Source organism: Nonomuraea sp. NPDC003727, from assembly GCF_053586935.1.
This window is the reverse complement of record NZ_JBSFNE010000006.1, coordinates 109,894-340,579: the sequence shown is the minus strand read 5'-3', so window position 1 is coordinate 340,579 and position 230,686 is coordinate 109,894. Positions and strand designations below refer to the sequence as shown.

At 71.3% G+C, this 230,686-nt stretch carries 190 protein-coding genes, 1 tRNA gene, 2 pseudogenes and 1 riboswitch (1 of these 194 cut by a window edge); of the genes and pseudogenes, 130 read left to right on the top strand and 63 right to left on the bottom strand.

Features of this window, described 5'->3' with window-relative positions:
• Window positions 1–771 carry the 3' portion of an MBL fold metallo-hydrolase gene (locus tag ACWDLG_RS17970; RefSeq protein WP_449921140.1) on the top strand. Its footprint begins 15 nt before the window's first position, so only the last 771 of its 786 coding nucleotides appear in the window; its start codon lies off the left edge, out of view; its stop codon occupies window positions 769–771.
• Between the two features lie 506 nt (window positions 772–1,277).
• On the opposite strand, the gene ACWDLG_RS17965 is transcribed toward ACWDLG_RS17970, so the two are convergent.
• The 11 genes from ACWDLG_RS17965 to ACWDLG_RS17915 form a co-directional block, all read right to left on the bottom strand.
• Window positions 1,278–3,080 (bottom strand): ABC transporter ATP-binding protein/permease, encoded by a 1,803-nt coding sequence (locus ACWDLG_RS17965; RefSeq protein WP_449921137.1) that lies wholly within the window; start codon window positions 3,078–3,080, stop codon window positions 1,278–1,280.
• A gap of 134 nt (window positions 3,081–3,214) precedes the next feature.
• On the bottom strand, window positions 3,215–3,688 hold the full coding sequence (locus ACWDLG_RS17960) for a TIGR00725 family protein (RefSeq protein ID WP_354910181.1): 474 nt from the start codon (window positions 3,686–3,688) through the stop codon (window positions 3,215–3,217).
• A gap of 136 nt (window positions 3,689–3,824) precedes the next feature.
• Complete coding sequence (gene bldD / locus ACWDLG_RS17955; protein WP_026214021.1) at window positions 3,825–4,319, bottom strand: transcriptional regulator BldD; 495 nt, start codon at window positions 4,317–4,319, stop codon at window positions 3,825–3,827.
• 263 nt (window positions 4,320–4,582) lie between these two features.
• A complete protein-coding gene (locus ACWDLG_RS17950) occupies window positions 4,583–5,467 on the bottom strand; it encodes a universal stress protein (protein ID WP_449921134.1) in 885 nt (294 codons plus the stop codon).
• The gene (locus tag ACWDLG_RS17945; RefSeq protein WP_449921132.1) at window positions 5,464–6,888 is read right to left on the bottom strand and encodes an amino acid permease; all 1,425 of its coding nucleotides are present in this window, start codon (window positions 6,886–6,888) and stop codon (window positions 5,464–5,466) included. The genes ACWDLG_RS17950 and ACWDLG_RS17945 overlap by 4 nt, the downstream gene beginning before the upstream one ends.
• Window positions 6,889–6,898: 10 nt before the next feature.
• Window positions 6,899–7,834, bottom strand: a complete 936-nt coding sequence (gene arcC / locus ACWDLG_RS17940) for a carbamate kinase (RefSeq protein WP_354910190.1) — start codon at window positions 7,832–7,834, stop codon at window positions 6,899–6,901.
• Window position 7,835: 1 nt separating this feature from the next.
• Window positions 7,836–8,840 (bottom strand): ornithine carbamoyltransferase, encoded by a 1,005-nt coding sequence (gene argF / locus ACWDLG_RS17935; protein ID WP_449921128.1) that lies wholly within the window; start codon window positions 8,838–8,840, stop codon window positions 7,836–7,838.
• Between the two features lie 2 nt (window positions 8,841–8,842).
• Window positions 8,843–10,072, bottom strand: a complete 1,230-nt coding sequence (locus ACWDLG_RS17930; RefSeq protein WP_449921126.1) for an arginine deiminase — start codon at window positions 10,070–10,072, stop codon at window positions 8,843–8,845.
• 16 nt (window positions 10,073–10,088) lie between these two features.
• Window positions 10,089–11,486, bottom strand: a complete 1,398-nt coding sequence (locus ACWDLG_RS17925; RefSeq protein WP_449921123.1) for an amino acid permease — start codon at window positions 11,484–11,486, stop codon at window positions 10,089–10,091.
• Between the two features lie 131 nt (window positions 11,487–11,617).
• A complete protein-coding gene (locus ACWDLG_RS17920) occupies window positions 11,618–11,839 on the bottom strand; it encodes a DUF3040 domain-containing protein (protein ID WP_354910199.1) in 222 nt (73 codons plus the stop codon).
• A 66-nt stretch (window positions 11,840–11,905) separates the two neighbouring features.
• Complete coding sequence (locus ACWDLG_RS17915) at window positions 11,906–12,817, bottom strand: F0F1 ATP synthase subunit gamma (protein WP_449921121.1); 912 nt, start codon at window positions 12,815–12,817, stop codon at window positions 11,906–11,908.
• A 159-nt stretch (window positions 12,818–12,976) separates the two neighbouring features.
• Between ACWDLG_RS17915 and pyrR the strand changes: the two genes are divergently transcribed.
• The 20 genes from pyrR (at window position 12,977) to ACWDLG_RS17815 (ending at window position 37,930) form a co-directional block, all read left to right on the top strand.
• The gene (pyrR, locus tag ACWDLG_RS17910) at window positions 12,977–13,510 is read left to right on the top strand and encodes a bifunctional pyr operon transcriptional regulator/uracil phosphoribosyltransferase PyrR (protein WP_354910526.1); all 534 of its coding nucleotides are present in this window, start codon (window positions 12,977–12,979) and stop codon (window positions 13,508–13,510) included.
• Window positions 13,507–14,421 carry an aspartate carbamoyltransferase catalytic subunit gene (locus ACWDLG_RS17905; RefSeq protein WP_449921118.1) on the top strand — a complete coding sequence of 305 codons (915 nt, stop codon included), beginning with the start codon at window positions 13,507–13,509 and terminating at the stop codon, window positions 14,419–14,421. The genes pyrR and ACWDLG_RS17905 overlap by 4 nt, the downstream gene beginning before the upstream one ends.
• Window positions 14,421–15,722, top strand: coding sequence for a dihydroorotase (locus tag ACWDLG_RS17900; protein ID WP_449921116.1), 1,302 nt, complete (start codon window positions 14,421–14,423; stop codon window positions 15,720–15,722). The genes ACWDLG_RS17905 and ACWDLG_RS17900 overlap by 1 nt, the downstream gene beginning before the upstream one ends.
• Window positions 15,723–15,745: 23 nt before the next feature.
• Window positions 15,746–16,852: a glutamine-hydrolyzing carbamoyl-phosphate synthase small subunit gene (gene carA, locus ACWDLG_RS17895; protein WP_449921114.1), complete on the top strand. Its 1,107-nt coding sequence runs from the start codon at window positions 15,746–15,748 to the stop codon at window positions 16,850–16,852.
• Between the two features lie 134 nt (window positions 16,853–16,986).
• On the top strand, window positions 16,987–20,274 hold the full coding sequence (gene carB / locus ACWDLG_RS17890; RefSeq protein ID WP_354910209.1) for a carbamoyl-phosphate synthase large subunit: 3,288 nt from the start codon (window positions 16,987–16,989) through the stop codon (window positions 20,272–20,274).
• A 6-nt stretch (window positions 20,275–20,280) separates the two neighbouring features.
• On the top strand, window positions 20,281–21,147 hold the full coding sequence (locus ACWDLG_RS17885) for a dihydroorotate dehydrogenase electron transfer subunit (RefSeq protein WP_449921443.1): 867 nt from the start codon (window positions 20,281–20,283) through the stop codon (window positions 21,145–21,147).
• On the top strand, window positions 21,137–22,114 hold the full coding sequence (locus tag ACWDLG_RS17880; RefSeq protein ID WP_354910215.1) for a dihydroorotate dehydrogenase: 978 nt from the start codon (window positions 21,137–21,139) through the stop codon (window positions 22,112–22,114). Before ACWDLG_RS17885 ends, ACWDLG_RS17880 begins: the two co-directional genes overlap by 11 nt.
• A complete protein-coding gene (gene pyrF, locus ACWDLG_RS17875) occupies window positions 22,111–22,800 on the top strand; it encodes an orotidine-5'-phosphate decarboxylase (protein WP_354910218.1) in 690 nt (229 codons plus the stop codon). Before ACWDLG_RS17880 ends, pyrF begins: the two co-directional genes overlap by 4 nt.
• Window positions 22,801–23,265: 465 nt before the next feature.
• Window positions 23,266–23,589, top strand: a complete 324-nt coding sequence (mihF, locus tag ACWDLG_RS17870) for an integration host factor, actinobacterial type (RefSeq protein WP_183658973.1) — start codon at window positions 23,266–23,268, stop codon at window positions 23,587–23,589.
• A gap of 138 nt (window positions 23,590–23,727) precedes the next feature.
• Complete coding sequence (gene gmk / locus ACWDLG_RS17865; RefSeq protein ID WP_354910528.1) at window positions 23,728–24,264, top strand: guanylate kinase; 537 nt, start codon at window positions 23,728–23,730, stop codon at window positions 24,262–24,264.
• A gap of 24 nt (window positions 24,265–24,288) precedes the next feature.
• Window positions 24,289–24,558, top strand: a complete 270-nt coding sequence (gene rpoZ / locus ACWDLG_RS17860; RefSeq protein ID WP_449921108.1) for a DNA-directed RNA polymerase subunit omega — start codon at window positions 24,289–24,291, stop codon at window positions 24,556–24,558.
• A gap of 7 nt (window positions 24,559–24,565) precedes the next feature.
• Complete coding sequence (coaBC, locus tag ACWDLG_RS17855; protein WP_449921105.1) at window positions 24,566–25,765, top strand: bifunctional phosphopantothenoylcysteine decarboxylase/phosphopantothenate--cysteine ligase CoaBC; 1,200 nt, start codon at window positions 24,566–24,568, stop codon at window positions 25,763–25,765.
• Between the two features lie 675 nt (window positions 25,766–26,440).
• Window positions 26,441–26,809 carry a hypothetical protein gene (locus ACWDLG_RS17850; protein WP_354910222.1) on the top strand — a complete coding sequence of 123 codons (369 nt, stop codon included), beginning with the start codon at window positions 26,441–26,443 and terminating at the stop codon, window positions 26,807–26,809.
• A gap of 129 nt (window positions 26,810–26,938) precedes the next feature.
• Complete coding sequence (metK, locus tag ACWDLG_RS17845) at window positions 26,939–28,126, top strand: methionine adenosyltransferase (RefSeq protein ID WP_354910224.1); 1,188 nt, start codon at window positions 26,939–26,941, stop codon at window positions 28,124–28,126.
• 976 nt (window positions 28,127–29,102) lie between these two features.
• Entirely contained in the window at window positions 29,103–31,856 is a 2,754-nt protein-coding gene (locus ACWDLG_RS17840) for a primosomal protein N' family DNA-binding protein (protein WP_449921101.1), read from the top strand.
• 49 nt (window positions 31,857–31,905) lie between these two features.
• Entirely contained in the window at window positions 31,906–33,513 is a 1,608-nt protein-coding gene (locus ACWDLG_RS17835) for a hypothetical protein (protein WP_449921098.1), read from the top strand.
• 23 nt (window positions 33,514–33,536) lie between these two features.
• Window positions 33,537–34,844, top strand: coding sequence for a hypothetical protein (locus tag ACWDLG_RS17830; RefSeq protein WP_449921095.1), 1,308 nt, complete (start codon window positions 33,537–33,539; stop codon window positions 34,842–34,844).
• Window positions 34,845–34,959: 115 nt separating this feature from the next.
• A complete protein-coding gene (gene def / locus ACWDLG_RS17825) occupies window positions 34,960–35,508 on the top strand; it encodes a peptide deformylase (protein ID WP_354910234.1) in 549 nt (182 codons plus the stop codon).
• Between the two features lie 2 nt (window positions 35,509–35,510).
• Complete coding sequence (fmt, locus tag ACWDLG_RS17820) at window positions 35,511–36,440, top strand: methionyl-tRNA formyltransferase (RefSeq protein ID WP_449921092.1); 930 nt, start codon at window positions 35,511–35,513, stop codon at window positions 36,438–36,440.
• The gene (locus tag ACWDLG_RS17815; RefSeq protein ID WP_449921089.1) at window positions 36,440–37,930 is read left to right on the top strand and encodes an RsmB/NOP family class I SAM-dependent RNA methyltransferase; all 1,491 of its coding nucleotides are present in this window, start codon (window positions 36,440–36,442) and stop codon (window positions 37,928–37,930) included. Before fmt ends, ACWDLG_RS17815 begins: the two co-directional genes overlap by 1 nt.
• Before the next feature lie 3 nt (window positions 37,931–37,933).
• On the opposite strand, the gene ACWDLG_RS17810 is transcribed toward ACWDLG_RS17815, so the two are convergent.
• The gene (locus ACWDLG_RS17810; RefSeq protein WP_449921086.1) at window positions 37,934–38,353 is read right to left on the bottom strand and encodes a VOC family protein; all 420 of its coding nucleotides are present in this window, start codon (window positions 38,351–38,353) and stop codon (window positions 37,934–37,936) included.
• Between the two features lie 106 nt (window positions 38,354–38,459).
• Here ACWDLG_RS17810 and ACWDLG_RS17805 point away from each other — a divergent pair, with 106 nt between their 5' ends.
• The 9 genes from ACWDLG_RS17805 (at window position 38,460) to ACWDLG_RS17765 (ending at window position 47,257) form a co-directional block, all read left to right on the top strand.
• Window positions 38,460–39,443, top strand: a complete 984-nt coding sequence (locus ACWDLG_RS17805; protein ID WP_449921084.1) for a helix-turn-helix transcriptional regulator — start codon at window positions 38,460–38,462, stop codon at window positions 39,441–39,443.
• Window positions 39,444–39,608: 165 nt separating this feature from the next.
• Window positions 39,609–40,271 carry a ribulose-phosphate 3-epimerase gene (gene rpe, locus ACWDLG_RS17800; RefSeq protein ID WP_354910246.1) on the top strand — a complete coding sequence of 221 codons (663 nt, stop codon included), beginning with the start codon at window positions 39,609–39,611 and terminating at the stop codon, window positions 40,269–40,271.
• A gap of 494 nt (window positions 40,272–40,765) precedes the next feature.
• Complete coding sequence (locus tag ACWDLG_RS17795; RefSeq protein WP_449921081.1) at window positions 40,766–41,527, top strand: oxygenase MpaB family protein; 762 nt, start codon at window positions 40,766–40,768, stop codon at window positions 41,525–41,527.
• 572 nt (window positions 41,528–42,099) lie between these two features.
• A riboswitch (FMN riboswitch) is annotated at window positions 42,100–42,230 on the top strand.
• Window positions 42,231–42,384: 154 nt separating this feature from the next.
• Window positions 42,385–43,887, top strand: a complete 1,503-nt coding sequence (gene ribD, locus ACWDLG_RS17790; RefSeq protein WP_449921078.1) for a bifunctional diaminohydroxyphosphoribosylaminopyrimidine deaminase/5-amino-6-(5-phosphoribosylamino)uracil reductase RibD — start codon at window positions 42,385–42,387, stop codon at window positions 43,885–43,887.
• Window positions 43,887–44,477 (top strand): riboflavin synthase, encoded by a 591-nt coding sequence (locus ACWDLG_RS17785; protein ID WP_449921076.1) that lies wholly within the window; start codon window positions 43,887–43,889, stop codon window positions 44,475–44,477. The genes ribD and ACWDLG_RS17785 overlap by 1 nt, the downstream gene beginning before the upstream one ends.
• On the top strand, window positions 44,474–45,100 hold the full coding sequence (pnuC, locus tag ACWDLG_RS17780) for a nicotinamide riboside transporter PnuC (RefSeq protein ID WP_449921074.1): 627 nt from the start codon (window positions 44,474–44,476) through the stop codon (window positions 45,098–45,100). Before ACWDLG_RS17785 ends, pnuC begins: the two co-directional genes overlap by 4 nt.
• Window positions 45,097–46,299 carry a bifunctional 3,4-dihydroxy-2-butanone-4-phosphate synthase/GTP cyclohydrolase II gene (locus ACWDLG_RS17775; RefSeq protein WP_449921071.1) on the top strand — a complete coding sequence of 401 codons (1,203 nt, stop codon included), beginning with the start codon at window positions 45,097–45,099 and terminating at the stop codon, window positions 46,297–46,299. Before pnuC ends, ACWDLG_RS17775 begins: the two co-directional genes overlap by 4 nt.
• A complete protein-coding gene (ribH, locus tag ACWDLG_RS17770) occupies window positions 46,296–46,763 on the top strand; it encodes a 6,7-dimethyl-8-ribityllumazine synthase (RefSeq protein WP_449921068.1) in 468 nt (155 codons plus the stop codon). The genes ACWDLG_RS17775 and ribH overlap by 4 nt, the downstream gene beginning before the upstream one ends.
• Window positions 46,764–46,807: 44 nt before the next feature.
• Window positions 46,808–47,257 (top strand): PH domain-containing protein, encoded by a 450-nt coding sequence (locus ACWDLG_RS17765; protein WP_354910262.1) that lies wholly within the window; start codon window positions 46,808–46,810, stop codon window positions 47,255–47,257.
• An 85-nt stretch (window positions 47,258–47,342) separates the two neighbouring features.
• On the opposite strand, the gene ACWDLG_RS17760 is transcribed toward ACWDLG_RS17765, so the two are convergent.
• The 4 genes from ACWDLG_RS17760 to ACWDLG_RS17745 form a co-directional block, all read right to left on the bottom strand.
• The gene (locus ACWDLG_RS17760; protein ID WP_449921064.1) at window positions 47,343–48,671 is read right to left on the bottom strand and encodes a hypothetical protein; all 1,329 of its coding nucleotides are present in this window, start codon (window positions 48,669–48,671) and stop codon (window positions 47,343–47,345) included.
• A 168-nt stretch (window positions 48,672–48,839) separates the two neighbouring features.
• Complete coding sequence (locus ACWDLG_RS17755) at window positions 48,840–50,129, bottom strand: dicarboxylate/amino acid:cation symporter (RefSeq protein WP_449921062.1); 1,290 nt, start codon at window positions 50,127–50,129, stop codon at window positions 48,840–48,842.
• Between the two features lie 97 nt (window positions 50,130–50,226).
• Window positions 50,227–50,289 (bottom strand): putative leader peptide, encoded by a 63-nt coding sequence (locus ACWDLG_RS17750; protein ID WP_350655493.1) that lies wholly within the window; start codon window positions 50,287–50,289, stop codon window positions 50,227–50,229.
• A gap of 222 nt (window positions 50,290–50,511) precedes the next feature.
• Window positions 50,512–52,611 carry a glycosyltransferase family 4 protein gene (locus ACWDLG_RS17745; RefSeq protein WP_449921060.1) on the bottom strand — a complete coding sequence of 700 codons (2,100 nt, stop codon included), beginning with the start codon at window positions 52,609–52,611 and terminating at the stop codon, window positions 50,512–50,514.
• Window positions 52,612–52,904: 293 nt separating this feature from the next.
• Here ACWDLG_RS17745 and ACWDLG_RS17740 point away from each other — a divergent pair, with 293 nt between their 5' ends.
• Entirely contained in the window at window positions 52,905–54,287 is a 1,383-nt protein-coding gene (locus ACWDLG_RS17740) for a PIG-L family deacetylase (protein ID WP_449921057.1), read from the top strand.
• Here ACWDLG_RS17740 and ACWDLG_RS17735 read toward each other — a convergent pair.
• Window positions 54,268–55,308, bottom strand: coding sequence for an LLM class F420-dependent oxidoreductase (locus ACWDLG_RS17735; protein WP_449921054.1), 1,041 nt, complete (start codon window positions 55,306–55,308; stop codon window positions 54,268–54,270). The genes ACWDLG_RS17740 and ACWDLG_RS17735 overlap by 20 nt on opposite strands.
• Window positions 55,309–55,413: 105 nt before the next feature.
• On the opposite strand from ACWDLG_RS17735, the gene ACWDLG_RS17730 reads away from it, so the two are divergent.
• Entirely contained in the window at window positions 55,414–56,301 is an 888-nt protein-coding gene (locus ACWDLG_RS17730) for an endonuclease/exonuclease/phosphatase family protein (protein WP_449921051.1), read from the top strand.
• A gap of 23 nt (window positions 56,302–56,324) precedes the next feature.
• Here ACWDLG_RS17730 and ACWDLG_RS17725 read toward each other — a convergent pair whose 3' ends face one another.
• From ACWDLG_RS17725 to ACWDLG_RS17710, 4 genes are read right to left on the bottom strand one after another with little or no spacing between them, the layout of a single operon-like run.
• The gene (locus tag ACWDLG_RS17725; protein WP_449921048.1) at window positions 56,325–56,885 is read right to left on the bottom strand and encodes a nucleotidyltransferase family protein; all 561 of its coding nucleotides are present in this window, start codon (window positions 56,883–56,885) and stop codon (window positions 56,325–56,327) included.
• The gene (locus ACWDLG_RS17720) at window positions 56,885–57,973 is read right to left on the bottom strand and encodes an XdhC family protein (RefSeq protein ID WP_449921046.1); all 1,089 of its coding nucleotides are present in this window, start codon (window positions 57,971–57,973) and stop codon (window positions 56,885–56,887) included. The genes ACWDLG_RS17725 and ACWDLG_RS17720 overlap by 1 nt, the downstream gene beginning before the upstream one ends.
• A complete protein-coding gene (locus ACWDLG_RS17715) occupies window positions 57,954–59,036 on the bottom strand; it encodes a vWA domain-containing protein (RefSeq protein WP_449921043.1) in 1,083 nt (360 codons plus the stop codon). The genes ACWDLG_RS17720 and ACWDLG_RS17715 overlap by 20 nt, the downstream gene beginning before the upstream one ends.
• On the bottom strand, window positions 59,029–59,895 hold the full coding sequence (locus ACWDLG_RS17710) for an AAA family ATPase (RefSeq protein ID WP_449921040.1): 867 nt from the start codon (window positions 59,893–59,895) through the stop codon (window positions 59,029–59,031). The genes ACWDLG_RS17715 and ACWDLG_RS17710 overlap by 8 nt, the downstream gene beginning before the upstream one ends.
• Window positions 59,896–60,105: 210 nt before the next feature.
• Between ACWDLG_RS17710 and ACWDLG_RS17705 the strand changes: the two genes are divergently transcribed.
• Window positions 60,106–60,903, top strand: a complete 798-nt coding sequence (locus tag ACWDLG_RS17705; RefSeq protein ID WP_354910292.1) for an SAM-dependent methyltransferase — start codon at window positions 60,106–60,108, stop codon at window positions 60,901–60,903.
• A 62-nt stretch (window positions 60,904–60,965) separates the two neighbouring features.
• Here ACWDLG_RS17705 and ACWDLG_RS17700 read toward each other — a convergent pair whose 3' ends face one another.
• A complete protein-coding gene (locus ACWDLG_RS17700; protein WP_449921037.1) occupies window positions 60,966–62,771 on the bottom strand; it encodes a glycoside hydrolase family 9 protein in 1,806 nt (601 codons plus the stop codon).
• Window positions 62,772–62,857: 86 nt separating this feature from the next.
• Between ACWDLG_RS17700 and ACWDLG_RS17695 the strand changes: the two genes are divergently transcribed.
• The 7 genes from ACWDLG_RS17695 (at window position 62,858) to ACWDLG_RS17665 (ending at window position 68,411) form a co-directional block, all read left to right on the top strand.
• Complete coding sequence (locus tag ACWDLG_RS17695) at window positions 62,858–63,889, top strand: M24 family metallopeptidase (protein WP_449921034.1); 1,032 nt, start codon at window positions 62,858–62,860, stop codon at window positions 63,887–63,889.
• A 25-nt stretch (window positions 63,890–63,914) separates the two neighbouring features.
• A complete protein-coding gene (efp, locus tag ACWDLG_RS17690; RefSeq protein WP_354910299.1) occupies window positions 63,915–64,475 on the top strand; it encodes an elongation factor P in 561 nt (186 codons plus the stop codon).
• Window positions 64,476–64,886 (top strand): transcription antitermination factor NusB, encoded by a 411-nt coding sequence (gene nusB, locus ACWDLG_RS17685; protein WP_354910301.1) that lies wholly within the window; start codon window positions 64,476–64,478, stop codon window positions 64,884–64,886. It begins immediately after the preceding gene.
• A 270-nt stretch (window positions 64,887–65,156) separates the two neighbouring features.
• A complete protein-coding gene (locus tag ACWDLG_RS17680; protein ID WP_449921030.1) occupies window positions 65,157–65,504 on the top strand; it encodes an MmcQ/YjbR family DNA-binding protein in 348 nt (115 codons plus the stop codon).
• A gap of 207 nt (window positions 65,505–65,711) precedes the next feature.
• The gene (locus ACWDLG_RS17675; RefSeq protein WP_449921028.1) at window positions 65,712–66,467 is read left to right on the top strand and encodes a methyltransferase; all 756 of its coding nucleotides are present in this window, start codon (window positions 65,712–65,714) and stop codon (window positions 66,465–66,467) included.
• Between the two features lie 98 nt (window positions 66,468–66,565).
• The gene (dinB, locus tag ACWDLG_RS17670; protein ID WP_354910305.1) at window positions 66,566–67,807 is read left to right on the top strand and encodes a DNA polymerase IV; all 1,242 of its coding nucleotides are present in this window, start codon (window positions 66,566–66,568) and stop codon (window positions 67,805–67,807) included.
• A gap of 205 nt (window positions 67,808–68,012) precedes the next feature.
• Window positions 68,013–68,411 carry a DUF3040 domain-containing protein gene (locus tag ACWDLG_RS17665; protein WP_449921025.1) on the top strand — a complete coding sequence of 133 codons (399 nt, stop codon included), beginning with the start codon at window positions 68,013–68,015 and terminating at the stop codon, window positions 68,409–68,411.
• A gap of 62 nt (window positions 68,412–68,473) precedes the next feature.
• On the opposite strand, the gene ACWDLG_RS17660 is transcribed toward ACWDLG_RS17665, so the two are convergent.
• Genes ACWDLG_RS17660 through ACWDLG_RS17650 form a run of 3 tightly spaced genes read right to left on the bottom strand, consistent with a single transcriptional unit; the run spans window position 68,474 to window position 73,172 of the window.
• Complete coding sequence (locus ACWDLG_RS17660) at window positions 68,474–70,882, bottom strand: transglutaminase family protein (RefSeq protein WP_449921023.1); 2,409 nt, start codon at window positions 70,880–70,882, stop codon at window positions 68,474–68,476.
• The gene (locus ACWDLG_RS17655; RefSeq protein WP_449921020.1) at window positions 70,879–72,132 is read right to left on the bottom strand and encodes a DUF58 domain-containing protein; all 1,254 of its coding nucleotides are present in this window, start codon (window positions 72,130–72,132) and stop codon (window positions 70,879–70,881) included. Before ACWDLG_RS17655 ends, ACWDLG_RS17660 begins: the two co-directional genes overlap by 4 nt.
• On the bottom strand, window positions 72,129–73,172 hold the full coding sequence (locus tag ACWDLG_RS17650; RefSeq protein ID WP_449921017.1) for an AAA family ATPase: 1,044 nt from the start codon (window positions 73,170–73,172) through the stop codon (window positions 72,129–72,131). The genes ACWDLG_RS17655 and ACWDLG_RS17650 overlap by 4 nt, the downstream gene beginning before the upstream one ends.
• 392 nt (window positions 73,173–73,564) lie before the next feature.
• Between ACWDLG_RS17650 and mraZ the strand changes: the two genes are divergently transcribed.
• From mraZ to ACWDLG_RS17560, 18 genes are all read left to right on the top strand, one after another.
• On the top strand, window positions 73,565–73,996 hold the full coding sequence (gene mraZ / locus ACWDLG_RS17645; RefSeq protein ID WP_354910317.1) for a division/cell wall cluster transcriptional repressor MraZ: 432 nt from the start codon (window positions 73,565–73,567) through the stop codon (window positions 73,994–73,996).
• 278 nt (window positions 73,997–74,274) lie between these two features.
• Window positions 74,275–75,204, top strand: a complete 930-nt coding sequence (gene rsmH, locus ACWDLG_RS17640) for a 16S rRNA (cytosine(1402)-N(4))-methyltransferase RsmH (RefSeq protein WP_449921014.1) — start codon at window positions 74,275–74,277, stop codon at window positions 75,202–75,204.
• The gene (locus ACWDLG_RS17635) at window positions 75,191–75,667 is read left to right on the top strand and encodes a hypothetical protein (RefSeq protein WP_449921011.1); all 477 of its coding nucleotides are present in this window, start codon (window positions 75,191–75,193) and stop codon (window positions 75,665–75,667) included. Before rsmH ends, ACWDLG_RS17635 begins: the two co-directional genes overlap by 14 nt.
• 611 nt (window positions 75,668–76,278) lie before the next feature.
• Complete coding sequence (locus ACWDLG_RS17630; protein WP_449921440.1) at window positions 76,279–78,009, top strand: peptidoglycan D,D-transpeptidase FtsI family protein; 1,731 nt, start codon at window positions 76,279–76,281, stop codon at window positions 78,007–78,009.
• A 40-nt stretch (window positions 78,010–78,049) separates the two neighbouring features.
• Window positions 78,050–79,582 (top strand): UDP-N-acetylmuramoyl-L-alanyl-D-glutamate--2,6-diaminopimelate ligase, encoded by a 1,533-nt coding sequence (locus ACWDLG_RS17625; RefSeq protein ID WP_449921010.1) that lies wholly within the window; start codon window positions 78,050–78,052, stop codon window positions 79,580–79,582.
• Window positions 79,579–80,991, top strand: a complete 1,413-nt coding sequence (locus ACWDLG_RS17620; RefSeq protein ID WP_449921008.1) for a UDP-N-acetylmuramoyl-tripeptide--D-alanyl-D-alanine ligase — start codon at window positions 79,579–79,581, stop codon at window positions 80,989–80,991. The genes ACWDLG_RS17625 and ACWDLG_RS17620 overlap by 4 nt, the downstream gene beginning before the upstream one ends.
• Window positions 80,988–82,046, top strand: a complete 1,059-nt coding sequence (gene mraY / locus ACWDLG_RS17615; RefSeq protein WP_449921006.1) for a phospho-N-acetylmuramoyl-pentapeptide-transferase — start codon at window positions 80,988–80,990, stop codon at window positions 82,044–82,046. Before ACWDLG_RS17620 ends, mraY begins: the two co-directional genes overlap by 4 nt.
• Window positions 82,043–83,401, top strand: a complete 1,359-nt coding sequence (murD, locus tag ACWDLG_RS17610; protein WP_449921003.1) for a UDP-N-acetylmuramoyl-L-alanine--D-glutamate ligase — start codon at window positions 82,043–82,045, stop codon at window positions 83,399–83,401. The genes mraY and murD overlap by 4 nt, the downstream gene beginning before the upstream one ends.
• Window positions 83,398–84,714: a putative lipid II flippase FtsW gene (gene ftsW, locus ACWDLG_RS17605; RefSeq protein WP_449921001.1), complete on the top strand. Its 1,317-nt coding sequence runs from the start codon at window positions 83,398–83,400 to the stop codon at window positions 84,712–84,714. Before murD ends, ftsW begins: the two co-directional genes overlap by 4 nt.
• A 36-nt stretch (window positions 84,715–84,750) precedes the next feature.
• Window positions 84,751–85,836, top strand: a complete 1,086-nt coding sequence (gene murG, locus ACWDLG_RS17600; RefSeq protein WP_449920999.1) for an undecaprenyldiphospho-muramoylpentapeptide beta-N-acetylglucosaminyltransferase — start codon at window positions 84,751–84,753, stop codon at window positions 85,834–85,836.
• Window positions 85,833–87,239 carry a UDP-N-acetylmuramate--L-alanine ligase gene (murC, locus tag ACWDLG_RS17595; protein ID WP_449920997.1) on the top strand — a complete coding sequence of 469 codons (1,407 nt, stop codon included), beginning with the start codon at window positions 85,833–85,835 and terminating at the stop codon, window positions 87,237–87,239. Before murG ends, murC begins: the two co-directional genes overlap by 4 nt.
• On the top strand, window positions 87,236–87,898 hold the full coding sequence (locus ACWDLG_RS17590; RefSeq protein WP_354910345.1) for a cell division protein FtsQ/DivIB: 663 nt from the start codon (window positions 87,236–87,238) through the stop codon (window positions 87,896–87,898). The genes murC and ACWDLG_RS17590 overlap by 4 nt, the downstream gene beginning before the upstream one ends.
• A gap of 192 nt (window positions 87,899–88,090) precedes the next feature.
• On the top strand, window positions 88,091–89,542 hold the full coding sequence (gene ftsZ, locus ACWDLG_RS17585; protein WP_449920995.1) for a cell division protein FtsZ: 1,452 nt from the start codon (window positions 88,091–88,093) through the stop codon (window positions 89,540–89,542).
• Between the two features lie 159 nt (window positions 89,543–89,701).
• Complete coding sequence (locus ACWDLG_RS17580) at window positions 89,702–90,403, top strand: YggS family pyridoxal phosphate-dependent enzyme (protein ID WP_449920992.1); 702 nt, start codon at window positions 89,702–89,704, stop codon at window positions 90,401–90,403.
• 157 nt (window positions 90,404–90,560) lie between these two features.
• A complete protein-coding gene (locus ACWDLG_RS17575; RefSeq protein WP_449920989.1) occupies window positions 90,561–91,064 on the top strand; it encodes a cell division protein SepF in 504 nt (167 codons plus the stop codon).
• An 80-nt stretch (window positions 91,065–91,144) separates the two neighbouring features.
• On the top strand, window positions 91,145–91,429 hold the full coding sequence (locus ACWDLG_RS17570; RefSeq protein WP_183659086.1) for a YggT family protein: 285 nt from the start codon (window positions 91,145–91,147) through the stop codon (window positions 91,427–91,429).
• 55 nt (window positions 91,430–91,484) lie between these two features.
• The gene (locus ACWDLG_RS17565; protein WP_354910351.1) at window positions 91,485–92,357 is read left to right on the top strand and encodes a DivIVA domain-containing protein; all 873 of its coding nucleotides are present in this window, start codon (window positions 91,485–91,487) and stop codon (window positions 92,355–92,357) included.
• A gap of 57 nt (window positions 92,358–92,414) precedes the next feature.
• Window positions 92,415–94,466, top strand: a complete 2,052-nt coding sequence (locus ACWDLG_RS17560; protein WP_449920986.1) for a hypothetical protein — start codon at window positions 92,415–92,417, stop codon at window positions 94,464–94,466.
• Between the two features lie 986 nt (window positions 94,467–95,452).
• Here ACWDLG_RS17560 and ileS read toward each other — a convergent pair.
• Complete coding sequence (gene ileS / locus ACWDLG_RS17555) at window positions 95,453–98,599, bottom strand: isoleucine--tRNA ligase (protein ID WP_449920984.1); 3,147 nt, start codon at window positions 98,597–98,599, stop codon at window positions 95,453–95,455.
• A gap of 429 nt (window positions 98,600–99,028) precedes the next feature.
• Here ileS and ACWDLG_RS17550 point away from each other — a divergent pair, with 429 nt between their 5' ends.
• From ACWDLG_RS17550 to ACWDLG_RS17540, 3 genes are all read left to right on the top strand, one after another.
• A complete protein-coding gene (locus tag ACWDLG_RS17550; RefSeq protein WP_449920982.1) occupies window positions 99,029–99,418 on the top strand; it encodes a TraR/DksA family transcriptional regulator in 390 nt (129 codons plus the stop codon).
• 71 nt (window positions 99,419–99,489) lie between these two features.
• Window positions 99,490–99,978 (top strand): signal peptidase II, encoded by a 489-nt coding sequence (locus tag ACWDLG_RS17545; protein WP_449920979.1) that lies wholly within the window; start codon window positions 99,490–99,492, stop codon window positions 99,976–99,978.
• The gene (locus tag ACWDLG_RS17540; RefSeq protein ID WP_354910362.1) at window positions 99,971–100,900 is read left to right on the top strand and encodes an RluA family pseudouridine synthase; all 930 of its coding nucleotides are present in this window, start codon (window positions 99,971–99,973) and stop codon (window positions 100,898–100,900) included. The genes ACWDLG_RS17545 and ACWDLG_RS17540 overlap by 8 nt, the downstream gene beginning before the upstream one ends.
• Here ACWDLG_RS17540 and ACWDLG_RS17535 read toward each other — a convergent pair.
• From ACWDLG_RS17535 to ACWDLG_RS17525, 3 genes are read right to left on the bottom strand one after another with little or no spacing between them, the layout of a single operon-like run.
• The gene (locus ACWDLG_RS17535) at window positions 100,897–102,375 is read right to left on the bottom strand and encodes a serine/threonine-protein kinase (RefSeq protein ID WP_449920977.1); all 1,479 of its coding nucleotides are present in this window, start codon (window positions 102,373–102,375) and stop codon (window positions 100,897–100,899) included. The two genes, ACWDLG_RS17540 and ACWDLG_RS17535, sit on opposite strands and share 4 nt — an antisense overlap.
• A gap of 31 nt (window positions 102,376–102,406) precedes the next feature.
• Window positions 102,407–104,131 carry a protein kinase domain-containing protein gene (locus ACWDLG_RS17530; RefSeq protein ID WP_449920976.1) on the bottom strand — a complete coding sequence of 575 codons (1,725 nt, stop codon included), beginning with the start codon at window positions 104,129–104,131 and terminating at the stop codon, window positions 102,407–102,409.
• 9 nt (window positions 104,132–104,140) lie between these two features.
• Window positions 104,141–106,120, bottom strand: coding sequence for a protein kinase domain-containing protein (locus ACWDLG_RS17525; protein WP_449920973.1), 1,980 nt, complete (start codon window positions 106,118–106,120; stop codon window positions 104,141–104,143).
• 241 nt (window positions 106,121–106,361) lie between these two features.
• Here ACWDLG_RS17525 and ACWDLG_RS17520 point away from each other — a divergent pair.
• Together ACWDLG_RS17520 and ACWDLG_RS17515 are read left to right on the top strand one after the other, a co-directional pair.
• A pseudogene (locus ACWDLG_RS17520) lies at window positions 106,362–106,778 on the top strand (chorismate mutase); the annotation flags it as partial.
• A 129-nt stretch (window positions 106,779–106,907) separates the two neighbouring features.
• Window positions 106,908–107,186 (top strand): chorismate mutase, encoded by a 279-nt coding sequence (locus tag ACWDLG_RS17515; protein WP_449921437.1) that lies wholly within the window; start codon window positions 106,908–106,910, stop codon window positions 107,184–107,186.
• On the opposite strand, the gene ACWDLG_RS17510 is transcribed toward ACWDLG_RS17515, so the two are convergent.
• Entirely contained in the window at window positions 107,149–108,516 is a 1,368-nt protein-coding gene (locus ACWDLG_RS17510; protein WP_354910373.1) for an amino acid permease, read from the bottom strand. The two genes, ACWDLG_RS17515 and ACWDLG_RS17510, sit on opposite strands and share 38 nt — an antisense overlap.
• Before the next feature lie 184 nt (window positions 108,517–108,700).
• Between ACWDLG_RS17510 and dnaE the strand changes: the two genes are divergently transcribed.
• Entirely contained in the window at window positions 108,701–112,228 is a 3,528-nt protein-coding gene (gene dnaE, locus ACWDLG_RS17505) for a DNA polymerase III subunit alpha (RefSeq protein ID WP_449920970.1), read from the top strand.
• Between the two features lie 37 nt (window positions 112,229–112,265).
• Here dnaE and ACWDLG_RS17500 read toward each other — a convergent pair whose 3' ends face one another.
• Together ACWDLG_RS17500 and murA are read right to left on the bottom strand one after the other, a co-directional pair.
• Window positions 112,266–114,455 carry a transglycosylase domain-containing protein gene (locus tag ACWDLG_RS17500; protein WP_449920968.1) on the bottom strand — a complete coding sequence of 730 codons (2,190 nt, stop codon included), beginning with the start codon at window positions 114,453–114,455 and terminating at the stop codon, window positions 112,266–112,268.
• 213 nt (window positions 114,456–114,668) lie between these two features.
• Window positions 114,669–115,979 (bottom strand): UDP-N-acetylglucosamine 1-carboxyvinyltransferase, encoded by a 1,311-nt coding sequence (gene murA / locus ACWDLG_RS17495; RefSeq protein ID WP_449920966.1) that lies wholly within the window; start codon window positions 115,977–115,979, stop codon window positions 114,669–114,671.
• Window positions 115,980–116,045: 66 nt separating this feature from the next.
• On the opposite strand from murA, the gene ACWDLG_RS17490 reads away from it, so the two are divergent.
• A complete protein-coding gene (locus ACWDLG_RS17490) occupies window positions 116,046–116,564 on the top strand; it encodes a hypothetical protein (protein WP_449920964.1) in 519 nt (172 codons plus the stop codon).
• 30 nt (window positions 116,565–116,594) lie between these two features.
• Here ACWDLG_RS17490 and ACWDLG_RS17485 read toward each other — a convergent pair whose 3' ends face one another.
• Together ACWDLG_RS17485 and ybaK are read right to left on the bottom strand one after the other, a co-directional pair.
• Window positions 116,595–117,965 (bottom strand): amidase, encoded by a 1,371-nt coding sequence (locus ACWDLG_RS17485; protein ID WP_449920961.1) that lies wholly within the window; start codon window positions 117,963–117,965, stop codon window positions 116,595–116,597.
• A gap of 63 nt (window positions 117,966–118,028) precedes the next feature.
• Window positions 118,029–118,526, bottom strand: coding sequence for a Cys-tRNA(Pro) deacylase (ybaK, locus tag ACWDLG_RS17480; protein ID WP_449920959.1), 498 nt, complete (start codon window positions 118,524–118,526; stop codon window positions 118,029–118,031).
• 141 nt (window positions 118,527–118,667) lie between these two features.
• Here ybaK and hisD point away from each other — a divergent pair, with 141 nt between their 5' ends.
• From hisD to hisF, 9 genes are read left to right on the top strand one after another with little or no spacing between them, the layout of a single operon-like run.
• A complete protein-coding gene (hisD, locus tag ACWDLG_RS17475; RefSeq protein ID WP_449920956.1) occupies window positions 118,668–119,975 on the top strand; it encodes a histidinol dehydrogenase in 1,308 nt (435 codons plus the stop codon).
• Window positions 119,972–121,042 carry a histidinol-phosphate transaminase gene (locus ACWDLG_RS17470; protein ID WP_449920954.1) on the top strand — a complete coding sequence of 357 codons (1,071 nt, stop codon included), beginning with the start codon at window positions 119,972–119,974 and terminating at the stop codon, window positions 121,040–121,042. Before hisD ends, ACWDLG_RS17470 begins: the two co-directional genes overlap by 4 nt.
• Window positions 121,043–121,086: 44 nt before the next feature.
• The gene (gene hisB / locus ACWDLG_RS17465) at window positions 121,087–121,698 is read left to right on the top strand and encodes an imidazoleglycerol-phosphate dehydratase HisB (RefSeq protein WP_354910535.1); all 612 of its coding nucleotides are present in this window, start codon (window positions 121,087–121,089) and stop codon (window positions 121,696–121,698) included.
• 43 nt (window positions 121,699–121,741) lie between these two features.
• Window positions 121,742–121,897, top strand: a complete 156-nt coding sequence (locus ACWDLG_RS17460) for a hypothetical protein (RefSeq protein WP_354910395.1) — start codon at window positions 121,742–121,744, stop codon at window positions 121,895–121,897.
• Window positions 121,894–122,526, top strand: coding sequence for an imidazole glycerol phosphate synthase subunit HisH (hisH, locus tag ACWDLG_RS17455; protein WP_354910398.1), 633 nt, complete (start codon window positions 121,894–121,896; stop codon window positions 122,524–122,526). Before ACWDLG_RS17460 ends, hisH begins: the two co-directional genes overlap by 4 nt.
• Before the next feature lie 51 nt (window positions 122,527–122,577).
• Entirely contained in the window at window positions 122,578–122,907 is a 330-nt protein-coding gene (locus ACWDLG_RS17450; RefSeq protein ID WP_449920951.1) for a hypothetical protein, read from the top strand.
• Between the two features lie 5 nt (window positions 122,908–122,912).
• Window positions 122,913–123,635 carry a bifunctional 1-(5-phosphoribosyl)-5-((5-phosphoribosylamino)methylideneamino)imidazole-4-carboxamide isomerase/phosphoribosylanthranilate isomerase PriA gene (gene priA / locus ACWDLG_RS17445; protein WP_354910400.1) on the top strand — a complete coding sequence of 241 codons (723 nt, stop codon included), beginning with the start codon at window positions 122,913–122,915 and terminating at the stop codon, window positions 123,633–123,635.
• A 21-nt stretch (window positions 123,636–123,656) separates the two neighbouring features.
• On the top strand, window positions 123,657–124,061 hold the full coding sequence (locus tag ACWDLG_RS17440; RefSeq protein WP_354910537.1) for a Rid family hydrolase: 405 nt from the start codon (window positions 123,657–123,659) through the stop codon (window positions 124,059–124,061).
• On the top strand, window positions 124,058–124,819 hold the full coding sequence (hisF, locus tag ACWDLG_RS17435) for an imidazole glycerol phosphate synthase subunit HisF (protein WP_354910403.1): 762 nt from the start codon (window positions 124,058–124,060) through the stop codon (window positions 124,817–124,819). The genes ACWDLG_RS17440 and hisF overlap by 4 nt, the downstream gene beginning before the upstream one ends.
• 49 nt (window positions 124,820–124,868) lie before the next feature.
• Here hisF and ACWDLG_RS17430 read toward each other — a convergent pair whose 3' ends face one another.
• Both ACWDLG_RS17430 and ACWDLG_RS17425 read right to left on the bottom strand, forming a co-directional pair.
• Window positions 124,869–126,197, bottom strand: coding sequence for a glutamine synthetase family protein (locus ACWDLG_RS17430; protein WP_449920947.1), 1,329 nt, complete (start codon window positions 126,195–126,197; stop codon window positions 124,869–124,871).
• Window positions 126,198–126,274: 77 nt separating this feature from the next.
• The gene (locus tag ACWDLG_RS17425) at window positions 126,275–126,436 is read right to left on the bottom strand and encodes a hypothetical protein (RefSeq protein WP_354910408.1); all 162 of its coding nucleotides are present in this window, start codon (window positions 126,434–126,436) and stop codon (window positions 126,275–126,277) included.
• Window positions 126,437–126,685: 249 nt separating this feature from the next.
• On the opposite strand from ACWDLG_RS17425, the gene ACWDLG_RS17420 reads away from it, so the two are divergent.
• Complete coding sequence (locus ACWDLG_RS17420; protein WP_449921435.1) at window positions 126,686–127,324, top strand: MerR family transcriptional regulator; 639 nt, start codon at window positions 126,686–126,688, stop codon at window positions 127,322–127,324.
• 26 nt (window positions 127,325–127,350) lie between these two features.
• On the opposite strand, the gene ACWDLG_RS17415 is transcribed toward ACWDLG_RS17420, so the two are convergent.
• Window positions 127,351–127,980, bottom strand: a complete 630-nt coding sequence (locus ACWDLG_RS17415; protein ID WP_449920944.1) for a TIGR03085 family metal-binding protein — start codon at window positions 127,978–127,980, stop codon at window positions 127,351–127,353.
• A 118-nt stretch (window positions 127,981–128,098) separates the two neighbouring features.
• On the opposite strand from ACWDLG_RS17415, the gene ACWDLG_RS17410 reads away from it, so the two are divergent.
• The 13 genes from ACWDLG_RS17410 to ACWDLG_RS17350 all read left to right on the top strand — a co-directional run bounded on the left by ACWDLG_RS17410 (window position 128,099) and on the right by ACWDLG_RS17350 (window position 144,484).
• A complete protein-coding gene (locus ACWDLG_RS17410; RefSeq protein WP_449921433.1) occupies window positions 128,099–129,925 on the top strand; it encodes an ABC transporter ATP-binding protein in 1,827 nt (608 codons plus the stop codon).
• Entirely contained in the window at window positions 129,922–131,697 is a 1,776-nt protein-coding gene (locus ACWDLG_RS17405) for an ABC transporter ATP-binding protein (protein ID WP_449920941.1), read from the top strand. The genes ACWDLG_RS17410 and ACWDLG_RS17405 overlap by 4 nt, the downstream gene beginning before the upstream one ends.
• Before the next feature lie 242 nt (window positions 131,698–131,939).
• Window positions 131,940–132,281, top strand: a complete 342-nt coding sequence (gene hisI, locus ACWDLG_RS17400) for a phosphoribosyl-AMP cyclohydrolase (RefSeq protein WP_354910418.1) — start codon at window positions 131,940–131,942, stop codon at window positions 132,279–132,281.
• Complete coding sequence (locus ACWDLG_RS17395; protein WP_449920939.1) at window positions 132,278–132,832, top strand: Trp biosynthesis-associated membrane protein; 555 nt, start codon at window positions 132,278–132,280, stop codon at window positions 132,830–132,832. Before hisI ends, ACWDLG_RS17395 begins: the two co-directional genes overlap by 4 nt.
• 329 nt (window positions 132,833–133,161) lie before the next feature.
• Window positions 133,162–133,731 carry a DUF4190 domain-containing protein gene (locus ACWDLG_RS17390; protein WP_449920936.1) on the top strand — a complete coding sequence of 190 codons (570 nt, stop codon included), beginning with the start codon at window positions 133,162–133,164 and terminating at the stop codon, window positions 133,729–133,731.
• A gap of 13 nt (window positions 133,732–133,744) precedes the next feature.
• A complete protein-coding gene (locus ACWDLG_RS17385) occupies window positions 133,745–134,158 on the top strand; it encodes a DUF2752 domain-containing protein (RefSeq protein WP_449920934.1) in 414 nt (137 codons plus the stop codon).
• A gap of 123 nt (window positions 134,159–134,281) precedes the next feature.
• Window positions 134,282–135,121, top strand: coding sequence for an indole-3-glycerol phosphate synthase TrpC (gene trpC / locus ACWDLG_RS17380; protein WP_354910426.1), 840 nt, complete (start codon window positions 134,282–134,284; stop codon window positions 135,119–135,121).
• A gap of 1 nt (window position 135,122) precedes the next feature.
• Entirely contained in the window at window positions 135,123–136,352 is a 1,230-nt protein-coding gene (trpB, locus tag ACWDLG_RS17375) for a tryptophan synthase subunit beta (RefSeq protein ID WP_354910429.1), read from the top strand.
• 1 nt (window position 136,353) lies between these two features.
• Complete coding sequence (gene trpA / locus ACWDLG_RS17370; protein ID WP_354910431.1) at window positions 136,354–137,151, top strand: tryptophan synthase subunit alpha; 798 nt, start codon at window positions 136,354–136,356, stop codon at window positions 137,149–137,151.
• 315 nt (window positions 137,152–137,466) lie between these two features.
• Complete coding sequence (locus ACWDLG_RS17365) at window positions 137,467–138,804, top strand: ABC transporter substrate-binding protein (protein WP_449920930.1); 1,338 nt, start codon at window positions 137,467–137,469, stop codon at window positions 138,802–138,804.
• A gap of 87 nt (window positions 138,805–138,891) precedes the next feature.
• Entirely contained in the window at window positions 138,892–139,830 is a 939-nt protein-coding gene (locus ACWDLG_RS17360) for a carbohydrate ABC transporter permease (protein WP_354910435.1), read from the top strand.
• Window positions 139,827–140,663 (top strand): carbohydrate ABC transporter permease, encoded by an 837-nt coding sequence (locus tag ACWDLG_RS17355; protein ID WP_449920927.1) that lies wholly within the window; start codon window positions 139,827–139,829, stop codon window positions 140,661–140,663. The genes ACWDLG_RS17360 and ACWDLG_RS17355 overlap by 4 nt, the downstream gene beginning before the upstream one ends.
• 68 nt (window positions 140,664–140,731) lie before the next feature.
• Window positions 140,732–144,484 (top strand): endo-alpha-N-acetylgalactosaminidase family protein, encoded by a 3,753-nt coding sequence (locus ACWDLG_RS17350; RefSeq protein WP_449920924.1) that lies wholly within the window; start codon window positions 140,732–140,734, stop codon window positions 144,482–144,484.
• 58 nt (window positions 144,485–144,542) lie between these two features.
• Here the strand turns inward: ACWDLG_RS17350 and ACWDLG_RS17345 are convergent, their stop codons facing one another.
• The gene (locus ACWDLG_RS17345; protein ID WP_449920921.1) at window positions 144,543–146,285 is read right to left on the bottom strand and encodes a beta-galactosidase; all 1,743 of its coding nucleotides are present in this window, start codon (window positions 146,283–146,285) and stop codon (window positions 144,543–144,545) included.
• Window positions 146,286–146,387: 102 nt separating this feature from the next.
• On the opposite strand from ACWDLG_RS17345, the gene ACWDLG_RS17340 reads away from it, so the two are divergent.
• The 7 genes from ACWDLG_RS17340 (at window position 146,388) to ACWDLG_RS17310 (ending at window position 151,767) form a co-directional block, all read left to right on the top strand.
• Entirely contained in the window at window positions 146,388–147,233 is an 846-nt protein-coding gene (locus ACWDLG_RS17340) for an AraC family transcriptional regulator (protein WP_449920919.1), read from the top strand.
• A gap of 123 nt (window positions 147,234–147,356) precedes the next feature.
• The gene (locus tag ACWDLG_RS17335; protein ID WP_449920917.1) at window positions 147,357–147,845 is read left to right on the top strand and encodes a MauE/DoxX family redox-associated membrane protein; all 489 of its coding nucleotides are present in this window, start codon (window positions 147,357–147,359) and stop codon (window positions 147,843–147,845) included.
• Window positions 147,838–148,602: a DsbA family protein gene (locus tag ACWDLG_RS17330; protein WP_449920915.1), complete on the top strand. Its 765-nt coding sequence runs from the start codon at window positions 147,838–147,840 to the stop codon at window positions 148,600–148,602. Before ACWDLG_RS17335 ends, ACWDLG_RS17330 begins: the two co-directional genes overlap by 8 nt.
• A 51-nt stretch (window positions 148,603–148,653) precedes the next feature.
• On the top strand, window positions 148,654–149,652 hold the full coding sequence (gene lgt / locus ACWDLG_RS17325; RefSeq protein ID WP_449920912.1) for a prolipoprotein diacylglyceryl transferase: 999 nt from the start codon (window positions 148,654–148,656) through the stop codon (window positions 149,650–149,652).
• Window positions 149,652–150,359 (top strand): VIT1/CCC1 transporter family protein, encoded by a 708-nt coding sequence (locus tag ACWDLG_RS17320; protein WP_354910451.1) that lies wholly within the window; start codon window positions 149,652–149,654, stop codon window positions 150,357–150,359. The genes lgt and ACWDLG_RS17320 overlap by 1 nt, the downstream gene beginning before the upstream one ends.
• Complete coding sequence (locus ACWDLG_RS17315; protein WP_449920909.1) at window positions 150,356–151,144, top strand: hypothetical protein; 789 nt, start codon at window positions 150,356–150,358, stop codon at window positions 151,142–151,144. The genes ACWDLG_RS17320 and ACWDLG_RS17315 overlap by 4 nt, the downstream gene beginning before the upstream one ends.
• Window positions 151,145–151,155: 11 nt before the next feature.
• The gene (locus ACWDLG_RS17310) at window positions 151,156–151,767 is read left to right on the top strand and encodes a hypothetical protein (RefSeq protein ID WP_449920906.1); all 612 of its coding nucleotides are present in this window, start codon (window positions 151,156–151,158) and stop codon (window positions 151,765–151,767) included.
• 167 nt (window positions 151,768–151,934) lie between these two features.
• Here ACWDLG_RS17310 and ACWDLG_RS17305 read toward each other — a convergent pair whose 3' ends face one another.
• Entirely contained in the window at window positions 151,935–153,494 is a 1,560-nt protein-coding gene (locus ACWDLG_RS17305; RefSeq protein WP_449920905.1) for a bis-aminopropyl spermidine synthase family protein, read from the bottom strand.
• 262 nt (window positions 153,495–153,756) lie between these two features.
• On the opposite strand from ACWDLG_RS17305, the gene gltB reads away from it, so the two are divergent.
• From gltB to ACWDLG_RS17275, 6 genes are all read left to right on the top strand, one after another.
• Window positions 153,757–158,265, top strand: a complete 4,509-nt coding sequence (gene gltB / locus ACWDLG_RS17300) for a glutamate synthase large subunit (RefSeq protein WP_449920903.1) — start codon at window positions 153,757–153,759, stop codon at window positions 158,263–158,265.
• 13 nt (window positions 158,266–158,278) lie between these two features.
• Window positions 158,279–159,730 carry a glutamate synthase subunit beta gene (locus tag ACWDLG_RS17295; protein WP_354910463.1) on the top strand — a complete coding sequence of 484 codons (1,452 nt, stop codon included), beginning with the start codon at window positions 158,279–158,281 and terminating at the stop codon, window positions 159,728–159,730.
• 1,232 nt (window positions 159,731–160,962) lie between these two features.
• Window positions 160,963–162,624, top strand: coding sequence for a S8 family peptidase (locus tag ACWDLG_RS17290; RefSeq protein WP_449921431.1), 1,662 nt, complete (start codon window positions 160,963–160,965; stop codon window positions 162,622–162,624).
• Window positions 162,625–163,767: 1,143 nt separating this feature from the next.
• Entirely contained in the window at window positions 163,768–164,205 is a 438-nt protein-coding gene (locus ACWDLG_RS17285) for a DUF2784 domain-containing protein (RefSeq protein ID WP_449920900.1), read from the top strand.
• A 35-nt stretch (window positions 164,206–164,240) separates the two neighbouring features.
• Window positions 164,241–165,671 carry a pyruvate kinase gene (gene pyk / locus ACWDLG_RS17280; RefSeq protein ID WP_354910472.1) on the top strand — a complete coding sequence of 477 codons (1,431 nt, stop codon included), beginning with the start codon at window positions 164,241–164,243 and terminating at the stop codon, window positions 165,669–165,671.
• A gap of 229 nt (window positions 165,672–165,900) precedes the next feature.
• Window positions 165,901–166,185: a hypothetical protein gene (locus tag ACWDLG_RS17275; protein WP_449920897.1), complete on the top strand. Its 285-nt coding sequence runs from the start codon at window positions 165,901–165,903 to the stop codon at window positions 166,183–166,185.
• Window positions 166,186–166,234: 49 nt separating this feature from the next.
• On the opposite strand, the gene dapD is transcribed toward ACWDLG_RS17275, so the two are convergent.
• Together dapD and ACWDLG_RS17265 are read right to left on the bottom strand one after the other, a co-directional pair.
• Window positions 166,235–167,200, bottom strand: a complete 966-nt coding sequence (dapD, locus tag ACWDLG_RS17270; RefSeq protein ID WP_449920896.1) for a 2,3,4,5-tetrahydropyridine-2,6-dicarboxylate N-succinyltransferase — start codon at window positions 167,198–167,200, stop codon at window positions 166,235–166,237.
• A gap of 21 nt (window positions 167,201–167,221) precedes the next feature.
• Window positions 167,222–167,641, bottom strand: coding sequence for a pyridoxamine 5'-phosphate oxidase family protein (locus tag ACWDLG_RS17265; RefSeq protein WP_354910478.1), 420 nt, complete (start codon window positions 167,639–167,641; stop codon window positions 167,222–167,224).
• A gap of 159 nt (window positions 167,642–167,800) precedes the next feature.
• Between ACWDLG_RS17265 and ACWDLG_RS17260 the strand changes: the two genes are divergently transcribed.
• Window positions 167,801–168,508 carry a siderophore-interacting protein gene (locus ACWDLG_RS17260; RefSeq protein WP_449920893.1) on the top strand — a complete coding sequence of 236 codons (708 nt, stop codon included), beginning with the start codon at window positions 167,801–167,803 and terminating at the stop codon, window positions 168,506–168,508.
• Between the two features lie 76 nt (window positions 168,509–168,584).
• On the opposite strand, the gene ACWDLG_RS17255 is transcribed toward ACWDLG_RS17260, so the two are convergent.
• Together ACWDLG_RS17255 and ACWDLG_RS17250 are read right to left on the bottom strand one after the other, a co-directional pair.
• Window positions 168,585–169,352: a helix-turn-helix domain-containing protein gene (locus ACWDLG_RS17255; RefSeq protein ID WP_449920890.1), complete on the bottom strand. Its 768-nt coding sequence runs from the start codon at window positions 169,350–169,352 to the stop codon at window positions 168,585–168,587.
• A gap of 79 nt (window positions 169,353–169,431) precedes the next feature.
• A tRNA-Leu gene (locus tag ACWDLG_RS17250) sits at window positions 169,432–169,507 on the bottom strand.
• Between the two features lie 126 nt (window positions 169,508–169,633).
• Here ACWDLG_RS17250 and ACWDLG_RS17245 point away from each other — a divergent pair.
• The 6 genes from ACWDLG_RS17245 to ACWDLG_RS17220 all read left to right on the top strand — a co-directional run bounded on the left by ACWDLG_RS17245 (window position 169,634) and on the right by ACWDLG_RS17220 (window position 175,485).
• Window positions 169,634–170,200: an ANTAR domain-containing response regulator gene (locus ACWDLG_RS17245; protein WP_449921429.1), complete on the top strand. Its 567-nt coding sequence runs from the start codon at window positions 169,634–169,636 to the stop codon at window positions 170,198–170,200.
• Between the two features lie 361 nt (window positions 170,201–170,561).
• Window positions 170,562–171,719, top strand: coding sequence for a branched-chain amino acid ABC transporter substrate-binding protein (locus ACWDLG_RS17240; RefSeq protein ID WP_449920887.1), 1,158 nt, complete (start codon window positions 170,562–170,564; stop codon window positions 171,717–171,719).
• Between the two features lie 140 nt (window positions 171,720–171,859).
• The gene (locus ACWDLG_RS17235; protein WP_354910487.1) at window positions 171,860–172,828 is read left to right on the top strand and encodes a branched-chain amino acid ABC transporter permease; all 969 of its coding nucleotides are present in this window, start codon (window positions 171,860–171,862) and stop codon (window positions 172,826–172,828) included.
• A gap of 14 nt (window positions 172,829–172,842) precedes the next feature.
• Window positions 172,843–173,976: a branched-chain amino acid ABC transporter permease gene (locus ACWDLG_RS17230; RefSeq protein ID WP_354910490.1), complete on the top strand. Its 1,134-nt coding sequence runs from the start codon at window positions 172,843–172,845 to the stop codon at window positions 173,974–173,976.
• 41 nt (window positions 173,977–174,017) lie between these two features.
• The gene (locus ACWDLG_RS17225; protein WP_354910542.1) at window positions 174,018–174,758 is read left to right on the top strand and encodes an ABC transporter ATP-binding protein; all 741 of its coding nucleotides are present in this window, start codon (window positions 174,018–174,020) and stop codon (window positions 174,756–174,758) included.
• Window positions 174,748–175,485: an ABC transporter ATP-binding protein gene (locus tag ACWDLG_RS17220; RefSeq protein ID WP_449920883.1), complete on the top strand. Its 738-nt coding sequence runs from the start codon at window positions 174,748–174,750 to the stop codon at window positions 175,483–175,485. Before ACWDLG_RS17225 ends, ACWDLG_RS17220 begins: the two co-directional genes overlap by 11 nt.
• 50 nt (window positions 175,486–175,535) lie before the next feature.
• Here the strand turns inward: ACWDLG_RS17220 and ACWDLG_RS17215 are convergent, their stop codons facing one another.
• The gene (locus ACWDLG_RS17215; protein ID WP_449920880.1) at window positions 175,536–176,081 is read right to left on the bottom strand and encodes a DUF4352 domain-containing protein; all 546 of its coding nucleotides are present in this window, start codon (window positions 176,079–176,081) and stop codon (window positions 175,536–175,538) included.
• A 197-nt stretch (window positions 176,082–176,278) separates the two neighbouring features.
• On the opposite strand from ACWDLG_RS17215, the gene ACWDLG_RS17210 reads away from it, so the two are divergent.
• Genes ACWDLG_RS17210 through ACWDLG_RS17200 form a run of 3 tightly spaced genes read left to right on the top strand, consistent with a single transcriptional unit; the run spans window position 176,279 to window position 178,863 of the window.
• Window positions 176,279–177,208, top strand: a complete 930-nt coding sequence (locus tag ACWDLG_RS17210) for an ABC transporter substrate-binding protein (RefSeq protein WP_354910497.1) — start codon at window positions 176,279–176,281, stop codon at window positions 177,206–177,208.
• Window positions 177,209–177,211: 3 nt separating this feature from the next.
• Window positions 177,212–178,102 (top strand): amino acid ABC transporter permease, encoded by an 891-nt coding sequence (locus ACWDLG_RS17205; RefSeq protein WP_449920877.1) that lies wholly within the window; start codon window positions 177,212–177,214, stop codon window positions 178,100–178,102.
• An 8-nt stretch (window positions 178,103–178,110) separates the two neighbouring features.
• A complete protein-coding gene (locus tag ACWDLG_RS17200; protein ID WP_354910543.1) occupies window positions 178,111–178,863 on the top strand; it encodes an amino acid ABC transporter ATP-binding protein in 753 nt (250 codons plus the stop codon).
• Between the two features lie 153 nt (window positions 178,864–179,016).
• On the opposite strand, the gene ACWDLG_RS17195 is transcribed toward ACWDLG_RS17200, so the two are convergent.
• Window positions 179,017–179,361: a PaaI family thioesterase gene (locus ACWDLG_RS17195; protein ID WP_449921428.1), complete on the bottom strand. Its 345-nt coding sequence runs from the start codon at window positions 179,359–179,361 to the stop codon at window positions 179,017–179,019.
• Window positions 179,362–179,480: 119 nt separating this feature from the next.
• Between ACWDLG_RS17195 and polA the strand changes: the two genes are divergently transcribed.
• From polA to rpsA, 3 genes are all read left to right on the top strand, one after another.
• Window positions 179,481–182,171, top strand: a complete 2,691-nt coding sequence (gene polA, locus ACWDLG_RS17190) for a DNA polymerase I (RefSeq protein ID WP_449920874.1) — start codon at window positions 179,481–179,483, stop codon at window positions 182,169–182,171.
• 893 nt (window positions 182,172–183,064) lie between these two features.
• On the top strand, window positions 183,065–184,168 hold the full coding sequence (locus tag ACWDLG_RS17185; RefSeq protein ID WP_449920872.1) for a polysaccharide deacetylase family protein: 1,104 nt from the start codon (window positions 183,065–183,067) through the stop codon (window positions 184,166–184,168).
• Window positions 184,169–184,392: 224 nt separating this feature from the next.
• Window positions 184,393–185,874, top strand: coding sequence for a 30S ribosomal protein S1 (gene rpsA, locus ACWDLG_RS17180; protein ID WP_449920869.1), 1,482 nt, complete (start codon window positions 184,393–184,395; stop codon window positions 185,872–185,874).
• Between the two features lie 463 nt (window positions 185,875–186,337).
• Here the strand turns inward: rpsA and ACWDLG_RS17175 are convergent, their stop codons facing one another.
• The 3 genes from ACWDLG_RS17175 to ACWDLG_RS17165 all read right to left on the bottom strand — a co-directional run bounded on the left by ACWDLG_RS17175 (window position 186,338) and on the right by ACWDLG_RS17165 (window position 190,360).
• On the bottom strand, window positions 186,338–187,522 hold the full coding sequence (locus tag ACWDLG_RS17175) for an acyltransferase family protein (protein WP_449920866.1): 1,185 nt from the start codon (window positions 187,520–187,522) through the stop codon (window positions 186,338–186,340).
• 406 nt (window positions 187,523–187,928) lie between these two features.
• Window positions 187,929–189,974, bottom strand: a complete 2,046-nt coding sequence (locus tag ACWDLG_RS17170) for a M48 family metalloprotease (RefSeq protein WP_449920863.1) — start codon at window positions 189,972–189,974, stop codon at window positions 187,929–187,931.
• Window positions 189,971–190,360, bottom strand: a complete 390-nt coding sequence (locus ACWDLG_RS17165) for a hypothetical protein (protein WP_449920860.1) — start codon at window positions 190,358–190,360, stop codon at window positions 189,971–189,973. The genes ACWDLG_RS17170 and ACWDLG_RS17165 overlap by 4 nt, the downstream gene beginning before the upstream one ends.
• A gap of 352 nt (window positions 190,361–190,712) precedes the next feature.
• On the opposite strand from ACWDLG_RS17165, the pseudogene ACWDLG_RS17160 reads away from it, so the two are divergent.
• Window positions 190,713–191,034 (top strand): annotated as a pseudogene (locus ACWDLG_RS17160) (transposase family protein); the annotation flags it as partial.
• A 222-nt stretch (window positions 191,035–191,256) separates the two neighbouring features.
• Here ACWDLG_RS17160 and ACWDLG_RS17155 read toward each other — a convergent pair.
• A complete protein-coding gene (locus ACWDLG_RS17155) occupies window positions 191,257–193,272 on the bottom strand; it encodes a CehA/McbA family metallohydrolase (RefSeq protein WP_449920859.1) in 2,016 nt (671 codons plus the stop codon).
• A gap of 415 nt (window positions 193,273–193,687) precedes the next feature.
• Here ACWDLG_RS17155 and ACWDLG_RS17150 point away from each other — a divergent pair, with 415 nt between their 5' ends.
• Together ACWDLG_RS17150 and coaE are read left to right on the top strand one after the other, a co-directional pair.
• Window positions 193,688–194,134 carry a GNAT family N-acetyltransferase gene (locus ACWDLG_RS17150; protein ID WP_449920857.1) on the top strand — a complete coding sequence of 149 codons (447 nt, stop codon included), beginning with the start codon at window positions 193,688–193,690 and terminating at the stop codon, window positions 194,132–194,134.
• A gap of 33 nt (window positions 194,135–194,167) precedes the next feature.
• Window positions 194,168–194,755, top strand: a complete 588-nt coding sequence (gene coaE, locus ACWDLG_RS17145; protein WP_449920855.1) for a dephospho-CoA kinase — start codon at window positions 194,168–194,170, stop codon at window positions 194,753–194,755.
• Here the strand turns inward: coaE and ACWDLG_RS17140 are convergent.
• Window positions 194,745–195,695: a hypothetical protein gene (locus tag ACWDLG_RS17140; RefSeq protein ID WP_449920852.1), complete on the bottom strand. Its 951-nt coding sequence runs from the start codon at window positions 195,693–195,695 to the stop codon at window positions 194,745–194,747. The two genes, coaE and ACWDLG_RS17140, sit on opposite strands and share 11 nt — an antisense overlap.
• A gap of 19 nt (window positions 195,696–195,714) precedes the next feature.
• Entirely contained in the window at window positions 195,715–201,285 is a 5,571-nt protein-coding gene (locus tag ACWDLG_RS17135; protein WP_449920849.1) for a TIR domain-containing protein, read from the bottom strand.
• 95 nt (window positions 201,286–201,380) lie between these two features.
• Between ACWDLG_RS17135 and ACWDLG_RS17130 the strand changes: the two genes are divergently transcribed.
• The gene (locus tag ACWDLG_RS17130; protein ID WP_449920847.1) at window positions 201,381–202,529 is read left to right on the top strand and encodes an SLC13 family permease; all 1,149 of its coding nucleotides are present in this window, start codon (window positions 201,381–201,383) and stop codon (window positions 202,527–202,529) included.
• Here the strand turns inward: ACWDLG_RS17130 and ACWDLG_RS17125 are convergent.
• The 3 genes from ACWDLG_RS17125 to ACWDLG_RS17115 are packed head-to-tail and all read right to left on the bottom strand — an operon-like array spanning window position 202,521 to window position 204,977.
• The gene (locus ACWDLG_RS17125; protein ID WP_449920846.1) at window positions 202,521–203,318 is read right to left on the bottom strand and encodes an inositol monophosphatase family protein; all 798 of its coding nucleotides are present in this window, start codon (window positions 203,316–203,318) and stop codon (window positions 202,521–202,523) included. The genes ACWDLG_RS17130 and ACWDLG_RS17125 overlap by 9 nt on opposite strands.
• A 10-nt stretch (window positions 203,319–203,328) precedes the next feature.
• Window positions 203,329–203,949, bottom strand: a complete 621-nt coding sequence (locus ACWDLG_RS17120) for a hypothetical protein (RefSeq protein WP_449920843.1) — start codon at window positions 203,947–203,949, stop codon at window positions 203,329–203,331.
• Window positions 203,946–204,977 (bottom strand): hypothetical protein, encoded by a 1,032-nt coding sequence (locus tag ACWDLG_RS17115; RefSeq protein ID WP_449920842.1) that lies wholly within the window; start codon window positions 204,975–204,977, stop codon window positions 203,946–203,948. The genes ACWDLG_RS17120 and ACWDLG_RS17115 overlap by 4 nt, the downstream gene beginning before the upstream one ends.
• Before the next feature lie 167 nt (window positions 204,978–205,144).
• Here ACWDLG_RS17115 and ACWDLG_RS17110 point away from each other — a divergent pair, with 167 nt between their 5' ends.
• Window positions 205,145–206,041 (top strand): PIG-L family deacetylase, encoded by an 897-nt coding sequence (locus tag ACWDLG_RS17110; RefSeq protein ID WP_449920839.1) that lies wholly within the window; start codon window positions 205,145–205,147, stop codon window positions 206,039–206,041.
• A gap of 56 nt (window positions 206,042–206,097) precedes the next feature.
• Here the strand turns inward: ACWDLG_RS17110 and ACWDLG_RS17105 are convergent, their stop codons facing one another.
• From ACWDLG_RS17105 to ACWDLG_RS17085, 5 genes are all read right to left on the bottom strand, one after another.
• Window positions 206,098–206,871, bottom strand: a complete 774-nt coding sequence (locus ACWDLG_RS17105; RefSeq protein ID WP_449920837.1) for a sporulation protein — start codon at window positions 206,869–206,871, stop codon at window positions 206,098–206,100.
• Between the two features lie 20 nt (window positions 206,872–206,891).
• Window positions 206,892–208,121, bottom strand: coding sequence for an SPFH domain-containing protein (locus ACWDLG_RS17100; RefSeq protein ID WP_449920835.1), 1,230 nt, complete (start codon window positions 208,119–208,121; stop codon window positions 206,892–206,894).
• Window positions 208,118–210,163 carry an SPFH domain-containing protein gene (locus ACWDLG_RS17095; protein ID WP_449920832.1) on the bottom strand — a complete coding sequence of 682 codons (2,046 nt, stop codon included), beginning with the start codon at window positions 210,161–210,163 and terminating at the stop codon, window positions 208,118–208,120. Before ACWDLG_RS17095 ends, ACWDLG_RS17100 begins: the two co-directional genes overlap by 4 nt.
• 200 nt (window positions 210,164–210,363) lie before the next feature.
• A complete protein-coding gene (locus ACWDLG_RS17090; RefSeq protein ID WP_449920830.1) occupies window positions 210,364–211,578 on the bottom strand; it encodes a hypothetical protein in 1,215 nt (404 codons plus the stop codon).
• Window positions 211,579–211,776: 198 nt separating this feature from the next.
• Entirely contained in the window at window positions 211,777–212,280 is a 504-nt protein-coding gene (locus tag ACWDLG_RS17085; RefSeq protein ID WP_449920827.1) for a SigE family RNA polymerase sigma factor, read from the bottom strand.
• A 179-nt stretch (window positions 212,281–212,459) separates the two neighbouring features.
• Between ACWDLG_RS17085 and uvrB the strand changes: the two genes are divergently transcribed.
• Window positions 212,460–214,595 (top strand): excinuclease ABC subunit UvrB, encoded by a 2,136-nt coding sequence (gene uvrB / locus ACWDLG_RS17080; RefSeq protein WP_449920825.1) that lies wholly within the window; start codon window positions 212,460–212,462, stop codon window positions 214,593–214,595.
• Window positions 214,596–215,293: 698 nt separating this feature from the next.
• On the opposite strand, the gene ACWDLG_RS17075 is transcribed toward uvrB, so the two are convergent.
• The gene (locus ACWDLG_RS17075) at window positions 215,294–215,938 is read right to left on the bottom strand and encodes a GntR family transcriptional regulator (protein ID WP_449920824.1); all 645 of its coding nucleotides are present in this window, start codon (window positions 215,936–215,938) and stop codon (window positions 215,294–215,296) included.
• Window positions 215,939–216,043: 105 nt separating this feature from the next.
• On the opposite strand from ACWDLG_RS17075, the gene ACWDLG_RS17070 reads away from it, so the two are divergent.
• The 9 genes from ACWDLG_RS17070 (at window position 216,044) to ACWDLG_RS17030 (ending at window position 227,834) form a co-directional block, all read left to right on the top strand.
• Entirely contained in the window at window positions 216,044–218,011 is a 1,968-nt protein-coding gene (locus ACWDLG_RS17070; RefSeq protein ID WP_449920821.1) for a beta-galactosidase, read from the top strand.
• Window positions 218,008–219,333, top strand: a complete 1,326-nt coding sequence (gcvPA, locus tag ACWDLG_RS17065) for an aminomethyl-transferring glycine dehydrogenase subunit GcvPA (protein ID WP_449920819.1) — start codon at window positions 218,008–218,010, stop codon at window positions 219,331–219,333. The genes ACWDLG_RS17070 and gcvPA overlap by 4 nt, the downstream gene beginning before the upstream one ends.
• Entirely contained in the window at window positions 219,330–220,871 is a 1,542-nt protein-coding gene (gene gcvPB, locus ACWDLG_RS17060) for an aminomethyl-transferring glycine dehydrogenase subunit GcvPB (protein ID WP_449920817.1), read from the top strand. Before gcvPA ends, gcvPB begins: the two co-directional genes overlap by 4 nt.
• A complete protein-coding gene (locus ACWDLG_RS17055; protein WP_449920815.1) occupies window positions 220,868–222,394 on the top strand; it encodes an ATP-NAD kinase family protein in 1,527 nt (508 codons plus the stop codon). Before gcvPB ends, ACWDLG_RS17055 begins: the two co-directional genes overlap by 4 nt.
• Window positions 222,391–223,152 (top strand): SDR family NAD(P)-dependent oxidoreductase, encoded by a 762-nt coding sequence (locus ACWDLG_RS17050; RefSeq protein ID WP_354910597.1) that lies wholly within the window; start codon window positions 222,391–222,393, stop codon window positions 223,150–223,152. Before ACWDLG_RS17055 ends, ACWDLG_RS17050 begins: the two co-directional genes overlap by 4 nt.
• Before the next feature lie 66 nt (window positions 223,153–223,218).
• Window positions 223,219–224,499: an ABC transporter substrate-binding protein gene (locus ACWDLG_RS17045; RefSeq protein ID WP_449920813.1), complete on the top strand. Its 1,281-nt coding sequence runs from the start codon at window positions 223,219–223,221 to the stop codon at window positions 224,497–224,499.
• Between the two features lie 2 nt (window positions 224,500–224,501).
• On the top strand, window positions 224,502–225,431 hold the full coding sequence (locus ACWDLG_RS17040) for a carbohydrate ABC transporter permease (RefSeq protein WP_449920812.1): 930 nt from the start codon (window positions 224,502–224,504) through the stop codon (window positions 225,429–225,431).
• Window positions 225,432–225,441: 10 nt separating this feature from the next.
• Window positions 225,442–226,263, top strand: coding sequence for a carbohydrate ABC transporter permease (locus ACWDLG_RS17035; protein ID WP_449920809.1), 822 nt, complete (start codon window positions 225,442–225,444; stop codon window positions 226,261–226,263).
• A complete protein-coding gene (locus tag ACWDLG_RS17030) occupies window positions 226,263–227,834 on the top strand; it encodes an amylo-alpha-1,6-glucosidase (protein ID WP_449920806.1) in 1,572 nt (523 codons plus the stop codon). Before ACWDLG_RS17035 ends, ACWDLG_RS17030 begins: the two co-directional genes overlap by 1 nt.
• Before the next feature lie 43 nt (window positions 227,835–227,877).
• Here the strand turns inward: ACWDLG_RS17030 and ACWDLG_RS17025 are convergent, their stop codons facing one another.
• Window positions 227,878–228,723, bottom strand: a complete 846-nt coding sequence (locus ACWDLG_RS17025) for a serine protein kinase RIO (RefSeq protein ID WP_449920805.1) — start codon at window positions 228,721–228,723, stop codon at window positions 227,878–227,880.
• A gap of 198 nt (window positions 228,724–228,921) precedes the next feature.
• Between ACWDLG_RS17025 and ACWDLG_RS17020 the strand changes: the two genes are divergently transcribed.
• The gene (locus ACWDLG_RS17020) at window positions 228,922–229,455 is read left to right on the top strand and encodes a hypothetical protein (protein WP_449920802.1); all 534 of its coding nucleotides are present in this window, start codon (window positions 228,922–228,924) and stop codon (window positions 229,453–229,455) included.
• On the opposite strand, the gene ACWDLG_RS17015 is transcribed toward ACWDLG_RS17020, so the two are convergent.
• Both ACWDLG_RS17015 and ACWDLG_RS17010 read right to left on the bottom strand, forming a co-directional pair.
• Complete coding sequence (locus tag ACWDLG_RS17015; protein ID WP_449920800.1) at window positions 229,448–230,029, bottom strand: Uma2 family endonuclease; 582 nt, start codon at window positions 230,027–230,029, stop codon at window positions 229,448–229,450. The genes ACWDLG_RS17020 and ACWDLG_RS17015 overlap by 8 nt on opposite strands.
• 58 nt (window positions 230,030–230,087) lie before the next feature.
• Window positions 230,088–230,624 (bottom strand): hypothetical protein, encoded by a 537-nt coding sequence (locus ACWDLG_RS17010; protein ID WP_449920797.1) that lies wholly within the window; start codon window positions 230,622–230,624, stop codon window positions 230,088–230,090.
• Window positions 230,625–230,686 lie beyond the last annotated feature (62 nt).

Sequence of the window (230,686 nt, the reverse complement as noted above, 5' to 3'; positions counted from 1 at the left end):
CCCACCTACGACGGGCTCGCCCCAGCCCCCGCCGTCAGCCACGCCCTGCTGGTCGAGACGGACGCCCACGGTCTCGTCCTGGTCGAGACCGGCCTCGGCGTCGACTCGGTCGAGCGGCCGGAGGAGGTTCTCGACCCGGAGTGGGTGGAGCTGGTCGCCCCGAGCCTCGACAGGGGCGAGACCGCGCTCCGCCGGATCGCCCACCTCGGCCACGATCCCGCCGACGTGCGCCACATCGTGCTCACCCACCTCGACGTCGACCACGCGGGCGGGCTGCCCGACTTCCCCGAGGCGACCGTCCACGTGATGGCGGCCGAGCACGCGGCGGCGATGGCAGGGGCGCCGAGCCGCCGCTACCGTCCCGCGCACTGGTCGCACGGCCCCCGCTGGGAGCTGTACGCCACGGGGGAGTCGCGCGAGGAGTGGTACGGCTTGGCGGGCGCCCAGCCGCTGCGCGGGCTGTCACCTGACTTCCTGCTGGTGCCGCTCGGCGGTCACACGGTGGGGCACGCGGCGGTGGCGGTCAGGGACGGGGACGGCTGGTGGCTGCACGCCGGCGACGCGTACTTCTACCACAAGGAGATCGACCCGGCCGGGCCCGAGTCGCACCTGCTGTTCGACATCGTGCAGCTGGACTCGCAGGTGGACGGGGAGCTACGGGTGGCCAACCAGGCCAGGCTGCGCGAGCTCGTGCGCGACCACGCCGACGAGGTGCGGGTGTTCTCCGCGCACGACCCGTGGGAGTTCGCCCGGCACGCCACACCCGCCTGACGCGCCCCGCCTCGCGCCCCGCCCCCCGCCCCGGCCCGCGACGGTCTCAACCTCACGCCCCGGCCCGCGACGGCCTCGACCCCACGCCCCGCCTCACGTCCGGCCCGCGACGGTCTCGACCCCACGCCCCGGTCCCGCGCCCCGGTCTCGTGGTCCGGTCCCGCGCTCCGGCCCTACGGTCGGGCCCGCGACGCTCTGGTCCCGCGCCCTGGTCCCGCGCTCCGGCCCGGCGGTCGGGCCTGCGACGCCCTGGTCCCGCGCCCCGGGCCCGCGCTCCGACCCGGCGGTCGGGCCTGCGACGTCCTGGCCCCATGGCCCGGCTCGGGCCCGGCCCCACGCACAGCTCAGCCCCGCGCTCCGGTCTCACGGGCCGGTCCCACAGCTCGGCCCCCCGTGCTGCGGCCTCACGGCCGGCCCTGCGCTCCGGTGCCACGGACTCGCTCCGCGATGGCGCTGGGCGGAGGACCGGGAGTTGGGCGGGCCGCGCCTGACCGGCGCCGCAACGGCTATCCGCCTGCCGCGGCCATCCCCCAGCGTCCGGCGCCGAGCAGCTGCAGGTGGTGGGTGTGGAAGGGGTGCAGCGTGCGGCGATGGCCCACGCTGACGAACATGCACCGCGGTAGGCGCTCGCGGATCAGCTGGTACAGCGTGTGCTCGAGCCCTTCGTCGACAGCGGACGTCGCCTCGTCGAGGAAGGCCAGGCTGGGCCGGGTCAGCAGGATCCTGGCGAACCCGAGCCGTTGCTGCTCGCCCGGCGAGAGCGTGCGCGCCCAGTGCGCCTCGTCGTCGAGGCGGTCCTCCAGGTGGCCGAGGTGGACCGAACGCAACGCCTCGCGGGCCTGCTCCTCGCCGATGCGGTGCGCGGGCTCGGGGTAGGCCAGCGCGGTGCGTAGGTCGCCCAGAGGCAGGTACGGCTGCTGCGACAGGAACAGCGTGTGAGGACCCGCGGGGCGGCGGACGACGCCGTGCGCGTGCGGCCACAGGCTGGCCAGGCTGCGCAGCAACGTGGTCTTGCCGCTTCCCGAGGGTCCTCTGACCAGGAGGGCCTGCCCCGGGCTCATGCTCAGGGTCAGGTTCTCGATCAGCGGCTGGCTGTTGGGGCGCCACACCTGGAGGTCCTCGATCTCCAGTGCGTCGGGCCGGTTGGTGAAGGCCGGTCCGGACAGGGCGCGCGACTCCTTGTTGGCGTCCGTCAGCGCCGTGAGCCGGTCCAGTGTCGCCCGGTAGGCGGCGAAGCTCTCGTAGGAGTACCTGAAGAAGGACAGCGCTTCGTGCACCTGGCTGAAGGCGTCGGCCGTCTGGGTGACGTCGCCGAGCGAGATCGCCCCGTGGAAGAAGCGCGGCGCCTGGATGATGAACGGGAACACGATCGAGGCCTGGGACACCGCGCCGTTGAACGCCTGGAGCCGCAACGACCGTTTGGCGCACTGCCAGGCGTTCCCGATGACCGAGCGGAACCTGGTGGCCAGGGTGGTCCGTTCCACCTCCTCACCGCCGTAGAACGCGATGTTCTCGGAGTTGTCCAGCAGGCGCATCAGCGCGTATCGATAGGAAGCGGACAACTTCTCTTTCAGGAAGGTGAGCTGGATCAGCGGGCGGCCGATTTTGAAGGCCATGAACGAGGCCCCGATCACGTAGGCGTAGGCGAGGAGGACCATCGCCCTGGGCACCTCGTACCCGAAGATCGTCATCGGTCCTGACAGCGTCCAGAGGACGGCGGTGAACGACACCAGCCGCAGGGCGGCGCGGACGGCGTCGAGCGACAGGTCGTAGGACTGCTCGACGAACTGCGTGATGTCCTGCTCGATGCGCTGGTCGGGGTTGTCGACCGGGGTCGCGACGAACCTGCCCCGATGGTAGGCGCGGCCGTCCAGCCAGTCGGCGACCGCGCGGTCGTTGAGCCAGTCTCGCCAGTGGATGATCAGGCGCTGCGTGATGAGGTAGGCGAGCTGGCTGCTGACGACGTAGATCGCCGCCAGGACCGCGAACACGATGACATGGAGCCAGAACGTGTCCGGGTCCATCGCCTGCAACGACGTGAACAGGCCGTTGGTCGCGTAGGAGGCGAGCACTTCCAGGCGCACCCCGACGACCGTCAGCCAGAGCACCAGCAGCATGGCCAGGAGCGGCCGGCGGCTGGCCCACGTGCGGCCGGGCCGGAAGTACGGGAAGGCCAGCAGCCGGAACTGCCGCCCCCAGCGCGTGTAGCGGGTCAGCAGCGGGACCGCCAGGGCGCCGCCGAGGACGATGCCGCCGAAGGTCACCGCGGTTGATGTGAACGACGTGAGCCATTCGTGCTGCCAGTCCATGGATCTGTCCAAAAAGTCCTATATGTGCCTCTATTGGCAGATTTATAGGCAGGACAGCTTGCCGCTCGCTTTCATGCGGGTAACCACGCGTCGGCGGGCGAACGGGTTTCGGGAAAGGCGCCGAACCATCGCTCTCACGACCACAGGCCGGTGAGCTCCAGTGCGTGTTCGGGGCTGGTGGCGTACCGGACGCCGGGGAGAGGATGACCTTGCTCGTCGAGCACCTGCCAGCCACCGAGCCGCACGACGGGCACCCGCCCCTTGCGCATCGCCAGGGCGAGCTCCGACAGCGTGCCCCACGAGCCGCCGACCACGATGACCGCGTCCCCGCAGTTGACGATGACGCCGTTGCGCGCCTCGCCCATGCCGGTGGGCACCACGATCGTCAGGTGCGGGTTGGCGCCCTCCCGGTCGGCGCGCGACAGGATGCCCACGACCGTTCCGCCGGCGGCCCGCGCTCCGGCGGCGACCTCCTCCATCACCCCCGCGTAGCCGCCGCACACCACCACGGCCCCTCGCTCGGCGAGCAGCCGGCCCAGCTCGCGGGCGTTGTCCCGGTCCGCGGCCGAGCACTCTCGCGGCCCGCACACCGCGACCTGAACGGCCATGTGTCCCTCCTTCACCGGCACCACGGGCGGTGGGGGGAGTCTGGTGCGGGGGTCTGGGGCCGGGGCGCGCCGCCGGAGACCGACGAAAGGGGCGCCCCGATCACCGGGAAGCGCCCCGCCCGCGCCTACGGGAGCGTCAGAAGGACTCGACGGCCCTGCGGGCCTCCGCGTCCAGCACACCCCAGCTGATGAGCTCCTCCGTCAGCTCACTGGGCGACTTGTCATAGATCACGGCAAGCGAGCGCAGGTCTTCCTGGCGGATGGAGAGGACCTTGCCGTTGTAGTCGCCGCGCTGGCTCTGGATGGTGGCCGCGTAGCGGGCCAGCGCGCCGGCCTTCTCCTTGGGCAGCGTCGCCAGACGCTCCAGGTCGATCACAAGCTTCGGCGTCGGCCCGAGAGGGCTGGGCGCTGCACCCCCCGGCAGCAGCTCCGAGACCGGCACGCCGTAGAAGTCGGCAAGTTCGGCAAGCTTCTGCACCGTGACCGCCCGGTCGCCACGCTCGTAGGAACCCACGACGACGGCCTTCCAGCGTCCACGCGACTTCTCTTCGACTCCGTGCAGGGACAAACCCTGCTGGGTGCGGATGGCGCGGAGTCGTGCACCCAGCGACTTGGCGTACTCAGACGGCATTGTGTGGCCCCCGGCTGTTGTATGTGCTGCTCTCAGTTGATTGTCCTCCCTCGCGACGATTGCCTGGACCACCGGGGGGTGGGTGCCGGACAGGCACCTTCGGTAGCCGGGCTACTGGGGTTTACCCCGGTACGCCGCAAGGTGTGGTTACGGACAGTGACGGTAAAGCTGTGGACGCCTAAGGTCAAGCTGATTGGAAAAAAGATGCCGAATCCGGTCCGGGATGGTCCGCCTCAAACATCACTCTTGTCCCATGGCCAACACTACTTCGTCACTGTTTGCCGAGAGCCGCCGGGCTGTCTGGTCAGAACGAGCACAGGACGCGGCGCCACCCTTATGATCTTGACCGATGTGTCACCGAGGAAGACCCGCCGCAGCGGTCCTGACGAGCTGGAGGCGACGATGATCAGCTCGCCGTCCAGCCAGGACGTTCCGTCCATGGCCTGGGCGACGGTCCTGCCCGCCAGCGTCTCGATCGCCGCCTCGGGCTCCCAGCCCCGCGCCGCCTTCTCCAGGTCGGTCGTCGCCTGGGCGCGCAGCCCGTCGAGCATCCGCTGCTCGATCTTGGCGCGCCCCGCGCCGACCACCAGCGTCACCAGCCGCAGCGGCGCGTCCAGGGCGGCGGCCAGCTCCACGGCGGAGGCGAGGGCCGCGTCGCAGCCCGGGCTGCGCCGGTAGGCCACGGTCAGCCGCTCGATGCGCCGCGGCGCCTGCTCGGCGTAGCCGTTGGGGGCCAGCAGCACCGGCACCGGAGAGGCGTGCAGCAACTGGTCGGCCGTGCTGCCGAGGGAGATGCTCCCCTTGCGGCCCCGCGGGCCCGAGCCGATCACCACGAGGTCGGCGTCCGCGGCCCGAGCCACCTCCACGAGGCCCCGCCCGCTGCCCCTGTTGTAGTGGATGACGTACTCGGCCTCGTCGCCCGCCAGTTTCCTGGCCTGCTCGAAGCCCGCCTCGACCTGTTCGTTGAGGAAGGCCAGCCAGGCGCTCTCCTCGGCCTTGGCCGGGCCCGGCGTGGTCCACGGCGGCGGCTGGATGGTGGCGACCGTCAGCCGCGCGCCTGCCTGCCTGGCCAGCATGACGGCGAGCGTCAGGCCGTCGCGGCCCCGGGAGTCGGGCAGGAAACCGGACAGGACGTGCTCGGGCTTCATCGGATGCTCCCGGTGTTGAGCCGCGAATGTCTGAAGCCGTACGCGAAGTAGGCCAGCAGGCCCACGGCCGACCACAGCAGGAACGCCACCCAGGTGACCCCCGCCAGCTCGGACATGAGCAGCACGCAGAAGATCACGCCGAGCACCGGGGTGACGGGGAACAGCGGGGTGCGGAAGCTGCGCGGCAGGTCAGGCCTGGTACGGCGCAGCACCAGCACACCGACGTTGACGATGGCGAAGGCGAACAGCGTGCCGATGCTGGTGGCCTCGGCCAGCTGCCCGAGCGGCACGAACCCGGCGAGCACGGTGACGAACAGGCTCACGATGATCGTGTTGGCGACGGGCACCTGGCGGCGCGGGTTGACCTTCTCGAAGATCTTGGGGATCAGCCCGTCACGGGACATCGCGAACAGGATGCGGGTCTGGCCGTACAGGACGGTGATGACCACGCTGGCGATCGAGATGACCGCGCCGAAGGAGACGATGGCCCCCGCCCAGGTGGAGCCGGTGGCCATGTTGGCGATGACGGCGAGGACGGCCTCGGTGCTCTCGGGATCGAAGTCGGTCCAGGCCATGGCCCCGATGGCGGCGATGGCGACCAGGACGTAGATCACCGTCACGATGCTCAGCGACAGGAGGATCGCCAGGGGCAGGTCGCGCTTGGGGTTCTTGGCCTCCTCGCCGGCGGTGGAGGCGGCGTCGAAGCCGATGTAGGAGAAGAACACCTGGGAGGCCGCGGCCGTGATGCCGGCGACGCCCAGCGGCGCGAAGGGCGTGAAGTGGGCCGAGTTGAAGGCGGTGAAGGCGACCACGCAGAAGAAGATCAGCACGGCCACCTTGATGTAGACGAAGATCGTGTTCGCGGTGGCGGACTCGGAGGTGCCGCGCAGCAGCAGCCAGGTGGCCAGCAGGACGATCAGGATGGCCGTGAGGTTGATCACGCCGCCCTGGTTGCCGGGGGAGTGGGTGATCGAGTCGGGCAGCGAGAAGCCGAAGGTGCTCTCGAAGAAGGTGTTGAGGTACTCGCCCCAGCCCACCGCCACGGCCGCGACCGAGACCGCGTACTCGAGCATGAGGCACCAGCCGCACACCCACGCCACGAGCTCGCCGAGCGTGGCGTAGGCGTAGGAGTAGGACGACCCGGACACCGGGATGGTCCCGGCCAGCTCGGCATAGGACAGCGCGGAGAACAGCGCGGTGATGGCGGCCAGCACGAAGGACAGCACCACCGCGGGCCCCGCCTTCGGCACCGCCTGCCCGAGGATGACGAAGATCCCCGTCCCCAGCGTGGCGCCGACGCTGAACAGCGTCAGCTGCCACAAAGACATGGTGCGGCGCAGGTCGCCGCCCTCCCCATGACCGCCCTCCGCCACGATCTGGTCGGTGGGCTTGGTGCGGAACAGCCGCTCGGCCAGCGCCACGGGCACCTCCCTACAACGTGCTGGACAGCGGCCAGGTGGCGTTGGGCGTGATGATGGTGCCCGCCTTGCCGTCCAGGATCTCCAAGGCCTGATCCAGCCGCCCGATGGCCGCCATGTCGCCGGTCGTCTCCACGAACCTGCAGACCGCCTCCACCTTGGGGCCCATGGACCCCGCGGGGAAGTCGATCGCGCGCAGCTCGTGCGGCGTCGTGTGGCCGATCTCGGTCTGCTGGGGGGTACCGAAGTCGCGCATGACGCGCTCCACGTCGGTGAGGATGAGGAAGGCGTCGCACTCCAGGGCCTCGGCGAGCAGCGAGCCCGTCAGGTCCTTGTCGATGACGGCCTCGACGCCCGTCAGCCGGCCGTTCTCGTCGCGGATGACGGGCACGCCGCCGCCCCCGGCGCCCACGACGATGACGCCGTCCCGCATCAGTCCGCGGATCAGCCGCGTCTCGACCACACGCTGCGGTTTGGGCGAGGGCACCACGCGGCGCCAGTACTGGCCGTCGGGCTTGACCACCCAGCCGTTCTCCTCGGCCAGTTTCTCGGCCTCCGCCTGGTCGTAGACCGGCCCGACGAACTTGGTCGGGTTCTGGAAGGCCGGGTCGACGGCCGAGACCAGGGTCTGGGTGATGATCGAGATCACCTGGCGGCCCGGCAGGCCGTTCTGGAGCGCCTGGAGCATCCAGTAGCCGATCATGCCCTGCGTCTCGGCGACCAGCGTGTCGAACGGGTAGGGCTTGGTCAGCTTGGGGTCGGCGGCGCTCTCCAGGGCCAGCATGCCCACCTGTGGACCGTTCCCGTGCGTGATGATCAGCTCATGCCGCTCGGCGACCTTGGCCAGCGGCCTGATCGCCGCGGCCAGGTTCGCCCGCTGGACGTGGTCGTCCTGCCGCTCGCCGCGCCGCAGGACCGCGTTTCCCCCCAGCGCCACCAGGACCTTCATGTCAGCTCCCCAGGGTGGCGACCATGATGGCCTTGATCGTGTGCAGGCGGTTCTCGGCCTGGTCGAAGACGATCGAGCGGGGCGACTCGAAGACGCTCTCGGTGATCTCCAGGGCGTCGAGTCCCGTCTTCTCGTAGATGTCCTCGCCGACCCTGGTCTCCCTGTTGTGGAAGGCGGGCAGGCAGTGCATGACCTTCACGCCGTCGTTCCCCGTCGCCTCCACCACCTCGTCGTTGATCTGGTACGGCTTGAGCAGCCTGACCCGCTCGTCCCACACCCTCTTGGGCTCGCCCATCGAGACCCAGACGTCGGTGTAGAGGAAGTCGACGCCCTCGACGCCCGTGGCCACGTCCTCGGTGATGGTCAGGGTGGCGCCGGTCTGCCTGGCCAGGTCCGTGGCCGGCTTGACGACCATCGTCGGGTCGGGCTGCAGCGACCTGGGCGCCACCAGGCGCACGTCCATGCCGAACATCGCCCCCGTGACCAGCAGCGAGTTGCCCATGTTGTTGCGGGCGTCGCCGAGGTAGGCGAAGGAGACCTGGCGCAGCGGCTTGTCGGTGTGCTCCCGCATGGTGAGCATGTCGGCCAGCATCTGCGTGGGGTGCCACTCGTCGGTCAGGCCGTTCCAGACCGGGACGCCCGAGTAGGCGGCCAGCTCCTCGACGTGCTCCTGCTTGGAACCCCGGTACTCGATGCCGTCGAACATCCGGCCCAGCACGCGCGCGGTGTCCTTGACCGACTCCTTGTGCCCCATCTGCGAACCCGAGGGGTCGAGGTAGGTCACGTGCGCGCCCTGGTCGTGGGCGGCCACCTCGAACGCGCAGCGGGTCCTGGTCGAGGTCTTCTCGAAGATCAGCGCGATGTTCTTGCCGGTGAGCCGCCGCTGCTCGGTGCCGGCGTACTTGGCCTGCTTGAGCTCGGCGGACAGGGTGAGCAGGAAGCCGAACTCCGCGGGCGTGAAGTCGAGCTCCTTCAGAAAGCTGCGGTTGCGAAGGTTGAAGCCCATGGTCAGATGCCGTCCCTCTCCAGCGGGCAGCTCATGCAGCGCGGCCCGCCCCGGCCGCGGCCCAGCTCGCTGCCGCGGATGGTGATGACCTCGATGCCGTTGTCGCGCAGGTAGTTGTTGGTGGTGGTGTTGCGCTCGTAGGCGACCACCACCCCCGGCGCGATGGCCAGCACGTTGCACCCGTCGTCCCACTGCTCGCGCTCGGCGGCGTTGACGTCCTGGGTCGCGGTGAGGATCTTGATGTCGTCGAGGTCGAGCGCCTGGGCGATCGCCTTGTGCATGTCCTCGGCCGGGTGGTCGGTGACCTTCAGCTCCTTCTCGGTGTCGCCCGGCTCGATCGTGTAGGACGGCAGCATGCCGAGGCCGGCGTACTTGGTGAAGACGCCCACGTCCACGTTGGTCATGACCGTGTCGAGGTGCATGAACGCGCGGGCCTTCGGCATGTCCAGCGCGACGATCTTCTTGGCTCCGCCTGTGGCGAACAGGTGGCGGGCGAGCATCTCGACCGCCTGCGGCTGGGTGCGCTCGCTCATCCCGATCAGCACGGCGCCCCGCCCGATGATCAGGACGTCGCCGCCCTCGATGGTGGCGGGCGCGACCTTGGTGCCCGGCATCCACACCTGGAAGCGGCCCGCCTCCGAGGTGAACATCGGGTGGTAGGTGTAGATGGCCTCGAAGTTGACCGTCTCGGCCTGCCTGGCCTTCTTCCTCATCGCGTTGATGGACACCCCGTTGTAGATCCAGCACGAGGTGTCACGCGTGAACAGGTGGTTGGGCAGCGGCGGAAGGACGAAGTCGTTCCCGCCGAGCACGTGGAAGGCGACGCTCTTCGGGTCGGCCCCGCGCTCCATGATCTCCGACTTGGTGATGCCGCCGGTCAGGGCCTGCTGCAGGTCCTTCGACGGCAGCGAGTCGAGGGTGTTGCGGATGGCGTCGGTGGCCAGCGGCCCGTGCCAGCGCTCGTCGACGACGTGGTCGAGGATGTGCTTGCGCGCCTCGGGGATGTCGAGGGTCTCGCGCAGCAGGTCGGCCAGCATGTGGACGGTGATGCCCTGGTCGCGCAGCGTCTGTTGGAACTCCTCGTGCTCCTCCACCGCGCGCTGCACCCACAGCACGTCGTCGAAGAGGAACTCGTCCTTGTTCGTGGGGGTGAGCCGCTTCAGCGCCAGTTCGGGCTTGTGCAGCAGAACCTGGTGGAGCCTGCCTACCTCGGAATCGACATGAAAGGTCATAACAGGTATTCCTTTCCTAGACCAGCGGGCCGTACTCGCCGCGCTTGGCCTTCACCCAGATGTAGACCGGCACACCCACCAGGAGCATCAGCGTTCCGCCGAGCACCGCCTCGGGGCCTGATCCGTAGGCCATCCAGAACGCGAACAGCAGCGCGACGACGCTGATGACGAGGTCGCGGCCCAGCCGTCCCCTGTTGACCTGGCGTTCACCCGTCACCAGCCAGAACAGCTGGGCGCAGGCGGAGAAGAAGTAGGGGATGACGGTGGTGAAGGAGGCCAGCAGCACGATGGTGTTGAAGGCGTTCTCCGACGAGTAGGCGACCAGCAGCATGCCCGACGTCAGGACGGTGCCGATCAGGATGCCGGGGATGGGCGCCCCGCGCGGTGACTCCCTGGCGAACAGCGGCGGGAACATGCCGTCCTGGGCCGCGGCCTTGGGCATCTCGGCCACCAGCATGGTCCAGCCGTTGAGGGCGCCGATGCCGGAGAAGATGGCGCAGGCGGCCATCGCGATGCCGCCCCCGGTGCCGCCGAACATGTTGTTGATCGCGTCGGCGAACGGCGCCGACGACTTCACGAGCTCGGCGTACGGCACAGTGCCCATGACCGCGACGGTGCTCAGCATGTAGAGCACGGCGCAGGCCAGCACGCCGATGACGCTGGCGCGCCCGATGTTGCGCATCGGGTCCCTGATCTTCTCCGCGGCGATGGAGACGCTCTCCACGCCCGAGTAGATGAACAACGCCACCGCGCCGGCGAGGGAGATCGCGGCGACGACGTTGCCCTCCGTGGCGTTGAACGGCCCGAAGTTGCCGCCCTGGATGAAGAACAGGCCGACCAGCGAGACGAACAGCAGCGGCGCGAACTTCAGCACCGTGGTGACGAGCTGGAAGGCGGCCATGTTCTTGGGGCCCATCAGGTTGACCACCGCGGGGATCCACAGCCCCACCAGCGCGATGACGATCGCCGCGGTCGTGCCCGTCCAGTTGAGGCCGAAGACCTGCTGCGCGAAGTACTGCACGTACCCGACCCACGCGACGGCGATGGCGGCGTTGCCGATCCACGCGGTCAGCCAGAACGACCACGCGTTCCAGAAGCCGACGAACTCGCCGAAGGCGTTGCGCGCGTAGGCGTAGGGGCCGCCGCCGGCCGGGATGCGCGCGCCCAGCCTGCCGAAGACGATCGCCATCGCGATGGCCCCGAGGGTGACCAGGCCCATCGCCACGATGCTGACGGTGCCGAAGGCGGCCAGCGAGGCGGGGAGCAGGAAGATGCCGGTGCCGACGATGTTGCCGATCACCAGGGCGATGGCCGCGCCGAGGCCGAGACTGCGTTGTGGGCCTTCGGTGACGCCCGTCAGCTCGGTCTCGACGGTGCCGACGCCTCCGCCTTCAGGCGGCCGTGGCTCTCCCATTGCGCCCCCCAACGCGGATACCCCGGACGTCATGTGACATTCGGGGCGTCCCCGTCGGTGAGTACGCTAAAACGCCCAGCTCAACCATCTTCTCTTGTTCATGAGAGAGCGGGCGGGCGCGCCGGAGGGGCTCAGCTGCGGGGGTTGCCGGACACGAGCAGCACGACGGCGAAGACCGCCATGCAGACCGCGATCAGAGCCACGGGCCACGCCTCCCAGCGCCCGTTGATCCGCTCGGCGGTCACCGGCCCGCGGCCGTGTTCGGCGAAGCCGCGGACCAGCGCGGGCTCCTCAGTGGCGAGCTGGCGGGCGATGGCGTCGAGAATCTTGCGCTCGCGTGCGGACAGGGACATTCCGCGACCTCCCCGAGAAAGACTTGGAGGAGGTTTTATCTCTTTTGTCCGGATTTTCCAAATTGTTCAATGGTGCTTGAGCGCCTCGACCCCGCCGACGATCTCGTTGAGCTCCGTGGTGATCTCGGCCTGCCTGGCCTCGTTGGCCTCCCTGGTCAGCCGCTCGACCAGCTCCAGGGCGTTCTCGGTCGCCGCCGTCATCGCCGTGCGCCTGGCCGCCCACTCCGCGGCCGCCGAGTCGAGCATCATGTACCAGATCCTGGAGCGGACGTACTTCTGCAGCATCTCGTCGAGCACCGCCTCAGGCGTGGGATCGAACTCGTAGGGCGCCTTGGGCAGCACGTCCGCGGCCCGGTCCTCGTCCTGCTCCTCCACCTCCTCCAGGACCATCGGCAGGATCCGGTGCACGGTCGTCTGCTGGGTCAGCATCGACGCGAAATGCGTGTACACCACGTGCACCTCGCCGACCCCGCCGTCCCGCGTGGGCATGTCGAAGGCCTCGATCAGCGTCCGCCCGATCTCCGCGGCCGTCGCGTAGTCGGGGTGTCCCGACACCCCGATCCACTTCCCGCGCACCTCCCTGTTGCGGAAGCCGAACCAGTCGACGCCCTTGCGCCCCGTGACGAAGGGGATGATCTCCTTGCCCTGGCCCTCCAGCAGGGTGGCCAGCGCCCGCGCGTGACGGAGCACGTTCTGGTTGTAGGCGCCCGCGAAACCCCTGTCGCTCGTCATCAGCAGCACCGCCACCCGCGAGGTGTCGGGCCGCGTGTTCAGCAGCGCGTGGTTCATCCGCATGCGATGGCTGACCAGCGCCGACACCGCCCGCGAGATCTCCCTGCTGTACGGCTCGGCGTCCATGGCGCGGTCACGCGCCTTGCCCACGCGTGAGGAGGCGATCAGCTCCTGCGCGCGGGTGATCTTCGCCGTCGATCTGACCGACCTGATCCGCTGACGGATCCGGCGTAGTTGCGCACCCAACGTAACCCCCCGACGCCACCCGACTACGGCACGTGAGACACCAGCGTAACCGTCGTATCACCCCCTGCCCGTCGTGGCTGGTAGCTGCTGGTAATGTGGCTGCGACCCAACACCCTTTTAACCCCGTCCCGTGAGGCGGGAAAGGCGGTGAGCTTCACCATGTCCGAACCCAGGGCCGTTCTCGAAGGCCCGGACATCCACCGGGCGCTGACCCGCATCGCGCACGAGATCCTCGAGCGCACCAAGGGCGCCGACGGCGTCGTCCTCCTCGGCATCCCCACCCGTGGCGCCACTCTGGCCGGCCGGCTCGCCGAGCGCATCGAGCAGTTCGAGGGCGTGAAGGTCCCCGTCGGCTCGATCGACATCACGATGTACCGCGACGACCTCAGGCTCCGGCCCGCGCGCCCGCTCGGCCGTACCGACCTGCCCGCCGACGGCATCGACGGCAGGCTCGTCGTGCTGGTCGACGACGTGCTCTACTCCGGCCGCTCGGTCCGCGCCGCGCTCGACGCGCTCAACGACCTCGGCAGGCCCACGGCCGTCCAGCTGGCCATCCTGGTCGACAGGGGCCACCGCGAGCTGCCCATCAGGGCCGACTACGTGGGCAAGAACCTCCCGACCGCCAAGAGCGAGAAGGTCAAGGTCTACCTGGAGGAGACCGACGGGCGCGACGCAGTGGAGTTGATCAAGTGAACAGGCATCTCATCTCGGCGGCCGACCTGACCAAGGACGACGCGCTGCTGATCCTCGACACCGCCGAGGAACTGGCCCGCGTCTCGGAACGATCCATCAAGAAGCTCCCGACCCTGCGCGGGCGCACGGTGGTCAACCTCTTCTTCGAGGACTCCACCCGCACCCGCATCTCCTTCGAGGCCGCCGCCAAGCGGCTGTCGGCCGACGTCATCAACTTCTCCGCCAAGGGCTCCAGCGTCTCCAAGGGCGAGTCGCTCAAGGACACCGCGCTGACCCTGCAGGCGATGGGCGCCGACGCCGTCGTCATCCGCCACGGCGCCTCCGGCGCGCCGCACCGCCTGGCCAACTGGGTGCGCGGCAGCGTCGTCAACGCCGGCGACGGCACCCACGAGCACCCCACCCAGGCGCTGCTCGACGCCTTCTCGATGCGCCGCCGCCTCGGCTCGCTCGAAGGGCGCAAGGTCACCATCGTCGGCGACGTCCTGCACAGCAGGGTCGCCCGCTCCAACGTGCTGCTGCTGGCCACGCTGGGCGCCGACGTGACCCTGGTCGCGCCGCCGACGCTGCTGCCGGTCTCCGTCGGCACCTGGCCGTGCGAGGTCTCCTACGACCTCGACGCCGTGCTGCCCAAGTCCGACGTCGTCATGATGCTCCGCGTGCAGAAGGAGCGGATGAACGCCGCCTACTTCCCCAGCGAGCGCGAGTACTCCCGCCGCTACGGGCTCGACCGCGACAGGTTCGCGAAGATGCCCGACGAGGCGATCGTCATGCACCCCGGGCCGATGAACCGGGGCATGGAGATCGCGGCCGAGGTGGCCGACTCGCCGCGCTCGACGATCGTCGAGCAGGTCGCCAACGGCGTGACCATCCGCATGGCCGTCCTGTACCTGCTGCTCGGGGGAGAGATCTGATGCTGATCAAGAACGTTCGCATCCTCGGCGGCGAGCCGGTCGACATCGCCGTCGTCGACGGACTCATCGCGGAGATCCGCCCCGCGGGGTCTGCCCCCGCAGAGGGGGTCGACGGGGTCGTCGACGGGCGCGGCGCGATCGCGCTGCCCGGCCTGGTCGACCTCCACACCCACCTGCGCGAGCCGGGCCGCGAGGACGCCGAGACCGTCCAGACGGGCACCCAGTCGGCCGCGCGCGGCGGCTACACCGCCGTCCACGCCATGGCCAACACCATGCCCGTCGCCGACACGGCGGGCGTCGTCGAGCAGGTCTGGCGCCTCGGCCAGGAGTTCGGCCACTGCGACGTGCAGCCCGTCGGCGCCGTCACCGTCGGCCTGGAGGGCAGGCAGCTGGCCGAGCTCGGCGCGATGGCCGACTCCGCCGCCCGCGTGCGCGTCTTCTCCGACGACGGCAAGTGCGTCGACGACGCCGTGCTGATGCGCAGGGCGCTGGAGTACGTGAAGGCCTTCGACGGCGTCGTCGCCCAGCACGCCCAGGAGCCCAAGCTCACCAAGGACGCCCAGATGAACGAGGGCGTCATCTCCGGCAGGCTCGGTCTGGCGGGCTGGCCCGCGGTCGCCGAGGAGGCGATCATCGCCCGCGACTGCCTGCTGGCCGCCCACGTCGGCTCCCGCCTGCACGTCTGCCACGTCTCCACGGCCGGTTCTGTGGAGATCATCCGGTGGGCCAAGTCCAAGGGCTGGAACGTCACCGCCGAGGTGACCCCCCACCACCTGCTGCTCACCGACGACCTCGTCGAGGAGTCGCCCAACGGCGCCTACAACCCCATCTACAAGGTCAACCCGCCGCTGCGCACCGCGCACGACGTCCAGGCGCTGCGCGCCGCCCTGGCCGACGGCACGATCGACGTCGTGGCCACCGACCACGCGCCGCACCCCGTCGAGGACAAGGAGACCGAGTGGGCCGCGGCGGCCATGGGCATGGTCGGCCTGGAGACCGCGCTCAGCGTCGTCCAGGAGGCCATGGTCGACACCGGGCTGCTCGACTGGGCGGGCGTGGCCGAGCGCATGTCCGTCGCCCCGGCGCGCATCGGCCGCCTCTCGGGCCACGGGCGACCGCTCGAGGTCGGCGCACCGGCCAACATCGTGCTCTACGACCCGTCCTCGCGCACCGAGGTGGACCCCTCCTCCTTCGCCTCCAAGAGCCGCAACACCCCCTACGAGGGCATGACCCTTCCCGGACGGGTGCTGGCGACGTTCCTGCGCGGCAAGCCAACCGTTCTCGAAGGGAAGGTCACGTGACCGAGCGTCGCGAGGGACACCATATGCACAGCAGTAACGCCGTTCTCGTGCTGGAAGACGGCCGTGTCTTCCACGGGCGCACCTACGGCGCGCAGGGCGAGACGTTCGGGGAGATGGTCTTCAACACCGGCATGACCGGCTACCAGGAGACCCTCACCGACCCGTCCTACCACCGCCAGATCGTCGCGATGACCGCCCCGCACATCGGCAACACGGGCGTCAACGACGAGGACCCCGAGTCCTCGCGCGTCTGGGTCGCGGGCTACGTCGTGCGCGAGCCGTCCCGCGTGGTCTCCAACTGGCGGGCCACCCGCTCCCTCGACGACTACCTCAAGGAGCAGGGGGTCGTCGGCATCGCGATCTCCGGCACCCGGGCGCTGACCCGCCACCTGCGCGAGCGCGGCGCGATGCGCGCGGGCATCTTCAGCGCGCCGTCGCAGCCGGTGGAGGCCCTGGTCGAGCGCGTACGGCAGCAGCCCCTCATGGAGGGCGCCGACCTGGCCGCCGAGGTGGCCACGGCCGAGCCGTACGTGGTCGAGGCCATCGGCGGCAAGCGCTTCACCGTCGCGGCCGTCGACCTCGGCATCAAGGGCATGACGCCGCACCGCATGGCCGAGCGCGGCTGCGAGGTGCACGTCCTGCCCGCCACGGCGACCTTCGAGGACATCCAGGCGATCGGTCCCGACGGTGTCTTCTTCTCCAACGGCCCCGGCGACCCGGCCACGGCCGACGTCACCACCCTGCGCAGGGTGCTGGAGGCGGGCATCCCGTTCTTCGGCATCTGCTTCGGCAACCAGCTGTTCGGCAGGGCGCTGGGCCTTTCGACCTACAAGCTCCGCTACGGCCACCGCGGCGTCAACCAGCCGGTCCAGGACGTGCGCACGGGCAAGGTGGAGATCTCGGCGCACAACCACGGCTTCGCCGTCCAGGCGCCGCTCGACGGACCCTTCGACACGCCGTACGGGCCCGCCGAGGTCAGCCACGTCAACCTCAACGACCGCTGCGTGGAGGGCCTGCGCCTGCTCGACGGGCGCGCCTTCAGCGTGCAGTACCACCCGGAGGCCGCCGCCGGCCCCCACGACGCCGCCTACCTGTTCGACGAGTTCTGTTCCTTGATGGCGGCGTCGTGAAAGCACGACGCCGCGCAGCGCGCACTCAACCCATGTTCGACGAGTTCTGTTCGTTGATGGCGGCGTCGTGAAAGCACGACGCCGCGCAGCGCGCACTCAACCCATGTTCGACGAGTTCTGTGAGGTCATGAGCCGTGCCCAAGCGTGAGGACATCCGGTCCATCCTGGTCATCGGCTCGGGACCGATCGTCATCGGGCAGGCGTGCGAGTTCGACTATTCGGGTACCCAGGCCTGCCGCGTGCTGCGCGCCGAGGGCTTCAGGGTGATCCTGGTCAACAGCAACCCCGCCACGATCATGACGGACCCCGAGTTCGCCGACGCCACCTACGTCGAGCCGATCACTCCCGAGTTCGTCGAGAAGATCATCGCCAAGGAGCGGCCCGACGCGCTGCTGCCCACCCTGGGCGGGCAGACGGCGCTCAACACCGCGGTCGCCCTGCACGAGGCCGGCGTCCTCGAGCGCTACGAGGTCGAGCTGATCGGCGCCGACTTCGACGCCATCCAGGCGGGCGAGAACCGCGAGCGGTTCAAGGAGATCGTCGCCAAGGTCGCCCGCGAGCACGGCCTCAACGCCGAGTCCGCCAAGTCGGTCATCTGCCACAGCATGGACGAGTGCCTGGCCGCCGCCGGGGAGCTCGGCTACCCGCTGGTCGTGCGCCCCTCCTTCACCATGGGCGGCGTCGGCTCGGGCTTCGCCTACGGCGAGGCCGACCTGCGCCGCATCGCCGGCGCGGGCCTCGACGCCAGCCCGACCACCGAGGTGCTCCTCGAGGAGTCGATCCTCGGGTGGAAGGAGTACGAGCTCGAGGTCATGCGCGACAAGGCCGACAACGTCGTCATCGTGTGCTCCATCGAGAACATCGACCCGATGGGCGTCCACACCGGCGACAGCGTCACCGTGGCCCCGGCGCTGACCCTGACCGACCGCGAGTACCAGAACATGCGCGACGTCGCGATCGCGGTCATCCGCGAGGTGGGCGTCGACACCGGTGGCTGCAACATCCAGTTCGCGGTCAACCCGCGCACCGGCCGCATGATCGTCATCGAGATGAACCCGCGCGTGTCGCGGTCGTCGGCGCTGGCCTCCAAGGCGACGGGCTTCCCGATCGCCAAGATCGCCGCCAAGCTGGCGATCGGCTACACGCTCGACGAGATCCCCAACGACATCACCAAGGAGACCCCGGCCTCCTTCGAGCCGACCCTCGACTACATCGTGGTCAAGGTGCCGAGGTTCGCCTTCGAGAAGTTCCGCGGCGCCGACCAGACACTCACCACGCACATGAAGTCGGTGGGCGAGGCCATGGCGATCGGCCGCTCCTTCCCCGAGGCGCTGCAGAAGGCGCTGCGCTCGCTGGAGAAGAAGGGCTCGTCGTTCTCCTGGGCCGGCCACCTCGCCTCGAAGCAGGAGCTGCTCGACGACTGCCGCACGCCCCACGACGGCAGGCTGCGCACCATGCAGCAGGCCATCAGGGCCGGCGCGACGGCCGAGGAGCTGTTCGAGGCCACCAACGTCGACCCGTGGTTCATCGACCAGCTCATGCTGCTGGACGAGGAGGCCCGCGCCCTCGCCGAGGCCCCCGAGCTGTCCAGGCAGGTGCTGGAGCAGGCCAAGCACCACGGCTTCTCCGACGCCCAGATCGGCGAGATCCGCGGCATGGACGAGTCGCGCGTGCGCGACCTGCGCCACGCCCTCGGCCTGCGCCCGGTCTACAACACCGTCGACACCTGCGCCGCCGAGTTCGCCGCCAGGACGCCCTACCTCTACTCGACCTACGACGAGGAGAGCGAGGTCCCCTATGGCGAGCGGCCCAAGGTCCTCATCCTGGGCAGCGGGCCCAACCGCATCGGCCAGGGCATCGAGTTCGACTACGCGTGCGTGCACGCCTCCTTCGAGCTGTCCAGGGCCGGGTTCGAGACCGTCATGGTCAACTGCAACCCCGAGACCGTCTCGACCGACTACGACACCTCCGACCGGCTCTACTTCGAGCCGCTCACGCTGGAGGACGTCCTCGAGGTCGTCCACGCCGAGCAGCAGACCGGCCCGGTGGCCGGCGTGATCGTCCAGCTCGGCGGCCAGACGCCGCTGGGCCTGGCGCAGGCGCTGAAGGACGCGGGCGTGCCCGTCGTCGGCACCTCGCCGGAGTCGATCCACCTGGCCGAGGAGCGCGGCGCCTTCGGTCGCGTGCTGGCCGAGGCGGGGCTGCCCGCCCCCAAGCACGGCACCGCGCTGACCGTCGCCGAGGCGCTGGAGATCGCCGAGGAGATCGGCTACCCGGTGCTCGTGCGGCCGTCCTACGTGCTGGGCGGCGCCGGCATGGCCATCGTCTACGACGACGAGACGCTCAGCACCTACATGGCGGCCCAGGAGGGCGGCCACCCCGTGCTGATCGACAAGTTCCTCGACGAGGCCATCGAGATCGACGTCGACGCGCTGTTCGACGGCGAGGAGCTCTACCTCGGCGGCGTCATGGAGCACATCGAGGAGGCCGGGATCCACTCGGGCGACTCGGCGTGCGCGCTGCCGCCCATCACGCTCGGCGGCAACGACATCAAGCGCATCCGCGCCGCCACCGAGGGCATCGCCAGGGGCGTCGGCGTCCGCGGCCTGCTCAACGTGCAGTACGCCATGTCAGCGGGCGTCCTGTACGTCCTGGAGGCCAACCCGCGCGCCAGCCGTACCGTGCCGTTCGTCTCCAAGGCGACGGCGGTGCCGCTGGCGAAGGCGGCGGCCCGCGTCATGATGGGCGCGACCGTCGCCGAGCTGCGGGCCGAGGGCATGCTGCCCGAGCACGGCGACGGCGGCACGCTGCCGCTCGACGCCTCCATCGCGGTCAAGGAGGCCGTGCTCCCGTTCAACCGCTTCCGCGGCGTCGACACCGTGCTCGGCCCCGAGATGCGCTCGACGGGCGAGGTCATGGGCATCGACGAGTTCTTCGGCATCGCCTACGCCAAGTCGCAGGCCGGAGCCTACGGCGAGCTGCCCACCAAGGGCCGCGCGTTCGTCTCCGTCGCCAACAGGGACAAGCGCTCGATGATCTTCCCGGTGCGTGCCCTCGCCGACCTCGGCTTCGAGATTCTGGCCACGGAGGGCACCGCCGAGGTGCTGCGCCGTAACGGAGTCCATGCCAAGATCGTGCGAAAGCAGAGCGAGGGGACGGGACCCGACGGTGAGCCGACGATCGTGCAGCGCATCCTGGACGGTGAGGTGGACCTGATCGTCAACACGCCGTTCGGCAGCCCCGGGCAGTCGGGGCCGCGCCTCGACGGCTACGACATCCGCACCGCCGCCGTGCTGCGCGGCATCCCGTGCATCACGACGGTCCAGGGGCTCGCCGCGGCCGCCGCGGGCATCCAGGCCAACGTGCGGGGCGATGTGGGCGTACGGTCCCTTCAGGAACACGCACGAGCCCTGCGGGGGTGATCAGGTCTGGCCGGGACTCCGGTGCAGGTGACTGGCACGGTGCTGACCACGCGCCGGGTCGACGCCTACCATGCGCTGACCGTGGTGGCGCCCGGCGTCGCCGAGCGGTTCCGTCCCGGCCACTTCGTCTCGGTCGCCGTCGGGGGGCCGCGCACCTCGATGGTGACCAGGCGCGCGCTGTCCATCCACGACGTCAGCCCCGACTACGGCGGCACGGTGGAGCTCGTCTTCACCGCCACCGGCCCCGGCACGTCGTGGCTGGCCGAGCGGCGCGCCCGTGACACGCTCGACCTGGTGGGGCCGCTGGGGCGGCCCTTTCCGCTGCCCCGCGACCCCGCCGTCTGCGTGCTGGTCGGCGACGAGTACGGCGCGGCGCCGCTGTTCCCGCTGGCCGACGCGCTGATGGAACGCGGCTGCCGCATCGACTTCGTGCTCGGCGCGGCCTCGGCCGACCGGGTGTTCGGCGCGATGCGGGCCCGCAGGATGGCCGAGACCACCACCCTCACCACCGAGGACGGCTCGCTGGGCCTGCGCGGCAAGGTGACCGACGTGCTGCCGTCCGTGATCGCCGACACGCGCGCCGACGCCATCTACGCCTGCGGGCCGATGGCGACGCTGCGCCAGGTCACCGCGGTCGCCATCGAGTTCGACATCCCCGTCCAGGTGGCGGTCGAGGAGGCCATGGCCTGCGGCATCGGGATCTGCATGACCTGCGTGCTGCCCGTCATCGGCGACGACGGCGCCACCAGGATGGTGCGCGCCTGCGCGGAGGGTCCTGTGTTCAGAGGCGAACGCGTGCGGTTCGAGGACGTGGGAACGATCCCGTTCGACGCGCTCGGCGCCCCCGGCGGTGGAGCGCGTCATGTCGGTTGACATGCGGACCTTCCTGGCCCACGTCGAGCTCGCCAACCCGGTCACGACCGCGGCGGGTTGCGCGGGCTCGGGCAGGGAGCTGGCCCAGTTCTTCGACCTGCACCGTCTCGGCGCGCTGGTCACCCGGTCGATCACGATGGCCCCGCGGGCGGGCAGGCCCACCCCGCGGATGGCCGAGACGCCCTCGGGCATGCTCAACGCCGTGGGCCTGCAGGGGCCGGGCATCGACGCCTTCCTCGAACGCGAGCTGCCGTGGCTGGCCCAGCGCGGCATCAAGACCGTCGTCTCGATCGGCGGCGGCACCGTGGCCGAGTACGCGGCGTTGGCCCGCCGGCTCACCGACGCGCCCGGCGTGACCGCGATCGAGGTCAACCTCGCCTGTCCCAACATCGAGGACCGCGGCCGGGTCTTCGCCCGCGACGGCGGCGCCGCCGCCGAGGTGATCGCCTCGGTGCGCTCGGTCATGCGCTACGACGTGCCGGTGGTGGCCAAGCTCTCGCCGGACGTGGCCGACGTCGTCGCGGTCGCCCGCGCCTGCGTCGACGCGGGGGCCGACGCGCTCTCCATGATCAACAACCCGCTCGGCATGGCCATCGACATCGACGCGCTCAAGCCGTCCCTCGCCGCCGGCACCGGAGGGCTGTCCGGGCCGGCGATCCTGCCGCTCGCCGTACGGTGCGTGTGGCAGGTCCACGCCGCCATCCCCGGCGTGCCCATCATCGGCGTCGGCGGCGTGGCCAGCGGCCACGACGCCCTCCAGCTCGTCCTCGCAGGCGCCTGCGTGGTCGGGGTGGGCACGGCGCTGTTCCACGACCCCTACGCCTGCCTGCGCATCGAGCGCGAGCTCGAGGAGCTGCTGGCGGCCAGGGGATTCCACCGCCTGGCCGACGCCGTCGGCCTGGCGCACCGGCCACCGGGCAGCGCCGCCCGGCACCTGCTCGTCGACTCCGAGGAGAGTTCGCTGTGACGCCCGCACCCATCGCCGTCGCCCTGGACGCACCAGACCTGGAGACCGCGGCCCGCTGGGCTTCGCTGGTGACCCCCCATGTCAGCACCGTCAAGGTGGGCCTCGAGCTCTACCTGCGCTACGGACCCGACGTGATCGCCTCGGTGCAGGGGGCCAGTGGCGTACGGGTCTTCCTCGACCTCAAGCTCCACGACATCCCCAACACCGTGGCCGGGGCCACAAGGGCCGTGGCGCGGCTCAAGCCCGCCATCCTGACCGTGCACGCCGCCGGCGGCCCCGCGATGATCCAGGCGGCCGTGGAGGCCGCTCCGCACACCGAGATCGCGGCGGTCACCGTACTCACCTCGCTGTCGGCCGCGGACCTCGCCGCGATCGGGATCGCCGGCTCGCCCGAGGACGCGGTGCGCCGCCTGTCGGTGATGGCGGTGGAGGCGGGCGCCAAGGCGCTGGTGTGCTCGCCGCACGAGGTCGCCGGCGTGCGCGCGGCCGTGGGGCCGGACATCACGCTGATCACCCCGGGTGTACGGCCCGCCGGCGCCGACAGCCAGGACCAGGCGCGGGTGGCCACGCCCGAGCAGGCGCTGGCCGACGGTGCCGACCTGCTCGTCATCGGCCGCCCGATCACCGGCTCGGCCGACCCCGGCGCCACGGCGGCCTCGATCGCCGCGTCGCTCCGACGGTCATGATCATCTCTGGAACGGCCGCCTGGGTCAAGTCCACGTCCGCCCCGTCCGTCACATCGCTCGCAGAAGGCTCTTCCGGCCCTGCTGTCGCCTCCGTCCCGACAGTCTGGCCGGCCGCGTCCTGACGCGACCCTTCACCGGGCGATCGACGCGAGGGGCGCGAGGTGTCCGAAACCCCGGCAGGGCCGCCGAATCGGGTCTTCGGCTGTCCGTAAAGTACGGGTCAGGAAGGGGTGTCGGGACCGGTTTCTGTGATCATGATCGCATTCGCGGCGACCCGGTTGACGAACGCTGAAAAGCGCGAAGTAGGGGCATTTTGATCAGCACAGTGTAGCGGTGTGACTTCACAGAGTGAAGAAGTGGACTTTATGGTGAGAGAAACGGCGCTTGACGTTGCTAACGACGTCTTGACCAGCTAGTTTCCCTTGCCGTCCGAGTACATCGCAAAGAAATTCGAGGTGACCCGGCGTGGCTCTTCCTCCCCTGACCCCTGAGCAGCGCGCCGCAGCCCTTGAGAAGGCTGCCAAGGCCCGTAAAGAGCGTGCCGAGGTCAAGAACCGTCTCAAGCACGGCGCGGTTTCTCTGGCTGAGGTGCTCAAGGATGGGCAGACCGACGACGTCATCGGCAAGATGAAGGTGTCGGCTCTGTTGGAGTCGCTCCCCGGCGTGGGCAAGGTCCGCGCCAAGCAGTTGATGGAGCGGCACGCTATCGCCGAGTCCCGCCGCGTGCGGGGTCTCGGCGCGAACCAGAGGGCTGCCCTCGAGCGCGAGTTCGGTGGCAACGAGGGCTAACCTCGGTACCACACGAAATCGCGGGTTCGACGGGGGTACGAGGTGACCGACAGGTCCTGGTCCGAAGGTGAAGGCACGGATCGTGGAGGTTTCGTTCCCCCAGGTGGCGGCGCGCGCCAGCGCGGCGCCACCAGGCGGCTGACGGTCCTTTCCGGGCCGTCGGGCGTCGGCAAGTCCACGGTCGTCGCCGAGCTCCGGCGGGCACACCCCGAGGTGTGGCTGTCGGTCTCGGTGACCACCAGGAAGCCCCGCCCCGGCGAGACCCACGGGGTGGAGTACTTCTTCGCCGACAACGACGAGTTCGACCGGCTCATCGCGGCCGGCGAGCTGCTGGAGTGGGCCGAGTTCGCGGGCAACAGGTACGGCACGCCGAGAAAGGCCGTCCTCGACAAGATCGCGGCGGGTGTGCCCACCCTGCTGGAGATCGACCTCCAGGGCGCCCGGCAGGTGCGTGAGAGCATGCCGGAGGCGCTGCTGGTCTTCCTGGCCCCCCCGACGTGGGAGGAGCTGGAGAAGCGGCTGCGGGGACGCGGCACCGAACCCGAGGACGTCATCGCCCGCCGCCTGGAGGCCGGACGGATCGAGATGGCGGCCGAGAAGGAGTTCGATACCACGCTGGTGAACACGAACGTCCAGGACGTATGCCACAGGCTGATAGCCTTGATGACCGCATAGCATTCCGACGAGAGGTCTGACAACGTGGCAGGCATTGCCCCGACGGCCGAGGGCATCACCAACCCCTCGATCGACTCGCTGCTCGACATCGTCGACAGCAAGTACTCGCTGGTCATCATGGGTGCCAAGCGCGCCCGCCAGATCAACGCCTACTACTCCCAGCTCGGCGAGGGCCTGCTGGAGTACGTCGGCCCCCTGGTCGAGACCCACGCGCAGGAGAAGCCCCTGTCGATCGCGCTTCGCGAGGTCTCCGAGGGTCTCCTCAACGCCGAGCCCATCGAAGGCGCGGTCTGACCCTTCCATGAGGGTCGTCCTTGGCGTCAGCGCGGGCATCGCCGCCTACAAGGCTTGCGAGCTGCTGCGCCTGTTCACCGAGTCGGGCCATGAGGTGCGGGTCGTGCCGACCCGCGACGCGCTGCGGTTCGTGGGCGAGCCCACGTGGGCGGCGCTGTCCGGGCACCCGGTGACCACCGACGTGTGGGACGGCGTGCACGAGGTGCCCCACGTACGGCTCGGCCAGCAGGCCGACCTCGTCGTGGTCGCGCCGGCGACCGCCGACGTCCTGGCCAGGGCCGCCCACGGCCTGGCGGGCGACCTGCTCACCAACACGCTGCTCACCGCCCGGTGTCCCGTGGTGTTCGCACCCGCGATGCACACCGAGATGTGGGAGCACCCGGCGACCCGGGCCAACGTCGCCGTCCTGCGCGAGCGGGGGGCCATCGTCATCGACCCCGCCGTCGGCCGCCTCACCGGCGCCGACACTGGTCCAGGCCGGCTGCCCGATCCCGCGGAGATCTTCGAGATCTGTCGCCGCGTCATGGCCGGCCGTCCACGCGACCTGGCGGGACGCAAGGTCGTCATCTCGGCCGGCGGCACCCGCGAGGCCCTCGACCCCGTCCGCTACCTCGGCAACCGCTCCTCCGGGCGGCAGGGATACGCGCTGGCCCGCACGGCGGTCGCGCGCGGCGCCGAGGTGACGCTCGTCGCGGCCAACGTCTCGCTCGGCGACCCGGCGGGCGCCAAGGTCGTCAGGGTCGAGTCGGCGATCGAGCTGCGTGACGCCGTGCTGTCGGCCGTGGCCGACGCCGACGCGGTCGTCATGGCGGCGGCCGTGGCCGACTTCAGGCCCGCCGTGCGCCACGACTCCAAGATCAAGAAAACGTCGGCCGAGCCCGAGCCGATCGACCTGGTCAAGAACCCCGACATCCTCGCCGAGCTGGGCGAGCGGCGGCGCGCGGCCGGGCCCGGCGCGGGGCCCGCGGTGATCGCCGGGTTCGCGGCCGAGACCGACGACGTGCTGGCCAACGGCAAGGCCAAGCTCGCCCGCAAGGGATGCGACCTGCTGGTGGTCAACCAGGTGGGCGAGGGGCTGGCCTTCGGCACGCCCGACAACGCCGCGGTCATCCTGGCCGCCGACGGGTCCCAGGTCGAGGTCGGGCGCGGGCCCAAGGAGGACCTGGCCGACGCCGTATGGGACCTGATCGCCGCCCGCCTCTCCTGACCCGCCGCCCGCTTGACAGGGACGGCACGCGCGCTCGGGTGTGACCCTGTGAGGGTGACGGCACCCGCGGTGCTTCGCCACGTCCCCGCGCCCGGATCCGGCCCGCGGTAGCCGCACGCTCGTACGCGGATGTGGTGGCGCTCCGCCGGCCTCGCCACCCCCGCCCAGCTCCATGCCCAAGCGCGCCGGGACCCCGGGGCAGGCGCGCCGGATCCCGGGGGTTCCTGGGCGCTCGAATCCCGTGGTTCTTGCGCGCTCGAAGTCGGGCGTCGCTGCCCGCTTGAGTTCCCGGCGTCCCTATCTGCTTGAGCACCGGGCGTCCCTGCATGCTTGAGTCCCGGGCGTCCCTGCGTGCTTGGGCTCCCGGGCGTCCCTGCGTGCTTCAGCCCCGGGCGTCCCTGTCTGCTTGACCCCCGGGCGTCCCCGCGTGCCCGAAGCGGCTCCGGCGGCCCGTGACCGCCGCGTTTCGAAGGAGGGCTGGGCTCGCCGCTGCCCCGGGTGGCGCGCGTGGCCCCGCCGGGCCGTACCGCGAGACCGGCGCGGGGCCGCTGCTCCCTCGGCGCGCTTGGCCCCCGGGGCGCTGACCTTCGGGAAGCGACATGGGCGGTTACCTGATCACCTGTTGCGGCGTCCCCCGCCGCCTGCCAATACTGAGGGTCGGCGAGGGGGGATGGGATGCCGGTGACGTCGGCTGTCAGGGATCGCTGCAGGGCTCTGCTGCGCCAGGGGGAGGAGATCCGCTATGTCTTCCCCGCGCTCTCGATAGGCCCGCCCGGCGTCGCCAACTTCCTCATCGTCGTCACCGACCAGTCGGTGTCCGTCCTGGCCACCAGGACGCTGAGGAACGACCGGCCGGTGTCGCTCTACGCCGCCTTCCCCCGTGCCACCAGGCTCGGGCCGATCACGATGGCGCCCAGCCCGGTCATCCAGGTGGGCCAGATGTTCTTCGAGTTCGAGGAGGAGTACGCCGCGGTCGTCGCCGCGGCCGACGCCGAGGTGTTCGAACCCGACACCCTGCCCCACGATCCGCTTCCCTACCTATGACAAGCGGCAGAATGGGAGCAGTTTCGCGGCACACGGGCATGTCGGGCTACACTTCGGCGATGGCCCCGGCGTGCCCTGCCCGCCCGAGCCACACCACCGTCAGCAGCCGCTGCATGAGGAGCCACTGAGTTGTCACGTCGCCTGTTCACCTCCGAGTCGGTCACCGAAGGCCACCCGGACAAGATCGCCGACCAGATCAGTGACGCGATTCTCGACGCCATGCTCAAGGACGACCCCAGGTCCCGGGTCGCCGTCGAGACGCTGATCACTACCGGCCAGGTCCACGTCGCAGGCGAGGTGACGACCGAGACCTACGTCGACATCGCCGGCGTCATCCGCGAGAAGATCCTCGAGATCGGGTACGACGCCTCCCACAAGGGCTTCGACGGCGCCTCCTGCGGTGTGTCGGCCTCCATCGGCGCCCAGTCGCCCGACATCGCCCAGGGTGTCGACGACGCCTACGAGCACCGTGTCGAGGGCGATGTCGACGAGCTCGACCGTCAGGGTGCCGGCGACCAGGGTCTGATGTTCGGCTACGCCTGCCGCGAGACGCCCGAGCTGATGCCGCTGCCGATCACGCTCGCGCACAGGCTCGCCCGTCGCCTGTCCGAGGTGCGCAAGTCCGGCCTGGTGCCCTACCTGCGTCCCGACGGCAAGACCCAGGTCACGATCGAGTACGACGGCGACAAGCCGGTCCGTCTCGACACGGTCGTGGTCTCCACGCAGCACGCGGCGGAGATCGACCTCAAGGAGATGCTGACGCCCGACATCAAGGAGCACGTGGTCGACTACGTGCTCGCCGGGATCGACATCGACACCGAGGGCTACCGGCTGCTGGTCAACCCGACCGGCAGGTTCGAGATCGGCGGCCCCATGGGCGACGCCGGCCTGACCGGCCGCAAGATCATCGTCGACACCTACGGCGGCATGGCCCGCCACGGCGGCGGCGCCTTCTCCGGCAAGGACCCGTCCAAGGTCGACCGCTCGGCCGCCTACGCCATGCGCTGGGTCGCCAAGAACATCGTCGCCGCCGGCCTGGCCGACCGGGCCGAGGTCCAGGTCGCCTACGCCATCGGCAAGGCGGAGCCGGTGGGCGTCTTCGTCGAGACGTTCGGCACCGAGAAGGTCCCCGTGGAGAAGATCCAGGAGGCCGTGACCCAGGTGTTCGACCTGCGTCCCGCCGCGATCATCCGCGACCTCGACCTGCTGCGCCCGATCTACTCCGAGACCGCCGCCTACGGCCACTTCGGTCGTGAGGGCTTCTCGTGGGAGTCGACCGACCGCGCCGCCTCCCTCCGCCAGGCCGCCGGCCTCTGACGGACGCCCGCTTCCGGGCCGCCGGTCTTCCGGCCCCGGACGCGGTCGTTCCTCGCGCCGCGGGTCCGCCGGTCGCGGACCCGCCTTCGCGGTGCGGGGCGTGGGCTCCTCTGGTCGGGCGTGCCATCGCGTGGTGGCGCCGTCCAGTGCGTCGCGGGACGTCCTCCGATGATCGGACCGTCTCGCGTCACGGCGCGCCGTCTCGGACCGTCTGGCGTCACGGGGTGCCGGTTCCGGATCGGATCGTCTGGCGTCATGGGTTCCGGTCCCGGATGGGATCGCCTGACGTCATGGGGTGCCGGTCTCGGGCCGGATCGTGTGGCGTCATGGGTGTCGGTCCCGGATCGGGTGTTTCGCGACAGTGGTGCCGGTCTGAGATCGGAGTGCTTCGCATCACGCGAGGCGCGGCCGTCCAGTGTGCTCTTGCGCCGATGTGACGCGCGAGGGACGTCGATCTCCGGCCGGTCGGCGTTGAACGTCGACGGGAGGCCGCCGGTCTACACCGGTGGAGCGTGGGGACCGTCGACTCCCGACCGGTCGGTGTTCGTCATCGGGCCGCGGGGACTGTCAGTCTCCGGCGGCCCGTTCGCGTCTCAGCGCCCCGGAGGACAGGGATCGCGCCTGGGCGGCTGGTATCGGCAACCTTGGGGCCGCCGGCTCCCGGTGAGCGGCTGTCGGGTCGCTTGAGGTCGCCGACTCGTGGTCAGGCCGGTCGTCGGTTCGCTTGGGGCCGGTGGTTCGTTGGAGCGGCTGTCGGGTCGCTTGGTGCGGCCTCCGGTGCGGTCGCTCCCGCCGGGGAGTAGCCGCAGGCATCGTGGGTCTTCCACGGCCGGTTTCCGGCACGACCACGTGCGGCTTGGGTTGTTCTCCTGATGATGCCGCACTCCAGCAGGGGTGCGGCCGTGTCGTCGCAGGGCGGGTTCCGCGTCCGGCGCGAGCCGACCGGCGGGTGCGCCGCATCTGGTAGACGTAGTCTGTGACCGACTCCGACGACGCCCTTCTGCCCCTCGAGGCTGTACGACCCGCGGAGTCGGCCAAGCGCGACCTGGGCGCCCCTGTGGCGGCCGCTGAGCTTCCCGTGGCCAGGGTGGTGGTCGACAGCCCGCTGCCGCATCTCGACAGGCCGTTCGACTATCTGGTGCCCGAGACGATGGATCGTGACGCCGTGCCCGGGGTGCGGGTGCGGGTGCGGTTCGCCGGCAAGCTGGTCGACGGGTTCCTGGTGGAGCGCCTGGCGGGCAGCGAGCACGAGGGGCGGCTGATGGCGCTCGAACGCGTCGTGTCGCCCGAGCCGGTGCTCACGCCCGAGATCGCCGGGCTGGCGCGCGCCGTCGCCGACCGCTACGCGGGGACGATGGCCGACGTGCTGCGCCTCGCGATCCCGCCCCGGCACGCTCGCGTGGAGTCCGAGCCCGCGGCGCCCGCCGTCCGGGGCAGGAAGGCGGACCCGGCCGCTCCAACGGCGGCCACGTCGACCGGTTCCGCATCCCCGGGAACCGACGACCTCAGCAGCCCGGCGGCGGCCATGACGACCGGTTCCGCCACTCCGGCGGCCGACGACCTCGGCGGCCCGGCGGGGGCCACGATGACCGGCCCTGCGACCCCGGCAGACGACGACCTCGGCGCCAAGGCGGCGGCCCCAGGAGGCGACCTCGCCGCCCCTGCCCGAGCCATGGCGAGCGAGCCACTCGATGCCGCCACGGCCACGCCCGGCGGCCCCGTCGACCCGGTCGGGACCATGGCGAACGGCCCCGTCACGCCGGCACGGGAGGCGGCGAGCGACTCCGCCTACCCCGCCACGGCGAGCGACTCCGTCGACCCCGCCACGGCGAGCGACTCCGTCGACCCCGCCACGGCGAGCGACTCCGTCGACCCCACCACGGCGAGCGGTCCCGTCATACCTATCAGGGGCGCGGCGAGCGACTCCGTCGACCCGGCCAGCGCCACGGCGAGCCGCCCCGTCGACTCGGCCACGGCCACGGCGGGCGGCCCTGTCATGCCTACCAGGGGCGCGGCCGGCGGTCCCGCCGTTGCGGCGAAGGAGCCGCCAGCGGACCAAGGCGCCGGAGGCGACGCGACGCGGGACGATCCCACCAGCGGCGACCACCCGGATCGCCCATCCGGCACCGGGGCGGGAAACGGGAGCGCCTGGGATCCGTACCCCATGGGCGCCTCCTTCCTCGACGCCCTCGCCAACGGCAGGTCGCCGCGAGCCGTCTGGAGCGCCCTGCCCGGCGGCGTCGGCTGGACCCGTCCCGTGGCCGAGGCCGTCAGGGCGACGCTGGACGGCGGCAGGGGCGCGGTCGTCGTCGTCCCCGACGGCAAGGACGTCACGCTCGCCGACCAGGCGCTGTCCGACGTGCTCGGCCCCGGCAGGCACGTCGCCCTCACCGCCGACCTCGGTCCCGCCGAGCGCTACCGAAGGTGGCTGCGCGTGCTGCGCGGCCAGGTGAGGGCGGTCGTCGGCACCAGGGCGGCGATGTTCGCCCCGGTGGAGAAGCCTGGCCTGCTGGTCATCTGGGACGACGGCGACGACCTGCACGCCGAGCGGCTGGCCCCCTACCCGCACGCCAGGGAGGTGCTGGCGCTGCGCGCCCACCGGACGGGTGCGGGCATGCTCATCGGCGGTTACTCCCGTACGGCGGAGTCCACCCAGCTCATCGCCGCCGGGTGGGCCAGGCCCATCGTGGCGGGCAGGCAGGCGATCAGGTCGGTCGCGCCGCGCGTACGGCCCGCGGGGGAGGACGGCGAGCTCGCCAAGGACCAGGCGGCGCGCGCCGCCAGGCTGCCCAGCCTCGCCTGGCGGGCCCTGCAGCAAGGGCTTGCCGACGGGCCCGTGCTCGTGCAGGTGCCGCGGCGCGGCTACCTCCCCTCGCTGGCCTGCCGTACGTGCAGGGCGCCGGCCAGATGCGTACACCCGCCGACCCGCGCGACGATCACGGGGGAGCAGCTGTGTCACGGGCCGCTGGCGCTGCGCGGCGGGCACGCGGCGCCGTACTGCCGGTGGTGCGGGCGGATCGCGGGCGACTGGCGCTGTCCCACGTGCGGTGACAGCAGGATCCGCGCCTCGGTGGTGGGCGCCCGGCGCACCGCCGAGGAGCTGGGGCGCGCCTTCCCCTCGGTTCCGGTGAAGACCTCGGGACGCGACGGCGTGCTGGCGACGGTGGGTCCGGGGCGCGCGCTGGTGGTGGCCACGCCGGGCGCCGAGCCCGTGCCTGAGGGCGGCTACGCGGCGGCGGTGCTGCTGGACGGGTGGGCGATGCTGGGCAGGGCCGACCTGCGGGCCGCGGAGGAGGCCGTGCGGCGCTGGATGAACGCCGCCGCGCTGCTGCGGCCGCGGGCCGAGCTGGTGGTGTTGGCCGACGCGGCGATGCCGGCCGTCCAGGCGCTGCTGCGCTGGGACCCGGTCACCCACGCCGAGCGGGAGCTGGCCGAGCGGCGCGAGCTCGGCTTCCCTCCCGCGGTACGCATGGCGACGCTCACGGGCACGCCGGCGGCGGTCAGGGAGATGCTCGGCGAGGTACGGCTGCCGCCGGAGGCGCAGGTGCTCGGCCCCGTCCCGGTGGAGACGCGGCGCGCCGAGGGCGAGCAGGAGCGCGCGATGATCCGGGTGCCGAGAGCCCTGGGGCAGCAGTTGGCAACGGCGTTGAAAGGGGCGATGGGGGTGCGTGCGGCACGTAAGGCGCAGGAAGTCGTGAGGGTAAGTGTTGACCCTCTCGACCTGATATAGCCCGTTTCCCCGATTCGCGCGGGCGTAGGTAACCCGTTAGCGTCACCCTGTGTCGATCGAATGGGTGAACCGAGCCATCGACGATCTGCGCGCCTGGGGCCGGGCGCACGAAGTCGACGTGGACGCGGACGAGATCCGCCTGCTCTGCGACTACGCCAGCGACTATCTCAACGTGACCCAGCTCGGCGGGTTCACGCCCGCCACGTTCGAAGAGCTGCTGCTGTCCATCTATCCGCGCAAGGTCATCGCGCCGCCGGAGAGCGCGCAGGAGACCGTCGCGGCCTCCGGCACGCTCGTCGACTTCCTGCTCGACCGCGGCGAGATCGCGGCCGGGATCGCGGCGGAGATGCGCGCCAAGCTGGCCGAGATCGAGCCGGAGATGGTCACCGCGCTGGCCGACCCGGCCAACTTCGGCATGGCCAAGAGCCTGTTCAGCGCGATCGGGCCGGAGTCGCTCGAGCAGTCGGTCGCCATCCCCGCCGGCGAGCTGTCCGAGCCGCCCGAGCTGGGCGAGGCGCCGTGCGACTGCCCGGCCTGCGCGCCGCTGCCGGCCGTACGGCTGGCGCCACGGCACGAGCTGGTGGCGGCGCTGGAGGAGGTGCCGATCCTGGCCGAGGCCCGGCGGCTGCGCGCCTGGGTGGCCGAGCGGGGCTCCACGCCGACCGTGAAGGGGCGGCTGCGGGTCAAGGACGCCGCGGCGGCGCCCGTGCCGTACCCGCGGCTGTTGTGGGACCTCGGACGGCTGCCGCGCTCCGACGACCCGCTGGAGACGTGGGCGCGCACGGTGGAGTTCCTGCTGGACAAGGACACCGGCGGCCAGGTCACCGGCTCGGCCGAGCTCGACGAGGAGCTTTACGACCTGTTCGACATGCTCTACCGCCTGCAGACCCCGGCGCCGGTGAGCGTCGTCGAGGAGTTCCTGGAGGAGCTGACCGACTACAGCGGGGCCGACGTCGAGACCGCGCTCGACCGGCTGGCCCACTGCGGGCTGCTCGACCGCGCGGGTGACGTCGTCGTCCTCACCCCCCTGGCCGGCTACGGCATGCGCCGCCTCTACCTGGGCCACGGCCTCGACGCGCCCGAGGCCGAGGACCTCGCCGAGGCCGACGCGATGGGCCTGATCGAGGGGCTGCTGTCCGGTGTCCCGACGGAGCTGGCCGAGGACGACATCCAGCGCTGGCTGGCGCGCAGGAGCCCGGCCGAGGCCGCGGGAGAGCTGCTGTCGGCCGCCGGTGGCGCGCCGGCGGTGGCCCGCGGCATCGCGGTCACCATCGTCGACCAGCTCGACTCGGCGGCCGAGAGCGCGGTCAGGGCGTGCCTGGAGGACCAGGAGCTGCGACCGCACGCCATCCACTGGCTGACCGCCCGAGGCCTGCCCGCGCCGCCGCTCACCCAGGAGGAGCTGCTGTGGGTGAGCGTCGACATGCTGGCCCTGGCGATGCCCGCCGCCGAGGAGGACCCGGAGATCTTCGCAGAGAACATCACCGCCTCGGGGCCGCCCGCCCACCTGATCGAGGAGATGTGGCGGGTCGACCATCCCGACGTCGTCGAGGTGCTCGAACTGCTCGGCCGGTCCATCCCCGACGGCACCCTGGCCAAGGCCGCCAGGAAGGCCGCCTTCAAGGCCCGCTCCCGCGCGATCGGTACCTCCATGTGACGGCTGTGCAGTAAGTTTCCTGAGTGGCAAACAACGTCTTCGACCTCACCGAGCTGCGCAAGCCTCCTCAGATCGAGGACAAGCGCGTCGAAGGCCTGGTCTTCCCGCCGGTCGCCCTGGCGTCCGACGCCGACCTGGCCAGAGCCGTGCCGAAGGTGCCGCTGGTCGCCGACGCGCTGCGCCTGACGGCGTGGACGGGCACCCGTCCCGTCACCGAGCACGGCCTGCTGTCCGCGGCCGACGCGGAGGCGGCCGTGGCCGAGCTCGGCCTGGAGGCCCCGCGGCTGCGCCTGCTGTGGGTGGTCGCGGTCAACACCGGCCTGCTGCAGATCATGAGGGGTACGGCCAGCCGTGGCCCGCTCTCGCTCCAGCTGCCCGTCGAGGCGACGCTGGAATTCTGGGACGGCGTGGTGATGGACGTCCTCGACCGCGCCGACGAGGGGCTGACCGGCTCCGCGGTGATCGACGAGCACCTGGCGGAGACGCTGGCCACCGTCTACTCCGTCCGCACCGGGGTGGCCGCCGCCACCCTGGCCAAGGGCATCCTCCACTCCCACGAGGTCGCCTGCGACCCCGGCGCGGCCGAGCTGCGCCACCTGGCGGCCGTCCTGCCCGCCGCGCTCTACGACGCGCTGGCCCTGCTCGAGTACTGCGGACTGGTCGAGCAGACCACCACCGGCCACTTCCGGCTCACCCCGCTCGGGGTGTGGGCGGTCCGCCGTGACCTGCTGCGCGAGGGCCACGACGCGCCGACGGCGGCGGAGGTCGAGGTCTACTCCGACTACGCCGCCGCCGAACTGGTCGAGGCGATGATCACCGGCGCGGTCACGCCCAGCGTGGTCGCCCACTGGCTGGAGCGCCGCTCGCCCGAGTCGGCCGCGCACGAGCTGGTCCAGGTCGCCGCCACGGGCACGGCGGGCCAGCGCGGCGCGGTCGGCACCGTCCTGGAGGAGCTCGGCCCGGAGGCGGAGCTGCCCGTCCGCAAGGCCCTCGACGAGCCGCTCATGTGGCGCTACGCCGCCTCCTGGCTGCACATCCGCGACCTGCCCGCGCCGCCGCTCACCCCCGACGACCACACCTGGATCGCGATCGACTCGCTGGCCGCGCTCCTCTACGTCGCCGACGCGCCAGGGGCCATGGGCTCCTTCGACGTGCTGGAAGCCGGCGAGGAGCTGGTGCGCATGGTCGGCGAGATGGCCGCGGTCGACCACCCCGACACGGTCGCCGTCCTCGAACTGCTGGCCGACCACCACGGCGACCAGGCGGTGGCCAAGGCGGCGCGGAAGGCGGCGCTGAAGGCCCGCTCGTCGAGGGCGATGCCGATCGGCTAGCCGGGCCGGTGGCAGCGTGGCCGCTGGTCAGTGGCCGTCCGGAAGACGATTCCCTGACCGCGCCTTTCTCACCGGTAAACTGGGGTGATCCCATCTATGCGAAACGGAGTACCCCTTGTCCATTCAGTCGATCCGGCTGTTCGGTGACCCGGTGCTGCGCACCCCGGCGGCCCCGGTCGTCGACTTCGACAAGGAGCTGCGCAAGCTGGTCAAGGACCTCACCGACACGATGATGGACGCGCCAGGCGCGGGTCTCGCCGCCCCGCAGATCGGCGTCGGCCTGCGCGTGTTCACCTACTACATCGACGACCAGCTCGGGCATCTGGTCAACCCCGACCTCGATCTGTCGTCGGAGCTCGACGAGGAGGGCGAGGAGGGCTGCCTGTCCTTCCCCGGGCTGTCGTTCCCGACGCCGCGCGCCATCCGCGCGGTCGCCAAGGGCTTCAACATGCACGGCGAGCCCGTCGTGCTGGAGGGCACCGACCTGATGGCCAGGTGCTTCCAGCACGAGACCGACCACCTCGACGGCATCCTGTTCATCGACAGGATGGACCCCAAGCAGCGCAAGCTGGCGATGAAGGAGATCCGCGAGGCGGAGTGGAGCGGGCTGCAGGCGCCCACCGTCAAGTTCTCACCCCACGCCACGGGCGGGAGGGCTCTCTGACGATGCGCCTGGTCTTCGCCGGCACACCCGAGACCGCGCTGCCCTCGCTGCGCGCCCTGATCGACTCGCCGCGCCACGAGGTGGTGGCGGTGGTCACCCGCCCGGACGCCCCCACGGGCCGCGGGCGCGCGCTGCACCCCAGTCCCGTGGCCGAGCTGGCCGCCGCCGAGGGCATCGAGGTGCTGCGTCCGGCCAAGGCCGGCGATCCTGAGTTCCTCGACCAGCTGCGGGAGCTGGCGCCGGACTGCTGCCCGGTGGTCGCCTACGGCGCGCTGCTGCCGCAGGCCGCGCTCGACATCCCGCGTCACGGCTGGATCAACCTGCACTTCTCGCTGCTTCCCGCATGGCGGGGCGCGGCTCCGGTGCAGCACGCCGTCCTGCACGGCGACGAGATCACCGGCGCGGCCACCTTCCAGATCGTGAAGGAGCTCGACGCGGGCCCCGTCTACGGGGTGGTCACCGAGGAGGTCAAGGCCACCGACACCAGCGGCGAGCTGCTGGCCAGGCTGGCCGTCTCGGGTGCGGGTCTGCTGGCCGCGACCCTCGACGGGGTCGAGGACGGCACGCTCGAAGCCAGACCCCAGCCGCTCGACGGGGTGTCGATCGCGCCGAAGATCTCCGTGGACGACGCGCGGATCGACTGGAACGCGTCCGCGATGCGCGTCGACCGGCTGGTGCGCGCCTGCACGCCCAACCCCGGAGCGTGGACCACGTTCCGTGACCAGCGGGTCAAGATCGGCCCTGTACGGCCCGCCGCCTCGGCCGACCGGCTGGCCCCAGGCGAGCTCGTGGTGGGCAAGAACACCGTGCTCGTCGGCACCGGCACCCACCCGGTGGAGCTGGGCGAGGTGCAGCCGCAGGGCAAGCGGCTCATGACGGCGGGGGAGTGGGCGCGCGGGGTGCGCGCCACGGCGGCGGATCGGCTGGCGTGATGGCGGATCGAGGGGCGGCTTCCGGCGGCGGTGGTCCGCGTCGCGGGGGTTCTTCGGGCGGCCGGAGGCCTTCGGGCGGTCCGGGTGGTGCGGGACGGCGCGGCGGGCGGCCACCGGCCCGTGACGAGGCCCGCAACGCCGCCTACGACCTGCTGAGAGCCGTCGACGAGCGCGACGCCTACGCCAACCTGCTCATGCCGCGCCTGCTGCGCGATCGCCGGCTGAAGGGCAGGGACGCCGCCCTGGCCACCGAACTGGCCTACGGCACCCTGCGCGGCCTCGGCAGCTACGACGCGATCATCGCGATGTGCGGCGACCGCGAGCCCGACCCCGCCGTGCGCGACGCCCTGCGCCTGGGCGCCCACCAGCTGCTCAAGATGCGCGTCCCGCCGCACGCCGCCGTCGGCACCACCGTCGACCTGGTACGGCTGCGCATCGGCACCGGCGCCTCCCGCTTCGCCAACGCCGTCCTCCGCAAGATCGCCTCCAGGACGCTCGACGAGTGGATCACGATCGTCGCGCCGTCCGCCGACACCGACCCGGTCGGCCACCTGGCGATCGCCCACAGCCATCCCCGCTGGGTCGTCAGCGCCTTCCGCGACGCGCTCGGCCACGACGCCGGCGAGACGGCCGACCTGCTGGCCGCCGACAACGCAAGGCCGGTGGTGACGCTCGTGGCCAGGCCGGGGCGCAGTTCGGTCGAGGAGCTCGAGGAGTCCGGCGCCGAACCCGGCCGCTACTCGCCGTACGCGGCCTACCTCCCGGAGGGCGACCCCGGGCAGATCCTCGCGGTGGCCGAGACCCGCGCCGCCGTCCAGGACGAGGCGAGCCAGCTCGTCGCGCTCGCGCTGACCAGGGTGCCGCTCGACGGGCCCGACGAGCGGTGGCTGGACATGTGCGCCGGCCCCGGCGGCAAGGCCGGCCTGCTCGACGCGATCGCCACGCACGGCGACCTGGCCGCGGCCAAGAGCGGGCAGGTGCCGTTCGCCTTCCCGGGCGGGGCCCGGATGCTGGCCGCCGACGTGCAGTACCACCGGGCCCGCCTGGTCTGGCAGACCACCCGGCAGGCCGCGGTGATCACCGCGGACGGCGCCGAGCCCGCCTGGCGGCCCGGCTCCTTCGACCGCGTGATGCTCGACGCGCCGTGCACGGGGCTCGGCGCCCTGCGCCGCCGCCCGGAGGCCAGGTGGCGGCGTGACCCCACGAGCGTGGCCGAGCTGGGCGAGCTGCAACGCCGGCTGCTCGACACCGCCCTCGACTCCCTGCGGCCCGGCGGGGTCGTCGCCTACGTCACCTGCTCGCCGCATCTGGCCGAGACCCAGGTGGTGGTGGCCGACACGCTCAAGCGCAGGGACGACGCCGAACAGCTCGACGCCCGCGCCTTCCTGCCCGGGATCGACGGCCTCGGGCAGGGCCCGCACGCGCAGTTCTGGCCGCACCGCCACGGCACGGACGCCATGTTCCTGGCCCTGCTGCGCAGGCGGTCCTGACCGCTACTGCTTCAGCGAGGCCAGCACCTCCAGGTAGTGCGGGTTGACCATGAGGCCGAGGACGTTGCCGAACGGGTCCACGACCGAGGCCGTGCGGAAACCGGCGTCCCCCCAGCTCACCGCCGGCTGGTACTCCTTGGCGCCCATGGAGACCAGCCGCTCCACCGCGGCGTCGAGGTCGTCGACGTGCCAGTAGACGACCGCGCCGCCCGGCTCCGTCGCGGCGCCCTCGGGGGCGTAGCCGCTCTGGCACAGGCCGAACTCGTGCTGGTAGTCGCCGATGCGGTACTCGACGTAGGCGAGGGCGCCGTCGCGGCCGGGCCGCTCGAAGTACGGCTCGATGCCGAACACCTCGGTGTACCACCGCTTGGCGGCCTCCAGGTCGTCGGCCCAGAAGCAGGTGGTGGTGAGGCCTCGCAGCATGGGTGGCTCCTTCGCGTTCTCGGTTCGGTCCCGGTGAGTGACAGGTCTCATTCTTCTCGTCAAAGTGCTCATCAAATGAGCACTTTGTTTTGCGACACTGAGAACCATGCGAGCTGATCGTCTGGTCGCCGCCCTGCTGCTGATGCAGTCGAGGGGCCGGATCACCGCGGCCGAGCTGGCCGAGGAGCTCGAGGTCTCGGTGGCCACCGCCAGACGCGACCTCGAGGCGCTGTCGGCGGCGGGCATCCCCGTCTATCCCCAGCCGGGCAGGGGCGGCGGCTGGTCGCTGCTCGGCGGCGCCCGCACCGACCTCAGCGGGCTGACCGCGGCCGAGGCCCAGGCGCTGTTCCTGCTGGTCGGCCCGGCCGCCGCCATCGCCCCCGAGGTCAAGTCGGCGCTGCGCAAGCTCGTGCGGGCGCTGCCCCAGACGTTCAGGGCCGAGGCCGAAGCCGCCGCCAGCGCCGTCGCCATCGACCCCGCCAGGTGGGGCGAGCACGGCAGGCGGCGGCCCGAACTGGTCGACCTCCTGCAGCGGGCCACCGTCCAGAGGCTGAAGGTCCGCCTGTCCTACGCCGGCCGGTCCAAGGAGCGCACCGAACGCCTCGTCGACCCGTGGGGCCTGGTCGACAAGGACGAGGTGTGGTACCTGCTGGCCGGCACCGACAAGGGGCAGCGCACCTTCAGGGTCGACAGGATCGCCGAGGCGGTCGTGACGGACCAGCCGTTCGAACGGCCCGCCGGCTTCGACCTCACGCAGGCGTGGGAGCGGGTGGTCGACGAGGTGGAGCGGCACCGCTCCACGCTGTCGGCCACCGTGCTCATCCACGCCCGCCTCGTGCCCGTCCTGCGCGACCACTTCGGACGGCACTGCGAGGTGGAGGCCACCCAGGACGACGGGCGGGCCCGGGTCAGGGTCGCGGCGCCGACCCCGCTGATGATCGCCCAGCAGCTGGCGGGATGGGGGGCGCTCGTCGAGGTCGTGGACGGGCCGGAGGTACGGGCCGAACTCGCCAGGCTCGGCGCCGAACTGGTCGCGCTGCACGGCACGCCGGCCGCCGGATCGCCGCAGGGCCCGGCGCGGGACACCTGACGGCCTGCCGGGCGGTGGGATCGGTCCGGGGAATGGCGGCCGGTGGGATCGGTTCGGGGGGCGGCGGCCGGTCGGATCGGTTCGGGGGACGGCGGCCGGTGGCATCGGTTCGGGGGGCGGCGGGTGCGGAGCCGCGGGAAGGGCTTCACTACACTCGGGGCCATCATGGCCGTTCAGATCTCTCCCAGCATCCTGTCCGCTGACTTCGCCCGTCTCGCCGACGAGGCCGCCCGCGTGCCGAACGCCGACTGGCTGCACGTCGACGTCATGGACAACCACTTCGTGCCGAACCTCACCCTCGGCCTGCCGGTCGTCGAGGCGCTCCTCAAGGCCACCTCGACGCCGATCGACTGCCATCTGATGATCACCGACCCTGATCGGTGGGCACCCGGCTACGCGGAGGCGGGCGCGGGCAGCGTGACCATCCACGCCGAGGCGGCCAAGGCGCCCGTGCGCACGCTGCGCCAGATCCGCGCCGCGGGAGCCAGAGCGGGCTTCGCGCTCAACCCGGCGACGGCCGTCGAGCCGTACGAGGACCTGCTCGGCGAGATCGACATGCTGCTGCTGATGACGGTGGAGCCCGGGTTCGGCGGGCAGAAGTTCCTCGACGTGGTGCTGCCGAAGATCCGCCGGGCGCGGTCGCTGATCGCCAGGCACGGGGGTCAGATCTGGCTCCAGGTCGACGGCGGGGTGGCGGCCGACACGATCGAGCGGTGCGCCGAGGCCGGGGCCGACGTGTTCGTGGCGGGCAGCGCGGTGTACGGCGCCGCCGACCCGGCCGCGGCGATCGACAAGCTCAGAGACCTGGCCAGCCCGTACGCGGACTGACACCCGGGCTGCCACGCGCCTCCTCGCCCCACCCCACCCGGCTTGCAGCCGGTCTGACCTGCAGCGGGCATCCGGTCTGCCGGGTGGCGGAAGCGGTGGGCTTGCGCGGCGTCCGCGGGTGGGGACCGCTGCGCCGCGCGGCATGCCCGGACGGCCCGGTTTGCCGCCGTCTGCCCTGGGTGGCCGGGTCTGCAGCCCCCGGTCTGCCGTGGGGTGGCCGGGTTTGCGGGACCGCCCCGACCTGCCCTGCGCGGCCGGGTTCGCAGCGCCACCGCGTGGATGCCCGGCCGACCGCATGATCCGCGGTGTCCCGGCGGATCGGTGCGGTGGTCCCGGCGGGGCGGGACGACCCGGGTGGCGTCCGCGATGCGTGGTGAGCGATCAGGGCCGTGGATTAGCGGTGCGGCGGAACATAGGTTCATCGCCTCCCGGGTAATTGAACACTTATGGAGGATCACGGGCTGTTCGGGCCGCAATCGGTGACATGGCGGGTGATGGGGGAGCCCATCCTGTTGGTGGGCGGCTTCCGCGCCCTGCTCATGCAGGGCCTGCACCCCAGGGCGATGCGCGGCGTGCTGCAGAACTCCGCGCTCATGGACCCGGCCGAGTCGTGGTCGCGCTTCCAGCGCACGACCGAGTTCGTAAGGGTCCGGACGTACGGCACGCGCGCCGATGTCGAGCGGGCCGGCGCCAGGGTCAGGAGGATCCACGCCACCCTGACGGCCCTCGACTACGACACCGGGGAGCGCTTCCGCCTCGACGATCCCGAGGCGCTGCGCTGGGTGCACATCGGCGAGGTCGACTCCTACCTGACGGTGGCCCGCAGGGCGGGGGTGCGGCTGACCGACGACGAGGCCGACGCGTTCGTGGCGGAATGGCGGGCGGCGGCCGAGGTGGTCGGCCTGTCACCGGCGGACGTGCCAGGCTCGGTGGGCGAACTGCAGGACTACATCCGCGCGGCCCGACCGGGGCTGCGGTTCGTGCCCGAGGCGGCGCATCCGCTGCGGCTGTCGTTCAACGCGCCGCTGCCGTTGCGCCTGACGCCGCTCAAGCCGATGCTGCCGGCGCTGACGCTGCTGGCGTTCGCGACGCTGCCGCGGTGGGCCCGCCGGCTGTACGGGCTGCCCGCGACGCCGGTGGGGGACCTGTGGGCGACCGCGTCGCTGCGGGCGCTGCACACGGGGCTCGGGTTCGTGCCGGCCCAGGTCCGCTACGCCCCGGCAGCCCGCCGCGCCCGCCGCCTCATGGCGGCGTGACCTCCCCACCCCCTGCACGGCACGCCGGCCCACCCCCTGTACGGCACGCCGGGTCACGCGCCTCCGCCCGGCACGTGGACCCGTCCTCCGAAGGGACGCTCCTCGTGCGGCGATGGCCGACCTCCCAACGGCGCCCCCAAACCCGACCCTCACCGGACCCGCACCCGCCTGGGCCCGAACCCGCCTGGACTCGTGCTCGCCTGGACCCGCACTCGCCTGGACTCGTGCCCGCCTCGGCCCGCACTCGCTTGGGCCCGCACCCGCCTGGACTCGTGCTCGCCTGGACCTGCACCCGCCTGGACTCATGCCCGCTTGGGCCCGCATCTGCCTGGGCCCGCATCTGCCTGGGCCCGCACTCGCTTGGGCCGGCACCCGCACCCGCATGGCACCCGCACCCGCCGGCCTCGTCCCTGGCCCTGGACCCGACCAGGCACGCCCCGACTTCCGACGAGTTTTTCCCGGAGTGGTGGATGACCTGCGATGATGTAATTGACCAAGCGTTTGTTAGGGTTTGTTGGCGGGGGCGGTCGCGCCGGGCTTTTCGGACATGGCACACTGGGGGAGAACAGAGCTAGCGTGCTCCGGGGTCGGTGAAAGTCCGAACCGGCGGTGACAGTCCGCGACCCGGCCGATGCCATCGGCCGGTTGACTCGGTGAAATTCCGGGACCGACGGTGAAAGTCCGGATGGGAGGAAGCGCGCGGGTGTCCGGTGTTCGCCGGGCGCCTCTGTGGTGCGTGCGTCGCACCCTGACATCCCCCGGGGCCCGCCGTAGCTGAGAGCTACTGGCGAGTAGGAGGTCCGGGGGTGGACGAACCCGCCCAGTCAAGGCCGGGCATTGCCGTACCCACCAAGCGCGTGGACGAGACCGACGCCCTGCACATGGCCAGGGCCGTGCGGCTGGCCGCGCTCGGTCGCGGCACCACGAGCCCCAACCCCGTGGTCGGGTGCGTCATCGTCGACGCGTCGGGAGCGCACGCGGGAGAGGGTTTCCACGCCTACGCGGGCGGACCGCACGCGGAGGCGGTGGCGCTGAGCGAGGCGGGCGAGCGCGCCAGGGGCGGCACCGCCTACGTGACGCTCGAGCCCTGCGCCCACACCGGTCGCACGGGACCGTGCTCCGAAGCGCTGCTGAAGGCGGGCGTCGCCAGGGTGGTGATCGCCGTGCCCGACCCCAACCCGACGGCCGCGGGAGGCGCCGCCCAGTTGCGCGCCCACGGGCTGCAGGTGGAGATCGGGCTGCTCGCAGAGGAGGCCGAGCGCGGCAACGCCGAGTGGCTGACCTTCATCCGGCGCGGCCGGCCCCATGTGACGTGGAAGTTCGCCGCCACGCTGGACGGCAGGTCGGCGGCCGAGGACGGCACCAGCCAGTGGATCACCTCGCCCGAGGCGCGGGCGGACGTCCACCGGCTGCGCGCCGAGTCCGACGCGATCGTCGCGGGGATCGGCACCGTTCTGGCCGACGACCCCAGGCTCACGGCCCGCCCGCCCGCGTCCGGCCCGGTCGCGGCATCCCCGACGGCCGCCGCGCCCTCGCCGGCCGCATCCGGTCCCGCATCCGCGCCCGCTTCGGTCGGCTCACCGGCTCCGGCCACCGCATCCTCCGGTTCCGCGGCCGGATCCACGTCGGCCGGATCGGCGTCTGGCGCATCCACGGTGGCCGGATCGGCGTCGGTCGGGTCCGCGTCAGCCGGATCCGCGTCCGTCGGGTCCGGGTCGGTCGGCTCGTCCGGCTCGGTCGCGGGATCCCCGACGGCCGCCGCGCCCTCGTCGGCCGCATCCGGTCCCGCGGCCGGGTCTGATCCCGGGGCCGGGTCTGGTTCGGCGGCCGGGGGCGGTCCGGCTGTTGTGTCCGGGCCGGTGGAACCGGCGTCACGTCCGGCTGTCCGGGGGCTGGGGCCGGCGGGTGGCGGCGGGCCGTACCGGCAGCCGCTGCGGGTGGTCGTCGACACCGGCGGGCGCACCCCCGTGACCGCCAGGGTCCTGTCGGACGAGGCCCCCACGCTCGTCGCCGTCGCCGACGACGCCGAGACCGACCTGTCCGCCCCCGTGGTTCGCCTGCCGCGGTCGCCGGCCGGCGGGCTGGACCTGCACGCCCTGCTGGCCGAGCTGGCCCGCAGGGGGGTCGTCAGCGTGTTCCTGGAAGGCGGCGCGACCCTCGCCGGTTCCTTCATGAGGGAAGGGCTGATCGATCGCGTCGTCGCCTATCTGGCGCCCGCGCTGCTCGGGTCGGGCGGCGCCGCGCTCGGACACGCGGGGGTGCGGACGATCGCCGACACCCACCGGTTGGTCTTCGAAGAAGTAACCCCCATCGGGACGGACCTGCGGATCACCGCCCGTCCCGTGACCGAGGAGAGCTGATGTTCACCGGAATCGTGGAAGAACTGGGCGAGATCGTCGCCGTCGAACCCCTGGGCGACGCGGCGAGGCTGGCGGTGCGCGGCAAGCTCGTCACCTCCGACGCCAAGCACGGCGACTCGATCGCCGTCAACGGCGTGTGCCTGACGGTCGTCGACGTCGAGGACGAGGTGTTCACCGTCGACGTGATGCGGGAGACGCTCATCAGGAGCTCGCTCAAGAGCGTCGAGAGCGGCGCGCGGGTCAACCTGGAGCGGGCCGTACGGGCCGATCAGCGGCTGGGTGGGCACATCGTGCAGGGCCACGTCGACGGCACCGGCGTCCTGCTGTCGCGCGAGCCGGGCGAGCGGTGGGACGACGTGCGCTTCTCGCTGCCGGCGGAGCTGAACCGCTACGTGGCCGAGAAGGGCTCGATCGCCGTGGACGGCATCAGCCTGACCGTCACCACCGTCGACGAGGAGAGCTTCGGCGTCAGCCTCATCCCGACCACGCTGGAGCTGACGACCCTGGGCGGCAGGGGCGTCGGCGACGTGGTCAACCTCGAGGTGGACGTGATCGCCAAGTACGTGGAGAAGCTGGTGGTGGCCAAGTGAGCGGCGACTTCACCGTCTTCGGCACGCCCGTCTACTGGACCGACCTGATCGGCAACGCCGCCGCGCTGGCGACGGTCGTGCTGGCCATGCGCAGGTCGGTGTGGACGTGGCCGGTGCAGCTGACCGGCGCGGTGCTGCTGTTCATCGCCTCGGTCAACGCCCACATCACCGGCAACGCGCTCAAGCAGGTGCTGTTCGGCGCGCTGGCCGTCTACGGCTGGTACAAGTGGACCAAGGGCAGGCGCGACGACGGCGGTCTGGCCGTCAGGCCCGCCACGCTGAAGGAGCGTTCGGCGCTCATCGGCACGATGGTGGTCGGCACGGTCGCGGTCGCGCTGCTGTTCACCTGGCTCAACGCGATGGGCTTGGAGATCTCGTGGGCGCCGTGGCCCGACGCCTACATCTTCGTCGGCTCGGCGGTCGCCACGTTCGCGCAGGGCAGGGCGCTGATCGACTTCTGGTGGATCTGGGTGCTGGTCGACCTGGTCGGCGTGCCGCTGGCGTTCACGTCGGGCCTGGTGGTCTCCGGCGTGGTCTACGGCGTCTTCCTCGTGCTGGTCCTGCTCGGCTTCCGCACCTGGCTGAAGCAGTACAGGACGGCGCGGACGGCGGTGCCGGCATGAGCATCGTCTTCGACTCGGTCGAACGCGCCATCCACGACATCCGCGAGGGCAGGCCCGTCGTCGTGGTCGACGACGAGAACCGCGAGAACGAGGGCGACATCATCTTCGCCGCCGCCAAGGCCACGCCCGAGCTGCTGACCTTCACCATCCGCCACACCAGCGGCGTCATCTGCGTGCCGATGGAGGGCAAGGAGCTCGACCGGCTCGGCCTGCCGCTCATGGTGGTCCAGAACAGGGAGCGGATGCGGACCGCCTACACCATCAGCGTCGACGCCCGCGACGGGATCACCACCGGCATCTCGGCGGCCGACCGGGCCAGGACCATCCGCACCCTGGCCGACTCCGCCACCGAGCCCCAGGAGCTGGTACGGCCCGGCCACATCTTCCCGCTGCGCTACCACGAGGGCGGCGTCCTGGTCAGGAGGGGCCACACGGAGGCCGCCGTCGACCTGGCCCGCATGGCGGGGCTCAGCGCGGCCGGTGTGCTGGCCGAGATCGTCAACGACGACGGCACCATGGCCAGGCTCCCCGAGCTGCGCGCCTTCGCCGACGAGCACGACCTCGCGCTCATCTCCATCGAGCAGCTCGTGGACCACCGCCGACGCACCGAGAGCATGGTGACCAGGGTCGCCGAGACCAGGCTGCCCAACGTCCACGGCGAGTGGCGCGCCTACGGCTACGCCAGCGCGCTCGACGGCGGCGAGCACGTCGCCCTGGTGCTCGGCGAGCTGGGCGACGGCGAGAACGTCCTGGTGCGCGCCCACTCCGAGTGCCTGACCGGCGACGTGTTCGGCTCGCTGCGCTGCGACTGCGGCGTGCAGCTCGACCGTGCGATGGCGGCCATCGCCAAGGAGGGCCGCGGCGTCGTCGTCTACCTGCGCGGACACGAGGGCAGGGGCATCGGCCTGCTGGCCAAGCTCAAGGCCTACAGCCTGCAGGACAGCGGCAGCGACACCGTCGACGCCAACCTGGAGCTGGGCCTGCCCGTCGACGCGAGAGAGTTCTCCAACGCCGGGCAGATGCTGGCCGACCTCGGCGTCAAGTCGGTCAGGCTGCTCACCAACAATCCGGCCAAGCTGCGCGGCATGGACGGCTACGGCATCAAGGTGCTGGGCCGCGAGCCGATGCCGGTGGCGGCGAACCCGTACAACGAGGCGTACCTGACGGCCAAGCGAGAGCGATTGGGGCACGAGCTGTGAGTGGAGAGGGCAGGCCGGCCGCGGCGCCGGTCGACGCGGAAGGGCTGAGCGTCGGCATCGTGGCGGCCAGCTGGCACGGGAAGATCACCGACCAGCTGGTGGCGCGGGCCGTCCAGGCGGCCCAGGACAGCGGCGCGAACGCCACGGTGGTGCGCGTCGCCGGATCGCTCGAGATCCCGGTCGTGGTCCAGGCCATGGCCAGGAGGCACGACGCGGTGGTGGCGCTCGGCGCGGTGATCCGCGGGGAGACCGCCCACTTCGACTACGTCTGCGACTCGGTCACCGCCGGTCTGACCAGGATCTCGCTCGACGAGGAGACGCCCGTCGGCAACGGCGTCCTCACCTGCGACACCCTCGACCAGGCGCTGGCCAGGAGCGGGCTGCCCGACAGCGTCGAGGACAAGGGCTACGAGTCCACGGTCGCGGCGCTGGAGACGGCGCTGGTGCTGCGCCGGCTGCGGTAGTTTTCCTTGGTCACCACAACCCCTGCCACCCAGCGAGAGCCGAGATGCCTGAGCCTGTCAGTCCCCCGCCCCTGCCCCTCACCTGGCGGCCGGTCAGGGCGAGATTCGTGGCGTACGGCTTCGCGGCTCTCGTCGTGGTCGGCGCGGTCGTGATGGCCGTCCTCATCGCGGAGCCGTTCCAGCTCCCCGACAAGATCGCGATCGTGGCCTTCGGCTGCGCCGTCGCCTGGGTGCTGCACCGGCTCGGCCGGGTCAGGGTCGAGGCGGACGAGGAGGGCATCACCCTGGTCAACGCGCTGCGCACGCACCGCTACACCTGGCCGGAGGTGCTCGACGTCACCCTGCTCGAGGGCGACCCGTGGCCGAAGATCGACTTCTCGGACGGCATGACGGTGGGCGCGATGGGCATCCAGGGCAGCGAGAAGGCCCGCGCCCGCCGCGCCACCGCCGAACTGGCCGCGCTCATCAGGGCCAAGGGCGAGGCCCGGGAGTAGGCGCCGCTCGGCGGTCAGGACCGCGCGGGGTAGGCGCCGGCCCAGGGACAGCCCGCTCGGCGGCCAGAACCGCGCGGGGTAGGCGTCAGTCCAGGGCCCAGGCCCGCTCGGCGGCCAGGACCCTGGCGACCTCGGCGGGGAGCGCGTCGCGGACCTCGACGACGCCGTTCTCCTCGCGCAGCACGGTCACGATGCCGGTCACCAGCTGCCGCCTGCGCAGCGCGTCGAGCGCCCGCACCTCGCGCTCGGCGGTCAGCGTCTCGGGCGCCGGGTGCCGCTCGGGCTCGGATCCCGGCGCGGCCTGCCCGTGCTCGGCGAGAGCCACCGGCTCGTGCGCCGCGGGACCGGCGGCGTAGGGGGTCGTCCGTGGCTCGTGCGCCCCGGGAGCGGCGGCGTAGGAGGTTGTCTGCCGCTCGGGTGACGCGGGACCGGCGGCGAAAGGGGTCATCCGCGGATCAGGTGACGCGGGACCGGCGGCGTAGGGGGCTGGCTGTGGCTCGGGTGACGCGGCGACGGCGGCGTACGGCGTCGCCTCGCGCTCCGGCGACGGAAGGTCGGCGGCGAGCGGAACGGCCGGGACCGGGTCGGCGGCGGGGGAGGCGATCGGGCGCCACTGCCACAGCCGGTAGCTCAGGCCGGGGTGCGGCCGCTCGACCAGCTCGCCGAACGACAGCTGGATGGTCGGCAGGCCGTCCGGGTTCAGCCGCCTGGCCATCGCCACCGAACTGCGCAGCTCGTTGAGGTACCGGCTGCGGTTGCCCTCGTCGGTGTCGAGCAGCCAGGTCGGCGGGCGCGTCATCAGCCGCTGCCGCAGGTCGCCGAGCAGTTCGGCCAGCCTCACCTCGTGCTCGTGGTCCAGCGGCCACTCCTCCTCCGCCTTCGGCGGGGCGGGCGGCAGGGGCGCCTCGGCCGAGCCGAGCACCCTGGTCGAGACCCAGTCGTGCAGCGAAGACCTCGCCTCGACCGTCTCCACCGGCTTGGCGTCGCCGTCCAGGCCGTCGGGACGCAGGTGGAGCGCGGGGTCGAAGACGTCCCTGATCGGCCAGAAGCGCAGCAGCCGCTCGGCGTTGTGGGCGTACAGGTGCAGGCCGTACTCGAAGAAGGCCGGGCCGATCAGCACGCTGCGCCCCGAGCCGGCGAACATGTACGGCGTGACGGCCACGACCCCCGTCTCCGCCACGCAGCGGGCGTCGGCCACGAGCTTGCCGTGCCCCTCCCACGGTGGCGGCGGGCCGTCCCAGACCTCCACCCTGACGCGGCTGTGCTCGGCACTCGCGTAGAGGTAGATCTGGCGGTCGAGTTCGGCCATGTGAACCCGGGTGTCGACGCCCTGGAGCCCGCTCACGCCGCGCAGCATGAACTGCCCGTAGGTGAGGGGGACCTCGTCGTCCAAGGTGTCCAGCAGGTGGGCCATGCGCGTACTCCGGATTTCACAGTGGGGATCGGATGAATGTACCGGAATTCAGGGAGTTTGGCCTGACCGGGGCCCCTGTTGGAACATTTCTGGAACATGAGAAGACGGGGCGGCCCCGGTGCGGGGCGCCCCGTCTTCCGCTGTGGACGGGTGTGTGGAGAGGGCGGGTCAGGCGATGGCGGGCTCGCCGGAGGCGCGCGGCGTGCTCGCCGGAGCCGACTCGAGCGGCTGCGGGGGCGCGTTGAGCACCGCCTCGTCGAGGCGGCCCTCGCCGCGCGCCACCAGGACCGGCACCACGATCTGTCCCGCGACGTTGGTCGCCGTGCGGATCATGTCGAGGATCGGGTCGATGGCCAGCAGCAGGCCGACGCCCTCCAGCGGCAGGCCCAGCGTGCTCAGCGTCAGCGTCAGCATGACGATCGCGCCGGTCAGGCCGGCCGTCGCGGCCGAGCCGACCACGGAGACGAACGCGATGAGCAGGTACTCACCGATGCCCAGCGGGACGTTGAAGACCTGCGCCACGAAGATCGCGGCCAGCGCCGGGTAGATCGAGGCGCAGCCGTCCATCTTGGTGGTCGCGCCGAACGGCACCGCGAAGGAGGCGTAGTCGCGGTCGACGCCCAGGCGCTCGATCGTGACCTTCTGCGTCAGCGGCAGCGTGCCGACCGAGGAACGGGAGACGAAGGCCAGCTCGATCGCGGGCCACGCGTTGCGGAAGAAGGTGATTGGGTTGACCTTGCCGACGACGGCGAGCAGGGTCGGGTAGACGGCCAGCAGGACGATGAAGCAGCCGACGTAGACGCCGAGGCTGAACTTGGCCAGCGGCGCGAGCAGGTCCCACCCGTAGGTGGCGACCGACTTGCCGATCAGGCCCGCGGTGCCGATGGGCGCCAGGCGGATGACCCACCACAGCGCCTTCTGGACCAGCTCCAGGACCGAGCGGCTGAAGGCGAGGAACGGCTCGGCCTTCTCCCCGACCGCCATGGCCGCCGCGCCGAGGACGATCCCCAGGAAGACGATCTGGAGGACGTTGAGCTCGGTGAACGCCGTGACGATGTTCGTCGGGATGATGCCGGTGAGGAAGTCGACCCAGGTGCCGACGCTCTCGGGGGCCTTCGCGCCGGCGGTGCTCAGGGTGACGCCCTGGCCGGGGTTGAGGATCAGGCCCAGGCCGATGCCGACGATGACGGCGATCAGCGCGGTGGTGAGGAACCAGAACAGCGTCTTGCCCGCCAGCCTGGCCGCGCCGTTGACGTTGCGCAGGTTGGCGACGCTGACCACCACCGCGGTGAACACCAGCGGCGGCACGGCCAGCTTGAGCAGCTGGACGAAGATCTTTCCGACTTCGGTGAGGGTGTTGGCCAGCCAGGCCAGGTCCCAGACGCGGGCGGCGAAGCCGAGGGCCACGCCGACGACCAGACCCAGCAGCAACTGCAGGGAGAACGAGAATCTCTTCACGATGAGGAAGGCTCCGAAAGACGGCATGCCGAAATGGCGGCACGCGGAAGGGGGGTGGGTGAGGGGGTCGGGCGATCGAGCGCTCGTCAGAGCGCGATCAGCGACAGAGGGAGCCGGTCAGACGACAGAGATCGATGTGCAGCCGCTCAACGAGCCACACATACAGGACAGAAAACCTCACGAGATCAGTAAACCGTAATGAATCGGACAGTATTCCGACTGTAGAAGTGATCTACCTCACAACGCAACCCCTTGTGAGGGGAGGAGTTGATACCAGGCTCGCGCGTGCCAGGCGGCCTCCCGCAGGCCGGCAGCGCGCCAGGGATATGGCAGATCCGCCCGACGGCAGGAGCCGGGGCGCCCTTGCTCGTCGCGGGCGCGCTCAGCCGGCCGTGGCGGTGGTGATCTGGACGGACAGCTCGTTGGTGGCCGTGTAGGCGGCACGGGCGAACGCGTCTCCGACGAGGTGCCGGGGGTAGAGGTCCACCGCCCTCCGGTCGGCGATGTCGTCGCAGAAGCGGCCCAGCCGGATGGGACCGCCCCGTTCCGCCGGGCACAGGTACAGATCCCACGTCTCCTGCTCCTCCCGCCGCGCCGCCACCAGCCGCTCGTACGGCACCGAGCAGGTGAACCGGCCGTCGAGGTAACTCTGGGCGGGCAGGACCACCTCTCCTTGGGCCGCCTCGCCCGGGCCCCGCGCCGTACCGCGGCGCAGGGCGAGCAGGGTCAGCGGGCCCTGCGGCAGGTTCACCAGCAGCCCGTGGACGGTGAGCCTGGTGGGGGCGGACAGCAGGTCCGTGACCTCGGCGTGCGTCGTCCGGACGTGGACGGCGATCGACAGCTCGCCCTTCTCGGTGGCGTAGGGCGTCCACGTCTCCAGCGGCCGGTGCCGGTCGGGCAGGGCGTTGACCAGCACGCGCGTGTCGCACAGGCCCGCGACGAGGCGCCGCAGCCGCTGGCCGGGCCGGGAGAGGTAGGCATCCCAGCGGCCCTCGGCGAGGCGGTTGCCGGCGCGCTCGAGGCGGCTCTGTCCCGCGGCGTCCAGCGGCAGTGTGATCGCGCTCGTCGAGCCGCGCCGGCGCAGCCGCACCGACCAGTTCGCGGCGTTCCTGGGCGGCAGGCAGCCGTCGGCGAGACGGATCGTCAGGCCGCCGTCCGCGTGCGCCAGGCAGTGGGCGACGATGGGCTCGTCCGTCCCGCGTGACCGCCCCGCCCCGCCTGACGAGAGCGCCGGCGCGCCGAGCCTCGCCAGCCACCGCACCCCCCGCGACGGCAGCGACCGGGCGCGCGTGAGGATGCCCGTCCCACCCGGCTGGGTCCGCGGCCCGCCGCGTGGCGGTCGCACGTGCTCGGCGAACAGCCGCTCGTAGCGCAGGGCCACCTCGGCGGGATCGAACCTGCGCGCGCTGCTCAGCGCCGCCGCCCCCATCGCGCGGCGCAACGGCTCGTCGTCGATGAGCCGCAGCAGCGCGTCGGCCATCGCCGAGGGAGCCGCCTCGCGCACCAGCAGCCCGTCGACGCCGTCCTCGATGATCTCGCCGGGACCGAACGGGCAGTCGACGCTGACGACCGGAACCCCGCACCGCATGGCCTCGACGATGGTCATGCCGAACGACTCCAGCTTCGACGACACCGCCGCGATCGAGCCCTTCGCCCACTCGGTCTCGATGGGGGAGCGCGCGCCCATGAGGAGGGCACGGCCGTTGAGCCCGAGATCGTCGATCAGCTCCTGGAGCGGCTCGGCCTCCGTGCCCTTGCCGTACAGGCGCAGGCTCCACTCGGGCCGCTGCGCGGCCACCTTGGCGAAGGACTCGATCAGCAGCTCGTACCGCTTGACCGGGGTCAGCCGCCCGGCCGCGACGATCACCTTGGTGTCGAGCGTGGCCGGCTCGATCCCCGGATCGGGGACCCCGTTGGGTATCGACACCACGCTCGTCCGCGTCAGGGGCATCTTGGCCCGGTAGACGGCCGCGTCGCCCTCCGACATGGTCACCAGCACGTCGAGCGCCGCACAGTGCTCGCGCAGCTCGGCGAGCGTTTCGGGGCTCTGCCCGTCGTGGATCAGGTGTTCCTGGCCGACCTTCAGGTAGCGGTCGGTGCCGTAGCGGGCCAGGTAGGCGATCAGGCCGGGACGGGTCGCGACGACCACGTCGGCGTCGCAGGCGGCCAGGTAGGCCGCCATGCGCTCGTCGGTCAGCAGCGAGCAGCGCGCGTAGCCCTTGGCCTCACCCTTGGTGTAGCCGGCCGACGGCTGCGCGTGGCGCGGGTCCGCGCCCGCGAAGGCAGGCGAGTCGGCGCGCAGGTCCACCAGGTCGCGGACGGCGACGCGGCGGTCGAGGGCGAACGCCGGGTCGCCGGCGGTCCGCAGCAGGCTGACGATCTCGACCTGGTGTCGTTCGGCCAGCGCTCCGGCGAGGTTGACGGTGGACCGGATGGTCCCGCCGATTCCGTACAGGTTCTGGATCAGAAAGACGATCTTCATCGGTCTCCCATCGCCGCTGAGCTGCCGCCGGAGGACTGTCCCCGGTGCGACGGCTCGCCCATCGTGCCCGCCTCGGCCGGTTCCGCCGCGCAGGCCGGGCAAGGTATGACGCGACCTTGGCGAGGGCTTGACACCCTGATGCGCGCGGCACGCCGATCTGGGGCCTCCGGCAAGGACGTCCCCGCACATCGGAAAGTCGGCGGGGCGGCGTCCTCAGGGGCGGGACGATCGGGCGGTCACCGGGAGTGTGCGCGCAGCGGGCGGGGGCCGCCGCGTGAGGGAGGGGCCGCGCCGTGAAGAGAGCCGTGACCGCGCTGGTGTGCTGCGGGAGCCTGCTGGCGGGCCCGGTCGCCGGACCGGCCACCGCCACGAGCGGCCCTGTCACGAGCGGCCCTGTGACGAGCGGCACCGTGGCGCGGGGCGCCACGGCGTGCTCCCGTACCACGCTGGTCTCGGTCGCGCACCAGGACGACGACCTGCTGTTCGTCAATCCCGCCATCGCCGGCGACCACGACGCGGGCGCCTGCCTGCGGGTGGTGTACCTGACGGCGGGGGACGACGGGCGCGTGGACGACTACGTGCGCAGCAGGGAGGACGGCGTGCGCGCGGCCTACGCCGTCATGGCGGGCGCGGCCGACGCCTGGCGGCGCTCCGACCTGCGCGTGGGCGGGCGCTCCATCCGTGCCTTCACCCTGGACCGCCCGCCTGCCGGTCGCGGTGAGATCCAGCTGCTGTTCCTCGGCCTGCCCGACGGCCACCCCCGGGGGCGGGGAAGCGCGAGCCAGGGACGGCAGAGCCTGCTCAAGCTGTTCCGCGGCGACATCGACCGCATCTCCACGGTCGACGGCACCGCCCGCTACGACGCGGCGGCGCTGGTCGCGACCCTGCGCCGGCTGATCGAGCGCTTCCGGCCGGACACGATCCGCACGCTCGACCACCACAGCACCCGGCTCGGGTTCAGCCTCACCGAGCCGGTGGACCACAGCGACCACGCGGTGACCGCGCGCTACACGCTGCTGGCCGCCCGGCAGGCCATGGCCGCCACGCCCGGCCTGCGGCCCGCCGTCGTCTTCTACCGCGCCTACGGCATCTCGGCGCTGCCCCCCAACCTCACCCCCGCCGAGCAGGCCCGCAAGAGCGCGGTCTTCGCCGCCTACGCCAGGCACGTGTACTGCAGGCCGGGCGTCTGCCCCGCCCCGCCCGCCACGCTGGCGGCCGGCGACCGCGACTGGGTCGCCCGGCAGTACCGGCGGGAGGCCCCGGTCCCCGCGCCGGGCGCGATCGTCTCGTGGATGGGCACCACCAGCACCCCCAACGACGACACGGCCACCGCTCGCTGCCTGGAGGTGGGGCCGGGGCGCGGTGCCGTACGGACGCATGCCTGCGCGGGGAGCCCCGCCCAGGGGTGGTACGTGCTGGGCGCGAGCCTGCGCAGCGCCCTGACCGGGCGCTGCCTGTCGGCGGGCCGGGTGCCGGTCATGGACGACTGCGACGGCGGACGGGACCAGCGCTGGAACCTCTCGCCGACCGGCCGGATCGGCACGGCGGCGGGCTGCCTGCACCAGGACGACCTGCTGGCCCGCCACGCCCGGCTGCGGGTCGTCCCCTGCGACGGCAGGCGACCCGAGCAGCGCTGGTCCCACGGGGAGCTGGAGGCTAGGCGGCCAGCTCCCTGACCTTCTCCAGCAGCCTGATGCGCTCCTCGTGGGTGCGGCCGAGCGGGGTGACGTTCAGCGTGGTCACGCCGGAGTCCTTCATGGCCTGCACGCGGTCGCGGACGAAGCCCTCCGAGCCGATGAGCGACATCCGCTCCAGCAGCTCCTGCGGGACCAGCGCCTCGGCCTCCTTCTTGTTGCCCGCCAGGTAGAGCTCCTGGATCTGCTCGGCCTCCTTCTCGTAGCCGTAGCGGCGGGCCAGCTCGTTGTAGAAGTTCTTGCCCTTGGCGCCCATGCCGCCGATGTACAGCGCGGCCATCGACCGGCCGAGCTGCAGCAGGCTCTCGCCGTCCTCGCCGATGTAGAGGGCGGCCTGCGCGATGACGTCGAGCTCGCCCAGCGAGGCGTCACGCTTGGCCTTGCCCGCCGCCAGCGAGGGGCCCCACACGTCGGCGGCCTTCTCCGGCATGTAGAAGATCGGCTCCCAGCCCTCGGCGACCTCGGCGGTCAGCTCGACGTTCTTCGGGCCGATGGCGGCCACCACGATCGGGATGCGGGAGCGCACCGGGTGGTTGATCAGCTTGAGCGGCTTGCCGAGCCCGGTGCCCCTGTCGGCGGGCAGCGGGAGCGTGTAGTGCCTGCCCTCGTAGGTGAGCCGCTCGCGCTCCCACACCTTGCGGCAGATCTCGATGACCTCGCGGGTACGGCCCAGCGGAGCGGTGTACGGCACGCCGTGGAAGCCCTCGATCACCTGCGGTCCCGAAGCGCCGAGACCGAGGGTGAACCGGCCGTCGGAGACGTAGTCCATGCCCGCCGCGGTCATCGCCAGCAGGGTCGGCGTGCGCGAGTAGATCGGCAGGATGCCGGAGGCGATCTCCAGGCGCTCGGTCCTGGCCGCGATGTAGCCCATCTGGCTCACGGCGTCGAAGGAGTAGGCCTCGGCCACGAAGACGATGTCGAGCCCGGCCTTCTCGTAGTCGGCCAGCTCGGCGACCGTCTCCTTGAAACCGCCCGAGTAGTTGAGCGCCATCCCGATCCGCATGCCCGAACTCCCTAGTAACCGAACTATGTTCGGCCTCAGGTTAGCGCCTCGCGTGCGGCCCGGCGAGCGCCTACCCTGGTCACCCCAGGGGGCGAGAGGAGCGGTGTGCTGAAGCGTGCGGTGATCGCGGGGGCGATTCTGATCGCGGCGATGCTGGCGGGTCACCGCCTGATCCCAGCACTCGGGGGATTCACCCCCATATTGGAGAGCCTGCTGCCGTGGCTGGGGCTGGCCGTCCCGCTGCTGCTGCTCGCGGCGCTGCTGGCCCGCTCGAGGGGCGCCGCGCTCGCCGTGCTGCTGCCGGCGCTGGTGTGGGCGGTGATGTTCGGCTCCGACGTGCTGCGCTCCGCGCCCGGAGGCGACAGCGACCTGTCCGTCGCGACGGTCAACGTGGGTGTCCGCAACAACGCCTCCGGTTCGGCGGTGCGCGCCATCGCCGACGACGTGGACCTGATCGCGGCGCAGGAGCTGACGCCCGGCGGCCCCGCGGCCAAGGCGCTCAACGCGATCTACAAGTACCGCAGGAGCGTCAGCACAATCGGCGTGTGGAGCAGGTTCCCCCTGGGCAAGCCCGAGTTCTTCGACGTCGGCCTCGGGTGGGAGCGGGCGCTGCGCACCGTGGTCAGGACGCCGGAGGGCGACGTCACCGTCTACGTGATGCACCTGGCCTCGGCCAGGCCCGGGCACACCGCCACGCGCGACCGGACGCTCGAGGAGGCGCGCAAGCTGATCACGGCCGACCGGAGCGAGCGCATCCTGCTGCTCGGCGACCTCAACACCGCCACCGACGACCGGGGGCTCGGCAACCTGGCGCCGCCGCTGCTGAACGCCCAGGAGGAGGCGGGGGAGGGGTTCGGCTTCACCTGGCCGTCGAACTTCCCGATCACCAGACCCGACCACATCCTCTACAAGGGGATGACGGCGACCAGGGCAGGGGTGGCGCCGGCCACGGGCAGCGACCACCGCGCCGCGACGGCCTCCTTCCGCCTCTGACCTCACGCGCCCCGGGGGCGGCCTCAGCCGGTGCGGGGCGTCAGGGCGGCCAGGTCCTCCGGGGTGTCGATGTCGCGCGGGTCGCCCGGCACCTCCACCTCGGTCACCAGTTCGGGGTGCTCCCGCATGAACGCCCGCGCCCCCACGTCGCCCACCGCCAGCTCGGCCACCCGCGCCACGTGGGCCGCGGAGACCAGCACCGGGTTGCGCCGCCGCCCGCCGTACGTGGCGACCGCGACCTCCGCCCCGCTGCCGATCAGCGCCCGCACCGCGTCGGGCGTCACGAACGGCTGGTCCACCAGCGCGATCACCACGCCCTTCGCGTCGGCGGGCAGCGCGGCCAGCCCCACCCTGAGCGAGGAGCCCATGCCGGTGCGCCAGTCGGGATTGCGCACCACGACCGCGCCGCGCACCTGGACGGTGGCCGCGCCCAGCACGACGATCACCGGGTGACAGCCGCCCTCGTGCAGCAGCCGTACCCCGCGATCGACCAGCCGCTCGCCCTCGAACTCCAGCAGCGCCTTCGGCATGCCCAGACGCGACCCCTGGCCCGCGGCCAGCAGCAGGCCCACCACCCCAGTCATCAGACCTCCCCATGGATGCGGCCGCCGGTCTCGCTGAGCGGCCGTCCGCTCCCACCCCAGCGCAGCTGGATCAGTTCCGCCATCACCGACACGGCGGTCTCCTCCGGCGTCCTGGCACCCAGGTCCAGGCCGATGGGGGAGCGCAGCCTGGCCAGCTCCTCCTCGTTCATGCCCGCCGCGCGCAGCCGGGCCAGCCGGTCGTCGTGGGTACGGCGCGAGCCCATCGCCCCCACGTAGGCCGCCTTGGTGCGCAGCGCCACCTCCAGCAGCGGCACGTCGAACTTCGGGTCGTGGGTGAGCACGCAGATCACCGTCCGCTCGTCGACGTGGGTGGCGGCCAGATAGTCGTGCGGCCACTTGACGACGACCTCGTCGGCCTCGGGGAAGCGCTTGGCGGTGGCGAAGATCGGCCTGGCGTCGCACACGGTCACGTGGTAGCCGAGGAACTTGCCCAGGCGCGCGACGGCGGCGGCGAAGTCGATGGCGCCGAAGACGAGCATGCGCGGCGGCGGGGCGAAGCACTGCACGAACACCGACAGGTCGTCAAGGCGGCGCTCGCCGTGCTCGCCGTAGTGCCTGACGCCGGTCAGGCCCTGGGCCAGCATGCCGCGCACGTCGTCGTCCACGGCTTCGTCCAGCCGCCCGAGGCCGAGCGAGCCGGTGGCCCTGCCGGGCCAGACGACCCGTCGCTTGCCGATGACCCCGGGCCCCGCCACGATCGTCGCCACCGCGACGGGCTCGTGCGCGGCCACCGAGGCGACGATCTCGCCCAGCTCGGGATAGGTCTCGATGGAGACCGGCTCGACGAGGACGTCGATGATGCCGCCGCAGGTCAGTCCGACGGCGAAGGCGTCGTCGTCGCTCACGCCGTACCGCTGGAGCACGGGCGTCTCGACCTGGCCGGCCAGCTCGAACACCGCGCCCTCGACGCAGCCGCCCGAGACGCTGCCCACCACCTCGTCGCCGCGCACCGCCATGGCCGCGCCCGGCGGCCTGGGCGCGCTGGAGAAGGTGCTCACCACCGTCGCCAGCCCGAACCGCAGGCCGGACTCCCACCACCGCATGATCTCAGGCAGGACGTCGCGCATGGGAAAGCCTCCCGGACAGATCCTCGAAGGCGGCCAGGCTGTGTCCTGCCACCAGGTCGTCGATGTACGGCAGCGCCGCCTGCATCCCGCCGGTGAGCGGCTGGTAGTCCGCGTGGCCCTTGTGCGGGTTCACCCAGATCACCCGGTGCGCCTGGCGGGCCAGCCTGGCCATCTGCTCGCCGAGCAGCGTGGGATCGCCGCGCTCCCAGCCGTCGGAGGCGACGACCACGATGGCGCCGCGCATGCTCCTGCGGGCCAGCAGCTCGCGCAGCTCCTCGCCGAGCCTGGTGCCGCCGCTCCAGTCGGGGATCGCCTTCGACACCTCCGCCAGCGCGGTGCCGGGATCGCGGTGGCGCAGCTCGACGGTGATCGGCGTCAGCCGCGTGCCGACCGAGTAGACCTGCGTCACCCGCGGCTCGGTCCGCACCAGCGCGTGCGCGAACCGCAGCAGCGTCTCGGCGTAGGGGGTCATCGAGCCGCTCACGTCCACCAGCAGCACCACCCTGCGCGGCCTGGTGGTGTGGCGCCGGTAGCGCAGCCGCGCCACCTCGCCCTTCCTGAGCGCGTCGCGGATGGTCCTGCGCTGGTCCAGCCTGCCCCGGTGCGCGGCCACCAGCCTGCGCGAGCGCCGCCGCTCCCGGTGGTCGCGCAGCAGCGCCAGCATCTGGTGCACCTCGGCACGCTCGGCCTCCGTCAGCCTGGCCACGTCGCGATGGCGCAGCACCTCGGCCCTGCTGGCCGTCGCCGTCGCCGCCGGCTCCTCGCCCTCGCCGCTCTCGCCGTCGCCTCCCGCCAGGTACCTGGTGACCGGCTTGGCCGGGGTACGGCCCGGCGCCGCCCGGTGGCCGCCGAAGTAGGCGGCGAAGCACCTGTCGTACCTGGGCAGGTCGTCGGGCGAGGCGCACAGCGTCAGCCGGCCCGCCCAGTAGACGTCGTCGCCGCGGGTGACGTCCAGCTCGTCGAGGGCCTTCAGGAGGTTCTGGGTGCGCTCGTGGTCGGCCGCGACGCCGGCCGCCCGCAGGGTCCTGGCGAAGCCGGTCATGGTGGCGGCCAGGTCACGCACGGGTCAGCACCCCGCTCTTGAGCACGCTCTCCACGTCCTCCCGGTACTTCAGCGCCGCGCCGAGCGTCGCCGCGGCCAGGCCGGGGTCGAGGTCGCGGGCGCCGAGCGTCAGCAGCGCCTCCGTCCAGTCGAGCGTCTCGGCGATGCCCGGCGGCTTGACCAGGTCCTGCGCGCGCAGCCGCGCCGCCGTCCTGGCCACCTGGGCGGCCAGCGACTCGGTGCACTCCGGCAGCCTGCGCAGCAGGATGGCCACCTCCCTGTCGAAGCTCGGGTGCTCCAGCCAGTGGTAGAGGCAGCGGCGCTTGAGCGCGTCGTGCACCTCTCGCGTGCGGTTGGAGGTGACGACGACCACCGGGGGACGCTCGGCCCTGATCGTGCCGAGCTCGGGGATGGAGATCGTGAAGTCGGACAGCACCTCGAGCAGGAACGCCTCGAACTCGTCGTCGGCCCGGTCGATCTCGTCCACGAGCAGGACGGAGGGCTGCGTCTCGACGGCCCGCAGCAGCGGGCGGGCGATGAGGAAGCGCCGGTCGTAGATCTCGCCCTCGAGCCTGCTCGCGTCGGTGATCCCCGCCGCCTCGGCCGCCTTCAGGTGGAGGAGCTGGCGGGCGAAGTCCCAGTCGTAGAGCGCCTGGGCGGCGTCCAGCCCCTCGTAGCACTGCAGGCGGATCAGCGGGGCGCGCAGCAGCTCGGCCAGGGTCTTGGCCAGCTCGGTCTTGCCGACGCCCGCCTCGCCCTCCAGGAACAGCGGGCGCCCCATCCGCAGCGCCAGGAAGGCGGCCGTCGCCAGACCCTCGTCGGCGAGATACGCGTGCTGGTCGAGGAGTTCGGCCAGTTTTCCTGGTGACTCGATGTTCATCGCGTTGATTGTCCGTCGCGGCAGACCCTAGGGCTAGGAAGGGACGTGCAGATTCTCCAGGGATACCCGGCCGCGGGCCGTTCGACGCCCCGGATCCCGCCTGCCCCACCTCGGCCCGCCCGAACCCGATATTTCGCTGTTCGCCGTGGAACGGTGGGCTTCTTCGATTAGATTGATCATGGACAGACTGGACAGGCAGGGGGTTCTCCAGTGACCGACAGCGCGCGGGACCGGCTCGACAGGATCGACTCCAGCGTGCCGCACCCGGCACGCGTGTGGGACTACTGGCTGGGCGGCAAGGACAACTACGAGGCCGACCGGGCCGTCGGTGACGAGATCCTCAAGGTCATGCCCGACCTCGTGGTCGTCGCCAGGGCCGACAGGCAGTTCCTCGGCCGTGCCGTACGGCACCTGGTCGACGCCGGCATCCGGCAGTTCCTCGACGTCGGCACCGGCGTGCCCACCGCCGACAACACCCACCAGGTGGCGCAGCGGGCCGCGCCCGAGTCGCGCATCGTCTACGTCGACAACGACCCGATCGTGCTCGCCCACGCGCGCGCCCTGCTCTACAGCACTCCCGAGGGCGCGACCGACTACCTCGACGCCGACCTGCGCGACCCCGAGACGATCCTGCGCGGCGCGGCCAAGACCCTCGACTTCTCCCGGCCGATCGCGCTGATGGTGCTCGGCGTGCTGGAGTTCCTTCCCGACGACGAGCAGGTCCGCGCCGCGCTGTCGACGCTCTTCGACGCCATGCCGGCCGGCAGCTACCTGGTCGTCTCGCACAGCGTCCACAGCCCCTCGATGGACGAGGCGGCCGCCCGGTGGAACGCCAGCGGCGCGACCGAGATCAGACTGCGCACCCCCGAGCACCTGCGGACGCTGTTCGACGGCATGGAACTGGTCGCGCCCGGCGTGGTCTCGCTGCCGCGCTGGCACCCCGACGCGGCCACCGAGTACACCGACCGCGAGGTCCACCAGTACGGCGGGCTCGGCCGCAAGCGCTGAGCGGCGCCGCCCCGCCGTACCCGGGAAGGGAGGCGGGAGCGGCGCCACCGGCGACGGGAAGATCAGTCCCTGGACATCAGCGTCAGCGCGTAGAACGCGATCGCGGCGAAGTCGTCGGCCGGCTCGGAGGCCTGCCACGAGCGCACGTCGTCGACGAACCTGCTGCCCCTGCCGGTGAACTGCTCGTAGCGGTCCACCCCGTCGGCGGGGCACTTGGCCATCTCCTCGAAGTGGTCGCCGAGGCCGTCGTCGAACAGGGAGGCGGCGTTCGGCCCGTTGACGACCGCGCCCGTCGCCGGACGGCCGGTCAGGTTGGAGATCTGGTAGTGCGGGCAGGAGATCGAGTTGTCGCCGACGCCCTGCACGAACGACACGCCCCACGGGTTGGCGCCGAGGGCCCAGCCGCGCTGCTGGGTGCCGAAGGCGTCGTAGCCGCGGTCGCCCGTCACCGAGCGGTACAGCCGGGAGGTGGCGGCCAGGCCGAAGGCGTGCGGCACCGAGTCGAAGGCGTCGTAGGCCGCGCCCGCCCTGAACGGGTCCTTCGCCGCCCTGGCGGCGCCGATCTCCAGCTGCGCCTTGAGATCGGCGACCAGCGCGCCCTTGATCGGGGCGCCCGCCCTGATCAGGTCGGCGTGCGCGAGGGCGCTGACGTCGTAGAGGTTGAGCGTGTCGCCGGTGTCCTTGGCGATGTACTCGGTGGCCCAGTGCTGGGCCTGCTCCAGCCACTGGGCGGCCCTGGGGTCACCGAGCCGCTGCGCGGCCAGCGCCAGCTCGGCCCCGCCCAGCTCCATGTCGTCGCGCCAGACGCTCTCGGGGTAGAAGGCGTGCGGGAGCGAGGTCACCAGCCGGCCCACGTCGGTGGTCTTGGCCATGGCGTAGATCTCGGCGGCCTTGTCGAGCCAGGACTGGGCGCGCTTCCTGTCCGGTTCGACCTGGGCGGCCAGCGCGAAGGCCGCCGCCGTACGGCCGGCCAGGTTGGGGCTGATCGGCTCGCCGGGCGGGGCGGCTCGGAAGACCGGCCGGTTGCGGATGTACTTCTCGCGGGAGGAGTCGTCGGTCTCGGGCAGGCGCCAGATGTCGTGGTCGCCGACGAACGTGCCCTCGGCGTTGCCGGCGCCGACGCCGACCTGGATGTAGAGGGTCCTGGTCGTCCCGTCCCACATCTTGTCCAGGTACTTCAGGCCGTGCAGCGCCTCCGACTTCAGGCGCGGATCGACGACCGGCCCGCCGTCCCTCCTGGCCGCCCACAGCAGCGTGTCGACGTAGGCCAGGATGTGGGTGAACTTCAGGTAGTCACCGGCGTCGAACCAGCCGCCCTCGACGTCGACGGGTCCGCCGATCCTGGTCAGCTCGCCCTTGATCTGGTCGGTGTCGGGGCCGGTGAAGGCCGGCCAGTCGTAGACCTGGGCGGCGCGGTCGTTGGCGTGCCGCCTGCCGCCGTCGCGCTGGCCGCCGAAGAACGTCACGATCTTCGAGGCGGGCAGCGCCAGGGCGGCTGACGGGGCGATCGTGAACTCGGCGGAGGTCAGGCCGCCCGAGGTGATCCGGTAGCTGCCCGGTTTCCTGAGCCTGGTGAGGTCGAGGTCGTAGACGTGGCGGTAGGCGGCGTTCCACGCGCCGAGGTCGCGGCCGGCCGTACCGTTCAGCACCGGCCTGCCCCTGGCGTCGATCACGGTGAAGGGGGCGGGCCGCCCGCCGGTCATCAGGTAGGCGTGCTTGGCCTCGTCCGGTGCGAACCCGACCTGGTCGACGCGGATGTGCCCGGTGACCTTCGCGCCGGCCTGCGCGGCGGGCCCGGTAGTCTGCTCGGCGGCGTGCATGGTCGGGGCTCCTGTCAGCGCCAGGGCGAGGGCTAAGACGATCCGCATCGACTGCTCCACGAGTTAGTAAACCTTCCTAACCTTCAAGTCTGGACCGTAGCTGGCCGCGGCGAACGTGGTCAATACTTGGTGAAATGACCATCGATTTCGCCCGGCGCCGAGCCACCCTCGCCGCGCTGCTGGCAGGCGTCGACGCCATTCTCGTCACGAAGCCGGTCAACGTCCGCTACCTCACCGGGCTGGACAGCTCCAACGCCGCCGTCCTGGTCCGCGCGGACGGCACCGCCAGGCTCGCCACCGACTCCCGCTACATCGAGATGACCCGCGACCTGGACGTCGAGACCGTCGAGGCCACCGACGTCGCAGGCGAGCTGGCCGCGCCCGGCGTCGGCATCGAGGCCGCGCACATGACGGTGGCGACCTTCAACCGGCTGGGCGAGGGCCTCGTCCCGCTGGAGCCGCTGGTCGAACGCCTGCGGATGGTCAAGGACGACGAGGAGATCGAGCTGCTGCGGACCGCCTGCGCGATCTCCGACCAGGCCTTCGCCGACATCAGGGAATGCATCAGGCCGGGAGTGAGCGAGCGCGAGGTCGCCCGCGTCCTCGAGGCCCGCATGGTCGAACTCGGCGCCGACAAGCCCGCCTTCGAGTCGATCGTGGCCGGCGGGGAGAACGGCTCCATCCCGCACCACTCGCCGACCGACCGCGAACTGCGCACCGGCGACCTGGTCACCCTCGACTTCGGCGCCCTCTACCGCGGCTACCACGCCGACATGACCCGCACCGTCGCCCTCGGCAGGGTCGACGACTGGCAGCGCGAGATCTACGACCTCGTCCGCGACGCCCAGCGCGCGGGACGCGAGGCGGTGCGCCCCGGCGCCGAGGCCGCCGGGATCGACGCCGCCTCCCGATCGGTCATCGAGCGGGCGGGACACGCCGAACACTTCCGCCACGGCCTCGGCCACGGGGTTGGCCTGGAGATCCACGAGGAGCCGTTCCTGGGCCCTTCGCGGACCGGTAGACTAGAGGATCGAGTTCCGATCACCGTCGAGCCTGGGGTCTACCTCCAGGGCAGGGGCGGGGTTCGCATCGAGGACACGCTCGTGACGCGTGAAGGCGGAGCGGAACTTTTGACGAAGACGACCAAGGAGCTGCTCGTCCTGTAAGAGCGGCCGCATCCGGGAGTAACGAGTGGCGACGACCAACGACCTCAAGAACGGCATGGTGCTGAAGCTCGACGGCGGTGAGCTCTGGGCCGTTGTGGAGTTCCAGCACGTCAAGCCGGGCAAGGGCGGTGCGTTCGTGCGCACCAAGCTCAAGAACGTCCTGTCCGGCAAGGTCGTCGACAAGACCTTCAACGCCGGTGTGAAGGTCGACGTGGCCAACGTCGACAAGCGCGAGATGCAGTTCTCCTACAAGGACGGCGACGACTTCGTCTTCATGGACACCGAGACCTACGACATGGTCAACGTGCCCGCCAAGACCGTCGGCGACGCCGCCAACTACATGCTCGAGAACACGCTGGCCACCGTGGCCTTCAACGAGGGCTCCGCGCTCTACGTCGACCTGCCCGCCGCGGTCGAGCTGCTGATCGCCAACACCGAGCCGGGCCTGCAGGGCGACCGTTCCACCGGCGGCACCAAGCCCGCCACGCTGGAGACCGGCGCCGAGATCAAGGTCCCGCTGTTCATCACGACGGGCGAGAAGGTCAAGGTCGACACCCGCAGCGGCGAATACCTCGGCCGGGCCTGAGTGTCCGCGCGAGGCAAAGCACGCAGGCGGGCGCTCGACATCCTCTTCGAGGCCGAGCTCCGCGGTGAGGACGCGCTGAAGATCCTCGCCGAGCGCGTTGACCGGCGGGAGCCGCCGGTCAACGAGTACACCTCGGCGATCGTCGAGGGCGTCGCCCGGCACTCCCGGCGCATCGACGAGCTGATCACGACCTACGCCGAGGGGTGGACTCTCGAGCGCATGCCCGCCGTCGACCGCAACCTCCTGCGTGGCGGCACCTACGAGCTGCTCTGGATGCCCGACGTGCCGGAGGGCGTGGTGATCAGCGAGTGGGTGCACCTGGCGTCCGAGCTGTCCACGGACGAGTCGCCGCAGTTCATCAACGGTCTGCTGGCCCGTTTCAAGCAGCTCAAGCCCAGCCTCACGCTCTGACCCCGGCCCTCGCTCCCGGCACCGGCCGCCCACTTCCCGGTACGGCCGGCGCTTTCCGGCACGCCCACCGGCCGGGGCGACCCGTGACCTCCTGAGCGGCGGAGACCTCCCCAGCGGACCGGCCACCACGGCCGCCCGTTGGGTCTCTCCGGCGGGACGGGTTCGGTCTGGACGCCCGAACCCCGCGCGGCCCCCGGGGCCTTCCCCGCGTCGGAAGCGCCCGTGCCGGTGGGTGGTGTCCGGGCCGCCGTGCCGTACAGGATGGGTCGCATGGTGACCGAGGACGACGTGCGGCGGATCGCGCTGGGGCTGCCGGAGACCACCGAACGCCTCATGTACGGCACGCCCGCCTTCTACGTCAAGGCCAGGTGGTTCGCGCGGATCAGGGAGGAGGGCGACGTCCTGGCCCTGCCGGTGGCCTCCGAGGAGCACAAACGCGAGCTGGTCGCCGCGGATCCCGACGCCTTCTTCACCCTCCCGCACTACGACGGCCACGCGGTCGTGCTGGTGCGCTTCGCCGCCGTCGAGGCGGCGGAGCTGGCCGAGCTCCTCACCGACGCCTGGCGGCTGCGCGCGCCCAGGCGCGTCCTGGCGGCCTTCGACGGCCGGGGAGCGTGACGGGCCCGCCCCGTGCCCGCATCCGGACGTTACCTCCTCGTGATCTCGTATGCTCACCCGGCTCGGGACGGCGTAGGCTGGCCCCAGCCGCGACGGCCGCTCATGGCCGTCACGCGCGGGGACCACGGGCAAGGAAAGAACGCGTTCGGGGACGCAGCGGGCACACCGTCGTTCACGGGCGCGGCGAAACGAGGAGGCGAGCCGACGTTGCGTGCGGAGAGCATCACCAAGCAGGCGACCCCGGCGGTGCGCACCGCCGTCGTCTGGGACGCGCTGCGGGCGGTGCTGGCCGCGCGGGCGAGCCAGACCGGCCGCGCGCGGCTCGACATCGTCGACGCGGGCGGCGGCACCGGCGGCTTCGCCGTACCGCTCGCCGAGCTCGGTCACGCGGTGACCGTCGTCGACCCGAGCCCCGACTCGCTGTTCGCCCTGGAGCGCAGGGCCGCCGAGCGGGGGGTCGGCGTGCGGGCGCTCCAGGGTGACGCCGCCGACCTCGGCGACCTCCTGCCGCGCGACAGCGCCGACCTGGTGCTGTGCCACAGCGTGCTGGAGTACGTCGAGGACCCGCTCTCGGCGCTGACCGCGGTCTCGGGCCTGCTGCGCTCCGGCGGTGTCGTGAGCGTGCTGGCGGCCAACCCGGTGGCCGGCGCCATCCACCGCGCGCTGGCCGGGCACTTCGACGAGGCCAGGGCGGCCCTGGACGACCCGATGGGGCGCTGGGGCGACCGTGACCCCACCCCGCGCAGGTTCGCCGCCCAGACGCTGGCCGAGCTCCTCGCGGCGACCGGGTTCGCGGTGGACGAGGTCCACGGGGTGCGGGTCTTCGCCGACCTGGTGCCCAGCCGCCTGGTCGACGGGGAGCCGGGCGCCGCCGAGGCGCTGGTCGCGCTGGAGCAGGCCGCCGCCACCCATCCCGTCCTGCGTGACATCGCCACGCAGCTGCACGTCCTGGGCCACAAGTGATGACCCGCCCTCTCGACCGGGTCCCGGCCCCCGGGCGCGGCGTCTGCCGCCACGGCGCCAGGACGGTTGTCGAACGCGCGTTCGGGTAGAATCACGTCGTGTCGCGCAAGCAGATCACCGGAGTCGGCCCCGTCGCCAGGATCGGGGCCGACGACAGCGGCTGCCCCATCCTCCACGTCGACATGGACGCCTTCTTCGCCAGCGTCGAGCTCCTCGAGCGTCCCGAGCTCCGCGGCCGCCCGGTGATCGTCGGCTCGCCCGCCGGGCGCGGCGTCGTCCTCAGCGCGACCTACGAGGCCAGGCAGTACGGCGTGCACTCGGCCATGCCGATGAGCAGGGCCCGCCGCCTGTGCCCGCAGGCCACGATCATCCCGCCCAGCCACGGCAAGTACACCGAGGTCTCCAGGGGCGTGATGGAGATCTTCCACGCGATCACGCCGCTCGTGGAGCCGATCGCCTCCGACGAGGCCTTCCTCGACGTGGGCGGCGCCCGGCGCAGGCTCGGCTCGCCCGCCGACATCGCCGCCAGGATCCGCGCCGAGGTACGGGAGCGCTTCGGCATCACCTGCTCGGTCGGCGTGGCCGGCAGCAAGTTCGTCGCCAAGCTGGCCTCCAAGCAGTGCAAGCCAGACGGCCTGCTCGTGGTGCCGGCCGACCGCGTGGTCGACTTCCTGCATCCGCTGCCCGTCAGCGCGCTGTGGGGCGTGGGGGAGCGCACCGAGCAGGCGCTGGTGCGCCTGGGCATCAGGAGCGTGGGCGACCTGGCCAGGGTCCCGCCCGCCACGCTGCAGCGCGAGCTCGGCCACGCGGCCGGCACCCATCTGGCGGCGCTGGCGTGGGGCAGGGACGAGCGCGCCGTCACCGCCCACGTGCCCGACAAGAGCGTCGGCGCGGAGGAGACGTTCGCGGCGGACGTCGACGACCCCGAGGTGATCAGGCGCGAACTGCTGCGCCTTTCCGAACGGGTCGCCGCGCGTGTGCGTGCGGGCGGCCATGTGGGCAGAACTGTGAGCGTGAAGCTGCGCCGGGCCGACTTCTCCACGATCACGCGTTCGCGGACGCTGCGGGAGCCGACGGACGTGGCGCAGGAGATCTACACGACGGCCTGCGAGCTCTACGCCGCCGCCGGGCTCGAGCGGATCAGGCTGCGCCTCGTGGGTGTCAGGCTGGAGAATCTGAGACCGGCCGACTCCGCCGCCCACCAGCTCAGCCTGGGGGAGAAGGAGACGGGGTGGCGGGAGGCCGAACGAGCGATGGACAAGGCGATCAGAAGATTCGGCCCCGATGCGGTGGTCCCGGCTTCACTAGTCAGAGGACGGCTTGATGAAATGGAGGCATGACGCCCGATGTCGCGACATCTCGGACGGTGGGGGAGAATGGACATGTTTAGAGCCATGACGTCACCTCCGGTTTGGTCTACGTTGGACGTTTTCTTTCGCCTACGTCTACAGCCTCGTATTCTGGGGATAACCGACCGCGAGGTCCGGACACCCCGTGTCGTCCGTTGCCGTCTTCCCCGAAATGGGGCCGTCCTTGGGAGGCGCCGTGCCGCTCTCTGAGCACGAGCAGCGCTTGCTCGACCAGATCGAGCAGGCCCTCTACGCCGAGGACCCGAAGTGGGCCAATACCGTTCGGATCAGCGATCCGCGCAGCCATTACAAGCGGCGCCTGGTCAAAGCCTCCATCGGCTTTGCGCTGGGCATCGTCCTGCTGATGGTCGGCGTCGTGATCAACCAGATCCCGCTCGGCGTCGGCGGTTTCGTGGTCATGCTCGCCGCGTGTCTGTGGGGCCTGTCCAGTTGGAAGCGCATGAACGGGTTCGGTGACTCCGGTGGATCAGGATCCGGCGTCAGGACGCCGGGCAAGAGCCAGCGCCGGGGCAACCGCGGAAGCTTCATGGAACGCATGGAAGAGCGTTGGCGCCGTCGCCACGACGAGCGCTGAGCCGATAGACCGACAGACCTCGTGCGGCCGCTCCTGTGAGGAGCGGCCGCACGGTTCGGCGGTCAGGAGCTCCTGCGGGTTGCCCGCGTCCAGAGCCTGATGTTCTCCAGCCGGTCGAAACCGTCCAGGATTCCCTCGCCCATGCCCCTGATCCGCCGCAGGGCCGAGGGCGGCAGCAGCGCCGCGCGCAGGCGCGTGCCGCGCGAGACGCTGGCCGCCAGCGCCCGCCGTATCGTCCGCAGCTCCCTCTTCATCGGGGCGATCTCCCCCGGGTCGCGCGCGAACAGCAGCCGCTCCACCGCTGAGGCGATGACGGCGATCGCCGCGCCTGCCTCTGCGCCGAACTCGTACTGCTCGGTGAGCCTGCGCGCCAGCGCCCGCGGGGTCTCGCTCGGCAGCCGCGCCATCCCGTAGTCGTACAGCACGTCGTCGAGTTCGGCCCAGGCCGCGGCCACCGAGGTGTCCACCCGCCCGGCTCTCGCCGTGACCTCGTCGGACGGCCCTGAGACCTTCCAGCTCAGCGTCCGCACCCTGCGGTTCCTGATCACCAGCCGCAGCAGGGCGGGGATGAGCAGGATCACCAGCACTCCTGCCACGGCCAGCGCGATCCACACCCACAGCGGGGTGGTCTCCACCGACGTGACGGGACCGCTGTAGATGCCCTCGGGGTCGAGCTCCCTCAGCCTGTCCCTGCTGTTGGGCGCGGCGGTCGGGCCGTCGCCGCTCTCGGCGGCGCTCGTGCTCGGGTCGCTGCTCGGCGTGCTCTCGGCCGGCCTGGGCAGCGTGTAGTCGGGGACGCGGGCGGTGCCCTGTCCCGCGCTGCCGGCGGGGGTCGGCTCGAAGGCCAGCCAGCCGACGCCCTCGAAGTAGAGCTCGGGCCAGGCGTGGGAGTCGTGGGTGCGGACCTCCCAGCGACCCTCCAGCTTGGTGCCACCCGTGTAGCCGATGGCGACCCTGGCCGGGATGCCGATCGACCTGGCCAGCACCGCCATCGCCGAGGCGAACTGCTCGCAGTAGCCGGCTCTGGTCTGCTCCAGGAAGTTCGTCAGCGCCTCGGTGTCGTGGCCCTGCGTGGCCAGGCTGTAGGTGAAGCCGCCCGTGGTGGTGAAGAACCGCTGCAGGTTCACCGCCGCCTCGTACGGGGACTCGCTGTCCTTGGTCACCCGCTGCGCCAGCTGCCTGATCTGCGGCGGCAGGTCGGGCAGCTTCAGGTAGCGCTCGCCGACCGCCGGGTCGACGGTCCTCGGGGCGGCCTCCAGCTGGTCGGCGCTCGCGTCAGGCTCGGTGCTGACCACCTGGTAGCGCAGGCCGCCCGCCAGGTCGCCGGGGGAGAAGACCATCAGGGAGTCGACGTCCGCGCGCCAGTCGCCCTCCGCCCGCACCAGCTGGGGCGGGTACGGCAGCGGCAGGAACTGCAGCTGCGTGATGTCCTCGCTGACCTGGATGTCGGTCTCGACCCGCGTGGTCTTCGTCGTCGAGGCGAGCCCCGGCGGCGGCGGGAGCGGGCCCTGGTCCACCCTGTTCTCCGGGCTGCCCTTCGACTTCATCGTCCAGCGCTGGCCGTCGAAGACGTCGAGGGAGTAGATCCTGAGATAGCGCGGGGCGTCGTCGCTGCTGGTGTAGGAGAGAACGGTGTTGTTCTCCGGCAGCTGCAGCCGCCCCTTCAGGTCGGCGACGGGGTCGGGGATGCTGATGGAGTCGCCCCGGCCCTTGCCCGAGCCGCCCACCCCGAACCCGAACAGCGGGTCAGGCTCGAGCGTCGGCAGCAGTGCCGGCAACGCCACGGCCAGCGCGATCGCGGTGAACCCGATGCGCTTGCCCGACAGGCGCAGCCCGCGCGTGTCGGCCGACTCGTCGGCGTCCGTGCCGGCGGCGGCGCGGCTGCGCCGTACCAGGACCGCCCGGCCCCAGTGGCCGACGCGCTCGCGGCCGTCGGCGATCAGCAGGCTGGTGAACCCGAGCGCGCCGAGGATGAACGCGGCCCAGCCGATCGGGTCGGGCAGCACGGCGGCCGGCACCGTGAACAGCGCCAGCAGCGGCAGCCCGGCCAGCGCCGCCCTCCGCAGCCTGGTCACGAACAGGTCCACGACGATCGCGATGACCCCGACGCCCGCGGTGGTGAGCATGGCGATCGGCGGGTCGTCCGGCACCGGCGCGGCATAGCGCTGGATGTCGGCGAAGCCGGTGGTCAGCAGTTTGACCAGGGCCAGCGCCGACTCCTTGGTCGGCACGAGCAGCGCCCAGGCCTTGTCACCGGTGTAGGCGGCGGTCAGGTAGATGCCGAGCGCCGTCAGGCCGAGCAGCGGCGCGGCCCAGCCGGGCAGGGTGAGCCTGCTGGCGATCACCCCCGCCGCGGTGACGGCGATCACCGCGCCGAGCGAGCCCCACAGCCACGCGCCGCCGTCGAACAACGGGTAGAGCGTGAGCGAGACCGCGAGGGTGGCCACACCCGACCAGATCGACAGCCTCATGCCGCACCTCCCACGGAGAAGCGGGACTTGACGCCCGCGCTCTGCCAGACCGCAGCCAGCGGCGTGGCCGCGGGCAGGGTGACGATCCGCCAGCCCGATCCGGTCAGCACCGCCTCGACCGCCTGCCTGCGCTCGGTGGAGCCGTAGTCCTTGACCTCCCAGCCCTCCACGTCCAGCAGGACGGCCACGCCGGTGGCGCTGCCGTGCCTGACCTTGGCCAGTTCCCTGGCCTCCTCGGCGTCCATCGCGCCGACCACCGCGACGATCAGGCCGTCACCGCCGCCCTGGCGCAGCGCGGTGATGCCGAGCTCCAGCGAGCGGGCCGGGCTGGTGCGCACGACGGCGAGCGTGTCGAGCAGCGACCAGCTCACCCCGGTGTCGCTCAGGTGCTCGGGCCCCTGGTCGGTGACCAGGCGCAGGCCCAGCCCCTCACGCGCCAGGTGCAGGCCGATGGAGGCGGCGGCCGAGACGGCCACCTCGAAGGAGGAGCGGGGCCCTTCACCCCGGTGGGCGTGCCGTCGGGTGTCGAGCAGGAGCGCGCCGCGGCTCTGCCACTGCTGCTCCTCACGGCGCACCATCAGCTCGCCGTGCCGCGCGGTGGAGCGCCAGTGCACCCGCCGCAGGTCGTCGCCCTGCCGGTACTCGCGCGGCGCGACGTCGTCGTCACCGGCCGCCGCCACGCTCCTGGTACGGCTCTCGCCCCCGCCCGTCCACTCGCCAGACAGCCGCACGTGCGGCAGCGCCTCGACGTGCGGGGTCACCACGAGCGTGTCGGCGATGGTGAAGGACCGGGTCAGTTCGACCAGGCCGAACGGGTCGGTGATCCGTACCGACAGGGGGCCGATGGTGTAGCGGCCGCGCAGGTCGGACCTGACCCGGTAGTCGACCTCCCTGATCCCCCTCGACTCCACCCGGTCCAGCACGAACCTGGGCCGGGCGCCGAGCGCGTAGGGGACGGTGTCCTCGATGAGCAGCAGCCCGGTCGGCAGCCGCGTGACGTTCTCCAGCCGCAGGGTGACCGTCGCCTCGCCGCCCACCTCCGTCCTGGGCGGGTCGAGGCGCCGGGCGCAGGCCAGCCGGTAGCGGGTCCGTGCCACGACCAGGGCGGCCAGCAGCGGCAACGCGATGATCAGCACGCCGATCCTGAGCAGGTCGTGCTCGCCCAGCAGCAGCGCCATCAGCAGCGCGGCCACACCCGATGCCAGGAACGACCGGCCCCTGGAGGTGAGCGCCCGCAGTCCCGCGATCACGACGCCCGAGCCTCCGGCACGGGCACTCGCCTGACGAGCTCGGTGACGACCTGCTCGGGCATCCGGCGCTGGCCCTGCGCCTCGATGCTCGGCAGCAGCCGGTGGGCGAGCACGGGAACGGCCAGCTCCTGCAGGTCGTCGGGGATCACGTAGTCGCGGCCGGACAGCGCGGCGTGGGCCCTGGCGGCGCGCACCAGCTGCAGCGTCGACCGGGGCGAGGCGCCGAGCCGCAGGTCCGGGGTGTGGCGGGTGGCCGTCACCAGGTCGATGGCGTACTTCTTGACCGGCTGGGAGACGTAGACGCCGCGCACGGCCTCGATGAGCGCGCGCACCTCCGCGGTGGTCGCGACCGGCTCGAGCTTGTCCAGCGGCGAGGTGCCGCCGTGCACGTCGAGCATCTCCAGCTCGGCGGCCGGCTCGGGGTAGCCCATCGCCACCCGCGCGGTGAAACGGTCGCGCTGCGCCTCGGGGAGGGGATAGGTGCCCTCCATCTCGATCGGGTTCTGGGTGGCGATGACCATGAAGGGGGCGTCAAGTCCGTAGGTGACGCCGTCGACCGTCACCTGGTGCTCCTCCATGCACTCCAGCAACGCCGACTGGGTCTTGGGCGAGGCCCGGTTGATCTCGTCACCGACCACGATGTTGGCGAAGACCGGGCCCGGTTTGAACTCGAACTCCCGCGTCTGCTGGTTGTAGGCGCTCACTCCGGTGATGTCGCTCGGCAACAGGTCGGGGGTGAACTGCACCCGCCGTACGGGACAGTCGATGGACCGGGCCAGCGCCTTGGCGAGCATCGTCTTGCCCACGCCGGGGACGTCTTCGATCAGAAGGTGTCCCTCCGCGAGCAGGACGGTCACTGTCAGCCGGACGGCATCGCTCTTGCCCTCGATCACCGACTCGATCGCCTGCCGGATCCGGTGTGCGGTGGAGACCAGCTCGTCGAGCTGGCGAGGGACGTCATGGGTTACTGCCACCAGGCCTCCATGAGAGAAGTGCAACGGCTTCCCCGGGGCGAAGGTGCTTTTGGGGCGCCTTGCCATTCCTTTTCATTGTGCGTACGACCCTACGACGGCGGGCATCCTTGGGCGACTTTTACGGATATCGGGGAACAGCCACAGTGTTCAGGTGGTCCATCCGGTTCTTGTCGCATAGTGGTGCGAATCCGGTGACACGGCCCTCCACTTTCCCCACGGGCCGCCCCGCCATGCGGTATTCACCGACCCTTTCGGCGTTCGACACGCCCGCGCCGCCCGCGGGCCGTCCGCCGCCCCCCACCCCGCTCCACCGCTCTGACCTGCGTAAACGCTGATCGAATGGCGACCGAAGAGGGTTCGAATCAGTTGACGGTGGGGAGAAGTGGAGTATGGTGGTGCGCAGTGGAGGGCAGGTGCACCAGCACTGAGCGCTTCACGAGGCACGGGAGGTGGGGCCGGTGTTCCTCGGCACCCATCAACCGCGTCTGGACGACAAGGGACGGCTGTTCCTGCCGGCTAAGTACCGTGAGGAGCTGGCGGAGGGTCTTGTGATCACCAAAGGCCAGGAGCGATGCCTCTACGTCTTTCCCGTGGGGGAGTTCCAGCGCATTACCGAGGCTCTCAGCACCGCCCCGGTCACCGCCAAGGCGGTCCGGGACTACAGCCGCGTCTTCTTCGCCAGCGCGTCCGACGAGACTCCGGACAAGCAGGGGCGCATCACGATTCCCCAGGCCCTGAGGGCATATGCGGGTCTGGAGCGTGACTGCGTGGTCATCGGCGCCAACACCCGGCTGGAGATCTGGGCCCAGCAGGCCTGGGAGACCTATCTGGCCGACCAGGAGCAGGCTTTCGCCGATCTGTCGGAGGAGGTGCTGCCAGGGATTCTCTAGTCACGGCCGATCCGTCGGTGATGTCGTTCGGCGAGGTCTCCACCCGCAACCACTCGCCCGCCAGCTGATGCACCTTCCCCGGTGTCAGATGGCAGGCGTCCACGAAGCGGGTGCGGATGGGGACCTGGCCGGGCGGCTACGGGTGGGGACCTGGCGACGGGGCACCGGGATCGAGCCTTAGCGTCATCCGCGAGTATGGACGCATTCTTAGTTGGAGGGGGGTTTCAGCAATGCACGTGGAAGGCAACGCTGCGGGCACGGGTGGTCACGTTCCCGTGATGCTCGAGCGGGTCCTGGAACTCCTCGCCCCCGCGCTGGCGGGCCCGGCGCCGGTGGTCGTCGACGCCAACCTCGGCCTCGGCGGTCACTCCGAGGCGCTGCTGGCCGCGCATCCGGCGCTGCACCTGGTCGGGATCGACCGCGATCCCTTCGCCATCGACTTCTCCACGCGCAGGCTCGCGCCCTTCGCCGACCGCGTCACGCTGGTCCACGCCTCGTCCGACGAGCTGGCCTCGGTGTTGGCGAAGGCGGGCCGGCCGGTGGTCGACGGGGTCCTGTTCGACCTGGGCGTCTCCTCGCCCCAGCTCGACGAGGGCGAACGGGGCTTCGCCTACTCCTACGACGCTCCCCTTGACATGCGGATGGACACCGAGCAGGCGCTCACGGCCGAGGAAGTGGTCAACACCTACTCCGCGGCCGAGCTGACCCGCATCCTCCGAGATTACGGAGAGGAAAGGTTCGCACCGCGTGTCGCGGGGCTCATTGTCAAGGAAAGGGCCAGGGAAGCCATAACGTCGACTAAGCGGCTCGCGGACATCGTTCGCGCGGCGATTCCCGCCGCTACCCGACGCACCGGTGGCAACCCCGCTAAAAGGACTTTTCAGGCGCTGCGTATCGAGGTCAACGCGGAGCTGACCGCCTTCGAGGCGGCGCTTCCCGCGGCCCTCGACGCGCTGGCGCTCGGTGGGAGAGTCGTCGTGCTCTCCTACCACTCCCTCGAGGACCGGCTGACCAAGCAGGTGCTCGCGGCGCGAACCAGGGACACCAGCCCCCCGGGGCTGCCCGTCCCGCTGCCGGCTCACCAGCCGCGGTTCCGCCTCCTGACGAGGGGAGCAGAGCTCCCGACTGACGAAGAGCTCGCCCGCAATCCGCGGGCGGCCTCGGCCCGGCTGCGGGCGGCAGAGAGGATCCGTGTTGACGAGGACTGAGCAGGAGATCAGGCGGGGTGCGCCCGTCAGGGGCGGCGTGCCCAGGACCGCTCCGGCGAGGACCGGCGTGCGCGAGCAGGACGCTTCGCGCGCGCCCAGGCCGGCCGTTGACCGGCCGATCGGTCAGCGGCCGGCCCCGGCGCAGGACGGCGCGCCGGTGCGCGTGCGGCGGCCGATGCCGCGCAAGCAGCGCGCCCCCTTCGTGCTGCTCGTCGTCGGCCTGCTGTGCGGTGGCCTGGTCAGCCTGCTGCTGCTCAACACCGTCCTGGCTCGCGACTCCTTCACCGCCAGCGAGCTGCGCGAGCAGATCGCCGAGATGCAGCGGCAGTCCGACAGCGCCAAGCGGAAGATCGCCGAGCTGGAGCAGCCCGGCAGCCTCGCCGAGGCCGCGGAGCGGCAGGGGCAGGTGTCCGACCCCGACGTCAACGTTCTCTACCCGGGTAAGTCGGGCGCGGACAGGTGAGAGAGACAGGCGGCAGGGGTCAGGGCCCCGGCCGCGGTGGTGGCGGCGCCGGCTCTCAGGGAGGGCCCGGCGCCGTTCGTCGTACGCCGGGCGGTCCCGGACGATCGGGACGGCAGGGCGGCACCGGATCCGGACGCTCCGAAGGGCCGCGCGACGAGCCGCCCCGCCGCAGGGACGGCGAGCCGGGCCGGCCCCGCCGTGGCGACGCCGACGGGCGCCCGGGGCCGGCCGACCGTCCGGGTGGTGAGAACCGCACGCCGTCCGACCGGCGAGCGGGTGAGAACCGCACGCCCTCCGACCGGAGATCGGGCCAGGACGGCCGTCCCCGACCGGCCGGCGCCGAGCCCGGAGGTCCGGGCGGGTCCAACCGGCGCGGGAACGACCCTTTCGAGCTGCCGCGCGGCCTGACCGGAGCCGACGCCAGGGACGCCAGGCGCGGCCGCGGCGAGGCCACCGTGCCCGGCCCCCGAGGCGAGCAGCGTCGCGAACCCCGCCCGCCGCACGGCAGGACCTCCGGCCGGCCTCCGGGCGGGTCCCAGGGCCAGCCGCAGGGCCCGCGCCGGCAGCCGCGCAGGCCGCCGCCCCCACCGAGGCCGCCACGCCCGCCGCTGGTGCTGCGCCTGGGCAACCCCCGCCGGCGCCTCAACATCGGCCTGATCGGCATGACCTTCATCCTGTCGATCTTCGCCGGGCGGCTCATCCAGCTGCAGGGCCTCGACTCCAAGATCTACGAGGCCAAGGCCGCCGACCAGCGGGTGATCAGCGAGGTCATCCCCGCCAAGCGCGGCTCCATCACCGACGTCAACGGCCACGAGCTCGCCGTCACGGTCGAGGCACGGGAGATCGCGATCGACCCGAGCAAGGTCCGTCCCGAGCAGTACGCCAAGGTGACCTCGGTGCTGGCCAGGGAACTGGGCAAGCCCGAGGCCGACATCCTGGCCAAGCTGGCCAGGACCACCTCGCGCTACGAGCTCATCGCCCGTGACGTCGACCCCGTGGTCGCCGACAGGGTCCTCGACCACGGGCTGCCGGCCGTCACCACGAAGAAGACCTACCGCAGGACCTACCCGGCAGGCGACCTGGCCGGCACGCTCATCGGCTTCGTCGGCGACGACGGCACCGGGCTCGAGGGCGTCGAGCGGATGCGCGACTCCCGGCTGGCGGGCCAGGACGGCAAGCAGAGCGTGGAGCAGGGCCGCGACGGCCAGCGCATCCCGATGACCCGCAGCCAGCGCCAGGCCCCGGTCGCCGGTCGCGACGTGCGCCTGACCATCGACCGCGACATCCAGTGGGCCGCCCAGAAGGCCATCACCGAGCAGGTCGCCGCCAGCGGCGCGATCAGCGGCACCGCGATCGTCATGGACGTCAGGACCGCCCAGATCATCGCCATGGCCAACGCGCCCGAGCTCGACCTGAACAACTGGCAGAAGGCGTCCGACACCTCCTACGTCAACCGGGCCGTGGCCGAGGTGTTCGAGCCGGGCAGCACCAACAAGGTCATCACCGCCGCGGCCGCGATCGAGGCGGGAGCCGTACGTCCGGAGACCACCTTCCGCGTCGCCGACCACATCAGGTGCGCCGACCAGACGCTGCGCGACTCCCACCCGCACAAGACGGAGACGATGACGTTCAAGAAGGTCGTGGAGACCTCCAGCAACGTCGGCACCATCCAGGCCGCGCGCAGGGTCGGCGACCAGCGGCTGTTCGAGATGCTCAAGGGCTTCGGCTTCGGCGTCCGGCCGGGGGTCGGCCTGCCGGGCGAGGAGGCGGGCCTGCTGCCCGACTACAAGGGCTGGTCGGGCACCCAGCGCTGCACGGTCGCCTACGGCCAGGGCGTGTCGGTGACCGCCCTGCAGACCGCCAGCGTCTACCAGACCATCGCCAACGGCGGGGTCAGGGTGCAGCCGCAGATCGTGGCGGGGGAGACCGACGAGCACGGCAGGTTCGTCCCCGCCAAGCCCGGCAAGCAGACCAGGGTGGTGAGCGAGCAGACCGCCGGCGAGATCGCCTCCATGCTGGAGGGTGCCGTCAGCGCCGAGGGCACGGGTACGCTGGCGGCCATCCCGGGCTACCGGGTGGCGGGCAAGACAGGCACCGCCAACCGATACGATCAGCAGTTGGGCCGTTACAACGGCTACACCGCCTCCTTCGTCGGTTTCGCTCCCGCGGACAAACCCGAGCTCGTGGTCCTCGCGGTGGTGCAGAAGCCGGCCAAGGACATCTACGGCGGGCACATCGCGGCCCCTGTGTTCAAGGACGTGATGACGTTCGCCATCAAGAGCAGGAAGATTCCGCCCACAGCCCCGACCGCGTCGCCCGCGCGGATCGGCACCGGACAGTGAACAGGGAGGGTACGCTGCCGCCGTGCGTCCCCCGTCGTCTATGCGTCCCACGTCCAGCCCGCCTCGACCGCTGAGCGGGCTGGCCACCATGCTTGACGCTCCGTCAGGCAGCTCCCGCTCACCGCTGGCCGCGGTGACCGGCGTCACCATCGACTCCCGCCAGGTCGGGCAGGGCGACCTCTACGTCGCGCTGCCCGGCAACACCGCCCACGGCGCCGACTTCTCCGCCCAGGCGATGGCGCGAGGGGCGGTCGCCGTCCTGACGGATCCGGCCGGCCGCGACGCCGCCGTCGCCACCGGCCTGCCGGTGCTGGTCGTCTCCGAGCCGCGCTCCCTGCTCGGCCAGATCTCCTCCTGGGTGTACGGCCAGCCCAGCCACGACATCTGCGTCCTGGGCGTGACCGGCACCAGCGGCAAGTCGACCACCACGTTCCTGCTGGAGGCGGGGCTGCGCGCGGCCGGCCACACCACGGGCCTGGTGGGCGGCGTCGAGATCCACGCCGGCGACCTGGTCATCCAGCCCAAGCTGACCACGCCGGAGGCCTCCGACCTGCACGGCCTGTTCGCGCTCATGCGCGAGCGCGGCGTCACGGCGGCCGCGATGGAGGTCTCCAGCCACGCCCTCGCCCTGGGCAGGGTCGACGGCGTCTTCTACGACGTGGCGCTCTTCACCAACCTGTCGCAGGACCACCTCGACTTCCACAAGGACTTCGACGACTACTTCGCCACCAAGGTGAGACTGTTCCAGCCCGAGTTCAGCAGGACGGGCGTGACCAACCTCGACGACCCCCACGGGCGCGAGCTGCTCCAGCTGGCCAAGATCCCGATGACCACGTTCTCCGCCACCGGCGACCCCGCCGCCGACTGGCGCGCCTTCGACGTCAGGTTCGGCTCCGACGGCAGCGCCTTCAGGGTCGTCGGGCCCGGCGGCGTCGACGAGGACGTGGCGATCTCGCTGCCCGGCCCGTTCAACGTCGCCAACGCCCTCGGCGCCATCGTGACGCTGGTCGAGGCGGGCGTCCCGGTGCGCACCGCCGCGCACGGCGTGGGCGCCATGACGGGCGTGCCCGGCCGGATGCAGCGCGTCACCTCACCGGGCGAGGAGTTCCAGGCGATCGTCGACTACGCGCACAAACCCGGCGCCGTCGAGTCGGTCCTGACCTCGCTGCGGTCGGTGACCACCGGCAGGCTGACGGTCGTGCTCGGCTGCGGCGGCGACCGTGACAAGGGCAAGCGTCCCCTCATGGGGGAGGCCGCCGCGAGGCTGGCCGATGTGGCGATTTTCACCAGCGACAATCCGCGCTCGGAGGACCCGCTGGCCATCCTGGCGGCGATGATGGACGGAGCGCTCCAGGTGCCGCGCGAGCGACGCGCCCACGTGATCGTCGAGCCCGACAGGGCCGCGGCGATCAGGCTGGCGGTCGAGACGGCCGAGCGCGGCGACGTGCTCGTCGTGGCGGGCAAGGGCCACGAGCAGGGCCAGTACATCTCAGGCGACGTGATCCCCTTCGACGACAGGGCCGTGGTCGCCGAGGCGATCGACGCACGCAAGGAAAGCAGGAAGAACCTATGATCCCGATGCCGCTGGCCAGGATCGCCGAGATAACCTCCGGCGCCCTGTCAGGCATGACGGACCCACGCGCGGTGGTGCGCGGCCCCGTCGTGATCGACTCGCGGGCCGTCGAGCCGGGATCGCTGTTCGTGGCCATCAAGGGCGCCCGTGTCGACGGCCACGACTTCGCCGACCAGGCGATGGCGGCCGGCGCCGTGGCCGTGCTGGCCACCAGGCCGCTGGCGGCGCCCTCGGTCGTCGTGGCCGACCCGGTGCGGGCGCTGGCCGACCTGGCGAGGGCCGTGGCAGGCGCGCTGCCGTCCGCCACCGTGATCGGCCTCACCGGCTCGGCGGGCAAGACCACCACCAAGGACCTGCTGGCCAGGCTGACCGCCCGCATGGGCCCCTCGATCGCGCCGGCCGGCAACTTCAACAACGAGATCGGCCACCCGCTGACCGTGCTGCGGGCCGAGCACGAGACCCGCTTCCTGGTCCTGGAGATGGGCGCCCGCCACGCGGGCCACATCGCCGACCTGGTCCGCATCGCCCCGCCCCGCATCGGCGTGGTGCTCAACGTCGGCACCGCGCACCTGGGCGTGTTCGGCGGCAAGCAGGCCATCGCCGCCGCCAAGGGCGAACTGGTCGAGGGGCTGCCCGCCGACGGCGTCGCGGTGCTCAACGCCGACGACCCGCTGGTGCGCGAGATGGCCGGCCGTACCAGGGCCCGGGTCACGCTCTTCGGCCAGGCCGAGGACGCCGCCGTCCGCGCCGAGGACGTCACCGTCGACGAGCGCGGACGCGCCTCGTTCACGCTGCGCACCCCCTCGGGCGCCGCCCACGTGGCGCTCAGGCTCCACGGCGCGCACGCCGTGGAGAACGCGCTGGCCGCCGCGGCCACCGCCTACGAGCTCGGCCTGCCGCTGACCACCATCGCCGACGAGCTGTCGCAGGCCGAGCCGCGCAGCCGGTGGCGCATGGAGGTCACCGACCGCGCCGACGGCGTCACCGTGATCAACGACGCCTACAACGCCAACCCCGACTCCATGCGCGCCGCCTTCGAGGCGCTCGCCGTCCTCGGCAAGGGCCGGCGCCGCTTCGCCGTCATCGCCTCGCTGCGCGAGCTCGGCGAGGAGAGCGAGGCGCTGAACGAGGGCGTCGGCCGTACGGCGGGCTTGGCGGGCCTGTCCGGGCTGATCGTGGCGGGCCCCGACGCCGAACCCGTCCTGCGCGGAGCGGCCGCGGGAGCGGCGGAGTCGGCCGCGCGCGGCGGACCTGGCGAGCCACCGATCGCGCACGTGCCGGACGCCGAGGCCGCGGGCGCCCTGCTGGCCGAGTGGCTGCGGCCGGGCGACGCCGTGCTGGTGAAGGGGCCGCGCGCGATGGACCTCCAGCGCACCGCCGAGCTGGTCCTCGGGAGGGTCACCAAGTGACCAACATCATCATCGCCGGCGCGGTGGGCCTGATCCTGTCGATGCTCGGCACCCCCCTGGCCATCAGGCTCTTCTCCCGGCGCGGCTACGGCCAGGAGGTCCGCGACGACGGCCCCGAGGCCCACCTCAGCAAGAAGGGCACGCCCACCATGGGCGGCACCGTCTTCGTGCTGGCCGCGCTCATGGCCTACGCCGCCTCCCACCTGGCCATGCTCGAACCGCCGACCGTGTCCGGCCTGCTGGTGCTGTTCCTCATGACCGGCCTGGGCATGGTGGGCTTCCTCGACGACTTCATCAAGATCTACAAGCAGCGCAGCCTGGGCCTGCGCAGCGGCGCCAAGGCGCTCGGCCAGCTCGTCGTCGGTGCCGTCTTCGCCGTCCTGGTCGTGCGCTTCCCCAACGTCTACGGCATCACGCCGGCGCAGACGAAGCTGTCGTTCCTGCGCGACTTCGGCCCGTCGATCCCCATCGTGCTCTTCGCCGCGTGGGTCATCTTCATGATCGTCGGCTTCTCCAACGCGGTGAACCTGACCGACGGCCTCGACGGCCTGGCCTCCGGCGCCACCGCCACCGTGCTCGGCGCCTACGTGCTGATCGGCAACTGGCAGCTGCGCAACAACTGCATCGACAACCTCGGGCCCAACTGCTACTGGGTACGCGACCCGCTCGACCTCGCGGTCGTGGCGGCCGCCGTGCTCGGCGGGCTCATCGGCTTCCTGTGGTGGAACGCCCCGCCCGCCCGCATCTTCATGGGCGACACCGGCTCGCTCGCGCTCGGCGGCGTGCTGGCCGGCCTGGCCATCACCACCCGCACCCAGCTCCTGCTGGCGATCCTGGCCGGGATGTGCGTCATCATCACGGTGTCGGTGATCATCCAGGTCGGCTTCTTCAAGATGACCGGCAAACGCGTCTTCCGCATGGCTCCGCTCCAGCACCACTTCGAGCTGAAAGGATGGGCGGAGACCACGATCGTGATCAGGTTCTGGCTGATCGCGGGTCTGTGCGCGGCCGTGGGTCTCGGCCTGTTCTACGTGGAGTGGATGCCCAAGCCATGATCGTCGTAGCGGGACTCGGCGTCTCCGGCACCGCCGCGGCGCGGGTGCTGGCCGCCCGCGGCGAGCGCGTGGTGGTGCTGGAGGCGGTCGACGGCGAGCGGCAGCGCGTCGTGGCGGGAGAGCTGGCCAGGCTCGGCGTCGAGGTGCGCTTCGGCTCCATGGAGCTGCCCGCGGAGGCGGGCGAGCTGGTCACCACCGGCTGGGCGCCGCACCATCCGCTGATCGCCGCCGCCCTCGCGGCGGGCGTCGAGGTGATCGGTGAGGTGGAGCTGGCGTGGCGGCTGCGGTCCGCGCAGGCCGCGCCGTGGCTGGCGCTCACCGGCACCAACGGCAAGACGACCGTGGTGCGCATGCTGACCTCGATGCTGCTGGCGGCCGGCCGCAAGGCGCTGGCGGTGGGCAACGTCGGGGTGCCCGTGGTGGAGGCGGTCGGCGGGCCGTACGACGTGCTGGCCGTGGAGCTGTCCAGCTTCCAGCTGCACTGGTCCGGCTCCCTCGCGCCGCACGCCGCCGCGATCCTCAACGTCGCGCCCGACCACCTCGACTGGCACGGCTCGCTGGAGGAGTACGCCAGGGCCAAGGGCCGCATCTTCGAGCGGGCGGGCACGGTCGTCTACAACGCCGACGACCCGATCGCCTGCGCGCTGGCCGAGCCGTACCGGCCGGCGGTGGGCTTCACCCTCCAGGTGCCCCGGCCCGGTCAGTTGGGCGTGGTGGAGGACCTGCTGGTCGACCGCGCCTTCGTCGCCGATCCGGTACGGCAGGCCGAGGAGCTGGCCACGCTCGACGACGTGCGCCCCTTCGCCCCGCACAACGTCGCCAACGCCCTGGCCGCCGCCGCCCTGGCCCGCACGGTCGGGGTGCCGGCCGAGGCCGTCCGCCAGGGCCTGCGTGACTTCGTGCCCGACCCGCACCGCATGGCCCACGTCGGCAGGGTCGGCGAGGTCGACTACGTCGACGACTCCAAGGCCACCAACCCCCACGCGGCCGCCGCCTCGCTGGCCGCCTACCCGTCGATCGTGTGGGTGGCCGGCGGGCAGCTCAAGGGCGCCGACGTCGACGACCTGGTCCGGCGGGCCGCGCCCCGGCTGCGCGGCGCGGTGCTCATCGGCGTCGACCGGGCCGCGATCGCCGGCGCGCTCGCGCGACACGCCCCGGATGTCCCCGTGGTGGACCTCGCCGATCGCGACACTGGGGTGATGGACCGTGTCGTCACCGAAGCCGCCAGGCTCGCCGCCCCCGGGGACACCGTGCTGCTGGCTCCCGCCGCCGCCTCCCTCGACATGTTCGCCAACTATCCGGCCCGGGGGGAGGCCTTCGCGCGCGCCGTGGGCAAGCTGGGGGAGCGTTCGTGAGCACGACGGCCGACAACCCCGTCGACCGCCCGACCGGCTGGGTCAGGGAGCAGGCCGCCGGGCTCAAGGAGCTGCTCGACCGGCCGCTGACCACCTACTATCTGATCATCGGGTGCAGCGCGCTGCTGCTGGCGCTCGGCCTGATGATGGTGCTGTCGGCCTCCAGCATCGAGGCGCTGCAGAAGACCGGCGACCCGTTCTACTGGTTCGTCAAGCAGTCGATGTCGGCCGCGCTCGGCGTGCCCGTGATGTGGATCTGCTCGCGGCTGCCGCACCGGTTCTTCCGCTGGGCCGGCTACCCGCTCATGGCGCTGTCGATCATCGGTCTGGGCATCGTGATCTTCGCGGGCGAGTCGCAGCTGGGCGCGCAGCGCTGGATCGACATCGGGCCCATCTACCTGCAGCCGTCCGAGCCGGCCAAGCTCGGGCTGGCGCTGTGGGGAGCCGACCTGCTGGCCCGCAAGGCGCGTGGGGGCCGCATCGAATGGCGCCACCTGCTGATCCCGCTGCTGCCCGGCACCGCGATCCTGGCCGTCATGGTCATGCTGGGCCGCGACCTCGGCACCACGCTCGTGCTGATGCTCATCTTCCTCGCGCTGCTGTGGGTGGTGGGAGCGCCGCTGAAGCTGTTCGGCGGCATCATCGCGATGATGACGGTCGCCACCGTCTTCATGATCACGACTGAGGGCTACCGGTCCGACCGCATCACCGGCTGGCTCGACCCGTGGGGCCACGCCCAGGGCGCCGGCTACCAGGCCGTGCAGGGGCAGATCGCGATGGGCTCCGGCGGCTGGTTCGGCCTCGGGCTCGGCAGCAGCAGGGGCAAGTGGAGCTGGATCCCCCACGCGGAGAGCGACTTCATCTTCTCCATCCTCGGCGAGGAGCTGGGGCTGATGGGCACGCTGTCGGTGATGGCGCTGTTCGGCCTGCTCGGCTACGCGGGCCTGCGGGTGGCGATGCGCGTCAACGACGCCTTCATCAGGCTGGCGGCCGCGGCCGTGGTCGCCTGGGTCGCCGGGCAGGCGATCGTCAACATCGGCGCCGTGATCGGCGTGCTGCCCATCACCGGCATCCCGCTCCCGCTGGTCTCCTACGGTGGTTCGGCGTTGTTGCCGACGCTCGCCGCGCTCGGCATGTTGCTGTCTTTCGCCAAACGCGAACCTGGCGCCAAGGAGGCTCTGGCCGCGCGTGGCCCCGGACCGGCCGCGAGGGCTCTAAGCTGGCTGGGCCTGGGGGGTGCGCAACGGGGCCGACCGAGACGACCAACAAGGAATGTGCCGACTGGACGAGTCAGGCCAGATGCGGAACGTTAAGGCGGCACGTTTCTCATCAGTAGGGAGTAAACCGACATGAGGGTGGTCCTCGCCGGTGGCGGGACGGCCGGCCACATCGAGCCGGCTCTGGCCCTGGGTGACGCGCTGCGCAGGCTCGTGCCCGGCGTCGGCGTCACCTGTCTCGGCACGGAGCGGGGCCTGGAGACCACGCTCGTCCCGGCCAGGGGTTACGACCTGCAGCTGGTGCCGGCCGTACCACTCCCGAGGGCGCTGACCCCGCAGCTGCTGACCGTCCCTGGACGGCTGGCGGGCGCCATCAACGCGGCCGCCGGCGTCATGGACAAGGTCCAGGCCGACATCCTGGTCGGCTTCGGCGGCTACGTGGCCACCCCCGCCTACCTGGCGGCCAGGCGGCGCGGGCTGCCGATCGTGGTCCACGAGGCCAACGCGCGCCCCGGCCTGGCCAACCGGCTGGGCGCGCGGCTGACCGACCACGTCTTCACGGGCCACACCCAGAGCACCATGGCCAAGGCCGAGTACATCGGCATCCCGCTGCGCCGGCAGATCGTCGAGCTCGACCGGCTCTCCATGGGCGACAAGGCCCGCTCGTGGTTCGGGCTGCGCACCGACCTGCCGACGCTGCTGGTCTTCGGCGGCTCGCAGGGCGCCCGCTCGCTCAACCAGGCGGCGCTGGCGGCCGGTCCCACCCTGCGCCGGGCCGGCGTGCAGGTGCTGCACGTGCTGGGCCCGAAGAACGCCCTGGAGGAGGAGCCTCCGCCGGGCGACCCGCAGTACGTCGTGCTGCCCTACGTCGACCGCATGGACCTCGCCTACGCCGCCGCCGACTTCGCGCTCTGCAGGAGCGGCGCGCTCACCTGCGCCGAGCTGACCGCCGTCGGGCTGCCGGCCGCCTACGTTCCGCTGCCGCACGGCAACGGCGAGCAGCAGCTCAACGCCACCCCGATCGTGCAGGGGGGCGGCGGCCTCATGATCGACGACTCCGACCTTTCACCTGATTGGATCATCCAGAACGTGCTGCCCATCCTCCGCGACCCCGAGCGGGTCGCCACGATGTCGGAGGCCGCCGCCTCGATGGGGCGAAGGGACGCCGACGTCGCCCTGGCCCGCAAGGTGCTCGAGATCGCGGGAGGCCGCTCATGAACCTGGTACGGCTGGTCGACCCGGTGGCCGCCGAAGACCTCGGCAGGGTCCACTTCATCGGCATCGGCGGCGCGGGCATGTCGGGGATCGCCCGCATCCTGCTCAAGCGCGGCGTCGACGTCTCCGGCAGCGACGCGCGCAGCTCGGAGCTGGTGACGGAGCTGCGTGAGCTGGGCGCCACCGTCCACATCGGCCACGCCGCCTCCCACATCAAGAACGTCGACACCGTCGTGGTCTCCACCGCCATCCGCGACTCCAACCCCGAGCTCGGCGAGGCGATCAAGCAGGGCGTGCGGATCATCCCGAGGGCCGCCGCGCTCGCCTCGGTCATGGCCGGGCGCTCCGGCGTGGCCATCGCGGGCACCCACGGCAAGACCACCACGACCTCGATGCTCACGGTCGCGTTGCAGAAGTGCGGCGCCGACCCCTCCTACTGCGTGGGCGGCCAGCTCGTCACCACGGGCCTCGGCGCCGACGAGGGGTCGGGCGAGGTGTTCGTGGCCGAGGCCGACGAGAGCGACGGCTCCTTCCTCATGCTCGCCCCCGACATCGCGGTCGTCACCAACGTCGAGGCCGACCATCTCGACAACTACGGCGACCCGCGGGCGGTCCACGACAGCTTCGCCCGCTTCGTCGAGCGGGTGCGCCGCACGCTGGTGCTGTGCGTCGACGACCCGGGCGCCGCGGCGCTGGCCGAGCCGGCACGCCAGGCGGGCCTCAAGGTGGTCACCTACGGCGTGGCGGGCGACGCCGACTACCGGATCACCGGCGTGCGCCCCGACGGCTTCGGCGTCGTCTTCGAGGTCGCCGGCAGGGGCGAGGTCAGGTTGTCGGTCCCGGGCGCCCACAACGCGCTCAACGCCGCGTCGGTCATCGCCGTGGCCGACGAGCTGGGCCTGCCGTTCGAGGACATCAGAATGGGCCTGTCGGCCTTCACAGGGGCCAAGCGGCGCTTCGAGGCCAAGGGCGAGGCCGGCGGCGTGGCCGTCTTCGACAGCTACGCCCACCATCCGACCGAGCTGGTCGCCGATTTGCGCGCCGCGCATGACGTGGTCGCCTCCTACTCCGGCGACGGCAGGGTGATCGCGGTCTTCCAGCCGCACCTCTACTCGCGCACCAGGTTCTTCGCCGACGAGTTCGGCGTGGCGCTCGGCCTGGCGGACCAGGCCGTGGTGCTCGACGTCTACGGAGCGCGCGAAGACCCCGAGCCCGGCGTCTCAGGGGCCATGGTGGCCTCCCGGGTGCCGTTGCCCGAGGGCAGCGTGACCTACGCCCCCGACAAGGCCGCCGTGCCCGCCCTGGTGGCCGCGCTGGCCAGGCCCGGCGACGTGGTGCTCACGATGGGCGCGGGCGACGTGACCGAACTCGGCCCGAGGATCGTGGCGGAGCTGTCAGCCAGGTGAGAGCGCGTCAGGCGTTCGTGGCGTTGCTCACCGCGGGCGTGGTGGGCTCGACGGTGTGGCTGGTGTTCTTCTCGCCGGTCCTGGGCGTACGGTCGGTGGAGATCGTGGGAAATCTCACAGTCCCCGCCGACCAGATCAGGAAACAGGCCGCGGTCGCCGAGCTGCATCCGCTGGCCACCGTCGACCTCGACGCGGTCCAGGGCAGGGTGCTGCAGATCAGGCAGCTGGCCTCGGCGAAGGTCGAGCGGATGTGGCCGAGCACGCTCACCATCGAGGTGGTCGAGCGCCGGCCCGTCGCCGTCGTGCCGTACGGCGGCAAGGCGGCGCTGATCGACCGCAAGGGCTTCGTGACCGAGGTGCGCGTGATCGCCCCGCCCCAGCTGCCCGTCCTGCGGGTCGACCGGCCAGGTCCCGCCGACCCCTCGACCGTGGCGGCGATCAAGGTGATCGGGGAGTTGCCCGACAGCCTGCTGGCGCGCATCGACGAGGTGCGGGCCACGTCGCCCGAGGGCATCTCCTTCCGGCTGACCAACGGCCGTACGGTCGTCTGGGGCGGCGCCGACCGGATCGCGGACAAGGTCCGGGTGCTCGAAACGCTGCTCCGGCGCACGGCGACGGTGTATGACGTCAGTTCGCCCGACGTGGTGTCGATGAAATGAGATGGTGGTCGCGAATGGGACAGCGCGCGACACGCCGGACGGCCTTGCGGCGCGGTTAGTTGACCCGCCCGGTAGGCGACTCCTACTGTCCGTATCAATCCTCAGGTTGACATAAATCTGAATCTCAACTTGAGGTTGAGAGTTTTTCGAACAGCTGAAATGGCAAGTCAACGAGCGGAAAGGCCCCTCGTCGTGGCAGCACCGCAGAACTACCTCGCGGTCATCAAGGTCGTCGGCATCGGCGGCGGCGGAGTCAACGCCGTCAACCGGATGATCGAGGAGGGACTCAAGGGCGTCGAGTTCATCGCGATAAACACCGACGCCCAGGCGCTGCTGATGAGTGACGCCGACGTCAAACTCGACGTGGGCAGGGAGCTCACGCGCGGCCTCGGGGCCGGCGCCAACCCGGATGTGGGCCGCAAGGCGGCCGAGGACCACCGTGAGGAGATCGAGGAGGTCCTCAAGGGGGCCGACATGGTCTTCGTCACGGCCGGCGAGGGCGGCGGCACGGGCACCGGCGGCGCCCCCGTCGTCGCCAACATCGCGCGCTCCCTCGGCGCGCTGACCATCGGTGTGGTCACCAGGCCCTTCAGCTTCGAGGGCCGCCGCCGCGCCATGCAGGCCGAGGCGGGCATCGAGACCCTGCGCGACGAGGTCGACACCCTCATCGTGATCCCCAACGACAGGCTGCTGTCGATCTCCGACCGGCAGGTCAGCGTGCTGGACGCCTTCAAGGCGGCCGACCAGGTGCTGCTGTCGGGTGTCCAGGGCATCACCGACCTGATCACCACGCCCGGTCTGATCAACCTCGACTTCGCCGACGTGAAGTCGGTCATGTCCGGAGCGGGCTCGGCGCTGATGGGCATCGGCCACGCGCGCGGCGACGACCGCTCGGTGGCCGCCGCCGAGATGGCCGTCTCCAGCCCGCTGCTGGAGGCCTCCATCGACGGCGCCCACGGCGTGCTGCTGTCGATCGCGGGCGGGTCCGACCTGGGCCTGTTCGAGATCAACGAGGCGGCCCAGCTGGTCTCGAACGCCGCCGCGCCCGACGCCAACATCATCTTCGGCACGGTCATCGACGACGCGCTCGGCGACGAGGTGCGCGTCACCGTCATCGCCGCGGGCTTCGACGAGCTGGCCCCGGCCGACAAGCCCATGCTGCAGCAGACCCGCCAGCAGCCCAGGCCCGCGGCCGGCACGTCCCAGGCCGCGCCCGCCGTCTCGGCCCCCGTACGGCCCGCGCCCGCCCCGGCGCCGAGCGTGAAGGCCGAGCCGCCGCGCGTCGAGCCCCGCGTCGAGGTCAGGCCGGAGCCCCCGCGGCCCGAGCTGCGCGCCGAGCCGCGCTCCGACCTGCGGCCCGAGCTGCGTGCGGAGCCCCGTCCCGAGCTGCGTGCCGAGATCCGTCCCGAGCCGAGGCCGGAGCCGCGCCCCGAGCCGGTGCGCGCGGTGGAGACGCCGCCGCCCCCGGCGGTCGTCGCGCCGGAGGAGGAGCCGCCTCCGCCGGTGTCGATCCCGCGCCCCGCGCCCGAGGTGACCAACCCGCCGACCCCGATCTCCTCCCGCATGTCCGAGCCGCCCAGGCGGCCCAGGGTGGTCTTCGAGGAGCAAGAGGAAGAGCTGGACGTACCCGACTTCCTGAAGTGAGATTCCTCACCCGGTGAGGCCGGGGGAGGGGATCACACCCCCGCTGCGAGGCTCATGGGCCGTCGCGGTGGGGGTTCGGTGCGTTCGGAGCCGGCGACGACTCGCCGGCCCTGACCCCGGTTCGCGGGAACGGTAGGAACGGTGCACGATGGATGCCTTGTGGACGTAACACGCACATCGCAGATAGCGGCGGGCCTGGCGGAGGTCGAGGCGCGCATCGCCGAGGCCTGCGCGGCCGCCGGTCGCGCCCGTGACGAGGTCACGCTCATCGCGGTCACCAAGACCTACCCCGCCGCCGACGTCAGGATCCTGGCCGGGCTCGGCGTGCGGGAGATCGGGGAGAACCGCGACCAGGAGGCCTCCCTCAAGGCCCGCGAGTGCGCCGACCTGCCGTTGACCTGGCACTTCGTCGGCCAGCTGCAGACCAACAAGGTGCGCTCGGTGGCCGGGTACGCCGACGTGGTCCACTCCGTCGACCGCTCGCGGTTGGTCGCCGCGCTCGGGCGCGAGGCCGTCAGGGCGGGCAGGCGGATCGGCTGCCTGGTGCAGGTCGCCCTTGACGACGATCCTGACCGGGGCGGTGTCCGCCCCGTCGACGTGCCGGCACTGGCCGACGAGATCGCGGCCACCGACGGGCTCAGGCTCGGCGGCGTCATGGCCGTCGCCCCGCTGGGGGAGGAACCGGGCAAGTCGTTCGCCCGGCTGCGGGAACTCGCACTGGCCGTACAGGCCGGGCATCCTGGTGCGACCATAATCTCGGCGGGGATGAGCGGCGATCTGGCGCAGGCAATCGCGCACGGCGCGACACACGTGCGCGTCGGTACGGCGTTGCTCGGTCGTCGCAAGCCCTTCGTCAGGTAATGTCCCCTCCAGCGGATCGTGAGGTCCGCGGCAGAAGTAGAGGTCGATCAGCGGTGAGCTCCAAGGGGGTACGGCTACCGCCTCGGCCCGGCCGCCGACACGCACCCCGGCGGAAGGCCCGAGCGAGTGCGACCATGAGCAGGAGGACGACGTAGCGATGGCCGGCGCGATGCGCAAGATGGCGGTCTACCTCGGTCTCGTGGAGGACGACCGCTACGAGAGGTACGAGACCTACACCGACGACGACTACGAGTACGAGGAGGAGTCGCGCCGGACCGAGCAGGACCGTCCGGCGGCCTCCCACGACCGTGACGACGACTCCGACCCCGGTGTGCCCGCGCCCCGGCCGGCCACGACTGTCCTGGAGCGCCGCACGACCGATCTGGCGCGCATCACCACGCTCCACCCGCGCACCTACAACGAGGCGCGCACCATCGGCGAGCACTTCCGCGACGGCACTCCCGTCATCATGAACCTGACCGAGATGGTTGACTCCGACGCCAAGCGGCTTGTCGATTTCGCGGCAGGTCTGGTCTTTGGCCTACACGGGAGCATCGAACGTGTTACCAACAAGGTGTTCCTGTTGTCCCCAGCCAATGTCGAGGTGACCGCCGAGGACAAGGCCCGAATCGCGGAACGCGGGTTCTTCAACCAGAGTTAGAGTCTGTGTATGTCTATCGACCCGACCCTGGTCTCACCGAGGCCGGGAGGGGCACCTAGAAGTGGAGGCGCGGCCGGACCGTGGGGATCGTAGGCGAGATCTTGGTCGTTGTCCTGTCTCTGTATCTGGTGTTGCTCATCGGCAGAATGATCTTTGAGACGGTGCAGGCGTTCGCCCGGCAGTGGCGTCCATCGGGATTCGTCCTGGTGCTCGCCGAGGCCACATACACCGCAACCGACCCACCTCTCAAGTTTCTCCGCCGTTTCATTCCTCCCCTCCGGTTGGGTACGGTGGCCTTTGACCTAAGCTTCACAGTGCTTTTCATTGTGGTCTTGGTCATGATCCAACTCGTGTCCGCGCTGTAGTGATCGGGTACCGTCCCTCCGGACAGACTCCAAGCGCGCCAAGGAGACCAAAAAGATGCCGCTGACGCCCGCTGATGTGCGGAACAAGCAATTCAGTACCACCCGGCTGCGGCCGGGCTACGACGAGGAAGAGGTGGATGCCTTCCTCGACGAGGTCGAGGCTGAGCTTGACCGCCTGATCCAAGAGAACGAGGAGCTCCGCGCCAAGCTGGCCGAGTGCCTGCGTGGCAAGGTGCCCGGCGGCATGAACATGCCGATGGCCTCCGCCCCCGTGCAGGAGCAGCCCAAGCCGGAGATGATGGCGCCCCCGCAGCCGGAGCCCATGCAGGCTCCGCCGCCGCCGCAGCCGGTTCCCGTGGCCATGAGCATGCCTCCCGCCGAGGACAACATGGACACCGCGGCCCGCGTGCTCGCCCTCGCGCAGCAGACCGCCGACCAGGCGATCGCCGACGCGCGCCGCGAGGCCGACGAGACCGTCACCCGCGCCCGCCGCGAGGCCGACGACATCCTCACCAAGGCCCGCCGCCAGGCCGAGCAGGTCATCGGCGACGCCCGCGCCCGCGCCGAGACGCTCGAGCGCGACGCCCAGGAGCGGCACCGCCAGGCGATGGGTTCCCTCGTGCAGACCCGTGACGAGCTCGAGCGCAAGGTCGAGGAGCTGCGCAGCTTCGAGCGCGAGTACCGCAGCAGGCTCAAGCTCTACCTGGAGAACCAGCTCGCCGAGCTGACCGTCTCCGCGGAGGGCGGCAGCGGCGGCTTCCCCGTCATCCCCAGCGGCCCGATGGGTGGCGCCCCCGCCATGACCCACGCGGTCCCGCAGGGCGGACAGCAGCCCCTGCCCGGCGCGCCCAGCCCGTTCGGCGGCGACCAGTCGCAGCACCAGGGTGCCTTCCAGGGCGCCGACGGACCGCACAACGACCGTCGCTAACGCCGGTAAGGTAACGGGTCAGGTTCGCTTCTGGTCCGTCACTCGAAAGAGCCCCCTGTGATCCTCATCAGCGCTGGTCTGGTGCTCGCTGCGGTCGTGTTGCTGATCGCGGGCTTCATCATGGCTGAACCGTTCCTGATCATGTGGTCGATCGTGGTCAGCGTGCTGTCCGCGCTCTTCCTCGTGATCGGGGCGTTCCTGCGGCGTCACGAGCTCTTCCCCGGCGGCGGTGGTGCCGGGGCGAAGACTCCGCAGGCGAACGCCCCGATGGTCACCCCCACGGCGATCACGCCCGCGGGGGCGGCCACGGCGCCCACGATGCCGCACCAGCAGCCCCCCAGGCCGCTCGCCCCCGCATCGCCCGTCCCCCCGGGGATGGGGCCGCGGCCGGCGACCGCCCCCGGGGCGCCGCCCCGGCCCGCGGCGGGAGCGCCGAGAGGGATCTCGCCCGACGCGATCGTGCTGGTGATTCCCGGTCGCAAGCGCTACCACGTGGCCGGTTGCCGCCAGCTGAACGGGCGGGAGTACGAAGAACTCACCTTCGAGGAGGCACGCGAAGAGGGCTTCACGCCCTGCACGACGTGCCTGCCCGACGCCGCGCTCGGAGGGCGGCAGGTACCGCCTGCCGCCGAGCCGCGGCAGGGCCAGCCCGCCGGTCGCGCCCCCTACACGGCCGCCCAGGGTCCCAGGGACACCGCGCCCGCAGGCCGTCCCGCCTCCTCCGCTCCGACCGCCGGAGCCGCTTCACCTGCCGGAGCCGTGTCATCTGCCGGCGCCGCCTCACCCGTCGAAGCCGCCTCGCCGGCCGAGGCCGCTCCGGCCCGCGAGCGTGAGAGCGCGGCGCAGACCGGCTCTCGCCCCCCAGCGGGCGGGCCCGGCGCACCGGCATCCACCGACGACAACGACAGTCCCCAGGGCCGTCCGGCCGGTGCCAAGCCCACGAGCACCCCTTCCGCCGGCGCGCCGGAGACCGCTGCGAGCACGCAGGCGACGCCCACCGCCGGATCCACAACCTCGGACGACACGTCCGCGACCTCGGACAGCACGTCTACGACCTCGGACGACACATCCGCGGCTTCGCAGGGCACGTCTACGGCTTCGCACGGCATGTCTGTGACCTCCGGCGGCACTTCTGCGGCGTCGGACGGCGCGTCTGCGGCATCGGGCGGCAAGGCGGAGGCGGCGAGCGCCGAGCCCGCCGCGTCGGTCGGCAAGCCTGCGACGCCCGGCGGCAGGCCCGCGACGTCGGCCGGCAAGCCCGGAACGTCCGGTGGCGCGGAGTTCGCCCCTGGTGGCGATGAGGAGCCGTCCCCGGGCAAGGCGAAGACGCCCACCGAGAAGGTCGGGACCCCCGCTGGCAAGGTCGGGACGTCCGCCGACAAGGTTGAGACGTCCGCCGACAAGGTCGGGAGTGCCGCCGAGAAGGCCGGGCCGGCCGACGGCAAGGCGGCCGGTGCCGCCGGCCGTCCGCAACCGTCGGGGAAGGCCGCTCAGAGTGCTCCAGCCGAGGCTGAGGACGACGAGCGCGACACGGCGCCGGGTGGCCTTCCCCTGCCACCGGCCATGCCGGGCAGGCTCGTAGCGGGCGTTCCAGGCTCCGCCCAGCGCAAGCCCGCCGTCCAGGAGGAGCAGGCGGCCGACGAGGACACCGCCACCCAGCAGACCCAGCGGCTGCGTCCGCCCGCCGGTGCCGCCTCCTCCGGCCCTGAGCCGGAGTCGGAGCCCGAGGCCGAGCGCCCCGGCGGCAAGTCCGCGACCTCCCGCGGAGGATGGTTCGACCGCCCCGAGTCCATGGCCCAGGAGCCGGTGGAGCCGGAGGTGACCGCACCCGGGCGCGCCGGGCCTCCGGTCGCCTCCGGTCCCACCCCACCCGCCCCCGGTACGGCAGGCGGCGCCGAGAAGGGCGAGAGCGCGAACGACACCGTCAGGCTCGACCGGCCCGGCATCGTCAAGGTGATCGGCGGCACCAAGCGCTTCCACAACTCCTCCTGCCCGCTGGTGCGGGCCGCCGAGGCGAGTGGCGTGCTGTCGATGCCGCGCGCCGAGGCCGAGGCGAAGGGCCTCACCCCGTGCTCGGTGTGCATGCACGAGCACCAGACCGTCGGCTGATCCCGGCCTGAGACGCCTTCGCGCCGCCGCCCGCGGGACCTTCCCCGGGCGGCGGCGCCGTTTCCTGGACAGGACGAGCCAGGCTCGCTCCGATACCGGCTACGGGGGAGTGGGCTACCAGTTGCCATATGCCGGTTGCCATATGCCAGATGCCGGGCAGAGCCGGACGCCGGATGTCGGGTGCCCAGTGCCTGACGGCCAGTGCCTGACGGCCGGTGCCTGACGTCAGATACCTGGCGCCCAGTGCCCGACGCCCGGTGCCTGACGCCGGATGTCGGGTGCCTGGAGCTGGATACCGGACGCCGGACGCCGGGTGTCGGATGCCGGATGCCGGTTGTCTGACTCTGGATGCCGGACATTAGTGGATGCCGGATACCGAGTGCGGGCCCCTCTTCAGGTGCGACGCGGTGAGAACGCGGTGAGCCGGGGCGATCTGGCGTGGGGTGGGATGTGGGCAAGGGGCACCGGGTGCGGGCACGTGACCGGGAAGGGACGGGCCCGCCGGGAGTGGGATCGCCTCAGAGCAGGAGCGGCGGTCGGCGCCAGTTCTGAGGGCGACCGTGTCAGGCGATCAGCATGGCCGGCCGAATGGGTCGTGCCACCCGGTGGCGGGCCGTGCCGGACGATCAACGCGGGTCGGGCCGGCTGGCCGTACCTGAGATCGGTCTTCGCAGACGGGCGGACCTCGGCGTCGGTTCCGTGGTCGGGTGGGACCTGAGGTCCCGTTTCGTGGCCGGGTGGACCCCGGGTCGAGGTTCGTGATCGGGCGGAACTCCGGGGTCGCGTTCGTGGTCGGGTGGGATCTGGGGTCCGGTTTCGTGGTCGGGTGGACACCGGACCCCGGGGCCGGGGTTCGTGGTCGGGCGGAACTCCGGGGTCGGTTCCGTGGCCGGGTGGACCCCGGGGTCGGGGTTCGCGGACGGGTGGGGTCACGGGAATGCGAAGAGCGCGGCCCCCGGGAGAGGGGGCCGCGCTCTCCTTACTTGTCAGGCGCGCCGCAGCTGGAAGGTCAGCCCCAGGTCGGCGTCGGACAGGACGGGCAGGCCGTCGGTCTGCCCCTCGGCCAGGCTGGTGGCGAGGACCTCCTCGGCGACCTGCGAGCCGTCCGCGCGCAGCGCCTCGGCCAGTTCGGGCGACGAGGCCGACCACCACAGCTCGATCCGGTCGGTGATGGACAGCCCCGTGGACTTGCGGGCGTCCTGGACCAGGCGGATCACCTCGCGGATCAGTCCGGCCCTGCGCAGTTCGTCGGTGATGGTCAGGTCGAGCGCGACCGTCTCGCCGGTGCCGGTGTCGACCGCGCCGGTCTCCACGGCCCATCCCGACTTGGGCTGCTCGGTGACGATCACCTCGTCCGCCGTGAGCGACACCGCGCCGAGCTCGCCCGCCTCGACCGAGACGGCCGACCCGGAGCGGAGCGAGGCCGCCAGCGTGGCGGGGTCGGCGGCCGAGACGGCCGCGGCGACCAGCTTGGTCTGCGAGCCGAACCGCTTGCCGAGCGCCCTGAAGTTGGGCTTGACGGTGAAGGACACCAGGTCCGAGCTGAAGCCGGACAGGTCTTCCAGCGCCTGCACGTTCAGCTCGTCGGCGATCAGGTCGCGCAGCTCGGCGGTGAGTCCCGCCCAGCCCGGCGCGCCCACGAGGGCCCTGCCGAGCGGCTGCCGCGTCTTGACGCCCGAGGTGGCGCGGGCCGAGCGGCCCAGCTCGACCAGCCGGCGCACCAGCGCCATCTGGGCCGACAGCTCGGGGTCGAGCAGGTCGTCCTTCACCTGCGGCCAGCCGGCCAGGTGGACAGACGACGGCGCGTCGACGCCGCGCAGCACGTCCCACAGGTAGTCGGTGATGAACGGGGTGATCGGCGCCATGAGCCTGGTGACGGTCTCCAGGCACTCGTACAGCGTGGCGAACGCCTCGCGCGAGCCCTGCCAGAAGCGGCGGCGCGAGCGCCTGACGTACCAGTTGGACAGGTCGTCGAGGAAGTCGGCGAGCCTGCGGCCGGCCCGTACGGTGTCGAAGGAGTCGAGCGCGGCCGACACCTCGGCGACCGTCCGGTGCAGCTCGGCCAGCGCCCACCTGTCGATGAGCGGGCGCTCGGCGACGGGCGGCGCCTCGGCGGCCAGCGCGGGCGACCACGACTCGGCGTTGGCGTACAGGGTGAAGAAGGAGGCGGTGTTCCAGTAGGTCAGCAGGACCTTTCTGACGATCTCCTCCAGCGCGTGGTGGCCGACGCGGCGCGCCGCCCACGGCGAGCCGGAGGCGGCCATGAACCAGCGCAGGGCGTCGGCGCCGTGCTGGTCCATCAGCGGGATGGGCTCCAGCACGTTGCCCAGGTGCTTGCTCATCTTGCGGCCGTCCTCGGCCAGGATGAGGCCGAGGCAGAGCACGTTCTCGTAGGAGGACTGGTCGAAGACCAGCGTGCCGACCGCCATCAGCGAGTAGAACCAGCCGCGGGTCTGGTCGGTCGCCTCGCAGATGAACTGGGCCGGGTAGACGCCCTCCGGCTTGCCCTTGGCGCCCCACTGGGCGAACGGCATCGAGCCCGAGTCGTACCAGGCGTCGATCACGTCGGGCACCCTGCGCGCCTCGGCACCGCAGGTGGGGCAGGCGAAGGTGATGTCGTCGACGAAGGGGCGGTGCGGGTCGAGGGCCGACAGCTCCTGCCCCGCGTACGAGCCCAGCTCCTCGAGCGAGCCGACGCAGGTGACGTGCGACTCGTCGGCCGAGCACACCCACAGGGGGAGCGGCGTGCCCCAGTAGCGGGAGCGCGACAGCGACCAGTCGACGTTGTTGCGCAGCCACTCGCCGAAGCGGCCCCACTTGATGGTCTCGGGGAACCAGTTGGTCTTCTCGTTCTCCTCGAGCATCCGGTCCTTGACCGCGGTGGTGCGGATGTACCAGGCGGGCAGGGCGTAGTAGAGCAGCGCGGTGTGGCAGCGCCAGCAGTGCGGGTAGCTGTGCTCGAAGTGGCCGCCGCGGAGCAGCAGGCCGCGGGCGCGCAGGTCGGCGGTGAGCTCCTCGTCGGCGTCCTTGAAGAACCGGCCGCCCACCATGGGGACGTCGGGCAGGAAGCGGCCGTCGGGGCCGATCGGGTTGACGATCGGCATGCCGTACGTCTTGCAGACGGTCATGTCGTCGGCGCCGAAGGCGGGCGCCTGGTGGACCAGGCCGGTGCCGTCCTCGACGGTCACGTAGTCGCCGAGCACGACGTAGTGCGCGCCGGGGATGTCGACCAGGTCGAACGGCCGGGAGTAGGACGTGCGCTCCAGCTCGCGCCCGCTGAAGCGGGCGACCTCGGTGTAGCCCTCGCCGAGCACCTGCGCCAGCAGCGGCTCGGCGACGACCAGCACCTCGCCGTCGGCGGTGCGGGCGGCGACGTAGGTCACCTCGGGGTGGACGGCCACCGCCGTGTTGGACACCAGCGTCCACGGCGTGGTGGTCCAGATCAGCAGGGAGGCGTTCAGCTCGGCCAGCGGGCCGGAGGTGACGGGCATCCTGACGTAGACCGACGGGGAGGAGATCGTCTCGTAGCCGCCGGGCTGGCCCAGCTCGTGGTCGGACAGGCCGGTGCCGCAGCGCGGGCAGTACGGCGTGATGCGGAAGTCGCGGAACAGCAGGCCCTTGTCGAAGATGACCTTGAGCGACCACCAGACGGACTCGACGTAGTCGGGGTCCATCGTGCGGTAGGCCGTGGACAGGTCGATCCAGTAGCCCATCCGCTCGGTCAGCTCTTCGAAGGCGTCGACGTGGCGCAGCACCGACTCGCGGCACTTGGCGTTGAACTCGGCGATGCCGTACGCCTCGATGTCCTTCTTGCCCGTGAGGCCGAGTTCCTTCTCGATGCCCACCTCGACGGGCAGGCCGTGGCAGTCCCATCCGGCCTTGCGGGGCACGCTGAAGCCACGCATGGTCTTGTACCGGGGGAAGAGGTCCTTGAAGACGCGCGCCTCGACGTGGTGGACGCCCGGCAGGCCGTTGGCGGTGGGCGGGCCCTCGTAGAAGACCCAGGTGGGGGCGCCTTCGTTCTGCTCGACGGAGCGCTCGAAGATCTTCCCGTCCCGCCACCGGTCGAGGACCTCACGCTCGAGCGCGGGCAGGTCGACCTGCGCGGGTAGAGAGCGGAAATAGTGGGACATCTCGGGCGGGACCTCCACGTGTCAGGCTCGGTGACGGTGTGAAGGGACGAAGCCGTACGGCTCCGCGGTACCACCCCTCTTGACCCCCGCAGGGACCCACTTCATTTGGTCTGCTGCCGGTTCTAGTGAGCTCTGGCGAGCCGTTCTTCCGGCGGCTCGGGAGTGATGCCCCTGTGATGTGGACCACAGGGCTCCGTCAACGCCTCGCAGGCTAAAACCATAACGCAGAGTGGAGGCTGCCTGCTTCCCGTTTGTGCAGCGCAGCAAATGGCGACAAAGAACCGGGAATGGATGCTTATGGTGAGGAGTTGATTGGTCGAGGCGGGATAGTACGGGAGGGGTAATCCGTACGGCGGGTCGTTTGCCGGGTCGTTATCGACGGCCTATGCTGCCCGCACCGTTTGAGCCTTGATCAGCATGGAGGCAGCCATGGCGGCAGTCACGCAGACCGCGACCCCTGCGATGTGGTCGGCAGAGGAGCTGGCCGAGGTGCGCGAGGCGCTCGCGCAGGAGATCGCCGATCTCGAGGCGGACATCCTGCGGCACGAGTCCGAGATCGCCTCTGGAGATGTGACGCAGGGCGCCGGTGACGACCAGGCCGACGCCGGGGCCAAGACCTATGAGCGCGAACGCGAGATCGCCCTTACCCTGAACACACGCGACCTGGTCGCGCAGAACGAACGTGCGATCGCCAGGATCGACGCCGGAACCTATGGAGTGTGCGAATCGTGCCACAAGCCGATCGGCAAGGAACGCCTGCAGGCGTTCCCGAGGGCGACGCTGTGCGTGTCGTGCAAGCAGCGGGAGGAGCGCCGCTGAAGGCCGATGGTGAGACGAGCGGAAGGCCGGTCGGGCGACGCCTGATCGGCCTTCTCGCGTCGATCGCGGTCGTGATCTACGCCCTCGACCTGCTCACCAAGACGCTGGTGCTGCGGTCGCTGGAAGGCGGCCCGCCGCTGGTGATCATCCCCGACCTGCTGCAGTTCAGGGTCATCTTCAACTCGGGGGCCGCCTTCAGCATCGGCACCGGGATGACCTTCGTCTTCACCATCGTCGCCTCCGGCGTGGTCATCGCCATCCTGCGCACCGCGCGCAAGCTGCGCAGCCTGCCGTGGGCGATCACGCTGGGCATGCTGCTCGGCGGGGCGCTCGGCAACCTCACCGACCGGCTGCTGCGCTACCCCGCCGGCTTGGGCCGTCCCGCCGCCGGCCAGCTGCAGGGCCACGTGGTCGACTTCATCGAGACCTTCCCCGGGTACTTCCCCGTCTGGAACGTCGCCGACTCGATGATCGTGTGCGGCGGCATCCTGGCGGTCTTCCTGGCCTGGCGCGGCTACCAGATCGACGGCACCAGGGAGGTGTCCGGCAAGAATGGCTGAACAGCGCAGCCTGCCCGTCCCCGACGGGCTCGAAGGAGAACGCCTCGACGCGGCCCTGTCGCGGCTGTTCGGCTTCTCCCGCACCCGGGCCGCCGAACTGATCGGCTCGGGCGACGTCCTGGTCGACGGCGCCACGGCCGCCAAGTCCGACCGGGTGCACGCCGGCGCGTGGCTCGACGTCACGCTGCCGCCCCCGCCGACCACGCCCATGCCCGTGGCCGAGCCCGTCCCCGGCATGACGATCATCTACGAGGACGACGACATCGTCGTGGTCAACAAGCCGATCGGCGTCGCCGCCCACCCCACCGTGGGCTGGACGGGCCCGACGGTGATCGGCGGCCTGCTCGGCACCGGCCACCGGGTGGCCACCAGCGGCGCGGCCGAACGGCAGGGCATCGTGCACCGCCTCGACGCCAACACCACCGGCGCGATGGTCGTGGCCAAGAGCGAGCACGCCTACTCCGTGCTCAAGCGCGCCTTCAAGGAGCGCACCGTCGACAAGCGCTACCACGCGCTGGTGCAGGGCCACCCCGACCCGTTCAGGGGCACGGTCGACGCGCCCATCGACCGCCACCCGTCGGGCGACGGCAGGTTCGCGGTGGTGGCCGGCGGCAAGCCGTCGGTGACCCACTACGACACCGTCGAGGCGTTCAGGGCGGCGTCGCTGCTCGACATCAAGCTGGAGACGGGGCGCACCCACCAGATCCGCGTCCACATGGCCGCGCTGCGCCACCCGTGCGTCGGCGACCTGCTGTACGGCGCCGACCCCACGCTCGCGGCCCGGCTCGGGATGACCAGGCAGTGGCTGCACGCGGTCTCGCTCGGCTTCGAGCACCCGTCGAGCGGCGAGTGGATGTCCTTCAGCAGCGACTACCCCGACGACCTGCAGAAGGCGCTCGACACCGTGCGGGCGGAGTCCTAGGCCCTGTCCCTGTCCTTGTCCTTTGCCTTGTCAGTGGCCTTGGCGCCGTCCTTGGTCGTGCTCCTGTCCTTGGCGTGACCCCTGTCCTGGGTCCTGCGGGCCATGCCGCCCAGGCCCTCGTCGGGCTCCACCTGGCCGGGAGCGCTGTCCGACGGCTCCTGTGTCCGCGTCTCGGCGGGTGGCGCGGAGGTCTTCTCCTTCGACTTCGTCGGTGACGGCCGGTCGGCGTCGGACGGGCTGGAGCGGCTGTCGGGCGGCGCCTCGGGCGAGGCGTCGCTCGTGGCGGGCGGGTCCCGCCGCTCGTCGTAGGTGCCCGTGCTCCGGCGGTCCTCTGACACCGAGCGGGTCCGCGCGGGCGCCGGCACCGGCGCGGCGGTCGCCGTGGGCGTGGAGACGATGAGCGGCACGGAGGCGGGCTTCGGCTGCTGCCGTTGGGGGCCGGGGTCACGGCTCGACATCCAGGCCATCCCGCCGGCGGCCAGCGCCACCGCGACCGCCGCCGCGGCGAGCGCGACCAGCGGGGGCCGGCGCCGGGCGGGCAAGCGGCCGCCCTGGCCCGCTCCGGCCCGCGTGACAGCCGGTACGGCCGGCCGCGAGGCCGTGTCCGCCGCCATCATGTCCGCCGCCATCGCGACCGGCGCGGTCGACTCGGGCGCGATGCCCAGCACGATCATGCGCATGCGCCGCTCGGCCTCGTCCAGGCCCATCCGCTCGGCCGGGTCCTTGCGCAGCAGCCCGGAGATCACCGGAGCCAGTGGCCCCGCCGTCGACATCGGCAGCGGCTCCTCGTGCATGACGGCCGCCATCGTGGCCAGCGGGTGGCCGCGCTGGAAGGGCGAGTGCCCCTCCACGACCGTGTAGAGCGTGACCCCCAGCGACCACAGATCCGAGGCGGGCAGCGCGGAGCCGCCGGCGGCCCGCTCGGGCGCGATGTAGGCCGGGGTGCCGACCAGGACCCCCGTCCTGGTCACGGGGACGTCGTCCTCGGTGGTGGCGATGCCGAAGTCGGTCAGCACCGCCCTGCCGTCCTCGGCCAGCAGCACGTTGTCCGGTTTGACGTCGCGGTGCAGCACGCCCACCGCGTGCGCGGCCCGCAGCGCCCCCAGGAGCTCCACCCCGATGGCCGCCACCCTGGCGGGCTCGAGCGGCCCCGCGTCGCGCACCATGGCGCCCAGCGTGCGCGAGCGGACCAGCTCCATCACGATCCAGGGGTGGCCCGCGTCCTCGACCACGTCGTAGACGGTGGCCACTCCTGGATGGGCGACCCTGCCGGCGGCCCTGGCCTCGCGCAGGGTGCGCACCGTGAAGACCTCGCGCTCCGGCCCCGGCAGATCAGGCGGCGGCACCACCTCCTTGACCGCCACGTCGCGGCCGAGGACCTCGTCGTGGGCCTGCCACACCGTCCCCATGCCGCCGCGGCCGATGGTCTTGAGGAGGCGATAGCGTCCGCCGATGATCTCCGAGGATTCGGACATGAAGGACGGACTACCCCGTAATTGCCGGAGCTCACGTGGGCTGGAAGGTCTTCACGAACGTGTCGAAGAACGCCAGGCCCTTCCGCCACGAAGCCTCCGGCGTCTCCCAGTAGATCGCGTACGGCCGGCCGTCCTCGAGCCTGAACCCGCGGTTGACCACGTGGATGGTCTCGCCGTCCCTGATCCTGGTGAACTCCCAGTCGGCGGCGGACACCCCGAGGTAGGTGAGCGGCCGGATGTCCAGTCGCCGGTAGCCCGCGAACTGCCCCTTGGCGCGGATCTCCTTCTCCAGGCGCTGCCATGCCTCGACGGGGTCGCGCACCGGGTCGTCCGCCTCGGTCCACTCGATGATCAGCGTGCCGGGAGCGCCGGGACCCGTCACGCTCACGCTGTCGCGGCCGGGGGTCTTCTTCGCGGTCCACCCGGCGGGCACCGAGACGGAGAAGCGGCCCAGCTTGCTGGTCAGCTCGCGCCAGCCGGGGCCGGCCGACGGACTGCCGGCAGCGGAGGGAGTGCTGGAGGAGGTCGGCGTACCGCTGGTCGGCGTGGGGCGCGCGGTGGGTGAGGGGGGTGAAGCGTCGGGCCGCATCGCCAGCCAGACGCCGCCACCGGCCAGCGCGGCGGCCAGCACGGCGCTCGGGACGGCCCACAGCAGCGGCGAGCGCCGCCTGGCCGGCCGCGCGGTCGTGGCGGCGTCGCGGGCCGCCGGAGGGGTGCGCGGCGCGTGGCCGGCCTGCCCGGTCCCGGGCTCGGTGAGCGTGGCGGGCGGCCGGGTCGCGGGCGGCCCGGCCGCGTTCTCGACCCGCTGCACGGCGGGCTGGACGCCCCGCGGCCCGGCGGGGTGGCCGTCCTGCGGCCCGGCGGGCTGGCCGTCCTGCGGTCCGGCGGGATGGAGGCTCTGCGGTCCGGCGGGGTGCAGGCCGTACGGCGCGGCGGGCTCCAGTCCCGGCGGCCGGGCGGGGGGCTCCAGCGCCGCGAGCCTCGCGGCCACCTCATGGGCGCCCATCCGCGCCGCAGGGTCACGTCGCAGCAGCCCCGTGATCACGGGAGTGAGCGGGCCGGCCAGGCGCGGCGGCTCGGGCGGGTCACGCAGGACCGCCGCCACCGTCGCCGCCCACGAGTCCCGCCGGTACGGCGCGTCGCCCTCCACCGCCGTGTGCAGCATGGCGCCCAGCGACCACAGGTCGGAGGCCGGGGTGGCGGGCAGGCCGTTGAGCCGCTCCGGGGGCATGTAGGCGGGCGTGCCGACCAGGTTGCCGGTGGCGGTCAGGCCCGCCTCGGCGTCGACGGCGGCGATGCCGAAGTCGGTCAGCACCACCCGGCCGTCCTCGGCCAGCAGCACGTTCTCCGGTTTGACGTCGCGGTGCAGCACGCCGGCCGCGTGCGCGGCCCGCAGCGCGCCCAGCACGGCGCCGCCGACCCTGGCCGCCTCCGGCACGGGCAGCGGACCCCGCTGCCTGATCACCTCGGCCAGCGACCGCGAGCGCACCAGCTGCATCACGATCCAGGGCCGGCCGTCCTCCTCGATCACGTCGTGGATGACGATCACGTTGGGATGGTCGAGCCGACCGGCCGCGCGCGCCTCCCTGATGGTGCGCTCGTTGAGCTGTGCGCGTTTCTGCTCGCCGATCCCGGTGTAGCGGACTTCCTTGATCGCCACCGTCCGGTCGAGCAGGTCGTCGTAGGCGCGCCACACGATGCCCATCCCGCCCTCGCCGATGGGTTCGATCAGGCGGTACCTGTTGCCGACTCGCACCACCGAAGCCTACTTGGCGGGTTTGAAACTCGCCGCGAAGGCGTCGAAGAAACGCAGGTCACGCTTCCAGTTCTCGTCAAGGGTGTGCCAGTAGATCGCGTAGCCGCGGCCGTTGTCGGTGACGAAGCCGCGGTTGCGCACCCTGGTCTTGCCGGTGTTGGTGTTCCAGGTGAACTCCCAGTCGGCGGCGGCCTTCATGTAGTCGACCTTCTTGATGCGGAGCAGCTTGTAGCCGCCGAAGTTGTACTTGGCGCTCGGCTCCTGCTTCTTCCAGTCGCCCAGGGGATCGTCGCCGGGGTTGGTCGCCTCCTCGATCATGACGTAGGAGTTGGACGAGGCGCCCGGTCCGCGGAAGTAGACCTGGTTGCCCTTGCGCTGGTAGCTCTTCCACTCGGGGGGCATGCCGATCGAGAAGCCCATCTCCTCGTCCTTGTACATCCGCCAGCCCTCCGGAAGCGCCTCCGCGGTGGCCGAGGGCGTCGGGGCAGGGGTGGCAGGCGGGGTCGCCGCCGCCGAGGGCGCGGCGGCGGTGGTCGTCGTCGCCGTCGCGGTGACCGTGGTGGTCACCTTCTGGGCCGGCTCCTGCGAGGTGCGGGGGGATTCGTTCTCGGCGGAGCGCAGCCCGAGCAGGCCGGCCACACCGCCGACGACCAGGATGGCGATGGCCACGGCGACGAAAGGGAGCACGCGGCGGGCCGGCGTCGCCGGCTCGGGGACGACCGTGGGCGTCTCGGGCAGGCGCATGCCCGTCTCGAACAGCTCGGCCGGCGAGTCGGCCGCGGCCGGCAGCGCCGCGGTGGGCGGGGGAGCCTCGGGCGCGGCACCGGCGGCACCGGCGGCCCTGGCGGACGCGGCGGAGCCGGTGGGCGCGGTGCGCGCCGTGGGCCTGGCGGGCTTGGCGGGCTTGGCGGTGGGTGTCCCCGCCTTGGCCGGCGCGGATCCGGTCCTGGCGGCGGCCGCGCCGGAGCCGGCCGGTGCGGGGCGCTTGGGCGCGGCCGGCCTGTTCGTGGCCGTCCTGTCCCGCGCGGTCTTGGGCGGGGAAGACTTCGTGGCGGCGGGTTTGGCTCCGGCGGGCGGCTCGATCGCGGGCAGGCTGGGGTCGGTGGGGGTGTCGTCCACGTCGGGTACGGCGGGCGGGCGCGCGACCCTGACGGTCTCGTTCTGGGTCTGCTCGATGATCCTGCGCAGCATCCTGGCCGTCTCGTCGACGGACAGCCGCTGGACCGGCTCCTTGGCCAGCAGGCCGTCCAGGACCGGCTCGAGCGGCCCTGCCTTGGCGGCGGGCGCGGGGTCGTCGTTGAGCACCGCCATCATGGTCGCCATCGCCATGCCGCGCTCGTGGGGAGCCTTGCCCTCGACCGCGGTGTAGAGCGTGGCGCCCAGCGACCACAGGTCCGACTCGCGCCGGGCGGGCAGGCCCTTGAGCCGCTCGGGCGCGATGAACGCGGGCGTGCCGGCCAGGCCCGTCATGGTCAGCGCGGTCTCGGTCTCCAGCGTGGCGATGCCGAAGTCGGTCAGGACGACCCTGCCGTCCTCGGCCAGCAGCACGTTCTCGGGCTTGACGTCGCGGTGCAGGACTCCTGCGTCGTGGGCGCCCTTGAGCGCCTCCAGGACGGCCAGGCCGATCTCGGCCACCCGCCGGGGCGGGAGCGGCCCCTCGGTCTTGATCGCCTGGCCCAGCGAGCGGGAGGGGACCAGCTGCATGACGATCCACGGCCGGTCGTCCTCCTCGATCACGTCGTGGACGACGATCACGTTCGGATGGGTGAACCGGGCCGCCGCACGCGCCTCGCGCATGGTGCGCCGGTTGAGCAGCTGCACCTCGTCGCCCAGCACGGCCGCGTAGCGGACCTCCTTGACCGCGACCTCGCGGTCGAGCAGCTCGTCATGGGCGCGCCATACGATGCCCATGCCGCCGCGCCCGATGGGCTCCTTCAGGTGGTACCGGCCGGCGACGCGGCGTCCGGCGTGCTGCTGTCCATCCGACATCAACGGCCTCAAACCCCCTTCTAAGCCTAGAAATACTCCCATAGGGATCGGGTAGCAGCGACCCGTGTAGTCTTAGATCCATGACTCCTCGCTACACGTTTATCGAGCCGGCTCCCGGAGGGCCGGTCATGCGGTAGCGACCACCTGGAGCCGGCGACAGGCAGAGACCCGAGGTCTCTGCCCTTTTTCTTTCCTGGAGACCGCCGGCTCCGCACGGACCGGCTTGAGCGTTGGGATCGAGATGTCTTCCACCCTCGAAAAGCGTCCCGCCGTCACCCGATGGATCAGCCTGCGCCCGCACCACGGGCGGGTGCGGGTGGAGGACGTGCTCGACGGCCCGGTGTACGTCGAGCCGTCCTCGGCCGACGACCTGCCCGCCATCGCCGAGCGCGCCGCGGGCGTGGTGGTGGGGGCGGCCTGGATGCGGGACCTCCCGCTGGTGCGGGCGGCGGCCAGGCTCGGCCTGCCGGTGATCGTCCAGCGCGGCCACGCCGCGACCCTGGAGGAGTGGCTGGCCGTCGCCGACTCCTGCGCGGCCGAGGGCAACGACCAGGTGGCCCTGTGCGAGAGCGGCGGTCAGACCCCCGCCGGCCACCTGGCCCTCGACCTGTCGCTGCTGCGCGCCGCCAAGGCCCGCTCGGGACGGCCGGTGCTGGCCGAGGTCTCCGCCGACCCCTCCCTGGCCGGCGCCGCCGTCGCGGCGGGCGCCGACGGCCTGCTGCTGTCGCCCTCGGCCGCCGACGAGGAGGTCGCCCAGGCGCGCGAGGCGGCCACGCTCTTCGGCGCGCTGGCGCGCCACGACACCCCCGAGACCCTGGCCGAGGCCCGAGCCGCCGTCGACAGGGTGGACGCCGCCCTCGCCACCCTCCTCGAACGGCGGGCCGAGCTGGCCGGTGTCATCCAGTCGCTCAAGCCCGTCGGCGGGTTCGCCGGCCGCGACATGGAGCGGGAACGTCAGCTGGTGGCCAGGATGGCCGAGCGCGCGCCCAGGCTCGGCGTCGAGCGCCTCGCCCCGATCATGAACGCGGTCATCGAAGCGGGCCTGCACCTCGCCGAGGAGAGCTGACCACCTTCCACCCGAGGGCGATGGCCGCGGCGAGCACGGGGATGAGGAAGAAGGCCACCCGCTGGTCCTGGTCGGCGAAGGCCATCAGCACCACCACCAGCGCCAGGAAGCCCAGCGTGAACCAGTTGGCGTACGGCGAGCCCGGCATCGGGAAGCTCGAGCGGTGCCCGGTACGCCGCAGCAGCAGCTGGCAGTACACCAGGGTGCCCCACGTGGTGATCACGCCGAGCGAGGCGACGGCGGTGGCGATGGCGAAGGCCCGCTCGGGGAGGAAGTAGAACAGCACGACCCCCGCGAGGAAGACCGCCGCGGTCATCAGGATCCCCCCGTAGGGGACGTGGCGGGAGCTCAGGTTGCCGGTGAAGTGCGGCGCCTCGCCCTTCAGCGCCATGGCCCGCACGATGCGCCCGGTCGAGTACAGGCCCGAGTTCAAGGACGAGGTGGCCGCCGTGATGACGACGAGGTTCATCGCGTCGGCCACCCACGGCACCCCCAGGTGGTCGAAGACCGTGACGAACGGTGACTCGTCGGCGCTGTAGGCGGTCCACGGCAGCACCATGGCCAGCAGCAGGATCGAGCCCACGTAGAAGACCGCGATGCGCCACACCACGCCGTTGATGGCCCTCGGCATGACCTGCCGGGGGTTCTTGGTCTCACCCGCCGCGATGCCCACCAGCTCGATCGAGGCATAGGCGAAGACGACCGCCTGCAGGCTCATCAGCACGACGGGGAAGCCGTTGGGGAAGAACCCGCCGTGGGCCACGAGGTTGGCCGCGCCGGCCTGGGTGCCGCCCACGTTCGCGCCGGTGATCACCAGGAACAGGCCTGCGACCAGGAAGGCGCAGATGGCCAGCACCTTCAGCAGGGCGAACCAGAACTCCAGCTCGCCGAAGACGCGGACCGACAGCAGGTTGACCGTCAGCACGAAGCCCAGCGCGATCAGCGCGGTCAGCCACTGCGGGAAGCGTGGCGCCCAGTAGTGGACGTAGGTGGCGACCGCCGTCAGCTCGGCGATGCCGGTGAAGGCCCAGTTGATCCAGTACATCCAGCCGCTGGTGAAGGCGGCCCACGGTCCGATGAACTCGGCCGCGTACTCCACGAAGGAGCCCGAGGTGGCCCGGTAGAGCACCAGCTCGCCGAGCGCCCGCATGACGAAGAAGGCGGCCAGGCCGGCCACCGCGTACGACAGCACGAGCGCGGGCCCCGCCGCGGCCAGACGCCCGCCCGCGCCGAGGAACAGCCCGACGCCGATGGCACCGCCGATCGCGATCATCTGCACCTGGCGGTTGCCCAGCGCGTGGGAGTACCCCTCTTCCAGCTGCGCGCACACCGTGTCTCCTTCGTCACAAGAACGATATATGCGCAGGCTGGAAGGGTTCGCGAGGGCTCGCCGGGCAACCTGTAGCCGAGGCCGTACACCTCGTCAGACGGTGGCGCCGACGGCCGGAAAAGTCGGTGCGGAGCACTAGGCTCGAAGCCTGCACATCCGCTCTCGATCGAGGAGGCGCCGCTCCATGTCGTCCAGCGACTCGTTTGTACACCTGCACGTACACACCGAGTACTCCATGCTGGACGGGGCCGCGCGCCTCAAGCAGATGTTCAAACAGGTCGGCGAGCTGGGCATGCCCGCCATCGCCATCACCGACCACGGCAACATGCACGGCGCCTACGACTTCTACAGGCAGGCGACCGCAGCCGACATCAAGCCGATCATCGGCATCGAGGCCTACGTCGCCCCCGAGCTGCGCCACAACAAGCGGCCGGTGCTCTGGGGCGAGCCGCACCAGAAGAAGGACGACGTCTCCGCGGGTGGCTACTACACCCACATGACGATCTGGGCGCGCAACAGGGCGGGCCTGCACAACCTGATGCGCCTGTCGTCGCGGGCCTACACCGAGGGTTTCGTGCGCAAGTGGGCGCGCATGGACGCCGAGATCCTCGCCGAGCACGCCGACGGCCTGATGGCCACCACCGGCTGCCCCTCCGGCGAGGTGCAGACCAGGCTGCGCCTCGGCCAGTACGACGAGGCCGTCAAGGCCGCCGCGAGGTTCCAGGACATCTTCGGCAAGGACAACTACTTCCTGGAGATCATGGACCACGGGCTCGACATCGAGCGCAGGGTCCGCGACGGGCTGACCAGGATCAGCAAGGAACTGGGCATCCCCCCGCTGGTCACCAACGACTCGCACTACACCTACGAGTCCGACGCCGCCTCCCACGACGCCCTGCTGTGCATCCAGACCGGCAAGCAGCTGTCCGACCCCGACCGCTTCCGCTTCGACGGCAGCGGCTACTACATCAAGTCGGCCGACGAGATGCGCGCCGTCGACTCCTCCGACCTGTGGGCCGAGGGCTGCCGCAACACGCTGCTGGTGGCCGAGAAGGTCGACCCGACGGGGTTCTTCACGCACAAGAACCTCATGCCGACCTTCCCCATCCCCGACGGGATGACCGAGGAGGAGTTCTTCCGCCAGGAGGTGTGGAAGGGCCTGGAGCGGCGCTTCCCCGACGGCGTGGACGAGGAGCACCGGGCCTGGGCCGAGAACGAGCTCGGCGTCATCCTCCAGATGGGCTTCCCGAGCTACTTCCTCGTGGTCGCCGACTTCATCATGTGGGCCAAGAACAACGGCATCAGGGTGGGTCCCGGCCGTGGTTCGGCGGCCGGTTCGCTGGTGGCCTACGCGCTCGGCATCACCGACCTCGACCCGATCCCGCACGGCCTGATCTTCGAGCGGTTCCTCAACCCCGAACGTGTCTCCATGCCCGACGTCGACATCGACTTCGACGAGCGCAGGCGGGCCGACGTGATCCGCTACGTCACCGAGAAGTGGGGCGCCGACAAGGTCGCCATGATCGCCACGTTCGGCACCATCAAGGCGAAGGCCGCCATCAAGGACGCCGGTCGCGTGCTGGGCTACCCGTACGCGCTGGGCGACCGGGTGTCCAAGGCCTTCCCGCCCGCGGTGATGGGCAAGGACATCCCGCTGTCGGGCATCTTCGACAAGGACCACCCCCGCTACGCCGAGGCCGGCGAGCTGCGCCGCCTGTACGAGGAGGACGTCGACGTCAAGGCGACGATGGACCTTGGCAGGGGCCTGGAGGGCCTGATCAGGCAGACCGGCGTCCACGCCGCCGGCGTCATCATGTCGGCCGAGGTGCTCACCGACTACATCCCGATCATGCGCCGCGACTCCGACGGCGCGATCATCACGCAGTTCGACTACCCGACCTGCGAGACGCTCGGCCTGCTGAAGATGGACTTCCTGGGCCTGCGCAACCTCACGATCATCGACGACTGCCTGAAGGCCATCGAGCTCACCAGCGGCGAGAAGATCGAGCTGCTCGACCTGCCGCTCGACGACGTCAAGACCTACGAGCTGCTGGCCCGCGGCGACACCCTCGGCATCTTCCAGCTCGACGGCGGCGGCATGCGCTCGCTCATGCGGCTCATGCGCCCCGACAACTTCGAGGACATCTCCGCCGCCCTCGCGCTCTACCGGCCCGGCCCGATGGGCGCCAACTCGCACACCAACTACGCGCTGCGCAAGAACGGCCAGCAGGAGATCACCCCGATCCACCCGGAGCTGGAGGAGCCGCTCAAGGACATCCTCGACACGACCTACGGCCTGATCGTCTATCAGGAGCAGGTCATGGCCATCGCCCAGCGGGTGGCCGGCTACTCCCTCGGCGGCGCCGACCTGCTGCGCCGCGCCATGGGCAAGAAGAAGAAGTCCGAGCTGGACAAGCAGTACGAGTTCTTCGAGAAGGGCATGAAGGACAACGGCTTCTCGCCGGCTGCCATCAAGGCCCTGTGGGACATCCTGCTGCCCTTCTCCGACTACGCCTTCAACAAGGCCCACACCGCCGGCTACGGCCTGGTCGCGTACTGGACCGCCTACCTCAAGGCCAACTACCCGGCCGCCTACATGGCCGCGCTGCTCACCTCGGTCAAGGACGACAAGGACAAGTCGGCCCTCTACCTCAACGAGTGCCGCCGCATGGGCATCAAGGTCTTCCCGCCGGACGTCAACGACTCCGACTTCGACTTCACGCCGCACGACACCGACATCCGCTTCGGCCTGTCGGCCATCCGCAACGTCGGCGGCAACGTCGTCGACGGCATCCTGGCGGCCCGCAAGGAGAAGGGCCGCTACGCCGACTTCAAGGACTTCCTGCGCAAGGTGCCGGCGATCGTCTGCAACAAGCGGGTGATCGAGTCGCTGATCAAGGCGGGCGCCTTCGACTCCCTCGGCCACGTCCGCAAGGGCCTGGTCATGGTGCACGAGCAGGCCGTCGACGCGATCATCGACATCAAGAAGAACGAGGCCATCGGCCAGGACTCCCTGTTCGGCGCCGTCGACGGCGGCGAGGACCAGACCTTCGACGTGCAGATCCCGGTCGGCGAGTGGGACAAGAACACCCTGCTGCAGTTCGAGCGGGAGATGCTCGGCCTCTACGTCTCCGACCACCCGCTGTTCGGCGTGGAGCACATCCTGGCCTCCGGTGCCGACTGCTCGATCGCCTCGCTGCAGGACGAGAGCCGCGCCGACGGTCAGGTCGTGACGGTCGGCGGCATCCTGTCGGGCGTGCAGCGCAAGGTCACCAAGAAGGGCGACACCTGGGTGCTGACCCAGCTGGAGGACCTCGAGGGCGCGATCGAGGTGATGATCTTCCCGTCGGCCTACCAGCTGTGCTCGACGATCCTGGCCGAGGACGCCATCGTCTTCGTCAAGGGGCGCATCGACAAGCGCGAAGACGTGGCCAAGATCATCGCGATGGAGGTGACGGCGCCCGACCTCACCCAGGAGGCGGGCGGCCCGCTGCTGGTCAGCCTGCCGCTGAGCCGGTGCACGCCGCCGGTGGTCGGCCGGCTGAAGGAGATCCTGACCACCCACCCCGGCACCTCCGAGGTGCACCTGCAGGTGCACAACGGCCCCAAGACCACGGTCATGCGGGTGGAGGACCGGCTGCGGGTGACACCCTCACCGGCCCTCATGGGCGACCTCAAACAACTCCTCGGCCCCGCCTGCCTGGGCGGCTGACACCGGCACCGGCGGCCCGCCCTCGTCACCCGTCCGGTCAGCGGCGGCGGGCCTGGTGTCTGGTCATCCACCGGTAGAACCGGCGGTACCGCTCGCGGTACTTCTGCACGTAGCGGCGGATCTCGGCGCGCCGGGCCGCGGCCTCCGCCTTGGCCAGCCCCGGGGTGTGCCCGCCGCCGAAGCGGCTCATGTCGGGGCGGGTGAACGGCGTCGCGTCGGTGTCGCGCAGTGCCGACTCCATCGAGGCCACCCAGATCGGCCCCGGCAGCGACGCGCCCTGCACCGAGCCGTACGACTCGTCGCCGATCGTCACCCCCTGCAGCGGGTAGCGGTAGGAGCCGCGGATGTCGCCCACGCTCACCGCCGCCGCGAGGTCAGGGGTGTATCCGGCGAACCAGGCCGCGGTGTAGCCGTCGGTGGTGCCGGTCTTGCCCGCCGCGGGCCTGCCGATGCCCTGCCCCTTCATCGTGCCCTTGGTGAACACCCCGGACAGCACGTGGTTGACCGCGTCGGCCACGTCCCGCTCCAGCGCCTGCGAGCAGGTGGGCCGCACGGTGGTGCGCAGCCCCTGGCTGTCGGTGATGTCGACGAGCGCCATCGGACGGCAGTAGCGCCCGCGGGCGGCGAAGGCGGCGAAGGCGGCGGCCACGGTGAGCGGGTCCATCTCGTTGACACCGAGCGTGAAGGTGGGCACCTCGCGCAGCGGGGTGCCGTCGGCCCTGACGATGCCCAGCGACTTGGCCGTCTTGACCACCTCGCACAGGCCGACCCTGCGCTCCAGCATCATGTAGAAGATGTTCACCGAGTTCCACGTGCCAGTGGACAGGCTGTGCGGGCCGCCCTTGCCCTCGCCGCTGGCGTTGTAGATCGTGGTGGCCGGCGCGTTGACCGGCCGGCCCGCGCAGTTGCGGTAGCCGTCGGCGGGGACGAAGCTGCCGGGCGTCTTGAAGCCCTGGTCGAAGCGCCAGCCCTGCTTGAGCGCGGTGGCCAGGGTGAACGCCTTGAACGTCGAGCCGGCCTGCAGTCCCATCCCGCCGCCGTGCTTGACGTCGGCGGGCAGGTTGAAGGTGGTCCTGGGCCCGTTCTTGCGGTCGCCGGGATTGCGGCCGAACCTCTTGCTGGCCGCCAGCGCCCTGATCCTGCCCGTGCCGGGCTCGACCATCGCCTCGGCGGCGACCTCGGTGTCCACGGGGTGGACCCGCTGCCTGATCGCCTGCTCGGCGGCGCGCTGCGCGACGGGGTCGAGCGTGGTGCGCAGCACGAGCCCGCCCATGGACAGGCGGCGCTCCCGTTCGGCCGTGGTGTCGCCGAAGACGGGGTTGGTCAGCAGTTCGCGCTGCACGTAGAGGCAGAAGTACGGGTACTCGCTCTCGGCGCACCCGCCGGGTTCGGGCCGCAGCCTGATGTCCAGCGGCTGCCGTTTGGTGGCCGCCGCCGTCTCGGCGGAGATCATGTTCAGGCTCGCCATGCGGTCCAGGACGATGTCGCGGCGCTCCAGCAGCCGCGCCCGCCGTTCAGGGCCCAGTGAAGGATCGGTGGTGTACGGCAGGCGCACCGCCCCCGCCAGCGTCGCCGCCTGGGCCAGCGTGAGGCTGCCGGCCGTGGTGGAGAAGAAGCGCCGGGCCGCCGCCTCGACCCCGTAGGCGCCCGCCCCGAAGTAGGCGATGTTGAGATAACGCTCGAGGATCTCGTCCTTGCGGTACTTGTCCTCCAGCGCCAGGGCGTAACGCAGTTCGCTGATCTTGCGGGACAGGTTGGGCGCGCGGGCGGCCTGCCGTTCCTTCTCGGTGTCGGCGTTCTCGACCAGGATGTTCTTCACCAACTGCTGGGTCAGCGACGAGCCGCCCTGCTTGATGCCGCCCGCCTGGGTGTTGGTGATGATCGCGCGCAGCGTGCCCTTGATGTCCAGGCCGGCGTGCTCGTAGAAGCGGGCGTCCTCGATGGCCACGATGGCGTCGCGCATCGCCGGCGCCACCTGGGCGAGCGTCACGGGCGTCCGGTTGGCCTTGTAGAACTGCGCGAACGGCTTGCCGTTCTTGTCCAGCAGCGTGGTGACCTGCGACAGCGGCTCCTCGCGCGGGGCGGGTGGCAGGTCGGTGAAGGTGGCGGCGGCTTCGCGGACGGCGATTCCGGCCCCGCTGACCGCCGGGACCGCCACCGCCGCGGTCAGCACGCCGCCGATCGCGCCCGCCATGCCGAGCCCGACGACGCATCTGAGCACAGTCACTCAGATGATCTGCAACGCGGACGAGGGCGCCAAACGCCTGCTTCAGCAGCCTTTGCGATCTGCAAACGCGCTCATGGAACGCGCGCCGCGCCCGATCGGCCCCCTCTGTCCGGTTAACGGCCGTGCCCGGTCACCCTCCTCTGTGTCCCCTGTGTCCCCGGTTGACGGCCGTGCCCGGTCAGCCTCCTCTGTCCGGTTGACGGCCGTGCCCGGTCAGCCCTCTCGGTGGAGGTCCAGGCCGAGCGAGCGGAACTGCTCGAACGGGCGGTGGTAGCCGCGCTCGATGTGGTGCACGCCGCGCAGCCTGGAGGAGCCGTCGGCCACCGCGGCGGCCAGCACCGCCGAGAAGCCCGCCCTGATGTCGGGCAGCATCACGTCGGCGCCGCGCAGCTTGGACACCCCGCGCACCACGGCCGAGTGCTTGGCGTTGGTGTCGTGGTAGCGGCAGGCCGGACCACCGAGGCACTGGTCGAAGACCTCGATCTCGCAGCCCATCTGCTGCAGCGCGGGCACGTAGACCAGGCGGTTCTCGAAGACCGTCTCGTGCAGCACCGACATGCCCTGGCTCTGGGTGAACAGCACCATCAGCGGCGTCTGCCAGTCGGTCATGAACCCGGGATGGGTGTCGGTCTGCACGGCCGCCGAACGCAGCCCCTCGGGCGGCGCGGTGGCGCAGATGTAGTCGTCGTTGATGTCGAACTGGGCGCCCATCCTGGCCAGCGTGGTGATCGCGGTGACCAGGCGGTCCTGCGGGCAGCCGTGCACCCGCACCTCGCCCCTGGTGATGAGGCCCGCCGCCAGGTAGGAGAAGGCCTCGATGCGGTCGCCCGCGAGCCAGGTCTGCGCGCCGTGCAGTTCGGGCACGCCCTCGATGACGATCCGCCGGTCGGGGGACAGCTCGATCCTGGCGCCCATCCGCTGCAGGAACAGCGCCAGCTCGACCACCTCGGGCTCCATGGCGGCGTTCTTGATGACGGTCTTGCCCTCGGCGAGCACCGCCGACATCAGGATCGTCTCGGTCGCGCCGACGCTGGGGTAGGGCAGCTGGATCCTGGCGCCGCGCAACCTGGTCGCCTTGGCGTGGATGCCGTCCTCGCCGACCTCGACCTCGGCGCCCATGGTGCGCAGCGCCTCGACGTGGAAGTTGACCGGCCTGCGTCCGATGGGGTCGCCGCCGACCAGCGGCACGAACGCCTCGCCGGCCAGGTGGAGCAGCGGGCCCAGCATGAGGATGGGGATGCGGTTCAGGCCGCTGAAGGCGTTGGGCACGCGGGGCTGGATCTCCTGCCCCTTCGCGATCCTGATCTCCTTCTTGGTGATCTCCACGTGGATGCCGAGCGCTTCCAGCATCGCCGCGGTGATGCCGACCTCACCCACCTCGGGGGCGTTGTGGATGGAGCTCTCACCGGTGCCGAGCATGGCCGCCACCATGTGCTTCGACACCGCGTTCTTGGATCCGCGGACCTCCACATCGCCACGCAGCGGACCTGAGGGCTCGATCAGCCAGACCTTGTCTTCAATCACGGCATGAGCCTAGCCGGGGGATACCATCGAGCAGGTTCGGACACACTTGTGAGGGGGAGTGGCCTCGTGGGGCATGTGCGGGCTTTCGCGGTGACCGTTCTGGCGCTGGCCGCCCTCGGCGTCCCCGCGGGTCTGGCCTGGTCCCTGCTCGCGCCCCGGGCGCCCTACGCGATCGTCAACGGCCGGCCGGTGCTGGCCGACCCCTCCACCCAGGCCCTCATCGCCGCCGACGGCTGGTTCGCCGTGGTCACGGGCGGCATCGGGCTGGTCTGCGCGGTCGTGGCGTGGAACCTGGCCCGTGACAGGCGCCTGGAGGTGCTGCTCGGGCTGGCGGCCGGCGGCGCCGCCGCGGCCTTCGTCGCGCAGTGGGCCGGCACGACCTTCACCCTCGCCACGGTCACCGTGGAGGCCGCCGCCGCCGTGCCCGGCGTGAAGGTGGTGGCCGGAGCGCTCGTCCTGACCGCCAAGGGCGTGCTGGTGGCCTGGCCGCTGCTCGCGGTGGGGCTCTACGGGACGATGGAGGCCGTGGTCGCCTACCGCGAGTCGCCGCTGCGCCGGCCGTACGGGGAGATCGAGGGGCTCTAGACCGCTCTTCAGGCCGTGCCCTGAACCGCGCTACAGATCGGGGCGGCGCGAGCCGTACCCGGTGGCCTGCTCGAAGGCGCGGGCCACGCGCAGCACCCTGGCGTCGGCGAACGGCCGGCCGACGATCTGCACGCCCACCGGCAGCCCCGTCGAGGTGAAGCCGGCCGGCACCGAGGCCGCGGGGGCGTGCAGGACGCTGATCCAGTACGCCGAGCGCATCCAGGCCAGGTAGTCGGGCAGCTTCACACCGTTGATCTCGTCGACGTAGGGCCGCTCGACGGGGAACGGCGGCACCTGGCTGACCGGCGCGACCAGCACGTCGTAGGTGTCGAAGAAGGCGGCCATGCGCTGGTAGAGGCCGCTGCGCAGCTTCTCGGCGCGGGCCAGGTCGGCGCCGGTCACCGTACGGCCCTGCTCGACGTTCCAGGCGGTGTTGGCGCCCAGCCTCTCCAGCTCGCCGAAGCTCAGCGCGTAGTACCAGGCGCGGTAGGTCCTGAAGGCGTCGTCGGCGTCGGACAGGTCGAGGTCCACGCGCTCCACGACGGCGCCGAGCCGGTCGAGCACCCGCACCGCCGCCTCCGTGACCGCCGCGGTCTCGGGGTCGACGGGCAGGCCGCCGAGGTCGGGGCTGAAGGCCACCCGCAGGCCGCGCACGGAGGTTTCCGGGTCGGGGGTGTACGGCTCGGTGATCGCGTACGGCGAGCGCGGGTCGAAGCCGGACATCACCGACAGCATGAGCTCCAGGTCCTCGACGGTCCTGGCCATCGGCCCCGAGACCGCCAGCGTGTACCAGGCGGCGGTGTCGGAGATGTCGGGAACGCGGCCCGGCGTCGGGCGCAGGCCGACCACGTTGCAGAAGCTGGCCGGGTTGCGCAGCGAGCCGCCCATGTCGGAGCCGTCGGCCAGCGGCACCATCCCGGTGGCCAGCGCGGCCGCGGCGCCCCCGCTGCTGCCGCCGGCGGATCTGGACAGGTCGTAGGGGTTGCGGGTGGCGCCGAACACCTCGTTGACGGTGTGCGAGCCGGTGCCGAACTCGGGCGTGTTGGTCTTGCCCACCGTGATCGCCCCGGCCTTCCTGAGCCGCTCGACCAGCAGGTCGTCCTGGCCGGGGACGTGGTGGGCGAACAGCGGCGAGCCGTACGTGGTCCTGATGCCCGCGGTGTCGACGAGATCCTTGTGGGCCACGGGCACGCCGTGCAGCGGGCCTCGGGGCTCGCCCGCGTCGGCCGCCTTGGCCTGGTCCAGCGCCCGCTCGGCGACCAGCGTCACGATGGCGTTGACGGCCGGGTTGACCTGCTCGATGCGCGCCAGGTGGGCATCGAGCAGCTCGACGGCGCTCACCTCGCGGGCCCGCACCAGGCGGGCCATCTCAGTGGCGGTGAGGTAGTGCAGTTCGGTCACTCTTGCGATCCTGCCGCATGCGCCCGCGCCCGGCGATGGCAAGGATTGCCAGCTGACCGGCCCTCAACCGGTCTTGGCGATCGGCGCGGTGGCCGCCCCGGTGAGCTCGACCAGGTTCGCCGGCGCGGTCTCGATCTGCAGGCCGCGCTTGCCGGCCGAGAAGTAGATCGTCTCGAAGCTCAGCGCGGAGGCGTCGACCACGGTGGGCAGCCGCTTGCGCTGCCCGAGGGGGCTGATGCCGCCGACCACGTAACCGGTGACCCGCTCGACCTTCGCCGCGTCGGCCATCGCGGCCCGCTTGCCGCCCAGCGCCGCGGCGAACGCCTTCAGGTCGAGCTTGCCCGCCACCGGCACGACCGCCACCGCGAGCCCGCTCTCGACCTCCGCCACCAGCGTCTTGAAGATCCTTTCGTACGGCAGGCCCAGCGCGTCGGCGGCCTCCTCGCCGTAGGCCTGGGCGTTGGCGTCGTGCTCGTAGGGGTGGAGCGTGAAGTCGACCTGTGCCTTGGCCAGCGCGACCGTCGCGGGGGTGCCCTGCCCGCCCTTCTTCGCCTTGCTCACGGTGCCGATCGTAGAGGATCGGCGGCCACGCCGTGCCTGCGGAAATGCCCCGCCATGCATGGAGAAATACGGCGAATGCCCTGGCTGTCCCGCAATATGGACAGAAGCGGTTGTGCCTGAGACTGTCCGTAGACTGTATGGGTGATTTCCCGTATCGACCTGCGCGGCTCTCTGCCGGAGAACCTGCGCGACGTGCTGCCCCGCGCCGAACTCGACGTCGAGGCCGCCCTGGAGAAGGTGCGGCCCATCTGCGACGCGGTGCGCCATCGCGGGGCGGCAGCCGTTCGCGAGCTGACCGCCAGGTTCGACGGTGTCGAGATCACGTCCGCCAGGGTTCCCGCCGAGGCGATCCGGCAGGCGCTGGACGACCTTGACCCCAAGGTCAGGGCCGCCCTCGTCGAGTCGATCACGCGGGCCAGGAAGGTGCACCGCGACCAGCGGCGCACCGACACCACGACCCAGGTGGTCCCCGGCGGCACGGTCACCGAGCGGTGGGTGCCGGTCGAGCGCGTCGGCCTCTACGTGCCGGGCGGGCGCGCGGTCTACCCCTCCAGCGTGGTCATGAACGTCGTTCCCGCCCAGGAGGCGGGCGTCGAGTCGCTGGCCGTCACCAGCCCCGCGCAGAAGGAGTTCGGCGGGCTGCCGCACCCCACGATCCTGGCCGCCTGCGCGCTGCTCGGCGTGGACGAGGTCTACTCCGTCGGCGGGGCGCAGGCCGTGGCGATGTTCGCCTACGGCACCGAGGAGTGCCCGGCCGCCACCATGGTGACCGGACCAGGCAACATCTGGGTGGCCGCGGCCAAGCGGCTGCTCAAGGGCGTCATCGGCATCGACTCCGAGGCGGGCCCCACCGAGATCGCCATCCTCGCCGACGCCACCGCCGATCCCCGGCACGTGGCCGCCGACCTCATCAGCCAGGCCGAGCACGACGTCATCGCGGCGGCCGTGCTGGTCACCGACAGCGTCGAGCTGGCCGAGGCGGTCGAGAAGGAGCTGCCGGGACAGGTCGCCGCGACCCGCCACTCCGAGCGGATCTCCGAGGCGCTGGCCGGCCGGCAGTCGGGCATCGTGCTGGTCGACGACATGGCCGCCGGGCTCAGGGTCGTCGACGCCTACGCCGCCGAGCACCTGGAGATCCAGACGGCCGGAGCGGCCGAGGTGGCGGCCAGGGTGCGCAACGCCGGCGCGATCTTCGTCGGTCCCTACAGCCCGGTGAGCCTGGGCGACTACCTCGCCGGCTCCAACCACGTGCTGCCCACCGGCGGGTGCGCCTGCCACTCCAGCGGGCTGTCGGTCCAGTCGTTCCTGCGCGGCATCCACGTGATCGACTACACCCGCGAGGCGCTGGCCGGGGCGGCCGAGCACACCTGCGTGCTCGCCGACGCCGAGGACCTGCCCGCCCACGGCGCCGCCATCCGCGCGAGGTTCGACTGGGAGATCCCCTCATGAGGTTCGACGACCTGCCGATCCGCGACGACCTGCGGGGGCGCAAGCCGTACGGTGCTCCCCAGCTCGACGTGCCGGTGCAGCTCAACACCAACGAGAACCCCTACCCGCCCTCCCAGGCGCTGGTCGACGACCTGGCCGAGGAGATCAGGCGCGGCGCGGCGGCGCTCAACCGCTACCCCGACAGGGACGCCCTGGCCCTGCGCCAGGACCTGGCCGACTACCTGGGCCACGGGCTGACCCGCGACATGGTCTGGGCCGCCAACGGCTCCAACGAGGTGCTCCAGCAGATCCTGCAGGCCTTCGGCGGCCACGGGCGCACCGCGATCGGCTTCGAGCCGTCCTACTCCATGCACCCGATCATCACCACCGGCACCAGCACGGAGTGGATCTCGGGCGCGCGCGAGGAGGACTTCTCGCTCGACCCCGGCAAGGCCGTCGCCGCGGTCGAGGAGCACCGGCCCGACATCGTCTTCCTGACCTCGCCCAACAACCCGACCGGCACCGCGCTGCCGCTGGAGACCATCGCGCGGGTCGCCGCGGCCGCTCCCGGCATGGTCGTGGTGGACGAGGCCTACGCCGAGTTCGCCCGCACCGGCACGCCGTCGGCGCTGACGCTGCTGGCCGACCACCCCCGGCTGATCGTGACGCGGACGATGTCCAAGGCGTTCGCCATGGCGGGCACCCGCCTGGGCTACCTGGCCGCGCACCCGGCCGTGGTCGAGGCGATGCTGCTGGTCCGGCTGCCGTACCACCTGTCGACGGTCACGCAGGCCACGGCCAGGGTCGCGCTGCGGCACCGGGCCGAGCTGCTCGGCACCGTCGACACGCTCCGGCGCGAGCGCGACGACATCGTCGAATGGTTGCGCGGCAAGGGCTTGACGGTCGCCGATTCGGACGCGAACTTCGTGTTGTTCGGCCGGTTCGGCGACCGGCGCACGATCTGGGAGGGGCTGCTCCAGCGAGGCGTCCTGATCCGCGAGGTCGGGCCGCCCGAGTGGCTGCGGGTGTCGATCGGCACCACTGAGGAGATGACGGCATTCCGTGCAGCCCTGGAGGGGGTCCTGTGAGTGAGCGCAGCGAGCGAACCGATCGACACAGCTCGGCATCGAAGGTGGCCGACGAAGGCGGCCGCGCTCGAGTCGGACGTGTCGAGCGGGTGACGAAGGAGACGTCGGTCCTGGTCGAGGTGAACCTCGACGGCACCGGCGTGGTCGACGTCGCCACCGGGGTCGGGTTCTACGACCACATGCTTGCCCAGCTCGGCAAGCACGGTCTGTTCGACCTGACCGTCAAGACCGAGGGCGACCTGCACATCGACTCGCACCACACCATCGAGGACACCGCGCTGGCACTGGGCGCCGCCTTCCGCGAGGCGCTGGGCGACAAGTCCGGCATCAGGCGCTACGGCAACGCGTCCTGCCCGCTGGACGAGGCGCTCGCCGAGGTGACCGTCGACCTGTCCGGACGCCCCTACCTGGTGCACTCCGAGCCCGACGGCATGGCCCCCATGATCGGTCCCGAGTACGACACGACGATGACCCGGCACATCCTCGAGTCGTTCGTCGCCCAGGCGGCCGTCTGCCTGCACGTGCGCGTGCCGTACGGGCGCAACGCCCATCACATCGTCGAGGCCCAGTTCAAGGCGCTGGCCAGGGCGCTGCGCGAGGCCAGCGAGCGCGACCCGCGCGCCATCGGCGTCCCGAGCACCAAGGGCGTGCTGTGACCGAGTGCCGCCGGACGACCGGGCCGGCGCGGGGGGAGGCCGCATGAGCGACAACTGGACGGCGATCGTGATGGTCTTCATCGGCCTGTTCCTGGTCGGCGGCGTGGTGTCGTTGATCAAGCAGGGCCTGCGGATCGGCGCGGTGGTCTGCGGCGTCGGCGCCGCGATGGCGCTGGTGGCGGGGGTGTTGTGGTGGTGAGCAAGAACGTCGTCGTCCTCGACTACGGTTCGGGCAACCTGCGCTCGGCCGAACGGGCGCTTGCCAGGACCGGCGCCCAGGTGACGGTCACCGCCGACTACGACGCCGCCATGGCCGCCGACGGCCTCGTCGTGCCGGGCGTGGGCGCCTTCGCGGCGTGCATGGCGGGGCTGAAGAGCGTCATCGGCGACAGGATCATTGGCCGCCGCCTGTCGGCCGGCCGTCCCGTGCTGGGGATCTGCGTCGGCATGCAGATCCTGTTCGAGCGCGGCGTGGAGCACGGCGTGGTCACCGAGGGGTGCGGCGAGTGGCCCGGCACGGTCGAGCACCTGGAGGCCCCCGTGCTGCCGCACATGGGCTGGAACACCGTCAAGGCGCCCGATGGCAGCGTGCTGTTCGCCGGGATCGACGCCGACACCCGCTTCTACTTCGTCCACTCCTACGGCGTGCGCGAATGGGAGCTGCATCCGGGCGAAGGCTTCGCCCCACCACTGGTCACCTGGGCCGAGCACGGCGTGCCGTTCGTGGCCGCGGTGGAGAACGGCCCGCTGATGGCCACCCAGTTCCACCCGGAGAAGTCAGGGGACGCGGGTGCGGCCCTGCTGAAGAACTGGGTCGGCACGCTGTGAACGGGCCGCGGTGATGGCGCCCCCGCCCACCGGCAGGTCAGGGGCGGTGCCGTGAGCAAGGAACGGGCCCGGCGCCGGGCCGCCCGCGAGGCCGAGCGCGAGCGCGCCGCCCTGCTGAACGCCGAGCGGATGGCGCGCAGGTCGCGCCGCAGCGCCCTGCTCGCCCGGCTGGTCCCGCGCCCGGTCCGCTACGCCAGGCAGGGCGGGCTCATCGCCCGCCGCCAGCGGGCGCAGAACGGCCTCGTCGCCGTGCTCTTCCTCGTCGCCCAGCTGCTGGTCTGGCTGCTGTGGTCGTCGTGGCAGGTCAGCCTGGCCGTGTTCGTGCTCTCCCTGCTGTTCGTCCCTGTGATCGTCACGCTCGCCTTTGACCGGAGGACCTGAGGAACATGTCGTTCGTACTGCTGCCCGCCGTGGATGTCGTCGACGGCCAGGCCGTACGCCTCGTGCAGGGGGAGGCCGGCACCGAGACGGGCTACGGCGACCCGCTGACCGCGGCACTGGCCTGGCAGGAGGCGGGCGCCGAGTGGATCCATCTGGTCGACCTCGACGCCGCCTTCGGCCGCGGCTCCAACAGGGAACTGCTGGCCGACGTGGTCGGCAAGCTCGACATCAACGTGGAGCTGACCGGCGGCATCCGCGACGACGCCTCGCTGGCGGCGGCGCTGTCCACCGGCTGCCGCAGGGTCAACATCGGCACCGCGGCGCTGGAGAACCCGGACTGGTGCAGGCGCGTCATCGCCGAGCACGGTGACAAGATCGCGGTCGGGCTCGACGTGCGCGGCACCACGCTCGCCGCCCGCGGGTGGACCGAGGAGGGCGGCGATCTCTGGGAGGTGCTCGACCGGCTCGATGCCGACGGCTGCCCCCGGTACGTGGTGACGGACGTGACCAAGGACGGAACACTGCGCGGACCGAACCTGGACCTGCTGCGCCAGGTCTGCGATCGAACCGACAAGCCCGTCGTCGCCAGTGGAGGGGTCTCCTCCCTCGACGACCTCGTCGCCCTCTCCTCTCTCGCGCCCCACGGCGTGGAGGGCGCGATCGTGGGCAAGGCACTGTACGCGCAGGCTTTCACGCTGGAAGACGCCCTGGCCGCGGTACGCGGCTAGGACCTGAGGGAGGGACGCGTGATGGGCCAGGCAGGCTGCGTGCGCGAAGGGACGAGGATCTTCTCCGGCGGCGTCTGGGAGGACAGGTACGGCTACGCCCGCGCCGTCGTGGCGGGGCCGCGGGTCGTGGTCTCCGGCTGCACGGCCACCGTCGACGGCGAGGTGCAGCACGAGGGCGACCCCTACCGGCAGGCCATGACCGCCTTCGACATCGCGCTCGACGCGGTGGAGGCGGCCGGGCTGACCAGGGAGGACGTGGTCATGGTGCGCTACTACGTGGTCGACGACGGCCACTACGACGCGGTCGGCACCGCGCTGTCGGAGGTGCTGGGGCACGTCAGGCCCGCGTGCACGGGCGTCAGGGTGGCCGGGCTGATCGACAAGCGGATGCTGGTGGAGATCGAGATCGAGGCGTTTCGAGCATGACTGTCGCGGTTCGAGTCATCCCGTGTCTGGACGTGGACGCGGGACGGGTGGTCAAGGGCGTCAACTTCGAGAACCTGCGCGATGCGGGTGATCCGGTGGAGCTGGCCCGCCGCTACGACGAGGAGGGCGCCGACGAGCTGACCTTCCTCGACATCACCGCCTCGTCGGGGGAGCGGGAGACGATGTTCGACGTGGTCCGCAGGACCGCCGAGCAGGTCTTCATCCCGCTGACCGTGGGTGGCGGCGTCCGTTCGGTCGACGACGTCGACAGGCTGCTGCGCGCCGGCGCGGACAAGGTGTCGCTCAACACCGCGGCCATCGCCCGGCCGGAGCTGCTGACCGAGGCCTCCCGGCGGTTCGGCGCCCAGTGCGTCGTGCTGTCGGTCGACGCCCGCAGGGCGCCGGGCACGCCCTCGGGCTTCGAGGTCACCACGCACGGCGGGCGGCGCGGCACCGGCATCGACGCGGTCGAGTGGGCGGCGCGCGGCCAGGAGCTCGGTGTGGGGGAGATCCTGCTCAACTCCATGGACGGCGACGGCACCCTCGACGGCTACGACCTGGAGATGCTGCGCGCCGTGCGGGCCGCGGTCAGCGTGCCGGTGATCGCCAGCGGCGGCGCCGGGCGGCTGGAGCACTTCCCGCCGGCCGTCGCCGCGGGCGCCGACGCGGTGCTGGCCGCGTCGGTGTTCCACTTCGGCACGCTGAAGATCTCCGAGGTGAAGGACAGCCTGCGCCAGGCCGGCCACCCGGTCAGGTAGGCGGCCGTCCCACGGTCGCGGACGGCCGGCGCCCTGGCGGCCGGCCGTCCTAGAAGACGCCCATGTGCCGGGCGACCTCGAAGGCCGCGTCGCGCTCCTTGAACGCGGCCGCCTCGGAGCGCTTGACCGCCAGGTAGGCGCCGGCGCGCAGCGGTCCGAGCGCCGCCATGAGCAGCGGGTCGGCCTCGAGGGCGTCGAGCGCCTCGTCGAGGGTGGCGGGCAGCCGCGGGTAGGCCCCCGGCCTGGTGTCGGGGTCGACGAGCACGGGGTCGCCGGGGTCGAGCTCCCGCCGGATCCCGTCGAGGCCGGCGTGGATGACCGCGCCGAGCGACAGGTAGGGGTTGGCCGAGGAGTCGGACGGCTTGAGCTCCAGGTTGGCCGTGCCCTCCTCGCCGACCGGCGAGCAGACCCGCACCGCGGCCTCCCTGTTGTCGGGCCCGTAGACGGCGTAGGCGCTGGACCACATGCGCGGCGCCAGCCGCCGGAAGCTGTTGACGCTTCCGCAGGTCAGCGCCGTGAGCGCGGGCATGTGGGCGAGCAGCCCGCCGACGAAGCGGCTCATCAGCTCGGGCCGCTCGTCGAACAGGTTGGTGTGCAGGGAGGGGTCCCACAGCGACATGTGCAGGTGGGCGCCGTTGCCGGCCTGGTCGGCGATGGGCTTGGGAGCCAGCGACGCCCACAGGGACATGCGCGTGGCCACGCCGCGCACCGTCTCGCGGTAGAGGACGTGGTTGTCGGCGGCCCTGAGCGCGGGGGCGTGCCGTATCGACAGCTCCTGCTGGCCGTGGCCGAGCTCGGGGTGGTAGTGCTCCACCCGCAGCCCCTGGGTCTCCAGCGCGCGGACCAGCGTGATGGCGTAGTCGTGGGCCAGGTCGAAGCCGGTGGTGGAGTAGCAGAGGCTGTCGTCGAGCGGGACCAGCCGGTCGCCCCCGCCCGCCGGGTCGGGCAGGCGGCGGCCGAGGGTGAACTCGGGTTCGAAGGCGGCCACGAGCGCGTAGCCTTCGCTGCCGAGCTCGGCGATCGCCTCCTTGAGGAAGGTGCGGGGGCAGGCGCCCCACGGCGTGCCGTCCAGCTGGACCAGGTCGGACACCATGGCGGCGGCGCCAGGAGAGTAGGGGAGAGGAACGAACGTCGACGGGTCCGGCATGATCCGGACCTCACCGACCGGCCCGAACTGCTCGACCTCCTGGAGCTGGTCGAGCATGTTCATCGCCATCATGGCCACCGTGTGACCGATGCCGGAGGCGAGCCGCTCGCCCAGCCGGGTGCGGGACACCGCCTTGCCGCGGATCACCCCACCGTGGTCGGCATAGAGGAACCGGACGAGCTCGACGCCCTCGGTCTCGGCCCGCTCGATGACGCTTCGGCGATCTCTCATCGATCGACTCTACGCTCTTCGATCTCAGGTCGGTGGCAACACGCGCGACCCGTGGTCAAGACGGGTCGGCACGTCTGTCAGGTCACGACGTTGGTGAAGAAGACGGCCAATTGATTGGCTCCGTTGACGATGCCGTCGAACACACTGTTGACCGCCGCCGCCGCGTTCCTCGGCTGGGTGAACAGATAGAAGACGACGAAGGCCACGGCGAGATACGTGAGGACCTTCTTGACCTGCATGGGGGGCCTCCTGCAGTCCATTCCCAGCCGTATATACCCGGATCTGGGCGATCACTGGCATCTTCTATGAAGATGTTCTTGATCATAACCGGGGGGCGTCTTTACCTGGCCATCGTACGGCCATCGACCCCGATTCGGGCGGCGGACTCGCTGCCGGATACGGAAATCCAGCCCTGGGGACGGCCTCGTGTGGGATGCCGCCGATTAGGATAGTCACGCTATCCAACAAGGAGGCTGGACGACGTGCGAATGGCGGAGCTGAGCGAGGCGACGGGGATCCCCGTCCCGACGATCAAGTTCTACGTGCGGGAGGGGTTGCTGCCGCCGGGCCGCCCGGTCGGTCGCAGGCAGGCCGACTACGACGGGGGGCACGTGCGCAGGCTCAGGCTCGTACGGGCGCTGGCCGACTACGGCGGGCTGCCGATCGCGACGATCCGTGAGCTGGTCGGCCACCTGGACGGCGGCGACCGCTCCGGCTACGACCTGCTCGCCCTCACGCAGATGGCCATGACCGGACGCCAGGAGCCCCGGGGCGGCCCGCACCTGGCCGCGGCCGAGCGGCTGATGGGCGAGATGATGACCAGGAGGGGATGGAGCAGGTCCCAGGCCGCCCATCCCGCGGTGCGGATGGCCGTCGGGGTGCTGGCCGCGCTGGGGGAGCTCGGGCGGCAGGACATGATCGCCGCGCTCGACGCCTACGCCGCCGCGGCCGACCGGATCGCCGCGGTCGACCTCGGCGTGCTGGGGCCGGCCGACGACAGAGAGCGCGCGATGGAACTGGTCGTGGTGGCCACCTCGCTCGGGGACGCGCTGGTCGCGGCGTTGCGCAGGATCGCCCAGGTGGAGAGGTCGCAGCCGCTCCGGACGGCCGGGCCCGCCGCCTGCTGAGCCCGCCCCGCGCGCGCCGGGCCCGGTCAGATGCCGAGCGGGGCGCGGGTGAGGCGGGCGACGGCGTCGGCGTCGCCGGTCAGGTCGACCCTGGTGTGCTCCTGGCGCCCGAAGCAGAACAGCAGCAGCTCGCTGCCCTTGCCGGTGACCTCCACCTTGGGGCCCTCCTTGGCGCCGCCGAGGGCCACCCCGCCGCCCAGGCGGTGGAGGACCACCCCGACCGGCGACCGGCGCAGCATGATCCTGGCCCCCATCTCCAGGCGCCGCCACAGCAGGCGCTCCAGGTCGTCGGGCAGCTCACGCGGCTCCCATCCGGGCTGGGCGCGGCGCACGTCCTCGTGGTGGACGAAGTACTCCAGCGTGTTGACCGCCTCGTCGAGCGGGGGCAGCAGGCCGTACACGCCGCCCGGCCTGCGCACGAGGCCGACCAGCTCGGAGAAGGAGTGCTTGGCCTTGAGGCCCTCCTGGACCGAGGCGGTGTAGCCCGCCAGCGGCTTGAGCGCGATGCCGGGGTTGGCGTCGATCCTCCGCTCGCGCAGCACGAGGTGGGCGGCCAGGTCGCGGGTGCTCCAGCCCGTGCACAGCGTGGGGGCGTCGGGGCCGAGCGTGTCGAGCAGGTCGCACAGTGCGGCGCGTTCGCCGCGGGCGTGAGTCACCAGACGATTCTACTGGGGCGGGGAATAAGCAGATGATCGACCATGATAGGGACTTAAGTACAAATATCCCCAGCGGAAGGATCTCCCTCGAGTGGCGACCAAGGTCACCTCAGCCGTGATGCGCCAGGGACTCCGCGTTCTCGGGGTCGCCATCCGCACAGAGAAGGCGGTGTTCACCGCCGCCGTGCTGAGCAGCGCCCTGTACGGCGGCATGACCGTCGCCTCGGCCTGGGCGCTCGGCTGGGCCACGGAGAACGCCGTCCTGCCCGCCTTCGCCAAGGGCGAGGTCACCGCGGGCGCGCTGTGGATCTCGGTCCTTCTCATCGTCGGCACCGCGCTGCTCAAGGCGCTCGGCGTGGCGGGCCGGCGCATACTGGCGGGCGTCCTGCAGTACCGCATGCAGGCCCGCTCGCGCAGGGACGTCACCAAGCAGTACCTGCGCCTGCCGCTGTCGTGGCACCAGCAGCACCCCACGGGACAGCTGCTGTCCAACGCCAGCGCCGACGCCGAGGCGGCCTGGGCGCCGCTGGCGCCGCTGCCCATGGCCGTGGGCGTGATCGTCATGCTGGTCACCGCCGCGGTCGCGATGGTGATCACCGACCCGGTGCTCGCCCTCGTCGGCTTCCTGATCTTCCCGGCCATCGCCGTCCTGAACCTGGTCTACCAGCGCAGGCTCAGCCCCCTGGCCACGCGCGCCCAGCAGCTGCGCGCCGAGGTCAGCGAGATCGCCCACGAGAGCTTCGACGGCGCCCTGGTCGTCAAGACCCTCGGCCGCGAGGACCTGGAGACCGCGCGGTTCGAGCGCAGGGCGCGCGAGCTGCGCGACGCCAACATCGCCGTCGGCCGGGTGCGCGGCCTGTTCGACCCGATGCTGGAGGCGCTGCCGACGCTCGGCGTGCTCATCGTGCTGATGGTCGGCGCGATGCGGCTGTCGGCCGCCTCCATCACCTCGGGCGAACTGGTCCAGGTCGCCTATCTGTTCACGCTGCTGGCCTTCCCGATCCGCGCGCTCGGCTGGGTGCTGGCCGAGCTGCCCCGCAGCGTCGTCGGCTGGCAGCGGGTGCAGGCGGTGCTCGACGCGACGGGCTCGATGGACTACGGCCGCTCGAGCGTGCCCGGTTCGGGCGCCGTGGGGCTGGCGGTCTCCGGCCTGTCCTACTCCTACGGCACGGCCGAGGTGCTGCACGACGTCACCTTCGAGGTGGCGGCGGGCCGTACCGTGGCGCTGGTCGGGCCCACGGGCTCGGGCAAGTCCACGCTCGTGCAGGCGCTGGGCCGCCTGGTCGACCCGGACAAGGGCGAGGTGCGCCTGGACGGCGTCGACCTGCGCGACATCGCCTACGGCGGCATCGCCGACACGGTCGCGCTGGTGCCGCAGCAGACGTTCCTGTTCGACGACACCGTGCGCGGCAACATCACGCTCGGCCTCGACGTCTCCGAGGACCAGGTCTGGGCCGCCCTGCGCCTGGCCCAGGCCGACGGCTTCGTCGCCAAGCTGCCCGCCGGGCTCGACACCAAGGTCGGCGAGCGCGGCACCACCCTGTCGGGCGGCCAGCGCCAGCGCATCGCGCTGGCCCGCGCGGTCGTCCGCCGCCCGCGCCTGCTCATCCTCGACGACGCCACCTCCAGCGTCGACCCCCAGGTCGAGTCCAAGATCCTGTACGGCCTGCGCCACCTGAACGCGGCCGCGACCGGCGAGCAGGACACGGCCGGCCGGCCGGGCGACGCCTCGACGGTGGTCGTCATCGCCTACCGGCTGGCCACGATCGCGCTGGCCGACGAGGTGGTCTATCTCGACAGGGGCAACGTCGTCGACCGCGGCAGCCACGAGCAGCTGCTCGAGCGCTGCCCCGGCTACCGGAACCTGGTCACCGCCTACGAGCGCGAAGAGGCCGAGCGGGCCGCGATCACGGCGGAAGAGGAAGAGGAAGAGGTCGTGGCATGAGCGTCGCTTTCCAGGACTCGGGGCGGTCGGCGCTCGCCACCGTGCGACACGGGCTCTCGCTGACGCCAGAGTTCCGCAAGGGCCTCGCGGGCACACTCGTCCTGGCCGTCGTCGCCACCATCGGCAAGGTCATCGTGCCGATCGCCGTGCAGCAGACGATCGACACCGGCCTCAAGACCGGCACGCCGGACATCTCCTACATCTCGCGCGCGGTCCTGCTGTGCGCCGCGGCGGTCGTCATCACCGCCCTGTGCGGCTACGTGATGAACGTCCGCCTCTACAAGGCCACCGAGGCCTCCCTCGCCACGCTCAGGGTCCGCGGGTTCCGGCACGTCCACGACCTGTCCGTGCTCACCCAGAACTCCGAGCGCCGCGGCGCCCTGGTCTCCCGCGTCACCAACGACATCGACCAGATCAGCAACTTCATGCAGTGGGGCGGCCTGATGATCATCGTGGCGTTCGGCCAGCTGCTGGTCGCCACGGTGCTGATGTTCGTCTACTCCTGGCAGCTGACCCTGCTGGTCTGGGTCTGCTTCATCCCGCTGATGATCGCCCTGCCGCGCTTCCAGCGCTGGCTGTCGAACGCCTACACCATCGTCCGCGAGCGCACGGGCGACATGCTCGCCGCCGTGAGCGAGTCGGTCGTCGGCGCGGCCGTCATCCGCGCCTACGGCGCCGAGCGCCGGACCTCCGACCGCATCGACACCGCGATCAACGCCAACCGGAGCGCGCAGGTCAGGGCGCAGAAGATCGTCGGCCTGGTCTTCCCGCTGACCGAGATCGTGGCGGCCGCGGCCATCGCAGGGATCGTCCTGCTCGGCGTCAGGCTGGGCCTGTCGGGCGACATCACCGCGGGCCGGCTGGTCGCCTTCCTGTTCCTGGTCACCCTGTTCGTCTCGCCGCTGCAGATCGCCACCGAGGTGCTGAACGAGGCGCAGAACGCGGTCGCCGGCTGGCGGCGCGTCCTCGGCGTGCTCGACACCCCGCCCGACGTCGCCGACCCCGGCGAGGAGGGCGTCAGCCTGCCCCGCGGGCCGATCTCCGTGGCCTTCGAGGACGTCCACTTCGCCTACCCCGGCGGCGCGCCGGTCCTGCGCGAGCTGTCGGTCGCCATCCCCCCGCGCGCCCGCGTCGCGGTCGTCGGCGAGACCGGGTCCGGCAAGACCACCTTCGCCAAGCTGCTGACCAGGCTGATGGACCCGGTGGACGGGCGCGTCACCGTCGACGGCCACGACCTGCGCGACGTGCGCTTCTCCTCGCTGCGGGAGCGGATCGTCATGGTGCCGCAGGACGGCTTCCTGTTCGACGGGACACTCGCCGACAACGTCCGCTTCGGCAGGCCGTCGGCCACCGACGAGGAGATCGCGCTGGCGCTGACCGAGCTGGGCCTCGCCGACTGGCTGGAGGGCCTGCCCGAGGGGCTGTCCACCACGGTGGGACAGCGCGGCGAGTCACTGTCGGCGGGCGAGCGCCAGCTGGTCGCCCTCGCCCGCGCCTACCTCGCCGACCCCGACCTGCTGCTGCTGGACGAGGCGACCTCCGCCGTCGACCCGGCCACCGAGGTACGGCTCGCCCGTGCCCTCGACGGGGTCACCAGGGGGCGGACCGCCATCTCGATCGCGCACCGGCTGTCGACGGCCGAGAACGCCGACGAGGTCTTCGTCTTCGACGCCGGACGCCTCGTCCAGCGCGGCCCGCACGCCGACCTGGTCCGCGAGCCCGGCGTCTACGCCGACCTGCACGCCTCCTGGGTCTCCGCCGCCCGCTCCTGACCCGCCCCTGCCCGCGAGGCGCAGGGGCACCGGCCGCCGCCCGCGGACGATGGGCGGCGGCCGGTGCCCTGCGAGGGCGGAAGGACGGGCGGGCGCCGGTGCCGCATGAGGGTGACAGGACGGCGGGCGCCGGTGCCGTATGAGGGCGGTGGGGCGGGCGGCCGCCGGTGCAGGTTCACCGGCGGTGGCGGTGCGCCGGGGTGAGGGACGGCATCGCCGCCCGTGCCTGGTTGAATGGCCGCATGTCCCTCGACCCGAAGGTCGCCTCGCGACTGAAGCGCAATCCCGACGGGCTCGTGCCCGCCATCGTCCAGCAGTACGACACGGGCGAGGTCCTCATGCTCGCCTGGATGGACGACGAGGCGCTGCATCGCACCCTGACCACGGGCAGGGCCACCTACTGGTCGCGCAGCCGCGCCTCCTACTGGGTCAAGGGCGACACCTCCGGCCACGTCCAGCACGTCAAGTCCGTCGCGCTCGACTGCGACGGCGACACGATCCTGGTCAAGGTCGACCAGGTGGGCGCCGCCTGCCACACCGGCGACCGCACCTGCTTCGACGCCGATCCGCTGCCCCTGTCGTGAAACGAGAGCTCACCCTCTGGCTGCTGCTGTGCGCGGCGGGCGCCGGCCTGTCGCTGCTGGCCGCCGGCCGCGTCTGGACCACCGTCACGTACGGCGCGGGCGCGCCGGTCGAGCTGACCGGCGGCGAGCTGGCGCCGGCCGCGCAGCCGCTGGCCCTGGCCGGGCTGGCGGCGGTCGTGGCGCTGTTCGCGACCAGGGGCGTGTGGCGCAGGGTCGTCGGCGCGGTGCTGGCGCTGTGCGGGCTGGGCGTGGCGCTGTCGGCCTGGGTGGCGACGGCGGGTTCGGCGGCCCTGGAGCTCGCCGCCCGGCGCAATCCCGTCGGGGCGGCCACGCAGGACGCCGTGGCGATCGCCCACACCGCCTGGCCGTACGTGGCGGTGGCGGGCGGCGTGCTGCTCTGCGCGGGCGGCGTGCTGGCCGTGCTGCGCGCCACGGGGTGGGCCGGCATGTCGGCCCGCTACGACCGCCCGGGGCCGGCCGCGGGGCCCCGCGACGACAGGTCGCTGTGGGAGGCGATCGACAGGGGAGACGATCCCACCGAGGAGCGCTGACGGGAGCCGGGCACCCTTCCGCGCGGATCCCGGTCCGGACCGCGGTGGGACGGCGGTGCGGATCGCCGTGAGAGCCCGGCGCGGATCGCCCGGCGGCTCGGTCCCCGTGGGTCTCGGCCTGGCGCCGTCGCGGGGCTAGGCTGCTGGGGAGGGCTCGGCGAGACGGCAGGGGGTCACGGTCGGCACGATCACGTAACCGGTGGGGCTCGGCGAGCGGCACGCCTGATCGCAGGATCACAAAAGGCCCACAAAACAGCGGCTTCTGCGCGTGGCGGACAGCTTCTCGCTAAGCTCGGCGGGCAATTCGCTATTCATGAGGAGTCGTCGGTATGAGCTACGGAAACCAGGGCGGTAGCGGGGGCTACGGCGAACAGCCGCCCGGGGGTGGCGGTTACGGCCCGCCGGCGGGTGGTCAGGGCTCCGGTGGTTACGGCGCGGGTCAGGGCTCGGGAGGGTACGGGGCCGGCTCGGGCGGTTACGGCGCGGGCCAGGGTTCCGGTGGTTACGGCGCCGGCCAGGGCTCGGGCGGGTACCAGCAGGGTGGTTACGGCTCGGGTGGTTACGGAGCGCAGCCCGCCGGCGGCTACCCGCCTCCTCCCGGTGGCGGCTACGACCCCTACGGCTACGGCGGCCCGCAGCCGACGAAGACCAACGGCATGGCGATCGCCGCGCTGATCAGCGGCATCGTGGGTCTGATCACCTGTGGTGTGGCCTCCATCGTCGGGGTGATCCTCGGCCACATCTCGCTCGGCCAGATCAAGAAGACCGGCGAGGAGGGCAGGGGCATGGCCCTGGCCGGTCTCATCCTGTCCTACGTCGGCATCGCGGGCTGGGTGCTCTTCCTGATCTTCTGGATCGGCCTGTTCGGCTGGGCGGCCTCGGTGAGCGCCACCTACTAGGAACGTGGGAAGCGTGTTCACCGGCACACGCGGCCGGAAAGCCGTCCTCGCACCGCTGGGCGTGGCCCTGGTGGCGGGGGCGGCTTTCGCCTACGTGGGGCTGGTCGACCCCAACCAGCCCGGCCACTATCCGGCGTGTCCCTTCCTCGCGCTCACCGGCTGGTACTGCCCGGGTTGCGGCGGGCTGCGGGCCGCCCACGCGCTCGCGCACCTCGACCCGGTGGCCGCGCTCGGCCTCAACCCGCTGATCGTGCTCGCGGTGCCGGTCCTGGCCTACTTCTGGACCAGATGGCTGGTCGCCGGATGGCGAGGGCGGCCCTGGCGGCCGCCCGCGCCGCGGCCCCTCCTGATCTGGTCGCTGCTGGCGCTCATCCTGGTCTTCTGGGTCGTCCGTAACCTGCCTTTCGGCGCGTTTCTTGCCCCGTAGCAGGGGGGCTGTGGCGAGGTGACCTCGGCGCGGCCGATACCATCGCAAGACAAGAAGGGGAGCGGACGCCGGCGCGAACTCCTCGTCGCCCCCACCACAGCCGACCGGAGGGATCTTGATCGCGTGAACGAGCGGAGCCTGAGCGGGACCGTTCTCGACGACATCCTGGCCGGTGTGCGAGAAGATCTTGCCGAACGGCAGAAAGCGGTGTCGCTCGACGAGCTGAAGGAGCGCGCCAGGCGCGCCCCGGCCGCCAAGGACGCCTACGCGGCGCTCGGCGGCGACAAGGTCTCGGTCATCGCAGAGGTCAAGCGGTCGAGCCCGTCCAAGGGCGCGCTGGCCGCCATCGCCGACCCCGCGGCGCTCGCCGCCGACTACGAAGAGGGCGGCGCCCACGTCATCAGCGTCCTGACCGAACGGCGCCGCTTCGGCGGCAGCCTCGAGGACCTGGCCTCGGTCCGCGCCAGGGTCGACATCCCGATCCTGCGCAAGGACTTCATCGTCACCTCCTACCAGCTGTGGGAGGCGCGGGCCCACGGCGCCGACCTGGTCCTGCTCATGGTGGTCTCGCTGGAGCAGCCCGCGCTGGTCTCCCTCATCGAGCGCGCCGAGTCGATCGGCCTGACGCCGCTCGTCGAGGTCCACACCGAGGAGGAGGTGGAGCGGGCGGTCGCGGCGGGCGCCAGGATCATCGGCGTCAACGCGCGCAACCTCAAGACCCTGGAGGTCGACCGTGACGTCTTCGCCAAGCTCGCGCCCAAGATTCCCGACGGGATCATCAAGATCGCCGAGTCGGGCGTTCGCGGCCCGCACGACCTGCTAGCGTACGCGCGGGCGGGGGCTGACGCGGTCCTGGTCGGCGAGAGCCTGGTGACCGGCAAGGACCCGCGCAAGGCGGTCGAGGCCCTGGTGACGGCCGGCGCCCACCCCGCCACGCGACCCGACCACGGATCAGAGGGATGAGATGACTGTCCTGACCGCCGCCGACCTGGCTGGCAACGGAGCCCGCGGCGACGACCCCGACGCCGCCGGCAAGTTCGGCATCTTCGGCGGCAGATTCGTCCCCGAGGCGCTGATCCCGGCCCTCGACGAGGTCGCCGCCGTCTACGCCGCGGCCAGGACCGACCCGGCCTTCATCGCCGAGTTCGACCAGCTGCTGCGCACCTACGCGGGCCGCCCCACGACGCTGACCGAGGTGCCGCGCTTCGCCGAGCACGCCGGCGGCGCCAGGATCGTGCTCAAGCGCGAGGACCTCACCCACACCGGCGCCCACAAGATCAACAACGTGCTCGGCCAGGCGCTGCTCACCAAGCGGCTCGGCAAGAGCCGGGTGATCGCCGAGACCGGCGCGGGCCAGCACGGCGTGGCCACGGCCACGGCCGCCGCCCTCATGGGCCTGGAGTGCGTGATCTACATGGGCGCCGTCGACTGCGAGCGCCAGGCGCTCAACGTCGCCAGGATGAAGCTGCTCGGCGCCAGGGTCGTGCCCGTCACCAACGGCAGCCAGACCCTCAAGGACGCCATCAACGAGGCCTTCCGCGACTGGGTCACCAACGTCGACACCACGCACTACCTGTTCGGCACCATCGCGGGCCCGCACCCCTTCCCCGAGATCGTCCGCGACTTCGCGCGGATCATCGGCGTCGAGGCCCGCCGCCAGATGCTCGAGCTGACCGGTGGGCTGCCCGACGCGATCTGCGCCGCGGTGGGCGGCGGGAGCAACGCCATCGGCATCTTCCACGCCTTCCTCGACGACCACGACGTGGCCCTGCACGGCTACGAGGCCGCCGGCCGGGGGCTGGAGACCGGCGAACACGCGCTCACGCTCACCGCGGGCTCGGTCGGCGTGCTGCACGGCTCGCGCACCTACGTGCTGCAGGACGACGAGGGCCAGACCATCGAGTCCCACTCCATCTCGGCGGGGCTCGACTATCCCGGCGTCGGCCCCGAGCACGCCTGGCTCAAGGACACCGGCCGCGCGACCTACCACGGCATCACCGACGCCGAGGCCATGGACGCCTTCGCCCTGCTGGCCAGGACCGAGGGCATCATCCCGGCCATCGAGTCCTCCCACGCCCTGGCGGGCGCGCTGCAGCTCGGCCGCGAGCTCGGCCCCGAGGCCACGATCCTGGTCAACCTGTCCGGCCGCGGTGACAAGGACATGGGCACCGCCATGAAGTACTTTGGGCTGTGAGATGACGACTCTTCAGACGGTGTTCGCCAAGGCCAAGGCCGACAACAGGGCGGCGCTCGTCGGCTACCTGCCCGCGGGGTTCCCGACCAAGGAAGGCGCGGTCGAGGCCGCCACCGCCATGGTCGAGGCCGGTTGCGACGTCATCGAGATCGGCCTGCCGTACTCCGATCCGCTCATGGACGGCCCGACCATCCAGGACGCGGTGCACCGGTCGCTGGTCAACGGCACGCGCATCGCCGACGTGCTGCGCACGGTCGAGGGCGTGGCCAGGACCGGCGCGGCGACGCTGGTCATGACCTACTGGAACCCGATCGACCGCTACGGCGTCGAGCGCTTCGCCCGCGACCTGGCCGACGCCGGCGGCGTGGGCACCATCACGCCTGACCTCACGCCCGAGGAGGCAGGCCCGTGGCGGGCGGCCTCCGCCGAGGCGGGCATCGACACGGTGTTCCTGGTGGCCCCCAGCTCGACGGAGGAACGCATCAAGGCCGTCGTGGAGTGCTGCACGGGCTTCGTCTACGCGGCCTCGCTGATGGGTGTCACGGGCGCCAGGGAGACCGTGAACGTGGCCGCCGAGGGCCTGGTGGCCCGCACGCGGGCGCACACCTCGCTGCCCGTGTGCGTGGGCCTGGGCGTCGGCACTGGCGCGCAGGCGGCCGAGGTGGCCGGCTACGCCGACGGCGTCATCGTGGGTTCGGCCTTCATCCGCCGCCTGCTCGACGCGCCCGACCAGGCCGCCGGCCTGGCCGACGTGCGCACGCTGGCCGCCGAGATGCGCGCGGGCGTCGCCGCCCGCTGATCCGCCCGCCACCGCGGGAGGCGACCGGCCGTCCCGGCGCGCCGCCGTCCCCTCCGTGGGGTGCCGCCACGCCGACGGCGACCGCCGTCACGCCGGCATGGAGATGGCTCATACAGCTCGCATGGAAGTAACAGATGCGACGCGGCTGTCGTAACAAGACAGCCGCGTTTCTGTTTCTGTGCGATATCGCCGCCCTCTGAACACGTAAGTGCAAGGGCTGCTCATCGTTTGTCCATGGCTCCCGACCGGCACGCGGGCCAAGGTTACGGGCATCGGACGCGGGTGGTGCACCCGCGTGGCCTGGAGGGAAAGACGATGGGCAAGTCAAGGACGATCCTGGGCGCCGCGGGCGCGCTGGTCTGTGTGTCGCTGGTGGCCGCGTGCGGCGGACAGGCGGGAACCGCGAGCTCGGCGGCGCCCTCCGCCGCCGCGCCGACCGGCGCCAAGGGCGGGCCCGTGACGCTGGAGTTCTGGGGCTGGGCGCCCGGCTACGAGGACGCCGTCAAGGCGTGGAACGCCACCCACCCCGACGTCCAGGTGACGTTCACCCAGACGCAGCCGGGCTCGCAGGGCGGCTACCAGCGGATGCTCGCCGCCGTGAAGGCCGGCAACGCGCCGTGCCTGGCGCAGGTGGGGGCCGAGACGCTGCCCAGCTTCCTGGTCGAGGGCGCGCTCGAGGACATCACCGCCCACGCGCAGCCGTACAACGCCAAGTTCCAGCCCTGGACGCTCGAGACGGTCACCTTCGGCGGCAAGCAGTTCGGCGTCCCCGTCGACTCGGGCCCGATGGGCATGTTCTACCGCAAGGACATCTTCGACAAGCACGGCATCGAGGTGCCGAAGACCTGGGACGAGTTCGCCGCCGCCGGCGAGAAGCTGCGCAAGGCCGACCCCGAGGTCTCCATCACCACCTTCACCCCCGACGACATGTACCTGTTCGCCGGGTACGCCCAGCAGGCCGGCGCCAAGTGGTTCGGCATCGAGGGCGACGCCTGGCACGTCAAGATGAACGACCCCGCGTCGGTCAAGGTCGCCGACTACTGGCAGGGCCTGATCGACAAGAAGGTCGTCGACGTGCTGCCCGGCTGGTCCGACGCGATGTGGAAGAACTACGCCGACGGCAAGAGCGCCACGGTCGTCGGCGCCGTCTGGATGACCAAGGTCCTCGAGGACTCCGTCCCCAAGACCACGGGCAAGTGGGCGGTCGCGCCGATGCCGGTGTGGGACCCGGCCAGCCCCGCCGTCGGCAACGCGGGCGGTTCGCCCAGCGCCGTGCTGAAGGGCTGCCGGAACGTCAAGGAGGCGGTCGACTTCGCCGCCTGGATGTCGACCGACGCCGCCGCCTTCGACGGCCTGATCGCCAAGGGCGGCCTGTTCCCGGTCACCGTCGACGGCGCATCGCTGCCGAACATGAACGCGGGCCGGCCCTTCTACGGCGACCAGAAGGTCTTCCAGACCTTCGCCGAGGCGAGCAAGAACGTCAGCCCCGACTTCGGGTGGGGCCCGACGATGCCGGCGGTGAACGCCGTCTTCGGCGAGGAGTTCGCCAAGGCCGCCAACGGCAAGGGCGGCACGCTCGGCTCGGCGCTGGCGACCATCCAGGACAAGGCGGTGGCCACCGTGAAGGACAAGGGCCTGACCGTCGCCCCCTGACGCGCCGCCCGCACCCCCCGACGACACCCCACAGCTTCGACCGTGCGAGACCGTCACCGCCCCGACCGGCGGTGACGTGGAGGACCGATGGCAGCAATCCAGCTCCGAGCCGACGAGACCAGAGCCGCCCCCGCCCGCAGACGCGGCAGGCCGACCAGCAACAAGGCGGCGTTCGTCTTCCTGCTGCCGTTCACGGTGCTGTTCGTCGTCTTCTTCCTGGTCCCGATCGGCTACGCGATCAACGAGAGCTTCTACCGGGTGAAGCGCTCGGGGCTCGGCTTCGGCACCCCGGAGCGGGTCTTCTCCGGGCTGGACAACTTCACCGCCGTCTTCGCCGACGGCAGCTTCGTGGCCGGCGTCGGCAGGCTGCTGCTGTTCGGCGTCGTCCAGGTGCCGATCATGCTGGGTCTCTCGCTGGTGCTGGCCCTCCTGCTCGACAGCGCGAGCGCCCGGTTCAAGGGCTTCTTCCGGCTGACCTACTTCCTGCCGTACGCGGTGCCGGGCGTGATCGCCGCCATCGTCTGGTCGTTCCTCTACACCCCCGACATCTCCCCGGTGGCCGACCTGCTCCCCTTCGACCTGCTGTCGGACAACGTGGTGATGTGGTCGATGGCCAACATCGTCACCTGGACCTGGGTCGGCTTCAACATGCTGGTCATCTACGCGGCGCTGCAGTCGATCCCATCCTCGCTGTACGAGGCGGCCGAGCTGGACGGCGCCGGCGGCTGGAAGACCGCCTGGTACGTCAAGATCCCACTGGTGCGCCCTTCGCTGGTGCTCACCGGAGTGTTCTCCATCATCGGCACCCTGCAGCTGTTCAACGAACCGATGGTGCTCAGCAGGATCACCCCCGCCGTCGGCAGGGACTACACGCCGCTGATGCGGTCGCTGCAGGTCGCCCTCGACAACAACGACTACGGCCAGGGCACGGCCATCGCGCTCACGCTCGCGGTGCTCGCGGCCGGCCTGTCCTACCTGTTCATCCGACTGTCGGCCTGGCTGACCGCCCGGGGAGTGAACCGATGAAGCCGACCGTGCGCTCGCGCACGCTGACCACCGCGTTCATGTTCCTCGTCGCGGTCTACATCCTGCTGCCGATCTGGTGGCTGCTGGTCTCGGCCACCAAGTCGGGCGGCGACCTGTTCGACACGCCCGCGCTGTGGTTCGGCGACCTCAACCTCGGCACCAACCTCGCCAGGCTGATGGAGCAGGACGGCGGCGTCTACCCCCGCTGGATGCTCAACACGGTCGTCTACTCCGTCGGCGGCGCGCTCGGCGCGACCGTGATCTCCGCCATGGCGGGCTACGCGCTGTCGAAGTACCCCTTCAGGGGACGCGGCGCCGTCTTCGCCACGATCATGTTCGCGGTGCTCATCCCCGTCCCGCTGCTGGGCCTGCCGCTGTACCTGCTGCTCACCCAGATCGGCCTGCTCAACACCATGTGGGCGGTGCTGCTGCCGAGCATGGTCAGCCCGTTCGGCGTCTACCTCGCCAGGGTCTACGCCGACGCGGCGGTGCCCGGCGAGCTGCTGGAGGCGGGCCGGTTGGACGGCGCCGGCGAGCTGCGCATCTTCTTCACCGTCGCCATCAGGCTGATGGCCCCCGCCCTCGTCACGCTCTTCCTGTTCCAGTTCGTGGCGATCTGGAACAACTTCTTCCTGCCGAATATCGTCCTGAACGACGAGTCGCTGTGGCCGATCACGCTCGGCCTGGTCAAGTGGAACAGCCTGCGCTACGGCTTCTACCGCGACATGGTCATCACCGGCGCGTTCGTGTCCGTCATCCCCGTCATCCTCGCCTTCATCGGCCTGCAGAGGTTCTGGAAAGCGGACCTCGCCGCGGGCGGCGTCAAGCTCTGAGCCTGCTCCACCCCCTTCTCACCCCCAACACCCCCCTTACACCCCCCTAACGCGCAGGAGCGATGCCCATGCGTCTGCTTTCGGCTGCCCTGGCGGGCGGCCTCACGCTGTCCGGATTAGCACTCACGCCCCCGGCCGCCGCCGAGGAGGTGATCACCCTCACCTCGCCGGAGCTCACCGTCGCCGTGGCGAGCGACTTCCCCCGCGTGCTCGGCTACACCGCCCCCAGCGGCGACAGGCTCGGCGGCTCGGCCGCCCCGGTCACCGACGTGGTGCTGAACGGCAAGCCGTACCCGGTCAAGGGCGTCTCCATCGGGAGCGACGCCGCGGCGGCCCGGTACCGGCTGACCTTCGACGCGCTGCCCGGCGTCGAGCTGGAGGCCAGCATCGCCCTGGACGGCCGGACCACCACGTTCAGGATCGACGCCGTCAAGGACACCGAGGCCTTCAGGGTCGGCACGATCGACATCCCGGGGCACGACCTGGTGTCGGTCTCCAGCGACCAGGCGGGCGCCGCCACCGCCTTCACCAGGCTCGACCCCGACTCCACCCGCACCGCGGACAGGTTCGCGCAGGTCACCCCGGCCACCCCGGCCGAGACGGCCCCCGTGGGCGCCACCTACGCCATCGTGAACACCGGCGGGCTCGCCGCCGCCATCGAGTCGAACTCCAGCTACGACCAGCCCTCGGGCCCCACCAACGTGGACGCGGCCAGGTTCTGGCACCAGGCCCGCAAGGACGCGGCAGGCCGGGTCACCGTCGGGGTGTGGAGCGGCCAGTGGACCTACCGGGCCGCGGGCGCGCCGTTCACCGAGGAACTGCCGTGGGCCAAGGTCGTCGTCACCCCCGACGCCAACGGCGACGGCGGCGTCGACTGGCAGGACGGCGCCGTCGCCTTCCGGGAGATCGGCGTCAAGCCGCCCGGCGCCGACCAGACCCGCGACCGCGTGGCCATCCACATCCCCTTCAACTTCGCCAGCCAGGCCACCCACCCGTTCCTGCGCACGCTCGACGACGTCAAGCGCATCTCGCTGGCCACCGACGGGCTCGGCCAGCTGGCCATCCTCAAGGGCTACCAGTCGGAGGGCCACGACTCCGCCCACCCCGACTACGGCGGCAACTACAACAAGCGCGCGGGCGGGCTGAAGGACCTCAACACGTTGCTGCGCGCCGGCAAGGACTGGAACGCCGCCTTCGGCGTGCACGTCAACGCCACCGAGGCGTACGCCGAGGCCGGCGCCTTCGACGAGAACCTGGTCAACAAGAACGCCCGCGGCTGGGACTGGCTCGGCCAGTCGTACTACATCGACCAGCGCCACGACCTGGCCACGGGCAACCTGGCCAAGCGCTTCAAGCAACTGCGCGAGGAGACCGACCGCAACCTCGCGCTGCTCTACCTCGACGTCTACTACACCCACGGCTGGGTGGCCGACCGCACCCTGGCCGAACTGCGCGAGCAGGGCTGGCAGGTCTCCAGCGAGTGGGCCGACAAGCTGGAGCGGGCCTCGCTGTGGTCGCACTGGGCCGCCGACCTCAACTACGGCGGCGCCACCAACAAGGGGCTCAACTCCCAGATCATCCGCTTCATCCGCAACCAGGAGAAGGACGTCTGGAACAACCACCCCATCCTGGGCAACGCCCGCATCGAGGAGTTCGAGGGCTGGACGGGCGAGGTCGACTGGACCCCCTTCTACCGCAACATCTGGGAGAACAACCTCCCCGCCAAGTACCTCCAGCACTTCCCGATCATGGACTGGAACGCCGACGGCATCGTCTTCGGCGACGGCGTGCGCGCCACGGCCGTCGGCGGCAAGCGCGAGGTCTACGCCGGCACCGCCAAGGTGATCGACGGCGGCACCTACCTGATCCCGTGGGAGGGCAGGTACTACCACTACAACCCGGCGGGCGGGACAACCACGTGGGACGCCACCACCACGATGCGCGTCTACAAGCTCACCACCCAGGGCAGGGTGGAGGCCGGCACCGTCACCCCGGTCGACGGCAAGATCACCCTGACCGCCGAGGCGGGCGTGCCGTACGTGCTCTACCCCGGCAAGGCGCCCGAGCAGGACCGCCCGCGCTGGGGTGAGGGCAGCGGCGTCGCCGACCCCGGGTTCAACGGCGACCTCACCGGCGCATGGGAGACCGGCGGCGCGGTCAGCGTCGAGACCACCGCCACGGGCCAGCGGGTGGCGCTGCTCGGCGGCGGCGAGCGCGCCGAGCTGCGGCAGCGGCTCAAGGGCCTGACCCCTGGCGCCACCTACAGCCTCTCGGCGTGGATCGAGGTCCAGCCGGGCGCCTCGCGGCGCACCACGCTCACCGTGGACGGCGGTCGCGGGCTGAACGTCTCCGCCTCCCTCGACCGCTCGGCCGTCAAGAACCACGTCGCCGCCGACGAGAAGCACGACACCTACTTCCAGCGGGTCAAGGTGGTCTTCACCGCGCCCAAGGACAAGGCGACCGTGCACGTCACCGCCGAGGCGGGACAGGCGGCCGTGCGCGTCGACGACGTACGGCTGGTGCGGGCCGAGCCCACCGGCAAGGTCGAGGACTTCGAGCACGTCGACCAGGGCTGGGGCCCGTTCGTCAAGGGCGACGCCGGCGGCAGCACCGACCCGCGCACCCACATCGCCCAGAAGCACGCCCCCTACACCCAGGCCGGCTGGAACGGCAAGGCCGTCGACGACGTCATCGGCGGGCAGGAGTCGCTGAAGGCGCACGAGGAGCGCAGGGGACTGGTCTACCGGACCGTGCCGTGGAGCACCAGGTTCGAGCCGGGACACGCCTACGAGGTGTCCTTCCGCTACCAGAACGCGCTGCCGAACACCTTCGCCTGGGTGACCGGCTACGACAAGGCCGGCCAGACGGTCGAACTGCGCCAGACCCCGCTGGAGCAGAAGCTGACCACCGCCACGTTCACCGAGCGGGTCGTCGCGGGCTGCGGCGACGTCTGGGTGGGCCTGCGCTCGCTGCAGGCCGAAAGGGACGGCGCCGACTTCGTCCTCGACGACTTCTCCGTCACCGACCTCGGCCCCGCCCAGGACCAGCTCGCCTGCGCCTCGCTGGCGGTCCGCCCGGCCGCCGAGACGCTGGAGCCCGGCCTGCCCAACGACGTGACCACCGTGTTCGCCAACCTGGAGGACACCGCCGCGCGTAACGTCTCGGTACGGCTGACCGCGCCGCAGGGCTGGACGGTCACCGGCGAGGGCACCGCCGCCGCCGTGGAGCCGGGCCGGCAGCTGTCCACCGCGTGGAAGGTCACGCCGCCCGTCGACGCGCCGTACCAGCCCTACCAGCTCAAGGCGACCCTCACCTACGAGGTGGGCGGGGTCGTCAAGACGCTGGAGGCCGGCGCCGCCGTACGGACGATGCCGCCGCCCACCAGCGACGTGTACGTCAGCGACATCGACTGGACCGCGGCCACCAACGGCTGGGGGCCCGTCGAGCGCGACCAGTCCAACGGCGAGCAGGGACAGGGCGACGGCAGGCCGATCACGATCGGCGGCCGGTCCTTCGCCAAGGGCCTGGGCACCCACGCTCCCGCCACGATCACCTACTTCCTCGGCGGGCGCTGCACCGCTCTGTCCGCCTGGGTCGGCGTCGACGACGTGCAGACCACGCGCGGGTCGGTCCAGTACTCCGTCGTGGCCGACGGCACGGTGGTGGCGCAGAGCCCGGTGCTGCGCGCCGCCGACCCCGCCTACGAGCTGAAGGCCGACGTCACCGGCGCCAGGAACGTGCAGCTGCGCGTCGCCGACGGCGGCGACGGCAACGGCAACGACCACGCCGACTGGGGCGATGCCAGGCTCTCCTGCCGCTGACCCCTGACACGCGCCGGGCCCCAGGGGAGGTTCCCCTGGGGCCCGCCTCATGTGACCACTAGCCCAGGTCGGGCTCGGGACGCAGCTCGAGCTCCGGCGACCCCGCGTGGTCCAGCTCCAGGATCACCACCTCGTTCGCGCCCGCCCGCAGCAGCGGCCACGGCACGTACAGCGTGCGCTGCGGGCCCCTGTCCCAGTAACGGCCGAGCAGGAAACCGTTCACCCACACGTATCCCTTGCCCCACCCGGGCAGGGCGAGGAAAGCGTCGGCCGGCTCGGCCGCCTCGAACGCGCCGCGGAAGAAGGCGGGCACCTGCGCGCCCGGCCCCTCCCCGTACGGCAGGGCGGGCAGCTCGTCCAGCGGGATCGGCCTGGCCGTCACGCCGTGCAGGTACTGCCGGTCGTGCATGGGCGGCGCCATGAGGCCCTTGCGCTCGCCGAGCGCGGGCCCGTAGTTCGTCCTGCCCATCGACTCCACCAGCAGCTCCAGCCGCGCCGGGCCCGGCACCTCCAGCACCGGCTCCTCGCCGTCGCGCTCCAGCACCGCCGCCAGCTCGCCGTCCACGTACAGGTGGGCGCGGTCGTGCACGCTGCCCACCCGCAGCCGGTACGGCCTGCGCGGCCCCGGCACCTCCACCTGGTACAGCACCAGACCGTGGGCCAGCCCGAGATCCTCGAACGACGGCGGCAGCGGAGCGGTCACCGCGGGACCCGCCACCTCGTCCAGGACGTCGCGCAGCCGTACGGACTCGGCCAGCGGCACCACGGAGGGCGGGAGCACGGGAGGCAGTCCGGGCACGTCCGGCGGCGACGGGTTGTACCGGGACAGGATCTCGCGGAAGCGCCAGAACTTCTCCGTCGGGGCGCCGCGCTCGTCGATCGGGGCGTCGTAGTCGTAGGAGGTGACCGTGGGCCGGTACTCGCCGCGGGCCAGCTCGCCGACCCGGTTGGCGCCGGCGGTGGTACCGAAGTTGGTGCCGCCGTGGGCCATGTACAGGTTCACCGACGCGCCCGCGCCCAGGATCCGCTCCAGGTTGTCGGCCGCGTCGGCGGCGTCGCGGGTGACGTGCGGCTGCCCCCAGTGGTCGAACCACCCGCACCAGAACTCCATGCACATCAGCGGGTCGTCGGGGCGGTGCTCGCGCAGCTTGGCGAAGGCCGCCTCGGGACCGGAGCCGAAGTTCACGGTCGCCAGCACGCCGGGGACGGTGCCGCCGGTCAGGTAGAAGTCGTCGGCGCCGTCGGAGGTGAACAGGGGAACCTCGACGCCGTGCGCGATCAGGTCGTCGGCCAGGTGGCGCAGGTAGACGGCGTCGCTGCCGTAGGAGCCGTACTCGTTCTCGACCTGCACCATGATCACGTTGCCGCCTCTGGTGACCTGCCGGTCGGCGATCAGCGGGACGACCTCGTCGAAGAAGCGCTCGACGTGGGAGAGGTACTCGGCGTCCCTGGTGCGCACCCGGGGGCCGAGCTCGGCGGTCAGCCACGAGGGCAGGCCGCCGTTGTCCCACTCCGCGCAGATGTACGGCCCGGGCCTGACGATGGCCAGCAGCCCCTCGGCCGCCGCGGCGTCGAGGAAGGCGCCCAGCTCGTCGAGCCTGCGGAACTCTCCCTTGCGGGGCTCGTGCAGGTCCCATGGCACGTAGGTCTCCACCGTGTTGAGGCCCATGGCCCTCAGCATCCTCAGCCGGTGGCTCCACTGCTCGGGGAGGACGCGGAAGTAGTGCAGGGCGCCTGAAAGCACCCTGAACTCCTCGCCGTCCAGCCGAAAAGCGCCCCCATTTATCGTGAAATATCGCATCTTGCCCCTTGGGATAGGATTCCGCGCGTAGCAGCTTGCCGATTCCCCAGCTCAGGGGCCATGGACAAAGCTGGTGAAGTTGTTGGACGGAAGGGGGAGCGGATGGCCGAAGACTTCCGGCGGTGGATGCACTACCTCACCCCAGGCCCCGCTCACCGCAGGCTCGGCCTCGTCTGCCTCGGCGTCGGCCACCTGGAGGGCCGGCTGCCCACCGTGGGCCCGCGCGCGCTCGACCACCACGTCGCCGTCGTCGTCACCCAGGGCAACGGCTGGTTCTCCCATGCCGGCGGCGTACCCGTGGAGGTCACCGCCCCGTCGGTCCTGTGGCTGCTGCCCGGCGTCAAGCACCACTACGCGCCGCACGACACCGGCTGGGTCGAATGGTTCGTCGACTTCACCGGGCCCGCCGCCACCGCCTACCAGGACCTCGGCTTCGTCGACACGGCCACGCCCGTCACCCCGCTGACCACCGCCGAGCCCGCCGCGCACGCCATCGGCCGCATCGCGCAGGCCATCCGCAGGGGCAGCCCCTACCTGGAGGTCGAGACCTCCGCGCTGGTCCACGAGGTTCTCGTCGCGCTCCGGCACGCCAGGGCCGACGAGGACGCCACCGGCCACCCGGTGCTGGCGGGCCTGGCCAGGGACGCCTGCCTGCCCATCTCCGTCGCCGAGCACGCCAAACGGCTCGGCATGACGGTCGGCGACCTGCGCGTGGTGGTACGCCGCCTGGCCGGCTGCAGCCCCAAGGACTACCTGCTGTCGATCAGGCTCAACCGGGCCAAGGACCTGCTGGCCGGCTCGGAGCTGCCGGTCGCCGCGATCGCCAGGCGGGTCGGCTACGACGACCCCGCCTACTTCACCAGGATCTTCACCCGCAGGGCGGGCCTGCCGCCCAGCGAGTTCCGCGCTCAGCAACACGGCGGTCTGGTGACCGCCGACCTTAGTTGAGCCTTATTCAGCACGTGATCAGATGACACCCAGGTACTGTGCGCATTCCCAGGTGCGACAACAGAGGAGAGGCATGTGACCGCGTTGCAACCGCTACAGCGTGCGAGGGTGGCGATACCCTGGGTGACGACCGTCGCTCGACTGGTCCTGGGTGGAGTGCTGATCGTGGCCGGCGGCCTGAAGATCGGTAGTATCTACAACTCCGTCCTGGCCGTCAAGGCCTACCAGCTGCTGCCCGAGGCGATCGCCACGGCAGTGGGCTACGCCCTGCCGATCGTGGAGATCGTCGTCGGCGTGCTGCTGGTGGCCGGCCTGCTCACCAGGGTGGCCGCGGTGGTGGGCGGGCTCCTCATGCTGGCCTTCGTCCTCGGTATCGCGTGGGCGTGGGCCAACGGGTTGCGGATCGACTGCGGCTGCTTCGGCGGCGGCGGCGAGCTCAAGGCGTGGGAGGAGCCGAGCTACCTGCTCGACATCGTCCGCGACTTCGGCCTGGTGCTGCTGGCCGCGTGGACCGTTCGCTTCCCTCCGGGGCGGTTCGCCCTGGACGCCGCCCTCGGGCTGGCGGGGGGAAGCGGGCACAGTGATGACTTCGAAGGGGACGACGATGAGTAAGGCCCAGCGGGAACAGTCCGCGCGGGACAGGATCAAGGCGCAGCGCGAGGCCGACAAGAAGCAGGACCAGCGCAAGCGCATGGCCACCTACGTCACCGTGGGCGTCGTCGCCCTCGCGGCCGTCGGCGCCGGGTGGCTGTACGCGGCCAACCAGAGCCAGTCGGAGCAGGCCGGCGACAACCTCGCGCCCATCGCGCTGCAGAGCGACGGCACGGCCGTGATGGCCAACCCGGGCGTGACCGCCCCCGTCATCGACATCTACGAAGACTTCCAGTGCCCCGCCTGCAAGCAGCTGGAGAAGACCAGCGGCGCCACGTTCAAGAACCTGGCCGCCGAGGGCAAGGCCAAGGTCGTCTACCACCCGCTGACGATCTTCCCGCCGCAGATGAACAAGGGCATCACCCGGAACAACTCGGTACGCGCCGGTGCCGCGGCCCGCTGCGTCACCGACGGCAAGCAGTGGATGGCCTTCCACGACAAGCTCTTCGAGAAGCAGCCCCAGGAGCACGTCGAGGGCTTCACCACCGCCGAGCTGGTCGAGCTCGGCAAGGAGGCCGGCGTCACCGCCCCCGACTTCGCCACCTGCGTGACCTCGCAGAAGCACGCCCAGACCCACATCGCCGACAGCGACAAGGCGCTCGCCGCTGCCAAGATCGAGGGCACGCCGACGGTCAAGCTCAACGGCACCAAGATGGAGCAGGACGTCGCCTTCGTGCCCAGCGAGCTGCGCAGGGTCGTTCTCGATGCCGGCAAGTAGCCCTCGGCTCGATGCCGCCAAGTAGCCCTCGGTCCGCTACTCTCCACTGACATGCCCCTTGCCTCGATTCCCAGCCCCTCCCAGGGGGTCTGGTACCTCGGCCCGATCCCGATCAGGGCCTACGCGCTGTGCATCGTCCTGGGCGTCATCGTCGCGGTCTGGATCAGCGAGCGTCGCTGGCGGGCTCGCGGCGGCACGCCCGGAACGATCGTCGACATCGCCGTCCCGGCGGTGATCTTCGGCCTGATCGGCGGCCGCCTCTACCACGTGATCACCGACTGGCAGCTCTACTTCGGTGACCGGGCGCCCAACGAGCCGTACGAGGCGCTGTTCATCTGGAACGGCGGGCTCGGCATCTGGGGGGCGATCGCGCTCGGCGGCGTGGGCGTCTGGCTGGCCTGCCGTAAGCGGGGGCTGTCACTGGGCGCGGTGGCCGACACCGTCGCGCCCGGCATCGCCTTCGCCCAGGCCATCGGCCGGTGGGGCAACTACTTCAACCAGGAGCTGTTCGGCAGCCCGACGACGCTGCCCTGGGGGCTGGAGATCGAGCCGGGCAAGGCGGGCACGATCGAGGGCTACACCGGCCTCTACCACCCGACGTTCCTGTACGAGTCGCTGTGGAACGTCGCGCTCGGCTTCCTGCTGATCTGGGTGGGCAAGCGGTTCACGCTGCGCCACGGCAGGCTGTTCGCGCTCTACGTGGCCGGCTACACCCTCGGCCGGTTCTGGATCGAGGGGCTGCGGGTCGACCCCGTCGGCGGCGTCGACCACGCCGTCCACTTCCTCGGCCTGCGCATCAACCAGTGGACCGCGCTCGTGCTGTTCGTCGGCGCCCTGGTCTACTTCTGGGCCACCAGGAACAAGGACACCGAGGAGATCGTCGTCTCGCCCTCGGCCGACCCGTCCGGCGGCGACACCGCCGCCGAGCAGGCGCCGCCCGCCGGTGAGGAGGACAGCGCGGGGAGCGAGCGGAACGACGACGAGGACAAGGCGCCCGACGGGGAAGGGGACGGCAAGGCCCAGGCCGTACCGGAGGAAGAGAAGTCCTGATGAGCGGGCGCGCGGAGATCCACCACCAGCATCGTGACGTCAACGGCGGATGGCTGCGCCCGTCGGTCTTCGGCGCGATGGACGGGCTGGTGTCCAACTTCGCGCTCATCGCCGGTGTCGCGGGCGGCACCGGCGACACCAAGGTGATCGCGCTCGCCGGCATCGCGGGGCTGGCCGCGGGCGCGTTCTCCATGGCGGGCGGCGAGTACGTCTCGGTGGCCAGCCAGCGCGAGCTGGCCCTCGCCGAGATCGACGTCGAACGGCGCGAGCTCGCCCGGCATCCCGAGGCCGAGCAGGAAGAGCTCGCCCAGGCCTACATCGACAAGGGCGTCGACCCGGAGCTCGCCGCCGAGGTGGCCAGGCAGATCTCCCGCGACCCGCACCGGGCGCTGGAGGTCCACACCCAGGCCGAGCTGGGCGTCACCGCTGCCGACCTGCCCTCACCCAAGACCGCCGCGGTGTCGTCGTTCCTGTCCTTCAGCGTGGGCGCGCTCCTGCCGCTGCTGCCGTATCTGCTCGGCGTCACGAGCCTGACCGCCTCGGCCGTGCTGTCGTGCCTGGCGCTGTTCGGGGCGGGCGCGCTGGTCTCCACCGTCACCGCCCGCAGCTGGTGGTACTCGGGCCTGCGCCAGCTCGTCGTCGGGGTCGTCGCGGCGGGCCTCACCTTCGGACTCGGCCACCTGATCGGAGGAACGGGCGGGCTGTGAGCACCAGGAAACGCCGGAAGACACCGCCGCCCGACTGGAACCTCCCCCTGCTCACCGACTGGGGGCTGAGGCCGGAACAGCAGCGCCTGCTGGTGATCATCGCCTGCGTCGCGGGCGTGCTCGTCGCCGCCGTGACGCTCACCTCCGTCGTCGCCGCGCTCGGCGCCGACGCCAGGACCGAGCCGCAGCAGGCCGCCGGGCTGACCGTCGAGGGGCTACGGCCGGAGCGGTTCGAGGGATGGGCCTCGCCCAAGGTGTTCGAGCCCATCGCCGAGCGGTCCAAGGACGCCAAGCCGTTCACCGCCAAGGAGCTGTTCCCCGGCAGGACCCTCACCGGGGCGCACAAGGTCACCTTCAAACTGTCGGAGAAGGTCGTCGACGCCGACTGCGCGGCCGCCCTCTGGGGCGCGGAGCTGGTCACCGAGGCCGCCGAGGCGGGCTGCTCGCAGGCCGCGCGCGCCGCCTACACCAGCGCCGACGGCCGCTACCTGGCCCAGTTCACGCTGCTCAACCTCAACGACGCCAAGGTCGCGGGCGAGCTGGTCGAGTCGCTGAAGTCGCTGCACAGGGGCGGCTGGGTGCGTCCGGTCACCGCCTTCCCCCCGGACGCCTACACCGAGGGCGGCGCCTACGCGCTCGGCCACTACGTGGCGCTGGTGTGGCTGGCGCGCGCCGACGGCGCCGAGCCCGCACCCAGGGACGACTTCGCCAACCTCGCCCTGACCGTGCGGGCCGCCGAGAAGGCTCTGTTCAAGCGGGTCGTGGCGCTCACCGGCACCTCCTAGGCTTGATGACCGTGCCGCGCCGCGTTCTCATCCCCGTCCTGGTCGCCCTGGTGGCGCTCGCCGCCGCCACGGCCTATCTCTTCCTGCGCGGCGACGGGCCGCGGCCTGGGGTCTTCGCCGGCGAGCGAACCTCGGCGCAGTACGCCGTCATCGACACCGCCGCGCTCGACCCCACGCCGCTCACCGTGGCCGAGGTTCTCGGCCCGCAGACCACGACGCTCGTCTCGGGCGGGGTCACCATGGTGCGCGGCTCTTCCGGCCTGCTGGACGACTGCGGCGAGATGCTGGCGGGCGTGGCGGCCGAGGGCTGCACGCAGGTCCTGCACGCCGCCTACACCAGCGCGGACCGGACGGTCGCGGGCCAGTTCCTGCTGTTCAACCTGACCGACGGACGGGCCGCCGACGCACTGGTGTCCGCGCTGGGATCGAGCGGTTTCGTCCGGCAGACGGTCGCCTTCGACGCCGCCCGCAGCAGGGCGCAGGCCCGGGCCCTCGGCCACTTCGTGACGGTGAGCTGGGTCGGGCCGGCCGGCGGCGGCGACCACGACCTCGTCCACCCGCAGATCGCGCTCGACGGCCTGGCCCGCGCGGTCGTCGCGGACCGCGTCATCGCCGCCACCTGAGCACGCCTGAGGGCCCGCCACCTGAGCCCACCTGAGCCCGCCTGAGCCCGCCTGAGCCCGCCCCACCTGAGCCGCCTGAGGCCGCCGCCCGGTCGCGCGACCTGAGCTCGGTGCGGGGCCGCGCCGCCCGGCACCTTGTCCCGCGGCGGAGGCGGGCGCCGGGCCCGTCAGCGGGGGAGGGCCGCGAGGGTGGCGGCGACCGCCTCGGGCAGCGACTCCAGGCGGTGGAGCGGCAGCTCCAGCACGGTGACCGACTCCACCCACGGGGCGGCCGCCCGGATGAGCGCCCTGGCGTCGTTCTTGGTCAGCGTCACGCCCCTGGCCGCGGCGGCGGCGATCAGCCCCTCCCGCCAGGTGTTGGCCGCCTTGCCGTGGGCGTTGTCCAGGACCCGGCGCACCAGCCGGCCTGTCTCGTCGGCGGGCGGCGGCAGCCGTACCGCGTCCAGGACCGGGCCGTCCATGGTGATCTCGTAGACGTCCGGGAGCCGCGGCAGGTCGCGCGGCGGCTGGGCCAGGTGGACCCGCACGCGCGCCGCGCGCCCGGCCAGCAGCAGGCGGGGGAGCGCGGCCTCGAGCCCCGCCGGCACCGCGATCGCCACCGTCGAGGGCGCGGTCGCGTGCGGCTTGGTCAGCCAGGTGGCCAGCCTGGCGCGCGGCTGGGGCAGCTCCTTGGGCCAGTCGCCGACGAGCAGGTCGGGCGCGAACCCGGGCGCGAGGTCGGGCCCCGTGCCCGGACCGCCCTGGGGTTTCTCGGCCCCCTTGGGTGCCGACTCGATCGACTGCGGCCCGTGGGTGTAGATCGCGGTCGCGAGCTTGTCGACGCGGGCCGCGACGGCGGGGCGGGTCTTCGTCGTGGGCCGCAGGATGTACAGGTCGGCGGCCGAGCCGATCGCCTCCGCGCCGAAGTAGCGGTTGAAGTCGGGGTAGACCGCCTCGTAGGCGAGGTTGAGTGCCGACAGCGTGTGCTGCACCTTGAGCGCGAGCATGGGCGTGCGCTCGCTCGCGCCGTAGGCCAGCAGGATCCGGCCGTCGTCCTTCAGTCCCTCGACGGCGCGGCCCACGAACAGCCCCACCCCCTCCGGCGTGTACGGCGGGTCGGTGACGGCCAGGTCGTGCTCGCGCACCGAGGCGGGCAGCCCGAGCCGCAGGTCGGCCCACCGCGTGGACACGCCCAGGTCCTGGGCGTCGATGTAGGCCAGGATGCGCTCGTCGATGTCGACCACCGTCACCTCGGCCTCGGGATGCACCAGCCGTACCGCGAGGGAGGTCAGGTCGTGGTCGCCGACGCACAGCACGCGCGCGCCCGGCAGCCAGAACCTGGCGCCGAGCAGCAGCGCGCGGCGGACGACGGTCTCGGCGGTGGCGGAGACGTGGTCGAGCGCCTGCCGCGCGGCGGGGGCATGCCTGATCAGGTGGTGCATGCGCTTGACCACGTGCTCGTAGTGGGGGAGCAGGTGGGCGACGGGGTCGGCGGGCGGCTCGCTGACCGCGAACAGGTCCTGGTAGTCGGGGGTGTGCGGGAGCGGCACCCGGAAGCGCTCGCCCTGCCGTTCGAGCCTGATCTCGCGCAGGAGCGCCTCGACGGAGCGTCTGGAGGTGGCGCTCGCCCTGACCAGGTCGGCCAGGGTCCACCACTGGCTGTCGCACACGAGCATGAGGGCGTGGCGCAGCCGTTTGCCGTCGGCGCCCGCGCTCGCCAGCAGGGCTTCGAGGCCGTCGCGTTCCATGGAGCAACCTTAGCCGCGCGACGGGGGAGCGCCTGCGCGCCCGGCACCGGCGACTGGGCGGACATCAGTGAGGAATATGTGGAAGGTATCGCGTGTTGGGACACCTGAGTCCACATGCCGAAATATTGTGAATGTTCGCGATGTGGACCGGGTGGGCACTAATCCGGCAGGGTGCGATACCCTCTACCCACCGAACAGCAGCAGGGCCAACGTCGTCCCCGCCTGCAACACCAAAGCAGACGATGACGACGGGAGGGATTCAATGCCTGCTGCCCACATCGGGTTCCCCGCCCCCCAGGGCCTCTACCACCCCGCCAACGAGCACGACGCCTGCGGTGTCGCCATGGTCGCGGACGCGAACGGGCGCCGAGACCACGGGATCGTCGTGAAGGCCCTGACGGCGCTGTGCAATCTCGACCACCGGGGGGCCAAGGGTAGTGAGCCGGACACCGGCGACGGCGCCGGCATCCTGACGCAGATCCCCGACGCCTTCCTGCGGGCCGTCACCGGCTTCCCGCTGCCCCAGCCCGGCCACTACGCCGTGGGCATGGCCTTCCTGCCCGTCGACGGCCAGGCCCGGCAGAGCGCCGTGCGGCTCATCGAGGAGATCGCGGCGCAGGAGGGCCTGACGGTCCTCGGCTGGCGCGAGGTCCCCGTGGACACCTCGAACGCGGGCCCGAGCGCCCGCGCCGTCATGCCGCACTTCAGCCAGCTGTTCGTCGCCGACCCGAACGGCGGCAGCGGCCTGGAGCTGGACCGGCTCGCCTTCTGCCTGCGCAAGCGGGCCGAGCACGAGGCGGACGTCTACTTCCCCTCGCTGTCCAGCCGCACCCTGGTCTACAAGGGCATGCTCACCCCGCTGCAGGTCGAGCCGTTCTTCCCCGACCTGTCCGACGAGCGCTACGACACCGCCATCGCGCTGGTGCACTCGCGCTTCTCGACCAACACCTTCCCGAGCTGGCCGCTGGCCCACCCCTACCGCTACGTCGCCCACAACGGCGAGATCAACACGGTCAAGGGCAACCGCAACTGGATGCGCGCCCGCGAGGCGATGCTGGCCTCCGACCTCATCCCCGGCGACCTGGAGCGGCTCTTCCCGATCTGCGACCCGGACGGCTCCGACACCGCCTCCTTCGACGAGACGCTGGAGCTGCTGCACCTGGGCGGGCGCTCGCTGCCGCACGCGGTGCTGATGATGATCCCCGAGGCGTGGGAGAACCACACCGAGATGGACCCGCAGCGCCGGGCCTTCTACGAGTTCCACTCCTCGATGATGGAGGCCTGGGACGGCCCCGCCTCGATCACCTTCACCGACGGCACGCTGGCCGGAGCCGTCCTCGACCGCAACGGGCTGCGCCCCGGCCGGTTCTGGGTGACCACCGACGGCCTGGTCGTGCTGGCCTCCGAGGCCGGTGTGCTCGACTTCGCGCCGGAGGACGTCGTCCGCAAGGGCCGCCTGCAGCCCGGCCGCATGTTCCTCATCGACACCGCCCGCGGCAAGATCATCGAGGACGACGAGATCAAGGCCGAGCTGGCCTCGGCGCACCCGTACGAGGACTGGCTGCACGCGGGTCTGGTGCGCTTCGAGGAGCTGCCCGCCCGCGCTCACGAGCTGCCCACCCACGAGACGCTGGTCAAGCGGCAGCAGACCTTCGGCTACACCGAGGAAGAGCTGCGGATCATCCTGGGCCCCATGGCCAGGACCGGCCAGGAGCCGATCGGCTCGATGGGCACCGACACGCCCGTCGCCGTGCTGAGCGAGAAGCCCAGGCTGCTGTTCGACTACTTCAGCCAGCTGTTCGCCCAGGTCACCAACCCGCCGCTGGACGCCATCCGCGAGGAGCTGGTCACCTCGCTGGCCAGCACGCTCGGCCCCGAGGGCAACCTGCTCGAGCCCGGCCCCGCCTCGTGCCGGCAGCTGGTCCTGCCGTACCCGGTGATCGACAACGACGAGCTCGCCAAGATCATCCACATCAACGACGAGGGCCACCTGCCCGGCTTCCACCCCTACGTCGTCAGCGGCCTGTACGAGGTGGCCGGCGGCGGGCAGGCGCTGCGCGACCGGCTGGCCGCCATCTGCGCCGAGGTCTCCGAGGCGATCGCGGGCGGCGCGCGCGTCATCGTGCTGTCCGACCGCGGCTTCTCCGAGCGGCTCGCGCCGATCCCGTCGCTACTGCTGACCGGTGCCGTCCACCACCACCTCATCGCCGAGAAGACCCGCACCAAGATCGGCCTGGTCATCGAGACCGGCGAGGCGCGCGAGTGCCACCACATGGCGCTGCTCATCGGGTACGGCGCCGGCGCCGTCAACCCCTACCTCGCCATCGAGACCGTCGAGGACATGGTCGACACCGGCATGCTCCAGGTCGACAAGCCCAAGGCCGTGCGCAACCTGATCAAGGCCTACGGCAAGGGCGTCATCAAGGTCATGTCCAAGATGGGCGTGTCCACGGTGGCCAGCTACACCGGCGCGCAGATCTTCGAGGCGCTCGGCCTGGGCGAGGAGGTCGTCGACACCTGCTTCGTCGGCACCACCTCGCGCCTGAGCGGCGTCGGCTTCGACGTGCTCGCCGAGGAGGCCGCCGCCCGCCACCGCCACGCCTACCCGCGCGTCGAGAACGCCCACCGGCGGCTCAACGTGGGCGGCGAGTACCAGTGGCGGCGCGAGGGCGAGCCGCACCTGTTCAACCCCGAGACGGTCTTCAAGCTGCAGCACGCCACGCGCAGCCGCCGCTACGAGATCTTCAAGGAGTACACCGGCCTGGTCGACTCGCAGGCCGAGAAGCTGATGACGCTGCGCGGCCTGTTCACCTTCAGGTCCGACCGGGCGCCCGTGCCGCTGGAAGAGGTCGAGCCGGTCTCGGAGATCGTCAAGCGCTTCTCCACCGGCGCCATGTCCTACGGCTCCATCTCGATGGAGGCGCACCAGACGCTCGCCATCGCGATGAACAGGCTCGGCGGCAAGTCCAACACCGGTGAGGGCGGCGAGGAGCCCGAGCGCCTGTACGACCCCGCCCGGCGCAGCGCGATCAAGCAGGTGGCCAGCGGCCGGTTCGGCGTGACCAGCGAGTACCTGGTCAACGCCGACGACCTGCAGATCAAGATGGCCCAGGGCGCCAAGCCAGGTGAGGGCGGCCAGCTGCCCGGCCACAAGGTCTACCCGTGGATCGCCAAGACCAGGCACTCCACGCCCGGCGTCGGCCTCATCTCGCCGCCGCCGCACCACGACATCTACTCCATCGAGGACCTGGCCCAGCTCATCCACGACCTGAAGAACGCCAACCCGGTCTCCAGGGTCCACGTGAAGCTGGTGGCCGAGGTCGGCGTCGGCACGGTCGCCGCGGGCGTCTCCAAGGCGCACGCCGACGTCGTGCTGATCTCCGGCCACGACGGCGGCACCGGCGCCTCCCCGCTGACCTCGCTCAAGCACGCGGGCGCCCCGTGGGAGCTCGGCCTGGCCGAGACCCAGCAGACGCTCCTGCTGAACGGCCTGCGCGACCGCATCGTCGTCCAGGTCGACGGCCAGCTCAAGACCGGCCGCGACGTGGTCATCGCCGCCCTGCTCGGCGCCGAGGAGTACGGCTTCGCCACCGCCCCGCTGGTCGTGTCCGGCTGCGTCATGATGCGCGTCTGCCACCTCGACACCTGCCCCGTGGGCGTCGCCACCCAGAACCCCGAGCTGCGCAGCCGCTTCAGCGGCAAGCCCGAGTTCGTGGTGAACTTCTTCGAGTTCATCGCCGAGGAGATCCGCGAGTACCTCGCCGAGCTGGGCTTCCGTTCGCTCGACGAGGCGATCGGGCACGTCGAGATGCTCGACATGAGCGCGGCCGAGGACCACTGGAAGGCCAACGGCCTGGACCTGTCGCCGATCCTGCACCGGCCCGAGCTGCCCGAGGGCACGCCGCTGCGCCGTACCGTGGCCCAGGACCACGGTCTGGAGCAGGCGCTCGACAACACGCTCATCGCCCTGGCCGAGGGCGCGCTGGAGCACGGCACCCCGGTCACGCTCGACCTGCCGATCCGCAACGTCAACCGCACCGTCGGCACCATGCTCGGCTACGAGGTGACCAGGCGGTACGGTGGCGCGGGCCTGCCCGACGACACGATCGACGTGAGCTTCACCGGCTCGGCGGGCAACTCCTTCGGCGCGTTCGTGCCGCGCGGCGTGACCCTGCGGCTGACCGGTGACGCCAACGACTACCTGGGCAAGGGCCTGTCCGGCGGCCGGATCACGCTCCGCCCGCACGACACCGCCCCGCTGGACGGCCACATCATTTCCGGAAATGTCGCCTTGTACGGCGCGACGTCGGGAGAGGTGTTCATCCGCGGCGTGGTCGGCGAGCGCTTCTGCGTCCGCAACTCCGGCGCCACCGCGGTCGTCGAGGGCGTCGGCGACCACGGCTGCGAGTACATGACGGGCGGCAAGGTCGTCGTGCTCGGCCCGACCGGGCGCAACTTCGCCGCCGGAATGTCGGGCGGCGTCGCCTACCTGCTCGACCTGCGGGCCGAGCGGGTCAACCGCGAGATGGTCGCCATCGAGCCGCTGACCGACAAGGACGCCGCCTTCCTGCACGAGACCGTCGGCAGGCACTTCGAGGAGACGGGCTCCCCCGTCGCCAAGGAACTGCTGGCCGACTGGGACGGCGCGCTCACCAGGTTCGGCAAGGTCATGCCGACCGACTACAAGCGGGTACTGCAGGCCGCAGAGGCCGCCCGCATCGAAGGCAGGGACATCGACGAGGCGGTCATGGCCGCCGCGGTTCAGGGTTAAGGAGGCGCACACCATGGCCGACCCCAAGGGTTTCCTCACGCACGACCGGGAGCTGCCGGCGCGCCGTCCCGTCGACGTCCGCATCCGCGACTGGCGGGAGGTCTACGAGGACTTCCCCGCGCCGAAGCTGACCAAGCAGGCCGCCCGCTGCATGGACTGCGGCATCCCGTTCTGCCACAACGGCTGCCCGCTCGGCAACCTCGTCCCCGAGTGGAACGACCTCGTCTACCGCCACGACTGGCGTGAGGCGATCGAGCGGCTGCACGCCACCAACAACTTCCCCGAGTTCACCGGCAGGCTCTGCCCCGCACCGTGCGAGGCGGCCTGCGTGCTCGGCATCAACTCCGACCCCGTGGCGATCAAGCGGGTCGAGGTCGAGATCATCGACCGCGCCTTCACCGAGGGGTGGGTGACGCCGCAGCCCCCCGCCGTGAAGACCGGCAAGAAGGTCGCGGTCGTCGGCTCGGGGCCCGCGGGCCTGGCCGCCGCCCAGCAGCTCACCCGCGCCGGCCACGACGTCGTGGTCTTCGAGCGGGCCGACGCCGTCGGCGGGCTGCTGCGCTACGGCATCCCCGAGTTCAAGATGGAGAAGCGCCACATCGACCGGCGCCTGGAGCAGATGCGCGCCGAGGGCACCGAGTTCAGGACCTCGGTGAACGTCGGCGTCGACATCACCGCCGCCCAGCTGCGCGAGGAGTTCGACGCGATCGTGCTGTCGGGCGGCGCCACCGCCTGGCGCGACCTGCCGGTCGCCGGACGCGACCTCAAGGGCGTCCACCAGGCGATGGAGTACCTCCCGCCGGCCAACAGGGACTTCGACGACTCCCCGATCAACGCCCGCGGCAAGCACGTCGTGGTGATCGGCGGCGGCGACACCGGAGCCGACTGCATCGGCACCGCGATCCGCCAGGGGGCCGCCTCGGTGACCCAGCTGGAGATCATGCCCCAGCCGCCCGCCGCGCGGCCCGGCTCGCAGCCCTGGCCGACGTTCCCCATCCTGTTCAAGATGGAGAGCGCCCACGAGGAGCTGGCCGACGCGGACGGCGGACGGGTCTACGCGGTCTCCACGACCGAGTTCGTCGGCGACGCCGACGGCAACGTCAGGGCACTGCGCCTGGTCGAGGTCGAGGGGCCGCAGGCAGGCTTCAAGCCGATCCCCGGCACCGAGCGGGAGATCCCCGCCGAGCTGGTCACCCTGTCGATGGGCTTCGTCGGCCCCGAGAAGGGGGCGCTGCTGCAGGACCTCGGCGTGGACTACGACGCCAGGGGCAACGTGGCGCGCGACAAGACCTACATGACCAACGTCGACGGCGTGTTCGTCGCCGGGGACATGGGACGCGGCCAGTCGCTCATCGTGTGGGCCATCGCAGAGGGGCGGGCGGCCGCGTCCGGCGTGGACCGCTTCCTGACCGGCGAGACGGCGCTGCCGTACCCGATCCTGCCGACGGCGCGCCCGCTGGTGTGACGCGGCCGAGGTGAACGACGAACGCCCGCCCGGGCTTCCCGGGCGGGCGTTCTCGTCGCCTCTCGTACGGCGCTGCGCCGCCGCCCTCGCCATCGCGGTGGCCGGCGCGGCCCCGGCGGGTTCGTCCGGCGCACACCACGGCGATGATCGGCAGCCCGCTTTCTTCGGGGGTCGCAACCCGCCTGACCTGCTCCGACGAGCCCGGTGCTTCTGCTCCGGCGGGGTTGTGTGCGACCCGCCGGAGGAGGCGCAACTGTGCCCTCTGGCGATGCGGTTTGTCGGTGTGTGTCGGTCCATGACGGCCCCGGCGGTGTTGACCGGCGTGCAGCCCGTCCCATGGCGATCTGTTCTGGCGGGGTTGTGTGCGGGTTTGGTGGTGCGGTTCGTCGGTGTGTGCCCGTTCATGCGCCTCCTCCGGCGGGGTCCTGTGCCCCCCTGGCGGTGCGGTTTGTCAGTGTGTGCCGGTTCATGCGTCTGCTCCGGCGGGGTTGTGTGCGGCCCTGGCGGCGTTGACCGCCGTGCGGCCCGTCCCATGGCGTCTGCTCTGGCGGGTTCTGTGCGCCCCTGGCGGGGCCGTTCGCCGGTGTGTGCCTGTTATGACGCCTGGTGCCGCAGAACCACCGGAACGCTCCTGGCGCCCGCTCGCGCACATCCCCGGCGGCGTGGTTTGGCCGCGCCCACCATGGTGGCCGCCGGTGTGCGCCGGTCCGTCGCATGCTCCAGCAGGTGATGTGCATCCCGGCGGCGTGGCTGGCCGGCGCGGGCCGTGGCGGGGCTCCATCTGTGCGCGTCGAGTGCCACCGCAGGTCGTGACGTGTCTCCCCGGCGGTACCGTGCAGTGGTGTGCGATCCCGTCCATGACGCCTGACCTGGTGCCGTTCAGTGGCCTGTCACCCCATCCGTGGCTGGCGGCAGGCCGCGTCGTCCAGACGGTGCCGTTAGTGCCTGTCACGCCGTCCACGGTGCCTGGTCCGGCAGGTCGCGTCGTCAGGGCGGCGCCGTTCACCGGCGTGGCCCTTCCACGGCGCCGGCAGGTTCTGTACGCCTTGGCGGCGTGGCGCGCTGGCGTACGTGACCAACATGCGGCAAAGATCGCGATAAAGCACACAAAGGGGTGAATAAGTTGCAGACGGGGAATGGTCTCGACAAGATGCTCCCCTCGTATGCGGCGACCGAAAACGGGGGTTTCTATGCGGCGTATCACCTTGGGACTTCTCGCGGCGGCGATGGCGATGTCGGTGACCGCATGTACCACCGCCGCCACGCTCGCGCGGCCGGTCTCCTCCGCTGACGCCGACTACCTCGTCTTCTACGCCGCGGGCAGGCAGGCCCAGGCCGTCGCCGCGATCGCCGCCCACGGCGGCCGTGCCGTGTCGGTCGAGCCCAAGCTCGGATACGTGGTGGTGAAGGGAACCGAAGGCGCGTTCGTCGACACGCTCGCCCGTGACGCGGCGATCGTGGGAGTCTCCAGCGACCGCCCGATCGGCTTCGCCTCAGCCGCCGCCCAGGACCGATGGGCCGCCCTCCACCCCGAAGCGGGGCGCGCCGACGCCTCCGCCCTCCCCGCCCGGCCCCTGTCGGCCCGCGCCGCTGTCATGCCGGACATGAGAGCGCCCGGCACCCGGGCCGCCGAACCGCTGGCCTCCCGCCAGTGGGACATGAAGATGATCGGTGCCGACCGTGCCAACGCGATCGCGCCCGGCGACAAGAAGGTGCTCGTCGGCGTCATAGACACCGGCATCGACGGCAAACACCCCGACATCGCCCCCAACTTCAACCGCGAGCTCAGCCGCAACTTCGTCACCGACCGGCCCAAGGACCCCAAGGGCCAGCCCCTCGACGGACCCTGCGAGGTCAAGAGCTGCAAGGACCCCGTCGACGTCGACGACGACGGGCACGGCACCCACGTCGCCAGCACCATCGGCTCCCCGATCAACGGCAAGGGCATCGCGGGCGTCGCCCCCAACGTGCAGCTGCTCAACCTGCGGGCGGGCCAGGACTCCGGCATGTTCTTCCTCAAGCCCAGCCTCGACGCGCTCACCTACGCCGCCGACGCCGGCGTCGACGTGGTGAACATGAGCTACTACCTCGACCCGTGGATGTTCAACTGTCCGAACAACAAGGCCGACAGCCAGCGCGAGCGGACGGAGCAGCGCGCCATCATCACCGGTATGCAGCGCGCCATCGACTACGCCCGCAGCAAGGGCGTCACGGTGATCGCCGCTCTCGGCAACGGCTCCACCGATCTGGGCCACCCACGCACGGACGACAAGAGCCCCAACTACCCCAAGGACTCCCAGCGGTCCCGCACGATTGACAACACCTGCCTGAACGTGCCGGTCGAGTCGAACGGCGTCATCTCCATCGCCGCGCTCGGCCCGTCGGGACGCAAGGCGGTCTACTCCGACTACGGCATCGAGCAGACCGACCTGTCCGCGCCCGGCGGCGACTCGCTCGACGGCGGCGGCATCTCGCCCACCAGGTCCATCCTGGCCGCGGCACCTACCGCCGCGATGCGCGCGACGAACAAGATCGACGCGGCGGGCATGCCCAAGACCGCGGAGGTCGTCCGTGACTGCCACGACGGCAGGTGCGCCTACTACCAGTACCTGGACGGCACCTCGATGGCCGCGCCACACGCCACCGGCGTCGCCGCGATCCTCATCAGCCGCTTCGGCCGCCCGGGCCCCGGCGGGGTGACCATGGACGCGGCCTCGGTCGAGCGACTGATGTACTCGAGCGCGACACCGAAGCCGTGCCCGTCGCCGCGCGCCTTCCAGTACAAGTACTTCGGGCAGACAGAGACCCACGTCTGCGAGGGCGACACGGCGAAGAACGGGTTCTACGGCAGGGGCGTCGTCAACGCCTACAAGGCGGCGACGATCGCGCCCTGAAAGACGCTCGCGCCCTGGATGAAGCTCGCTGCCCTGGATGAACCTCCCGCCTTGGATGACGCTCGCGCGTTGGAAGACGCTCGCGCTGGGGAAGACGATCGCGTCTTGAAACGGGCGCGGATCTGATCTGACACAGACGGGGCGCGAGGCGGGCCGGCGAGGTAGAACATGAGGTAAGGGTTCGGTTTCCGACCTGACGTCTTCACGGTCGCGGTCTCCTGGGTCGCGGTCCCGTGATCCGGCGGACCGGTGACCTCGGCGATCCGGCGATCTCGGCGGCTCGGCGACCCGACAGCCCGGGGACCTCGGCGGCTTGGCGATCTGGCGGCTTGGTGGCTTGGCAGCCTGACGGCTTGGCGGCTTGGCGATCTGTCGGCTCGGCAGATCCGGGCCCCTTCGGTTCGGCGGTTTGCCGGTCCGATGGAAAGTCCGGTAGTCCGGCGGCCTGAGGCCTGAGGCCTGAGGCCTGACGGCTGGTGGGCTGGCGGCTGGATGGCTCGGCGTCCGATCGTTTGGCGGCTCGGTGGTCTCCTGGGCGCGGTCCCGGTGGTCGCACGGTCCGGTGGACCGGCGGCCCTCCGTCCGGCGGTCCGTGGATCGTGGGTTACGTGGTCCGTAGGTCCGGCGGTCCTCGGTCCGGCGGTCCGTGGATCGTGGGTTACGTGGTCCGTAGGTCCGTAGGTCCGGCGGTCCTCGGTCCGGCGGTCCGTGGATCGTGGATCGTGGGTTAGGTGGTTCGCGGGTTACGTGGTCCGGGGTCCGTGGGTTCGGCGGTCCGTGGTCCGGCGGCCTGGCAAGTCCGTGGGGTCGGCGGCACCTGGACCGGTGGGCTGCGGATTCATTCGGTCCGTGGTCCGGCTGCCCCGTGGTCACGCGCCCCGGCGCCCCTCAGTCGGGGGTCTCCGGATCGCGGGCCCCGACTCGACGGCTCGCGAGCGGTCAGCCCCGTGGACCGCGACACCGGTGGACTCACCGGCGTGGCGGATCGCGGGCGGTCGGCACACGGGCCAGGCGGTCGGCGGATCCGTGGTTCGTTCGGCGCGCGGCCAGGCGATCGGCGGGTGATGGGACGGCGGCCCGCCGTAGCGCCCGAGTGGCGTCGACCGGGCAGACGTCAGCCGGTGACCACGGAGGAGCTATCTCGTGCTTGCCGTACTGGATGGGACGCTACCGGACGGGACGCTGCTGGACAGGACCGTACTGGACGGCATGCTGTACCGGCTGGTCGCGGACGCCGCGATGACCACGCACTTCCTGTTCCTCGCCTACCTGGCGGTGGGCGGCTTCCTCGCGTGGCGGTGGCCGCGCTCCATCTGGGCGCACCTGGCGGTCGCCGGCTGGGGAGCGCTGTCGATCATCACCGGCGTCGAGTGCCCGCTGACCGTCGCCGAGGACTGGGGGCGGCGCCGGGCCGGGATGGCGGGGCTGCCGCCGTCCGGGTTCATCGACCACTACATCGAGGGCGTCATCTATCCGGAGCAATACACCAATCTCGTACGGCTCGGCGTGGCCGTCCTTGTAGTTATCTCCTGGGTCGGGTACCTGTGGAGACGTCGTCACCGGGATTTCTCCCGCGCGTGACTGCCAAGTGGTCTGTACCAATTAAGGTAGGACACGTGACTCGTCGCGCGAAAATCGTCTGTACCCTCGGTCCTGCCACCTCCACGCCCGACCGGCTCCGCGAGCTGATCGGCGCCGGCATGGACGTCGCCCGCTTCAACCTCAGCCACGGCTCCCACGAGCTGCACAAAGAGGTCTTCGACCGCGTGCGGGAGGTGGCGGCCGACCTCGGCCGCGGTGTAGGCGTGCTCGCCGACCTGCAGGGCCCCAAGATCCGGGTGGGCAAGTTCGAGGAAGGCCCGGTGCGTCTGGGCTTCGGTGACGTGTTCACCGTCACCACCGAGGAGGTCCCCGGCGACCGCGAGCAGGTCTCCACGACCTACAAGGGCCTGCCGAACGACGTGCGGCCCGGCGACACGATCCTCGTCGACGACGGGCGCGTGGTCCTGGAGGTCACCCGCGTCGACGGCCCGCGCGTCACCACCCGCGTCGTCATCGGCGGCATGATCTCCGACAACAAGGGGCTCAACCTGCCGGGCGTCAACGTCAGCGCCCCCGCCCTCACCGACAAGGACGAGGCCGACCTGCGCTGGGCGCTGCGCACCGGGTTCGACATGATCGCCCTGTCGTTCGTGCGCCGCCCCTCCGACGCCGACGTGGTCCGCAACATCATGGAGCAGGAGGCCGTACGGCTCCCGCTGCTCGCCAAGATCGAGAAGCCGCAGGCCGTCGAGCGGCTGCCCGAGATCGTCGAGGCGTTCGACGGCATCATGGTCGCCCGGGGCGACCTCGGCGTCGAGCTGCCTCTCGAAGAGGTGCCGATCGTCCAGAAGCGCATCATCGAGCTGTGCCGCGAGAAGGCCCGCCCGGTCATCGTGGCCACCCAGATGCTCGACTCGATGATGAACGCCCCGCGTCCCACCCGCGCCGAGGCCTCCGACGTCGCCTACGCCGTCATGGACGGCGCCGACGCGGTCATGCTGTCCGGCGAGACCTCGGTCGGGAGCTTCCCCGTCGAGTCCGTCGCCACCATGGACCGCATCGCCTGCGCCGCGGAGAAGTCGTCGCTGCGCGCCACCCACAGCCTCGACCGTCTCCCCGAGACCACCGGCGGCGCCATCGCCCGCGCCGCGGCCGAGGTCGGCGCGATCGTCGGGGCGAAGGCGCTGGTCGCGTTCACGATGTCCGGCGAGACCGCGCGCCGCCTGGCCCGCTACCGTTCGCCGATCCCGCTGCTGGCCTTCACCTCCGCGCCCCACGTGCGCGGACAGCTGTCGCTGACGTGGGGGGTGGAGACGTTCCAGGTGCCGTTCGTGCACCACACCGACGACATGGTCAGGCAGGTGGAGGCGTCCCTGCTGTCAACCGGCCGGCTGGAGAAGGGCGACAAGGTCGTCATCGTCGCGGGTTCGCCTCCTGGCACGCCCGGCTCGACGAACGCGCTGCGCGTCCACACGATCGGCTCCGCCGTCTCCCACGCCCACTGACAGCACGCCCTTCACCCGGCGCCCGTGCCGTCCCGATCCAGACGGGACGGGCGGACCCCAGGCGAGCGGTACGGTCACCCGCCCGGCGCCCTCGGCTGTGTCTCCCCGGATGCGCATCCTCCGGGGAGCCGCCGCGCAGGCGCGCTCCTCAGGAGTGTGCTGTCGCGCTCCCGCGGTACCTCACGCCTTCCTCGAAGGCAATATCGATAATCCGCCATGGGTCTCGCCCTTGAACCACCTGGTCTCGGCGCTGCCGGAGGCCGCCCGCAAGCATCTGGAGGAATTGATGGCTGTGGGAACCTACGAGTACAAGAGCGACTTCGCTCGGAAGTATCAGGCCGAAGGGAAGATTGAAGGGAAGGCCGAGGCCATCCTGAAGATCCTCGCCAGGCGGAAGCTCGTCGTCTCGGAGCAAGCGCGGGAGCGGATCCTCGCCTGCCACGATCCCGGTCTCGCGGACGCGTGGATCGACCGGGCGTTCGACGTCACCACCGTGGACGAGTTGTTCGACTGACGTCGCCGACCGGCCATGACTCCGGTCGGCGACACAGAAGGGTCCGGGGTCAGTCGTTGGCGTGCAGGGCCGCGTTCAGCTCGATGCCCGTTCCGGTGCGCGGAACCGCCTCCACCGCTCCCGTCTGCGAGTTCCTGCGCAGCAGCAGCCCGCTCGAGCCGGACAGCTCCTTGCCCTTCACCACGCGCCCGTCGGGGAGGGCCACCTTGGTGCCGGCCGTGACGTACAGCCCGGCCTCCACCACGCAGTCGTCGCCGAGCGAGATCCCGATGCCCGCGTTCGCGCCGAGCAGGCAGCGCTCGCCGATCGAGATGACTTCCTTGCCGCCGCCGGACAGGGTGCCCATGATCGAGGCGCCGCCGCCGACGTCGGAGCCGTCGCCGACCACGACGCCGGCCGAGATCCGCCCTTCGACCATCGACGCGCCGAGCGTTCCGGCGTTGAAGTTCACGAAGCCCTCGTGCATGACCGTGGTGCCGCTGGCCAGGTGGGCGCCGAGCCGTACCCGGTCGGCGTCGGCCACGCGCACCCCGGACGGCACCACGTAGTCGACCATCCGCGGGAACTTGTCCACGCCGTAGACGGTCACCGTGCCCTTGGCGCGCAGCCGTACCCTGGTCTGCTCGAAGCCGTCGACGGCGCACGGGCCGTGGTTGGTCCACACGACATTGGCCAGCTTGCCGAACACGCCGTCCAGGTTCAGCCCGTGCGGGCGGACCAGTCGGGCCGACAGCAGGTGCAGGCGCAGGTAGGCGTCGTGGGCGTCGGCGGGTGCCTCCGACAGCTTGGCGATGCCGGTGCGCACGGCGACCACCTCGACCCCACGGGCGTCGTCCCTGCCGGTCAGCGCGGCGAGGTCGCCGGCCTCCTCGGCGGACAGGCGCCGCGTGCCCACGGAGGGCGGCTCACCCAACGCGGGGGCGGGGAACCAGGTGTCGAGAACCGTGCCGTCGGCGGCAATCGTGGCAAGCCCGACGCCGTACGCGCCGGTGCTGGTGGGATCGATAGCAGTCACATGGCACAAAATACCGGAGCGTCAGATGGTGCCCAGGTCAGCTGACAGCCAGCGCTCGGGACGCATGTGGAAGGTCACGAGCGCCGAGAGGTTCGACTGGGCGACGTAGCCCTCGACGGCGTCCTCGTGCAGGTAGCGCGCGGCGATCTTGGCCATCTCCTCCACGGTCGTCGGGTTGGCGGAGATGACGGGGCCCTCGACCGAGACGTAGCGGTAGGTGGGGATCATCCGCTGGGCGAGCATGGTGAACCGCCCCGCCTTGGTGATCAGCGCGGCTTTGCGGGAGTCGCCGTCGGTCAGGAACGCCACCTCGCCGCCGGGCGTGTAGTGGTACCAGACCGGCACGGCCAGCGGCCCGCGCCCTTCCTCCTCATGTACGGCCAGCGCCCCGATGTGCGGTTCTGCCAGGAACGCCTCACGGTCCGACACGGTCAGCGTCATCCCTGCCCCCCTCCAGTGATCACGTCGATGGAGAACATCCCCGCCCAGCGCGATCCCAACCGAGCCGCCGCCGACATCTCGGGGCGCAGAACCCCGTGCCCAGCGCGATATGTCGCGATATAGTCGTCGAATAGTACAGATATATCGGAGAGGGGTGCCGTGAACACCATCACCCGCGCGCTGCGTTCCCGGCTGTTCGTCACCGGTGAGATCGTGGCGGCCGAACAGGTCGCCCCCAGGATGCGCAGGCTCAGGATCGCCGGGCAGGCCGTCGCCGGCCTGGCCTGGACACCGGGACAACACGTCCGCGTCCTCGTCGACTCCCCGCTGACGCTGCGCACGTACGCCGTCTGGCAGCACGACCCCACATGGGAGTGCATCGACCTGATCGGCTACGACCACGGCGCCGACGCGCCCGGCGCCACCTGGGTCAGGACCGCCCGCCCCGGCCAGGAGGTCGCCTTCACCAAACCCGAAGGCAAGCTCACCGTACGGCAGGGCGCGCCGTACCACCTGTTCGCGGGGGAGGAGACGGCCGCGGTGGCGTTCGGGGCGATGCTGCGTGCCGTACCGGCGGACGCGGCGGTCTTCGGCGCGGTGGAGGCCGAGGAGGGCGGCGACCATCTCGACCTGCCGCGCGACCTGGTCAGGGTGTGCAGGAGCGGCGCCCCCGCGGCCGGCTCCGAGACGCTGGTGAAGGCGGTGGCGGCGCTGGACCTGCCCGACGCGCCCGGCGTCGCCTACCTGGCGGGCGAGGCGCGCACCATCCAGGCCGTCCGCGCGCACCTGGTCGGCGAGCGGGGCTGGCCGCGGCGGGACGTCATCACCAAGCCGTTCTGGACCCCGGGCAGGAAGGGTCTCGACTGACCGGGGGCCGCGGGCGAGCCCCGACCAGGGACCGCGTCCGGGCTGCCGGTCGGCCCGGGCGCCGCCGGCGCAGGGCTCAGTACTTGGGGCCGACATGAAGATCCAGCCGAGCGACGGCCTCGCGCCTGGCCACCGAGATGTCGTTGCGGTTGCTGTAGCGCCATGCCACCCGCAGCAGGTCGAGCGCTTCCCCGCAGAGCCGGAGGATGTCGGCCGACTCGTTCTTGAAGTGGTAGCGCGGATATTCGTACCACCGAACCCCGCTGGGAAGCACGCGCCTGACCCGGTTGACGCCGCGGCAGCCGTCGGCGTGCATCAGCCCCCGCACGAACCGGCCTGGATGCGCCTCGACGATCTCCTTCTGCCAGGGGACCAGCACGATGGCGCGCAGGTGCTTGGGGCCGGGCCCGTGCTGGGGGAACAGACACGCCCAGTGGGTGGACTGGCTCGTCACCTCCGTGCAGCCTCTGCGTGAGCGACGGTGGACCGCCGAGGTCGGCATGACACGTGACATGACCGAGGCCGTCTCCTCGATCAGGCCGGGCCAGTCGTCGGCACAGGAGATCGACAGCCGGTAGACCCCTTTGCGCCCCAGGGCGAGGTGGCCGTCGCCCAGATAGAGACCGAGCAACTGGGCGTAGGCCGTGACGTCCATCGGGCGGTCGTGACATCGGGGGCAGTCGCGGCGCCGCCGTCGGTCGGCCTCGTCGCGGGCCCGCCGCTCGCCCGTGCGCCACTTCCTGACGGCGCCGACGGAGACGCCGCATCGCGCGGCCACCTCCCTGTCGCTCACGCCCTGGGCGGACAGGGAGAGTGCGCGGTCCACGGTGTCGCGAGGGTGCATGCCGCCAGCATGGCAACCGTCACCGACAGTTTCGGGATGGTGGCTCTACGGAGGGGCGGGATCGGAGGGTCGGCGGTGATGGTGCCCCGAGTGGGATTCGAACCCACACTCGATGGTGTTTGAGACCATTTCCTCTGCCATTGGGATATCGGGGCATTTTTCGGACTTGTCCGGTTCTGCTGTCCAGAGTCTACCCACAGCGGTGGATCAGCCCCGGACGCCAGCGTGGATCTAATCTAGCGGACGTCGGTAGGCTTCTGCTCGTGAGTACGCAGCGGCGAGTGGTGATCGCGGAAGACGAGGCGCTGATCCGCCTCGACCTCAAGGAGATGCTCCAGGAGGACGGCTACGTCGTCGTGGGCGAGGCCGGTGACGGCGAGCACGCGATCAAGCTGGCCACCGAGCTCCGTCCCGACCTGGTGATCCTCGATGTGAAGATGCCCATCCTCGATGGCATCTCCGCCGCCGAGCGGATCGTGGCCGACAGGGTCGCGCCCTGCCTCATCCTCACCGCCTTCTCCCAGCGTGACCTGGTGGAGCGGGCGCGTGACGCGGGCGCCATGGCCTACCTGGTCAAGCCGTTCACCAAGGCCGATCTCGTGCCGGCGATCGAGATGGCGGTCAGCAGGCATGAGGAGATGGTGGCGCTGGCGGCCGAGGTGTCGTCGCTGTCGGGCCGGCTGGAGACCCGCAAGCTCGTCGAGCGAGCCAAGGGTCTGCTGATGGCCCAGCACGGCTGGAGCGAGCCCCAGGCGTTCAGGTGGATCCAGAAAGCCTCGATGGACCGCCGGCTGAGCATGCGCGAGGTGGCGCAGATCGTCGTGGACGACTCCGCCAAGCAGGGGTGAGGAATCGGCCGGATTCCCGACCGCCACAGCGTCATCCGCCGGCCGATTTCACATCAGCATGCCCTCTGTTGTGCGGAAGTGTCTACTGGTCGTTTCATACTGTGGAACGTTCCTTTGAGGTTGTTTGACCTTTCAATTCGCTGCGGTAGCCGTAAAGGATCGGTGTAATAACGAAGCGGTAACGAGGCTGTTCGCTGTACCAACCCGTGACATCTCCTGGCTGTACTAACCGTCACAACCCCCCTGGGTCAGCCCAGCATGGGTATGACTCTGTGATTCCGGTCCTGACAAAGGATCAGGCGAAAGGAAGGCAGCCTTGCGGCCAAAGATTGCTCGCTTCGGCGGCGCGCTTGCCGTTGGTATGGCTCTCACGCTCGGTCTCGCTGCGTGCGGCGGCGGCTCCGACGCTCCCGCGGGAGCGCCCACTGGTGGCGGTGAAGCGGCGCCCACCACTGTCAAGATTGGCTTCATGGGCGACCTGACTGGCTCCAACGCGGGCATCGTGATCCCGCCCAGGAACGGCGCGAAGCTGGCCATCGACCAGTACAACGCGACCAACCCCAAGGTCAAGATCGAGATGGTGGAGTACGACAGCCAGGCTGACGCCACCAAGGCGGTCGGCCTCGCTCAGCAGGCCATCAAGACCGACAAGATCGTGGCTCTGGTCGGCCCCGCGTTCTCCGGTGAGTCCGCCCAGGTGGCTCCGGTGCTTGAAGAGGCCAAGATTCCGAGTGTCTCGGCTTCGGCGACCAACGCCGCGCTGGCACAGAACGGCTGGAAGTACTGGCACCGCGTGCTGCCGAACGACAGCGTGCAGGGTCCCGGCATCGCCGACTTCATCGCCGGCGCCGCCGCGGCCAAGAACGTCTTCGTGATCGACGACAAGTCCGAGTACGGCAAGCCGCTGGCCGACGCTGTCCGCGCGCAGCTGAAGTCCAAGGGCGTGACCGTCACCGACGACTCGCTCGACCCGGCGGAGAGTGACTTCTCCTCGGTGGTCAACAAGGTGGCCGCGGGCAAGCCCGACGCCATCTTCTTCGGCGGCTACTACGCGGCGGCAGGTCCGCTGCTCAAGCAGCTGCGTGACAAGGGTGTGAAGGACGCCAAGTTCTTCAGCGGCGACGGTTCGCTGGACAAGGGTCTCATCGAGGGCGCCGGCGCGGCCAACGCCGAGGGTGCGCTCGTGGGCTGCCCCTGCTACATCGCCACGCCTGACGTGACCGACGAGAAGGTCAAGAAGTTCGCGGCCGACTACAAGGCCGCCTACAGCGCCGACCCCGCCATCTACGCCACCGAGGGCTTCGACGCCGCCTCGGTCTTCATCGAGGCCGTCAAGGCCGGCAAGGTGACGCCCGAGGACATCAACACCTTCATCCAGACGGTCGACTTCCCCGGCGTTTCCAAGCAGGTGAAGTTCGAGTCCAATGGTGAGGTCGTGGCCAAGGACATTTACATGTACCAGGTCAAGGGTGGCAACATCAGCCTGCTCGGCAAGGCTTCCGAGGCCAAGCTCGGGTAACGGTCTCCCGCCTGTCTCTCAGGTGAGATCGGGTAGCTGATGAACGCGGGGAGCGGGATCGCCGCGAGCGGTCCCGCTCCTTTCGCGCATTCGCTACCGGCAGTGCTGGAGAACCCTCGCCTAGAAGTGGTTATCGTCAAGTGTTCAATGACTTCTTTGCTCAGTTCTGGCCGCAAACCATTGACGGCCTTGCCTTCGGATCCATTTACGCGCTGATCGCGCTCGGATACACGATGGTGTACGGCGTGCTGCGGCTGATCAACTTCGCGCACTCCGAAGTGTTCATGATCGGCACTTTCGGCGCGATGTACGTGCCGTTCGCGCTCGGCATCAACTCGCCCCTGACCGGTGTCGCGTTGGTCGGCCTCGTCGTGGCCATGATCGCGGCCGGTGCGCTCGCCTCGGCGGGCACCGCCGCGGCGCTCGAGCGGATCGCCTACCGCCCGCTGCGCAAGCGTGGCGCCTCCCGCCTGGCCGCGCTCATCTCGGCCATCGGCGCCTCCATCTTCCTTCAGGAGCTGTTCGCGCTCCTGATCATCCCTACCGTCTTCGACAGGCCTGAGCGCGGCCGCATTCAGATGGGCCTGCCGCGCATCATGGAGCGCACGGAGCTGTTCTCGATCTTCGGTCACAAGGTGATGGCTCACCAGGTGTTCGTGGTCGTGTCCGCGCTGCTGATGATGATCCTGCTGGAGCGGTTGGTCAACCGGACCAAGATCGGCCGTGGTATTCGCGCGACCGCGCAGAATCCCGAGGCCGCGGTGCTCATGGGCGTCGACATCAACAAGATCGTCCAGATGACGTTCTTGATCGGCGGCGCGATGGCCGGTGTGGCCGGCGCGCTGTATCTGCTCGCGTACGAGAACACCAACTACTACATCGGTTTTCTCTTCGGCATCAAAGCCTTCACCGCGGCCGTTCTCGGCGGCATCGGAAACCTTCGTGGCGCCTTGGTCGGCGGAATCGCGCTGGGGTTGGTGGAGAACTACGGCGCCATCATCTTCGGCTCCGACTGGAAGCACGTGATCTCGTTCACGGTCCTCGTCTTGGTCCTGATGTTCCGGCCCACCGGTCTTCTCGGTGAATCACTCCAGCAGGCGCGCGCATGAACCAGAAGAACGCAATGTCAAACATCCGTTCCGCGTGGGGCGGTTTCACCGACCGCCTGCACCACGCGTGGGCCGTGGCTCCCTGGTGGCAGCGCTGGGCGGTCTACATCCTGCTCATCGTCGCCGCGCTGCTCCTCCCGTCGGACTCGCTGGCGCCGATCATGTCGCCGTACTCCGACTGGGCGAGCGTGCTGTTCTTCCCGATCGGCACCTTCGTGGTGCTGGCGATCGGCCTCAACGTGGTGGTCGGCCAGGCCGGTCTGCTCGACCTCGGGTACGTCGCCTTCTACGCGGTGGGCGGCTACGCGATGGGCCTGCTGGGCACCAGGCTGGGCTGGAACTTCTGGGAGATCCTGGTCGTCGGCATCCTCATCTGCGCCCTGTCCGGCGTCGTGCTGGGAGCGCCGACGCTGCGGCTGCGCGGTGACTACCTGGCGATCGTCACGCTGGGCTTCGGTGAGATCATCCGCATCACGGCCCGCAACACCGACGCGATCGGCGGCCCGAACGGTATCCGCGGCATCCCGCACCCGCCGAGCATCGAGGGTGTGGAGCTGTTCGGCATCCAGATCTTCAAGTACGGCGTGCTGGACCCGCGGCCGTACTACTACATGCTGGTCGCGCTCGCGGTCGTCGTGATCATCCTGGTGAAGCGCTGGGAGAAGAGCCGTGTCGGCCGGGCCTGGGCGGCCATCCGGGAGGACGAGGACGCCGCCGAGGTCATGGGCGTGCCGACCTTCAGGTTCAAGATGCTCGCCTTCGCCATCGGCGCCTCGATCGGTGGCGCGATGGGCGTGGTCTGGGCGGCCAAGGTCATCTCGCTGAACCCGAACGACTTCCTGTTCCTGCTGTCGGCGACGATCCTGGCCGCGGTGGTCATGGGTGGCGCGGGCAACCTTCCGGGTGTCATGCTGGGCGCGTTCATCGTCGCGTGGCTGCCCGAGCGCTTCCGTGGCCTGCAGGAATACCGCATGCTGATCTTCGGTGCGGTGCTGGTCGCTCTGATGATCTTCAGGCCGGAGGGTCTGCTGCCCTCCAGACAACGCAAGGCCGAGCTGAAGGAAGGTTCGGGCGGCATGGGCAGTCTCGGTGCAGAGGTCGCGGGGCCCGAGGCCAAGCCCGAGGTCGTTGAGGGGGCCAGCAAGTGAACCAGGAGAAGAAGGCCCTGCTCGAGCTGCGAGGGCTCACGATGCGCTTCGGCGGCGTGACGGCGCTGCGCGGCGTCGAGCTCACCGTCAACGAGGGCGAGATCTTCGCGCTGATCGGCCCGAACGGCGCCGGCAAGACCACGGTGTTCAACGTGGTCACCGGCGTCTACCAGCCGACCGAGGGCGAGGTGCGCTTCGAGGGCGAGAAGATCAGCGGCCTGAAGCGCTTCAAGATCACCAAGCGGGGCATCGCCCGTACGTTCCAGAACATCCGGCTGTTCCACAACATGTCGGCGCTGGAGAACGTCATGGTGGGCGCCGACGCGCACCACAGGTCGGGCATGGTCAGCGTGGCTCTCGGCCTGCCGTGGCACCGCAAGGCCGAGCGCGAGGGCCGCGAGCTGGCGATGGAGCTGCTGGAGTTCTGCGGCGTGGCCAGCCGGGCCGGCGACTACGCCAAGAATCTCGCCTACGGTGACCAGCGCCGGCTGGAGATCGCCAGGGCGCTGGCCACCAAGCCGAAGCTGCTGCTGCTCGACGAGCCCGCGGCGGGCATGAACCCCGCGGAGAAGGAGTCGCTGCAGCAGCTCATCAGGAAGATCCGGGACGCGGGGCGCACCGTCCTGCTGATCGAGCACGACATGAGCCTCGTCATGGGCATCAGCGACCGCATCGGCGTCATCGACTTCGGTCAGAAGATCGCGGACGGCCTGCCCGACGAGGTGCGGAACGACCCTCGGGTCATCGAGGCGTACTTGGGGGCACCCGCAGATGCTTCTTGAGGTCAAGGACATCCACGTCCACTACGGCAAGATCGAGGCGATCAAGGGCATCTCGGTCGAGGTCAACGAGGGCGAGATCGTCACACTCATCGGCGCCAACGGCGCGGGCAAGACGACCACGCTGAAGACCATCTCGGGCCTGCGCCCGCTGTCGTCGGGCTCGATCGTCTTCGACGGCAAGGACATCAGCAAGCTGGCCGGCCACAAGCGGGTCGAGGCGGGCCTGGGCCAGGCGCCCGAGGGCCGCGGCATCTTCCCCGGCATGTCGGTCCACGACAACCTGCTGATGGGCGCCTACTCGCGCAGCGGCGACATCGCCCCCGAGCTAAACGAGGCCTACGAGCTGTTCCCCAGGCTCGCCGAGCGGCGCAACCAGGCCGCGGGCACGATGTCCGGCGGTGAGCAGCAGATGCTGGCGATCGGCAGGGCGCTGATGGCCAAGCCGAAGGTGCTCCTGCTCGACGAGCCCTCGATGGGTCTGGCGCCGCTACTGGTCAAGCAGATCTTCGACATCATCGAGGAGATCAACCGCAGGGGCACGACGGTCCTGCTGGTGGAGCAGAACGCCCAGCAGGCGCTGCAACTGGCCCACCGGGCCTACGTGCTGGAGACCGGGAAGATCGTCAAGAGCGCTCCGGCGCACGACCTTCTCAACGACCCGGCCGTGCGCGCCGCCTATCTGGGCGGCGACCTGGGCGAGACCAGCCCCAACGGCCAGCAGCACTGACGTACGGCGCGGGCGGGGCCGTCCAGGTTCCGCCCGCGCTCACCTCACCCTCACGTGAGCGCCACCTGGACGCCGTCGGTGGTGGGATAGCCGATGGGCGGGTCACCGTACAGCTTGACCGCGGTGGGTCTGGCGTCCTTGGGGATGTCGAACCAGAGGTCCATCTCCATGCGCACGCCGGCGCCCACCGGGATCTCGACGGGCTGGCGTTTGGTGATCTGCGCGGTGTCGCTGATGGGGAATTCCCGCCCGTCGGCCGTGACGAGCCGCTGCTTGCGCGCGTCGAACCGGGACGTGGATCTTCCCGGGTTCTCCACCACGACACGGACAGTGACGAACTGCCCCTTGGCGGGCCACTCCGCGTGGCTGCCTGAGAGGCTGGCCTGGCCGGTCTGCAGGCCGATCACCTGAAATCGCGTGTCGCCGTCGGTGACGGGCGCCGCGTGGATCGGCACCTCGTTGACGCGGACCGGGCGGGCCGGCAGGTCGTAGGTCGGGCTGGCCTGAGGCTTCGCCGGTGGAGGTGCGGGGCTGCAGGCGGCCAGGAGGGCGCTCAGCGCCACGAGGGCGCACGCGGTGAGGACGGGTCGGCGCACGTCGCCACCGTACGAGGAGGGCGGGCAATGTGACAGGTGTCCGCCGCAAGAGATGTTGAGCCGATATTCGGTCTTCATCGAAAGACTTACGCTTGTAGGAAGTTGTCCGATTGTGTCTGAGCGGTGATCTGCCTGGTGACAAGCTTGCGGGAGCATCTCTGCGACAAGACCAGGAACCGAAGGGGACCGTTGTGAGTATGGGTACTCTTTCCCGCCGCGCGCTCGCGGCTGGCACGTTCGTCGTCGCGGGCGCGCTGACGCTCACGGCCTGTGGTGGCGGAGGCGGCACCACTGCCGCCAGTCCGGCGGCCACGGCGGCAACCGGGGCCTCCTCGGCGGCGGCCAGCCCGCAGAGCACGCTGGCGGCGATGGTGCCCGACGCCATCAAGTCGGACGGCAAGCTGATCGTCGGTGTCGACGCCTCCTACCCGCCGAACGAGTCGGTCGACCCCGCCACGCAGAAGATCGTGGGCTGGGACGTCGAGCTGGTGGAGGCCGTCGCGGGCAAGCTCGGCCTGACCGCCGAGTTCCAGAACGCCGGCTTCGACACGATCATCCCGGGCCTGCAGTCGGGCAAGTACGAGCTGGGCGCCTCCTCCTTCACGGACAACAAGGAGCGGGAGAAGGTCGTCGACTTCGTCACCTACTACTCCGCGGGCACCTCCTGGGCCACCCAGACGGGCAACCCGAAGGCGGTCAACCCCGCCGACGCCTGCGGCAAGAAGATCGGTGTGCAGCAGGGCACCGTGCAGGTCGACGACATCAAGGCCAAGAGCGAGGAGTGCACCAAGGCGGGCAAGCCCGCCATCGAGCAGGTCGTGCGCAAGCAGCAGACCGAGGTCAACGCCGACCTGGTGTCGGGCAAGATCGACGGCATGCTCGCCGACTCGCCCATCGTCGGCTACGCGGTCAAGCAGACCGGCGGCAAGCTGGAGATCATCGGCCAGGCCTACGACACCGCGCCCTACGGCTACGCCATCGGAAAGAACTCCGCGACCTTCAAGGACGCGTGGCTCGGCGCGCTGAAGGAGCTCATCGCGGACGGCACCTACAAGTCGATCCTCGACAAGTGGGGCGTCGGCGACGGTGCCATCACGGACCCGGTCATCAACGGAGCACAGGGATAACCCATGAGCGACACGGAGAGGGCACGCCCTGAGGTGATCAGGGCCGTGCCCGTCCGGCACCCCGGCCGGTGGGTGGCGGCGGCCGTCATCGTGGTGCTCGCCGCGATGCTGGTGAGCAACCTCATCACCAACCCGAACTACAACTGGCCCGAGCAGTGGCGGTACTTCCTGTCCGCGCCGGTCCTGAACGGCGTGCGCAACACGATCTGGCTCACGCTCGTGGCCATGGTCGGCGGCATCGGCTTGGGCGTCGTGCTCGCGCTGATGCGGATGTCGCCCAACCCGCTGATGCGCGGCACGGCGTGGGTGTACCTGTGGATCTTCCGCGGCACCCCGCTCTACACCCAGCTGCTGATCTGGAGCGCCATCGGGGCGCTGTTCCCGACGTTGAGCCTCGGCATCCCCTTCGGGCCGGAGTTCATCAGCTTCAGCACGCAGTCGCTGGTGGGGAATCTGGCCCTGGTGGCGGCGATCGGCCTGATCCTGAACGAGGCCGCCTACATGGCCGAGATCATCAGGGCCGGCATCGTGTCGGTCGATCCCGGCCAGCAGGAGGCCTCCCAGGCGCTGGGCATGACCCGCATGCAGACGATGCGCAGGATCGTCCTGCCGCAGGCGATGCGCGTCATCGTGCCGCCGACGGGCAACGAGGCCATCTCGATGCTGAAGAACACCTCGCTGGTGGCGGCCGTGCCGTACCTCGAGCTGACCTTCACCGCGCAGACGATCTACGCCTCGACCTATCAGGTCATCCCGATGCTGATCATGGCGTGCATCTGGTACCTGATCCTTTCCTCGATCATGATGGTGGGGCAGTACTACCTGGAGCGCCACTTCGCCAGGGGAGCGCACCCTGGCGGCGGCCGGGTCAGGATCATAGGCGGTGCGGCGTGAGCGATGTGATGGTCAGGGCCGAGCAGGTCTGCAAGAACTTCGGCCACGTCGAGGTGCTCAAGGGCATCGACCTCGAGGTGCGCAACGGCGAGGTGATGTGCGTCATCGGCCCGTCGGGATCGGGCAAGTCCACCTTCCTGCGCTGCATCAACCACCTGGAGAAGATCAACGCCGGCCGCCTGTGGGTCGACGGCAAGCTGATCGGCTACCGCGAGCACGGCGGCAAGCTGCACGAGCTCAAGGAGAAGGAGGTCGCCGCGCAGCGCAAGGACATCGGCATGGTGTTCCAGCGCTTCAACCTCTTCCCGCACATGACCGCGCTGGAGAACGTCATGGAGGCGCCCCAGCGGGTCAAGCGGGAGTCCTCGGCCGCCGTCCGCGCCAGGGCCGCCGAGCTGCTGGAGCGGGTCGGGCTGGGCGCGAAGATGCGCAACTACCCCGCCCAGCTGTCCGGCGGCCAGCAGCAGCGCGTGGCGATCGCCAGGGCGCTGGCCATGCAGCCGAAGCTCATGCTCTTCGACGAGCCGACCTCCGCGCTCGACCCCGAGCTGGTCGGCGAGGTCCTCGACGTCATGAAGGGACTGGCGCGGGAGGGCATGACCATGGTCGTGGTCACCCACGAGATGGGCTTCGCGCGCGAGGTCGGCGACTCGCTGGTGTTCATGGACGACGGCGTCGTCGTCGAGAAGGGGGCGCCGCGCGAGGTGCTGGGCAATCCGCAGCACGAGCGGACGAAGCTGTTCCTGTCGAAGGTGCTCTAGCCGTAAGGGGCAACCCGGGGGGGCCTTTGGGACCGTGCAGGGCTTCCCCGGCCCCACACGTTTTCTACTCGGCCTCCCCGCGGGTCTGTCGGCACCACCGTAGCGATCCCCGGGGCGGGCGCGCAAAGAATAGGCACAAGTCGCGCCTGTGACTCACGCGTCCCGCAGCATGCAGGTGATGCGCGAGGTGCACACCCGGCGGCCCTGCTCGTCGGTGATCACCACCTCGTAGCTCGCCAGTGACCTGCCGCCGTGCAGCATGGTGCCCACGCCGGTCACGTAACCCTCGGTCGCGGACCTGTGGTGGGTGGCGTTGATCTCGATCCCCACCGCGATGCGCCGGGGTCCGGCGTGGATGGCCGCGCCGATCGAGCCGATCGACTCGGCGAGGACCACCGAGGCGCCGCCGTGCAGCAGGCCGTACGGCTGGGTGTTGCCTTTCACCGGCATCCTCGCCACCACCCGCCCGGCGGCGGCCTCGAGGAACTCGATGCCCATGCGCTCGCCGATCGTGCCCTTGTTCAGCTCGTTCACCGCTGCCACGTCGAACGTCAAGGGGATGCCTCCTGTGCCTAGAGCTCACGTTTTCTGTCGCACATGGAGACTAGGCTGCGAGTGTGCCGAAGAGTGAAGTGACCCCCGCCCGTCCGTGCCTGTTGCTCCTGGATGGGCATTCCCTTGCCTATCGGGCGTTCTACGCCTTGAAGGATGCCAACCTGATGACCACCGACGGTCAGCACACCGAGGCGGTCTACGGGTTCACCTCCATGCTGACCAACATCCTGCGGGATGAGCAGCCGACCAACGTGGTGGTGTGCTTCGACCGGTCCGAGCCCACGTTCCGGCATGCCGAGTACGCCGACTACAAGGCCAACCGCAGCGAGACGCCGGAGGACTTCCGCGGCCAGATGCAGCTGATCTTCGAGCTGCTCGACACGCTGCGCATCCCGCGGCTGTCGCTGGCCGGCTACGAGGCGGACGATTTGATCGCCACGCTGGCCACCCGCGCCGCCGCCGAGGACATGAACGTCCTGATCGTCACCGGCGACCGCGACGCGCTCCAGCTGGTCAGCCCCGCGGTCACGGTGCTGATGACCCGGCGCGGCATCAGCGACATGACCCGCTTCACTCCCGAGGCCGTGCAGGAGAAGTACGACCTGACCCCGCAGCAGTATCCCGACTTCGCCGCGCTGCGCGGCGACCCCAGCGACAACCTGCTGAGCATCCCCGGCGTGGGCGAGAAGACCGCGGCCAAGTGGGTGCGCGAGTTCGGCTCGCTGACCGCCCTCATCGACCGGGTCGACGAGGTCAAGGGCAAGGTCGGCGACAAGCTGCGCGAGCACGTCGCCCAGGTCCTGATGAACCGGCGGCTGACCGAGCTGCTGCGCGACGTGCCCCTCGAGGCCGACCTGGCCGAGCTGCGGCAGGGCACCTGGGACCGCGAGGAGATCAACAAGCTGTTCGACTCCCTGCAGATCCGCGGCGAGCTGCGCGAGCGTGTCTTCAAGGTGCTCGGCACCGGCGAGGCGGAGCCCGAGCAGGGCTTCGAGGTCGAGACCGTGATCCTCGGCCCCGACAGGGTGGCCGGATGGCTGTCGGCGATGCCCGAGGGCCGCGCGGGAGTGGCCTTCCGCGGCGCCTACGGCAGCGGCCGCGGCCGCATCGACGGCATCGCGATCGCCTCGCCCGACGGCACGGCCGCCCACATCGACCCCACACGGCTCACCGAGGCCGACGAGAGCGCCCTCAGGGCGTGGCTGGGCGACGAGGCGAGGCCGAAGGCCGTCCACGACGCCAAGGGGCCCATGCTGGCCCTGTGGGCCCAGGGGATGGAGCTGAAGGGCCTGTCGTGCGACACGGCGCTGGCCGCCTACCTGGCCATGCCCGGCCAGCGCACCTTCGCCCTCGAGGATCTGGCCCGCCGCTACCTCCACCGCGACCTCAAGGTCGAGGAGGAGTCCGGCGGCCAGGCCGCGCTGTTCGGCGACGACGAGGACGCGCCCGCCAAGGACCTCGCCCTGCGCGCCCACGCGGTGCGCGAGCTGGCCGACTCGCTGGAGTCGTTCCTGGCCGGGCGGGGCGGCACCCAGCTGCTGGAGGACGTCGAACTCCCGCTGCTGAGCGTGCTGGCCGAGATGGAGCGGGCCGGCATCGGCGCCGACCGCGCCTACCTCGCGGGCCTGGAGGCCGAGTTCGGCGCCGCCGTCAAGCAGGCCGTCGAGGAGGCGCACCGCGTGGTCGGCGAGCCGTTCAACCTCGGCTCGCCCAAGCAGCTGCAGGAGATCTTCTTCGTCAGGCTCAACCTGCCCAAGACGAAGAAGACCAAGACCGGCTACACCACCGACGCCGACGCGCTCGCCTGGCTGGCCACGCAGACCGACCACGAGCTGCCGGTCATCATGCTGCGCCACCGCGACCAGCAGAAGCTGCGCACCACGGTCGAGGGGCTGATCAAGGAGATCTCCGACAACGGACGCATCCACACGACGTTCAACCAGATCGTCGCCGCCACCGGGCGCCTGTCGAGCGAGAAGCCCAACCTGCAGAACATCCCGATCCGCACGTCCGAGGGCCGCCGCATCCGGCAGGGCTTCGTCGTCGGGGAGGGCTACGAGACGCTGCTGACGGCCGACTACAGCCAGATCGAGCTGCGGATCATGGCCCACCTGTCGGGCGACGAGTCGCTGATCGCCGCCTTCGAGTCGGGCCACGACTTCCACCAGGCGACCGCCGCCCGCGTCTTCGACCTGCCGCCCGAGCAGGTCGACGGCGAGCTGCGGGCCCGCATCAAGGCGATGAACTACGGCCTGGCCTACGGGCTGTCCGACTTCGGCCTGTCGGGCCAGCTCAACATCCCCGTCGCCGAGGCCAGGGCGCTCAAGGAGGAGTACTTCGAGGAGTTCGGCGGGGTCCGCGACTTCCTGCACGAGATCGTCACCCAGGCCCGCAAGGACGGTTACACCGAGACCATCATGGGCCGCCGCCGCTACCTGCCCGACCTGACCAGCGACAACAGGCAGCGGCGGGAGATGGCCGAGCGGATGGCGCTCAACGCGCCGATCCAGGGCTCGGCGGCCGACATCATCAAGGTCGCGATGCTCCACGTGAGCCAGGCGCTGCGCGAGGAGGGGCTGCGCTCGCGCATGCTGCTGCAGGTGCACGACGAGCTGGTCTTCGAGGTGGCCCCTGGCGAGCTGGAGACGCTCCGCCAGGTCGTCTGCGACCAGATGAACTCGGCCTACAGCCTGCGCGTGCCCCTGGAGGTCTCTGTCGGCGTCGGCCGCACCTGGGAGGACGCCGGCCACTGACCGCCGGGCGTCCGGCCGGGGATGCCCGCCGGGCGCACCGACGGGGGTGCCTGTACGCGCACGCGAGAGGCCACCGCGCCCGTTTCACGGGACAGGCTCCCGTGCCTGTACGGCACGCAGGGGAGAGGCCCCATGCCTGTGCGCGCGGGAGAAGTCCCCGTGCCTGTACGGCACGCGGGGGAGAGGCCACTCTGGGCACGGGGCCGGCGCCCGTCCATCACGCCGCTCCAGCCCCGCGGGGCCGGGGTGGCGGACGCCGGGGTCGTCGGCCGCCTTCCTCGGACCGCGGGCGGACGCTCGCGCGCGGCCTGCCGTGGCCGCTGCCGCCGGCCACGGGGGTGACTGACGGGCTGTTCGTCTCGGGGGAGCGGCGCTTCCCGCGCCCTCGGCACGGCGCCTGTCCGCCGGCGAACGACCTGCCCAGGTTGTCCTGCCGGAGGCCCGTGCGCTCCGTTTGGGCCTGGCGGGTGTCCTTCCGGAGGCCCGTGCGCTGCGTCCGAGCCTGGCGGGTGTCCTTCCGGAGGCCCGTGCGCTCCGTCCGGGCCGGGCGGGTCTCCTCCTGAACGCTCGTGCGCTGCGTCCGGCGCGTGGCCGTCCGGATGCGCGGCGCTCGGCGTGACTCGGTCGGCGTGACTCGCTCGGGATCCTGACCTCGCCCGTGACCCGCCCGGCCGGGGATGCGCCCTGCTCGTGACGGGTGGGTGCCTCGGCTGGACAGGGCCGGCCTGTGCGGGAAGCGCTCGGCGCGGGGTTGCGGCCGCCGGCGGCGGGCAGCGGCAGGGGAATGTGACCACCGGGCGGATCGATCATGAAAGCCTCTGAGCCGTTCTGGTCTAGGCTGAGATGGTTGGTCTGCCCCCGATCGGCACGGGAGTTCAGTGCGGAATTCAGCGTTGCTCACGCGGATCATCGGGATAGCCAACGTCGTGGTCATCACGATCGCGATCGCCACCCTCTTACTGCTGCCCACAGCCGGCGAGCCCACCGTCGGGCAGGCCGCGACGGTCGGCACGGCCAAGCCGTCAGGGAACGCTCCTGCGACCCCCGAGGCGGAAGCGGACCTGCCCAGTTCCGACCGGCCGCCCCCGGTCACCGCCACGCCGGAGTTCGCCAAGCAGGTGAAGGCCAACGAGCTCGGCCTGGTCCCGGCGATCATGTATCACCGGATCATGAAGAAGCGGTTCGCGTCGATCGACCGCACGCCCTCGCAGTTCCGCCAGGAGCTGGAGAAGCTGGCCAGGCAGGGGTACGTCCCGATCACCGCCAAGGAGTTCGTGACCGGCGACATCGCGGTGCCGGCCGGCAAGTTCCCCGTCGTGCTCACCTTCGACGACGGCCACCCGAGCCACTTCGCGCTGGACGGCGCGGGCATGCCGAAGAAGGACACCGCCGTCGCGATCATCTACGACGTGGCCAGGAAGTACCCCGGCTTCCGGCCCGTGGCCACCTTCTGGGTCAACCGCCAGCCGTTCGGGCTGCAGCGGCAGGACGACCAGGCCAGGGCCGTCCGGTGGCTGACCGACCACGGCTTCGAGGTGGCCAACCACACCTGGGGCCACCCCAACCTGGCCGTGCTGCCGGACAAGAAGGTCAGGGAGCAGATCGTCAGGCTGCAACGGCTGCTGAAGAAGCTCGGCGCGCCGGAGGGCGACACGCTCGCGCTGCCGTTCGGCTCCATGCCGCACCCCAAGAAGATCGCCAGGGCCGGATCATGGAACGGCACCGGATATGATTTCGCCGGCGTCTTCCTCGCAGGAGCGGAGCCCTCCGTTTCGCCTTACGCGAAAAATTTCGATCGGGGTGCGATCCAACGCATCCAGAGCAACGGCAAACGGGGCGAATGCCGGAAGTGGTGCTCGGAGTACTGGCTGGAATGGCTGAACAAGCACCCTGGTGAGCGCTACGTCTCCGATGGAGACCCACAGCGGATCTCCATCCCACGGAAATCTGCGGGTAATATCGCTGCCAAGCGGAGAGCCCAGCTCAACGCCTACTAGGCGGCCTCACGCGGCTTTGCGCCCGTTGCACTCCCGTGTCCTCGGATTGACCCCGCCCGCCAGGTCTCATATGCTGATCGCTGCGCTGTGGGCTCGCGCGCGCCTCAGACGGAGCGGGCTCGCGCTCGGTCTCGTCGATGACGTCATCCTCGGCTTGATGCGGAAGAGAGCCTGCTGCGCATCCGCCACATCGACATCTGTCCGCGTTCGGAGCAATTCCACACATGACGAGCAGCACCGAGGCCACCTCGAGCACCCCGCAGGTAGCGGTCAACGACATCGGTTCCGAAGAGGCCTTCCTCGCCGCGATCGACGAGACCATCAAGTACTTCAACGACGGCGACATCGTCGAGGGCACCGTCGTCAAGGTCGATCGAGACGAGGTCTTGCTCGACATCGGTTACAAGACCGAGGGTGTCATCCCCTCGCGTGAGCTCTCGATCAAGCACGATGTCGACCCGGCCGACGTTGTCGAGGTCGGCGAGCACGTCGAGGCCCTCGTTCTCCAGAAGGAGGACAAGGAGGGTCGCCTGATCCTGTCCAAGAAGCGCGCCCAGTACGAGCGCGCCTGGGGCACGATCGAGAAGATCAAGGACGAGGACGGCATCGTCACCGGTACCGTCATCGAGGTCGTCAAGGGTGGTCTCATCCTCGACATCGGCCTGCGCGGCTTCCTGCCGGCGTCCCTGGTCGAGATGCGCCGTGTTCGCGACCTGCAGCCCTACGTCGGCCGCGAGCTCGAAGCCAAGATCATCGAGCTGGACAAGAACCGCAACAACGTGGTCCTGTCCCGCCGCGCCTGGCTCGAGCAGACCCAGTCCGAGGTCCGCCAGACCTTCCTCAACACCCTCCAGAAGGGCCAGGTCCGCAAGGGCGTCGTGTCCTCGATCGTCAACTTCGGTGCGTTCGTGGACCTCGGCGGCGTCGACGGTCTGGTTCACGTGTCCGAGCTGTCCTGGAAGCACATCGACCACCCCTCCGAGGTCGTCGAGGTCGGCCAGGAGGTCACCGTCGAGGTTCTCGACGTCGACATGGAGCGCGAGCGCGTCTCCCTCTCGCTCAAGGCGACGCAGGAAGACCCGTGGCAGCAGTTCGCCCGCACCCACCAGATCGGCCAGGTCGTGCCGGGCCGCGTCACCAAGCTGGTGCCGTTCGGTGCGTTCGTCCGCGTCGAGGAGGGCATCGAGGGCCTGGTCCACATCTCCGAGCTGGCCGAGCGCCACGTGGAGATCCCCGAGCAGGTCGTCCAGGTCGGCGACGAGATCTTTGTCAAGATCATCGACATCGACCTCGACCGTCGTCGCATCAGCCTCTCGCTGAAGCAGGCCAACGAGGGCGTCGGCGCCGAGGTCGAGTTCGACCCGACGCTGTACGGCATGGCGGCCACGTACGACGACCAGGGCAACTACATCTACCCCGAGGGCTTCGACCCGGAGACCGGGGAGTGGCTCGAGGGCTTCGACAGGCAGCGTGAGGAGTGGGAGCGCCAGTACGCCGAGGCGCAGACCCGCTTCGAGGCCCACAAGAAGCAGATCGAGGAGGCCCGCAAGGCCGAGGCTGAGGCTGGTGAGGTCCCCTCGTCCTACAGCGGCGAGACCCAGGCCCCGTCCAGCAGCAGCTCGTCCTCGGCTCCGGCCGCGGGCGCGCTCGCCTCGGACGAGGCTCTCGCGGCCCTGCGCGAGAAGCTCGCCGGCGGGCAGAGCTGACGCTCTACCCTCGCTCGACCTGAGCTAGCCGAAAGGCCCCGCACGACCTTCGTGCGGGGCCTTTCCCGTTCCCGCGCTTCTTTCTTGTGGTTCCGGTAGGGCGACTCGCTTTCTTCCCCGTGCGGCGCGTTGCCTTCGTTCCCCGTGCGGCGGGTTGCCTTCGTTCCCGTACGGCGGGGCGCTTTCCTTCCCGTACGGCAAGCCGTGCCACGCGCCACCCTGGGCACGGGGCCGGGGCCTGTCCAGGGATACGCGTCACCGAGCGCACGTGGCTGGCCGCCCCAACGGACCAGGCACACCGAGCCACCCCCGTTCGACGGGTCCGGCGACCGGGCCGGGAGAGCAGCGAGTAGCCGGCAGCCGGTAGCCATCGGCACGGCGCGGAAGCCTTACCGGGGTGCGGGGAAGCATCGGCCCGGGTGCATCCGGTGGGTCGGTGTGGGTGGTGTTCGTTAGCTCGGGGTCAGCGGCGGCGGGTGATGACGTGGCGGCCGAGGCGCTGCAGGGGGGACTCCACGCAGCGGTAGGTCAGCCAGCTGGCCCCCAGCACCAGCACCACATACAGCGCGGCCATCCCCGCCTGGACGGGCAGCGCGGCCCGGCGCAGATCCCCCGTCACGACGACGAAGGCCTTCAGCAGCGGATGATGCAGCAGGTAGAGCGAATAGCTGATCGTTCCGAGCCACGCCAGGAAGCGGAACGGAAGGCGCCGCCGCAACACCATCGCCCCCGCGAACGTCGCGGCTGCCAGGGCGATCGTGGTGATCCACACGCCGGGCCGTACCCACCACCAGCCGGCCTGGGTCGCCCACGCGGGTGCCACCGCGACGAGGGCGGCCGTGACCGCGACGGGCCACAGCGCGCCCTCGCCCCGCTCCCACCGCTGGATGGCGGTCCCGGCGAACATGACGGCGAGGATGGCCAGCCCGAACCACGGCACCCTGCTCGTCAGCACCAGCAGGGCCAGGGCGCCGGCGCCCATGACCCAGGCGGCGAGCTTCACGAACCTGCCGCTGACCAGGCACGCGAGACCGACACCGAAGACCGCGAACGCCGACCACGAGGGCCAGGGGCCCGGCGGGACCGGCGCGGCGGCCATGACCAGTCCGCTGACCACGGCGGCCGCGCCGAACACGATCGCGATCGGGCCGCTGCGGCGGTGCCCTCGAGCGACGAACAGCATGGTGACCACCAGGTAGAAGACCATCTCGTAGGCGAGGGTCCACATGGTGTCGACCAGGGCGGCGGTGCCGAGGACGTCCTGGAGCATCGTGGCGTGCGCGGCGACCGAGGACGGCTCCCGCGGGACGTCCACGCGGACCGGGATCCACCACGAGGTGGCCAGCACCACGGCGATCACGGTGAGATAGAGCGGGTAGAGGCGGAAGATCCTGCCGATCCAGAAGCCGCCGACGTCGCCGCGGCGTTCGAGGGAGGTCGGGATGATGTAGCCGCTGACGAGGAAGAAGACCAGCACGCCGTACATGCCGAGGTTGAACCAGTACGGCCGCAGCGACGGGATCACCCACGGCAGCATGTGCTCGGCCAGTACGGCGACCGCCCCGATGCCGCGGAGCGCGTCCAGCCACGCCAGACGCGACAGAACGGGAGTTCCGCTCGGTGGCGCCAATGTGCTGGCAAAGGACATTTAGCCAACTTATCGGACCTGCCCGGCCAATCGCCCCCGCCCGAGACACGCTTCCCATGCCGACGATCGATTCCCTGGACGCAGGAAAAGGCCCTCGCTCACGGCCGATCGACCTTCTCCGCGGTGGATGCGCTTCCCGATGCCCGGCCCGATGCCCGGCCCGATGCTTGGCCCGATGCTTGGCCCGATGCTTGGCCCGATGCTTGGCCCGATGCCCGGCCCGATGCTCGGTTCCGTGGCCGGGGCCGGGGCCGAAGGGCTGATCGGCGCGGCTGGGTTCTCCGGGAGGGGGTTCAAGATCTGCCCCGCCGGCGGGCGGGCTCTCGCCGGGCTCGCCCTCGGCATCCCGCAGACCATCGACGTCTCCGCCTTCGCCCCCGCCCGCTTCGCCCAGGGAAAGCCGATCTCACCCCCGTACGGGTACACCGCCGACCGGACCCAGCTCCCTGCGGACGGGCAGCAACCGGGCCAGCAGGGCCGTGGCCAGCCCGGCGATCAGCGCGGCCTCCAGCATGCGCTCCAGGATGAGCATGTGGATCATCCACGGCAGCGCCGCCCTCATGGGGAGCACCACCAACTCCAGCACGAGGGCGTACAGCACCGCGGCGGCCAGCCCTGTCACCATGCCCTTCGCGACCGGCGACGTCCCGGACAACCCGGCCACGCCGGCCGCGAGGGCGGCGCCGAAAGCGGCTCCGGCCGCGATGAAGCCCGACAGGGTGGTGCCAGGGCTCTGGAAGACGTAGCCGTTGACCGTGCCCGACACCAACGCCGTGATCACCGCCGCGGCGGCTCCGCAGCCCAGAGCCAGGGCGATGCGGCCATTGCGGCGGGGCATCGGCGGCCGGCGTTCGCCGAGGGTGGCCAGACGTACCGCCATCGGGGCCAGCATGAGCAGGACGATGGCGATCAGCAGCAGGACGCCCGGCGACAGCCGGGTGTCCAGCACGATCTGCGCGCTGATCAGGACGTGTGCCAGCGGGTCGGATACGGCCGGATATTTCTGGACATGGGCGATGATGATGTCGGTCTGGATGCCGTAGAACGTCCGCGCGCTCAGCGTCACCACCGCCGCGATCAGCAACAGCAGCGCCAGCGCCGAGCACAGGCCCTGCACCCGCGGCGCCCACACTCTCGCCACCCACCGCACCCAGACCCCCAGCAGCAGGCCCGCCACCGCCAGCACCACCAGCCCGGCGAGCTGCACCGACACGGGGAACGGGGCCAGCGCGTGGTCCGTCATCCTGCTCGGGGCCAGAACCCAGCCACCCGCCAGCCCCACGGCCAGGCCCAGCGGCACGTGCACGGCGTCGCTCTCCGCCCCCACGGCCCGCAACGCCCGCAATCCCAGCGCGACGGCCAGCAGCAGGGCGAACACCTCCGCCGGCCACGGCAACGTGTTGGTGCGTCCCTGCGCGGTCAGCGACGTGGCAGGATCCATGGTCAGAGAGAAGCAGCCGCCCAGGGCCAGCGGAAAGACGAAGCCCTGGCGTACCAGCGGCGCCTGATCGTCCAGCGCGGCCCGGCGTACGGCGAGATGCGGGTGGGTGCGCACCCGCAGCGACACCGGCCACCGGCGCGGAGCCGGCGCCTCCTCGAACAGGCGGCGCAGCGGCGTCGCGTCCTCCTGCCACGACAACACGCGGGCGTCGGCCATCAGCTCACGCGACTGCAGCACCACCGAGCGGGTCAGCCACGACAGCACCGCCAGTCCGGCGATCTGGGCGGCGAACAACCACGACAGCACCACGTTCGAGCCGAACGGCATCTGCTCGGACCGCAGGAACGGCGCATGCTCCGACAGCACCCCGATCACGGCGGCGAGCAGGCCCGGCACGAGAATCACCGCGGCGTACGACCGCCACATCGCCAGCGTCACCGCCGTGATGTCCAGATCCCTGTTGCGCACGTGCGCCAGCTCGTGCAGCACCACCGCACGGAACAGCGGCCGATCGCGCTCGAACAACATCAAGGTGCCCCGGCTGATCACGACATACCTGTGCCCGGCCCGGCCGAACGCCAGCCCGGCCACCGCGGGGTTGAGCACGTCGAGCAGGAAGACGACCCGGCGGCCGCCGAGCACCTCCTCGGACATCCGCCGCAACTCATCGTGGACCTCGCCGACGACCGGACGCAGCCGCCGGCGGCGGATCCGCCAGGCCGGGCCGAACCAGTACTGCAGCCCTGTGAGCAGGATGAGCGTCGCGAAACAGAGCAACGTGCCCGGCCGGAGATCCTGGTCGGCCGCACGGCTCATCACCTCGCACGCAGGATCGTCCCGGCCCTTCAGCGCCGCCAGCAGGCACGCCTCCCTGACCTTTGCCGCGACCTCCGGCCCATGCGTCGACAGCAGGTCGAACACCCCTGGCCGGTAGATCGCGGTCGTCGCGAACGCCAGACTGATCAGCAGGACGAACGCGGACGCGGTGGCCGACGGGATGCGGCCGTTCATGACGGCTTGCGGGCGAGCTCACTCACCACCGCATCGGCCAGTGCGTCGGCCTGTGCCTCCGACATGCCCATCCGGCGCGCCTTCCGGTACGCGACCTTCCGGATCTCCGCCAGCCGGGCCGGAGACAACGGCGGCGGGCCCTCGGGCAGCTCCCTCGGACGACGGCGCAACCGGCCGATCAGCCGGCCGGTCCACGAGCCGACATCCTTGCCCACATCCATGAGCACCGTGGTCACGACGCCGGAGACGATCGCCGTCACCAGCATCTCGTCCACCCCTGGCAGCCCGAACCCGAGCGGCTCCCGATGAGGCCTCGACCTGTTCCTGCCGCCGAGCGCGTCCCAGGTCTGGTCGAACAGGGGCGATTCGGAGGGAGCGATTCTCATCACGACTCGACGGCTGAGATCCTTGGCGAACACATCGGACACCTGGGCCTCCAACGCGGGAATTCTGGTCCCTGAAATATAGGCAGCCCCGAGGTCCGCTGTCTGGTGAATCATTACACGCTGGACCAGCTCGCACTCTTCGCCACTTTTACCGCATAGCGCACCCCGGGGCTTGCGGCAAGACCCGGGGCATGCTGCCTCATCGCGCGCGCACGGATGGTCGTGCTCTCGCTGGGGCCTGGTGAAGGGACGAAAAACTACGTCCGGGTATGCCCCCCGGGTCGAAAGAAATCGGCTGGTCCCTGGCTCCCCGAGTCGACCAGCCGAGGAAACAAGCGCCGCTGTGGACCGCGGCTCGCTGCCCGGGTCGGTGCGCGATCTGAAGGCCGTTCGCATCCGGGGCATCCTGCGCCGTCTGGCCGCCGCCGGGCTGGTCACGCTCGCCGACAAGGGTTACGTCGGCGCGGGTGAGCATGTGCGTGTGCCGGTACAACGGGAAGAACAAGCCCGCCTCGCAGAAGGGCGCGAACTCCGCCCACGCCAAGCTGCGCGGCCCCGGCGAGCGCGCCAATGCGCGACTGAAGACCTGGCGTATCCTCCGCGAGCTCCGCTGCTGCCCACTTCGCGCAGGCCGTCAAGGCGATTCTCGTACTACAGCTTCTCGAGACCGCTGAAACGGGCATCACGATGCCGGTAAGGGCGCGACCGGAGCACGAATGTGAATACGCACTTTCCCGTCCCGCTATCGCGGTGAAAGGCCGTGACAACGTGCGACCTCAACCGGGAATGGCGGCTGCTGGAAGTAAGGATTCGTCAGCCGCGTACAGGCCCGGTATATCCACGCGATGCCCGATGGGCTTCACCGGGTACGGCGGCTCCGGGTCGTCGGGTCAAGCTCATCGCAGGCGTGACCGGTACACCTGCCTGGCCCGCTCGTACACGGCGAGGTGGTCGGCGTGCTGCTCCTTGCTCTCGAACCGGCCGAACTCCGCGATCAGCTCCTCCAGCCGGTCGAGCCACGCCAGGCACCAGCGCACGTCCGACTCCCGGGCCACATGGTCGCCCGCCACGTCCAGGTAGACGGGGCTGGTGTGCGCGTAGGCGCCGCACCGGGCCTGCGAGCGTGGGTGCGGACCGCCGCTCGCGACGGCCACCACGTAGGTCGGCTCGCCCACCGCCAGCGTCGTCGTCAGCCGGCCGGGCGGTCCTTCGGCGACGACGCCGTCGGCGGTGCGGATCTCCAGCCGCTCCACCTCGGGCCCGATGGACACCACCTCGATCTCCACCCGGGTTCCCGGCGCCAGGTCCAGCGTGTCGCCAGGCTCGTGGCCGTTCACGGTGAGCCCGAGCCACGGCCCGGTGGTGGCGAACGTGCGGCCGAGCAGTACCGCCTCCATGTACGACTCCGCGGTGAGCGGCCCGTCCACGTGCGCGTACACCCGAGCCCATCCTGGAGGGCCGGATGCGGTGCCGCGCCGGCAGAAGGACAGCACGGCGTCGGTGCCGGCCGTGACCGCGAGCCGATTGCCGGCCCCGACCAGGTGGCGGTAGACCACCGCCGTCCCCTGGATCGACGAGTGGTTGAGCACGTCGAGCGTGTCGACCAGTCCGAGAGCGGCGTCGGCGACGATCTCCCTGGCGGAGCAGTCACGCCCGCGGTCGAGGACCGCCTCGGGCGGGTCGTCGTCGGAGACCGGTTGGTGGAACGGATGACCGTAGCCCGTCATCGCGCCCAGGGCGCGAAGTTCCTCCAGCGCCGTCGCGTTCGGCGGCCAGTCGGCCTCGCCCGCGAAGCCCGAGTGGTAGCGCTCGGGCAGGCCGCGCGGCCCGAACGCGCTGAAGTGGCCCACCAGGTCGTTGCGGTACTCGACGCCGAGCCGGGCGATGTGCTCGCTGTCGGACCATGGCAGGTCGCGGCCCACCCAGTGGGCCAGCGCCTCCAGGTCGTAGACCCGCCGACCCGCCACGTTGCCCGCGACCAGCCCGAGCACGTGCAGGCCCTCGCCGTGCTGCGCCGCCGCCGCCAGCCGGGGAGCGGCGGGCTCCTCTCCCATCCAGTTGAGGTGGACGTGCAGGTCGCCGCCGTACCAGCCGTGGGCCGCCGCGTCGTAGAGCCGCTCGGGTGTCAGCTCCACCAGCGTCTCCTCTCCCGCGGCAGGCGTGAGCGACACACCCGACTCGGTGTACTCCATGCCGCGCGTGACGCGCACCCTGACCGGCTCGGCCGGCACCTCCACCACCAGGTCGTCGCCGTGGAAGTACGGCCGCAGGTGCGCGTCCACCTTGTGCGGCGCACCCTCGGGATACCAGCCCTGCCCGTCCACGCCGGTGATGCTCCACCGGCACGGCAGGCCGGCGCGCAGCCGTAGCCTGGCCGCAGGCGCCCGCCTGGCTATCGGCGCGAGGTCCACCGCCTGGCCGCCGACCCGTACCTCGCGTGCGGCCTCGACCACCTTGGCGCCGCGCGGGGCCACCTCGTGGGCGACGCCGTCCACGACGACCGTGACCGGCTCCTCCCGGCTGGAGTCGAGCAGGAGGGCCGTCCGGAACGGCGCGTCGCCGAGCACGACCCTCGTGCGGGCCTCCAGGGTGACACCTTCAGGTGTGAGGCGCAGCGCCGGCAGGTGGCCGAGCACGTCGCCCCCGAGCCCGTCGCGCACGGCCCTGTCCACGTCCACCTCGCCGAGCCGGTCCTCCAGCTCGCCGGGGGAGGCGCCGGGGTGCCGCTCGGCGAGCTGCCGCAGGGCGGCGGTCACGTAGTTGTAGCGCCGGTCGAGGAAAACGGTGGCGCGGGCCTGGACGACGTACCCCAAGGGTGCCTCACCCCAGGTGAGGCCGTGCCTGTCGCGCAGGTCGCGGTAGTCGGCGACCGCGCGGGCCACCGGCTCGGGAAGCATCGGATCGTCACACATGCGTCACTCCTGGTCGACGGAGCATCTCGATCTTCATCAGGTGCCGGATGGTCGAGGCCGGGCAGCGTGGCCCTTGCCGCTCGGGTTCTGGTTCATGATCGTCATGTGGACGCGTTGCACCCGGCTCAGCGGCCCGTGATCGCGACCCGGCGTCGCCAGGTTCTCATGAGGGGGAGGGCGGCGATAGTGCCCGCCACTCCGTACATCGCGATCGCGGCCGACGGTCCGGCGAGATCGGCAAGCGGGCCGCTGAGCGGCACGCCCAGCCCCTGTGCCGCGGTGAGCCCGGAGGCCGCCACGCCGACCGCCTGGCCGCGCCGCTCGGCCGGGGCGATGCGGACGAACTCTGCGCGGGGGCCGAGGTGGCGGGGCTGCCTGCCCTGTCCGGAGGGTGGGTGGCCGGTAGGGTGGGCGCATGATCGTGCGGGCGGTGGCACGCGATGCGGGACAGATCCTGACGGTGCAGCGGGCGGCCTACGTCACCGAGGCCCAGCTGTACGGTGACCCGTTCATCCCCCCGCTGGTCGAGTCGGTGGAGCAGGTGCGCGCCGCGATCGAGTCGGCCGTGGTGCTCAAGGCGACCGACGGCGAGCGGATCGTCGGCGCGGTCAGGGGCCGGCTGGCCGGCACCGCCTGCCGGGTCGGGCGGCTGGTGGTCGCGCCGGACGCGCAGGGCCGCGGCGTCGGCACCGCCCTGCTGGAGGCCCTGCACGAGGCGGTGCCGGAGGCGGCGGCGTTCGACCTGTTCACCGGTCACCTGTCGGAGGGCAACCTGCGCCTGTACCGTCGCCTGGGCTACAGGGAGACACACCGGGAGCGGATGGACGATCACCTCACGCTGGTGCACATGCGGCGAGATTGATCTGCGGGGCCGCTCGGCGGATAGGCTCTGCCTGTGCTGAAAGTGGGTCTGACCGGCGGCATCGGGTCGGGTAAGAGCGAGGTCTCCAAGCGGCTGGCGCAGCGCGGCGCCGTGGTCATCGACGCCGACAAGATCGCGCGTGAGGTGGTCGAGCCCGGCACGCAGGGGCTGGCCAGGGTGGTGGCCGCGTTCGGCGAGGAGATCCTGCGCCCGGACGGCTCGCTCGACAGGGAACGGCTGGGCTCGATCGTGTTCGCCGATCCCGACAAGCTGGCCACGCTGAACGGGATCGTCCATCCCCTGGTGGGTGAGCGCGTCGCGCGGCTGCAGCAGGACGCGCCCGACGACGCCGTGGTGGTCTACGACGTGCCGCTGCTGGTGGAGAACAAGCTGGCCCCCATGTACGAGGTGGTGATCGTGGTCGACGCCGCCGACGAGGTCCGGCTCGAGCGGCTGACCCGGGTGAGGGGCATGTCCGAGCAGGACGCGAGGGCGCGGATCGCCGCCCAGGCCGGCAGGGAGGAACGGCTGGCGGTCGCCGACGTCGTGATCCCGAACGAGGGCTCGCTGGACGACCTGGACGCCCGGGTCGCCGAGGTGTGGCGGCGGCTCACGGGTTGACCGTCGCGACGTGGTCGCGGTAGGGGTCGAGGTGGTCGAGCGCGATGCGGGTGACCTCCAGCAGGTCGGCCGGGGCCAGGTCCACGGCCACCCCGAGGGCGGCGAACAGCTGGTGGGCCTCCTCGACGGTGGGTGTGTCGCCGAGCGGGGTGGCGCGCTCCAGCGGGAGCCGCCGGGCCTGGCTGAGGCTGTTCTCCAGCTCGGTGGCCCACAGGTTGTAGTGGGGGCTGCCGCGCGGGATGGACACGGCGGGGAAGGCGGGGCCGCGCTGGGTGATGATGAGGCGGCTCCACGACAGGTCCCAGCGGAACAGCGAGAGGGTCTGGGAGACCCGGACCTCGATGTCGAGTAACTGCCGGTTGCGCTGGCGGTACCAGCAGGCGGCCAGGATGGTGGCGTACAGCTCCTGGCGGGTGCCCAGGTCGGTCCAGGTCTTCTCCTCGGTGCCGGCCGGGGCGAGGTCCCGGTGGAGGCGGGTGTAGGCGGCACACAGGTCGAGGTCGGCCGGGTCGAGGATCTCCAGGCGGAAGGTCAGCTTCCTGCGCTGGCGCTGGGCGTGCTCGACGCACTCGGGCAGGGTGAAGGTGCCGGTGCTGCCCTTGAACAGCCAGCGGTCGGTCTCGGCGCGGGCGGCGGTCAGCTCCCTGCTGATGGCGGGCCCGGTCAGCGTGATGACCGACTGCCCGCTGGTGAGCAGCGACCACATGCCGTCGGTCGTGGTGGCCACCTTGGCCAGTTGGTCGGCGACGCGGCGCTGGCGGTGGCGGTCCCTGATCCACACGAAGGCGAGAGCCGCCAGCACCGGCAGGATGACGCCGTCGGCCTTGCCGTCCTCGATGACGTTGAGGAGGTCGAGCCCGCCGACCACCATGGCGACCACGAAAACCACGATGATGTCGAGGTTGCCCGCGATGTCGCGCAGCCGCGCGGAGATTCCCATAGGACGCCATCTACCACGATCAGAATTCGGCGTCCAGGGCGACCGACCGGACGGCGGGCAGGTGCGGATCCAGCTCGCCCAGCTCGAATCTGGCCGTCCCGATCACGTGCCAGAACTGCCCGGCCACCTCGCCCTGGAACTTGTAGCGCCCGTCGGGCGCCAGCGCCGCCCAGCCCTCGGGCAGGCCGAGGAGCGTGGCCTGCCGTACGCCGTCGCGCCAGAGGATGACCACCCCGTCGTCGCCGGCGCTGGCCAGCAGCCCGTCGGGGGAGAAGGCGACGGTCAGCACCCGGCGCGTGTGGCCGGTCAGCGTGTGCAGCAGCCGTCCGGTGGCGACCTCCCACACCCGCACGGCCAGGTCGTCGCCGCTGGTGGCCAGCAGGTCGCCCCCGGCGGAGAAGTCGGCGCTCCACAGCCGGCCCGCGTGCCCGCTGAGCGTGTGCAGCAGCCGGGGATTCCACGGTTTGCCCGGGCGCAGCTCCCAGATCATCGCCCTGCCGTCGTTGGAGGCGCTGGCCAGCAGGCGGCCCGTGGGGTCGAAGGAGACGGAGTAGACGCGGTCGGTGTGCCCTTCCAGGGTCGCCACCCTGCCGCCCGACTCGACGTGCCAGACGCGGACCAGCCGGTCGTCGCAGCCGGTGGCGACGAAGACCCCGTCGGGGCTGAAGCCGATCGAGCGCACCCTGCCCTTGTGGTCGGCCAGGTCGCTGACCAGGCGGGCGGTCGGCCGGTACCAGATGCGGACGCTGTCGTCGTCGTTGGCGGTGGCGATGTGCCAGCCGTCGGGGCTGAACGCCTCGGCCCACACGTGGTCGGTCTCGACGTTCAGCTCGCGCTCGTGGTCGCCGGTGACCGCGTTCCAGAAGTGGACGCCGCCGTCGTTGCTGGCGGTGGCGAGGACGGGCCCGGCGGGGGAGAAGACGGCGGAGATCAGGCGGTCGGCGGCGCCGGTGAACTCCCGCAGGCGGCGGCACGTGCGCGGCTCCCAGATCCGTACCACGCCGTCGTTGCCGCTGGTGGCCAGCATCGAGCCGTCGGCGCTGAAGGAGACGGAGGAGATGCGGCGGCCGTGGCCGCGCAGGATGCGGGTGCACTGGCCGGTCACGGGATCCCACAGGCGGGTGGTGCCGTCGTTGCTGCTGGTGGCCAGTTGCGCCCCGTCGGGGCGGAAGGAGAAGGGCCACACCGAGCTGCGGTGCCCCGACAGCTCGGTCCTGCGCGGCCCGCCGATCTCCTGCACGCGGACGGTGCCGTCGGAGTCTCCGGTGGCCAGCAGCTCGCCGGTGGGGGAGAAGGTCACCTGGTAGACGGCGGCCCGGTGGGTGGTGTGCAGGCCGCGTGAGTGGCCGGAGCGCGGCTCCCACAGCAGGACGGCGCCCTCGGTGTCGCCGGTGGCCAGCAGGTCGGCGTCAGGTGAGAAGGCGACGCAGTAGATCCGCCCCTGGTGCCCGGACAGCGTGTGCAGGAGCTCGCCGTTCCGCCACACCCGCACCGTGCCGTCCTCGTGGCCGGTGGCCAGCAGGTCGGCGCCGGCGGCGGCGCGGTAGACCGCGCCCTGCCCGGAGAACAGCGTGCGCACGTGCCGGCCTGAGCGGGGGTCCCACACCCGGACGGTGCCCGCGGAGTCGCCGGTGACCAGCCCGGAAGGGGTGAACGCGGCGGTGAAGATGGGCGCGGTGTGGCCGCTCAGCCGGTGCAGGAGCGCGCCGGTCGAGGCGGACCAGATCCGCACGACGCCGTCCCCGCCGCCGGCGACGATCAGGTCGCCCGCGGGGCTGAAGCGCACCGGCCACACGCCGTCGGCGTGGCCGCGCAGCGTGTGCAGCGGCCGGCCGGTGAGCGGGTCCCACAGCACCACCGTTCCGTCGCTGGCACCGGTGGCGAGCAGGTCGTCGCTGAAGGCCACCGCGTAGACGCGCCCGCTGTGGCCCTGCAGCGTGCGGACCGGCAGCCCGCCGGTGGACAGCAGCACGCCGCCGTCCTCGTTGCCGACCGCCAGCAGCGCGCCCGAGGGGCTGTAGGCGATCGGCTCGGGCAGGCGGCTGGTCTGGAAGTGGTACCCGTACGGCACGCCGATCGCCGCGGGCGCCAGCTCCACCTCGACCGGGTCGCCCGGCACGACCGCCGCCCCGCGCAGCGGCGGCAGCGTCCCCTTGGTGTTGATGAGCGCGGCGCGGTGCCAGCGGCTGCCCTCGACGGAGACGTCGCTCAGGTCGGTGCCGAACAGCCGGGCTCCTGACAGGTCGGCCCCCCGCAGGTCCGCGCCGGACAGGACGGCGCCGTCGAGCCGGGCCCCCTGCAGGACCGCGTCGCGCAGGGTCACCCTGGACAGGTCGGTGCCGGCCAGCGTCGCCCCGTCCAGCCGCGCGCCGGTGAGGTCGACCTCGCGCAGGTCGCGCCCGGACAGGTCCTCGCCCTGCAGGTTCGCGCCGCGCAGGTCGGCCTTGGCGGGGGTGCGCAGCCGCGCCAGGATCTTGACCGCGCTGGCCCTGACCACGTCGTCGGTACCGGGGTCGGACAGCACCGTGGCCACCCAGTTCTGGGTGGCCCTGATGTCGGCCAGGTCGCACAGGAACTCCACCATCAGCGCCGACAGCGGGCGCCTGGCCAGCAGCGACGAGTCGGGCAGTGAGGCGGCGACCTGCCGGGCGATCAGCCACTCCATCACCGAGGCGTGGATGAAGCCGAACATCCCCTCGTCGGTGCGCACCATCAGGCTGCCCGTGCCGACCGCGTGGGCCGCCTGCACGCCGGTCAGCTGCCCGTCGGCCAGGTCGGTGAGCGTCTCGGCGATCTCGGTCAGCTCCGCCAGGCCGAGGAAGGACTCGCCGGTGTCCCACAGCCGCAGCGCCAGCGCCGTGACCGCCCGCCACAGCTCCCCGGCGGTCAGCGGCGCGGGGGCGCCCGGCACGCTGGTGCGCCGCTCCTCGAAGGCGAGCCAGGAGGTGAGGATCTCCTCGTACAGCAGGGCCGGACTGATCGTGTGGCGCGCGGTGGCGACCGTGCGCAGCCGATCGGCGTCGAGATCGGCGATGAAGCTCAGCATCCTGGGGTTGCGCCCGAGGTCGAGCAGGTCCTTGATGCCTTCGAGCAGCGACAGGCGGGCCTGCGCCTCGTCGCTGTCGGCGAAGCGGTTGGCGAGGTAGGCGCGGATCTGCCCGTGCGTGAAGTCCTCGACGCTGATGACGCGCCGCTGCGGCAGGACCCCGACCATCTCGCCCAGCGTGGTCAGCACCTGCCCGTGGGACTTGAAGTGCTGGGTACGGCTGGCCACGACGATCTTCGCCTTGTCCTCGGCCGCTGCCAGCAGCGTCGTCAGGTGGTCGGCCGCCCGGTCGTAGGTGACGCGGGTGACCAGCTCGTCGAACCCGTCGAACAGCAGCACGATCCGGCCCTGCCGGAGCAGGTAGTGGAAGGCCTTGAGGTCGATGAGCTCCTCGCCGTGGTTGGCCAGGTGCGCGGCCACCAGCCCGTCGACGGAGTGCGCCTTGTCCAGGGCGCGCAGCTCGATGAGGATCGGCGTCAGGTGCGGCAGCTCGGTGGGGATGCGCCTGGCCAGCTCCCGCAGGGCGAACGTCTTGCCGTGGCCGAAGTCGCCGAGCAGCAGCAGGAACCTGCCGTGGTCGGCCGACAGCAGCCGCATCAGCTCGTCGGTGAGCCCGTCCTTGGTCTCGGGCGTGGGGCGGTCGAGCTCGCGGTAGCGCTGGGGCACGTACAGCTCGGGCGGGTAGCGGCGGTCGGCGCGCAACCTCATGGACTGCTCGGCGACGTACTCCGACAGGTCGAGCAGGCCCTGGAACTCGGTGAAGCTGCGCACCCGCACGCCCCTGCGCATCAGGTCCTCGCGCAGCACCCTGGGGGGCGGCGGGCCCTGGTAGACGAGTTCGAGGGCGAGGGTGGTGGCGTGCGCCTGCCGGACGAGGGCCTCGGTGTGCTCGGCGGACAGCTCGCCCACGTGGGCGGCGATCATCGACTGGCGGACGAAGCCGTCCTCCGGGTAGGTCATCACCAGATGGGTGTCGAACCTGCGGATCTTGACGCGCTCGTGCCTGGCCTCGCACACCTCGGCGATGCGGTCGAGCAGCAGCTGCGCGGGGCTCGGCTGGCGCTCGACGACCTCCGGGGTCTTGGCGGGGCCCGGCGCGGCCTCGCCGGTGAACGTCGACCTGGCCGCCTTCCACCGGTACGGCGTGCGCTCCGGCTCCCCGTCGGGCCGCCAGAGCCGGATGCCGGTGGGGGTCAGCTCGACGACCTGGTGGCGCCTGGGCGCGCCGACCGTGCCCTCGGCGGTGGGGCCGGGCCCGTGGAAGAGCAGGTTCAGCCGGTGCCCGATCAGCCGCTCCATCGTGGTGATGTCGCGCAACCCGCTGGGCGCGTGGCCGATCGCGCCCAGGCGCATCCAGGAGCGCTCCTCGTACTCGCGCAGCCGTTCGGCGAACCAGGCCGCCTGCGCCTCGCCGACCAGGCCGTAGGCGTCCTTCTCCAGGTGGCTCATCGCCATCGTGGAGTTGAGCCCCGCCACGGCCAGCCGCAGCTCGGGCAGCTCGAACAGGGTCCACGGCTGCCCGCCGTCGAACACCGCCCCGTCGTGGTGCAGCTCGGCGAACATGCCCGCGTAGTGGCGCCACTTCGGCCAGTACGGCGGGTGCGGCCGTACGTCGTCGGCCTCGCAGGTGGCGAAGTAGGCCTTGGCGGCGGCCTTGGTGACGTCGCGCGGGCCCGGCACCACGACCAGCCGGCGCGGTTCGAGACCGAGCAGCACGCGCAGGCTGGTCAGGAACTGGGTGGCGTGACCGAACTGGGTGAGCGTGCCCGACTCGGTCAGGTCGCCGGTGACCAGCATCAGGTCCGGCTTGGGCATGCCCTTGTCCTGCATCCTGGTCAGGTCCGCCCAGATGCGGGCCTGCAGGTCCTCCGGCGTGAACGGCTCGCCGGGTTCGGGCAGCGCCCGCCCGAACCTGGTGCCGCCCAGATGTAACACGCTGAGCGTGTCGCGGGTGCGCTGCTGCGCCGGGCCGAGCGGGAACGACGGGGCGGTCCGCGGGGTGCGCCTGGCCCGGTCGAGGCGCTCCCTGGAGGGCGCCTCGTGCGGGGGCTCCGGCTCCGGCTCGCGCTCAGGCTCGGCCGCGCCGTGCGGGAAGGCGGGCGGCAGGTGGGGCTTGGCCCGCCCGGCGACCGCCTCGGCGATGCGGTTGAGCAGCAGGCCGCGCGCCGTGGCCTGGTCGGTGACGCCCACCAGGTCGACCCAGGTGATGGTGGACAGCAGGCCCCCGAGCGGGACGTCCTCGAGGCGGACGGTGATCAGCTTGGCGGAGGGGTTGTCGGGCACGGCGCGCAGCGCGGCCTGCCACTCCATGCGGCCGTAGCGGGAGCCGAGGTAGTTGCGCGACAGCACGGCCACGACGACCTGCGCCTCGCTGACGCCTCTGTCCATGAAGTCGATGAAGTTCGTGCCGGGCACGAAGTCCCACGCCTGGATCATCGTCCGGTAGCCGGCCGCCTCGAGCTCCCAGGCGATCCACGTGGCCCAGGCCGTGTCGGCGGGGGAGTAGCTGACGAAGATGTCGGTGGGCCTGCCGTCACGCGCCATTGCGCCAGTATCCCCGCTACGGACGCGGTTGTGGAGGGTTACGGCACGCGACACGATCAGTTCGTCGACTCGGGTCCATGTGCGAAGATCGACCCGTGCTGAGCCGACTGGGCGTCCTGGACTGGATCAGGATCGGGCTGCTCGCCCTCGGGCTGGCGTTCGTGGCGACGGGGCTGCTCCCCCTCGAGAGGGCCGTCGAGGAGCTCGACGGCATCTGGCCGCTGATGATCTTCCTGGTCGGGGTCATCGTGCTGGCGGAGCTGACCAAGGAGGCCCGGGTCTTCGACGTCATCGCGGGCAGGATGGCGGTGCTGGCGCGGGGCAGCAACGTCGCCCTCTTCCTGCTGTGCGTGCTCTTCGCCTCGCTGGTGACGATCTTCCTCAATCTCGACACCACGGCGGTCCTGCTGACGCCCGTCATGCTGGCCCTGGCGCCACGCGCGGGCATCGCCGCGCTGCCGCTGGCGATGACGACGATCTGGCTGGCCAACACCGCCAGCCTGCTGCTGCCGGTCTCCAACCTCACCAACCTGCTGGGCATGGCCAGGATCAACCTGTCCACCAGGGAGTTCGCCGGGCACATGTGGGCGGCCCAGCTGGCGGCCATCGCGGTGACGATGGTGTTCCTGTGGGTGTTCTACTGGCGGGGCAACCGGCGCTACACCCCTCCCGTCCTGGAGCCGGTCGCCGACCGGGTGCTGTTCTGGGCCGCGTCCGTGGCGTGCGTGCTTTTCGTCGGCGCGCTGCTGCTGGAGGTGCCGGTGTCGGTGGCGGCACCGGTCGCGGCGGCCATCGTGGTGGTCGCCTTCTCGGTCAGGGACCGGGCCAAGCTCACCTGGGGCCTGGTCCCGTGGCAGCTGCTGATCTTCGTCACCGGGCTGTTCCTCGTCGTGCCGACACTGAGCGCGCACGGGCTCGGCACGGCCATGTCGTGGCTGCTGGGCGAGGCCCAGGACCCCTATCGCACCGCGTTCGTCGGCGCCGGCCTGGCCAACCTGATCAACAACCTGCCCGCGTACAAGGCGTTGGAGAGCGTCGTGGCCGACCCGCTCGCCCTGCTCATGGGCGTCAACGTGGGCCCCGTCGTCACCCCGTGGGCGTCGCTTGCCACGTTGCTGTGGTTCGAGTCGTGCGCCAGGCACGGGGTCAAGGTGCCCATGGGCCGCTTCCTGCTCACCGGCGCCGGGCTGGCGGTCGCCGGGATCCTGGCCGGCGTCGCCGCGCTGACGGCCTCCTCAGGCTGACCCGATCAGCTCCAGCAGCGCGGGGATCGCCCGCGGGTGCCCGGCGACGAAACTGCGGTCCTCGGGCGGCCCCTCCAGACTCCAGGGGAACGGGCCGCCGTCCAGCGCCCTGATCTCGATGCCGGCCTCGTGGGCCAGCAACGCCCCCGCGGGCAGGTCCACGGCCTCGGCGCAGTAGCCGACGAACCCGTCGATGTCGCCCCTGGCCAGCATCGCCCACGACAGCAGCGGCGCCCACAGCTGCAGCACCCGCCGGGCCCCCAGGTCCAGGCGCATCTTCAGCGGGTGCGCCGCGGCGCGCGAGACCCCGTGACCCTGCGTCCACGCCACCACGGGCCCGTGCCGCCAGGGCCGGTACGGCGGCGCCAGCCGTACCCCGGCAGGGCCGTAGGCTCCGCTCCCGCGGAGGGCCGACCACGTGCGGTCGGCGACCGGCTCGTGCACCACGCCCACGACGGGCCGCCCGCGGTGGCACAGCGCCAGCCCGACGACGTAGGCGGGCAGGCCGATGGCCACGTTGTTGGTGCCGTCGAGCGGGTCGATGAGCCACGTCCACTCCCCGCCCGCCGCCCCCACCAGCCCCGACTCCTCGGCGATCACCGAGTGGGCGGGGAAGGCCGTCAGGATCCGTTCGAGCAGGAGCTTCTCCGAGGCCAGGTCGAGGTCGGTGACCACGTCGCCGTTGTCGCCCTTCGGCCGCACGGCGGGCGCGGGCCCGCCCTCGCGAAGGATCCTCCCGGCGGCTTCGGCGGCCTGCACCGCCACGTGCCGAGCGTGCTCGAGATCCACGGGATCCTCCCTAGATGAGGTGCTCGGCGATCAGCCTCGCCGCGCGGGCGGTCTCGGCGGCGTCGAGATGCTCGCGGATGGTGTGGTGGGCCGACGTGCCGAGCGGGCCGAGCGACAGGTCGTGGCTGCCCGGCCGGCCCCTGCCCAGGGCGATGGTGGCCGCCTCGCCGTCCTCGGGGATGACGCTGGCGTGGAAGCGGTCGGCCGGCAGCGTGTAGGTCTCGCCCTCGCCGAACACCTCCACCAGGCTGGTGCGGTGCCGCACGGTCCGCTCGGTCGGCTCGATGCGGTCGCCGCCGGGGTCGCTGACCACCTTGAACACCCGGTGCGTGGCGTCGTCGGCGGCGTCCTCGACGATCACGTGGACGTTGCGCACCTGGCCGTACAGGACGTGGCTGACCAGGTCCCAGCTGTGGCAGTGGATCTGTGAGGTGGTGGCGTCGGCGTGCGGGAACGCCTTGGACCACAGGTGCAGGCACACGCCGTCGCCGCCGTCGCGCTCGAGCGGCAGGCAGACGAAACCCAGCGGATGCCGTACGGCGCGCAGGTCGCCCAGGCCGGCCAGCGCCTCCAGCGCCCACCGCCGGGCGCCGCCGCGCAGGATCTCCTCGTACACCGCCTGGTGGCTCATGACCCGTAGGGGTCCTTGGCCTGCAGGGCCTTCCTGGTGACGTCCACGACGTCGTGCTCGGTGTAGGCCTTGGGCAACGGTAGCTCGATCCGCCTGAACAGCTCCTCGACCTCCTCGACCGTGGGCTCGTCGCTGAGCGGCACCGCCTTGTAGCGCTCGACGGGGACCCGCCGGGCCTGCTCGAGACTGAGCCGCAGCTCCGAGTCGCAGTTCTCGTAGTAGAAGGTGCCGGCCAGGGCGCTCATCGCCCTGTTCGGGTCTTCGACGGTCATGACCAGCCGCGTGGCCGACAGGTCCCAGCGGAAGGTGGTCATCGTGCGGGACAGGCCGACGCCGATGTCGAGCAGCCCGTAGCGCTGGCGGTGCCAGAAGACGGCCAGGATCGTCGCGTAGGACTCCTTCCTGGCCCGGTCGGTCGACCATCGCTCGCCCGTGCCGTCGGGCAGGTCGGACAGCGAGCGCCGGTAGTGCGCGTAGGCCTCGCAGACGTTCTCGTCGGTGGGGTCGATGATCTCGATCGTGATCGTGAGATGCCGCCGCACCCGGCGCGCGGCCGCCACGCACTGCGGCAGCGTGACGGCCCGCAGGTAGGTGCCCGTGCCGCCCTTGAAGCTCCAGCGTGTGGTGTCCCTGCGGGCGGCGGCCAGCGCCTCGGCGATCTCCTGCCGGCTGCCGAGCACCCTGACCAGCTGCAACTCGTCGAGTGCCCGCCGGGTGCCGGCGACCAGCGACTCCAGGTGCTCCAGGCGCTGCAGCCGCTCGGGCAGCTGGGCGAGGGCGCCCGAGGTGATGGTGCGCTCGACGGGGGCCTGGCGTACCCGGTCCCTGAGCAGCGCGGTGGCGACGAGGGCCAGGATGACCAGCGTCGCGGAGCTGATGAGCTGGGTCTTGACGGTGTCGAGGATGACCGGGTCCGGCATGATGCCGAGCACGCCGACCACGACCGCGAGCGTCAGCGCGATGGCGCCGTCGGCGTTCTGCGCCGCCCAGGGCGCGGCCCGCTTGATCCCCGTGACGAGCCGCCTCATGGTGTGCCCCGCACCTCCTCATGACTCCCCACGCCATGGTAACGAGCGCGTCACGCGATCACCAGCGCACGGTAATACCAGGGGAGGAGGCGGACCCGACTTCCGGCCGATGTCACGACATATCGCCCACCCCTACGGTCGACGGACGGGGCTCACGGGGGTGGGATTTGTTCTTCGGCCGGTACGGCACGCGCGCGCTCAGCCTGTTCGTCGGCGGCGCGCTCATCGTGCTCGCGGCGTTGCCGGTGGCGGTCCGCCCGGACCGGTGCCTGTCCGGCCGGCCCCCGGAGGGGGAGCGCTACGTCCAGGTGGTGGCGCACCCCGACGATGACCTGCTGTTCATGAGCCCGGACCTGTTCGCCGCCGTGGTGGCGGGGTGGCCCACCATGACGGTGTTCCTCACCGCGGGGGAGGGGACGGCGGGCCTGGACGACGATCACGATCCGCACGAGTACGCCCGGCGACGGCAGGACGGCATCCGCGCCGCCTACGCGTGGCTGGCCGGGGTGCCCGACCGGTGGCACGGCCGTACGGAGCTGGCGGGCGGGGTGCCGGTCAGGACCGAGTGGCTGGTCGGCAGCCCGAGGGTGCGGCTGGTCTTCGCCGGGTTACCCGACGGCGGCGACCCGCGCGCCGACGGCGGGCCGGACGCGCTGTCGCGGCTGCTGTCCGGTGTGACGCGCTGCGTGCGGGCCTTCAGCCTGCCGGGCAGGTGCCTGTCGAAGGCGGACGTGGTCGGCATGCTGGCCGCGCTGCTGACCGGGTTCGGGCCGACCGAGCTGCGCACGCTCGACCCCGACCCGTCGGGAACGCCTGCCGACCACCACGACCACACCGCTTCGGCCAGGTTCGCCAGGGCCGCGGCGGCGGGAATGCGGGTGCGCGTGCGGTCCTACCGCGGGTATCCGATCACGTCGGCGCCGCCGAACCTGCGGGCGGGAGCCGCGTGGCTGAAACGGGTGGTCTTCCAGATCTACCGGCGCCACGACTACCGGACCCGCGGCGCGCCGCGCTACGGCGACTGGGTCGGCCGGATGTACACCGTCGCGCCGCCCGAGCGGTAGGCGGGGGCGGGAGTGAGGGGCCGGGCAGCCCCTCACTCCGTGTCGTACCCCACGGGCTAGAACCAGCCGCGGCGCCGGGCCATCTGCTCCAGGCCCGCCTGGAGCGCCTGCTCGGCCGCGCCGGGGTGGTCGCCGTAGCGGACGGTGAAACGGTTGTAGGTGTCGTGGCTGGAGGTCAGGAAGCCGCCGCGCTTGTCGGCCTCCAGGATCACGTCCATCTGGGTCGGACCCGCGATGAACGTCAGCTCCAGCTCGTTGAAGTGGCCGCGCCACTGGCCGCCGGCGTAGTACTCGATCTCCTGGAAGAACGGCATCGTCGAGCCGTACAGCGTGCCGCGCTCCAGATCGGCCTTCTTGAAGCGGAAGCCCATCCGGTCGAGCGCGGCCAGCACGTGCTCCTGGGCCGGCAGCGGCGTGACGTACAGCGGGTCGAGGTCGCCCTTGTCCATCGCGCCGGCCAGGGACAGCTCGGTCTGCACGCCCAGGCGCATCCCGTGCAGCGGGTGGTTGCCGATCGCGCTGATCGGCGTCTCCCACGGCACCGGGATCTGGAACGGCTGCTGGTGGGCGGCCCCCCCGGCCAGGTGGAACGGCCCGGCCACCTGCTGGCGCAGGAAGCTGTAGGTGGTCTTGAACTCGTGGTCGCCGCTCTCGACCTCGACGACGGCGGTCAGGTCGATGGTGATCCCGTCGACCTTGTAGTCCGAGCTGCCGCTCTTGAAGTTGACCACGCCGCGCAGGGCCTCACCCGGCCGGACAGTGGTGTTGTGCAGAACCGTGTCGACCTCGACGCCTGCCCCGAAGGCGGCCTTCAGCTTGCGGAACACCATGAGCGTTCTCCTTGAGGTTTTTACTGGCCAACGGGCGGGTTGGCCGGGCCGTTCCCCGCGATCCTGGGCAGCAGCTGGGCCAGGAGCAGGGTGGACAGCGCCGAATCGCCCTGCCCGCTCGCCGTACGGACGACGAGCGGCTGCGGGGCGTTCTCGGCCAGCTTGGCCCCCACGTCGAGCCGGCGGCGAGCCAGCTCGTACTGCAGGACCGCGCGGTTGTCACGGTAGGAGTCGGCGAGCCTGCGCAGTGCCTTGGCCTCGTTCTCGGCGGCGGTGAGCTCGGCCCTGCCGCGCGCCTCGATCTCCCATCGCACCCGCTGGGCCTCGGTCTCCTGCTCCTCCAGCATACGGGCGACGTCCTTGCGGGCGGTGTTGTGCGCGGCCTTGACCTCGACGACGCGGGCGTCGCGGGTCTTCTTCGACCGCTCGATCTCCATCAGCAAGGTGTCGATGCGGCGCTTGCGCGTCAGCTCCCACTCCCGCTCGTAGGCCGACAGCTCCTTGGCGACCTTCTCCCGGGTGGCCAGGTGCTGCTGGTACTGGTCGGGCAGCTGCACGTCCGGGATGTTGGCGCCGGTGACGCGCACGCCGTAGCGGCCGAGCTGCCTGTTGAGCGCCTCCTGCATGTCGCCCACGTCGGAGCCGCGCAGGTCGTAGGCGCGCTCGGTGTTGACCCTGCGGCTGCGCTGCCTGATGGCGTCCTGGACGGCGCTCGACAGCACCAGGTCGAAGTTGCCCGCGCCGATCGTGCGGACGAAGGCCACCGGGTCGACGATGCGGAACTTCAGGAAGAACTCGATCGACTTCAGCGGCACGTTCTCGGCCGTCGGGCAGGCGGAGATGGGCGCCGAGTAGGGGATCTCGGTGGAGGTGTCGACGACGGCGTCCACCTTGTCCCAGGGCAGCCACAGGTAGTGGCGACCGGGGGGAAGCACCCCGGTGATCGCGCCCCACCTGCTGCGCACGCCCGTGGTGCCCTCCTCGATCTCGATGATGGCGCCCCGCCACACCGAGATCAGGGCGATCAGCAGGACGGCGATGGCGGCCAGGACCGCCAGCAGCTCGCCGGTGAAGACGGCCATCAGCGCGAAGTACAGGGCGAGGAACACCAGGGTCATCCACGCGAAGCCGCGCCTGTCCTTGGGGATGACGACGGGGACGAGCTGGCCCTGCTCACCGCCGCGCAGCAGCTGGCGGATCTCGGACCAGGCGGCCAGCGACTCCTTGATCTTCGAGAACTCGCGGCTCATCGGGCGTCATCCTCCTCGTTGCCCTGGGGCTGCCGGGCGGGCCAGACAGGGGTGCCGAGCGGGCGCGGCTCGGGCGGCGGCGCGGGCCAGCCCCCGCCTGACGGGCCGGGGGCGGGCGCGCCGGGAACCGAGCCGGGTGCGGACAAGTCGGGGAAGCCCGGCGTGGACGGGCCGGGGACGGCCGAGCCGGGGGCGGGCGGCGGGGGCACGGGCCGCTCGTAGGAGGGCAGCGCGCTGGGCGCCGAGGGAGGCGCCGGGTTGGGCAGGCGCATCGGGCGCTCGATCGTCGTCTCGGCGTCGACGTCCGCCCAGTCGGGGCCGCCGGCCGCCGCGCGGGGGGAGCCGGCCGCGCCGTCACCGGGGGCGGCGCCACCGAAGGCGCCGCTGCCGGCGGCACCGGGGGCGGCAGTGGCCGCGGCGGGACGCGCCGGCTCGGCGGGTGCCTGCGCGATGGCGGTGATCACGGCGTCGGGGACGGCCGCGGGCTCGGGATCGGCGGCGGTCGCCACCTCGTCGGCGGCGCGCTTGAGCAGTGCGGTGATCTCGTCCTCGCGCTGCTCGACCCGCTGCGCGATCTCGGCCAGCCTGGCCCTGATGGCCGCCATGTCCTCGGGCGAGAACAGCGCCGCCCCCTTGCCGCCGACCAGTTGCTGGGCCAGCGCGAGGAAATCGATGTCGGTCTGCTCGCCCACCTGCACCACCTGCGGCAGGCGCGCGGCCACCGACTCCAGCTTGTCCAGCAGGTCCTGCTGGAAGCGGTAGTCGAGGATCTCGGGCGCCTCGGCCGCCGACAGCGCCCTGATGTCCAGCGCCTGGGCCTCCAGCAGCGCCGCGTTGGCGTTGGCCGTCGACTCGGCCTCGACGAGCCGCTGCCTGGCCTGCGCCTTGGCCTGGTGCGAGGCCCGCTCCAGCGCGGTGTCCATGCGCGCCTGGTAGGAGGCGATCTCGGCCTGGATGGCGCTCAGTGTCTCCTGCAGGCCGGCCAGCTCCTTGACCAGGTCGCCCTCGTTCTGCTCCTTGCGCAGCTGCAGCTCGTACTCGTAGGTGTAGGCCTCCTTGGCCACCCGCACCATCTCGGGGGCCGCCAGGTCCATCCGGTACTCCTGGCTGGACGGCTCGGCGTGGGTGATGTTCACGTCCGTCAGCCGTACGGCGGGCAGGAACTGCTGGTTGAGGCTGTCGAGCATGCCGAGCGTGCTCTCGCCCACCAGGTCGTAGATCTCCTCGGCGCGCTGCGCGTAGATGAGCGAGCGGGTGACCTCGCTGATGGCGTTCTGCAGCTTGGACTGGAAGCCGCTGACCGAGCCGAGCACGAAGATGAACTCCGCCGGGTTCTCGATCCTGAACTGCAGGAACAGGTCGACGCTCGCCTTGACGCCCTGCTGGGTCGGCGCCTCCCTGATGGGCGCGTTGAACGGGTACTCGCGAGTGGTGTTGACGATGTAGCTGACCCGCTTCCACGGGTTGAACAGCGTCACCCGGCCGGGATCGGCGATGTGCACCAGCTTGCCGAACTTGGTGATCAGCGCCTTGCAGCCCTCGGGCACCATGACCACGCTGCGCCGCCACCACAGGAACGCGGCGGCCAGCACCAGCACCACCCAGTAGTGCACGCCGAACAGCACGTCGACACCGGGCACCACGTTGCCGAGGGCGCCGACGAGCCCCAGCACGACCAGGATGGCCAGCGGGATGAGCACCTTGGCGGTGCTGCCCTTGGGGATCACGACGGGGGAGATGACGTGCAGGGGCTCGCCGTTCGGGCCGCGTTCGGTGAAGCTGCGGCTGACGATCTCACCGGCCTCGCCCAGCGTCGCCGACCGCGCCTCGATGATCGTGCCGACGGACGCGCCGCCGTCACGGGCGGCCAGGAAGTCGCGGGGGTTGAGCTGGAAGCCCGGTGCCTGCCCTGCCAGCTGCCCGACCTGGTCCACGGCCTGTTCGACGGCCTGGCCCATCGCCTGCCGTACGTCTCTGCCCTGGGCCACGGCCTGAGCTATGCCCTGACCGGCTTGGATCAGGGCTTCTCGTGGTCGAGACATCGCACCTCTCTTGTCGAACCGGGGGGAATCCGTACCGTATCGGGCAAGCCTTGATGATCGCTTGCAAAAGAGTGTCAACAGCCCGTGACGGTCGAAGGCCCCGGCAGGTGCCCGAGGTGTCGTGCTGGGACGGTGCGGACCTCCCTAGGAGATACCCGAGGAGGCGCCCCGGTGTAAACGGCCTGTTACCTCTTCGTGGCTCATCGCGACGCGATCGTGAGGTCGACGACCGTCAGCTTGCCGTCGAGCTCGTAGGCGAACACACCCGGAGCGCGGCGGTCGAGCGTCGGGGAGGCCCATCCGCCCCTCTTCTCCGCCCTGATGCCCAGATCACCCGCCCTGCCGGTGGCCAGGTCGTACAGCTGCGTGTGCTGGAGCCGTAGGTCCTCGACCTTGGTGGCGAGCACGAACCGGTCCATCGCGGGCACGTCCCAGGCACGACCGCTCAGGAGGCGTTCGCGCGAGCCGTCGCGCGTCAGGGCCCGCTCGCCGGCGACGCACCAGGTGATCCCGCAGTTCACCGGCCGGTCCTGGCTGATCGCCGGAGCCGCGCGCCGCTCGCCGGTCAGCACGTTCACCAGCTCGCCGAAGGGCGGCTCCGGCTGCTTCTTCGTGCGCGGATACTGGAACGCCGCCGCCCACGGCCAGCCGAGCAGATGCAGCCCCTCGGTCCCGCCGATCCTCCTGGGAGCGCCGCCGCTCAGCGGCGCCTCGTACAGGCCGCCGTCCCCGCCCAGCGACCAGACCACCTTCCCTTCGGCGACGGCGAAGTGGCCGATCTCCCCTCGTCCCGGCGCGCTCTCGAAGGAGGTCACCCTGCGCTGCGCGCCGCCCTTCACCGGAGCCGCCCAGATGTCGGTCACCCGGCGGGCGCCGTCCTTGCGCAGCGTCCACCAGACCAGCCGGCCCTCCCCGGCGGCGGTGAAGGGCCAGGACACCACTGTGCCCTTCGGCGGCTGGACGGCGACCAGCCTGGTCAGCGCGCCGGACTTCACGTTGTAGGACCACAGCCCGTCGGGGCGGTCGGGGTTGCCGTCCTTCGTCGTGCGCACCAGCAGGGTGTCCCGGTCGAGGAACCTCTCCACCTGGTACGGCCTGCCGTCCGGCAGCGTGCGCGGAAGGGTGTGGACCGCTTGCGGCCACACCTTCCTCAGCGGTTGCGGGTCGCCGGACGCCGTGGCCGGCGCGGCCGGTTCCGCCGGCCGCGCCGGCGTCAGCGAGGACGTCACGAGGAAGCCGGTCATCGTGACGGCGACCACGGCAGCCGCGGCGGCCGCGCCCGCCACCGCCGTGCCCCTGCGACGGCGGCGGCGGGCGGCGGCGTCCACCCGCTGGAGGAGGTCGTGGGGGGCGGCCGGCGCGCGGCCCGCCGAGCGGGACAGGGAGTCCTGCAGCAGGGTTTCCAGCTCGCTCATCGTGTCCTCTCCGTTTCTCGGGGGATGGGTCGCGCCGATCCGGGACGCTTGGCGCGGCGGCCGGGGGATCGGCGTGCGCCGGGGCGCAGGCTCGGCCCGCGGCTCGCGGGGGCAGGACCGGTGACGGTCATGGGGGTAGGCATGGTGACGGTCATGGAGATGGTCATGGGGCGGCCGAGGGGGTGGTCAAGGGAGCGCTCATGTGGTCGGCTCGGGCTCGGGGAGCAGGGTCAGGCTCGACCTCAGCTTGTCCAGCGCGCGGGAGGCCTGGCTGCGGACCGTGCCCTGGGAGACGCCCATGATCGCGGCGATCTCCTCGTCCGACCGGTCCTCGTAGTAGCGCAGCACGATCACCGTGCGCTGACGGCGGGGCAGCTTGGCCAGCTCCCGCCACAGATCGGAGTCGAAGTCGGCCCACGCCGACGGGACGTCGGCCGTCTCCCTCTCCGGCGGGTCCCACGCCAGATGCTCGCGCCGCCGCCGGCGCCAGACGTTGATGTGCAGCCGGGTCATCGACACCCGCACGTAACTCTCGGGGTCGTGCTTGCGGCGCACCCGCGACCAGGAGCCGCGCAGCCGCACCAGCGCCTCCTGCACCAGGTCCGCCGCATCGTGCGGGTTGCCGGTCAGCGCGTACGCGTAACGGGTCAGCGCGTCGGCCCGGCCGGCGACGAACGATTCGAACAGCGCATCGTCGGTCATGTGGTCCCTTCCATCCCGGTATAGACGGGGAGGGAGGCGCTGATGTTGCACGGCGGGCGGGAGAAAATCAGCCCGATGCGACCGCGCGTACCGGAGTCCCGCCGGGGTGCCCGGGCAGGGTCAGCGGGCGGGCGGGCTCGCCGTGAGAAATGTCAGTCCCACCACCTACAGTGAATGACATGCGGCCGGTAACAGATTTGCAGCGCAAGGTGGCGCCCTTCGAGGTCGTCACCGAGATGACCCCCTCCGGCGACCAGCCGACGGCGATCGCCGAGCTGGAGCGCAGGGTGAAGGCGGGGGAGAAGGACAACGTGCTGCTCGGCGCCACTGGCACGGGCAAGACCGCCACGGTCGCCTGGCTGATCGAGCGCCTGCAGCGGCCCGCGCTCGTCATGCAGCCCAACAAGACACTGGCCGCGCAGTTCGCCAACGAGCTGCGTGAGATGCTGCCCAACAACGCGGTCGAGTATTTCGTCTCCTACTACGACTACTACCAGCCTGAGGCCTACGTGCCGCAGAGCGACACCTACATCGAGAAGGACTCCTCGATCAACGACGAGGTCGAGCGGCTGCGCCACTCGGCGACAAACTCGTTGCTCACCAGGCGCGACACCATCGTGGTCGCCTCGGTCTCGTGCATCTACGGCCTGGGCACGCCCCAGGAGTACGTCGACCGCATGACCAGGCTGCGCGTCGGCATGGAGGTCGACCGCGACCAGCTGCTGCGCCGCCTGGTCGACATGCAGTACACCCGCAACGACCTGGCCTTCACGCGCGGCACGTTCCGGGTGCGCGGCGACACGATCGAGATCATCCCGAAGTACGAAGAGCTGGCCGTGCGCATCGAGATGTTCGGCGACGAGATCGAGAAGCTCTCCACGATGCACCCGCTGACCGGCGACGTCATCACCGAGGACGAGGAGCTCTACATCTTCCCCGCCTCCCACTACGTCGCGGGCGAGGAGCGCATGGCCAGGGCCGTCGAGGGCATCGAGGCCGAGCTGACCGGGCGGCTGGCCGAGCTGGAGCGGCAGGGCAAGCTGCTGGAGGCCCAGCGGCTGCGCATGCGCACCACCTACGACATCGAGATGATGCGTCAGGTCGGCACCTGCGCCGGCATCGAGAACTACTCGCGCCACATGGACGGCCGCGAGGCGGGCAGCGCGCCCAACACGCTGCTCGACTACTTCCCCGAAGACTTCCTGCTGGTTCTCGACGAGTCCCACCAGACGGTGCCGCAGATCGGCGCCATGTACGAAGGCGACGCCTCCCGCAAGCGCACCCTCGTCGACCACGGCTTCCGCCTGCCGTCGGCGCTCGACAACCGGCCGCTGAAGTGGGAGGAGTTCCTGGAGCGGATCGGCCAGACCGTCTACCTGTCGGCCACGCCGGGCGCCTACGAGCTCGGCAGGGTCAAGGGCGAGGTGGTCGAGCAGGTCATCCGCCCGACCGGCCTCGTCGACCCCGAGGTCGTCGTCAAGCCGACCAAGGGCCAGATCGACGACCTGGTCCACGAGATCCGCGAGCGCGCCGACAGGGACGAGCGGGTCCTGGTCACCACGCTCACCAAGAAGATGGCCGAAGACCTGACCGACTACCTCCTCGAGCTCGGCATACGGGTCCGCTACCTGCACAGCGAGGTCGACACGCTGCGCCGGATCGAGCTGCTGCGCGAGCTGCGCATGGGCGAGTTCGACGTGCTGGTCGGCATCAACCTGCTGCGGGAGGGCCTCGACCTGCCCGAGGTCTCGCTGGTGGCCATCCTCGACGCCGACAAGGAGGGCTTCCTGCGCTCGGAGACCTCCCTGATCCAGACGATCGGCCGCGCGGCCCGCAACGTGTCCGGCCAGGTCCACATGTACGCCGACAAGATCACCCCGTCGATGGAACGGGCGATCGAGGAGACCTCGCGGCGCCGCGCCAAGCAGATCGCCTACAACGAGGCCAACGGCATCGACCCGAAGCCGCTGCGCAAGAAGATCGCCGACATCCTCGACTCGCTGCAGCGCGAGGACGCCGACACCGAGCAGCTGATGGGCAGCGGCAGGCAGCAGTCGCGCGGCAAGGCGCCGGTGCCGGGCTTCGCCGCGCAGCGCGCACTGCGTGCCTCCGGCGCGACCCCGGCCGGCCAGCACGCCAAGGCGATCGCGGGCGAGATGCCGCGCGCCCAGATGGAGACGCTCATCGACTCGCTCACCGAGCAGATGCACCAGGCGGCGGCCGACCTGCAGTTCGAGGTGGCGGCCCGGCTGCGCGACGAGATCAAGGAGCTCAAGCGCGAACTCCGCGACATGCGCGAGGCCGGGGTGAAATAGCCCCCGCCGGTATGTCCAGGGTCCCTCGCCGACCTGCGACGGGGCCCTTACCCCGGCGTCCGCGGGGTTGTCGGTCGGCATCCGCGGGGCGCCGGTCGGCGTCCCCTGGGGTGTCTGTAGCGGGGCGTTCCTGGGGTGTCGGCCGATATCCGTGGGGGTGGTCGGGGCCGCTGGTGGGTGCCCGTACGGCAAGCGGGGTCACGGCCACCGTGGTCACCGGTGGCCGCCCGTCCATCACGCGTACTCCAGCGGGACTCCGGCTGGCGTCCCCGACGCCGGCTCTGCGGGCTGATCGTCAGGGTGAGCGCCTGTCGGGTTGGTGACGGACTCAGGGTTGTGGGCGACCTGGCCAGACCGGACCGCCTGTCCGCGGTTCGACGCCGCCCAAGAGGAGCATCCGGCCGGCCCGAAGGGGCGCATCACGCACCCCGAAGGGCCGCAGTACGCATCCACCCGGAAGCGCCGCACGCATCCACCCGGAAGGGCCGTATCACGCACCCGGAAGGGCCGCATCACGCTGCCCCCTGGGAAGGGTCGTATCACGCATCCGGAAGGGCCGTATCACGTATCCACCCGGAAGCGCCGCAGCACGCAACCGGAAAGGCCGCATCACGCTGCCACCGGGAAGAGCTGCAGCACGCATCCAGAAGGGGCGCGACACGCGTGTCCTGCGGTGGTGAAGGAACGGGTGTGCCCGGTCAGGAGGCGGGGATGTGCGACATCATGCGTTCCATGCCGTTGATCCAGTTGTCGCGCAGCGCCTCGCCGGCCTGGGCGAGATCGCCGGTCATGAGGAGTTCGGCCACGCGGCAGTGTTCGGCCGCCTCGCGTTCGAGGGGCGTCTCGTCGCCGGCGAGCAGGTGGGCGTAGCGGCGCATCCCGGCCTTGACGCTGGTGATGAGGTCCAGCAGCCGCTCGTTGCGGCAGCCGCTCAGCAGCAGGTCGTGCCACTCGTCGTCGTGCCGCTCTATCTCCTGCTGCTCCGCGATCCGGTCGGGGAAGTCGCGGGCCAGCTCGAGCAGCTTGGGGCCGATCTCGCGCAGGTAGGCCGGGTCGGAGCAGTCGAGCGCGAGCGACTCCAGCGCGGCGACGATCTCGCAGAGCTCCCTGAACTCCTTCCTGCTCACCGGGGCGAACCGGAACCCGCGGCCCTGGTTGCTCTCCAGCACGCCTTCACCCGCCAGAGTGATCAGCGCCTCGCGCAGGGGGGTGCGGCTGACGCCCAGGTCGGCGGCCAGCGCGACCTCGTTGATGTCGGTCCCCGCGGCGAAGTCGCCTCGATCGAGCCTGCTCAGCAGCTCTTCCCTGATCTGCTCGCGTAGCGGTCGCCGGTCGATCGGCATATCACTCCTTCGGTTCGGCCCTGATCAGCTTAACCCTTGACGGCATGCAAAATACAGCACTATGAATTCTGTATACAGATTTCGGATGTCCGGAAGGAGCGATCAGTGCGCCTGACCCGAGTGCCGGGACTGCTGTTCGGCGGTGACTACAACCCCGAGCAGTGGCCGGAGGAGGTCTGGGCCGAGGACGTGCGGCTCATGTCCGAGGCCGGGGTCACGATGGCCACCGTCGCGGTTTTCTCCTGGTCAAGGCTGGAGCCCCAACCAGGCGTGTACGAGTTCGGCTGGCTGGACCGGGTCCTCGACCTGCTCCACGAGCACGGGGTGACCGCCGACCTGGCGACCGCCACCGCCACCCCGCCGCCTTGGCTGGTTCGGGAGCATCCGGAAATCATGCCGGTGGACGCGCAGGGGGTGCGGCTGGAGTTCGGGTCCCGGCAGGGGTACTGCCCGAGTTCGCCGATCTTCCGTGAGCACGCCGTGCGCCTCGCGACGGCGATGGCCACCCGGTACGCCGATCATCCGGCGCTGGCGATGTGGCACGTGGGCAACGAGTACGCCGACCACACGCTCGAATGCTTCTGCCCCGAGTCGGCCCGGCACTTCCGCGCCTGGCTCGAGGCCCGCTACGGCACGATCGGCGCGCTGAACGACGCCTGGGGCACCTCCTGCTGGGGCCAGCACTACACGGGTTTCGGGCAGATCGAGCCGCCCCGCAAGGCGCCCGGGCCGGTCAACCCCGCCCAGCTGCTCGACTGGCGCCGCTTCTGCAGCGCCGCCCTGCTGGAGCTGTTCACCGCCGAGCGGGACGCGCTGCGCGTGGTGACGCCCGCCGTACCCGTCACCACGAACTTCATGAGCATCCTGCACGGCCTCGACTACTGGGCGTGGGCCGCGGCCGAGGACCTGGTGAGCGACGATGCCTACCCCGACCCCGCCGACCCGCACTCGCACGTGGCGATCGCCCTCAGCTACGACCTCATGCGCTCGCTCAAGCAGCGCCCCTGGCTGCTGCTGGAGTCGGCGCCCTCGGCGGTGTCGTGGCGCGAGGTCAACGTGGCCAAGCCGCCCGGCATGATGCGCCTGCACAGCCTCCAGGCGGTGGCCCACGGCGCCGACGGGGTGATGTTCTTCCAGTGGCGCCAGGCCAAGTACGGCCCGGAGAAGTTCCACTCGGCCCTCCTCCCGCACGGCGGCACCCGGACGCGCGGCTGGCAGGACACGCTGCGGCTCGGCGCCGACCTGCGGCGACTGGCCGAGGTCGCGGGCACCGCCACGCGCGCCGAGGTGGCGCTGGTCATGGACTGGGACAGCTGGTGGGGCCTGGAGGCGCCGGAGTCGATGCCCTCCAACCGCCTCAAGCTCAAGGATCTGCTGCTGGCCTGGTACGCGCCGCTGCACGCCCGCGGGATCGCGGTCGACCTGGCGCCGCCGGACCGCGACCTGTCGGCCTACCGCGTCGTGATCGTCCCCAACCTGTACCTGTGCACGGCCGAGCAGGCCAAGGCCCTCGCGTCGGTCACCGGCGACCTGGTCGTCGGCCCGTTCAGCGGCGTGGTCGACGCCTCCGACCAGGTCCACGACGGCGGCGCCCCCGGCCCGCTGCGCGACCTGCTGGGCGTCGCGATCGACGAGTTCTGGCCGCTGCCCGACGGGACCGCCCAGCCGGTACGGCACGCCGACGGCACCCCCGGCCTCGCCCGCACGTGGGCCGAATGGCCGCGCCTGGTCGGCGACGCCGTCGAGGTGCTGGCCCGCTACGAGGGCGGCGACCTGGACGGCCTGCCCGCCGTCACCCGCAACGGCACCGTCACCTACGTCAGCTGCCTGCTCGACGACGTCACGCCCGTCCTCGACCGGGTGCTTCACGGGGTCGAGGCGATCGACGTCCCCGCGGGCGTGGAGGCCACCCGGCGGGAGAACCACCTCTTCCTGCTCAACCACACCGCCACCCCGCAACAGGTCACCCTCCCGAGGCCGGGCAGGGACCTGCTCACCCAGACCGACCTGCGAGGCGCCATCCAACTCGCCCCGCGCGACGCCGTCGTGCTGAGGATCGAAGGAGACACGTGACGCACCCCTACATCCCGAACGCCGAGCCCGGCGTGCGGGCGGAGATGCTCGCCGCCATCGGCGCGGCGAGCGTCGAGGAGTTCTACGCCGACATCCCGGCGGAGCTGCGGCTGGCCAGGCCGCTCGACCTCCCGGAGCCGTTCCCGGCCGAGCGCGACCTCGTGCGCCACATGAAGGGCCTGCTCGACCGCGTCACCGACACCGAGCAGGCGCTGAGCTTCCTCGGGCACGGCTGCTACCCCCACCACGTGCCGGCCGTCTGCGACGAGGTCAACTCCCGCAGCGAGTTCCTGACCGCCTACGCCGGCGAGCCGTACGAGGACCACGGGCGTTTCCAGGCCCTGTTCGAGTACGTCAGCATGATGGGCGAGCTGCTCGAGATGGACGTGGTCAACGTCCCGACCTACGACGGCTTCCAGGCGGCGGGCACGGCCCTGCGCATGGCCTGCCGTTACACCGGGCGCTCGAAGGTGCTCCTCAGCGCGGCCGTCAGCGCCGACAAGCTGAGCAAGCTGCGCGACTTCCTCAGCCCCGACATCGAGATCGTCCTGGCCCCGGTCGGGGACGGCGGCGAGATCTCCGTCTCGGCGTTCGACGACTCCTACGCGGCCGTCTACCTGGAGACGCCCAACGTCTACGGCGTCGTCGAGACCCGCGGACGGGAGCTGGCCGACCTCGCCCACGCCCACGGCGCGCTCCTCGTGGTCGGCGCCGACCCGATCTCGCTCGGGGTGCTGGCCCCGCCGGCCGCCTACGGCGCCGACATCGTCTGCGGCGACATCCAGTCGCTCGGCATGCACCAGAGCTACGGCGGCGGCCACGCCGGCTACATCGCCACCCAGGACCACGAGCCGCTGGTCGCCGAGTTCCCCTCCCGGCTGTTCGGCATCGCGCCCACCAAGGTCCCCGGCGAGTACGGCTTCGGCGACGTCTACTACGACCGCACCTCCTTCGCCCTGCGCGAGGAGGGCAAGGAGTGGGTCGGCACCGCGGCCGCCCTCTGGGGCATCACGGCGGGCGTCTACCTGGCGCTCATGGGGCCGGAGGGCATGCGCGAGCTGGGCGAGACCGTCCTGGCCCGCACCCGCTACGCCATGGACGCCCTCGCCGGATCCGTCACCGTGCTGCACAGGGACGCGATCCACTTCCGCGAGTTCGCCATCGAGGTGCCCTCCAGCCGGGCCCTGCTCGACGGGTTGCGCGCCCGCGGCATCTACGGCGGCGTCGCCCTCGACGACCGCACGGTGCTGGTCTGCGTGACCGAGCGCCACTCCATCGCCGACATCGACCGCCTCGCCGCAGCCGTCCAGGAGGTGCTGTGAACACCGGTGAGTCCTTCGCCGAACTCCCCGTCGCGCCGAAGCCGCCGCTGCGCCGCTTCCACCAGGCCCGCTGGGACGAGCCGATCATCTTCGAGCTGTCGGCCCCCGGCCGCCGCGGCCTGGCCGTGCCGGAGCCGGGCGCGCCGCGCGTGGAGCTGCCCGAGTCCGTACGGCGCGCCGAGCCCCCGAAGCTGCCCGAGATGGCGCAGCTGCACGTGCTGCGGCACTACCTGCGCCTGTCGCAGGAGAACCTCGGCGTCGACCTGAACATCGACGTCGGCCAGGGCACCTGCACGATGAAGTACAGCCCCAAGGTCAACGACAGGTTCGCCGCCGCGATCGCCGAGGTGCACCCGCTGCAGCACGAGGAGACCGTCCAGGGCGTCCTGGAGATCTACTGGCGGCTGGAGCGGATGCTGGCGGAGATCTCCGGCATGTCCAGGGTCTCCCTCCAGCCCGGATCGGGGTCGGCGGCCATCTACGCGAACATCGCCATGATCCGCGCCTACCACGCCGCCAACGGCGAGGGCCACCGCGACCAGGTCATCACCACGATGTTCTCCCACCCGTCGAACGCCGCCTGCGCCAAGACCGCCGGCTACGAAGTGATCACCCTGATGCCGGACGCCGACGGCTATCCCGACATCGAGGCGCTGCGCGCGGCCGTCGGCCCCCGCACCGCCGCGCTGATGATCACCAACCCGGAGGACACCGGTATCTTCAACCCCCGCATCAGGGAGTTCGTCGAGCTGGTACACGGCGTGGGCGGCCTGGCCTGCTACGACCAGGCCAACGCCAACGGCATCCTCGGCATCACCAGGGCCAGGGACGCCGGGTTCGACCTGTGCCACTTCAACCTGCACAAGACCTTCTCCACGCCGCACGCCTGCGGCGGCCCCGCGGCGGGCGCGTGCGGCGTCTCCGAGGCGCTGGAGCCGTTCCTGCCCGGCCCCGTCGTCAGCTTCGACGGCTCGGCCTACGGCCTGGAGACCCCGTCCCGCTCGATCGGCAAGGTGCGTCCCTTCCTCGGCGTGACCCCCAACATCGTCCGCGCCTACGCCTGGATCATGGCCCTCGGCGGCGAGGGTCTGCGGCAGGTGGCCGAGACGGCCGTGCTCAACAACAACTACCTGATGCACAAGATCCTGCAGATTCCCGGCGCGTCGGCGCCCTGGGACAAGCGGCGCGTCGAGCAGGTGCGCTACTCCTGGCAGGAGCTGTCGGAGGAGACCGGGGTCCACTCGGAGGAGATCGGCGTCAGGGCGGCCGACTTCGGCGTCCACTACTGGACCAGCCACCACCCCTACCTGGTGCCGGAGCCGTTCACGCTGGAGCCCACGGAGTCGTACTCGAAGGAGGACCTGGACGAGTACGCCGCCATCCTGGCCCACGTGGCCGACGAGGCGCGCCGCGACCCCGAGTTCGTCAAGGGCGCGCCGTACAACCAGAGCGTGCACAAGATCGACCCGACGCCGCTCGACGACCCCAAGGAGTGGGCGCCCACCTGGCGCGCCTACGTCCGCAAGCACCTGTCATGACCGCCGGCCTGCCCGCCCCGCGCCCGGCCCGCGCCGCGGTGGTCGGGCTGATCGTGAACCCGGTGGCCGGGCTGGGCGGGGCGGCGGGTCTGAAGGGCAGCGACGGCGCGCGGATCCAGCGTGAGGCCCTGGCCAGGGGCGCGACGCCCAGGGCGGGGGAGCGGGCGGCGCGCGCCGTCCGCGCCCTGCTGGCCCGCCGTCCCGGCACCCGCGTGGTCACGGTGCCGGGTCCGATGGGCGAGGACAGCGCCCGCGCCGCCGGAGCGTCCTTCACCCTGGTACGGCCGGCCCCGGCGGACGCCGGAACGCCGGAAACCGACCTCCCGGCGGGCATCGGAACGCCGGGAGCGGACCTCTCGGCGGGCATCGGAACGCCGGAAGTGGACCTCTCGGCGGGCGCCGGAACGCCGGAAGTGGACCTCTCGGCGGGCGCCGGAACGCCGGAAACGGACCTCCCGGTGGGCGTGGCCACCACTGCACGTGACACGCGGCTGGCGGTCGGCGCGCTCGCCGACGTCGACCTGCTGCTGTTCACCGGCGGCGACGGGACCGCGCGGGACGTGCTCGACGCGGTCGGCGGGCTCGGCGACCAGGCGCCCCCGGTGCTGGGGATCCCGGCGGGGGTGAAGGTCTACTCGGGCTGCTTCGCGGTCAGCCCGGCCGCGGCGGGACTGCTCGCCGCCGACCATCTCTCTGCCGCCGAGGCCGGCCTGCGGCGCGGCGCCGGGACGGCGGTCCCGGCGGACCCGGACCCGGACCCGGCGGACCCGGACCCGGCGCAATCGGTCCCGGCGGCACCAGGCCCGGCGACACCAGGCCCGGTGGTACCGGGCCCGGCGGCACCAGGCCCGGCGGTACCGGGCACGGTGGAGGCCGAGGTGGTGGATCTCGACGAGGAGCGCTACCGGCAGGGACAGGTGAGCCCGCGCCTCTACGGAATCCTGCGCGTCCCCGCCGCCAGGGCCGGCCTGTCGGGCCGGAAGGCCGGATCCAGCGGGATCGGCCCGGCCACCGTCGAGGGCATCGCGCGGGAGGTCGTGGCCCGCATGCGGCCCGGCGTCCGCTACGTCCTGGGCCCCGGCGCGACCACGCAGGCGGTCGGCCGCGCCCTCGGGCTGGCGACCACGCTGCTCGGGGTGGACGTGGTCGAGTCCGGTGAGACGGGCGTGCTGGTGGCGGGCGACGTCTCCGAGCCGGAACTGCTGGCTCTCGTCGCGGGCCGGGAGGCGGTCGTCGTGCTGTCGGTGATCGGCGGGCAGGGGTTCGTCCTCGGCCGCGGCAACCAGCAGATCTCGCCCCGGGTGCTCGACGCGGTCATCGGGTACGGCGACGCCGCCGCGCGGCGCCTGCTGGTGGTCTCCACCCCGCAGAAGCTGGCCGCGTTGCGGGGCCGGCCACTGCTGGCCGACAGCGGCGACGAGGACCTGGACCGCAAGCTCAGCGGCCACGTCCAGGTGATCACCGGATACCGCGAAAGCACGATTTACCAGATCTGTACAGCAAGTGAGGAGTTCCACGGATGAAGACGCTCGAGGGCAAGGTCGCGATCGTCACAGGCGGTGCCTCGGGCATCGGGCGGGCGACGGCGCTGCTGTTCGCCCGAGAGGGCGCCCAGGTGGTGGTCGCCGACCTCGACGGCCCCGGAGCCGAGGCGACGACCGAGCAGATCGCGGCCGAGGCGGGCGACAAGGCCGCCGTGGCGGTGCGGGCCGACGTGTCGGACCCCGACGACTGCGAACGGATCGTCCGCACCGCCGTCGACACCTTCGGCGGGCTGCACGTGCTGTTCAACAACGCCGGCATCATCCGCCGGACCACCGCCCTGGACCTCGACGTCGAGGAGTGGGACCGCGTCATGGCGGTCAACGTGCGGTCCGTCTTCCTCATGTGCAAGCACGCCATCCCGGCCATGACCGAGGGCGGCTCCGTCATCAACACCGGCTCCGGCTGGGGCCTCAAGGGCGGTGGCAACGCCATCTCCTACTGCGCCTCCAAGGCCGCCGTCGTCAACATGACCAGGGCCCTGGCCATCGACCACGCCAAGGCCGGCATCCGCGTCAACTCGGTGAACCCCGGCGACACCGACACGCCGATGCTGCGCGACGAGGCCCGCCAGCTCGGCGAGGACTGGTCGGCCTTCGAGGCCGACGCGGCCGACCGGCCGATGGGCAGGTCCGGCACCCCGGACGAGATCGCCCAGTCCGTGCTCTTCCTGGCCAGCGACGCCGCCAGCTACATCACAGGATCGGCCCTCGTCGTCGACGGCGGCGGCCTCGCCTGACCCCCGGGCCCGTCCCCCGGGCCCCGAATCGCCTCACCACCCCCCGAAAAGCCTGAAGGAGCCACCATGAAGCGTGCGCTAGCCCTCCTGGGCGCACTCGCCCTCGCCACCACCGCGTGCAGCGGCAGCGGCGGCGGCAACGTTCCCGGCACGAGCGGCGGCCAGGTCACCGTCCGCTGGTCCACCTGGGGATCGGCCGAGGACGTGAAGCTGTACGAGAAGTTCACCGAGGACTTCCACAAGCGCCACCCCGGCATCCGGCTCAAGATGGAGTCGGTCGCCAAGTACGAGGAGTACCACCCCAAGCTGCTGGCCCAGCTCACCAGCAAGACGGCGCCCGACGTGTTCTTCGTGGGCGACGACAACATCGGCAAGTTCGTCTCCGCCGGCGTGCTCTCCCCGCTCAACGACCAGCTCGCCGGGGCCGACTCCAAGAGCAAGCCGGAGGACTTCTTCGAGGGCGTGTACGGCGGCGCCAAGCGCGACGGGAAGATCTACGGCGTCCCCAACGACACCAACCCCGAGGTCCTCTGGTTCGACAAGCAGGCCCTGAAGGACGCCGGGATCACCGAGGACCCCGCCGCCCTCCACGAGGCCAAGCAGTGGACCATGGCCAAGTACCTGGAGATGAACACCAAGCTCAAGGCGGCGGGCAAGGCCGGTTCGATCTTCTGGAACTGGTACGGCTCGACGTACTCGATGATCAACGGCTTCGGCGGCAAGGTGTGGGACGGCGGCAAGTTCGTGGCCACCACCGACGCCAAGTCCCGCGAGGCGTTGCAGACGCTGGCCAAGGGCTACCAGGACGAGACCTTCCTCAGCGCCGACACGCTGCCCGACAGCAACGGGCCCAGCACGCAGTTCCTCAAGCACAAGGCCGGCTTCTACGCCGGCGGCCGATGGATGATCGACTCGCTCAGGAAGGGCGGCGACCTCGGCAACTACGACATCGTGCCGTTCCCCTCGCCGACCGGTGAGCCGATGCCCGGCGCGGTCGCCGCCTCCTACCTGGCGATCAACAAGGACACCAAGCTGCCGAAGGAGGCCTTCACCTTCTTCACCGAGTTCGTCGGCAAGGACGGACAGCTGCTGCGGCTCAAGGACGGCGGCGCCGTGCCGTCCATCAAGGGCGCCGAGCAGGTCGTCCTGGGCGACAACTACCCCGCCCACGCCCAGACCTTCCTCGACGTGCGCGACACCGGCTTCGCGAACTATTCCGAGGAGGTGTCCGTGCCCGGCCTCACCGCCGACATCAACGAGCACCTGATGAAGGTGTGGACCGGCAAGGTCGGCTTCGACCAGGGCATGGACGAACTGCAGAAGCTCGTCGAGAGCAAGCTGGGCTAGCCGTGGCCATCGTCACCGAGGCGCGCCCCCGGGCGGCCGCCCGGGGGAAGCAGACCATCAGGAACAGGGACGGCTGGTGGGCCGCGTTCTTCCTCGGGCCGCAGCTCGTCGCGCTGGCCCTGTTCCTGGTCTTCCCGCTCGGCTTCGCCGTCGTGCTGGCCTTCATGCGATGGGACGGGCTCGGCGAGAAGGACTGGGTGGGCCTGGACAACTTCGCCGCCCAGCTGTCCGACCCCGAGTTCGGGCTGGCCGTGTGGAACACGATCAAGCTCGCGCTGCTGACCGTCCCGTTCGGGCTCGCCCTGGCGCTGCTCATCGCGATCGCGCTGAACAGCGTCAAGGGCAGCGGCTTCTACCGCGTGCTGTACTTCATGCCGGTGGTCACCAGCTCGGTGGCCGTCGCGCTGATGTGGCAGATCATCCTGGCCGGCGACGAGTACGGCGTGCTGAACACCTCGCTGCAGCGCTGGTTCGGCATCACCGCGCCCGACTGGCTGCGCGACCCCGGCTGGGTGATCGTGGCCATCGCCGTCGTGACGATCTGGTCGTCCCTCGGCCTCAACGTGGTGATCTTCCTGGCCGGGCTGCAGACCATCCCGCCGCAGATCGTCGAGGCCGCCAGGATGGACGGCGCGGGCAGCCTGCGCATCTTCCGTTCGGTCACCCTGCCCCTGCTCTCGCCCACCATCTTCTTCTCGACGGTGGTCGCGGTGATCAGCTCGTTCCAGGCCTTCGACCAGATCTACGTGCTGGTCAACCCGAAGTACAACGAGGGCGCCCGCACCATCGTCTACCAGGTCTACGAGCTCGGCTTCCAGGACTTCGAGTTCGGCATGAGCAGCGCCGCCTCGCTGATCCTGCTGGTCCTGACGCTGCTGGTGACCCTTGTCCAGTTCGCCGCGCAGAAGCGCCTCGTCCACTACGACACGTGAGGGAGCCCGGATGCGACACCGGCAGGTAGCCCTGCACGCCGCGCTCACCATCGGCGGGCTGGCGATGCTCTTCCCGTTCGTATGGATGCTGCTGACGTCCTTCAAGGGCGTGCGGCAGATGCTCAACAACCCGCTCGACTGGCTGCCCGCCCCGTGGCGGTGGGAGAACTATCCCGACGCGCTGGCGGCGATGCCGTTCGGCACCGCGTACTGGAACAGCTTCTACATCGCCGTGCTCAACGTCGCGCTCACGCTGCTGACGTCGGCCATGGCCGCCTACGCCTTCGCCCGGATCAGGTTCAAGGGTTCAGGCGTGCTGTTCGTGGTGTTCCTGGCCACCCAGATGGTGCCGGTGCAGGTCACGATCGTCCCGCTCTACCTCATGCTGGCGGAGTTCGGGTGGATCGACTCGCACCTGGCGCTGATCGTGCCGACGATCGCGAACCCGTTCGCGGTGTTCCTGCTGCGCCAGTTCATCAGGGCGGTGCCGGTGGAGCTGGAGGAGGCCGCCAGGATCGACGGCGCGGGCCGCTGGCGGTGCTTCTGGAACGTCGTGCTGCCGAACATCCGCCCTGGCCTGGGCGCGCTCGGCATCATCGCCTTCCTCGCCTCGTGGAACTCCTTCTTCTTCCCCCTGATCTTCCTGAACTCGCCGGAGCTGTTCACGGTGCCGCTGCTGCTCAGCCAGTTCTCCGGGGAGCGCACGGCGGTCGACTACGGGCTCATCCTGGCGGGGTCGGCGATCGCGGTCGTGCCGACGCTGATCGCCTTCCTGATCGGCCAGCGGAAGATCATCAATTCGATGGCGGCTTCCGGACTGGGTGGACGCTGATGCTGGATCTGAGAGAACGGCCGTTCACCGACCGGGGCTCCCGGCTGCTGGTGATGGCGGCCGACGACGGCTCCCTGTGGATCGCCAGAGCCCTGTACGAGACCCGGCTGAGCGACACGACCGTCCTCACGGGCCTGCGGGTCCTCGCCGGTGACAGGCAGCTGCCGGTACGGCAGGCGCTGCCGGACCGGATCGACTTCGCCGGCGGCGTGGCGATGGCCTTCGCCGGGCCCGACACCATCGTGCTGACCGGCAGGGACGCGCGGGCGGTGTGGGACGGCGGCGAGGCGGACATCGACGGCTGCCTCACACTGGTCGGCTCCCCGACCGGCGACGGTCCCGGCGTGCTGGCGGCCGCCGCCGCGCGCTGGCGTGACTGGTTCGCCGCCATGCCGTCCGTGCCGCAGGCGTTGCGCGAACGCGCCGAACAGGCGTGGTGGACGCTCGGGGTGAACCTGGTACCGATCAGGGGCAGGCAGTCGCTGATCCCCTCCAAGTACGGCTACGTCGGCCTGTGGAACTGGGACTCCTACTTCCACGCCATCGCGCTCAGGCACGCCGACCCCGCGCTGGCCAGGGAGCAGATCCGCATCCTGCTCGACAACCAGCGCCCGGACGGCCTCATCCCCGACGTGGTCCACGACCACGGGGTGCTCAGCGAGACCACCGACCTGCCCCGCTCGGACCTGGCCCGCCTGGCCCAGCACGTGGGCGGCGAGCCGGTCCGCGAGGTCGTGCCCGTCACCAAGCCGCCGCTCACCGCCTGGGCGGTGTGGAAGATCCACGAGGTGGACCCGGACCCCGACTTCCTGGCCGAGGTCTTCGAGCCGCTGGTCCGCTCGCAGGAGTGGTGGTTCACCCACTCCGACCCCGACGGCGACGGCCTGGCCGAGTACCTCCACCCGTACTCCTCGGGCCTGGACGACAGCCCCGTCTGGGATCACGGGCCGCGCGCCGAGCCCCCCGACCTCAACTCCTACCTGGCCCTGCAGTACGACCGGCTGGGCGACATCGCCGCCGCGCTCGGCCGCGACCCGTCGCCGTGGCGGGCCAGGGCGCAGGAACTGGTCGACCGCATGGTGGCGCGCCGCTGGACCGGCACGCGGTTCGTCACCAGGGTCGGCGGGCAGGAGGTGGCGGTGCGCACCCCGCTGGAGCTCATGCCGCTGCTGACCGGCCGGCTCCCCTCGGACATCGCCGCCCGGCTCGTCGCGGACCTGCGCTCGCCGAGCTTCTGGGGCGAACGTCCCGTGCCCACCGTCGCCTTCGACGACCCGAGGTTCGACCCCGACGCCATGTGGCGCGGACCGGTCTGGCTGAACATCAACTACCTGCTGATCGAAGGGCTGCGCCGGTCCGGCCACCCCGGGACGGCCCGCGAGCTGCGGCGGCGCACGCTGGCGATGGTCCGCGACGGCGGCGGCCTCTACGAGTACTGGAACCCGCTGACGGGCCGCAGGGCCGGCCGGGCGACCAGCGGGTTCGGCTGGTCGGCCGCGCTCTTCCTCGACCTGGCCCACGAGGACCTCCTCGATCCGGCCCGCGAGGAGACGGCCGGCGCGGCGCAGTGACCGCACCGGGGGCGCCGTCCCGAGCGGGAGGCGCCCCGCAAGGTCACGCCAGGCCGGCCTCGCTGCGCAGCAGCGCCGCAAGGGCCTCCCCCGAGACGGGCAGGCCCTTGTGCGCGAACCAGGTGGCCACGTTGCGCGCGTCCCGGTCCAGGAAGTCGGGCCCCGTCGGGTGCGCGATCACGTCGACGATCTGCGGCAGGTCGATGATCACCAGCCGGCCCTCGTGCACCAGCAGGTTGTACGGCGAAAGGTCGCCGTGCGCCAGCCCCTCCCCGGCGAGCGTCACCATGGCCGCCACCAGCTGCTCCCACAGGTCGTCGAGCCCCTCGTCGACGGTCGCCAGCCGGGGCGCGGCATAGCCGTCGGCGGTGCCGACGAACTCCTCCAGGATCTCGGTGCCGAGGATCTGCACCGGATACGGCACCGGCAACCCCAGCTTCCACAGCCGCACCAGCGCCGCGAACTCCGCCTGAGCCCACTGCCCGGCGATCACCTGCTTGCCGAACGCGGTCCGCGAGGCCATGGCCCTGCTCGCCCGCGAGTCGCGCATCCGGCGGCCCTCCAGATATCCGGCGTCGCGGTGGAAGAGCCGGTGGTCGTTGGACCGGTAGCGCTTGGCGGCCAGCAGGCACACCCGGTCGGTGTCGGGAACGCCGCGCGAGATGAGATGGACGTCGGCTTCCTTGCCGGTCTTGAGGATGCCGAGCTCGGTGTCGACGGCGGCCAGCTCGGTCACCAGCCAGTCGGGATGCGGCCGGGGGCCGCGCTCGGTCGGGGTGCTGAGATCCCAGGTGGACCAGCGGTCACCGGCGGGCGGCCCGTCGAGGTCCACGGGGTTGTTCTCGAGCCACTCGAGGTCGTCGGCGTCGAGACGGTTCTTCTTCGGCACGGTGGTGTTCTCCTGATGAGAATGCCCACCGGCGCGCGATCAGGTCGGAAGCTGACCGGTGGGGAGGAAACAGGACGCGAAAAACGGCATGCGAACAGTCGTCGTCACGGTTGACCCTCCTTTCGGTTGAAGCTCCGACGAGTGTGCCGGAGCGAAAACCGGCGGCGCAACGTATTTTCGGTCGCCTACCATCGCGGCATGGAAAGGTGCGCGGAGTGCGGCCGGCTGCCGTACGGCGGAGCGCCGGGCTGCGGTCGCTGCCTGGCGCTGGTCGACCGCATCGTCGAGGACGGCTACCAGGCGTTTCTGGCCGAGCAGGGGTTCGAGGACGACCCGGCTCTGGCCGAGATGATCGTCGATGAGATCAAGGGCTACGACTGGCGGGTGGTCGACGCCGCCTTCGATCGCCTGACCTGCGCGCGGTGCGGCAACCGGCGGGGCAGGGGGCCGACCGGCTGCCCGCCGTGCGACCTGGACGAGGGGTTCCGCTACGCCGCCCGCGAGGTGGACCGGCCCGGTGTGGCGCCGCGCAACGAGCACGCCGTGCGGGTGGGCGCCGCCGTCCTGCGCAACGGCCACCGGCACTCGCCGCGGGCCCTGCTCAGCTGGCAGATCAGCTTCCCGCTGGTGATGGGCGGCGCGATGCTCACCACGCCGCAGGCCCAGGCCCTGCGCGCCCGCATCAACAAGGGCGCCGCCTACGAGGAGCTCGCCACCGAACTCGTCATATGACCTGGTCGAGATCGAGGTCGATGTCCACGTCGAACCCGACATAGGTGTGGAGCTTCTCGCGGTGGATGCCGGTGGGGACGTAGGCCTTGACCGCCGGTTCGAGCTCGAAGGTGTAGACGACGGGCCGGTCGTCTTCGAGTTCGATCCGCCAGAAGTACTTGATGCCCGCGTCGGAGTACTTGATGGGCTTGGTCTGCCGGTCGCGATCTCGGGATTCGTCCGAAACCACCTCGACGACCAAGTGGACGTCTTCCCGCTTGAACGATGTGACGTTGCCGACGATCGCCGATCTGTTGACGACGAGGACGTCCGGCTCGGGGCGCTGGCGCAGGCCAAGAGTGACGCTCATCTCTCGGGCGACCGCAAGATGAGCGGGCGGCCTGATACCCAGCTGCCGGTCTCTGAGCAGGTCGATCACGAGCATATGGCGGTAGGTCTGCGGCGACATCATGACGAGGGACCCATCGATCAGCTCGACGTGCTTGGGCGCGTCGGGGGGGAGACGATCGAGCATGTCAGCGGTCCACCCGCCTGGAGGACCCGGCCAGAACCACTCGGGAAGTGCGGTGGTCATCGGGTACCTCCTCCGGGGGGATCACGCGACGGATCCATGATGACACAGTCGGTGACCGTCAGGTCTGGTCTCGGCGCTCCTGCAGGGTCTTGCGGTAGAGCTCGTCGATCTCGTCCAGCGGGTCGACCGTGCGGCGGCGCGACTCGATCTCCAGCTCGGTGCGGGCGTGCAGCTCGTCGATGCCGGTGCCGGCGTGGTGGACCTGGCTGTCGAGCAGATCGGCCCTGATCCTGGCGCACATGGCGGTCAGCTTGGCCTGGTGCTCGCGCAGCCGGTCGAGCGTGACGTGGTCGATGTACGGCGACACGCGGCGCTGCTGGGCGTAGATCCCGAGCTGGGTGTCGTGCACGTCGGCCTGGCGCGACAGCTCGCCCATCAGGTGCGGCAGGTCGCCGAGGCTCCAGCCCTGCTGCGTCGCCGCGTCGATCGCCTGGCGGGTCATGGAGACCTCCCGGCGCAGGTCGAGGCGGAGCCGCTCGACCTCGGCCGCGTCGCCCACGCCCATGGCGTTGACGTGGGTGGCCAGGCGGGCGGTGACCTGCCGGGCCGACCGGCTGGCCCGCTTGCCGACCTTGACCAGGGCGTAGACGGCCACACCCGCGAGCGCCAGGAAGATCAGGACGATCGCGAGCAGGATCAGAAGGAATGTGCTGATTG

Excerpts from the sequence above, each read along its gene's own strand:
- ACWDLG_RS17140 (WP_449920852.1), bottom strand. The coding sequence starts at position 195,695 with ATGGGAATCTCCGCGCGGCTGCGCGACATCGCGGGCAACCTCGACATC.
- ACWDLG_RS17105 (WP_449920837.1), bottom strand. The coding sequence starts at position 206,871 with ATGGTGTTCCGCAAGCTGAAGGCCGCCTTCGGGGCAGGCGTCGAGGTC.
- fmt (WP_449921092.1), top strand. The coding sequence starts at position 35,511 with ATGCGCCTGGTCTTCGCCGGCACACCCGAGACCGCGCTGCCCTCGCTG.
- argF (WP_449921128.1), bottom strand. The coding sequence starts at position 8,840 with ATGGGCTTCAACCTTCGCAACCGCAGCTTTCTGAAGGAGCTCGACTTC.
- ACWDLG_RS17425 (WP_354910408.1), bottom strand. The coding sequence starts at position 126,436 with ATGCAGGTCAAGAAGGTCCTCACGTATCTCGCCGTGGCCTTCGTCGTC.
- ACWDLG_RS17120 (WP_449920843.1), bottom strand. The coding sequence starts at position 203,949 with ATGAGCCACCAGGCGGTGTACGAGGAGATCCTGCGCGGCGGCGCCCGG.
- ACWDLG_RS17055 (WP_449920815.1), top strand. The coding sequence starts at position 220,868 with ATGACCGCCGGCCTGCCCGCCCCGCGCCCGGCCCGCGCCGCGGTGGTC.
- ACWDLG_RS17390 (WP_449920936.1), top strand. The coding sequence starts at position 133,162 with ATGAGCTACGGAAACCAGGGCGGTAGCGGGGGCTACGGCGAACAGCCG.
- ACWDLG_RS17735 (WP_449921054.1), bottom strand. The coding sequence starts at position 55,308 with ATGCGGATCGGGATGGCGCTCAACTACTCGGGCGGTTTCAAGGAGACG.
- ACWDLG_RS17625 (WP_449921010.1), top strand. The coding sequence starts at position 78,050 with ATGCGTCCCACGTCCAGCCCGCCTCGACCGCTGAGCGGGCTGGCCACC.
- ACWDLG_RS17410 (WP_449921433.1), top strand. The coding sequence starts at position 128,099 with ATGCGCCAGGGACTCCGCGTTCTCGGGGTCGCCATCCGCACAGAGAAG.
- rpsA (WP_449920869.1), top strand. The coding sequence starts at position 184,393 with ATGACGAGCAGCACCGAGGCCACCTCGAGCACCCCGCAGGTAGCGGTC.
- ACWDLG_RS17135 (WP_449920849.1), bottom strand. The coding sequence starts at position 201,285 with ATGGCGCGTGACGGCAGGCCCACCGACATCTTCGTCAGCTACTCCCCC.
- ACWDLG_RS17850 (WP_354910222.1), top strand. The coding sequence starts at position 26,441 with ATGCCGGTGACGTCGGCTGTCAGGGATCGCTGCAGGGCTCTGCTGCGC.
- ACWDLG_RS17565 (WP_354910351.1), top strand. The coding sequence starts at position 91,485 with ATGCCGCTGACGCCCGCTGATGTGCGGAACAAGCAATTCAGTACCACC.
- ACWDLG_RS17015 (WP_449920800.1), bottom strand. The coding sequence starts at position 230,029 with ATGACCACCGCACTTCCCGAGTGGTTCTGGCCGGGTCCTCCAGGCGGG.
- ACWDLG_RS17795 (WP_449921081.1), top strand. The coding sequence starts at position 40,766 with ATGGGGGAGCCCATCCTGTTGGTGGGCGGCTTCCGCGCCCTGCTCATG.
- uvrB (WP_449920825.1), top strand. The coding sequence starts at position 212,460 with ATGCGGCCGGTAACAGATTTGCAGCGCAAGGTGGCGCCCTTCGAGGTC.
- ACWDLG_RS17900 (WP_449921116.1), top strand. The coding sequence starts at position 14,421 with ATGCTGATCAAGAACGTTCGCATCCTCGGCGGCGAGCCGGTCGACATC.
- ACWDLG_RS17200 (WP_354910543.1), top strand. The coding sequence starts at position 178,111 with ATGGTCAGGGCCGAGCAGGTCTGCAAGAACTTCGGCCACGTCGAGGTG.
- ACWDLG_RS17100 (WP_449920835.1), bottom strand. The coding sequence starts at position 208,121 with ATGAGCCGCGAGTTCTCGAAGATCAAGGAGTCGCTGGCCGCCTGGTCC.
- ACWDLG_RS17880 (WP_354910215.1), top strand. The coding sequence starts at position 21,137 with ATGTCGGTTGACATGCGGACCTTCCTGGCCCACGTCGAGCTCGCCAAC.
- ACWDLG_RS17210 (WP_354910497.1), top strand. The coding sequence starts at position 176,279 with ATGGGTACTCTTTCCCGCCGCGCGCTCGCGGCTGGCACGTTCGTCGTC.
- ACWDLG_RS17420 (WP_449921435.1), top strand. The coding sequence starts at position 126,686 with ATGGCGGAGCTGAGCGAGGCGACGGGGATCCCCGTCCCGACGATCAAG.
- ACWDLG_RS17075 (WP_449920824.1), bottom strand. The coding sequence starts at position 215,938 with ATGCCGATCGACCGGCGACCGCTACGCGAGCAGATCAGGGAAGAGCTG.
- ACWDLG_RS17760 (WP_449921064.1), bottom strand. The coding sequence starts at position 48,671 with ATGGCCCACCTGCTGGACACCTTGGACGACGAGGTCCCCCTCACCTAC.
- ACWDLG_RS17220 (WP_449920883.1), top strand. The coding sequence starts at position 174,748 with ATGCTTCTTGAGGTCAAGGACATCCACGTCCACTACGGCAAGATCGAG.
- ACWDLG_RS17815 (WP_449921089.1), top strand. The coding sequence starts at position 36,440 with ATGGCGGATCGAGGGGCGGCTTCCGGCGGCGGTGGTCCGCGTCGCGGG.
- murC (WP_449920997.1), top strand. The coding sequence starts at position 85,833 with ATGAACCTGGTACGGCTGGTCGACCCGGTGGCCGCCGAAGACCTCGGC.
- ACWDLG_RS17650 (WP_449921017.1), bottom strand. The coding sequence starts at position 73,172 with ATGGCAAGGCGCCCCAAAAGCACCTTCGCCCCGGGGAAGCCGTTGCAC.
- murD (WP_449921003.1), top strand. The coding sequence starts at position 82,043 with ATGATCGTCGTAGCGGGACTCGGCGTCTCCGGCACCGCCGCGGCGCGG.
- ACWDLG_RS17710 (WP_449921040.1), bottom strand. The coding sequence starts at position 59,895 with ATGAACATCGAGTCACCAGGAAAACTGGCCGAACTCCTCGACCAGCAC.
- ACWDLG_RS17170 (WP_449920863.1), bottom strand. The coding sequence starts at position 189,974 with ATGAACGGCCGCATCCCGTCGGCCACCGCGTCCGCGTTCGTCCTGCTG.
- ACWDLG_RS17785 (WP_449921076.1), top strand. The coding sequence starts at position 43,887 with ATGTTCACCGGAATCGTGGAAGAACTGGGCGAGATCGTCGCCGTCGAA.
- ACWDLG_RS17305 (WP_449920905.1), bottom strand. The coding sequence starts at position 153,494 with ATGGAACGCGACGGCCTCGAAGCCCTGCTGGCGAGCGCGGGCGCCGAC.
- ACWDLG_RS17205 (WP_449920877.1), top strand. The coding sequence starts at position 177,212 with ATGAGCGACACGGAGAGGGCACGCCCTGAGGTGATCAGGGCCGTGCCC.
- ACWDLG_RS17700 (WP_449921037.1), bottom strand. The coding sequence starts at position 62,771 with ATGCGGATCGTCTTAGCCCTCGCCCTGGCGCTGACAGGAGCCCCGACC.
- ACWDLG_RS17365 (WP_449920930.1), top strand. The coding sequence starts at position 137,467 with ATGGGCAAGTCAAGGACGATCCTGGGCGCCGCGGGCGCGCTGGTCTGT.
- ACWDLG_RS17155 (WP_449920859.1), bottom strand. The coding sequence starts at position 193,272 with ATGTGTGACGATCCGATGCTTCCCGAGCCGGTGGCCCGCGCGGTCGCC.
- ACWDLG_RS17920 (WP_354910199.1), bottom strand. The coding sequence starts at position 11,839 with ATGTCCCTGTCCGCACGCGAGCGCAAGATTCTCGACGCCATCGCCCGC.
- ACWDLG_RS17165 (WP_449920860.1), bottom strand. The coding sequence starts at position 190,360 with ATGAGAATCGCTCCCTCCGAATCGCCCCTGTTCGACCAGACCTGGGAC.
- ACWDLG_RS17035 (WP_449920809.1), top strand. The coding sequence starts at position 225,442 with ATGCGACACCGGCAGGTAGCCCTGCACGCCGCGCTCACCATCGGCGGG.
- pyrR (WP_354910526.1), top strand. The coding sequence starts at position 12,977 with ATGTCCGAACCCAGGGCCGTTCTCGAAGGCCCGGACATCCACCGGGCG.
- ACWDLG_RS17150 (WP_449920857.1), top strand. The coding sequence starts at position 193,688 with ATGATCGTGCGGGCGGTGGCACGCGATGCGGGACAGATCCTGACGGTG.
- ACWDLG_RS17255 (WP_449920890.1), bottom strand. The coding sequence starts at position 169,352 with ATGCACCCTCGCGACACCGTGGACCGCGCACTCTCCCTGTCCGCCCAG.
- lgt (WP_449920912.1), top strand. The coding sequence starts at position 148,654 with ATGCCCCTTGCCTCGATTCCCAGCCCCTCCCAGGGGGTCTGGTACCTC.
- ACWDLG_RS17195 (WP_449921428.1), bottom strand. The coding sequence starts at position 179,361 with ATGGGCATCGAGTTCCTCGAGGCCGCCGCCGGGCGGGTGGTGGCGAGG.
- trpA (WP_354910431.1), top strand. The coding sequence starts at position 136,354 with ATGACGACTCTTCAGACGGTGTTCGCCAAGGCCAAGGCCGACAACAGG.
- priA (WP_354910400.1), top strand. The coding sequence starts at position 122,913 with ATGTCGTTCGTACTGCTGCCCGCCGTGGATGTCGTCGACGGCCAGGCC.
- ACWDLG_RS17330 (WP_449920915.1), top strand. The coding sequence starts at position 147,838 with ATGAGTAAGGCCCAGCGGGAACAGTCCGCGCGGGACAGGATCAAGGCG.
- ACWDLG_RS17695 (WP_449921034.1), top strand. The coding sequence starts at position 62,858 with ATGACCATCGATTTCGCCCGGCGCCGAGCCACCCTCGCCGCGCTGCTG.
- ileS (WP_449920984.1), bottom strand. The coding sequence starts at position 98,599 with ATGTCCCACTATTTCCGCTCTCTACCCGCGCAGGTCGACCTGCCCGCG.
- ACWDLG_RS17030 (WP_449920806.1), top strand. The coding sequence starts at position 226,263 with ATGCTGGATCTGAGAGAACGGCCGTTCACCGACCGGGGCTCCCGGCTG.
- ACWDLG_RS17095 (WP_449920832.1), bottom strand. The coding sequence starts at position 210,163 with ATGTCTCGACCACGAGAAGCCCTGATCCAAGCCGGTCAGGGCATAGCT.
- ACWDLG_RS17960 (WP_354910181.1), bottom strand. The coding sequence starts at position 3,688 with ATGGCCGTTCAGGTCGCGGTGTGCGGGCCGCGAGAGTGCTCGGCCGCG.
- ACWDLG_RS17265 (WP_354910478.1), bottom strand. The coding sequence starts at position 167,641 with ATGACGCTGACCGTGTCGGACCGTGAGGCGTTCCTGGCAGAACCGCAC.
- ACWDLG_RS17360 (WP_354910435.1), top strand. The coding sequence starts at position 138,892 with ATGGCAGCAATCCAGCTCCGAGCCGACGAGACCAGAGCCGCCCCCGCC.
- ACWDLG_RS17470 (WP_449920954.1), top strand. The coding sequence starts at position 119,972 with ATGAGGTTCGACGACCTGCCGATCCGCGACGACCTGCGGGGGCGCAAG.
- ACWDLG_RS17225 (WP_354910542.1), top strand. The coding sequence starts at position 174,018 with ATGCGCTTCGGCGGCGTGACGGCGCTGCGCGGCGTCGAGCTCACCGTC.
- ACWDLG_RS17745 (WP_449921060.1), bottom strand. The coding sequence starts at position 52,611 with ATGAAGATCGTCTTTCTGATCCAGAACCTGTACGGAATCGGCGGGACC.
- ACWDLG_RS17045 (WP_449920813.1), top strand. The coding sequence starts at position 223,219 with ATGAAGCGTGCGCTAGCCCTCCTGGGCGCACTCGCCCTCGCCACCACC.
- ACWDLG_RS17090 (WP_449920830.1), bottom strand. The coding sequence starts at position 211,578 with ATGAGCGAGCTGGAAACCCTGCTGCAGGACTCCCTGTCCCGCTCGGCG.
- dnaE (WP_449920970.1), top strand. The coding sequence starts at position 108,701 with ATGTCGTCCAGCGACTCGTTTGTACACCTGCACGTACACACCGAGTAC.
- murG (WP_449920999.1), top strand. The coding sequence starts at position 84,751 with ATGAGGGTGGTCCTCGCCGGTGGCGGGACGGCCGGCCACATCGAGCCG.
- ACWDLG_RS17535 (WP_449920977.1), bottom strand. The coding sequence starts at position 102,375 with ATGTCCGAATCCTCGGAGATCATCGGCGGACGCTATCGCCTCCTCAAG.
- ACWDLG_RS17175 (WP_449920866.1), bottom strand. The coding sequence starts at position 187,522 with ATGTCCTTTGCCAGCACATTGGCGCCACCGAGCGGAACTCCCGTTCTG.
- ACWDLG_RS17460 (WP_354910395.1), top strand. The coding sequence starts at position 121,742 with ATGAGCGACAACTGGACGGCGATCGTGATGGTCTTCATCGGCCTGTTC.
- ACWDLG_RS17725 (WP_449921048.1), bottom strand. The coding sequence starts at position 56,885 with ATGACTGGGGTGGTGGGCCTGCTGCTGGCCGCGGGCCAGGGGTCGCGT.
- ACWDLG_RS17115 (WP_449920842.1), bottom strand. The coding sequence starts at position 204,977 with ATGAGGCGGCTCGTCACGGGGATCAAGCGGGCCGCGCCCTGGGCGGCG.
- ACWDLG_RS17965 (WP_449921137.1), bottom strand. The coding sequence starts at position 3,080 with ATGGACTGGCAGCACGAATGGCTCACGTCGTTCACATCAACCGCGGTG.
- ACWDLG_RS17930 (WP_449921126.1), bottom strand. The coding sequence starts at position 10,072 with ATGACCTTTCATGTCGATTCCGAGGTAGGCAGGCTCCACCAGGTTCTG.
- ACWDLG_RS17320 (WP_354910451.1), top strand. The coding sequence starts at position 149,652 with ATGAGCGGGCGCGCGGAGATCCACCACCAGCATCGTGACGTCAACGGC.
- ACWDLG_RS17720 (WP_449921046.1), bottom strand. The coding sequence starts at position 57,973 with ATGCGCGACGTCCTGCCTGAGATCATGCGGTGGTGGGAGTCCGGCCTG.
- ACWDLG_RS17020 (WP_449920802.1), top strand. The coding sequence starts at position 228,922 with ATGGAAAGGTGCGCGGAGTGCGGCCGGCTGCCGTACGGCGGAGCGCCG.
- ACWDLG_RS17765 (WP_354910262.1), top strand. The coding sequence starts at position 46,808 with ATGCCTGAGCCTGTCAGTCCCCCGCCCCTGCCCCTCACCTGGCGGCCG.
- ACWDLG_RS17925 (WP_449921123.1), bottom strand. The coding sequence starts at position 11,486 with ATGGGAGAGCCACGGCCGCCTGAAGGCGGAGGCGTCGGCACCGTCGAG.
- hisI (WP_354910418.1), top strand. The coding sequence starts at position 131,940 with ATGTCCCTCGACCCGAAGGTCGCCTCGCGACTGAAGCGCAATCCCGAC.
- rsmH (WP_449921014.1), top strand. The coding sequence starts at position 74,275 with ATGCTCGAGCGGGTCCTGGAACTCCTCGCCCCCGCGCTGGCGGGCCCG.
- bldD (WP_026214021.1), bottom strand. The coding sequence starts at position 4,319 with ATGCCGTCTGAGTACGCCAAGTCGCTGGGTGCACGACTCCGCGCCATC.
- ACWDLG_RS17660 (WP_449921023.1), bottom strand. The coding sequence starts at position 70,882 with ATGAGGCTGTCGATCTGGTCGGGTGTGGCCACCCTCGCGGTCTCGCTC.
- ACWDLG_RS17430 (WP_449920947.1), bottom strand. The coding sequence starts at position 126,197 with ATGAGAGATCGCCGAAGCGTCATCGAGCGGGCCGAGACCGAGGGCGTC.
- ACWDLG_RS17440 (WP_354910537.1), top strand. The coding sequence starts at position 123,657 with ATGGGCCAGGCAGGCTGCGTGCGCGAAGGGACGAGGATCTTCTCCGGC.
- arcC (WP_354910190.1), bottom strand. The coding sequence starts at position 7,834 with ATGAAGGTCCTGGTGGCGCTGGGGGGAAACGCGGTCCTGCGGCGCGGC.
- ACWDLG_RS17050 (WP_354910597.1), top strand. The coding sequence starts at position 222,391 with ATGAAGACGCTCGAGGGCAAGGTCGCGATCGTCACAGGCGGTGCCTCG.
- ACWDLG_RS17295 (WP_354910463.1), top strand. The coding sequence starts at position 158,279 with ATGGCCGACCCCAAGGGTTTCCTCACGCACGACCGGGAGCTGCCGGCG.
- ACWDLG_RS17085 (WP_449920827.1), bottom strand. The coding sequence starts at position 212,280 with ATGACCGACGATGCGCTGTTCGAATCGTTCGTCGCCGGCCGGGCCGAC.
- ACWDLG_RS17290 (WP_449921431.1), top strand. The coding sequence starts at position 160,963 with ATGTCGGTGACCGCATGTACCACCGCCGCCACGCTCGCGCGGCCGGTC.
- ACWDLG_RS17575 (WP_449920989.1), top strand. The coding sequence starts at position 90,561 with ATGGCCGGCGCGATGCGCAAGATGGCGGTCTACCTCGGTCTCGTGGAG.
- trpB (WP_354910429.1), top strand. The coding sequence starts at position 135,123 with ATGACTGTCCTGACCGCCGCCGACCTGGCTGGCAACGGAGCCCGCGGC.
- ACWDLG_RS17525 (WP_449920973.1), bottom strand. The coding sequence starts at position 106,120 with ATGTCGGATGGACAGCAGCACGCCGGACGCCGCGTCGCCGGCCGGTAC.
- ACWDLG_RS17550 (WP_449920982.1), top strand. The coding sequence starts at position 99,029 with ATGGCGGCAGTCACGCAGACCGCGACCCCTGCGATGTGGTCGGCAGAG.
- ACWDLG_RS17810 (WP_449921086.1), bottom strand. The coding sequence starts at position 38,353 with ATGCTGCGAGGCCTCACCACCACCTGCTTCTGGGCCGACGACCTGGAG.
- ACWDLG_RS17355 (WP_449920927.1), top strand. The coding sequence starts at position 139,827 with ATGAAGCCGACCGTGCGCTCGCGCACGCTGACCACCGCGTTCATGTTC.
- carA (WP_449921114.1), top strand. The coding sequence starts at position 15,746 with ATGCACAGCAGTAACGCCGTTCTCGTGCTGGAAGACGGCCGTGTCTTC.
- ACWDLG_RS17340 (WP_449920919.1), top strand. The coding sequence starts at position 146,388 with ATGGCCGAAGACTTCCGGCGGTGGATGCACTACCTCACCCCAGGCCCC.
- ACWDLG_RS17950 (WP_449921134.1), bottom strand. The coding sequence starts at position 5,467 with ATGAAGCCCGAGCACGTCCTGTCCGGTTTCCTGCCCGACTCCCGGGGC.
- ACWDLG_RS17680 (WP_449921030.1), top strand. The coding sequence starts at position 65,157 with ATGGTGACCGAGGACGACGTGCGGCGGATCGCGCTGGGGCTGCCGGAG.
- coaBC (WP_449921105.1), top strand. The coding sequence starts at position 24,566 with ATGAGGGTCGTCCTTGGCGTCAGCGCGGGCATCGCCGCCTACAAGGCT.
- ACWDLG_RS17345 (WP_449920921.1), bottom strand. The coding sequence starts at position 146,285 with ATGCGATATTTCACGATAAATGGGGGCGCTTTTCGGCTGGACGGCGAG.
- ACWDLG_RS17540 (WP_354910362.1), top strand. The coding sequence starts at position 99,971 with ATGGCTGAACAGCGCAGCCTGCCCGTCCCCGACGGGCTCGAAGGAGAA.
- ACWDLG_RS17775 (WP_449921071.1), top strand. The coding sequence starts at position 45,097 with ATGAGCATCGTCTTCGACTCGGTCGAACGCGCCATCCACGACATCCGC.
- ACWDLG_RS17405 (WP_449920941.1), top strand. The coding sequence starts at position 129,922 with ATGAGCGTCGCTTTCCAGGACTCGGGGCGGTCGGCGCTCGCCACCGTG.
- ACWDLG_RS17805 (WP_449921084.1), top strand. The coding sequence starts at position 38,460 with ATGCGAGCTGATCGTCTGGTCGCCGCCCTGCTGCTGATGCAGTCGAGG.
- ACWDLG_RS17620 (WP_449921008.1), top strand. The coding sequence starts at position 79,579 with ATGATCCCGATGCCGCTGGCCAGGATCGCCGAGATAACCTCCGGCGCC.
- ACWDLG_RS17350 (WP_449920924.1), top strand. The coding sequence starts at position 140,732 with ATGCGTCTGCTTTCGGCTGCCCTGGCGGGCGGCCTCACGCTGTCCGGA.
- rpe (WP_354910246.1), top strand. The coding sequence starts at position 39,609 with ATGGCCGTTCAGATCTCTCCCAGCATCCTGTCCGCTGACTTCGCCCGT.
- hisF (WP_354910403.1), top strand. The coding sequence starts at position 124,058 with ATGACTGTCGCGGTTCGAGTCATCCCGTGTCTGGACGTGGACGCGGGA.
- ACWDLG_RS17230 (WP_354910490.1), top strand. The coding sequence starts at position 172,843 with ATGTCAAACATCCGTTCCGCGTGGGGCGGTTTCACCGACCGCCTGCAC.
- gltB (WP_449920903.1), top strand. The coding sequence starts at position 153,757 with ATGCCTGCTGCCCACATCGGGTTCCCCGCCCCCCAGGGCCTCTACCAC.
- ACWDLG_RS17240 (WP_449920887.1), top strand. The coding sequence starts at position 170,562 with ATGGCTCTCACGCTCGGTCTCGCTGCGTGCGGCGGCGGCTCCGACGCT.